The organism is Terriglobus tenax (assembly GCF_025685395.1).
GTDB classification, from domain to species: domain Bacteria; phylum Acidobacteriota; class Terriglobia; order Terriglobales; family Acidobacteriaceae; genus Terriglobus; species Terriglobus tenax.
Genome location: NZ_JAGSYA010000004.1, coordinates 1,607,660 through 1,833,508, shown reverse-complemented (window position 1 = coordinate 1,833,508; position 225,849 = coordinate 1,607,660). Strand labels below are relative to the sequence as shown.

207 protein-coding genes, 1 tRNA gene and 1 riboswitch (2 of these 209 only partly in view) are annotated in these 225,849 nt (G+C 59.8%); of the genes, 96 read left to right on the top strand and 112 right to left on the bottom strand.

Annotation, left to right across the window (positions count from 1 at the left end; all coding sequences use genetic code 11):
• The 4 genes from OHL13_RS13150 to bla all read left to right on the top strand — a co-directional run.
• Positions 1–113, top strand: partial view of a pyridoxal-phosphate-dependent aminotransferase family protein gene (locus tag OHL13_RS13150; protein WP_263410581.1) — the 3' portion only. The gene continues 1,066 nt to the left of window position 1, outside the view; only the last 113 of its 1,179 coding nucleotides appear in the window; its start codon lies off the left edge, out of view; it ends in the stop codon at positions 111–113.
• A 158-nt stretch (positions 114–271) separates the two neighbouring features.
• Positions 272–628 carry a hypothetical protein gene (locus tag OHL13_RS13145; RefSeq protein ID WP_263410580.1) on the top strand — a complete coding sequence of 119 codons (357 nt, stop codon included), beginning with the start codon at positions 272–274 and terminating at the stop codon, positions 626–628.
• A 5-nt stretch (positions 629–633) separates the two neighbouring features.
• Positions 634–1,776: a glutathionylspermidine synthase family protein gene (locus tag OHL13_RS13140; protein WP_263410579.1), complete on the top strand. Its 1,143-nt coding sequence runs from the start codon at positions 634–636 to the stop codon at positions 1,774–1,776.
• A 121-nt stretch (positions 1,777–1,897) separates the two neighbouring features.
• Complete coding sequence (gene bla, locus OHL13_RS13135; RefSeq protein ID WP_263410578.1) at positions 1,898–2,752, top strand: subclass B3 metallo-beta-lactamase; 855 nt, start codon at positions 1,898–1,900, stop codon at positions 2,750–2,752.
• 185 nt (positions 2,753–2,937) lie between these two features.
• On the opposite strand, the gene galU is transcribed toward bla, so the two are convergent.
• The 6 genes from galU to mfd all read right to left on the bottom strand — a co-directional run bounded on the left by galU (position 2,938) and on the right by mfd (position 11,504).
• The gene (gene galU, locus OHL13_RS13130; RefSeq protein WP_263410577.1) at positions 2,938–3,816 is read right to left on the bottom strand and encodes a UTP--glucose-1-phosphate uridylyltransferase GalU; all 879 of its coding nucleotides are present in this window, start codon (positions 3,814–3,816) and stop codon (positions 2,938–2,940) included.
• A gap of 104 nt (positions 3,817–3,920) precedes the next feature.
• A complete protein-coding gene (locus OHL13_RS13125; RefSeq protein ID WP_263410576.1) occupies positions 3,921–4,478 on the bottom strand; it encodes an AAA family ATPase in 558 nt (185 codons plus the stop codon).
• Positions 4,479–4,503: 25 nt separating this feature from the next.
• Complete coding sequence (locus OHL13_RS13120) at positions 4,504–6,258, bottom strand: DUF885 domain-containing protein (RefSeq protein ID WP_263410575.1); 1,755 nt, start codon at positions 6,256–6,258, stop codon at positions 4,504–4,506.
• A gap of 190 nt (positions 6,259–6,448) precedes the next feature.
• The gene (locus OHL13_RS13115) at positions 6,449–6,829 is read right to left on the bottom strand and encodes a DUF1634 domain-containing protein (RefSeq protein WP_263410574.1); all 381 of its coding nucleotides are present in this window, start codon (positions 6,827–6,829) and stop codon (positions 6,449–6,451) included.
• Positions 6,830–6,831: 2 nt separating this feature from the next.
• On the bottom strand, positions 6,832–7,731 hold the full coding sequence (locus OHL13_RS13110; RefSeq protein WP_263410573.1) for a sulfite exporter TauE/SafE family protein: 900 nt from the start codon (positions 7,729–7,731) through the stop codon (positions 6,832–6,834).
• A 131-nt stretch (positions 7,732–7,862) separates the two neighbouring features.
• Entirely contained in the window at positions 7,863–11,504 is a 3,642-nt protein-coding gene (mfd, locus tag OHL13_RS13105; RefSeq protein WP_263410572.1) for a transcription-repair coupling factor, read from the bottom strand.
• Positions 11,505–11,627: 123 nt separating this feature from the next.
• On the opposite strand from mfd, the gene OHL13_RS13100 reads away from it, so the two are divergent.
• The 6 genes from OHL13_RS13100 to OHL13_RS13075 all read left to right on the top strand — a co-directional run bounded on the left by OHL13_RS13100 (position 11,628) and on the right by OHL13_RS13075 (position 18,099).
• Positions 11,628–12,803 carry a PepSY-associated TM helix domain-containing protein gene (locus OHL13_RS13100; RefSeq protein WP_263410571.1) on the top strand — a complete coding sequence of 392 codons (1,176 nt, stop codon included), beginning with the start codon at positions 11,628–11,630 and terminating at the stop codon, positions 12,801–12,803.
• Positions 12,804–12,889: 86 nt separating this feature from the next.
• A complete protein-coding gene (locus OHL13_RS13095) occupies positions 12,890–14,161 on the top strand; it encodes a carbohydrate porin (protein WP_263410570.1) in 1,272 nt (423 codons plus the stop codon).
• Positions 14,162–14,174: 13 nt separating this feature from the next.
• Positions 14,175–14,750 carry a DMP19 family protein gene (locus OHL13_RS13090; RefSeq protein ID WP_263410569.1) on the top strand — a complete coding sequence of 192 codons (576 nt, stop codon included), beginning with the start codon at positions 14,175–14,177 and terminating at the stop codon, positions 14,748–14,750.
• Between the two features lie 20 nt (positions 14,751–14,770).
• Positions 14,771–16,249: an Asp-tRNA(Asn)/Glu-tRNA(Gln) amidotransferase subunit GatB gene (gatB, locus tag OHL13_RS13085; protein WP_263410568.1), complete on the top strand. Its 1,479-nt coding sequence runs from the start codon at positions 14,771–14,773 to the stop codon at positions 16,247–16,249.
• Between the two features lie 85 nt (positions 16,250–16,334).
• A complete protein-coding gene (locus OHL13_RS13080; RefSeq protein ID WP_263410567.1) occupies positions 16,335–17,807 on the top strand; it encodes a hypothetical protein in 1,473 nt (490 codons plus the stop codon).
• Between the two features lie 34 nt (positions 17,808–17,841).
• Positions 17,842–18,099: a DUF6496 domain-containing protein gene (locus OHL13_RS13075; RefSeq protein ID WP_263410566.1), complete on the top strand. Its 258-nt coding sequence runs from the start codon at positions 17,842–17,844 to the stop codon at positions 18,097–18,099.
• A gap of 51 nt (positions 18,100–18,150) precedes the next feature.
• Here the strand turns inward: OHL13_RS13075 and der are convergent, their stop codons facing one another.
• On the bottom strand, positions 18,151–19,929 hold the full coding sequence (gene der, locus OHL13_RS13070; RefSeq protein ID WP_263410565.1) for a ribosome biogenesis GTPase Der: 1,779 nt from the start codon (positions 19,927–19,929) through the stop codon (positions 18,151–18,153).
• 73 nt (positions 19,930–20,002) lie between these two features.
• Between der and OHL13_RS13065 the strand changes: the two genes are divergently transcribed.
• The 3 genes from OHL13_RS13065 (at position 20,003) to OHL13_RS13055 (ending at position 21,300) form a co-directional block, all read left to right on the top strand.
• Positions 20,003–20,398, top strand: coding sequence for a DoxX family protein (locus OHL13_RS13065; RefSeq protein ID WP_263410564.1), 396 nt, complete (start codon positions 20,003–20,005; stop codon positions 20,396–20,398).
• A 113-nt stretch (positions 20,399–20,511) separates the two neighbouring features.
• Entirely contained in the window at positions 20,512–20,709 is a 198-nt protein-coding gene (gene rpsU, locus OHL13_RS13060; RefSeq protein WP_147645753.1) for a 30S ribosomal protein S21, read from the top strand.
• A gap of 204 nt (positions 20,710–20,913) precedes the next feature.
• The gene (locus OHL13_RS13055; RefSeq protein WP_263410563.1) at positions 20,914–21,300 is read left to right on the top strand and encodes a zinc-ribbon domain containing protein; all 387 of its coding nucleotides are present in this window, start codon (positions 20,914–20,916) and stop codon (positions 21,298–21,300) included.
• A gap of 7 nt (positions 21,301–21,307) precedes the next feature.
• On the opposite strand, the gene OHL13_RS13050 is transcribed toward OHL13_RS13055, so the two are convergent.
• From OHL13_RS13050 to OHL13_RS13040, 3 genes are read right to left on the bottom strand one after another with little or no spacing between them, the layout of a single operon-like run.
• Positions 21,308–22,012 carry a LytR/AlgR family response regulator transcription factor gene (locus tag OHL13_RS13050; RefSeq protein ID WP_263410562.1) on the bottom strand — a complete coding sequence of 235 codons (705 nt, stop codon included), beginning with the start codon at positions 22,010–22,012 and terminating at the stop codon, positions 21,308–21,310.
• A 2-nt stretch (positions 22,013–22,014) separates the two neighbouring features.
• Positions 22,015–23,100, bottom strand: coding sequence for a sensor histidine kinase (locus OHL13_RS13045; protein ID WP_263410561.1), 1,086 nt, complete (start codon positions 23,098–23,100; stop codon positions 22,015–22,017).
• Entirely contained in the window at positions 23,087–23,326 is a 240-nt protein-coding gene (locus OHL13_RS13040) for a hypothetical protein (protein ID WP_263410560.1), read from the bottom strand. The genes OHL13_RS13045 and OHL13_RS13040 overlap by 14 nt, the downstream gene beginning before the upstream one ends.
• A gap of 292 nt (positions 23,327–23,618) precedes the next feature.
• Here OHL13_RS13040 and OHL13_RS13035 point away from each other — a divergent pair, with 292 nt between their 5' ends.
• On the top strand, positions 23,619–24,278 hold the full coding sequence (locus OHL13_RS13035; protein ID WP_263410559.1) for an OmpH family outer membrane protein: 660 nt from the start codon (positions 23,619–23,621) through the stop codon (positions 24,276–24,278).
• Between the two features lie 377 nt (positions 24,279–24,655).
• On the opposite strand, the gene lepA is transcribed toward OHL13_RS13035, so the two are convergent.
• A complete protein-coding gene (gene lepA / locus OHL13_RS13030) occupies positions 24,656–26,458 on the bottom strand; it encodes a translation elongation factor 4 (protein ID WP_263410558.1) in 1,803 nt (600 codons plus the stop codon).
• 101 nt (positions 26,459–26,559) lie between these two features.
• Here lepA and OHL13_RS13025 point away from each other — a divergent pair, with 101 nt between their 5' ends.
• Both OHL13_RS13025 and OHL13_RS13020 read left to right on the top strand, forming a co-directional pair.
• Positions 26,560–28,380, top strand: a complete 1,821-nt coding sequence (locus tag OHL13_RS13025; protein ID WP_263410557.1) for a lytic transglycosylase domain-containing protein — start codon at positions 26,560–26,562, stop codon at positions 28,378–28,380.
• Positions 28,381–28,502: 122 nt separating this feature from the next.
• Entirely contained in the window at positions 28,503–29,285 is a 783-nt protein-coding gene (locus tag OHL13_RS13020; protein WP_263410556.1) for a hypothetical protein, read from the top strand.
• Between the two features lie 133 nt (positions 29,286–29,418).
• On the opposite strand, the gene OHL13_RS13015 is transcribed toward OHL13_RS13020, so the two are convergent.
• The 7 genes from OHL13_RS13015 to OHL13_RS12985 form a co-directional block, all read right to left on the bottom strand.
• A complete protein-coding gene (locus tag OHL13_RS13015; protein ID WP_263410555.1) occupies positions 29,419–29,961 on the bottom strand; it encodes a peroxiredoxin in 543 nt (180 codons plus the stop codon).
• 49 nt (positions 29,962–30,010) lie between these two features.
• A complete protein-coding gene (locus tag OHL13_RS13010) occupies positions 30,011–30,868 on the bottom strand; it encodes an LpxI family protein (RefSeq protein WP_263410554.1) in 858 nt (285 codons plus the stop codon).
• Positions 30,865–31,650, bottom strand: coding sequence for an acyl-ACP--UDP-N-acetylglucosamine O-acyltransferase (gene lpxA, locus OHL13_RS13005; protein ID WP_263410553.1), 786 nt, complete (start codon positions 31,648–31,650; stop codon positions 30,865–30,867). The genes OHL13_RS13010 and lpxA overlap by 4 nt, the downstream gene beginning before the upstream one ends.
• Positions 31,647–32,159 (bottom strand): 3-hydroxyacyl-ACP dehydratase FabZ, encoded by a 513-nt coding sequence (gene fabZ, locus OHL13_RS13000; RefSeq protein WP_263410552.1) that lies wholly within the window; start codon positions 32,157–32,159, stop codon positions 31,647–31,649. The genes lpxA and fabZ overlap by 4 nt, the downstream gene beginning before the upstream one ends.
• A 46-nt stretch (positions 32,160–32,205) precedes the next feature.
• On the bottom strand, positions 32,206–33,036 hold the full coding sequence (locus tag OHL13_RS12995; RefSeq protein ID WP_263410551.1) for a hypothetical protein: 831 nt from the start codon (positions 33,034–33,036) through the stop codon (positions 32,206–32,208).
• Positions 33,037–33,055: 19 nt separating this feature from the next.
• Positions 33,056–33,838, bottom strand: coding sequence for an SDR family NAD(P)-dependent oxidoreductase (locus OHL13_RS12990; protein WP_263410550.1), 783 nt, complete (start codon positions 33,836–33,838; stop codon positions 33,056–33,058).
• 128 nt (positions 33,839–33,966) lie between these two features.
• Positions 33,967–36,525 (bottom strand): TonB-dependent receptor, encoded by a 2,559-nt coding sequence (locus OHL13_RS12985; protein ID WP_263410549.1) that lies wholly within the window; start codon positions 36,523–36,525, stop codon positions 33,967–33,969.
• A 123-nt stretch (positions 36,526–36,648) separates the two neighbouring features.
• Between OHL13_RS12985 and hisS the strand changes: the two genes are divergently transcribed.
• The 5 genes from hisS (at position 36,649) to rpmA (ending at position 44,118) form a co-directional block, all read left to right on the top strand.
• Entirely contained in the window at positions 36,649–37,956 is a 1,308-nt protein-coding gene (hisS, locus tag OHL13_RS12980; protein WP_263410548.1) for a histidine--tRNA ligase, read from the top strand.
• Between the two features lie 39 nt (positions 37,957–37,995).
• The gene (locus OHL13_RS12975; RefSeq protein WP_263410547.1) at positions 37,996–39,690 is read left to right on the top strand and encodes a M20/M25/M40 family metallo-hydrolase; all 1,695 of its coding nucleotides are present in this window, start codon (positions 37,996–37,998) and stop codon (positions 39,688–39,690) included.
• Between the two features lie 121 nt (positions 39,691–39,811).
• Entirely contained in the window at positions 39,812–43,195 is a 3,384-nt protein-coding gene (locus tag OHL13_RS12970) for an Ig-like domain repeat protein (protein WP_263410546.1), read from the top strand.
• 264 nt (positions 43,196–43,459) lie between these two features.
• On the top strand, positions 43,460–43,777 hold the full coding sequence (gene rplU / locus OHL13_RS12965; RefSeq protein ID WP_263410545.1) for a 50S ribosomal protein L21: 318 nt from the start codon (positions 43,460–43,462) through the stop codon (positions 43,775–43,777).
• Between the two features lie 80 nt (positions 43,778–43,857).
• Entirely contained in the window at positions 43,858–44,118 is a 261-nt protein-coding gene (gene rpmA, locus OHL13_RS12960; RefSeq protein WP_263410544.1) for a 50S ribosomal protein L27, read from the top strand.
• A 287-nt stretch (positions 44,119–44,405) separates the two neighbouring features.
• Here the strand turns inward: rpmA and OHL13_RS12955 are convergent, their stop codons facing one another.
• Together OHL13_RS12955 and OHL13_RS12950 are read right to left on the bottom strand one after the other, a co-directional pair.
• Entirely contained in the window at positions 44,406–44,720 is a 315-nt protein-coding gene (locus tag OHL13_RS12955; RefSeq protein WP_263410543.1) for a putative quinol monooxygenase, read from the bottom strand.
• Between the two features lie 65 nt (positions 44,721–44,785).
• Positions 44,786–45,874 (bottom strand): hypothetical protein, encoded by a 1,089-nt coding sequence (locus OHL13_RS12950; RefSeq protein ID WP_263410542.1) that lies wholly within the window; start codon positions 45,872–45,874, stop codon positions 44,786–44,788.
• Positions 45,875–46,021: 147 nt separating this feature from the next.
• Between OHL13_RS12950 and OHL13_RS12945 the strand changes: the two genes are divergently transcribed.
• Complete coding sequence (locus OHL13_RS12945) at positions 46,022–48,070, top strand: glutaminase family protein (protein WP_263410541.1); 2,049 nt, start codon at positions 46,022–46,024, stop codon at positions 48,068–48,070.
• 65 nt (positions 48,071–48,135) lie between these two features.
• On the opposite strand, the gene OHL13_RS12940 is transcribed toward OHL13_RS12945, so the two are convergent.
• Positions 48,136–48,561 (bottom strand): carboxypeptidase-like regulatory domain-containing protein, encoded by a 426-nt coding sequence (locus OHL13_RS12940; protein WP_263410540.1) that lies wholly within the window; start codon positions 48,559–48,561, stop codon positions 48,136–48,138.
• A complete protein-coding gene (locus OHL13_RS12935) occupies positions 48,551–48,877 on the bottom strand; it encodes a hypothetical protein (RefSeq protein WP_263410539.1) in 327 nt (108 codons plus the stop codon). Before OHL13_RS12935 ends, OHL13_RS12940 begins: the two co-directional genes overlap by 11 nt.
• Here OHL13_RS12935 and OHL13_RS12930 point away from each other — a divergent pair.
• From OHL13_RS12930 to rbsK, 7 genes are all read left to right on the top strand, one after another.
• Complete coding sequence (locus OHL13_RS12930; RefSeq protein WP_263410538.1) at positions 48,858–49,685, top strand: rhomboid family intramembrane serine protease; 828 nt, start codon at positions 48,858–48,860, stop codon at positions 49,683–49,685. The two genes, OHL13_RS12935 and OHL13_RS12930, sit on opposite strands and share 20 nt — an antisense overlap.
• A gap of 11 nt (positions 49,686–49,696) precedes the next feature.
• Positions 49,697–50,644 (top strand): aldo/keto reductase, encoded by a 948-nt coding sequence (locus OHL13_RS12925; protein ID WP_263410537.1) that lies wholly within the window; start codon positions 49,697–49,699, stop codon positions 50,642–50,644.
• A 203-nt stretch (positions 50,645–50,847) separates the two neighbouring features.
• The gene (locus tag OHL13_RS12920) at positions 50,848–52,035 is read left to right on the top strand and encodes a pyridoxal phosphate-dependent aminotransferase (protein WP_263410536.1); all 1,188 of its coding nucleotides are present in this window, start codon (positions 50,848–50,850) and stop codon (positions 52,033–52,035) included.
• Between the two features lie 469 nt (positions 52,036–52,504).
• Positions 52,505–53,869 (top strand): hypothetical protein, encoded by a 1,365-nt coding sequence (locus tag OHL13_RS12915; protein WP_263410535.1) that lies wholly within the window; start codon positions 52,505–52,507, stop codon positions 53,867–53,869.
• Positions 53,870–53,947: 78 nt separating this feature from the next.
• On the top strand, positions 53,948–55,276 hold the full coding sequence (locus OHL13_RS12910) for a peroxiredoxin family protein (RefSeq protein WP_263410534.1): 1,329 nt from the start codon (positions 53,948–53,950) through the stop codon (positions 55,274–55,276).
• A 197-nt stretch (positions 55,277–55,473) separates the two neighbouring features.
• Positions 55,474–56,685: a pyridoxal phosphate-dependent aminotransferase gene (locus tag OHL13_RS12905; RefSeq protein WP_263410533.1), complete on the top strand. Its 1,212-nt coding sequence runs from the start codon at positions 55,474–55,476 to the stop codon at positions 56,683–56,685.
• A gap of 71 nt (positions 56,686–56,756) precedes the next feature.
• The gene (rbsK, locus tag OHL13_RS12900) at positions 56,757–57,662 is read left to right on the top strand and encodes a ribokinase (RefSeq protein ID WP_263410532.1); all 906 of its coding nucleotides are present in this window, start codon (positions 56,757–56,759) and stop codon (positions 57,660–57,662) included.
• Positions 57,663–57,710: 48 nt separating this feature from the next.
• Here rbsK and aspS read toward each other — a convergent pair whose 3' ends face one another.
• The 4 genes from aspS to OHL13_RS12880 form a co-directional block, all read right to left on the bottom strand.
• Complete coding sequence (aspS, locus tag OHL13_RS12895) at positions 57,711–59,570, bottom strand: aspartate--tRNA ligase (protein WP_263410531.1); 1,860 nt, start codon at positions 59,568–59,570, stop codon at positions 57,711–57,713.
• Positions 59,571–59,653: 83 nt separating this feature from the next.
• Positions 59,654–60,088 (bottom strand): peptide-methionine (R)-S-oxide reductase MsrB, encoded by a 435-nt coding sequence (msrB, locus tag OHL13_RS12890; protein WP_263410530.1) that lies wholly within the window; start codon positions 60,086–60,088, stop codon positions 59,654–59,656.
• Positions 60,089–60,124: 36 nt separating this feature from the next.
• The gene (locus OHL13_RS12885) at positions 60,125–60,529 is read right to left on the bottom strand and encodes a RidA family protein (protein ID WP_263410529.1); all 405 of its coding nucleotides are present in this window, start codon (positions 60,527–60,529) and stop codon (positions 60,125–60,127) included.
• Between the two features lie 10 nt (positions 60,530–60,539).
• The gene (locus OHL13_RS12880) at positions 60,540–61,508 is read right to left on the bottom strand and encodes a vWA domain-containing protein (protein ID WP_263410528.1); all 969 of its coding nucleotides are present in this window, start codon (positions 61,506–61,508) and stop codon (positions 60,540–60,542) included.
• A gap of 69 nt (positions 61,509–61,577) precedes the next feature.
• On the opposite strand from OHL13_RS12880, the gene parS reads away from it, so the two are divergent.
• Both parS and OHL13_RS12870 read left to right on the top strand, forming a co-directional pair.
• On the top strand, positions 61,578–61,985 hold the full coding sequence (parS, locus tag OHL13_RS12875) for a type II RES/Xre toxin-antitoxin system antitoxin (RefSeq protein WP_263410527.1): 408 nt from the start codon (positions 61,578–61,580) through the stop codon (positions 61,983–61,985).
• The gene (locus tag OHL13_RS12870) at positions 61,985–62,425 is read left to right on the top strand and encodes an RES family NAD+ phosphorylase (RefSeq protein ID WP_263410526.1); all 441 of its coding nucleotides are present in this window, start codon (positions 61,985–61,987) and stop codon (positions 62,423–62,425) included. Before parS ends, OHL13_RS12870 begins: the two co-directional genes overlap by 1 nt.
• On the opposite strand, the gene OHL13_RS12865 is transcribed toward OHL13_RS12870, so the two are convergent.
• The 5 genes from OHL13_RS12865 to OHL13_RS12845 form a co-directional block, all read right to left on the bottom strand.
• Positions 62,422–64,860 (bottom strand): RelA/SpoT family protein, encoded by a 2,439-nt coding sequence (locus tag OHL13_RS12865; RefSeq protein WP_263410525.1) that lies wholly within the window; start codon positions 64,858–64,860, stop codon positions 62,422–62,424. The two genes, OHL13_RS12870 and OHL13_RS12865, sit on opposite strands and share 4 nt — an antisense overlap.
• 82 nt (positions 64,861–64,942) lie before the next feature.
• On the bottom strand, positions 64,943–67,510 hold the full coding sequence (locus OHL13_RS12860; RefSeq protein ID WP_263410524.1) for a TonB-dependent receptor: 2,568 nt from the start codon (positions 67,508–67,510) through the stop codon (positions 64,943–64,945).
• A gap of 66 nt (positions 67,511–67,576) precedes the next feature.
• The gene (locus tag OHL13_RS12855) at positions 67,577–68,266 is read right to left on the bottom strand and encodes a phosphatase PAP2 family protein (protein ID WP_263410523.1); all 690 of its coding nucleotides are present in this window, start codon (positions 68,264–68,266) and stop codon (positions 67,577–67,579) included.
• Between the two features lie 163 nt (positions 68,267–68,429).
• The gene (locus OHL13_RS12850) at positions 68,430–69,593 is read right to left on the bottom strand and encodes an alpha/beta hydrolase (RefSeq protein ID WP_263410522.1); all 1,164 of its coding nucleotides are present in this window, start codon (positions 69,591–69,593) and stop codon (positions 68,430–68,432) included.
• Positions 69,594–69,654: 61 nt separating this feature from the next.
• A complete protein-coding gene (locus OHL13_RS12845) occupies positions 69,655–71,286 on the bottom strand; it encodes a putative bifunctional diguanylate cyclase/phosphodiesterase (protein WP_263410521.1) in 1,632 nt (543 codons plus the stop codon).
• A 318-nt stretch (positions 71,287–71,604) separates the two neighbouring features.
• On the opposite strand from OHL13_RS12845, the gene OHL13_RS12840 reads away from it, so the two are divergent.
• Positions 71,605–72,789, top strand: coding sequence for a GGDEF domain-containing protein (locus tag OHL13_RS12840; protein ID WP_263410520.1), 1,185 nt, complete (start codon positions 71,605–71,607; stop codon positions 72,787–72,789).
• 204 nt (positions 72,790–72,993) lie between these two features.
• Here OHL13_RS12840 and OHL13_RS12835 read toward each other — a convergent pair whose 3' ends face one another.
• Entirely contained in the window at positions 72,994–73,443 is a 450-nt protein-coding gene (locus OHL13_RS12835) for a response regulator (protein ID WP_263410519.1), read from the bottom strand.
• Between the two features lie 603 nt (positions 73,444–74,046).
• Between OHL13_RS12835 and OHL13_RS12830 the strand changes: the two genes are divergently transcribed.
• Positions 74,047–74,700, top strand: coding sequence for a hypothetical protein (locus OHL13_RS12830; RefSeq protein WP_263410518.1), 654 nt, complete (start codon positions 74,047–74,049; stop codon positions 74,698–74,700).
• A 594-nt stretch (positions 74,701–75,294) separates the two neighbouring features.
• Positions 75,295–77,184, top strand: a complete 1,890-nt coding sequence (locus OHL13_RS18635) for a diguanylate cyclase (protein WP_317889927.1) — start codon at positions 75,295–75,297, stop codon at positions 77,182–77,184.
• Between the two features lie 155 nt (positions 77,185–77,339).
• On the opposite strand, the gene OHL13_RS12820 is transcribed toward OHL13_RS18635, so the two are convergent.
• From OHL13_RS12820 to OHL13_RS12810, 3 genes are all read right to left on the bottom strand, one after another.
• Positions 77,340–77,744 (bottom strand): hypothetical protein, encoded by a 405-nt coding sequence (locus tag OHL13_RS12820; protein ID WP_263410517.1) that lies wholly within the window; start codon positions 77,742–77,744, stop codon positions 77,340–77,342.
• A 353-nt stretch (positions 77,745–78,097) separates the two neighbouring features.
• Positions 78,098–78,433, bottom strand: coding sequence for a hypothetical protein (locus tag OHL13_RS12815; RefSeq protein ID WP_263410516.1), 336 nt, complete (start codon positions 78,431–78,433; stop codon positions 78,098–78,100).
• Between the two features lie 120 nt (positions 78,434–78,553).
• A complete protein-coding gene (locus OHL13_RS12810) occupies positions 78,554–79,309 on the bottom strand; it encodes an SDR family oxidoreductase (protein ID WP_263410515.1) in 756 nt (251 codons plus the stop codon).
• Between the two features lie 734 nt (positions 79,310–80,043).
• Between OHL13_RS12810 and OHL13_RS12805 the strand changes: the two genes are divergently transcribed.
• The 3 genes from OHL13_RS12805 to OHL13_RS12795 all read left to right on the top strand — a co-directional run bounded on the left by OHL13_RS12805 (position 80,044) and on the right by OHL13_RS12795 (position 84,386).
• Positions 80,044–83,127, top strand: coding sequence for an LssY C-terminal domain-containing protein (locus tag OHL13_RS12805; protein ID WP_263410514.1), 3,084 nt, complete (start codon positions 80,044–80,046; stop codon positions 83,125–83,127).
• 95 nt (positions 83,128–83,222) lie between these two features.
• On the top strand, positions 83,223–84,119 hold the full coding sequence (locus OHL13_RS12800; protein ID WP_263410513.1) for a helix-turn-helix domain-containing protein: 897 nt from the start codon (positions 83,223–83,225) through the stop codon (positions 84,117–84,119).
• Between the two features lie 45 nt (positions 84,120–84,164).
• On the top strand, positions 84,165–84,386 hold the full coding sequence (locus OHL13_RS12795) for a hypothetical protein (protein ID WP_263410512.1): 222 nt from the start codon (positions 84,165–84,167) through the stop codon (positions 84,384–84,386).
• A 105-nt stretch (positions 84,387–84,491) separates the two neighbouring features.
• Here the strand turns inward: OHL13_RS12795 and OHL13_RS12790 are convergent, their stop codons facing one another.
• The gene (locus OHL13_RS12790) at positions 84,492–84,719 is read right to left on the bottom strand and encodes a universal stress protein (RefSeq protein ID WP_263410511.1); all 228 of its coding nucleotides are present in this window, start codon (positions 84,717–84,719) and stop codon (positions 84,492–84,494) included.
• 68 nt (positions 84,720–84,787) lie between these two features.
• Between OHL13_RS12790 and OHL13_RS18730 the strand changes: the two genes are divergently transcribed.
• The 3 genes from OHL13_RS18730 (at position 84,788) to OHL13_RS12780 (ending at position 86,441) form a co-directional block, all read left to right on the top strand.
• Positions 84,788–84,934, top strand: coding sequence for an SDR family oxidoreductase (locus OHL13_RS18730; RefSeq protein ID WP_399255728.1), 147 nt, complete (start codon positions 84,788–84,790; stop codon positions 84,932–84,934).
• A 24-nt stretch (positions 84,935–84,958) separates the two neighbouring features.
• On the top strand, positions 84,959–85,252 hold the full coding sequence (locus OHL13_RS12785) for an alcohol dehydrogenase catalytic domain-containing protein (protein ID WP_263410510.1): 294 nt from the start codon (positions 84,959–84,961) through the stop codon (positions 85,250–85,252).
• A gap of 136 nt (positions 85,253–85,388) precedes the next feature.
• A complete protein-coding gene (locus OHL13_RS12780; RefSeq protein ID WP_317889926.1) occupies positions 85,389–86,441 on the top strand; it encodes a L,D-transpeptidase in 1,053 nt (350 codons plus the stop codon).
• Between the two features lie 24 nt (positions 86,442–86,465).
• Here OHL13_RS12780 and OHL13_RS12775 read toward each other — a convergent pair whose 3' ends face one another.
• Complete coding sequence (locus tag OHL13_RS12775) at positions 86,466–87,191, bottom strand: TetR/AcrR family transcriptional regulator (protein WP_263410509.1); 726 nt, start codon at positions 87,189–87,191, stop codon at positions 86,466–86,468.
• On the opposite strand from OHL13_RS12775, the gene OHL13_RS12770 reads away from it, so the two are divergent.
• From OHL13_RS12770 to OHL13_RS12760, 3 genes are all read left to right on the top strand, one after another.
• Positions 87,180–87,884, top strand: coding sequence for a VOC family protein (locus OHL13_RS12770; RefSeq protein WP_263410508.1), 705 nt, complete (start codon positions 87,180–87,182; stop codon positions 87,882–87,884). The genes OHL13_RS12775 and OHL13_RS12770 overlap by 12 nt on opposite strands.
• Before the next feature lie 106 nt (positions 87,885–87,990).
• Complete coding sequence (locus OHL13_RS12765) at positions 87,991–88,734, top strand: DUF3108 domain-containing protein (RefSeq protein WP_263410507.1); 744 nt, start codon at positions 87,991–87,993, stop codon at positions 88,732–88,734.
• Between the two features lie 30 nt (positions 88,735–88,764).
• On the top strand, positions 88,765–89,610 hold the full coding sequence (locus OHL13_RS12760) for a hypothetical protein (RefSeq protein ID WP_263410506.1): 846 nt from the start codon (positions 88,765–88,767) through the stop codon (positions 89,608–89,610).
• Between the two features lie 69 nt (positions 89,611–89,679).
• Here the strand turns inward: OHL13_RS12760 and OHL13_RS12755 are convergent, their stop codons facing one another.
• Positions 89,680–91,428, bottom strand: a complete 1,749-nt coding sequence (locus OHL13_RS12755; RefSeq protein ID WP_263410505.1) for an aspartyl protease family protein — start codon at positions 91,426–91,428, stop codon at positions 89,680–89,682.
• Positions 91,429–91,988: 560 nt separating this feature from the next.
• On the opposite strand from OHL13_RS12755, the gene OHL13_RS18725 reads away from it, so the two are divergent.
• Positions 91,989–92,705, top strand: a complete 717-nt coding sequence (locus OHL13_RS18725) for an ATPase, T2SS/T4P/T4SS family (protein ID WP_399256082.1) — start codon at positions 91,989–91,991, stop codon at positions 92,703–92,705.
• Here OHL13_RS18725 and OHL13_RS12750 read toward each other — a convergent pair.
• A tRNA-Val gene (locus OHL13_RS12750) sits at positions 92,656–92,732 on the bottom strand. The genes OHL13_RS18725 and OHL13_RS12750 overlap by 50 nt on opposite strands.
• 180 nt (positions 92,733–92,912) lie before the next feature.
• On the opposite strand from OHL13_RS12750, the gene OHL13_RS12745 reads away from it, so the two are divergent.
• On the top strand, positions 92,913–93,488 hold the full coding sequence (locus tag OHL13_RS12745; protein ID WP_263410504.1) for a CDP-alcohol phosphatidyltransferase family protein: 576 nt from the start codon (positions 92,913–92,915) through the stop codon (positions 93,486–93,488).
• Positions 93,489–93,562: 74 nt separating this feature from the next.
• Here OHL13_RS12745 and OHL13_RS12740 read toward each other — a convergent pair whose 3' ends face one another.
• The 6 genes from OHL13_RS12740 to hscA all read right to left on the bottom strand — a co-directional run bounded on the left by OHL13_RS12740 (position 93,563) and on the right by hscA (position 100,819).
• Positions 93,563–95,218, bottom strand: a complete 1,656-nt coding sequence (locus OHL13_RS12740; protein ID WP_263410503.1) for a hypothetical protein — start codon at positions 95,216–95,218, stop codon at positions 93,563–93,565.
• A gap of 203 nt (positions 95,219–95,421) precedes the next feature.
• Positions 95,422–96,861: a radical SAM protein gene (locus OHL13_RS12735; protein ID WP_263410502.1), complete on the bottom strand. Its 1,440-nt coding sequence runs from the start codon at positions 96,859–96,861 to the stop codon at positions 95,422–95,424.
• A gap of 6 nt (positions 96,862–96,867) precedes the next feature.
• Positions 96,868–97,125, bottom strand: a complete 258-nt coding sequence (locus OHL13_RS12730; RefSeq protein WP_263410501.1) for a hypothetical protein — start codon at positions 97,123–97,125, stop codon at positions 96,868–96,870.
• A 507-nt stretch (positions 97,126–97,632) separates the two neighbouring features.
• Positions 97,633–98,355 carry a prolipoprotein diacylglyceryl transferase gene (locus OHL13_RS12725; protein WP_263410500.1) on the bottom strand — a complete coding sequence of 241 codons (723 nt, stop codon included), beginning with the start codon at positions 98,353–98,355 and terminating at the stop codon, positions 97,633–97,635.
• A gap of 47 nt (positions 98,356–98,402) precedes the next feature.
• A complete protein-coding gene (locus OHL13_RS12720) occupies positions 98,403–98,840 on the bottom strand; it encodes a 2Fe-2S iron-sulfur cluster-binding protein (RefSeq protein WP_263410499.1) in 438 nt (145 codons plus the stop codon).
• A gap of 5 nt (positions 98,841–98,845) precedes the next feature.
• Positions 98,846–100,819, bottom strand: coding sequence for a Fe-S protein assembly chaperone HscA (gene hscA / locus OHL13_RS12715; protein ID WP_263410498.1), 1,974 nt, complete (start codon positions 100,817–100,819; stop codon positions 98,846–98,848).
• A gap of 110 nt (positions 100,820–100,929) precedes the next feature.
• On the opposite strand from hscA, the gene OHL13_RS12710 reads away from it, so the two are divergent.
• Positions 100,930–101,361, top strand: a complete 432-nt coding sequence (locus tag OHL13_RS12710) for a VOC family protein (protein ID WP_263410497.1) — start codon at positions 100,930–100,932, stop codon at positions 101,359–101,361.
• A gap of 67 nt (positions 101,362–101,428) precedes the next feature.
• Here the strand turns inward: OHL13_RS12710 and hscB are convergent, their stop codons facing one another.
• Positions 101,429–102,040, bottom strand: a complete 612-nt coding sequence (gene hscB, locus OHL13_RS12705; RefSeq protein ID WP_263410496.1) for a Fe-S protein assembly co-chaperone HscB — start codon at positions 102,038–102,040, stop codon at positions 101,429–101,431.
• A gap of 80 nt (positions 102,041–102,120) precedes the next feature.
• On the opposite strand from hscB, the gene OHL13_RS12700 reads away from it, so the two are divergent.
• A complete protein-coding gene (locus OHL13_RS12700) occupies positions 102,121–102,861 on the top strand; it encodes a 3-oxoacyl-ACP reductase family protein (protein ID WP_263410495.1) in 741 nt (246 codons plus the stop codon).
• 57 nt (positions 102,862–102,918) lie between these two features.
• Here the strand turns inward: OHL13_RS12700 and OHL13_RS12695 are convergent, their stop codons facing one another.
• From OHL13_RS12695 to OHL13_RS12675, 5 genes are all read right to left on the bottom strand, one after another.
• The gene (locus tag OHL13_RS12695; protein ID WP_263410494.1) at positions 102,919–103,149 is read right to left on the bottom strand and encodes a hypothetical protein; all 231 of its coding nucleotides are present in this window, start codon (positions 103,147–103,149) and stop codon (positions 102,919–102,921) included.
• Positions 103,150–103,153: 4 nt separating this feature from the next.
• Entirely contained in the window at positions 103,154–103,621 is a 468-nt protein-coding gene (locus tag OHL13_RS12690) for a HesB/IscA family protein (RefSeq protein ID WP_263410493.1), read from the bottom strand.
• 72 nt (positions 103,622–103,693) lie between these two features.
• A complete protein-coding gene (gene iscU, locus OHL13_RS12685; protein WP_263410492.1) occupies positions 103,694–104,113 on the bottom strand; it encodes a Fe-S cluster assembly scaffold IscU in 420 nt (139 codons plus the stop codon).
• Positions 104,114–104,203: 90 nt separating this feature from the next.
• Positions 104,204–105,457, bottom strand: coding sequence for an IscS subfamily cysteine desulfurase (locus tag OHL13_RS12680; RefSeq protein WP_317889925.1), 1,254 nt, complete (start codon positions 105,455–105,457; stop codon positions 104,204–104,206).
• Positions 105,458–105,514: 57 nt separating this feature from the next.
• On the bottom strand, positions 105,515–105,970 hold the full coding sequence (locus OHL13_RS12675) for an RrF2 family transcriptional regulator (RefSeq protein WP_263410491.1): 456 nt from the start codon (positions 105,968–105,970) through the stop codon (positions 105,515–105,517).
• Between the two features lie 194 nt (positions 105,971–106,164).
• Between OHL13_RS12675 and OHL13_RS12670 the strand changes: the two genes are divergently transcribed.
• The 5 genes from OHL13_RS12670 to OHL13_RS12650 all read left to right on the top strand — a co-directional run bounded on the left by OHL13_RS12670 (position 106,165) and on the right by OHL13_RS12650 (position 112,108).
• Complete coding sequence (locus tag OHL13_RS12670) at positions 106,165–106,326, top strand: hypothetical protein (RefSeq protein ID WP_263410490.1); 162 nt, start codon at positions 106,165–106,167, stop codon at positions 106,324–106,326.
• A gap of 42 nt (positions 106,327–106,368) precedes the next feature.
• Entirely contained in the window at positions 106,369–108,129 is a 1,761-nt protein-coding gene (locus tag OHL13_RS12665; RefSeq protein ID WP_263410489.1) for a DUF885 domain-containing protein, read from the top strand.
• Positions 108,130–108,291: 162 nt separating this feature from the next.
• The gene (locus tag OHL13_RS12660; RefSeq protein WP_263410488.1) at positions 108,292–110,949 is read left to right on the top strand and encodes a TonB-dependent receptor; all 2,658 of its coding nucleotides are present in this window, start codon (positions 108,292–108,294) and stop codon (positions 110,947–110,949) included.
• A gap of 156 nt (positions 110,950–111,105) precedes the next feature.
• Complete coding sequence (locus OHL13_RS12655) at positions 111,106–111,306, top strand: cold-shock protein (RefSeq protein ID WP_263410487.1); 201 nt, start codon at positions 111,106–111,108, stop codon at positions 111,304–111,306.
• Between the two features lie 310 nt (positions 111,307–111,616).
• Complete coding sequence (locus OHL13_RS12650; protein WP_263410486.1) at positions 111,617–112,108, top strand: hypothetical protein; 492 nt, start codon at positions 111,617–111,619, stop codon at positions 112,106–112,108.
• A gap of 7 nt (positions 112,109–112,115) precedes the next feature.
• Here OHL13_RS12650 and OHL13_RS12645 read toward each other — a convergent pair whose 3' ends face one another.
• From OHL13_RS12645 to OHL13_RS12630, 4 genes are all read right to left on the bottom strand, one after another.
• A complete protein-coding gene (locus tag OHL13_RS12645; protein WP_263410485.1) occupies positions 112,116–112,814 on the bottom strand; it encodes a DUF4118 domain-containing protein in 699 nt (232 codons plus the stop codon).
• Positions 112,815–112,816: 2 nt separating this feature from the next.
• Positions 112,817–114,022 carry a glycosyltransferase gene (locus tag OHL13_RS12640; RefSeq protein ID WP_263410484.1) on the bottom strand — a complete coding sequence of 402 codons (1,206 nt, stop codon included), beginning with the start codon at positions 114,020–114,022 and terminating at the stop codon, positions 112,817–112,819.
• Positions 114,023–114,177: 155 nt separating this feature from the next.
• The gene (gene dnaG, locus OHL13_RS12635; RefSeq protein ID WP_263410483.1) at positions 114,178–115,947 is read right to left on the bottom strand and encodes a DNA primase; all 1,770 of its coding nucleotides are present in this window, start codon (positions 115,945–115,947) and stop codon (positions 114,178–114,180) included.
• An 85-nt stretch (positions 115,948–116,032) separates the two neighbouring features.
• Complete coding sequence (locus OHL13_RS12630; protein WP_263410482.1) at positions 116,033–116,743, bottom strand: SIR2 family NAD-dependent protein deacylase; 711 nt, start codon at positions 116,741–116,743, stop codon at positions 116,033–116,035.
• Positions 116,744–116,762: 19 nt separating this feature from the next.
• Here OHL13_RS12630 and OHL13_RS12625 point away from each other — a divergent pair, with 19 nt between their 5' ends.
• Positions 116,763–117,494, top strand: a complete 732-nt coding sequence (locus tag OHL13_RS12625) for an RNA methyltransferase (RefSeq protein ID WP_263410481.1) — start codon at positions 116,763–116,765, stop codon at positions 117,492–117,494.
• Between the two features lie 72 nt (positions 117,495–117,566).
• Positions 117,567–119,867 carry a S9 family peptidase gene (locus tag OHL13_RS12620; RefSeq protein ID WP_263410480.1) on the top strand — a complete coding sequence of 767 codons (2,301 nt, stop codon included), beginning with the start codon at positions 117,567–117,569 and terminating at the stop codon, positions 119,865–119,867.
• A 67-nt stretch (positions 119,868–119,934) separates the two neighbouring features.
• Here OHL13_RS12620 and OHL13_RS12615 read toward each other — a convergent pair whose 3' ends face one another.
• On the bottom strand, positions 119,935–120,807 hold the full coding sequence (locus OHL13_RS12615) for a TlpA disulfide reductase family protein (RefSeq protein WP_263410479.1): 873 nt from the start codon (positions 120,805–120,807) through the stop codon (positions 119,935–119,937).
• A gap of 59 nt (positions 120,808–120,866) precedes the next feature.
• Positions 120,867–121,694 (bottom strand): tRNA glutamyl-Q(34) synthetase GluQRS, encoded by an 828-nt coding sequence (gene gluQRS, locus OHL13_RS12610; RefSeq protein ID WP_263410478.1) that lies wholly within the window; start codon positions 121,692–121,694, stop codon positions 120,867–120,869.
• Positions 121,695–121,821: 127 nt separating this feature from the next.
• Between gluQRS and OHL13_RS12605 the strand changes: the two genes are divergently transcribed.
• Positions 121,822–123,642 carry a M2 family metallopeptidase gene (locus OHL13_RS12605; RefSeq protein ID WP_263410477.1) on the top strand — a complete coding sequence of 607 codons (1,821 nt, stop codon included), beginning with the start codon at positions 121,822–121,824 and terminating at the stop codon, positions 123,640–123,642.
• A gap of 137 nt (positions 123,643–123,779) precedes the next feature.
• Here the strand turns inward: OHL13_RS12605 and OHL13_RS12600 are convergent, their stop codons facing one another.
• Together OHL13_RS12600 and OHL13_RS12595 are read right to left on the bottom strand one after the other, a co-directional pair.
• The gene (locus tag OHL13_RS12600; RefSeq protein ID WP_263410476.1) at positions 123,780–124,646 is read right to left on the bottom strand and encodes a M23 family metallopeptidase; all 867 of its coding nucleotides are present in this window, start codon (positions 124,644–124,646) and stop codon (positions 123,780–123,782) included.
• A 27-nt stretch (positions 124,647–124,673) separates the two neighbouring features.
• On the bottom strand, positions 124,674–126,014 hold the full coding sequence (locus OHL13_RS12595; RefSeq protein ID WP_263410475.1) for a DNA polymerase Y family protein: 1,341 nt from the start codon (positions 126,012–126,014) through the stop codon (positions 124,674–124,676).
• Between the two features lie 73 nt (positions 126,015–126,087).
• Between OHL13_RS12595 and OHL13_RS12590 the strand changes: the two genes are divergently transcribed.
• Entirely contained in the window at positions 126,088–126,456 is a 369-nt protein-coding gene (locus tag OHL13_RS12590; protein ID WP_263410474.1) for a cupin domain-containing protein, read from the top strand.
• Positions 126,457–126,519: 63 nt separating this feature from the next.
• Here OHL13_RS12590 and OHL13_RS12585 read toward each other — a convergent pair whose 3' ends face one another.
• The 7 genes from OHL13_RS12585 to OHL13_RS12555 form a co-directional block, all read right to left on the bottom strand.
• Entirely contained in the window at positions 126,520–127,071 is a 552-nt protein-coding gene (locus OHL13_RS12585) for a DUF6580 family putative transport protein (RefSeq protein ID WP_263410473.1), read from the bottom strand.
• Between the two features lie 101 nt (positions 127,072–127,172).
• Positions 127,173–128,045 carry a hypothetical protein gene (locus OHL13_RS12580; RefSeq protein ID WP_263410472.1) on the bottom strand — a complete coding sequence of 291 codons (873 nt, stop codon included), beginning with the start codon at positions 128,043–128,045 and terminating at the stop codon, positions 127,173–127,175.
• Between the two features lie 88 nt (positions 128,046–128,133).
• Positions 128,134–128,292, bottom strand: coding sequence for a hypothetical protein (locus OHL13_RS12575; RefSeq protein WP_263410471.1), 159 nt, complete (start codon positions 128,290–128,292; stop codon positions 128,134–128,136).
• A 65-nt stretch (positions 128,293–128,357) separates the two neighbouring features.
• Positions 128,358–128,516 carry a hypothetical protein gene (locus OHL13_RS12570; RefSeq protein ID WP_263410470.1) on the bottom strand — a complete coding sequence of 53 codons (159 nt, stop codon included), beginning with the start codon at positions 128,514–128,516 and terminating at the stop codon, positions 128,358–128,360.
• A gap of 47 nt (positions 128,517–128,563) precedes the next feature.
• Positions 128,564–128,737 carry a hypothetical protein gene (locus tag OHL13_RS12565; RefSeq protein ID WP_263410469.1) on the bottom strand — a complete coding sequence of 58 codons (174 nt, stop codon included), beginning with the start codon at positions 128,735–128,737 and terminating at the stop codon, positions 128,564–128,566.
• Positions 128,738–128,795: 58 nt separating this feature from the next.
• Entirely contained in the window at positions 128,796–128,954 is a 159-nt protein-coding gene (locus OHL13_RS12560; RefSeq protein ID WP_263410468.1) for a hypothetical protein, read from the bottom strand.
• Between the two features lie 265 nt (positions 128,955–129,219).
• Positions 129,220–129,753, bottom strand: coding sequence for a hypothetical protein (locus OHL13_RS12555; protein WP_263410467.1), 534 nt, complete (start codon positions 129,751–129,753; stop codon positions 129,220–129,222).
• 22 nt (positions 129,754–129,775) lie between these two features.
• Here OHL13_RS12555 and OHL13_RS12550 point away from each other — a divergent pair, with 22 nt between their 5' ends.
• Positions 129,776–130,624, top strand: a complete 849-nt coding sequence (locus OHL13_RS12550) for a class I SAM-dependent methyltransferase (RefSeq protein WP_263410466.1) — start codon at positions 129,776–129,778, stop codon at positions 130,622–130,624.
• A gap of 50 nt (positions 130,625–130,674) precedes the next feature.
• Here OHL13_RS12550 and OHL13_RS12545 read toward each other — a convergent pair whose 3' ends face one another.
• Entirely contained in the window at positions 130,675–131,382 is a 708-nt protein-coding gene (locus tag OHL13_RS12545; RefSeq protein ID WP_263410465.1) for a DNA alkylation repair protein, read from the bottom strand.
• 367 nt (positions 131,383–131,749) lie between these two features.
• Between OHL13_RS12545 and OHL13_RS12540 the strand changes: the two genes are divergently transcribed.
• The 3 genes from OHL13_RS12540 to OHL13_RS12530 are packed head-to-tail and all read left to right on the top strand — an operon-like array spanning position 131,750 to position 135,072.
• A complete protein-coding gene (locus OHL13_RS12540) occupies positions 131,750–133,111 on the top strand; it encodes a bifunctional folylpolyglutamate synthase/dihydrofolate synthase (RefSeq protein ID WP_263410464.1) in 1,362 nt (453 codons plus the stop codon).
• A gap of 2 nt (positions 133,112–133,113) precedes the next feature.
• On the top strand, positions 133,114–133,860 hold the full coding sequence (locus OHL13_RS12535; protein WP_263410463.1) for a lysophospholipid acyltransferase family protein: 747 nt from the start codon (positions 133,114–133,116) through the stop codon (positions 133,858–133,860).
• 45 nt (positions 133,861–133,905) lie between these two features.
• Complete coding sequence (locus OHL13_RS12530) at positions 133,906–135,072, top strand: DUF4062 domain-containing protein (RefSeq protein ID WP_263410462.1); 1,167 nt, start codon at positions 133,906–133,908, stop codon at positions 135,070–135,072.
• 55 nt (positions 135,073–135,127) lie between these two features.
• Here the strand turns inward: OHL13_RS12530 and alaC are convergent, their stop codons facing one another.
• Positions 135,128–136,318 (bottom strand): alanine transaminase, encoded by a 1,191-nt coding sequence (alaC, locus tag OHL13_RS12525; protein ID WP_263410461.1) that lies wholly within the window; start codon positions 136,316–136,318, stop codon positions 135,128–135,130.
• A gap of 86 nt (positions 136,319–136,404) precedes the next feature.
• On the opposite strand from alaC, the gene OHL13_RS12520 reads away from it, so the two are divergent.
• Positions 136,405–139,512 (top strand): hypothetical protein, encoded by a 3,108-nt coding sequence (locus tag OHL13_RS12520; protein ID WP_263410460.1) that lies wholly within the window; start codon positions 136,405–136,407, stop codon positions 139,510–139,512.
• 49 nt (positions 139,513–139,561) lie between these two features.
• Here OHL13_RS12520 and OHL13_RS12515 read toward each other — a convergent pair whose 3' ends face one another.
• Entirely contained in the window at positions 139,562–140,980 is a 1,419-nt protein-coding gene (locus OHL13_RS12515; RefSeq protein WP_263410459.1) for an arylsulfatase, read from the bottom strand.
• Positions 140,981–141,106: 126 nt separating this feature from the next.
• Here OHL13_RS12515 and OHL13_RS12510 point away from each other — a divergent pair, with 126 nt between their 5' ends.
• Positions 141,107–141,844, top strand: a complete 738-nt coding sequence (locus tag OHL13_RS12510; protein WP_263410458.1) for a TIGR03435 family protein — start codon at positions 141,107–141,109, stop codon at positions 141,842–141,844.
• Between the two features lie 9 nt (positions 141,845–141,853).
• Here OHL13_RS12510 and ychF read toward each other — a convergent pair whose 3' ends face one another.
• Complete coding sequence (gene ychF, locus OHL13_RS12505) at positions 141,854–142,951, bottom strand: redox-regulated ATPase YchF (protein ID WP_263410457.1); 1,098 nt, start codon at positions 142,949–142,951, stop codon at positions 141,854–141,856.
• 287 nt (positions 142,952–143,238) lie between these two features.
• On the opposite strand from ychF, the gene OHL13_RS12500 reads away from it, so the two are divergent.
• A complete protein-coding gene (locus OHL13_RS12500) occupies positions 143,239–143,568 on the top strand; it encodes a hypothetical protein (protein ID WP_263410456.1) in 330 nt (109 codons plus the stop codon).
• Between the two features lie 68 nt (positions 143,569–143,636).
• On the opposite strand, the gene OHL13_RS12495 is transcribed toward OHL13_RS12500, so the two are convergent.
• The 6 genes from OHL13_RS12495 to OHL13_RS12470 form a co-directional block, all read right to left on the bottom strand.
• On the bottom strand, positions 143,637–144,533 hold the full coding sequence (locus OHL13_RS12495; protein WP_263410455.1) for a hypothetical protein: 897 nt from the start codon (positions 144,531–144,533) through the stop codon (positions 143,637–143,639).
• Between the two features lie 173 nt (positions 144,534–144,706).
• Complete coding sequence (locus OHL13_RS12490) at positions 144,707–146,023, bottom strand: dihydroorotase (RefSeq protein ID WP_263410454.1); 1,317 nt, start codon at positions 146,021–146,023, stop codon at positions 144,707–144,709.
• The gene (locus tag OHL13_RS12485; protein WP_263410453.1) at positions 146,020–147,066 is read right to left on the bottom strand and encodes an aspartate carbamoyltransferase catalytic subunit; all 1,047 of its coding nucleotides are present in this window, start codon (positions 147,064–147,066) and stop codon (positions 146,020–146,022) included. Before OHL13_RS12485 ends, OHL13_RS12490 begins: the two co-directional genes overlap by 4 nt.
• A 25-nt stretch (positions 147,067–147,091) precedes the next feature.
• Positions 147,092–147,661, bottom strand: coding sequence for a bifunctional pyr operon transcriptional regulator/uracil phosphoribosyltransferase PyrR (gene pyrR / locus OHL13_RS12480; protein WP_263410452.1), 570 nt, complete (start codon positions 147,659–147,661; stop codon positions 147,092–147,094).
• Positions 147,662–147,733: 72 nt separating this feature from the next.
• A complete protein-coding gene (locus OHL13_RS12475) occupies positions 147,734–149,695 on the bottom strand; it encodes an amidohydrolase family protein (RefSeq protein WP_263410451.1) in 1,962 nt (653 codons plus the stop codon).
• 315 nt (positions 149,696–150,010) lie between these two features.
• Positions 150,011–150,658 carry a hypothetical protein gene (locus tag OHL13_RS12470; RefSeq protein WP_263410450.1) on the bottom strand — a complete coding sequence of 216 codons (648 nt, stop codon included), beginning with the start codon at positions 150,656–150,658 and terminating at the stop codon, positions 150,011–150,013.
• Between the two features lie 297 nt (positions 150,659–150,955).
• On the opposite strand from OHL13_RS12470, the gene OHL13_RS12465 reads away from it, so the two are divergent.
• The 3 genes from OHL13_RS12465 (at position 150,956) to OHL13_RS12455 (ending at position 153,602) form a co-directional block, all read left to right on the top strand.
• The gene (locus OHL13_RS12465) at positions 150,956–152,560 is read left to right on the top strand and encodes a S10 family peptidase (protein WP_263410449.1); all 1,605 of its coding nucleotides are present in this window, start codon (positions 150,956–150,958) and stop codon (positions 152,558–152,560) included.
• 185 nt (positions 152,561–152,745) lie between these two features.
• Positions 152,746–153,369: a 30S ribosomal protein S4 gene (rpsD, locus tag OHL13_RS12460; protein ID WP_263410448.1), complete on the top strand. Its 624-nt coding sequence runs from the start codon at positions 152,746–152,748 to the stop codon at positions 153,367–153,369.
• Between the two features lie 2 nt (positions 153,370–153,371).
• Entirely contained in the window at positions 153,372–153,602 is a 231-nt protein-coding gene (locus OHL13_RS12455; RefSeq protein WP_263410447.1) for a hypothetical protein, read from the top strand.
• Positions 153,603–153,717: 115 nt separating this feature from the next.
• On the opposite strand, the gene OHL13_RS12450 is transcribed toward OHL13_RS12455, so the two are convergent.
• A complete protein-coding gene (locus OHL13_RS12450; RefSeq protein ID WP_263410446.1) occupies positions 153,718–154,410 on the bottom strand; it encodes a CTP synthase C-terminal region-related (seleno)protein in 693 nt (230 codons plus the stop codon).
• Between the two features lie 226 nt (positions 154,411–154,636).
• On the opposite strand from OHL13_RS12450, the gene OHL13_RS12445 reads away from it, so the two are divergent.
• Positions 154,637–155,710 (top strand): hypothetical protein, encoded by a 1,074-nt coding sequence (locus OHL13_RS12445; protein ID WP_263410445.1) that lies wholly within the window; start codon positions 154,637–154,639, stop codon positions 155,708–155,710.
• Between the two features lie 160 nt (positions 155,711–155,870).
• Here OHL13_RS12445 and OHL13_RS12440 read toward each other — a convergent pair whose 3' ends face one another.
• Positions 155,871–156,398, bottom strand: coding sequence for a dihydrofolate reductase family protein (locus OHL13_RS12440; RefSeq protein ID WP_263410444.1), 528 nt, complete (start codon positions 156,396–156,398; stop codon positions 155,871–155,873).
• 211 nt (positions 156,399–156,609) lie between these two features.
• Between OHL13_RS12440 and arr the strand changes: the two genes are divergently transcribed.
• The 3 genes from arr (at position 156,610) to OHL13_RS12425 (ending at position 158,248) form a co-directional block, all read left to right on the top strand.
• Positions 156,610–157,026 carry an NAD(+)--rifampin ADP-ribosyltransferase gene (gene arr, locus OHL13_RS12435; RefSeq protein WP_399255709.1) on the top strand — a complete coding sequence of 139 codons (417 nt, stop codon included), beginning with the start codon at positions 156,610–156,612 and terminating at the stop codon, positions 157,024–157,026.
• Positions 157,027–157,194: 168 nt separating this feature from the next.
• Positions 157,195–157,443, top strand: a complete 249-nt coding sequence (locus OHL13_RS12430; RefSeq protein ID WP_263410442.1) for a hypothetical protein — start codon at positions 157,195–157,197, stop codon at positions 157,441–157,443.
• A 244-nt stretch (positions 157,444–157,687) separates the two neighbouring features.
• Complete coding sequence (locus OHL13_RS12425) at positions 157,688–158,248, top strand: hypothetical protein (RefSeq protein WP_263410441.1); 561 nt, start codon at positions 157,688–157,690, stop codon at positions 158,246–158,248.
• Positions 158,249–158,268: 20 nt separating this feature from the next.
• On the opposite strand, the gene OHL13_RS12420 is transcribed toward OHL13_RS12425, so the two are convergent.
• From OHL13_RS12420 to OHL13_RS12405, 4 genes are read right to left on the bottom strand one after another with little or no spacing between them, the layout of a single operon-like run.
• Positions 158,269–159,573 carry a nicotinate phosphoribosyltransferase gene (locus OHL13_RS12420; RefSeq protein WP_263410440.1) on the bottom strand — a complete coding sequence of 435 codons (1,305 nt, stop codon included), beginning with the start codon at positions 159,571–159,573 and terminating at the stop codon, positions 158,269–158,271.
• Positions 159,574–159,632: 59 nt separating this feature from the next.
• Positions 159,633–161,165 (bottom strand): hybrid sensor histidine kinase/response regulator, encoded by a 1,533-nt coding sequence (locus OHL13_RS12415; protein WP_263410439.1) that lies wholly within the window; start codon positions 161,163–161,165, stop codon positions 159,633–159,635.
• A 10-nt stretch (positions 161,166–161,175) separates the two neighbouring features.
• Positions 161,176–161,610: a response regulator gene (locus OHL13_RS12410; protein WP_263410438.1), complete on the bottom strand. Its 435-nt coding sequence runs from the start codon at positions 161,608–161,610 to the stop codon at positions 161,176–161,178.
• 25 nt (positions 161,611–161,635) lie between these two features.
• Positions 161,636–163,036 (bottom strand): sensor histidine kinase, encoded by a 1,401-nt coding sequence (locus OHL13_RS12405; RefSeq protein ID WP_263410437.1) that lies wholly within the window; start codon positions 163,034–163,036, stop codon positions 161,636–161,638.
• A gap of 95 nt (positions 163,037–163,131) precedes the next feature.
• On the opposite strand from OHL13_RS12405, the gene OHL13_RS12400 reads away from it, so the two are divergent.
• The 6 genes from OHL13_RS12400 to clpB all read left to right on the top strand — a co-directional run bounded on the left by OHL13_RS12400 (position 163,132) and on the right by clpB (position 169,261).
• A complete protein-coding gene (locus OHL13_RS12400; protein WP_263410436.1) occupies positions 163,132–163,506 on the top strand; it encodes a hypothetical protein in 375 nt (124 codons plus the stop codon).
• A 62-nt stretch (positions 163,507–163,568) separates the two neighbouring features.
• On the top strand, positions 163,569–163,946 hold the full coding sequence (locus OHL13_RS12395) for a GntR family transcriptional regulator (protein WP_263410435.1): 378 nt from the start codon (positions 163,569–163,571) through the stop codon (positions 163,944–163,946).
• Positions 163,943–164,803 (top strand): ABC transporter ATP-binding protein, encoded by an 861-nt coding sequence (locus OHL13_RS12390; protein WP_263410434.1) that lies wholly within the window; start codon positions 163,943–163,945, stop codon positions 164,801–164,803. The genes OHL13_RS12395 and OHL13_RS12390 overlap by 4 nt, the downstream gene beginning before the upstream one ends.
• On the top strand, positions 164,800–165,699 hold the full coding sequence (locus tag OHL13_RS12385) for an ABC transporter permease (protein ID WP_263410433.1): 900 nt from the start codon (positions 164,800–164,802) through the stop codon (positions 165,697–165,699). Before OHL13_RS12390 ends, OHL13_RS12385 begins: the two co-directional genes overlap by 4 nt.
• 192 nt (positions 165,700–165,891) lie before the next feature.
• Positions 165,892–166,377, top strand: coding sequence for an Hsp20/alpha crystallin family protein (locus OHL13_RS12380; RefSeq protein WP_263410432.1), 486 nt, complete (start codon positions 165,892–165,894; stop codon positions 166,375–166,377).
• A gap of 262 nt (positions 166,378–166,639) precedes the next feature.
• Positions 166,640–169,261, top strand: a complete 2,622-nt coding sequence (clpB, locus tag OHL13_RS12375; RefSeq protein ID WP_263410431.1) for an ATP-dependent chaperone ClpB — start codon at positions 166,640–166,642, stop codon at positions 169,259–169,261.
• A 60-nt stretch (positions 169,262–169,321) separates the two neighbouring features.
• Here clpB and OHL13_RS12370 read toward each other — a convergent pair whose 3' ends face one another.
• Positions 169,322–170,359 carry an NAD-dependent epimerase/dehydratase family protein gene (locus OHL13_RS12370; RefSeq protein ID WP_263410430.1) on the bottom strand — a complete coding sequence of 346 codons (1,038 nt, stop codon included), beginning with the start codon at positions 170,357–170,359 and terminating at the stop codon, positions 169,322–169,324.
• A 98-nt stretch (positions 170,360–170,457) separates the two neighbouring features.
• On the opposite strand from OHL13_RS12370, the gene OHL13_RS12365 reads away from it, so the two are divergent.
• Both OHL13_RS12365 and OHL13_RS12360 read left to right on the top strand, forming a co-directional pair.
• Positions 170,458–172,017, top strand: a complete 1,560-nt coding sequence (locus tag OHL13_RS12365; protein WP_263410429.1) for an NAD(P)/FAD-dependent oxidoreductase — start codon at positions 170,458–170,460, stop codon at positions 172,015–172,017.
• 23 nt (positions 172,018–172,040) lie between these two features.
• Entirely contained in the window at positions 172,041–173,219 is a 1,179-nt protein-coding gene (locus tag OHL13_RS12360; RefSeq protein WP_263410428.1) for a GGDEF domain-containing protein, read from the top strand.
• On the opposite strand, the gene prmC is transcribed toward OHL13_RS12360, so the two are convergent.
• Together prmC and prfA are read right to left on the bottom strand one after the other, a co-directional pair.
• Entirely contained in the window at positions 173,216–174,049 is an 834-nt protein-coding gene (gene prmC, locus OHL13_RS12355) for a peptide chain release factor N(5)-glutamine methyltransferase (RefSeq protein WP_263411657.1), read from the bottom strand. The two genes, OHL13_RS12360 and prmC, sit on opposite strands and share 4 nt — an antisense overlap.
• Before the next feature lie 55 nt (positions 174,050–174,104).
• Entirely contained in the window at positions 174,105–175,178 is a 1,074-nt protein-coding gene (gene prfA / locus OHL13_RS12350) for a peptide chain release factor 1 (protein WP_263410427.1), read from the bottom strand.
• 175 nt (positions 175,179–175,353) lie between these two features.
• Between prfA and OHL13_RS12345 the strand changes: the two genes are divergently transcribed.
• Positions 175,354–177,225 carry an ATP-dependent DNA ligase gene (locus OHL13_RS12345; RefSeq protein WP_263410426.1) on the top strand — a complete coding sequence of 624 codons (1,872 nt, stop codon included), beginning with the start codon at positions 175,354–175,356 and terminating at the stop codon, positions 177,223–177,225.
• Between the two features lie 25 nt (positions 177,226–177,250).
• Here OHL13_RS12345 and OHL13_RS12340 read toward each other — a convergent pair whose 3' ends face one another.
• Both OHL13_RS12340 and OHL13_RS12335 read right to left on the bottom strand, forming a co-directional pair.
• Positions 177,251–177,445 (bottom strand): YqaE/Pmp3 family membrane protein, encoded by a 195-nt coding sequence (locus OHL13_RS12340; protein WP_263410425.1) that lies wholly within the window; start codon positions 177,443–177,445, stop codon positions 177,251–177,253.
• Between the two features lie 102 nt (positions 177,446–177,547).
• Positions 177,548–177,799, bottom strand: coding sequence for a hypothetical protein (locus OHL13_RS12335; protein ID WP_263410424.1), 252 nt, complete (start codon positions 177,797–177,799; stop codon positions 177,548–177,550).
• Positions 177,800–177,879: 80 nt separating this feature from the next.
• On the opposite strand from OHL13_RS12335, the gene OHL13_RS12330 reads away from it, so the two are divergent.
• Complete coding sequence (locus tag OHL13_RS12330) at positions 177,880–178,914, top strand: aldo/keto reductase (protein ID WP_263410423.1); 1,035 nt, start codon at positions 177,880–177,882, stop codon at positions 178,912–178,914.
• Between the two features lie 105 nt (positions 178,915–179,019).
• Positions 179,020–180,444, top strand: a complete 1,425-nt coding sequence (locus OHL13_RS12325) for a porin (protein WP_263410422.1) — start codon at positions 179,020–179,022, stop codon at positions 180,442–180,444.
• Between the two features lie 109 nt (positions 180,445–180,553).
• On the opposite strand, the gene OHL13_RS12320 is transcribed toward OHL13_RS12325, so the two are convergent.
• A complete protein-coding gene (locus OHL13_RS12320; protein ID WP_263410421.1) occupies positions 180,554–182,194 on the bottom strand; it encodes a DHA2 family efflux MFS transporter permease subunit in 1,641 nt (546 codons plus the stop codon).
• 153 nt (positions 182,195–182,347) lie between these two features.
• Between OHL13_RS12320 and OHL13_RS12315 the strand changes: the two genes are divergently transcribed.
• Positions 182,348–182,920 carry a 5' nucleotidase, NT5C type gene (locus OHL13_RS12315; RefSeq protein WP_263410420.1) on the top strand — a complete coding sequence of 191 codons (573 nt, stop codon included), beginning with the start codon at positions 182,348–182,350 and terminating at the stop codon, positions 182,918–182,920.
• A 14-nt stretch (positions 182,921–182,934) separates the two neighbouring features.
• Here OHL13_RS12315 and OHL13_RS12310 read toward each other — a convergent pair whose 3' ends face one another.
• Positions 182,935–183,657: a helix-turn-helix domain-containing protein gene (locus OHL13_RS12310; protein ID WP_263410419.1), complete on the bottom strand. Its 723-nt coding sequence runs from the start codon at positions 183,655–183,657 to the stop codon at positions 182,935–182,937.
• 242 nt (positions 183,658–183,899) lie between these two features.
• Here OHL13_RS12310 and OHL13_RS12305 point away from each other — a divergent pair, with 242 nt between their 5' ends.
• Together OHL13_RS12305 and OHL13_RS12300 are read left to right on the top strand one after the other, a co-directional pair.
• Positions 183,900–184,814, top strand: a complete 915-nt coding sequence (locus tag OHL13_RS12305; protein WP_263410418.1) for a fibronectin type III domain-containing protein — start codon at positions 183,900–183,902, stop codon at positions 184,812–184,814.
• A complete protein-coding gene (locus tag OHL13_RS12300) occupies positions 184,811–185,572 on the top strand; it encodes a fumarylacetoacetate hydrolase family protein (protein WP_263410417.1) in 762 nt (253 codons plus the stop codon). Before OHL13_RS12305 ends, OHL13_RS12300 begins: the two co-directional genes overlap by 4 nt.
• 157 nt (positions 185,573–185,729) lie before the next feature.
• On the opposite strand, the gene OHL13_RS12295 is transcribed toward OHL13_RS12300, so the two are convergent.
• Positions 185,730–188,084 carry an Orn/Lys/Arg family decarboxylase gene (locus OHL13_RS12295; RefSeq protein WP_263410416.1) on the bottom strand — a complete coding sequence of 785 codons (2,355 nt, stop codon included), beginning with the start codon at positions 188,082–188,084 and terminating at the stop codon, positions 185,730–185,732.
• A gap of 162 nt (positions 188,085–188,246) precedes the next feature.
• Here OHL13_RS12295 and OHL13_RS12290 point away from each other — a divergent pair, with 162 nt between their 5' ends.
• Positions 188,247–190,193, top strand: coding sequence for an outer membrane protein assembly factor BamB family protein (locus OHL13_RS12290; RefSeq protein ID WP_263410415.1), 1,947 nt, complete (start codon positions 188,247–188,249; stop codon positions 190,191–190,193).
• Positions 190,194–190,268: 75 nt separating this feature from the next.
• On the opposite strand, the gene OHL13_RS12285 is transcribed toward OHL13_RS12290, so the two are convergent.
• The 10 genes from OHL13_RS12285 to OHL13_RS12240 all read right to left on the bottom strand — a co-directional run bounded on the left by OHL13_RS12285 (position 190,269) and on the right by OHL13_RS12240 (position 201,327).
• Positions 190,269–192,236: a PP2C family protein-serine/threonine phosphatase gene (locus OHL13_RS12285; protein WP_263410414.1), complete on the bottom strand. Its 1,968-nt coding sequence runs from the start codon at positions 192,234–192,236 to the stop codon at positions 190,269–190,271.
• A gap of 8 nt (positions 192,237–192,244) precedes the next feature.
• On the bottom strand, positions 192,245–192,598 hold the full coding sequence (locus OHL13_RS12280; RefSeq protein ID WP_263410413.1) for an STAS domain-containing protein: 354 nt from the start codon (positions 192,596–192,598) through the stop codon (positions 192,245–192,247).
• A gap of 3 nt (positions 192,599–192,601) precedes the next feature.
• Positions 192,602–193,039, bottom strand: coding sequence for an ATP-binding protein (locus tag OHL13_RS12275; protein ID WP_263410412.1), 438 nt, complete (start codon positions 193,037–193,039; stop codon positions 192,602–192,604).
• On the bottom strand, positions 193,036–194,187 hold the full coding sequence (locus OHL13_RS12270) for a PP2C family protein-serine/threonine phosphatase (RefSeq protein ID WP_263410411.1): 1,152 nt from the start codon (positions 194,185–194,187) through the stop codon (positions 193,036–193,038). Before OHL13_RS12270 ends, OHL13_RS12275 begins: the two co-directional genes overlap by 4 nt.
• Positions 194,188–194,243: 56 nt before the next feature.
• Complete coding sequence (locus tag OHL13_RS12265) at positions 194,244–194,912, bottom strand: PspA/IM30 family protein (protein WP_263410410.1); 669 nt, start codon at positions 194,910–194,912, stop codon at positions 194,244–194,246.
• A 64-nt stretch (positions 194,913–194,976) separates the two neighbouring features.
• Positions 194,977–196,395, bottom strand: a complete 1,419-nt coding sequence (locus tag OHL13_RS12260) for a flotillin family protein (RefSeq protein ID WP_263410409.1) — start codon at positions 196,393–196,395, stop codon at positions 194,977–194,979.
• 124 nt (positions 196,396–196,519) lie between these two features.
• Positions 196,520–197,086 carry an NfeD family protein gene (locus OHL13_RS12255; protein WP_263410408.1) on the bottom strand — a complete coding sequence of 189 codons (567 nt, stop codon included), beginning with the start codon at positions 197,084–197,086 and terminating at the stop codon, positions 196,520–196,522.
• Positions 197,083–197,616: a transcriptional regulator gene (locus tag OHL13_RS12250; protein ID WP_263410407.1), complete on the bottom strand. Its 534-nt coding sequence runs from the start codon at positions 197,614–197,616 to the stop codon at positions 197,083–197,085. Before OHL13_RS12250 ends, OHL13_RS12255 begins: the two co-directional genes overlap by 4 nt.
• Positions 197,617–197,721: 105 nt before the next feature.
• Complete coding sequence (locus tag OHL13_RS12245; protein ID WP_263410406.1) at positions 197,722–198,747, bottom strand: ribonucleotide-diphosphate reductase subunit beta; 1,026 nt, start codon at positions 198,745–198,747, stop codon at positions 197,722–197,724.
• A 138-nt stretch (positions 198,748–198,885) separates the two neighbouring features.
• Positions 198,886–201,327, bottom strand: a complete 2,442-nt coding sequence (locus OHL13_RS12240) for a ribonucleoside-diphosphate reductase subunit alpha (RefSeq protein WP_263410405.1) — start codon at positions 201,325–201,327, stop codon at positions 198,886–198,888.
• A 118-nt stretch (positions 201,328–201,445) separates the two neighbouring features.
• Positions 201,446–201,521, bottom strand: a riboswitch (adenosylcobalamin-variant (AdoCbl-variant) riboswitch).
• A 171-nt stretch (positions 201,522–201,692) separates the two neighbouring features.
• On the opposite strand from OHL13_RS12240, the gene OHL13_RS12235 reads away from it, so the two are divergent.
• Together OHL13_RS12235 and OHL13_RS12230 are read left to right on the top strand one after the other, a co-directional pair.
• A complete protein-coding gene (locus OHL13_RS12235) occupies positions 201,693–202,685 on the top strand; it encodes a transaldolase (RefSeq protein ID WP_263410404.1) in 993 nt (330 codons plus the stop codon).
• Positions 202,686–202,762: 77 nt separating this feature from the next.
• Complete coding sequence (locus tag OHL13_RS12230; protein ID WP_263410403.1) at positions 202,763–203,437, top strand: CPBP family glutamic-type intramembrane protease; 675 nt, start codon at positions 202,763–202,765, stop codon at positions 203,435–203,437.
• 55 nt (positions 203,438–203,492) lie between these two features.
• On the opposite strand, the gene OHL13_RS12225 is transcribed toward OHL13_RS12230, so the two are convergent.
• Positions 203,493–204,074 (bottom strand): TetR/AcrR family transcriptional regulator, encoded by a 582-nt coding sequence (locus OHL13_RS12225; protein WP_399255695.1) that lies wholly within the window; start codon positions 204,072–204,074, stop codon positions 203,493–203,495.
• Between the two features lie 113 nt (positions 204,075–204,187).
• Here OHL13_RS12225 and OHL13_RS12220 point away from each other — a divergent pair, with 113 nt between their 5' ends.
• From OHL13_RS12220 to shc, 4 genes are all read left to right on the top strand, one after another.
• Positions 204,188–205,162 carry an SDR family NAD(P)-dependent oxidoreductase gene (locus tag OHL13_RS12220; RefSeq protein WP_263410402.1) on the top strand — a complete coding sequence of 325 codons (975 nt, stop codon included), beginning with the start codon at positions 204,188–204,190 and terminating at the stop codon, positions 205,160–205,162.
• A gap of 121 nt (positions 205,163–205,283) precedes the next feature.
• Positions 205,284–206,234, top strand: coding sequence for an SAM-dependent methyltransferase (locus OHL13_RS12215; protein WP_263410401.1), 951 nt, complete (start codon positions 205,284–205,286; stop codon positions 206,232–206,234).
• A 57-nt stretch (positions 206,235–206,291) separates the two neighbouring features.
• Entirely contained in the window at positions 206,292–206,900 is a 609-nt protein-coding gene (locus tag OHL13_RS12210; RefSeq protein WP_263410400.1) for a TetR/AcrR family transcriptional regulator, read from the top strand.
• The gene (gene shc, locus OHL13_RS12205) at positions 206,901–208,895 is read left to right on the top strand and encodes a squalene--hopene cyclase (protein ID WP_263410399.1); all 1,995 of its coding nucleotides are present in this window, start codon (positions 206,901–206,903) and stop codon (positions 208,893–208,895) included.
• 2 nt (positions 208,896–208,897) lie between these two features.
• Here the strand turns inward: shc and OHL13_RS12200 are convergent, their stop codons facing one another.
• The 3 genes from OHL13_RS12200 to OHL13_RS12190 are packed head-to-tail and all read right to left on the bottom strand — an operon-like array spanning position 208,898 to position 210,795.
• A complete protein-coding gene (locus tag OHL13_RS12200) occupies positions 208,898–209,326 on the bottom strand; it encodes a GNAT family N-acetyltransferase (protein WP_263410398.1) in 429 nt (142 codons plus the stop codon).
• Positions 209,327–209,376: 50 nt separating this feature from the next.
• Entirely contained in the window at positions 209,377–209,955 is a 579-nt protein-coding gene (locus tag OHL13_RS12195) for a thioredoxin family protein (protein ID WP_263410397.1), read from the bottom strand.
• A gap of 9 nt (positions 209,956–209,964) precedes the next feature.
• Entirely contained in the window at positions 209,965–210,795 is an 831-nt protein-coding gene (locus OHL13_RS12190; protein WP_263410396.1) for a putative bifunctional diguanylate cyclase/phosphodiesterase, read from the bottom strand.
• A gap of 106 nt (positions 210,796–210,901) precedes the next feature.
• Between OHL13_RS12190 and OHL13_RS12185 the strand changes: the two genes are divergently transcribed.
• Complete coding sequence (locus tag OHL13_RS12185) at positions 210,902–211,876, top strand: small ribosomal subunit Rsm22 family protein (protein ID WP_263410395.1); 975 nt, start codon at positions 210,902–210,904, stop codon at positions 211,874–211,876.
• 408 nt (positions 211,877–212,284) lie between these two features.
• Here the strand turns inward: OHL13_RS12185 and OHL13_RS12180 are convergent, their stop codons facing one another.
• A complete protein-coding gene (locus OHL13_RS12180; RefSeq protein ID WP_263410394.1) occupies positions 212,285–213,931 on the bottom strand; it encodes an amidase in 1,647 nt (548 codons plus the stop codon).
• A gap of 184 nt (positions 213,932–214,115) precedes the next feature.
• Here OHL13_RS12180 and OHL13_RS12175 point away from each other — a divergent pair, with 184 nt between their 5' ends.
• Positions 214,116–214,703: a hypothetical protein gene (locus tag OHL13_RS12175; RefSeq protein ID WP_263410393.1), complete on the top strand. Its 588-nt coding sequence runs from the start codon at positions 214,116–214,118 to the stop codon at positions 214,701–214,703.
• Between the two features lie 15 nt (positions 214,704–214,718).
• Here OHL13_RS12175 and OHL13_RS12170 read toward each other — a convergent pair whose 3' ends face one another.
• The 5 genes from OHL13_RS12170 to OHL13_RS12150 all read right to left on the bottom strand — a co-directional run bounded on the left by OHL13_RS12170 (position 214,719) and on the right by OHL13_RS12150 (position 220,012).
• On the bottom strand, positions 214,719–215,699 hold the full coding sequence (locus tag OHL13_RS12170) for a transglutaminase family protein (RefSeq protein ID WP_263410392.1): 981 nt from the start codon (positions 215,697–215,699) through the stop codon (positions 214,719–214,721).
• 21 nt (positions 215,700–215,720) lie between these two features.
• On the bottom strand, positions 215,721–216,707 hold the full coding sequence (locus OHL13_RS12165) for an alpha-E domain-containing protein (protein WP_263410391.1): 987 nt from the start codon (positions 216,705–216,707) through the stop codon (positions 215,721–215,723).
• A 9-nt stretch (positions 216,708–216,716) separates the two neighbouring features.
• Positions 216,717–218,183 carry a circularly permuted type 2 ATP-grasp protein gene (locus OHL13_RS12160; protein WP_263410390.1) on the bottom strand — a complete coding sequence of 489 codons (1,467 nt, stop codon included), beginning with the start codon at positions 218,181–218,183 and terminating at the stop codon, positions 216,717–216,719.
• An 89-nt stretch (positions 218,184–218,272) separates the two neighbouring features.
• Positions 218,273–219,043 (bottom strand): hypothetical protein, encoded by a 771-nt coding sequence (locus tag OHL13_RS12155; protein ID WP_263410389.1) that lies wholly within the window; start codon positions 219,041–219,043, stop codon positions 218,273–218,275.
• A 114-nt stretch (positions 219,044–219,157) separates the two neighbouring features.
• On the bottom strand, positions 219,158–220,012 hold the full coding sequence (locus tag OHL13_RS12150; protein ID WP_263410388.1) for a hypothetical protein: 855 nt from the start codon (positions 220,010–220,012) through the stop codon (positions 219,158–219,160).
• A gap of 97 nt (positions 220,013–220,109) precedes the next feature.
• On the opposite strand from OHL13_RS12150, the gene OHL13_RS12145 reads away from it, so the two are divergent.
• Positions 220,110–221,420: a zinc dependent phospholipase C family protein gene (locus OHL13_RS12145; RefSeq protein WP_263410387.1), complete on the top strand. Its 1,311-nt coding sequence runs from the start codon at positions 220,110–220,112 to the stop codon at positions 221,418–221,420.
• A 59-nt stretch (positions 221,421–221,479) separates the two neighbouring features.
• Positions 221,480–223,246 (top strand): glycoside hydrolase family 13 protein, encoded by a 1,767-nt coding sequence (locus OHL13_RS12140; RefSeq protein ID WP_263410386.1) that lies wholly within the window; start codon positions 221,480–221,482, stop codon positions 223,244–223,246.
• Between the two features lie 64 nt (positions 223,247–223,310).
• On the opposite strand, the gene OHL13_RS12135 is transcribed toward OHL13_RS12140, so the two are convergent.
• On the bottom strand, positions 223,311–224,477 hold the full coding sequence (locus tag OHL13_RS12135; protein ID WP_263410385.1) for a glycosyltransferase: 1,167 nt from the start codon (positions 224,475–224,477) through the stop codon (positions 223,311–223,313).
• 27 nt (positions 224,478–224,504) lie between these two features.
• On the opposite strand from OHL13_RS12135, the gene OHL13_RS12130 reads away from it, so the two are divergent.
• Positions 224,505–225,080: a hypothetical protein gene (locus OHL13_RS12130; RefSeq protein WP_263410384.1), complete on the top strand. Its 576-nt coding sequence runs from the start codon at positions 224,505–224,507 to the stop codon at positions 225,078–225,080.
• 50 nt (positions 225,081–225,130) lie between these two features.
• Here the strand turns inward: OHL13_RS12130 and OHL13_RS12125 are convergent, their stop codons facing one another.
• On the bottom strand, positions 225,131–225,849 hold the 3' portion of the coding sequence (locus OHL13_RS12125; RefSeq protein WP_263410383.1) for an LOG family protein. The gene runs 226 nt beyond the window's last position; the window shows 719 of its 945 coding nt (coding positions 227–945); the start codon falls outside the window, past its right edge — the gene reads right to left on this strand; its stop codon occupies positions 225,131–225,133.

Sequence of the window (225,849 nt, the reverse complement as noted above, 5' to 3'; positions counted from 1 at the left end):
CCATCATCGGCGCCCTGGAGCAGGTGGCGATCGCCAACAACATCCTGCCGGGTCTGGAGTTCGGCAAGGGGTTGATTGCCGCGCAGAAGGTATTTGCCGAGCACGTGAAGTAGCAGCTTTTCGTCAGGGCACGGCTTCAGCCATGCTGCGAAAAGGCAGAAGAAAACAGGCTTTAGCCGCTGAGGCAGGAATGTTCATTCCTCAGCGGCTAAAGCCGTAGTAATTTGGAGCGAGGACGGCACGGCTGAAGCCGTGCCCTGACGAATACATCATGAAACGCTCTCTTCGCGTTACTGCTCCTCTTCTTGCCTCTACCGCCCTTGCCTTGCTGACCGCCTGCAAAGAAAAAGAGATGCAGCGCTGCGTCGATGAACATGACCAGGTGGTTGCTGACAACCTGTGCCAGGGCCAGCCGGTCACGCGCACGGAGCAGCGTCCGGATGGTCACGGTGGTTTTGTGCCATTCATCATTCCCATGTATCGCACCTACTACGGCGGCTATGGCAGCTACGATATCGGCTCGCGCGTGGGCGGCGGCGGATATGCTCCGCTCGCCGGACACAGCTATGGCACCAGTGTGAGCCGTGGTGGATTTGGGCGATCCTTTTCCTCGCACTTTGGGTCTTAGTTGATATGAAGCGTCAACGTCTGTATCCGCGCAGCAACTGGCAGCAGCTTGTCGAAGAGCAAGGCCTTACCTTTCACACGTTGGAGAACGGCCAGCCCTACTGGGATGAGTCGGTCTGCTATGAGTTCTCGTCGGCCGAGGTGGACATGCTGGAGTCCTCCGCCAACGAGATGCAGCAGATGTGCCTGGCCGCTGCGCAGCATGTCATCGACAACCGGCGCTACGACGAACTGGAGATTGATCCGGCGGCGGTGCCGATGATTGAGTGGGCCTGGGAGAACGAACCGCCTGCCGTGTATGGCCGCTTCGACTTCAGCTATGACGGCGTTACGCCTCCGAAGCTGCTGGAGTACAACGCGGACACGCCGACCTCGCTGCTGGAGGCCGCTGTGATCCAGTGGAACTGGATGGAGCAGGTGAAGCCCGGCACCGACCAGTTCAACTCGATCCATGACCGGCTGATCGCCAAGTGGAAGGATGTTGCGCCGTACCTGTCAAAGCCGGTGTACTTTTGCAGCGTAGACTCGCCGGAAGATCTGCTGACGGCCACCTACCTGCGCGATACGGCAGAGCAGGCGGGCATTCCCACGCAGCAGTTGCTGATGGAGGAGATTGGCTGGGACAACGATCGGCAGGCCTTTGTCGACCTGGAGAACCGCCGCATGGACTCCATTTTCAAGCTGTATCCATGGGAGACGATGGTGGAGGAGGAGTTCGGAGCCTCCGCGCTCGAGACCTACCGCGAGGTGAAGTGGATTGAGCCTATCTGGAAGATGCTGCTCTCGAACAAGGGCATCCTGCCTATCCTGTGGGAGCTTTATCCGGACCATCCGAATCTGTTGCCTGCGTACTTTGCTGACCTGAGCGTGCCGCCTGCGCCGGGAACGGTGCGCAAGCCCATGCACTCGCGCGAGGGCGCGAACATTACGATGGTGCGTGCGGACGGCTCTGTCTACGCGACCGAAGGGGATTACACGGATCGGTTGTGCGTGGACCAGGCGCTGGCTCCTCCGGCGGTGTTTGACGGGCAGTACCCGGTGCTGGGGTTGTGGATGATTGACCAGGAGTGCGGCGGCATGGGTATTCGCGAGTCTGCGGAGCCGGTGACGGGAAACCTTAGCCGTTTTGTGCCGCACTTCTTCCAGTAGGAAGATCTGGCCGGGGAATCCTCAGCTTCCACAGTTTTCCTCGAAATCCACAGGCGTTATCCACCGGGGCACCTTTGGGGTTAATGCTGATTCTGATTGCGGCGGGCGTAGGCTTGGAGCCATGATCCGTCGCTGCGCCCTGCTCGCGGTACTGTTTTCTGCCGCCTTTACAGCCCATGCCAAGGTGTACCCAAACTTCCCCCCGCACAAGGTTGCGGGGAACCTGTATTCCGTGGGCGACAGCTTCGAAGATGCCTACCTGGTGGTGACGCCGAAGGGCAATATCCTGATCAACGTCGGCGACTCGGACGAGATCAACATGGTTAAGCAGAACATCGCCGCACTTGGCTTTAAGTATGCGGACACGAAGATTCTGCTGAGCAGCCAGGCGCACTTTGACCACGTGGGCGCAGCCGAGCAGGTGCGCAAAGAGACGGGCGCGACGTTCGAAGTGATGGACGGAGATGTGGAGCTGGCTGAGTCCGGCGGCAAGATTGGCGTGGCTTACACGGAGCAGCAGTATTGGTTTCCGCCGGCGCACGTGGATAAAACGCTGCATGACGGCGATGTGGTGGAGCTGGGCGGCGTGAAGGTTGTAGCGCACAAGACTGCCGGACATACCAAGGGAACGACGACCTTCACCATGACGGTGACGGACGCGGGCAAGAGCTACCATGTGGTGATTGTCGGCGCGGGCGGCATTGGCTATGGCGATGCCGGGTATGAGCTGAAGGGGAACAAGAAGTATCCGCAGATTGTGGAAGACCAGCGCCATGCGTATGCGGTGCTGAAGTCGCTGCCGTGCGATATCTTCCTGGGCGCACATGGCAAGTACTACGGTCTGGAAGAGAAGTATCCGCGGATGAAGGTTGAGGGTGTGAAGGCCTGGGTCGATCCGGCTGGATACAAGAAATATGTGGCGGAGAAGAGCGCGGAGCTTGAAGCGGAAGTAAAGAAGGAACAGGCTGCGAAGTAGGGACGTCGAACCCACCCTGGCTTTGCGAGGGACACCCTGGTTGGGAGAACGGAACAGCAGATTCCTCTGCCGCGCTACGGAACGGCAATCAAGAAATGCGGTCGCGCTTAAGCGCGAAGCCCCACCCTTCGCTTCGCGAAGAATGGGGCAACGGGTTGTCTCAACGAGATTACGAGCCTGAAACCTTACAGCGGGAATTCCTTCAGCCAGGCGCGGAACTTGTCGCCGAGCTGTTCGTTCTTCAGGGCGAACTCAACGGTGGCCTTCAGGAAGCCGAGTTTGTCGCCGGCGTCGTGACGCTTGCCTTCGTAGGTAAAGCCGTAGACCTTCTCATACTGCATCAGAGCCTTGATGCCATCAGTCAGTTGCAGTTCGCCGCCGGCGCCGGGGGTGATGGTCTCCAGCATGTCGAAGATGCGCGGCGTAAGGATGTAGCGGCCGATGATGGCGTTCTGGCTGGGCTGCGTGCCCGGCTTCGGCTTCTCGACCATGTCGCTGACGGCCAGCAGCTTGGGGTTTTTGGGATCGGGAGTGCAGGCCAGGCAACCGTAGGCGGAGATGGCATCGCCTTCGACGATCTCCGAACCGAGGATGGAGGCCTGGGTCTCGTTGAAGGCTTCGACCATCTGCTTCATGCAGGGAACCTGGGCATCCACGATATCGTCCGGAAGGATGACGGCGAAGGGTTCATTGCCGACCAGCGACTTGGCCTGCAGCACGGCGTGGCCAAGGCCGAGAGCTTCCGCCTGGCGGGTGGAGTTGATCTTCGCAAGCTTTGAGACGGCGCGTGCAATCTCCAGGAGGGCGGTCTTGCCCTTGGCTTCCAGCGAGGCTTCCAACTCGGCGGACTTGTCAAAGTGATCTTCCATGATCGACTTACCGCGGCTGGTCACAAGGATGATCTCCTCGCATCCGGCGGCGACGGCTTCTTCCACGCCGTACTGGATCAGCGGCTTGTCGACCAGCGTCAGCATCTCCTTCGGAGTGACCTTGGTGGCGGGCAAAAAGCGAGTGCCCATACCGGCAGCGGGAAAAACAGCTTTGCGAACTTTCATGGTTGCCATGAGTGATTGTGTCCTTGGAAGTTACTTGAGTACCGTCATCGTACCAAAACTAATGGTGTGGGACGTTATAGCACTTCCGATGCAGAGGATGAGCATCCTGTTTGCTAGACAGAAGGTAGATTTTGCAATTGCGGCAGGCCGAGCGTGCTGAGAATAAGCTCTGCGCGCGCGGAAACGCTCGCCTGCGGCAGAACGATTCCCTCGTACCCCAGCGCTGGATATGTCTCCAGCAGGTGGTTGTATTCCACGACAGCTTCTTCGAAACCATGCTTTCGCTCGGAGTCGCTGACGTAGATCTCCGGCCACGGCGGTGTGAGGAAGACACGCCGATGGTAGCGGTGCTGTTCGGCGAGCAGCGCCGGTATCGGCTCACCGAGAATGCGTTGCCGGGCTGCGGCTGCGTCAATCCAGCCGCGGTCGAAGAAGATCCAGCCCGGGTGGTGCTGCATGGCCTGCCGGTCGGCGAGAGAAAGTTCCATGGCGCGGCGAAGAAAGGCCGTCATGTCCATCCAGGGCAGGGCAGAGCCATTGTGTTCCATCTCCTGTCGCACGATGCGGCGGCCGGGTTCCTCCACCACGGTGTAGCCGCGCCGCGCAAGCTCGGCCAGGACGGAGGACTTGCCTCCGCCCGAGCAGCCGGAAAGAACAACAAACTGGTTCATACGGGAGTGGAATTGCCGGTACTGGCTACAGTACCGGGGAGTTATCGTGCAGCATGTTCCTGCGGATGATCTTGATGGGCACAGGGCCCTGCCGCATCAGGTCGTCGTGGAATTTCTCCAGGCTGAACGTCGCTCCCTGCTTCTTCTTCACATCGTCGCGCAGCTTCAGAATCTCCAGCTTGCCCAGCGTGTAGTACATGTAGAGCGCGTCGGCGGTGCCGCGCTTGGTCTCAACCATTGCGGCGGAGCGGGACTGGTAGCCTTCCTTCACGAAGAAGTCGACGCCCTGGTCGAAGCTCATCTGGCCGGTGTGCATCCTGATGCCGACGATGAAGCGTGCATTGCGCAACAGAGCATCCTGCAGCTGGCCCAGGCGGATGAGCTTCGCTTCGCGTGCGTCTTTGGCCCCATAGCCGGGCTGGCCGTAGCCTTCGTCCAGCATCATCTGCTCGGTGTAGTGCGCCCAGCCTTCTACGTTGCTGGCGGACATGGTGAGCTTACGCACCTTGGAGGGGAACTGGTTCTGCCACAGGAACTGTACGTAGTGGCCGGGATAGGCCTCATGCACGGCGGTGGAGATGATGGTGCCCACGTTGAAGCTGGCCATGTGCTCGGCGACGTGTTCCGGTGTCCAGTCCTTCTCCGGCAGGGTGACGTTGAAGTACGCCTTAGTGGAGTTTTTCTCATAGGCGCCGGGTGAGTCCATGCTGGCCACGGTGGTGGCGCGCATGAAGGGCGGCGTCTCTTCGAGCGTTGGCTGTACATCGCTGGGAATAGTGATGATCTTCTTCGCGCGGATGAAGCTGACCAGTGAGTTGAAGGTGTCCTGGAAGGCGCTCAGCAGCTTGTCCGGAGCGGGGTGGATGGTGGCCAACTCGGCCAGCACCTGCTCGGGAGTTTTGGTGGGGTCAAGCTCCTTGGCGATGCGGGCGAACTCGGCCTGATTGGCGCGCAGGTTTGCCATGTCGATTTCGACGAGCTTGTCGAGCGGAAGGTCCACCATCTCATCCAGCGCAAGCTTCTTGCGGAAGGTAGTCTCGCCGAACTTGAAGTCGCCGCTGGAGCGCGGCAGGAGATCGGCTTTGAGCCACTCGCCATAGCTCTTCAGAGCGTCGATGACGGCCTTGTTGGACTTCGCGAACTCGGCTTTCGTTTCCGCGTTGGTGGCCTTGTCGAAGGCGAGCGGGACATCGTTCTCGAAGAAGCTGACCAGGCCGGGGATCTGCTCGATGGCGATCTCGGTGTAGATCTTCGGTGGGTTCTTCAGGTTCTTGCGGGCTTCCAGAAAGACCTGCGGCATCAGCTTCTCGCGCTCTACGGCGGCGCGCAGACGGGTGTCGACCGGGGCGAAGTCACGGCTCATCAGAACGAAGATGCTGCCGGTGATGCCGGAGGAGTAGTTGTCCGGGTTCTTCTCCCACATGCGGATGGTTTCAAGCGAGAGCAGGGTGGACTCGATGTTGTTCAGCAGCACCTGGCGGTCGTCGGCCACAGCGGCGTCCAGTCCATCGGCGGGGATGGCCTCAAACTTTTTCTGCCACTCGCGGAAGGTCTTGATCTGCGTCTGCACGCCGGCGGCGGAGTAGTCTTCCAGGCGCCCGTCGTACTGGTGGAAGCCGGCCTGGGTACCGTATGTCGGCGAGAAGTTGAAGACGTCGTCGAAGTACTGGTCGACGTAGAAGCGGAAGGTCTGCTGTGCTCCGTCGGCGGAGAGCTTCTGCGCGGGGGCGGTGGTGGTCATGGCGACTCCGAGGGCTAGCAAGGCGGCGAGTTTCTTCATGGGGAGTGTTCCTGCACAGCAGTGTACTGCTATAGCTATTTCTCAGGACAACAACCGAAGGCTGTCCTCTCGACCGAAGCGTGGCGGAGTAGAGAGACCTGCATCATGAGTGACTGAAAAAATGCAGGTTTCTCCGCTGCGCAGGAAGTAAAAGCTGTCCCGCTCCGGTCGAAATGACAAGCAAAGGCGACTAGTGGAGGATGCCCGTGCGCGCCAGGACGAAACTCAGCGAGATGATGGCCAGCACCAGCAGAGTCATCCCGGCCCAGATGCGTTCTCCGGTCTGGACAAAAGCGATGGTGGAGGCCACCACCCGGCCGATGGGTGTAAGGATCAGCAGCACGACGCCGATCATCATCCAGATATTTGGGTCGCCGTGCGCAAGGCCGTGGGTGACAACGCTCCAGTGGTAGTAGTCGGGCATCGCTTCCAGGCTTGAGGGAACACGGTCAGGATGCACGATGGCCAGAGCGACGCCGATGCTGAACAGCGCGGTGGAAACCCACATGCCGAAGGTGAGCACGTTGTGGACGGCGGTGTAGAGGCCTTTCTCTTCGTGGGTATCAATCATGGCTACGCTCCAAAGCTGGGAAGATGGATGCCCCAGTGCAGCTGGATCGCCTTGGCGATCATGGAATAACTCATGTAGAGCACTACAACGGTGAAGACCAGCTTCAGGTCGCGCGATCGAAGGCGGTTCATGATGGAGGTGCCGATGTTCGCGCCGAGCGTGGTGCCCAGGGCGACCGGGCCAACCAGCGAGAAATGCAGCGTTCCAGCAAGAAAGAAGACCAGCGACGAGACCGCCGCGGTAATGCCGATCATCAGCTTGCTGGTGCCGACTGAGACCTTCATCGGCACATTCATGTAGCGGTTCATGGCGGAGACCTTCAGGATGCCTCCGCCCACGCCCAGCAGGCCGGAGCACAGGCCCGCGAGCACGGAGATGATGCCGCCAAGGCCGAGCCCGGTGACGTGGTACGGCACCTCCTGCTTGAGAGACTGGTCATAGTACGCGCCGTGGATGTCGAGCTTCTTTGCCAGCGTCCCCGTGGGCGGCGTGTTGAAGGAGCCAGCGGCGATGCGCTGCTCATCCAGGTTGCGCGTGGTGAACGATCCGTAACCCATGTAGAGGGTCAGCAATGCGAAGACCAGAAGCATGAGCCACTCGGCCAGATGCAGGGCCAGAGCGGCTCCGGCGATGGCGCCGAAGGTGGTGAAGATCTCCAGGTACATGGCCAGCTTGATGTTGGCGATGCGCTTCTCCACGTACGAGGAGCCGCCTGCGTTGGAGGTGGCGATGACCGAGACGATGCTGGCGGCCACGGCGTACTTCATGGGCAGGTGAAAGCCAAGCACCATGATGGGAACAATGAACATGCCGCCGCCAATGCCCAGCAGCGCGCCAAAGATGCCGGCCACGGTCGCTCCGAAGAACAGCCAGCACAGAAATGGAATGGAGTAAGCGATCATCGCTGTTCCTCGCTCCTTCTGGAAATGCTTCGTATGGCCTTGATGAACGGCCTTGCATTCAGTTTCTGCCGGGAGCTTGCGGGTGATAACCCCCATTCAGGGGTGGCAGCGCAAGATAAGCCGAAAGATAACTACTGCGGCCGCAGTACGAGCTGTTCCAGCAGCGAACGCGTCTCCGCCAACACGTCTTCTGACTTTGCCGAAGTGAGCGGCCAGCGCAGAACGCCCTGCGGGGAGAACTGTGCTCCACGCTTAGCGTAACGGGCGACCAGCTTCATCAGCTCGCCGGGGTCGATCATGCTCTTCGGATCGAAGCGCACATGGAGCATCTCCACGTTTTCCTTCTTCTTCTGAATCTCGATCTGAGTGCGCTTGCGGTCGATCTGCGAGACGCAGAGGCGCTCGGCTGTGAGCCGCAGTTCGGCGGCAGAGAGCAGGTTCAGCACGGAGTCCGGCAGTGTGCCGTAGCGGTCAATCAGTTCGGCGCGAACGTCGGCCAGATCGGCGTCGGTAGTCGCTCCGGCAATGCGCTTGTACATGCGCAGGCGCTGGTTCTCTTCGCCAATGTAGTCGTTGTCGATGCGCAGGGAGATGCCCAGATTCAGTTGGACCGGCTGACGTTCCTGCCGCTCCTCGCCCTTCATCTTGGCGACTGCTTCTTCCAGAAGGGTGGTGTACATCTCAAAGCCGATGGCTTCAATATGGCCGCTCTGTTCGCCGCCCAGCATGTTGCCCGCGCCGCGCAGTTCCAGATCGAGCGCGGCGATTTTGAAGCCGGCGCCCAGGTCAGAGAATTCTTTCAGTGCGGCAAGTCGGCGGCGTGCGACTTCGGTCAGCTCCGTCTCCGGAGGGATCAGCAGATAGGCGTATGCGCGGCGATTGCTGCGGCCCACACGGCCGCGGAGCTGATAAAGCTCGCTCAGTCCGTGACGGTCCGCGCGGTTGATCAGGATGGTATTGGCCAACGGGATGTCGAGGCCGTTTTCGATGATGCTGGTGGCCACAAGGACGTCGTACTCGTGGTTCATGAAGGCGAGCATGACGCGTTCCAGCTCGCTCTCGCCCATCTGGCCGTGGCCCACTACAACGCGGGCCTGCGGCACCAGCTCGCGGATGCGGGCAGCGATGTCGTAGATGGTCTCCACGCGGTTGTGAACGAAGTAGGCCTGGCCGCCGCGCTCCAGCTCCATCTCAATGGCGGTGCGGACGATCTTGTCGTCGTACTTGGCCACGATGGTCTGGATGGCCATGCGGTCCTTGGGCGGTGTTTCAATCACGCTCATGTCGCGCAAGCCGACGAGCGACATGTGCAGCGTGCGCGGAATGGGCGTGGCGGACATGGCCAGTACGTCCAGGTGCGCGCGGAACTGCTTCATGCGTTCCTTGTGGCGCACTCCAAAGCGTTGTTCTTCGTCGACGATCAGCAGGCCGAGATCCTGGAACGAGAGGTCTTTTGAGAGCAGGCGGTGTGTGCCGATCAGGATGTCGACCTTGCCCGCGGCGGTGTCTTCGGCGATCTTCTTCTGCTCCTTGGCGGTACGGAAGCGGGAGATCATTTCGACGTTGACGGGAAACTTGGCGAAGCGCTTCTTGAAGCTCTCGTAGTGCTGGAAACTGAGCACGGTGGTGGGTGTCAGCACAGCGACCTGCTTGGAGTCCTGTACGGCCTTGAAGGCGGCGCGCATGGCCACCTCTGTCTTGCCGTAACCCACGTCGCCGCACAGCAGGCGATCCATGGGGCGCGTGTTCTCCATGTCGCCCTTGATGTCAGCAATGGCCGAGATCTGGTCGTCGGTCTCGTTGTAGTCGAAGGCGTCTTCGAACTCGCGCATCAGGTTGTTGTCCGGCGAGAAGGCATAACCCTGCGCTGCCTGGCGCTGCGCGTAGAGCTTCAGCAGCTCGTCGGTCATGTCCTGCATGGCCTTCTTCACGCGCGCCTTGGTTTTGGCCCACTGCTGGTTGCCCAGCTTATTCAGCTCCGGCGCGGGGCCGGTGTCGGTGGAGCGATACTTCTGGATCAGATCGAGCCGCGTGAGCGGGACGTAGAGCTTTGCGCCCTCAGCGAACTCCAGCGTCATGAGCTCCAATGGGAGCCCGTCCTGATCGATGGTGCGGAGGCCCTGGTACTGCGCGATGCCGTGCTCGACGTGGACGACGTAGTCGCCCATGGCCAGATCGCGGAAGTCAGAGACAAAGGCGGCGGTCTTGGACTTCTTGCCCGCGGTGCGGCGCGGAGCGATGTCGGCTTCATCTTGCAGGTCCTGCGCTCCGTAGACCACCATCTGACGGGCGGTGGCCTGATCCATGTCCAGCACATGCACGCCGTTCAGCAGAGCGGCGCGTACGATCATGGGGGCATTCGCGCTGCCAGAGTGATAGGTTGTCTCGTCGTACACGTTGGCCGATCCGCTGGCCGTCTGTGTGCGCGAGCCGATGCGGTAAGGGACCTTGTACTCCTGCAGCAGCCCGGCCAGGCGTTCCACCTCTCCCTGGTTGGGTGCGGTGAGCACAACGCGTGCCTCCTGGTTCATCAGCGAACGGAGCTGTTCCACCAGTGCGGGAATTGAGCCATGGAAGCGCGTTGTGGGCCGCGTGGGCATCTCGATGCCGCTCAGCGCGTCGACCTGCGAATCGAGTACGTCCACTGCGCCCAGCTGATCCAGCTCAATGCCCGGCATTCTGCGGATGCGATCTTCCAGGTCCCACGGCGAAAGGTAGATATCTTCGGCCCGGACCAGCGAGCCGATGCCGGCGCGGTCGTGTGCCTGCTCAATCTTGTTCCACCAGCGCTCGCCCTGGTTCTTCACCATGGCGGGTTCGTCCACGAAGACGCGTGTTGTTGCTCCCATCAGGTGCAGCAGGTCGCTGTTGGCCCCGGCGACGGGGGCGTAGAACTCCCATCCGGGGAAGACAGTGGCTTCGCCGTAGGTGGTGCGAATCTCACGGGGCTGGTCCTGCTGTTCAATCGCTTCGCCGCCTTGCAGCTCCGCGGCGGTCGCTCCAGAGCGTGTCAGGCGATTGTTGATGGCGGTCAACAGGGCTTCAGTAACGGGAGTCTCGGTCAGCGGCAGCAGCAGGGCTTCTTCAATGGGCGTGGAGCTGCGCTGCGTCTCCGGATCGAACTTGCGGATGGTCTCAATCTCGTCGCCGAAGAAGTCGATGCGGACGGGGCGGTCCTGTTCCGGAGAGTAGACGTCGATGATGCCGCCGCGGTGGGTCACCTGGCCGGGCATCTCCACGACATCGACGCGTGTGTATCCGACCGAGAGCAGGTGCTCGAGCAGCATCTCCGGGATGTGCTCTTCGCCCCGCTTCAGATGCAGGGCAAGGCCGGCATAGTGGTCGCGGGAAAACAGCCGCATACAGGCTGACTCCAGCGGAGCGATGACCAGCTTCGCCGTGCCGCTGGCAATCTTCCAAAGCGTGGCGGCGCGCTGCTCCTGGATTTCGGCGTGCGGGGACAGATTCTCAAACGGCAGTACGTCATGCGCGGGCAGGCGCAGAACCGTTTTCGGATCGAGCGCGCCGGTAAGATCGCAGGCTTCGGTAACCGCCTGGTGCAGGGCTTCAGCGGCCTTGTTGTCCGGCACGATGACCAGGCAGGGTGTGTGGCTGGCGCGCACCAGGAAGGGCATGTACAGCGCGCGGGCGGTGAAAGTAAGCCCGGAGACACGACGACGCCCCACACCGGCACTCAGGTGGCGGCGCACACGCTCATACGGGTCAGTATGCTCCAGCTCCGCAAACAGCTCGCGGACGAAAGGGAGAATCATCTGCTTTCAGTGTAATTAACGTGTGAGATTTCGTTAGGTGCTTGATAAATAAGCGAGTTGAGAGAAAGAGGCTGGATTGAGGACTAAATTTGTCGTAATTTAAGGAGAGGCTTCCATGGAGGGATGGAACCGCGAACGGTATCGACTGCGATGTTCCAGACCTTTCTCCATCATCCGCGGAAGTTGTGGCTGCGCCGTGCGCTCTTCCAGGTGCATCTTTGGGCAGGCATTCTGCTGTCGCTCTACATCGTGGTGATTGGCACCACGGGAGCCTTGCTTGTCTTTGAGGACGAGTTCTCGATCCTTGGCCAGCCCAGAGGAGCGTTTGCGAGCGAGCCGGCGCCGGTCTCCACGGTGATTCGCATGGCGGAGGCGAAGAAGCCCGGAGAGCACGTCACCTTTGTGACGATGCCCACTCCGGAGAAGCCTCATTACGAGGTTTACCTGCAGAACGCCGCCGGCAAATACACCGAGGTGGCGGCAGACATGGCCACCGGTGCGGTGAGGGAGACGGGCAGGAGCTGGATTGAATGGGTGCATGACCTGCACACCTCGCTCCTGATGGGCAATATTGGTGTGGGCGTCAACGCGGTTGCGGCGATGGTGCTGCTGCTGCTGGCCATCAGCGGTATCTTCCTGTGGTGGCCGGGCGTGAAGACATGGGTACGCGGCCTGCGCATCAACTTCCGCAGCGGATGGCGGCGCATCAACTTTGACGCGCACAACGCCATCGGCTTCTGGACCCTGGCGATTGTGAGCTGGTGGGCCATCAGCGGCATCTATTTTGGTTTTCCCCGGCAGGTTGCGGCGGTGGTTGGCGTGGTGTCTCCGCTGAAGAACATGAAGGAGCCGGAGCCGCTGAAGGAGGTGGCTGCCAGTGGGCAGGTCAGCCTGGAGTCCATTCTGGAGAAGGCGCATAATCACCTGCCCGCGGCGTTTTTGAGCGGCTTTGGCCTGACAGGGCAGCCCGGCGGCAATGTGACCGTCTACATGGACGTGGAGGAGCCGGGTGACTTCTCGCACCGTGACATTCTGACTTACAGCGGCGGTACTGGAAACCTGCTGGCCACCTGGCACTACGGACAGAACCAGACGCTGGGCGACTGGGTGATGTGGGCCATGTATCCGCTGCACTTTGGAACGCTGTGGGGCGTGGGGTGGAAGGTGGTGTGGTTCTGCCTGGGGCTTAGCCTGGCGGTGCTGAGTATTACCGGCCTGCTGATGTACTGGAACCGCTGGCTGCGGCACCGCTGGAAGACACTGCGCGGCGCGGCGTCTTCTGCACCCCTAGAAACTTAGCCGAATCGCATTTCCTGCCATAGCATCCATTTAACGAACCCCACAGGAAAGACCGGTTTCACGCACGTATGAGGGAACGAAGATGGATGCCGGCGTTGCTGGCGGTAACCCTTTGCGGCGCCTGCTTTGCGCAGGCCGCGCAGCAGGAGTCTGCCCCGGTGCAAAGCCAGCGGATGATGCCGGTACAGCAGACCCCGCCTCATGCGGCGTTTGTGCAGGAGATGGACTCCGACGCGCAGGCACAGAAAGATATTCCCGCTGACCCGCTGTTCCAGGCAGATCCTTTACAGCCGGTGCTTGGCCCGTTAAATGGCGGGTTGCACCAGTTGAGCGCGCGTTACCGCTTGACTGTGGGCGCGGCGTACACCCTTCTTTCGCAGTATTCCCATAACGTGGTGCCGGAGGCGCCGCGCCACCAGCAGTTCAGTGGCAGGCTGGACTTTAACGGAAGCTGGGTCTTTCACCAGAAGGGCGGCAATCGCGGATCGCTGAATTTCCTGGTACGGTCCGGCACGAACATCGGTACCAGCCAGCAATGGGACCTGAGCGACGCGGTGGGCGCGGCCAACTTCATCCAGTGCCTGCAGGCGACCGGCCCGCAGCGGCCTATAACGTTGAACCTGCTGTACTGGCGGCAGGACATGCTGAACGGCCGCCTGGCCCTCTACGTGGGCAAGATTCATCCCAACGACTTTATGGGGCTAAGCCCAGTCAACAACGACGAGACGCGGCAATTCCTGGCCGGCACCTACGACGGTAATTTCGCTAATCCGTACTCCGGCGCCTACAGCTCCGGCGGGGCACTGGCCTACCAGCTCAACCGCAAGTGGTACGCGCACCTGGTGACGGTAGACACGGAGGGCACGGCCTACACCGGGCCGCAGACCATTGCCCATGGGCACTTCTACGAAGGCCTTGAAGTCGGCTACAAGAACGGCGTGCTTGGCAAGGGCGACCAGATCTACCGCGTGGGCGTGTGGCGCGACGATACGAAGAATCGGGGTAGTGGATATGGCGTCTATGGCGAGGTGGACCACGAGTTTCGCGCATGGGTGGTCTTTGGACGCATGGGGGTGGCGCCGTCCCGAGGGACGACGGCCAAGCATACAGAGGGTCTGGGTTTTGCGCATATCCGGCCGTTCGGCAGGCGGGGCGACATGTTTGGCGCGGCGTTCTCGTCGGTAAGCCCGCAGGACACCAGCAAGCGTATGGAGCAGTTGTACGAGATGTTCTACCGCGCGCGCATCAACCGCAGTACGGAGTTTGGTCCCGACTTTCAGATTGTCATCGACCCGGCCAACGATCGACGGCTGGATGGGACGGTGGTGATGGGCTTCCGGCTGCGAGTTGTTCTGTAAGTGTTGACACAGCTTGTCCACCGGGCGTGAGATTGCGGCGCGGCTGCGCTACACTCTCGCCATGAAGCAGGCACTGCGAGAGGAAAAGTGGCCTATCCTGCGCAAGGATGACGATGCGCTGATGAAGACGCTGGAAGCTACGCTGACCAAGCGGGCCAAGGGCGATCCGTACGACAGCCGTGGGAGCTTTTCCGCCTGTATCGCCAAGCTGCCCGTAGGCCTGCGTGCCATGGCGGCGACGCACTGGCTCGACATCAGCCTAAGCATGGACAGCATGACCTGTCATTTTGGCAATTTCGGCGAACCGGGCCTGGTAGCCCAGACCGAAGAGGGATTGCTGGAGCTTGGCCTGCCGGAGATGGCGGAGTGCTTCCATGAAGCGGCTGAGTTCATGGTGCCCTTGTTAGCCCGGATGAATGAAGGCGAGGATCCCGCCGAGGGGCTGGAACGGCTTGGTCTGACAGAGCAAGCGGACCGGATTGACCGGCGTGGCATGGAACTGAAGGACTCCGCCGACGGCGGCTCTGTGATTTACGAGGCGTGGATTCCGTATGCACGGAAGCATCCGGAGCGGGTTTTCGGCTCCTGAATTGATAAAATTTACTTCTGATGCCCACAGCAAGCGCGCTTTCGCCCGAGGTTCTCGCCAAGTACCAGCCCGTCATCGGACTTGAGGTCCACGTTCAGCTCTTAACGAAGACCAAGGCCTTCTGCGGCTGCGTCAACCTGTATGGCGGCGAGCCGAATACGCACGTGTGCCCGGTATGCCTGGGCCTGCCCGGAGCCCTGCCCGTGCTGAACAAGCAGGCGGTGGAGTTTGCCGTTCTGACGGGAGCGGCGCTGAACTGCCGCATCAATCCGACCAGCATCTTCGCGCGTAAGAATTACTTCTACCCGGATTCACCTAAGGGCTATCAGATCTCGCAGTTCGACAAGCCTACCTGCGAGGGCGGATGGCTGGATATTCCGGACGGCAGTGGCGGACTGAAGCGCATCGGCATTACCCGCGCGCACATGGAAGAGGACGCTGGCAAGAGTATTCACGATGGCTTCCCGGACTCGGTTTCGAAGAGCTACATCGATCTGAACCGCTGTGGTACGCCGCTGATTGAGATTGTCAGCGAGCCCGACCTGCGCACGCCGCAGGAGGCCTTCGATTACCTGACCAAGCTGAAGGAGATCCTGCTCTACGCTGGTGTCAGCGACTGCAACATGGAAGAGGGCTCGCTGCGCTGCGACGCGAACATCTCCATCATGCCCAAGGGCGCGACGCAGTTCGGCACCAAGGCCGAGGTGAAGAATGTGAACTCGTTCCGCTTCATCCGTTCGGCGCTGGAGTATGAGATCGAGCGCCAGATTGAGATTGTGGAGAGCGGCGGCAAGGTGGTGCAGGAGTCGCGCCTGTATAACTCCGCCGAAGGCGTGACCCACTCCATGCGCTCGAAGGAGCAGGCGCACGACTACCGTTACTTCCCGGAGCCGGACCTTCCGCCGCTCTTGATCAGCGACGAGTGGAAGGCTGAGATTCTGAAGGGGCTTCCTGAGCTGCCGGAGGCCAAGCGCGCCCGCCTGATCGCGGAGTACGGCATCACGGAGAAGGATGCAGAGACGCTGACTGGTTCGGCTGCTTTTGCTGACCAGTTTGAAGCGGCTGCCAAGGCATCGAAGAGCCCCAAGCGCGTGGCCGCGCTGATTACCAGCGAGTTGACCGGACGCCTGAACGCTGCCGGTCTTGAGCTGGAGCAGTCGCCCGTCAGCATGAAAGGCCTGGCGATGGCCGCCGATCTGGCGGAGAGCGGAGAGCTTTCCAGCAAGATGCTGAAGCAGTTGCTGGATACCTGCTTTGAGAAGGGCGAGGACTTCCCGGCGGTCTACGAGCGCGAGAAGCCGCAGCAGATCAGCGACACCTCGGTGATCGAGAAGATGATCGACGAGGTGATCGCCGCCAATCCCAAGCAGGTGGAGCAGTTCAAGGGCGGCAAGACGACGGTTTCTGCCTTCTTCGTTGGCCAGGTTATGCGTCTGTCGAAGGGACAGGCCAACCCGGCGCTGCTGAATGAGCTGGTGGTGAAGAAGCTCTCGGAATAAGACAGGCTGAATGGAGTGGCAGACAGGCCGGGACGAAAGTTCCGGCCTATCTGTTTTCGGGCCGAGGAAATAGCATCGTAGGAACATGCGGCGAGTGTTGCGTACGGTGGCGATGATGAGTGTGAGCAGTGTGCTGATGATGGCGCAGCCGGCGAGCGCGCCGGTGTCGCCGAATACGGTTGCGCTCTCGCAGATGATGCGTGAGCTTTCTGCCCAGCCCGGCTTTACGGAGAAGCTGCTGTCGGTGATCAATGGCGGACAGAAGGCCGGGGCCATGCTTACCCCGAAGCTCTTTGACCTGCTGCGCACGCTGATTCTCGGCAAGGAGTGGCAGAAGCTTGACCGCTTTCCCGGCTGGACGATCGGCCGCGTGAACAGCACGGTGGATTTGGGCACGAAGGTCTTTGGCGAGAAGCTGAAGCCGGAGACACGGAGCCTTTCGCAGTGGGTGACGCTGGGGCCGTACACGCTGGAAAGCGCGCAGACGGAGGATCTCGACAAGCCTTCAGATCGCGGGGAGCTGAAGGCGGAGATCACCGACCTGGGTTCAGGCGTGGTGCGGGGGGATGAGGGCGATCCGGCACTGGCTCCGCTGCACGCTGAAAGCCAGCGGCTGGCTGAGGTGCTCAACCGGCTTTCGTTGAACACACTTGAGGGCGCGCAGAACTTTACGGCGAAGCTTGATGGCAGGGATGCGGCGACGCCGGAGACATTGATCGATGCGCTGGTAGCCAGTGGACATCGCGTGACGGTGGCGGACGCGCGCTACTTCGCCAACTTCGGGCACTTCCACTACAAGGGGCAGGATGTGAGGATGCCCTTCTACCTGGATTCGCAGATTCTCGTGCCCGCGGATCACTGGTGGCAGAGAAAGCATGCGCTGCTGGTGCCGGTGTCGCACGCCGAGTATGAGCTGATCGTCGACGGGCCGCGGATCCATGCGGATGTGACCTTCTACTTCGGTATCGACGGACGCGCGGAGTTCCGCACCAATGACCTGAAGAATCAGCCGTGGGTGATGGGGCGCCATGCCCATGAGTACACAGGAGCGCAGGCAAGGGAAGTCATGCGGTTGCTCGGCGGTTTTACCGTGGCCTATGCGCGGCTGCATCTTGCCAATCCGCAGCTGCCTTTTGGCGGTTATTACACGCTTGGTGTCTGCCAGGACGCAGTCTCGGCCATTGAACTGAAGATGACGGGAAAGACGACCCTGTTTCCCAACTCGGCCCAAATGGAGTTCTTCCGGGATCCGCAGGATTCGGAGGTGAACGCGTTGATGGCGGCCATTCCGAAAGATCGTGATGGAGTGATGCCTGCGCCGGAGCGCATCTTCGGCTCATTGCCCACAACGGACTTCCAGGCAATCACGGTGCCGGATCTGCGTGAGGATGTGCAGAAGAGCTATGCGGCGTATCAAAGCGGAGATCTGACGCGAGCTGCGGGAGTGTGGCAGCTTGTGCTGGAGGGGATTGCGTTTGTTGCAGCCATTGTTCTGTCGTGGTTTGGATGGCGGCACTTCAAGAGCTTGCAGCGTACCGAAGACAACGAATCGTCGTAAGCGGCCCTCTTATTGCTGCGGAGGATCGTTCCACATGGCAACCAAAAAGGCAGCGAAGAAGAGCGTCAAGAAGGCAGCGAAGAAGGTAGTTGCAAAGAAAGCAGCCAAAAAGTCCGCGCGCAAGTACTCGCCCTCGGCCGGCAAAAACGTGGAGCGCGAGATGCGCGCCATGAAGGAAGGCAAACTGAAAAGCGGCAGCGGGAGAAAGGTCACCGACCCGAAACAGGCCATCGCGATTGGTTTGAGCGAAGCGCGCAAAGCCGGTGCGAAGGTGCCGAAGAAGAAGGCTTAAGCAAAAAAGGCATGGCTGGTGCGCCATGCCCTTTTGCATTTGGAGAAGGGGTTACTCTTCTTCCTTCTTCTTGTTTCGTCCCTTGGTCTTGAACCAGATGGGTGTGCCGACGAAGCCGAAGCTTTCCCGGATCTGGTTTTCCAGGAAGCGTTCGAAGCTGAAGTGCAGCTTCACATCCTTGTCCGTGAATAGCACAAAGGTCGGCGGAGCCACCGCCGCCTGCGTCATGAAGTAGATCTTCACGCGCTTGGCCATGGGGACGCTGGCGCGCTGGAAGTCCACCCGCTTCAGGAAGCGGTTCATCTCGCCGGTGGTGACGCGCTTGCGGCGTTCCTTGGCGACACGAGCGACCTCGCGGAAGACCGACGGCACATTGACGCCCTTCTGCGCGGAGATGAAGAGCAGCGGAGCATAGTCCAGGTACTTCAGCGCATGGCGCACCTGCTCGGCATAGGCTTTCTGGTCGGCGGGGGGCTTGGTTTTGTCCTCGCGGTTCCCTGTCACCAGGTCCCACTTGTTGATGACGATGACCACGCTGCGTCCGCTTTCATGGGCGTAGCCGCCAATATGCGCGTCAGCGGCGGTTACACCTTCCACGGCATCAATCACCAGCAGGGAAACGTCGGCGGCTTCCAGGTGGCGGCGCGCCATGATGACGGAGAGCTTCTCGGCCATCTCATGCGTTTTGCCCTTGCGACGGATGCCGGCCGTATCGACAAAGCGGAAATCGTGCCCGCCCCGCGTGACCACTTCATCGACAGCGTCGCGCGTGGTGCCTGCAATCGGCGAGACGATGGCGCGCTTTGTGCCGGTCAGGGCGTTCAGCAGCGTGGATTTGCCCACGTTCGGACGGCCAATGATGGCCACCTTCGTCTCATGCAGGTCAAATTCGCCGTGCGTGCGGTGCAGTGCCGCGGCATCGCTCTCTTCGCTTACCTCGGCCAGGTCTTCGTTCGCGGCATCTTCCCCGGCCAGGGGGGCGGCAGCGGGAAGCACGTCCATCACCGCATCCAGCAGGTCGCCGACACCGGTGCCATGCTCGGCGGAGACCGGGTACAGGTTCTTGAAACCGAGCGTGCGGAAGTTCTCCGCACTGGTCGAGAGCGACTCGCCTTCCATCTTGTTGACGGCCAGAAAGAGCGGCTTGCCGCTGCGCAGCAGGATGCGCGACATCTCAACGTCCGGCGCCGTGATCTCACTGCGGCCGTCGACCACCATCACGATGGCGTCGGCCTCTTCGAGCGCCACCTGTGCCTGGCGGAAGATCTCGCTGGGGATCAGGGCTTCGTCGTCGGGAATGACGCCGCCGGTATCGACCAGGCGGACGTGGCGGCCCTGCCACTCGACTTCGCCGTAGATGCGGTCGCGTGTAATGCCAGGCTCGTCTCCCACAATGGAGCGGCGGCTGCGTGTCAGCCGGTTGAACAAGGTGGATTTGCCCACGTTGGGGCGGCCGCAGATAGCAATCAGCGGTTCGGAGGCAGGACGAACTGTCTCCTCAATCAGGTTGCCGCCAATTTCGACCTGAGAAGCCGGACGGTCGCCGACGCGAACCTTCTCATCCGGAGCGACGTAGCGTTCGCGGCGTGGCGGCGGAGGAGCATCGGGGACGATGGTCTCCTTGCGCTCAAAGTCCGGAGACTTGCGCGGTGTGCGTGCCTTGGCCTCGGCCTCGCGCTTTTTGTTGGAGATGGCTTTACGATTCTTCGGTGCAACATCGCCCGTACGGCCAGTGGCTTTCTTCGGAGCCTTTGGCCCCTTGCCCTGCTTGGGCCGCGTGGACGCCTGCCGGTGCTTCTTTCCTAATCTCTTCTGTATCTTCCCGGCCACTTTTGCCTGCTTTCTGTCACTTTTCATTATAGAAAGGCGTAGGCGGGTATTCCCGAAAGAAGAGGTTATCTCGATGAAACAGTTGGATCGTGCTCAGCCTGTCGGTACGCTCATTCTTCGCATTGCCCTTGCCCTGTCGATGACCGTGCATGGGTACCAGAAGGTCTTTCACGCGGGGGCTGTGCAGCATTTTGCTGCCTATGTCGCCACACTTGGTATTCCGGCCTGGCTTGGCTATGTCTCGGCGTGGACCGAGTTTCTGGGCGGCATCCTTATCCTGTTTGGCCTGCTGACGCGGGTGGCATCCGCCCTTGTTGCCATCAACATGCTGGTGGCGCTGCTGGCGGTCGGTATCCAGCAGGGATTCGGGATTTACAACTACATCTTTGCGTTGCTGGCGATTGCCGTTGCGCTGGTTTTTCAGGGGGCTGGACCGATTTCTGTCGACCGCCGGCTTGGAATTGGATAGCCGGCCTGGGTTGCACCAAGTGCAGTGCAATTCGGCAGGAAATCTGCCAAATCGTCCGAAAATCGGATATTCTTAGATGATCCCTAGCCGGGACGGGAGTGAGGTGTATCCCATTGGCAGAGGTTCGAGTACAAGAAGGCGAACCCCTTGAAAATGCACTGCGCCGCTTTAAGCGCAAGGTGCAGCAGGAAGACATTATCAAGGAAGTAAAGCGCCACTCCTTCTACCTGAAGCCGGGTGAGAAGAAGCGCGTCAAGGAAGCTCTCGCTCGCAAGCGCAACCGTAAGAAGTCGCGCAAGGAGCAGGACTAATCGCAGTACCGGCAGGGCCGCGGCAAACGCCGTAGTCCTGCCGTTTTACCTTGCAGTTCTCCGCCGGTGGCATTCCTCTTTTCGCCACGGCGCTCGGCACCTCCAGTGTGCCGTTCGCAGAGCCGGTTTCTTGGTTCTGTCCCGGGCCCCCAGCACTTACATCATCAGATCGATTGGCTTTTTGGGTGACATCGCCATGAAGGCGTGTCTCCGTCTTTTACGCACGTAACGAAAGAAGCCCCCATGGAGTTTGTGGACCGTATTCTGAAGTGCTCCGACTGTGGCAGTGAGTTCGTGTTCACTGCCGGGGAACAGGTGTTTTTCTTCGACAAGCAGTTTAAGAACGATCCCAAGCGCTGCAAGCCGTGCAAGGCGAGACGGGCAGCGCGGGGAACGGGGTCGGCTCCTTCTACCAGAACCGAGACGCGGACCGAGTGCAGCGAGTGCGGTGTGGAAACAACCGTGCCGTTCAAGCCGACGCAGGGCCGTCCGGTGCTGTGCCGCACGTGCTTCCAGCAGAAGAAGCCGATGGTTGTGCCCCAGATTGTTCCGGTGCCGGATCCTTCATCGACACCGCTGGCACAGGCCTGAGAGCGATCTAGAGTGCCATCCGCTCCTTCAGGGCCTGCGACTGCCTTCTCGAAAAGACAACCTCTGTTCCGTCCTTCAACACGGCGCGTACGGCGCCGTCGATCTCTAATTCCATTTTTGTGATCCATCGCAGGTTCACGATCTGGCTGCGGTTGGCGCGAAAGAAATGTTCATCGAGCCGTGCCTGCAAGGTGTGCAGGCTGCGCAGGATGAGCGGGCGGTTCTCGCCGAAGTGCAGGCGGGCATAGTTTCCCTCGGCCTCAATCAGCTTAATCTCGACGGAGCGCACCATCCAGGCGCGCTCGCCTTCGCGGATAAAGAACTGGTCCAGAGGCAGGCGCTGTGGCTCCGCGCGCTCGCTGGTACGGACGTTTTCCAGTGCCGACTTCAACCGTTCCGGCGTAACGGGCTTCAGCAGATAGTCAGCGGCGCGCACCTCAAAGGCACGCAGAGCGTAGCGGTCGAAGGCCGTGGTGAAGATGACGGCGGGCGTGAGTTCGCCACCTGCGATCTCGTCCAGCAGATCGAAGCCGGTAGCGCCGGGCATCTCCACATCAAGGAAGAGCAGGTCCGGCCGTTCGCTGGCGATCTTCTCCTTTGCTTCGGAGACATTGGCGGCCTCCCCGGCGATGGTGACCTCAGGATGGGCTTCAAGCAGGCGGCGCATCTCCGCGCGGGCACGGCGTTCATCGTCAATCAGCAGGGCGCGCATGGCTATATTTCCTGGATCTCCTGGGGGCTATGCGGCAGGCGCAGGGTGACGGTTGCCGTGGTCTGGTGGATGTGCAACTCCAGCGTGGCCAGTGTGCCATAAAGCAGTTGCAGCCGCTGGCGGGTGTTTTCAAGGCCGGTACCCGTGCTTTCCTGGGATGCCTGTGCGCTTCGTGCGACAGGATTGGTCACGCTGATCTCCAGTTCGGCGCCGATTACCTGGGCGGAGAGAACGATCTCTCCGCCGGCTTCGATCCGCTCAATGCCATGCTTGACGGCGTTCTCTACCAGGTGCTGCACGGTCATGGGAGGGACAAGCGCCCGCTCGGCGCCGGGTGCGATATGGGTGTGGACCCGCAGCCGCTGCTCGAAGCGCATCTGCTCCAGCTGCAGGTAGTCGGTGACGACTTCCAGTTCGTCCTTCAGGGGAATCTCGCGACGCTCTTCGCTGCGCAGACCGGCGCGCAGCAGGCCTGCAAGCCGCGTGAGAGCATGGTCGGCCTGGGCAGTGTCCTCGTACATCAGGGCACGGATGGTGTTGAGTGCGTTGAACAGGAAGTGCGGGTTTACGCGTGCGCTCAGGCTGCGATACTGTGCCTCCTGCGCGGCCAGTTCCATGGCCAGGCGGCGCGACTCTTCGCGGCGGCGTTCGCGGGCGGTGTAGATCAGCGCATAGATAATGATCCAACCCAGCAGCATGATGCCGTTGTTGAAGAAGAGGGAGAGACCGATGGCCTGGTCAATCTTCCCCATCGTCAGGTGCAGGGCGCGGTCGTTGATCAGGATGAGTGCGGCGGTCAGGAGAGAGGCTGTCAGCAGCAGGGACGGGACAATCCGCAGCAGCAGGGCGTTGAGCGGCAGTTTCATCCAGCGGCGCAGACCGAGGTGCAGCAGGTGTGAGAGCAGAAGCCCGTAGCTCATGTAGAGCCCGTAGGAGAGGAGCACTCTTCCAACGATGGCGCGCGTAATGGCGTGGTGGCTGTACTGCAGGTAGACCAGGGCGATGGAACAGAAGAGGACGCAGGTCAGTCCCCAGCCACCCAGTTGCAGCCACACATAGCGGCGGGAGAGGGTGCTACCTGCGGCCAAACATGGCCTCCAGCAGGCGCGTGGCGTGTGCCAGGGTGTTCAGAACGCGGAATTCGTGAGCACGGTCGGAGAGGACCATTTGGGCAATTGTTACGGCTGCGCGGTGTTCCACCCGCATGGTGGCGCGTGGGTTCTGTTGCGCCATCAGCAGGCAGCCGGCCAGAAAGAGAGCCAGCGCAATCAATAACATCACCAGACTCCCGGAGCGGATTCTGGAACGAATCATAGGACAAAGACCTCGGTGCAGTTTGAGAGTACGGCGGGCCGGGCCGGTTTTGGGGGAAAGATTGACGAGCGGTGAAATAGCTCCACCAGCGCGCCTGTTGCCTTGCACGGTGCTAACGGCAGCCCTATAATTTCGTCAGTTCCCTAAGAGCAGCGCCCTCTCGTCTCACCCCCGCGAAACAATCGGCTGAACGATAGAGAAGCGGCCAGTTATGCCGCACGGTCTGCCCGCAGGAAAACAGAGGTTTAGTGGTATCCGGTCACATCGACCATCAAGGAGTTTCACCATCCGCATGAATCGTAACGTTCTTCTCCTTTCCGCGATTGCCGCCGGCATTGCGGTTCCCGCTCTGGCACAGACCGCCGCTCCGCAGCCTGCTGCTCCTGCTGCCGCGCCGGCACAGGTGAAGCCCGAGGCCGTCCCTGCAAAGATCGCTCTGATCGCGTTCGAGCAGGTGGTCCTGGCCACTAACGAGGGCCAGCAGGCCGTCGCTACCGTCCAGAAGAAGTACGAGCCTGCCAAGGCCAAGATTGATGCGACCGCCAATGAGGTTGAGTCGCTGAAGAAGCAGCTGCAGAGCGGCACCAGCCTCTCCGACGAGGAGAAGGCCAGCCGCGCACGTACTATCGACACCAAGGAAAAGGCTCTGAACCGCGACGCCGAGGATGCCCAGCAGTCCTACAACCAGGACTTGCAGGAAGCCGTCAGCAAGATTGCCGGTAAGGTAAGCCAGGTCGCCCAGCAGTATGTTGCCAAGAACGGCTACACCCTGCTGCTCGACATCGGCAGCCAGCAGAGCAACGTGATGTGGGCGACTCCGAACACGGACGTCTCGCAGGCTGTTGTGGATGCCTACAACGCCAGCTCGGGCGTTGCTGCTCCGCCGCCGGCTGCACCGTCGGCCACCAAGCCGGCCACTCCGCGTCCGTCGACTGCTACCCCCAAGAAGTAACAACCGCTTTCCAGGACAAAAGGCCGGAGCATTTGCTCCGGCCTTTTCCTTTGCCCTGTGGAAAATTCTGTGGATTCATTTTGGGTATCGCTGGAAAAATCCGGTCTGATACGAATGAGTTGCACCGTTTATGGTTCGTAGGATTGATATAAGTCTTATATTTTCAATCACTTATAGCATTGATTTGACAGGCCACCCGTCCTGGTTTTGTGTGTCTGCCGTATGACGGCCACGAACGGGCTTTCCACAGTTCGCATTACGAGACTGTTAACGCATCTGATGCATCCAATGCTGTTTATCCGGAAATGGAACCTGGAAGCAGAACAAAGGGCCACCTTTTGAGTGGCCCTTGCAGTTTTTCAGATCGAGCGCCGGGGCTAGTCTTCGCCGACCTTGAGTACGGCGAGGAAGGCTTCCTGGGGGATGTCGACCTTGCCGATGCGCTTCATGCGCTTCTTGCCTTCTTTTTGCTTGTCGAGCAGCTTGCGCTTACGGCTGATGTCGCCGCCGTAGCACTTGGCGATAACGTTCTTCTTGATGGCGCCGACGGTTTCGCGGGCGACGATCTTGGACCCGATGGCGGCCTGGATGGCAACGTCGAACATCTGGCGCGGGATCAGTTCTTTCATCTTGTGGACGAGAGCTTTGCCGCGGTCGAAGGCGAAGTCGCGATGGACGATGATGGAGAGCGCGTCGACGGCTTCGCCGGAGACGAGGATGTCCATCTTGACCATGGGAGACTCCCACATGCCGGCAAGCGAGTAGTCGAGCGAGGCATAACCGCGCGAGACCGACTTGAGGCGGTCGTAGAAGTCGAGGACGATCTCGTTCAGCGGGAGTTCGTAGGTGAGCAGCACGCGGTTGGAGGTGGCGTACTCAAAATTCTTCTGCTGGCCGCGCTTGTCTTCGACGAGCTTGAGGATACCGCCCACATATTCTTCATTCGTGAGGATGCGGGCGGTGATGATGGGCTCTTCGATCTTGTCGATCGACGTGGGGTCGGGCCAGCGCGAGGGGTTTTCGACCTCGACGACCTTGCCGCCGGTGAGGGTGATGCGGTACTTCACGCCCGGGGCGGTGGTGATCAGGTCCAGGTTGAACTCGCGCTCCAGGCGCTCCTGGATGATCTCCATGTGCAGCAGGCCGAGGAAGCCGCAACGGAAGCCGAAGCCAAGGGCGACGGAGCTTTCGGGCTCGAAGGAGAACGACGCATCGTTCAGCTTCAGCTTCTCCAGCGCATCGCGCAGCAGCGAGTGCTCGTGCGATTCCACCGTGTACAGGCCGGCGAAGACCATGCTCTTGATGTCTTCAAAGCCGGGCAGCATCTCGCTTGCCGGGTTCGAAGCGTCAGTAATGGTGTCGCCCACCTTGGTGTCTGCGACGTTCTTGATGTTGCCGACGAAGAAGCCGACTTCGCCCGCGGAGAGCTCGCCAATCTCGACCGGCTTCGGCGTCATGACGCCCATGCTCTCCACGTCGAAGAGCTTGCCGTTCGACATCAGCTTGATCCGCTGCCCTTTGTACATCTTTCCGTGGATGATGCGGGCCAGTACGATGACGCCCTTGTAGGGGTCGAACCAGGAGTCGAAGATAAGCGCCTGCAGGGGTTTGGAGCTGTCGCCCTGCGGTGGCGGAAGACGCTCGACAACGGCTTCGAGGATGTCCTGCACGTTGAGGCCGGTCTTGGCGGAGACGGCGACGGCATCGTCGGCGGGCAGGCCGACGGTGGTCTCAATCATCTCCTTGGTGCGCGGAATGTCGGCGCTGGGCAGGTCGATCTTGTTGATGACCGGAATAATCTCAAGCCCGTTGTTGATGGCGAGATAAGCGTTGGCCAGCGTCTGGGCTTCCACGCCCTGCGAGGCGTCAACAACCAGAAGGGCGCCTTCGCAGGAAGCCAGCGAACGCGAGACTTCGTAGGAGAAGTCGACGTGGCCGGGCGTGTCGATCAGGTTGAGCTGATAGGTGTGGCCGTCCTTGGCCGTGTACATCATGCGCACGGAGTGAGCTTTGATGGTGATGCCGCGCTCGCGCTCCAGGTCCATGGCGTCGAGCACCTGGGCCTGCATTTCGCGGGCGGTGAGCGAGCCGGTCATCTCCAGCAGACGGTCGGAGAGCGTGGACTTGCCGTGGTCAATGTGCGCGATGATCGCGAAATTTCGGATGTACTTAGGATCCATCTCGGGTGGGAACTGCCTCACTCTCCATCTTAACATCCGCGCGGGGCCAGGGGACGACAACCATCGGCGCGGCGTGGCGTCATACAATGAGCAGGAACCGCGTGCGTCGATCCCTTTCCATGCCGACACGATTCGGCAAAATGCTTCTGGGCCTGGCCTGCACACCCGTTGTGTTTCTAACGGGCTGTCCTCAGCAGCCGGCAAAGGCGCCCGCACCGCCGGCGCCTCCCACCTCCACGGTGACTGCTGCGGTTCCCTCCGCCATTGCGCAAACGCCGGAATATGCCACACGCGCGCAGGCAGCACGCGCCCAGCAGCTGATCACGCAGGTGGAGCGCAGCTACAACTCCGGCCTGCAGAATTATCGTGGCGGAAGGCTGGATGCCGCGCGCATGGACTTTGATGCGGCCGTGGACATGATGCTGACCAGCGGCCTGGATATCAAGTCCATTCAGCCGCTGAATGACGAGTTTGAGCGCGTGGTGAGTGCGGTGAACGCGCTGGAACTGGATGCGCTGAAGCAGGGAACCGGCTTCTCTCCGAAGCTGGAGGCCGCGCCTCTGGATGCGGCCAACGAGGTCACCTTTGCACCTGACCCCGAACTGACAGCCCGTTTGAATGCCGAATTGAAGACCACGCAGTCGGATTTTCCGCTGGTGGTGAACGATTATGTTGCGGGCTTTATCAATTATTTTTCGAAGTCGCCCGGCGGACACGCGCACCTGTTGCGATCGCTGGAGCGCGCTGGGAAGTACAAGGACATGATCCAGAAGATTCTGCGCGAGGAAGGTGTTCCGCAGGATCTGATCTATCTGGCCGTGGCCGAGTCAGGTTTTCAGCCGCAGGCACTGAATGGCAAGAGCGGCGCGGGAGGCATGTGGCAGTTCATGCCCTTTGCCGGAGCGTATGGCCTGACGCGCAATGGGTGGGTGGATGAACGGTTTGACCCTGAGAAGAGTTCGCGTGCGTATGCGCGCTATATCAAGGAGCTCTACAACCAGTTTGGTGACTGGTACCTGGCGATGGCGGCGTACAACTGGGGCCCGGGCAATGTGCAGCGTGCCGTGATGCGTACCGGCTATGCCGACTTCTGGGAGCTGTACCGCCGTGGCAACCTGCCGGGCGAGACCAAGTCGTATGTGCCGGGTATGATCGCCGCGGTCATCATGGCGAAGAATCCGCAGCAGTACAACCTGGCGGATATCAATCCCGAGCCGCCCGCGGTGTATGACACGGTGACGGTGAACTCGCAGGTGGATCTTCGCCTGGTTGCGGATGTGACGAACTCGTCCGTCACAACGCTGGTGAGCCTGAACCCCAGCATGCTGCGGCTGGTCACGCCGCGCGACATGAGCTTTGATCTGCATATTCCAGCGGGTACGAAGGACCAGTTTCAGAAGCGCATCAGCGCGATTCCCGAGGACAAGCGTGTGAGCTGGCGCTTCCACGAGGTGCGCGGCGGCGAAAGTTTGAGCTCGATTGCGGAGAGCTTCCACGTGCATGCTTCAGAGATTGCCAGCGTGAACGACATTCCCGATGGCAGCGCCCTGGAGCTTGGCGATGCGCTGGTGATTCCGGTGCCGCTGGTCAGCAGCACCTCCTCCGGCGCGGTGCATGTGCAGCGCTACAGCATCCGCAAGGGCGATACGTTGATCACCGTTGCGGACCGCTTTGGTGTGTCGGTCGAGCAGTTGCGACGCTGGAATTCACTGCATTCCAACCAGGTGAGCGTTGGTAAATCGCTGGTTGTGAGCGAGCCTGTAAGGCTTGCTCCGCAGGGCCGCGGAGCGCGGAAGAAGTCCTCTCAGAGCGCAGCGGCAGGCTCTGCAAAGAGCAGTTCGAAGAGCACGGCGAAGCCGTTATCGAAGACCGCACCGGCTGCAAAGCCGAAGACAAGTGTGCCTGCAAAGAAACACCGGTAAGCAAAAAGAGTTCCTCCTTTGCAAGTTCTTCTTGCCAACGCTTCCTCATCGTTGCATTCTTTAGCTAGAATTCGTTCCGCCATAGTTGCTGCATCTAACAGCAATGCAGGTGGAGGAGACACATGGCTTACGACGACGAGATCATCAGACTTCATGCAGCCGCTGTAGAAGACAACTACGACGACGAGATCGATAGCGATATCGACGACGATCTTGACGATGAAGAAGAGGAGGTTGTCATGACCTCCGATGATGACGATGCGGATCACCTGTTGCATGAATCGCCGCACGCGGAGGAGGTTGTTCTCTCCACTTCGCTTGCCGATCCCGCCCATCCGTATGAGCCCGCCGAGACAGAAGCTGTGCTGCCGTTTGCGGCAGAAGCCCTGCCGGAGCCTGTTGCTCCTGTGAAGAAGGCTCCCGCGAAGAAGAAGGCCGTTACGAAGAAAGCTGTCAAGAAAGCCGTCGTAACGAAGGCTGCCGCCAAGAAGGTCGTGGCGAAGAAGGTTGCTGCCAAGAAGGCGGCTCCGAAGAAAGCAGCGAAAAAGGCTGTAGCGAAGAAGACCGCCAAGAAATCTGTGGCGAAGAAGGCCGTGAAGAAGACCGCGCCTAAAAAGGTTTCCACGAAATCTGCCGCGAAGAAGTCGAGTGCTCTACGCGGCGGAAAGGCGATCCCCAAAAAGGCCGCCGCAAAAAAGAGCACTCAAAAACCATCGAAGAGAGGTATTACCTTGGCAACGAAGAAAGCTGCAAAGAAGGCTGTAAAGAAGGCCGTAAAGAAGGCCGTTGTGAAGAAGGCCGTAGTCAAGAAGGTCGCGGCGAAGAAGGCTCCGGCGAAGAAGGCCGTAGCGAAGAAGGCCGTCAAGAAGGCTGTTAAGAAGGCCGCCAAGAAGGCCACCAAGTAACCAAGTAACCTAAGGCAAGCAAAAAAGCCCGGAACCTCGAAAGAGGCCCGGGCTTTTTTGCGTCTGCTCAACCGTTCGTTGCCAATGAAGAAGGCCCGCCGGAGCGGGCCTTCTTTTTCAGAAAGAGGAAGTTTTACTTGTGCGATGCGATTGTGGCCAGGATCTCGTCCGAGTGGTTGGGAATGTCCTTGACCTCCCAAACCTTGGCGACGTTGCCCTTGGGGTCGATCAGGTAGGTGGTGCGGGCGGCGAACTTCATTGTGCCGCGCTCGGCGATGGGCACGTTGTAGGCGTCGATGACCTTGTGCTCGGGGTCGGCCAGCAGTTTGAAGGAGAAGGTGTCCTTGCTGCACCAGGTCTTGTGGCTCTCGACGGTGTCCAGGCTCACGCCGAGTACGACAGCCTTGGCGGCCTCGTACTTCTTCATGTCGCGCTGGAAGTTGTGGGCTTCAAGGGTGCAGCCGGTGGTCTGGTCCTTGGGGTAGAAGTAGAGGACGACCCACTTGCCCTTGTAATCGCTCAGGTGGACGGCCTTATCTTCCTGCGAGATGGCTGAGAACTCTGGCGCCTTGGAACCGACGGGCAGGAAGCCCTCGGCGGCACGTGCCCGGATCGCCAGCGATCCGGTAGCAATAAGACCAGCGACAACGACTGCGGCAAACCAACCTTTACGCATGCTGCATTCTCCTTAAGTTTGAAGCGTCCTCAGTGTAAGCCTGAACCCATCAGGCGGGGGTCACCGCAATGGTGATGCCTGCGGCGTCGGCCGCTGCAACGATTGCGGCCTGGTCAAAAACCAGGGTGCGCCCGGCCTCGATGGAGAGACAGGTCGCTCCTGCCGCAATCATGGTCTGAAGGGTCTTCAGGCCGATAACGGGCACGTCGAAGCGCATGTCCTGCCGGGGCTTGGCTACCTTGATGACTGTTAGACGGCGGGCCAGCGTGGAAGACTCATCTTCGAGCGATTGAAAAATTTCGCCGGCGCGGGCAATGGTGGCGTCCGTGCCTTCCATGGCCTCGACGGCGACGCAGGCCTGCGCGGCGATGACGACGGTTTGGCCAAGGTCGAAGCCAGCAATACCGAGCGCGACCTTGCGGCCGTATTCGATGTCGGCGAGCTCCTGTTCGTCGGGCGCGCGTGCGGTCAGAACGCCGGACTTGGCGAGCAGCGGTTCGAGGTATTGCGTGGACGAGATGAGTTCGATGCCCTCGTCGCTCAGCACCTTGGCGACGGCGCCCAGTAGCATATCAGTATTGCGGGTGCGCAGGTTCAGCAGCAGCTTGGCCAGCCGCCAGTCCGGGCGGATGGAGGAAAAGATCTGCTTGTGCTTCACCTGGCCGGCCATCACAGCGCGGGAGACGCCTTCTTTGTGGAAGGTATCGATGAGCTTGGAGAGCTCTCCCAGTGAGAGCCAGTGCACGCGCACCTGGGGATCGCGAGCGGCGATGTCGTCGATCTCCGGCTCGGTTTCTTCCTTGATGGCGGCGACGACGACGGTAAGGCCATGCGCGCGGGCGGCTTCGAGCAAGAGAAAGGGGAACCTTCCGTTCCCCGCAATCAGGCCGAGTTTGCCTTCGCTCACTTGATGACTCCGCGTTTGCTCTGGGCGATAAAATCGGCCAGGTAGGCGACTTTTTCGCCGAACTCGCCAGCGGTTACTTTCTCCTGGATGGCGGCGAGGGCGTCGCTCATGTTCAGCTTCGATCCATTGATGAGGCGGTAGGCAGCGCGCAGCTGTTTGATCTCTTCTGGTGTAAAGCCGCGGCGTTCCAGGCCTACCTTGTTAATGGAGTAGGCGTGGTTCTCTCTCGTGGCGCTGGTCAGTGAGTAAGGCATCACATCCTGCGTGGCCATGGTGCCGCCGCCGATGTAGGCGTATTTCCCCACCGAGCAGAACTGATGCACCGCGCTGAAGGCGCCAACGACGGCGAAGTCTCCAACGACGACGTGGCCCGCAAGCGTAGCGTTGTTGGCGAAGATGCATTGATCGCCCACCAGGGAGTCATGCCCGATGTGCGTGAAGCACATCAGCAGGTTGCCGGAGCCGAGCTGCGTGAGCCCACCGCCGCCAACGGTGCCGCGCGAGATGTTCGCGCTTTCGCGGATGTCGTTGTTGTCTCCGATGACGACGCGGGTCGGCTCGCCCTTGTACTTCAGGTCCTGTGGAGGAATGCCGATGCAGGCGAAGGGAGAAATGCGGTTGCCGTTGCCAAGCGTGGTGTGGCCGTCCAGCACAACGTGCGAGACCAGGGTATTGTTCTCTCCCAGAACCACGTTCGGCCCGATGGTGCTGTAAGGGCCTACTGTGCAGCTTGCGGGGATAACCGCTCCTTCGGCAATGATCGCCGTGGGGTGAATGCTCACGCCGGTTCCTCTTGCTTCTTCTGCGGAGTGCGCGTCACCATCTGCGAGGTGATGGTGGCTTCGCAGACCAGCTTGCCGTCTACATGCACGGTGCCGGTCATTTTGACGGCTCGGCTGCGCAGCTGTAGCACGGTGGCCTCAATGCGGAGCTGGTCACCGGGGGTGACCGGGCGGCGGAACTTGGCGCCGTCGATGCCGGTGAAGACCATCAGCTTGTCGCTGCGGTCTTCGAACTCGCTCATCATCAGGATGCAGCCGGCCTGCGCCATGGCTTCCACCATCAGCACGCCGGGCATCATGGGCTGGCCGGGGAAGTGGCCATTGAAGAACTGCTCATTGATGGTGACGTTCTTCAGGCACACGATGCGCTTCTGCGGTTCCAGATCGAGCACGCGGTCGATCAGCAGAAAGGGATAGCGGTGCGGCAGGTAGGACATCACTTCGTTGATGTCCATGGTCCGCTTGGGCGCGGCGACAGCCGGCGTTTCCGGGGTAGCTACAGTCTCCATAACATCCCCGATTCTATCGAATTTCCTTTGCTGGCCGGGAAAACGGCTACTTCTTCTTGCCGACCTTCTGCCTGGCGGCGATGGTGGCCTGAATGTCGAACAGCTCCGGCGAAAGATTCTGGTTGTACTTCACGTCGGTGTAAAACTTCTGGCTCACCATATCGCCATTCTTGAAGCGGGTGATGGTGTAGGCGGTCTGGATGCCCTGCACCGGGTGGTAGCCGTCGTACTCCTCGCGGTCCACGTCAAAGTCCCTGTACTTCTCGTTGCGGTACTGGTAGGTGCGGGCCAGCGGCAGGTGGCTGTTGGCGTCCAGTTCGATGGTTACGGCGTCGTTGGTGGGAGAGATGACGGTGACCTTGTCCGCGACGCGGCGCTGTACCATCGTGGTGCCCTCAAAGACGACCATGGTGCCCTTCTGCGGCAGCCAGTCATGCAGTACGGTCTCAATGGTGTGTGTGCGGCGGCGGAAATAGTCCTGTGAAACGTCGTCCGGCAGGGGAACCTTGCCGCGGAAGGTGATCTCGTCGGCGGATTTGGCGGTGAACATCTGCACGATATCGCGCTTCTTGGTGTACTCGATGCGCTCCTCTTCGGTGTCAGGGCCGCCCAACTGGCGGTGGAAGTCCCAGAAGACGACGACTGAGCCGGTGGGCTGGCCGCGATAAAAGCTGCCGAACTGGCCTTCAAAGACCCAGTCGTGACGATTCAGCCAGCCGTCGCCGCCCATGGCGATGACCATCTGGCTCAGCAGGTCGCGGGCCTTCTGTTCGCCAGCGGCGTCAGTAGGGGCGGAGGTCTGGGAAACGGCCTGGGCCGGTGCAACAGCAGCACAGGCAGCGAGCAGAGCAGTAGCGAACAAGGTCTTCAGACGCATCAGAACTCCCGGAAACAGCTTAGCCGACCAGAACCGCGCCGCCGTTGACATTGAAGATCTCGCCGGAGATGAAGCCGGCCAGCGGTGTGCACAGAAACAGGATCGGACCGGCGATCTCCTGGGGGTAGGCAGCACGGCCCAGGGGAATGGTCGCCAGATACTTGGACGCCGATGGGCCATTGAGGGCTTCAGCGCTCATCTCGGTCTGCACCCAGCCGGGAGCGACGCAGTTGGCCAGGATGCCCTGCGGCGCAAGCTCGGTGGAGAGGCTCTTGGTGAGCGAGAGCAGGGCTCCCTTGCTGGCGGCGTAGTCGGCATGGAACGCCTCACCCCGCTGGGCGGCAGTGCTGGCTACCAGAACGATATGGCCGCGCGTGCCGTGAGCGTCCAGCGCCTGCTGCTGCATCTGCGCCGTAGAGGCGGAGACGAGACCGAAGACCGAGTCCAGGTTCACGCCGAGGGTGGTGCGCCATTGACTGTCTTCCATGCTGCCGATGGGCTGGTCCACAGGTGGCCAGATGCCGTGATTGGCGACCAGGATGTCGAGCCGGCCAAAGGCTTTGACGGCGGCTGCGACCAGTGCGCGGCCGTCCTCCACGGTGGAGAGGTCCTGCTGGACAGGGCAGGTCTCTTCCGGGCCGCACTCTTCGGTCAACTGCATGGCCTGCATTGCGGCGGAGCGGTAGTTGAACACTACCTGTGCACCGGCCTGGCGAAAGAGGCGGACGGTGGCCGCTCCAATACCGCGCGAGCCTCCGGTGATGAGGGCTACTTTGCCTTGAAGAGAGAGCGTGGGAAGCATCCCCTCAAGGGTACCTGTTTGGAGGACGAGGCGTCCTCAGCGGCTAAAGCTGCACGGATATGAAGGCTTTTCGGCACGGCTGAAGCCGTGTCCTGACGAAAAACATGCCTGATACATTGCCAGCCCTCCTAGAACTTCCACTCCAGGTTGAACTGCATCCGGCGCGGAGGCTGCGCTGCGACTGCCCTGCCGAAAAAGGGCGAGGTGATGACGCCGACGTAGGTTGTCGGGTTGGTGCGGTTCACCATGTTGAAGGAGTTCACGGAGACGGTCAGCGTCTGGCCGGACTTCTTCTCCTTTGTCAGACGGAAGTCGTGCGCCAGGTTGAAGTCCAGGCCCGCGTAGCCGGGGCCGTGCAGGGCATTGCGATGCACGCCGGCGGGGCGGTCGTTGGTGACGCCGTCTCCGTTGTTGTCGCTTCCGGTCAGAATGTTGACCGGAAGCCCGGAGTAAAGCGATAGCGCTGTGCCCAGGGTGAAGTAGTCCTTTGCGTGGAAGGTGCCCAGCAGGTCGAACTTGTGGCGGCGGTCATTGTCGGAGCGCGACCAGTCGTTGAGCGGAGAGTTGCTGCTGCCGGGGAAGTAGGTGATGCCCTGCGTGTTGTTGTAGCTCTTGCTCAGGATGTACTGCACCTGCCCGGAAAAGTAGCTGGTGGGGCGTCCGCGGAAGCTGATTTCGAGTGAGTTGCCCTTGGCGTAGCCCTCCGGCTGGATGAGGCGCACCTGGCCAAGAGACGGATTGGGCCGCACTGTAGTGCCGGGCAAAGGAGCGTTGGCATCGATAGAACGGAACAGGTTCATCCCGCGTGAGCCCAGGTAGGTAATGCTGAGCGTGCTGCTGTGGGTGACCTGCTCTTCCACACCGAGGCTGAACTGCAGCGTGGAAGGCATGCGTATGCGTGGATCAAGCTGCACCACGCTGGTGGGGAGCGCCGTGGTGCCATTTGAGGGGAAGGGATACGCAGGCTGAGAGATGATATACCTGCGCAGCGTGCTGCCGTCGAAGTGCTTCAGGTCCGAGATAGGCGCCGGGCCGGTGCGGTCATAGAAGAAGCCGGCTCCGCCGCGAATTACCGTGCGGCCTTTCGCGGAGGGCGCATAGGCAAAGCTCAGGCGTGGAGCAATGTTGAAGGGCACGTTGTGGAAGTAGTTCTGGAAGTAATAGCGGAAGCCGGCGGCGACGGAAAGGTTGGGGCGCAGGCGGATCGTATCTTCGAAGATGCCGCCAAAGATCGTCTCCCAGAAGGTAACCCTCGGCTGCCCGCGCTGCGTGACGTAAAGCGCAGGCGTTCCGGCGGTGTAGTTGGCAAGGCTGGAGAAGGTATAGGTGCCCAGCGCATTGGTTCTGTCAATGAAGGCACGGCGGCTGGTGTCAGGCATGTCGATGCCGAACTTGATCTCCTGCTTGCCGCGTGTGTAGGTCACGATATCCGCGCCGTCAGCGTGATTTTCTGTGCGCTTGAAATCGGCCTGCGCTCCGCCCCCGGTGAAGGCGCCGGAGACGATGATGCCCGGCTGTGGTGTAAGGCTGTCGATGCGGTTCTCATTCTTGCCGACCAGAAAGCGGAACTGGTTGATCAGGTGAGGAGAGAGGACACGTGTATAGCCGATGTTTACTTCATGCTCGGCCACGCGGGTGTTGGTGCCGGCCTCGGGCAGTACCGTGCCACCAATGCCGGCGTTCTGCACCACGCGCCGCTCGTAGGAGTAGCCGATCCAGAGCTGGTCGGCTTCGCGCAGGGTACGGAAGACGCGGGCGGAGTAGAAGTCGTGCGTGGTGGGGTTGGCGACGTTGCTCTGCACATCGCCCGACGGCGTTGCGGCCAGCACAATGGCCTGCTGCCGGTTGTTGTCATGGTTACCGGTGACCAGGAAGGTCGTCTTTTTGCCGATGGCGAGCGGGCCGGTCAGAGCGCCTTCAAGGTACAGGCGGCTCTCCGGCGGTTTGATGCGGGCAAAGGGATTGCGCGCATCGAAGATGGAGTTGCGTCCAAGCGCATTCACGGAGCCGTGGAACTGCGGTGTGCCGCCCTTGGTGGTGATCTCAATGCGGGCGCGGCCAGGCGAGGCATAGAGCGCGGTGTAAGGGTTCTGGTTGATCTTCACGCTGGCAACGCCGGAGGCGGAGACTCCGGGCCCGTTGGCCTCGGCTCCGTTGACCACCAGCGTGACGCCGGCGGTTCCGGTGGCATCACTGCTGAGAAAGCGTGAGAGCGTGGCGATGTAGTCGCCATCGAAGACCGGGAGACGGTCGAGCGCGTCGCGATCCACATCCGTGGCGCTCTGGTTGTTGCTGGTGTCGGTATTGACCTGCAATTGCTGCTCTTCCGCGCTCACGTTTACGTCGGACACATTGCCCATCACATTCAGCGTGATGTGCAGCGGAGCGCGTGCAGGTACGGTGATGGTTTTGTCGGCGGTGCGGAAGCCGTCCGCCGCGATGCTGAGGGTGTAGGTCCCCGGCTTCAGGTTCGAGAGGTGGAACTGGCCGGCGGCGTCGGAGCTGACCTCCACCGGTTTGCCGCTGCGTGCCTGCAGGGTGACATGAGCATTGGGAATCAGCGCCCCGGTGGTGTCCAGCACATCGCCATTTACGGACGACGGCGCCTGCGCCCACGCGCCTGCTGGAAGCAGAAACAGCGCGAGAAGAAACAGCGGAAGATTACGGGCGAGGGGGAGTAGAACCATGCTGCAGGCAGCTCCAGAAAGCACAGTGGTGCTGCAAATCACCCTAGAAAAGTGACCTTAACGCTTGCTGAAGCAGGTTTTGCCGGTGCAGGGAAGGAGGGCCTCCGGGATAAACTTAACCTGATGGCTACGCTTAAAGCTCCCCGCGGCACGCGCGACCTGCTGCCGCCCGATACCGCGCTCTGGAACCACATCGACACGGTTGCCCGTTCTGTCTTCGCTCGCTATGGCTTTGGTGAGATCCGCACGCCGGTGTTTGAGTCGACCGAGCTCTTCGCCCGCGGCGTGGGCGAGGAGACGGATATCGTCTCGAAGGAGATGTTTACGTGGGAGGATCGTGCTCGCGCTGCCAGCGAGAAGTCGCAGTCGCTGACGCTGCGTCCGGAAAACACCGCCGGCGTGGTCCGCGCGTACATCGAGCACAAGCTGGGTGAGACGGGGAACCTGCAGAAGCTCTATTACATTGGGCCGCAGTTCCGTCGCGAGCGTCCGCAGAAGGGGCGCTACCGTCAGTTCTTCCAGATCGGTGCGGAGGTCATCGGTCCTGCATCGTCAGGTTCAGAGTCGCCGCTGCGCGATGCCGAGATTTTGGAGATGCTGGCGACCTTCCTCGACGAGCTTGGTGTGAAGGACTGGAAGTTGAACATCAACTCGGTGGGCAGCTCGACCGATCGTCCGCGCTATCTGCAGGCGCTGCGTGAGGCGCTGGCTCCCATCAAGGACCAGATGAGCCCGGACAATCAGCGCCGCGCGGAGACCAATCCACTGCGCGTTCTGGATTCGAAGGACGAGGGCGATCAGGAGCTGATCAATGGTCTGCCCAAGATTGCCGACTACCTGGACGAGAGCTCGAAGTCACACTTTGCGCAGGTGCTGGCCGCGCTGGATGCGTGCGGTGTGCCGTACACGGTGAATCCGCGGCTGGTGCGCGGGCTGGATTACTACACCCGCACTACCTTCGAGTTTGTGACCGAGACCGGCCTGGGCACGCAGAACGCCTTGCTGGGCGGCGGACGTTACGACGGTCTGAGCGAGATCATCGGCGGGCCGAAGGCTCCGGGCATCGGCTTTGCCATCGGGCAGGACCGCCTGGTGCTGACGCTGCAGGCACAGCAGGAGGCTGAAGCTGCCGCGGGCAATGCTATTGCGGTGAAGAAGATGGATGCCTACATCGCTCCCATGGGCGAAGGACAGAACCCCGCTGCGCTGAAGCTGGCGCGCGATCTGCGCCGCGCCGGTCTGCAGGTTGAGGTAGGCGATGGCAGCTTTCGTCTGAAGAAGAGCTTTGAAGTTGCGGACCGCGTGGCGCGCAGGATTGTGATCCTGGGTGAGGACGAGGTTGCCAGCAGCACGGCGACGGTGAAGACCTTCGCAACGGGCGAGCAGGTGAAGGTGGCGTTCGCGGAGATTGCCGGCACATTGCGTTCGTAAAGACTTGGCCCCCCGGCTGAGGGCAGCTACGATAGCGGCATGAAGAGAGCCTTGCTTGCTGCGTCGTTGTTGCCCTCGCTCTGTTTTGCGCAGACCTCTGTTCCAGCGGGTGAACGCAAAGGATTCGATCGCATTGTGCAGGCCGACCTGCGGAAAGACCTTGCTTACATTGCAGGGGACTCGCTTGCCGGCCGCCTGAGCCTGCAGCCGGGTGATGACAAGGCCGCTGAGTGGGTAGCGCAGGAGTTTGCCCGCGCGGGTCTGAATCCGATTCGCCGCGAGTCCGGTATCCAGGGCTACTACCAGCCCTTCACTCTGGTGGAGTATCGCCCGGACCGGGCGGCCAGCACGGTGACGCTGACACGTGGCGGTAAGTCCACGGTCTTTCATGCGCCGGAGGCCACGGGCGTTTATAAGCACAGCATCGATATCACCGCGCCAGTGGTCTTTGCGGGCTTCGGCATTACCGCGCCGGAGCTTGGGTATGACGACTACAAGGGCATCGACGCGAAGGGGAAGATCGTCTTCGTCTTTGACCATGAGCCGCAGGAGGACAACGCCCACTCGGTCTTCAACGGCACCGGCAACACGCGCTATGCCACCACGCGCGTGAAGCTGCTGAACGCGCAGGTGCATGGCGCGCTGGCGGTGGTTGTAGTGGCAGAGCCCAACCGCAAACATCTGACGAACGCGGAGCGTGCCGCGCGCATTGGCGGCAGCGTGACACGGACGCAGCCTCTTCCATTGCAGGCGATTGAAGAGGACGAGGTGAAGATTCCCTCCTTGTTGGTGCAGGATGCCGTGGCGGCGCAGATTCTGGCCACTGCGGGAGCGACAGGCAAAGAACTTCAGGCAGGCATCGACGGTGACCTGAGGCCGCGGAGCCGCGTTCTGCCGGACACCTCGTTGACGATTCATCTGCGCAATGCCAGCGAACGCACCGGGACGACGCTGAACGTCGCGGGAGTGCTCGAGGGATCTGACCCGAAGCTGAAGGCGGAGACGGTCCTGATCACGGCGCACCATGACCACGATGGTTCCACTCCGTGCGCTGCTGGCAAGGGCGATGTGGATGAGCTGGGCAAGCCCGCACCAGCGGGCGAGGAATGCCGTCAGGTATGGCATGGCGCCGATGACAACGGATCAGGCACGGTGGGCGTGGTGGAGCTGGCACGAGCCTTTGCGGCCAACGGAACGCGGCCCAGGCGGTCGATCCTGTTCGCCGTCTTTGCGGCGGAGGAGCGTGGTCTGCTGGGCGCCTACTGGATGGCGGCGCACCCGGTCCGTCCACTGGCCACGACACGCGCACAGATCAACTTTGACATGATTGGCCGCGACGAGAAGCCCAGCCCGCAGACAGACGGGCTGATTGAGATTCCCGCCGACACCAGCAACCGGCTAAACCTGATCGGAGCTCCGTATTCACCCACCTACAACCGCGTGGTGGCGGAGGAGAACAAGCACGTGGGCCTGGAGCTGGACGACCGCTTTGACCGCGACGCCGTGCTGAATGTCTTCTTCCGTTCGGACCAGTTCCCGTTCGTACTGCACAACATTCCGGCCTTCTGGTGGTTCACGGGTTTCCATCCGGATTATCACCATACCTCGGACACGGTGGAGAAGATCGACTATCCGAAGATGGAGAAGATTCTGAAGCTGGCGTACCTGTCGGCGTGGCGCTTTGCCAGCGATGCGAAGACGCCGGTGTTTGTGGCTTCGCCGAAAGTGGAATAAGTAAAGAGGACGCGCGATAAAGCCGCCCCCCTTATTCTTTGCTGGTTGTCCTTGTTCATTCGTGGATATTCGCTGGGGTGGCTTTATAGTTAGGGACATCCCAGAATTCCACGGTTGAGCAATGAAATCTGTCCCCCTTCGTTTCTTTCGCGCCCTGTCGGCGTGCGTTCTTTTTCTGTCTTGTGTTGTGGTTTCGGCCCAGGTCCAGCCGAAACCGATCCCGAACCCAGACAGGGTTCGTTCCACAGAGGAGCTTCGGGCTCCGGTCCCGCTTCGCGGACACCGCGTCAGCTTCCAGCGGGCGGAGAACGACACGGGGCCCCTGGATGCCGGTACACCGTTGCATCTGACGATTACCCTGCGCCGCTCGGCGGAGATGCAGGCTGCATTCGATCAACTGACAGCCGATCAGCAGGACCCGGCCTCACCGCGCTTCCATCAATGGCTTACGCCGCAGCAGATTGGCGAGCAGTTTGGGACGACCCAGAATGATCTGAATGCGGTTGTCTCCTGGGCGTCGAAGGCAGGGCTGGTGGTTGACGATGTCTCGCCCAGCCGGATGTTCGTCCAAGTGTCCGCTTCGGCAGGCGTGGCCGCAAATGCCTTCCATGTGCAGTTGCATACCTTCCGGGTGATGACGGGGACGCAGGTGCGGTCGATGTATGCGCCCGTGGAGGATCCCCTGATTCCTGCCTCCCTGGAGCCGGTGGTCGCTTCGGTTTACGGGTTGAGCAGCCCACAGGAAATCCCAACCCAGCAGCCCATCACGAATGTGACGGTTCCGGATGCGACACAGCCGTTGCTGAATGCCAACAACGGGCTCCATGCCACGAGCCCGGGCGATTTTGCCATCATTTACAACCTCAACCCGCTTTATAACGCGGGGTATCGCGGAGCCGGGCAACGGATCGCCATTATTGGCTGGTCGCGCATCAGTGGGACCGATCTGTACAACTACGGGTCTCTTACAGGGCTCAGCCTGAGTTCCCCGAATGTGATCGTGCCGGCCGGGTCCGTTGATCCAGGCATCAGTTCGGATACGGGTTCTTATTTTGAGGCGACGCTGGATGTGCAGCGCGTCCTGGGAACGGCTCCTCAGGCGGCGGTCGACCTGGTGCTTAATTCCCGGAGTGAGGGGATTCTGCCGGCGATTCAATGGGCCATCAACCGCGTCAACGACCCGATTCTTTCCATCAGCTTTGGTGGTTGCGAGGTATCGGCAACGCAGGTAAACACCTATGGCGCACTGTTCCAGCAGGCTGCGTCACAAGGGATCTCGGTCTTTGTCTCGTCCGGAGACAGCGGTGTCGCCGGTTGTTCTGACCACACCAGGCCACCGACGGCGAGCCAGGGCGCGGGAATCAACGCTCTCTGCGCCAGCAGCTATGTCACGTGTGTCGGCGGAACACAGTTCTCGGATACGGCAAATCCTTCGGCGTACTGGGCATCCGGATCAGGCTTTGTGTCGGCGCTCGGCTATATTCCCGAGGGTGCGTGGAACGAGCCACTGAACTCCTCCACCGGAGCCACGCAGTTTGCCGCGACCGGAGGCGGTCCCAGCGCGTATGTTGCGAAGCCCTCGTACCAGGCGGGCCGGGGTGTGCCTGCGGACAACCAGAGAGATACGCCTGACATCAGCTTCCTTTCGTCCGCACATGATGGCTACTTCACCTGTTTTTCCAATTGTGTCCTCAGCAATGGCGGCTACTCGTTTTCCCTTGCCGCCGGGACCTCGGCTTCCGCACCGTCGGCAGCGGGTATTGCGGCGCTGCTCAATCAGGCCATCAAGAGTTCCCAGGGGAACCTGAACCCCACGCTCTATCGTCTTGCGACAACCACGCCGACTGTTTTTCACGACGCGACCGTCAGCTCAAGCGGAGTTTCGAACTGCTCCGTCTCCACCCCCAGCACCTGCAACAACTCCACCCCCGGCCCCGCGGGGCTTGCGGGTGGACAGCAGGGCTTCCTGCTGACGGATGGATACGATCTCGCGACCGGTCTGGGCTCTCTCAATGTCTCCGCGTTTCTGAATGCGATTACGGGGACCCGCCAGGCGACGACTACGGTTCTGAGCGGAACCAGTGGAACCGTGTACGGTTCTCAGGCGCTCATCTATACCGTGCAGGTCAGCGCTGCCAGCGGAACGCCGACAGGGACTGCGACGCTCCAGGTGGACGGCAGCGATGTGTCGCAGCCAGTAAGGCTTGATAGCAGTGCCAGTGCCACGGTCAGTACCCCGAACTCGGCTGCCACCGGAGCGCATCTTGTGACCGCGCGGTATTCCGGGGATGGTGATTATTCGGCCTCTACCTCGCAGGCGGTTTCCATTACGGTGGCGAATGCGGGAACAACCGTGGCTAAGCCCGTGCTGACGGTGACTCCGCTTCAGCCTGTTGCTGGCAATAGCGTCACGTTGTCTGTTGCCCTGCCGGGAAGCAGCGGCAAAACGCCTACCGGCACGGTGGCATTCCTGAGCAATTCGGCGGTGGTTGGCGTGGCAACGCTGACCAATGGCACCGCGCAATTGAATCTGGGAGTGCTTCCCCCTGGCTCCTATATGTTCAACGCGAACTATTCCGGCGATCAGACCTTTGCCAACGTATATTCAGATGCCGTCTACATCACCATTGCAAAGGCGGTCACGACGACTTCGCTGACCATGACCCCGACGTCGATTACGACGGCGGATAGCGGTGTGCTGCGGGGGACGGTCTTTGTGGCTGGACTTCCGCCAAGTGTGGCCGTCAGCGGGAACGTGGTTATCCAGGATGGCCGCTCCACCTTTACGACGCTGCCCATCAGCAAAGCGGCCGGGCCCTTGAGCGCGGCAGTCGGGTTTATCGTCACCAGTCCGCTCTCTGCCGGCACGCATAACTTCTCCGCTACCTATTCCGGGGAGACGAGTTCGGCCTCGTCCGTATCCACCGCGGTGCCGGTCACTGTGTCGGGTTTCAATGTATCTGCTTCGGTTTCTACGCTTGCGCTCTCTGCCGGTGCAATTTCCGGGAATACCTTCAACGTGGGAGTAACCTCGGGCGGAGGCTTCAGCGGAGCGGTGGCACTGTCCTGCACCGTGGCCTACACAGGCAGCGGAACGGCTTTCAATGCGCCAACCTGCAGTTTGAACAACCAGAGCCTGACCCTTTCCCCCTCAGTCACTACGGGGAACACTCTGATCACCGTGCAGACAACGGCGCCCAGGGCGGCTGCACTGAGCGTTCCGGTCGCTGCATCGGCAGGTATCTCTATTGCTGGCCTGTTGATGCTTGTTCTTCCCGGGACACGGAAGCATCGCATCCGCCTGCTGTGTTTTGCCGTTCTTGCGGCGGGCTTCAGCGGACTTGCCGGTTGCGGAGGCGGTGGGAGTACAAGCTCTCCGGGAGGCGGAAGCAACCCGAATGGAGGGACGACTGCCGGTTCGTACACCTTAACGGTGACCGCCACGGGCACAAGTGGTGCGACACAGCTCACTTCCACCTCTACGGTCGCCCTGACCATTCGGTAGAGGCGAACGACGCTCCAGAAGGGGTTGCACCATCTGCGGTGCAACCCTGTTTTATGCGGGATTGCTGTTTGCACCCGGCCCCGAACTGGGGTAAACTTATCAAGTTTGGCGATGCGGCCATTTGTCCTGGGGCCTGGGGTGGAAGATCACCCGGCGGAAGGATAGGCGGCGGCTTGGAAGCAGGCCTGTTTCGCCCCATGCAATACCAATGAAGATTTCCGGGCAGAGCGTCATTGGACGTGGCTGTCTGTGGAGGGTTTGACCATGTACGCAGTGATTCGCACCGGCGGTAAGCAGTACCGCGTTGCTCCCGGCGAGACCGTAAAGATCGAGAAGATTGCCACCGACGGAGCTGTTGAGTTCTCCGACGTACTCGCTGTCAGCCCGGAAGAGGGCAAGTTTGAGAAGCTGGAAGGCGCCAAGGTTCTTGCCGAGGTCGTGAGCGAAGGCCGCGGCGAGAAGATCCTGGTCTTCCACTACAAGCGCAAGAAGCAGTACAAGAAGCTGCAGGGCCACCGCCAGAGCTTCGTTGAGGTGAAGATCAACGAGATTCAGGTGAACGGCAAGAGCTTCAAGGCATAAGAAAGACCGCGATTTCGCGTTTTTCAGCAATTCCAGATTTTCCGCCGGGCAGATCCCGGTGATGAACGAGGTTCAAGGCAATGGCACATAAAAAAGGTGGCGGTAGTTCTTCTAACGGACGCGACTCGAACGCACAGCGTCTCGGCGTCAAGCGCTTTGGCGGCGAAATGGTAACCGGTGGCAGCATTCTGGTGCGCCAGCGCGGTACACCGCTGAAGGCCGGCCTGAACGTCGGCCGTGGCTCGGACGACACCCTGTTTGCCAAGATCGACGGCCGTGTGAAGTTCACCGACCGTGGCCGTCTGGGACGTTTCGTCTCCATCGAGGCTGTCTCGGCGTAAGTTCATTTCGATTCAAGCAAAGGCCCCGCCATTGGCGGGGCCTTTGCTGTTTGGGCGGGCGGGGTGGTTGTTGTGTCAGAGTGTGTGCTTCTGAGATGAGGTGTGGCAGTAACAGCAGATTCCTTCGCTGCGCTGCGGAAGGACAAAGCAAGAAAGGTAAAAGCAGGTCCTTCGCTTCTTTCAGGATGACACGCCGATGGGCCATGACCGGTCATCCCACCCATCCGCTGCGTGTATGGATGGGGCACCCGGAGGTCGTTTTGTGCGATGCCCACATACGCTTTGCCTTACTTCGGAAACTGGCGCGTGAAGAAGCGTACCTGTGTTGTGGTGACGCCATACTTCTCCAGACCTTCGGAGAACTTCTGGAAGTGGGGTGTGGTCAGGTGGTAGTCGAAGGCGGCGCGGTCGTCGTAGACCTCGTACAGGGTCACGACCTCGGGTGCGTCGTCTATGGTGACGACGTCGAACTGGTGGCAGCCCGGCTCGTCGGCGACGCTGCGTTCGCTGTCATAGCCACAGAGCGCGAGGAACTCCTCACGGGCGGCGGCGGGAACCTGGAACTCGGCGATGACGACGAACGTGGCGGTGCTTTGCGACATGCTTTCTTTTCTCCTGAAGCGGGTGAGGCGGGCGTTGTGCCTGCCGTCGTTCCGTTCACTTCATGCTATTTCATCGTGGCTTTCTCTTTGGCTTCCTGTACTTCCAGCGGAGGCGAGGTGGTGCGGTTGCGCAGCCAGTCCACGGTGACTCCTTTGGCGTTGCGCTTCTCCTGCGACAGGTTCTTCAGGTTGGGCATGTAGACCTCGATGCCTGCCTTCTCCGTGATGCGCGTGCTGCCGTAGACCAGCTGTGCCTGGTAGTTGGTCAGGTCGAGTTCGAACCAGGGGTCGTCGGTGGCGTCGATCATGGTCAGGTCGGCCTGGCGCATGGTCAGTTTGCCGAAGTCGATGGTGCCGCCCACCAGGCGCAGGAAGTTATGCCACTGCGCCAGCTTCTGCTCATCGGTCTCGGCGTCAGCCTTGCCGTAGACGACGATGAGCTCCTGCCCGGTGGCCGTGATGCTGGTGATCTGACCGTGGATATGAGGTGGGGGAAGGAAACGCTGCGTGTCCAGGTAGAGGTCGTTGCCGGCCACCTGGACGCCCGCGACACCGGCGCTGGGCACCAGGTCCTCCGCGTTGACATGGAAGACCTTCAGAAGCCCCTTCATGGGGACCTTCAGAACGCTGATCTTGTTCATGTGGAACTTCACGCGGCCATCGGACAGGGGAAAGGCATTGCCGGTGATCTCGACCGGCAGGGGCAGGAGCTTGTGCAGGGTGCCGTGGATGTCGAGCTGCCCGTCTTTATTCTCGATTTTGATGTTGGTGAGCGGGGCTTTGCCGGTCTCGCCGGAGTTCAGATAGTCGGCGATGTCCTCCAGTTTTACGTTGATGACACCTTTCTCGATCTCCAGAAGGAAGGACTCCGGCAGATCAAAAGAAGGGTTTTTGCCTTCGCGGGTAGACATCATCTCGCCGCGAATCCAGCGGACGTAAACGCGGAAATGCGGGCCTTTGCGCAGGATAAGGTTATGAGCGTACAGGCGCGTGGGTTCCTTGCCGTCGGTGGCGGGCATGGTGCCGGCACGGTGGTCAGTCACGGGCGGAGCGTTGTAGGAACGGCCAACACGGCCCAGCCAGAAGGCTGTGGCGCAGGCCAGAAGGGCGAGCAGGGCCCACGCGATCGAACGTGGGGGGACGCGCAGGGTCATGCTGGTGTAGATGCGAAAAATCGGGAAAGCAGCTATGAAGCGTCGGTTACAGGCAGGTTTGCGGAGAGGCGCAGGCGAGTCGTGTACGTACCCTTCTAAGCTTTTCGCCATAGTCAGCTATAGGAAGGCTGCTGTACCCTGCTGGGCATGGCTTTGAAGACCCTCGCGGCGGCGCTTGCCGCTTCCCTCGCCCTGACGCCTGCTATCTTTGCCCAGAACGAACGCAACCCGGCTACGCCGCTGATTGCCTTTGACCCGTACTTCAGTGTGTGGTCGATGGCGGATACGCTGACCGAGCAGAACACGAAACACTGGACCGGCACGGAGATGCCTATGCGCGGCTACCTGCGTGTGGACGGAGTCCCGTATCGCTGGATGGGCCGCAGCCCAGGCGCCGTGACGGCGGCGGACCAGACTGGCCTGCATGTCACTCCCTTGCAGACCGAGTACACCTTTGCGGCGGCGGGGGTACGTTTGCAGGCGGAGTTCCTGTCGCCCAGCATTCCTACGGACCTTGAGTTGATGGCGCGGCCGGTCACGTATCTGACATGGCATGTGGCTGCGACCGATGGAAAGCCGCATACGGTGGAGCTTTACCTTGGTGTGGATGCACGTATTGCGGTGGATACCGGCGACCAGCAGGTGGCCTGGAAGCGCAGCCGTGTGGGTGGCATGGAGGTGCTGAGCGTTGGCTCTACCGAGCAGCGTGCGCTGGCCAGGGCGGGCGATAATCTGCGCGCCGACTGGGGCTATTTCCACCTGATTGTGCCGCCGGAGCAGCAGGCTTCCACCTCGACCGGGGTTGACAGTGCGGCGGAGTTTCTGAAGAGCGGGAGCATTCCGCAGGACGATGACCTGGACCAGCCGCGCGCGGCCAATCGCGCACCGCAACTGGCGGTTGCCATGAAGCTGCAGGTGAACGGATCGACGCCGGTGGAGCGGCACGTGGGGCTGGCCTTTACGCAGCCGCTGGTGATCGAGTATCTGAACCGCAGCCTGAAGCCTTACTGGGCGCGCAATGGCAAAACGGTGCAGGTCATGCTGACCGAGTCAATGAAGGACTACGCCGCCGTGGTGTCGAAGTCAGATGCCTTCGACAAGCAGCTTGCGGCGAAGCTGGAGAAAGATGGAGGTCCGGTCTACGCGCGGCTGGCCACACTGGCCTTCCGGCAGGCGCTGGCAGCGAATGGGCTGGCGGCGGACCTGGATGGCGCGCCGTTGCAGTTTCCGAAGGAGAACTTCTCCAACGGCTGCATTGCCACGGTCGATGTGCTCTATCCGTCGTCGCCGTTCTTCCTTTACTTCAACCCTGCTTTGCTGGAGGCGCAGTTGAAGCCGGTGATGGAATACTCTGCTCTGCCGCGCTGGAAGTTTCCGTTCGCTCCGCACGACCTGGGGACCTATCCGCTGGCCAATGGGCAGGTGTATGGCGGCGGCGAGCAGACGGAAGAGAACCAGATGCCCGTAGAGGAGAGCGGCAACATGCTGTTGATGATTGCCGCCATGGGCCGCGCGCAAGGGGACTGGCACTTTGCCAAGCAGTACTGGCCGCTGCTGGTGAAGTGGGCGGCATATCTGAAGGACAAGGGGTTGGACCCGGAAAACCAGCTCTCGACCGACGATTTCGCCGGTCATCTGGCGCATAACGCGAACCTCTCCATCAAGGCGATTGATGCGCTGGGCGCCTTTGCCGAGATGGCGAAAGGCGTAGGCGACGAGAAGCTGGCGAAGGAGTACACGACAGCTTCGAAGGAGATGGCGAAGAAGTGGATCGACCTTGCCAAAGAAGGCGACCACTACAAGCTGGCCTTCGACGCCGCTAACACCTGGAGCCAGAAGTACAACCTGGTGTGGGACGATCTGCTGGATCTGAAGCTGTTTCCGGCATCGGTCAAGAACACCGAACTGGCGTACTACAAGACGAAGCTGAACCAGTACGGCCTGCCGCTGGATAGCCGGAAGGACTACACCAAACTGGACTGGGAGCTGTGGACGGCCACACTGGCCGACGATGAGGCGACCTTCCGCATGCTGGTCGACCCGCTGGGCAAGTGGCTGGATGAAACCCCGACGCGTGTTCCGCTGACGGACTGGTATGACACGAAGACCGGCAAGCAGGAGAGCTTCCAGGCGCGCTCCGTTGTGGGCGGGCTCTTCATCAAGTCACTGCGGCAGCAGGGGCTACGCCGGAAGTAATGCTTCCCGGGCAAGGAAAAAGCCCCGCCGGCAGCGGGGCTTTTTCCTTTGAAGCGAACAGAAACTTAGTCGTTGACCTTCAGGTTGATCTGGAAGGCGTTCTTGCTGTCGAAAGAGCTGACGGTCTTGGTGCCGCTCTTCTTGCCGTCATGGACGGCCCAGAGTTCGTAGTCGGTGTTTTGCGAGAGCTGACCGAAGCGGTAGGCTCCGTCCTCGCTGGTGATAAAGCTCTTCACCGACTGCGTGCGAGTGTCCTTCAGATAGACGACGGCTCCTTTGAGGGAAGCGTCCGAACCGTTGATGACCTTACCTTCGACCGTACGCTGCTTCTGCTGTGCTACGGCAGCCATCGGTGCGGTAACAGGAAGCGCCACTGCGGCGGTGAGGCCGACGGCAAATACAAGGCGAAGTAGACCAGTGCAACGCATAGTACTGAGTATAAACACGCCCGCTGGCCGAAAGATGCGGCTGGCGGCAATCTCAGCCTTCATCGTAGGAGGTCTCTTCCTCGTCGTAACCCTCTGATTTGATGGCTCGCAACTCTATAGGGTGAAGGGAAATCACCTCCAGTTCGGCGCCGCATTCGTCGCACTCCAGGGTTTCGCTTTCGGCAATTGCATCTTCTTCAAGGTCAAGGGGGTTATCGCACTCTGGACAGGTAGCCATACAAAAGATGTCCTTTTCTGGAACGGGCTTAGTCTCCCGCGCCACGCCGTGGGCGTCAAGACTCCTTTGGGTAACCCGGGCTTCAGACAGCGGCTGCTCCACTGTGTTGAAATGGAGGTGCATGCGCAGCACGAGCCCCATCACGCTGAACCTGCCCCATTTTTCCGGAGCAACCCGCAAGCTCATCCTCATCCACCTGGCAGCCTTCTTCGGCTTTGCCGTGTTGGGCTGGGCAGCGCCCTCGTTCTATGGACTGCTGGCCGGCTATACGGTGCTGGTGCCGCAGAGCGTCTTCCATGGCCTTGTCTGGAAGCTGGTGACCTTTGTTTTCTTCCCGGTCGGCTTCCTGAACATGGCGTTTGCCATGCTGTCGCTGTGGTTCCTGGGCGTGTGGATGGAAGGCACCTTTGGCAGCCGCCGTCTGGTGGAGCTTTATCTGTTTACGGCGGTGGGTGCTGGCCTGCTTGCTTCGGCAATTACGTACACCCACATCTTCGGACTTCGCCCCGACCTGGTGGCAGCCGGTCCGTGGGCTGCCTTGATGGGCCTGATGACGGCCTTCGCCTCCCTGATGGGCGACAGCGAGATGTACGTCTTCTTCGTCATCCGGATGAAGGCGAAGTATGCGGTTACGGTCTTCATCCTGCTGCAGGTGGCGATTGTGATCCAGGGTGGCGACCGGCTTGGCGCGCTGGCTGAGGTGTGCGGTGCGCTGTGCGGATGGCTCTACTTCAGGTTTTCGCCCACGCGAGGACTGGCCTACGGCGCAAGCGAACGTTATTTCGGCTTGCGAAATGGCTACTACCGCTGGAAGCGCCGCCGGGCCGCGCGCAAGTTCGAGGTCTATATGCGCAAACAGAACCGCGTTGTGAAGTTCGACGAAGAGGGCCGCTACATCGCTCCTGAGGACGAACGCCGCAACCCCAAAGACAAAAGCTGGATGAACTAAGGAGAGTCTGGATGGAGAAGAGGCAGCTTGGCCGCTCCGGTCTGATGGTTTCGCCCATTTGCCTGGGCGGCAATGTGTTTGGTTGGACCGCGGATGAAGCACGGTCTTTCGAGATTCTGGACGCCCTTGTAGAGCGCGGCTTCAACTTTGTGGATACGGCGGATGTGTATTCGCGCTGGGTGCCGGGCCACACGGGCGGTGAGAGCGAAACGATTATTGGCAACTGGTTTGCGCGAAGCGGAAAGCGCGACAAGGTGATTCTGGCCACCAAGGTCGGTATGGAAGTGGCCGAGGGCAAAGGGCTGAAGAAAGCGCGCATTCTGGAAGCGGTTGATAAATCGCTACGGCGCCTGCAGACGGACTATATCGACCTGTACCAGGCTCACACGGACGATGTGGATACTCCACTGGAAGAGACGCTGGGCGCGTTTGCATCGCTGGTGCAGGCGGGCAAGGTGCGTGCGATCGGTGCGTCCAACTACACCGGCAAGCGCCTTGCGGTTGCGCTCGATATCGCCAAGCAGAACGGCTTCCCGCGCTATGAATCCATCCAGCCGCACTACAACCTGGTGGTCCGCAAGGACTACGAAGAGGACATTGAGCCGGTTGTAGATAAGCACGAGATCGGCGTGATTCCTTACTTCTCTCTGGCTGCCGGATTTTTGACCGGGAAGTACAAGACGAAGGAAGATGCCGAAGGCATGGCGCGGTCCGGCTATGTGACCAAGTATTTTGACGAGCGCGGCGAGCGCATTCTGAAGGCCCTGGCTGAGGTGTCAGAAAGCACGGGAGCGAAGCAGGCGACGGTTGCGCTGGCATGGCTGCTGAGCCGCCGTACGGTGACCGCGCCGATTGTAAGCGCTACCAAACTGGATCAGTTGCGGGATGTGCTGGCAGCTGCTGAATTGAAGTTGCACCAGGATGACAAAGTGAAGCTCTGCAAGGCGAGCGCGCTCTAGTGATTTGGCCCGGCATCGGAATTCTCTGGTGCCGGGCTGGACACAGCGCCGGACGCGGCGCAGAATAAGCGCACGGGCCATCCGTCTGCCCGTGGGTTCCTGAAAAATCCAAGTTCTGTAGCACGGCTTTTGCAGTGAGGCGTTCATGCGCCGCTTTGCAGCGCATGCGCCTATCTCTCTCCATCCGAGAAGGAGTGTGCTGTATGTCCATGTCCGCGCTGTCCCGCCGCAGGTTTATCCAGTTGAGCGGTGCGCTTCCTGTAAGCGTCGCCCTTGCCCGTCCCGCTTTTGCCGCAGCGTCTGGAGCCGCGCTGCCGAACCCTGGCCTGATGGATGTTCCAGCAAACCTCGTACTGATCAACGGCAACGAGTATCCGAGCGGTCCTACGCCCGCTGCGCTGAAAGCCCTGAACGCTGTGGCTGCCAACGGCAATCGTTACTACATGGCAGAGACAACGAAGTTCACCGGCGAGCTTGCGGCGTATCACGGCCTGAAGCCGGGCTATGCCACTATCTACGCGGGCTCCAGTGAGCCGCTGCGCTTTACCACCATGGCCTTTACCGGACCGGCTAAGAGCCTGGTGACCGCGGATCCCACCTTTGAATCTGCCTGGCGTGCCGCCGATGCCATGGGTGCGAAGGTCCACAAGGTTCCGTTGAAGGCCGATTTCAGCTATGACGTGAAGGCGATGGTTGCGGCAGACCCGAACGCGGGTCTGATCTACATCTGTAATCCGAACAACCCGACAGGCGCCATTGTGAAGCGCAGTGACATTGAGTGGGTACTGGAGAACAAGCCCAAGGGAGCGGTGGTTCTGGTGGATGAAGCGTACATCCACTTCAGTGATGCGGAGAGCGTGATTGACCTGGTGGCGAAGGACAAGGATCTTGTTGTCATCCGCACCTTCTCAAAGATTTACTCCATGGGCGGGCTGCGCTTTGGTTATGCGCTGGCGCGGCCTGACCTGATGGAGAAGCTGCTGCACTACGGCGTGAACTCCATGGCGACGACGGCGATTCAGTGCGCGAAGACGATGCTCTTCGACAAGGACCTTGTGCTGCTGCGCAAGAAAGCTAACGCCGATGCGCGCGACATGACGTTCGAGTTTCTCTCCAAGCAGGGCTATGCGTTTTCGCCATCCCAGGCGAATCATTTCCTCGTGGACATGAAACGCGATGGCAGGCTGGCCGCTGCCTCTTTCGCAAACAAGAGCGTGATCATTGGCCGTAGCTGGGCCAGCATGCCGACATGGTCCCGTGTCTCCGTTGGAAGCATGAAAGAAATGGAGAGCTTTCAGACGGCGTTTGTCGATGTGATGAAAGACCCAGCGGGAAAAGTGAATGCGATGGCGCATCCGTACCCGCATCTGGAAGATGCCTTCCGTTGTTAAGTCCCGTTATTTCAGCCAAAAGCGGACATTTGTTTGTCATGCGGAGTGGAGAAACCGGTATTCAGTTTGTATGCGGATTTCTCCACTTCGCATGGTTGCGGTCCGAGAAGGCAAAGGTCCGGAAGCAGCAAAACACTTGCACGATTTTTTCAGTCGTGCATAATAGACAACACAGCCGTATGAAGAACGATTTTCTCAGCAACGTGATGCACGCAGGCCGGAACGCACAGTTCTACGCCGCTGCACGTGTGTTGCCCACGGCTGCCAAGCTCCGTGGTTGTTGCTGCCCTCGATAGCTTTTCCCGGGTCAACGGGGCATGTGGGTGCTGTATGACTCTTCGCCGCTGTTGACCATCCTCTGACAACCTAAAGCGCTTTGTGCTGGAACCGTTGTGTTCCGCCGTATTGCGTTCTCTTCCGGTGCCTTGTTGCGCATGTTTGCGCGCATGGCCCAGGAAAGGTCATTGGTATGGCCCGTCTGCGTCGGCCTTTTGCCGTGTTGTTTACGATTGCTTTGTTTGCTGCCGGTGTGCACGGCCAGATCGCCGTGAAGCGCCAGGGATACATCCCGTACAGCGAAGCACCGATCCGCTATCTGCAGGATGAACTGCATGATCCCGTGGCCGAGCTCGAGAAGCAGCTTGAAGACGGCACGGTGAAGTTCTCCTATGACGAGCGTCTCGGCTATCTTCCCGCTGTTCTGAAAGCGCTGCATATCTCGCAGGATTCGCAGACGCTTGTCTTCTCGAAGACCAGCTTCCAGTACAAGAAGATCTCGCCGGAGCATCCGCGAGCGCTGTACTTCAATGACGATGTCTATGTTGGTTTTGTGCATGAAGGCAAGGCGCTGGAGATCATCTCGTTTGACCCGAACCAGGGTGCGGCGTTTTATCTGCTGGATGCGAACAAGTCCGAACACCCCAAGTTTGAGCGGGCTGAGCTTGACTGCACGCAGTGCCACATCGCTCCTGGTACGCGCAATGTGCCCGGTGTGCTGGTGCGGTCCATCTACCCTTCACCGACGGGCACGCTGGCGAACTCGACTGACTCCTCCGTAACCGGGCAGGAGACGCCGATCAGCAAGCGCTGGGGCGGATGGTATGTGACCGGTGCGGCCGGCAAAGAACACACCATGGGCAATGCGGTCATGCCAGCGGGTTATGGAAGCGCGAACGGGCCGCATGGCGATCCTGACCAGAGCCTGCAACCGATAGAGCAGCGCTTTGTAAAAGCCGAGTATCTGAACCCGGATAGCGACATCGTCGCGCACCTGGTGCTGGCGCACCAGACGCAGGCACACAACCTGATTACGCTGACGAATTACAAGACGCGCATCGCGCTCTTCGACCATGCAAAAAGCGGCGATGCCAACACGCCGCTGACGCCGGAAGAACGCGCGAAATTTGAAAAGCCCGCGGAAGAGCTGGTGAAGTATCTGCTCTTTGCCAATGAGGCTCCACTGCCGGCAGCGGTGAGCGGAAACAACAGCTATGCGCGCAGCTTTGCAGCAACCGGCCTGCGCGATCGCAAAGGACGCTCCCTGCGGGAGTTCGACCTGAAGACACGCCTCTTCCGCTATCCGGTCAGCTACCTCATCTACTCTGACCAGTTTGACCAGTTGCCTGCGGAGGCGAAGAGCTATGTCTATCACCGCCTATACCAGGTGTTGAGCGGCGAAGATCAGTCGCCCGCATTCGAAAAGCTTTCCGCGGCAGACCGCACCGCCGCGTACCAGATTCTGCTCGCGACCAAGCCACATCTACCAGAAGAGTGGCGACAGTCGGCTGCTGCAGCGGCACGGGCAGAACGGCTATCCCGTCGTAAGGCGGGATAGCCAACCCATCACTCCATGCCCGTATTTCTGCAGTCTTCAACCGACAACGCAACAGAACATTCTTAGGAGATTTTTGCCATGACATCTCGCAACCGGACCACCGCTCTTGCCGCCGTTCTGCTTAGCGCGACCGCGGCCTTTGCCCAGGGCGCTGCACCGTCTTCACCGCTTGCAGGCCGCTGGGATGCAGCCTTCACGCTCAATGGGACCGATATTCCTTTCCGTCTCGACATTTCGCAGGATGGCCAGCAGGTGAAAGGAACGCTCTTCAACGGCGACAAGGAGACGGAAACAACGACCAGCGCAAAGCTGAACAAGGGCGAAGTAGTGCTGGACTTTGAGCACTACCTCACCACCATCTCCGCCAACGTAAACGGCGATGCATTGACGGGTAAGCTGCGCGGCCGCTTTGAGCGCGAGAAGTACATCGCCGATTACCCGTTCCACGCGAGCCGTCACAAGGACGGCGCTGTTCAGGCCGCCGCAAACGTGCCAAACATTGCAGGCAACTGGGAGATTCCGCACGAGACTGCCAAGGGGGAGAAGTCGTGGCGCTTTATCGTGAAGCAGAACGGAGCGGAGGCACAGGCCTCTATCCTGCGCGTGGATGGCGACACCGGATCGCTGACCGGAACCTACAACAACGGCAGCTGGCTGCTAAGCCACTTTGACGGAGCGCGTCCGCTGCTGGTGCGCGTGACACCGAAGCAGGATGGCACGCTGGAGGTGAAGACCGAAGGCGCGTATACGCCCGCTGAGCCGCTGCAGGCGTATCGCGAAGAAGTGGCGCGAGCGAAGGGGCTGCCGCTGCCAGAGGACTACGGTACGCACACCACGGTGCGCGATGCGAGCGAGCGCTTCGCCTTCAAGTTCCCGGACGTGAATGGCAAGCTGGTGTCGAGCGAAGATACTCGCTTCAAGAACAAGGTCGTGCTCGCCATTGTGACCGGTACCTGGTGCCCGAATTGCCACGATGAGGCGCGCTACCTGGTGGAGCTCGACAAGAAGTATCGCGATAAGGGACTTGAGATTATTGCGCTGGACTTCGAAGAGCCCGAACAGCAGGACTCTCTCTCGCGAGAGAAAGCCTTCATTGACCACTACGGTGTGAAGTACACCTACCTGCTCGCGGGCGCTCCGGCTGAGATGTGGGAGAAGGTGCCGCAGGCCGTGAACCTGAACACCTGGCCGGCCACGCTGTTTGTCGGTAAGGACGGCCGGGTCCGCAAGATCCACTCGGGCTTTGCCTCGCCATCCAGCGGCGCGTTCAATGAGCAGCTCAAAAAGGAATTCACTGCGGAGATTGAAGCGCTCCTGGCAGAGAAGGACACCCAGAAGCTTGCGGACAACGGAACAGCTCCGCTTGCCGCGCATGCTCCTGCGTCCATACATAACGCTTCGTACTAGCCCCTCACACACGGCGGCGGGGGCAGCGACACCCCTGCCGCCGCCTTTTTCCCTGCATCTGGACATCGCAGCGCAGACCGGGCAGAATAACCACACGCGCACTTTGCGCGTTCCGCAACAATTTGTAACGGCCTGTTCTGAGCAGTGAAGGCGCAGTTCAGCCTGCGTCTATCTCCCCGTCGAAGGAGTCGTCTGCAATGTCCCTGTCCCGCCGTAAGTTTATCCAGCTCTCAGGTGCTGCCCCGGTCGGCGCCGCGCTTGCGAAGCATGCCTTTGCCGCGCCCATGGCAGCAGGCGCCCGTGGTGGCGCCGGAGCGTTGAACGATCCCGGCCTGGTCGATGCGCCCAGCGATCTGGTCATCCTGAATATCAATGAGTTTCCGGCGGGACCTACGCCCGCGGCCGTCGAGATGATGAAGCGCGTTGTGACCAACGGCAACCGCTACTATCTGACGGAAACGCGCAAGACGACGGAGGCCATTGCCTCGTCCGTCGGCGTAAAGCCGCAGTATGTGACCATGTATGCGGGATCGAGCGAGCCGCTGACCTTCTCCGCGCTGGCGTTCACGTCGCCGGAAAGAAGCCTGGTGCTGGCTGACCCTACGTATGAGCAGGCCATCGGCGTGGCCGAGAAGGTGACGCGCGCCAAGGTGCATCGCGTGCCGCTGAAGGCCGACTACAGCTACGACATCAAGGCGATGGTGGAGGCAGACCCGAACGCCGGGCTGATCTACATCTGTAATCCGAATAATCCGACTGGCACGGTGGTGAAGCGCAGCGACATCGAGTGGGTGCTGGCGAACAAGCCGAAGGGAAGCGTCCTGCTGGTGGATGAAGCGTACACGCACTTCTCGACGAACACCGAGAGCGTGATTGATCTTGTCGCCGCGGACAAGGAGATCATGGTGCTGCGCACCTTCTCGAAGATCTATGCCATGGGCGGCATCCGCGCCGGATACATTGTTGCGCGGCCGGACATGATGGAGAAAATCCATGCGTACGGTGTGAACATGATGCCTACCGCTGCCGTGCAGTGCGCGCGTATCCAACTGCAGGACAAGGATGTAATTCCGCTGCGCCGGCAGATGATTGCCGATGCACGCAACGACACCTTCGCCTTCCTCGGCAAGCATGGCTACACGTTTACTCCTTCTGAGAGCAATCACTTCATGGTGAAGGTGGGCCGTCCTGGCGGCGATGTCCACAATGCGCTGGCGCAGAAGAACATCATCATCGGCCGCACATGGAAGGTATGGCCGGAGTGGGTGCGTGTCTCGGTGGGCAGCGTGCAGGATATGAAGAGCTTCCAGACGGCGTTCGTGGATGTGATGCAGCAGCCGCCATCTGCGCATGTGGGGCTGGTCCATCCGTATCCGGAGTACGCGCGCATGGCCGAACAAATGTGCTAACTGCAGTTGTGAGGTGTGAGGAAAGACAAAGGCCCCGCTGATTGCGGGGCTTTTGCCTTAGGATGGGTTTCGTGCAGAAATCTGTTCTTGTGATCGGCAGCCTGAACCTTGACCTTGTTATCCATGCAGAGCGTATTCCTTTGCCGGGCGAGACGGTGCGTGGTCTTGGGTATGAAGAGTTGCTTGGCGGTAAGGGTGCGAATCAGGCTGTGGCTGCCGCACGACTTGGAGCCAGCGTGCGCATGGGTGGCCGTGTTGGCAGCGATGCCTATGGGCATTCGCTGCTGGATGGACTGACTGCTGCGGGTGTGAATGCTGCCGGCGTGCAGGTGAGTGAAGGTCCTTCCGGGCTTGCGGTCATTACCCATGCTGCGAGTGGGCAGAACAGCATCGTGGTGCAGCCCGGGGCCAATGGTGCTGTGACTGCTGCAGACATTGTGGAGATGGAATTTTCGGGAGTGGGTCTCGTGCTCCTGCAACTGGAGATTCCCATGGAAGCGGTGTGTGCCGCCGCTAAAACTGCGCGACAGGCAGGCGTGCCGGTGATGCTTGATCCTGCTCCTGTGCAGGCATTTTCGAACGACCTGTTGCAGGCCGTTACCTGGCTTACGCCGAATGAAACCGAAGCCGCCGCATTGACCGGCGGTGTGTTTCCTCCGCAGGAGACGGCGGAGAAGCTGCTCGCCATGGGCTGCCGCAACGTTGTGCTGAAGCTGGGCGAGTGCGGAGCGTTTCTGATGGGCTCCGATTGTGAACCGGTGCTGGTGCCATCGTTTGCGGTGAAGGCTGTCGATACGACCGCAGCAGGGGATTGCTTCAACGGAGCATTTGCCGCACGCCTGCTTGCGGGAGATGCGCCCGCTGAAGCCGCGCGGTATGCCAATGGGGCTGCGGCGATCTCTGTCACACGCATGGGAGCACAGGCATCGATGCCGTCGCAGGATGAGGTTGCGGAGTTACTCGAGAATCACCGTTAAAAACGAAACCCACCCATGCAAAGCATGGGTGGGATATTGCCTGTTCAGCTAGCTGCGAACCGTCGTCTTCAGATGAAGTTCCTTCATCTGCATCTCGGTCGGTGCGCTGGGCGCGTCGACCATCAGGTCGATGGCCTTGGCGGTCTTCGGGAAGGCGATGACTTCGCGCAGGCTCTGCGCACCGGCCAGCAGCATCACGATACGGTCGATGCCCAGGGCGATGCCGCCGTGCGGGGGCGTGCCATACTCCAGAGCGTCGAGGAAGAAGCCGAAGCGCTCCTTGGCCTCTTCGTCCGTCATACCCAACGAACGGAAGATTTCCGCCTGCACGTCCTTGCGGTGGATACGGATCGAGCCGGAGCCAAGCTCCAGGCCGTTCAGCACCACGTCATAGGCTGAGGCGCGGACCGCGCCCTTGTCGTTGAACAGGGCGCCGCTCTTGATGTCTTCTTCGTGCGGCGAGGTGAACGGGTGGTGGGCAGCATCCCATACCTTCTTCTCCTCGTTCCACTCGTACATCGGGAAGTCGGTCACCCAGAGGAATTTGTAGTCTTCCGGGACGCCCTTCTTTTCAAAGAGGCCGTGCTTGTCGGCGTACTTCTTCGCCAGTTCCAGGCGCAGAGCGCCAACGCGCTTCCAGATCCAGAGGCGGTCGTAGTTCCACATCTCCGGTGTCTCAAGCTTTGGCGTGACGACTACGGCCAGATCGTTCGCGGTCAGCGACGATCCGTTGAAGGCTGCCAGCTCGATGTTCAGCTTGGCGGAGATGGCGTCGGCCAGCGGAACAAACTGCTCGGCTGTACGCAAGCGGACCAGGTCCAGCAGGTCAAGACCGCTGTCGCCGAAGCTGGCGCGAACCTCGCTGAGCAGCGACTTGCGGGCGGTGCTCGAAAGCTCGCCCACGCCCGGAATCACGAAGCCAAGTACAGGACGGTTCTGCTCAATCTTCAGGGTGGTGCGCAGCTCGGGCGTCAGGACGTCGGTCAGGTCAGCCATTGCGGGCAGACGCATGTCCGGCTTGTCGATGCCGTACTTGCGGATCGCCTCGTCGTAGGTCATCCGCAGGAAGGGCGCATTGATCTTTTCTCCTGTTGCAGCAGAGAATGCAGCCGTCAGGAAGCGCTCCACCACGGCGAAGACCTGGTCCTGCGTGGGGAAGGTCATCTCCAGGTCGATCTGCGTGAACTCCGGCTGGCGGTCGGCGCGCAGGTCCTCGTCACGGAAGCAGCGGGCGACCTGAAAGTAGCGGTCGAAGCCGGAGATCATGAGGATCTGCTTGAAGATCTGCGGCGACTGCGGCAGAGCGTAGAAGGTGCCGGGGTGCACCCGCGAGGGCACCAGGTAGTCGCGCGCGCCCTCGGGGGTGCTGCGCGTCATGAACGGCGTTTCAATCTCGAGGAAGCCCTCGTCGGAGAGCGTCTGGCGGATGGCCTGGTTGACCTTATGACGCACCAGGAAGTTATGCTGCATCTCGCTGCGGCGCAGGTCGATGTAGCGGTACTTCAGGCGCATCTCTTCGTTCTGAATGGCGTCGTCGGCGGGCGAGAAGGGCGGCGTCTTGGCGTCGTTGAGCAGAAGCAGCTCGGTGGCCAGCACTTCAATTTCGCCGGTAGGCATCTTCGGGTTGATCAGGTCAGCGTCGCGCAGTCGGACCTTGCCGATGGCTGCGATGACAAACTCGGGGCGGGCGGCTTCGGCTTTCGCCAATGCGTCCGCGCCGGAGAGCGACTTGTCGAGCACCACCTGGGTGATGCCGGTGCGGTCACGCAGATCGAGGAAGATCAGATCGCCGTGATCGCGGCGGCGGTTGATCCAGCCCATCAGGACTACGGGTTTGCCGGCGTCAGCGGCGCGAAGCTCTCCGCAACGGTGGGTGCGGGTAGTGGAACCTAAGAAATCCAGTGTCACGATAGTGTCTATTGTACGAATTTGGGAGCCTTAAATCGAAATGACCCGCCGTAGCGGGCCATTTCTTCGTTCAAGGGCGGGATTTACTTCGGTTCCTTGTCAAACTCCAGCGAGGCGGAGTTAATGCAGTAGCGCAGGCCGGTGGGGCGTGGGCCGTCCGGAAAGACGTGGCCCAGGTGGCCGCCGCATTTGGCGCAGGTCACCTCAATCCGGCGCATGCCGTAACTGGAATCCTCATGCGCCACAATAGCGTCCGCCGAGACCGGATTCCAGAAGCTGGGCCAGCCGGACCCGGAGTCGAACTTCTTGTCGGAGGTAAACAGTTCGGCCCCGCAGGCGGCGCAGCGGTAAATGCCGTCCTCGTGGTTGTGGTACAGGGCGCCGGTAAACGCCGGTTCCGTACCCTTCTGACGAAGGATATGGAACTGCTCCGGGGTCAGAAGCTGGCGCCACTCCTCTTCGGTTTTCTGGATCTTGCCGCCGGTCGTTTGCAGATCGGGCACAGGGGTGTCAGCCATCGGAAGTCTCCTCTGAGCATTAGACGCCGGAGGCGCTTATGCGGATTCCTTGGCGATAACCTCGATCTCGACCAGTGCGTCCTTGGGCAGGGCCGCCACCTGGATGGTGGAGCGGGCCGGTGCGATCACGCCCTCGGGCGCCAGGTAGGTGGCGTAGATGGCGTTCATGGCTGCGAAGTCCTTCATATCCTTCAGGAAAACGGTGGTCTTCAGCACATTGGCGAAGTTCAGCCCCGCTGCGGCCAGAACGGCCTTCAGGTTTTCCAGAACGCGGACGGTCTGCGCCTCAATGCCGCCCTCGATCAGGTTGCCGGTGGCGGGGTCCAGGGCTACCTGGCCGGAGGTGTACAGAGTGTCGCCCACACGAATGGCCTGCGAGTAGGGGCCGATAGCGGCCGGGGCGTCCGAGGTGGAGACGGCGGTCTTCTTGGTTTCGCTCATGAAGTCGAGTTTACTGTGTGGCCGCAGGTCCGGCCCAGTAACTTTGCCGTGCGCGCAGTTTTGCGCCGGGGTATTCAGGCACGGTAATCGAGATGCTGTGCAGTCCCGGTTCCACGTTCATGGGCGGCTGGAAGCTGAGCAGGTAGTAATCGTGGATGTGGTTGGACAGCTTCAACATGCCGTTGTCGAAGCCCTTCTGGCCGCTGAAATTGATGTACTCGCCGCCGGAGAGTTCAGACAGTGTTTTCGGCACATTCTTCTTCAACGCGTTGACGGCCATCACCAGCAGGCCCAGCGGGCCGGATCCCATCTGGCCGTGGAACAGGCTGTTGATGATCTCTGTCTTGCCGGGGTTGAAGCTGACCGAGTCGACGACAACATTTGACCGGCCAAGCTCTTCCACGACGGCTTCCGGCTTGATCTTGCTGCCGTGGTCGCGGGTTTCGCCGATCAGCAGGATGGCGCGGCGGTACTTGCTGGGCCGCTTCGACAACGCTTCGGCGGCGTACTTCACCGCGTCCAGCGTGTTGGCGTTGCCGTCTTCGCAGGGCTTGATGCCGTTCAGCGTCATGTTGGTCTTTTCCATGTTGCCGGTAAAGTCCTGCAACAGCTCCGGGCCGGAGGCATAGCGGGCTACGGCAATCAGCTTTGGGGCTCCGCCAACGATGCTCTCGACCATGGTGGGAAGGCCACTGATGTTGCCGAACTGCATGACCGCCTCGCGTCCGCACTGGACCAGGACAAACAGCGCAACGCCCTGCAGGTCGGCGTCTTCATCCAGCCGGATCTTCTGCACAATGCCGTTGTCCTTGACCTCAAACTGCTCTGCCTTCAGGCCATAGAGCCGCTCGCCCTTGTAGTCCACTGAGACGGGCACCTGCACCAGGTTGGTGTTCACGCGAATGGTCGGTGTGGGGTCGTCCTGGGCGAAGACGGCGGGAGAGAGCAGCAGAAGCGCGGCGAGGAAGCTCTTCTTCATGAAGTTCAGCATATAACGTTACGCATTTTGCCATAGAAATAGTGGCATAATGTTGTTATGAATGCGGCGATGGTCCAGATCGGAGACTGGCTGGGGCTGGATGCTCCGGCGACTGAGGCCGGCGTGCTGAAGATCGTCGAGGCGCGCCTGTCGCCCACGGTCATTGCCCGTCTCTCGGAGCTCGGCCTGGAACGCGCGGAGATTGACGAGGTAGTGATTCCCTCGCGTACATTGCAGCACCGCAAGGCAAAGCGCGAGAAGCTGACGGTCGAGGAGTCCGACCGCGTGCTGCGGGTCATTCGCGTGCTCTCGGCAGCCGAGGCGACCTATGGCTCGCGTGAGCGGGCGCTGGCGTGGCTGCGCCGTCCGCAAACGCGGCTGGATAGCCGCTCACCGCTCTCCCTGCTGAAGACGGATACCGGCAGCCGCATTGTGGAAGAGCTACTCGTGCAGATTGACGAAGGTTACTTCGTTTAGTGATTTTCTGGCGCATCAGCCGCTTCCAGGACCTTCGCGGCGCGGGGGGATTGAAGGCTCCGGGTCGCTGGCACTTTGCCGGGCAGCCGGTGGTCTATCTGGCGGAGCATCCCGCCGCTGCGCTGCTTGAGGTCTGCGCGCACACCGCCGCCAACGACGTTCCCCCGGAGTTCACATTGCTGCGGGTAGTCGGCCCAACCATCAAGGTGGACGAGATCAAGCTCTCGCAGCTGCCGCATGCATGGCAGCAGAGCCCGGAGTTGACGCAGAAGCTTGGAACGGAGTGGCTGCGAAAGGGAGAGGCGGTGCTGTTGCGTGTGCCGAGCGCGATTGTGCCGGAGACGTCGAACTATCTTTTCAACCCTGCGCACCGCAGTGCAAAACGGTTTCGCATCACGGCAACGTATGCCTACCCGTTTGATGTGCGCCTGAAGCGTTAGATCTTGTTGATGCGCTGGACGTCGCGGACTCCGCTGACGCGGCGCAGATCGTTCACCAGTTTGTTCAGGTGCTTCAGGTCGACGGTTTCGACCACGAACTCGACCGTGGCTGTGCCGTCGTCATTTGACCGTGATTCGACGCTGCGGATATTCGTGTCGTCATCGGAGATGATGGCGGTGAACTCCTTCAGCATGCCCGAGCGATCGTCACAGGTCAGAATCAGCTTCACCGGATAGGTGGTCTGGCGGGCGTTGACGGAAGGTGCAGCCGACCACTCCACGTTGATGCGGCGGTCGCTCTCATACAGCAGGTTCTGCACATTCGGACAGCTTCGCGCGTGGACGGCCACACCCTTGCCGCGTGTGACGTAGCCGATGATCTCTTCTCCGCGGATCGGATTACAACATCGTGCGCGATAGACCAGCAGGTCATCCTGCCCTTCCACCTGCAGCGAGTCCGAACCGCGGCCGAAGTAGACGCGCTTGACCGTCTCGGACATCTGCCCGATGCTGCCCGTAGCCGCTTCCGGCCCCGCGGTTTCGGGTGGCATGGTGCTGCCTGGTTCAAGCTTGTTCAGCACCTGGCGGGCAGAGAGTTTGCCAAAGCCCAGTCCGGCGAACAGGTCCGCTCCGCCGCCCAGGCCATACTCGTTGGCCACGCGGGTGAAGTCAGCATCGGTCAGCTTGGTAATGGCGACCTTGAACTTGCGGCCTTCGCGGTCCAGCAGTTTTTTGCCGATTTCGATGGCGCGCTCGCGCTGGTGTTCGTTGATCCAGTGCTTGATCTTGTTGCGTGCGCGGGAGCTTTTGACAAAGCTCAGCCAGTCGCGGCTGGGGGTGTGCCCGGCCTGCGTGGTGATTTCGACGATGTCGCCGTTGTGCAGCTTGGTGCGGAGTGGAACAATGCGGCCGTTCACCTTGGCCGCGGTGGTGGTGTGGCCAACATCGGTATGGATGCTGTAGGCGAAGTCGACCGGCGTCGCGTCCTTTGGCAGAACGACCACCTTGCCCTTGGGGGTGAAGGCGTAGACCTCTTCCGGGTACAAGTCGATCTTGAGCGTCGACATGAACTCGTTGGGGTCGGTCATCTCGCGCTGCCATTCCATGATCTGGCGAACCCAGGCGAGCCGCTGCTCGTCCTTGTCGGTCACGCTTTCATTGGCCTTGTACTTCCAGTGCGCGGCAATGCCTTCCTCGGCAATGCGGTGCATGTCCTCGGTGCGGATCTGCACTTCGAACTGGTGGCCGCCCTCGGCGATCAGCGTGGTGTGCAGCGACTGGTACATGTTGGGCCGCGGCATCGCGATAAAGTCCTTGATGCGGCCCGGCACCGGGCGCCAGGTGGAGTGCAGCAGGCCCAGCATGGCGTAGCACTCGCCCACCGTGTGTGTGATGACGCGCACGGCCAGCAGGTCATAGACCTGGTTCAGAGGCAGGTTTCCGTCCTGTAGTTTCTGCTGGATGGAGTAAAGGCGCTTGATCCGGAACTCGACGCGTCCCTGAATGTGATGCGAGACCATCTTCTCTTCCAGCGTGGCGACGATGGTCTTCAGGAAGGTCTCGCCGGCGTCGCGCACCTGGTCGACTTCCTTTTCCACCTGCTGATAGGCAACGGGGTCAACGTAGCGGAAGGCCAGGTCTTCCAGTTCACCGCGCAGCTTACCCATGCCCAGCCGGTGCGCCAGCGGAGCGTAGACGTCCAGCGTCTCGCGGGCGATTTTCTGCTGCTTTTCGGGCTTCAGATGCTCCAGCGTGCGCATGTTGTGCAGCCGGTCGGCCAGCTTGATCAGAACCACGCGCACATCCGTGACCATGGCCAGCAGCATCTTGCGGATATTCTCCGCCTGGTGGTCTTCGCGATTGGCGAACTTGATCTTGTCCAGCTTGGTGACGCCTTCGACAATGTGCGCCACCTGGTCGCTGAAGCGGGTGGCAATCTCTTCCGTCGTGACGTTGGTGTCTTCCACGGCATCATGCAGCAGGCCGGCGGCAATGGCGGTGGAGTCCAGTTTCATCTCGGCCAGAAGCTGGGCTACTTCCAGTGGATGGATGACGTAGGGCTCGCCGGAGGCGCGCTTCTGGTCCGCGTGGTTCTCCAGGCAGAAGATCCATGCCTTGCGGATGACATCCAGGTCGTCGCCGGGGCGGAAGGTACGGACGGTCTCGAGCAGGTGCGCGAAGTGGGCGTCAATCTCTTTGGCCTGGGCGGCATCCAGCCAGGTCAGATAGGGCGTGACCGAGGTGGTTTCAAGGGGGGCGGGTGGCTTCTCGCCCAGGATGCCGCTGGGAGCGGCCAGCGAATCGTTCGCTGTCACAGACGCAGCAACGACCGGCTCCAGATCAACGCCCTTTGCGGCGGAGATGCTGCTGGAGTTGGTGCGGGAGGGCGTCGTTTCGGATCCAGCCTGCTTCGAGGCTGGCCGCGCGGTAGCCATACCTGATTCTAACGCGCCTTAAAAGAAAAGGGCGGAGGAGCTGCTTCCGGCTCCTCCGCCAAGTGTGCTTCTCGTACTTCGGTTACTGTCGCGGGGACAGGCCGATGGTGAAGGAGACCATGAAGCTGCGCCCTGGCAGCAGGCCCAGGGTGTCTCCGGAGGCCGGCGTGAAGCTGTAGTTGGCGCGATTCAGGGGGACCGATCCTGCCGGGTTCACGCTGGTGATGTTGTGCTGGTTCAGCAGGTTGTTCACGCTGAAGCGGATCTTTGTCTGGTCGAAGATCGATCCGCGGCGAACCGTGAAGTTGACGTACATGTTGGTGACGTTGAACGGATCAATCGGCACCGCCTGGTTGGCGTTGGTTCCCAGAATCGGGTTGGCGGACGAGGCATACTTGCCGTCGTTCCACATGGGCCCGATGCGCTTGTTGAACATGCCCAGGTTCAGGTACTTGTCCTGGTAGGTCAGGCCAAGGCTCTCGGTGTTGGCGGGCGTGCTGGCTACCCAGAGGTTGTAGTTCAGGTTAGGCGAGCCGCCGACCAGTTGGCTGACGTACTTGGCGGTACCGGCCGTTCCATTGGCAAACAGGCTGAGACCCTTGCCCAGGTAGACATTGGTTTCGCCTTCAAAGCCTTTAGTTACCGAGTCGCCCTGCGAGGTGTAGTTCACCGCGTTAGGATCGCTGGGTGCGGAGTAGGCGTTGCCAAAGCGCACGTAGTACACGTCCGCGCTGGTGGTCAGGCGGCGCAGCTTCAGCACCGTGCCGGTCTGGTAGCTCTTGGCGTAGCTGGGCTTGGGAAGCGTGCTGAGCACAGCCGCGCCGGTGCTCTGGTTGATGTCAAAGACGCTGCTGGGCGGAATCACGCTGCCGGTCGCAAACTGCCCATAGACTGACCAGTTCGGACGGATGCGGTAGTTGGCGTCAACCGACGGCAGCACCGAGTTGTAGCTGGCGTAGTTGCGCACATAGGCCGCACCGTTCAGGTTGCCAACGGTGGAGCCGTTGTCGGCATACTGCTTCAGATCCATGGTGTAGTGCGCGAACTTCAGGCCGCCGGTCAGTGTCAGCTTGTTGGTCGCGTGATACTCATACTCGGCATAGGGCTGATAGGTGTTGGTCCAGAACTTCTCGTGGAAGTTGGGCAGCGCGCTGTCGATCTGGGTGATGGGGTCCTGTGGAATCTGGTAGCGATCGGTCGCCGCCCACTCGTACCACATGCCCACGCGGAAGATGCCGAAGCGGGAGACCTGGCTCAGGCTGGTGATCTCGCCATACTTGCGATAGCTGTTCAGCTTGTCGGTACCGCAGGGCAGGGCGTTGCTGACCGGGGTGGCGCAGTTCGGCTCACTGACAGTGCCCTTCTTCGGGGTAGCCGCGTAGTTCTGCTTGTTGTTGTAGCTGTAGGTATAGGGCTTGGTGTCCAGCGACCAGCCGTGTCCCAGCTGCTGCTTGTAGCCGACGTACTCGAAGTCCGTAGGTACATGGTAGAAGTTGTACTTATAGTAGTTGGCCTGCGTCGGGTCAGTGTTCTGCAGCAGGTAGTTATCGCCGAACTGCGCCACCTGGGCACGGGTCGGCCCCTTGATGTTCGGCGTGTTGGAGTCGAGCCAAAGCACGCTGGCAAAGCCGGTCAGCACCTTGTTCTCACTGAACTTGAATTGGTACTTCAGGGCGCCTGCGTTACGGGTCTGGTAGTTGAAGGTCTGGTAACCGTCGGAGTCCATGTGGTGCACATCCACGAAAAGGTTGTTGTGCTTGGACGCTCCGCCGAAGTTTCCGGTGTCGTAGTTCACATCGATCAGCTTGGTGTTGAACGAACCGTAGCTGATGCCGCCGCGCAGGTTCCGTACGTCCGGCATCTCTTTCGAGAGCAGGTTGATCGATCCGCCGAAGGGCGTGGGGCCGACCGTGGAAGCCGAGCCGGGCGAACGATCAAAGTCCACGCCGCCCAGGAACTGCGACGGGAAGAAGGCCCATGAGTGGTGCGAGGGCGAGTTGGTGTCGTTCCACGGAATACCGTCGAAGGTGATGTCGTAGTTTCCGTCGGAGAAGCCGCGGAAGAACATCTTCGCGTCACCCAGGCCAACGCCGTTGGCGTTCAGGCTGTAGGTTCCGGGAGCGTTCTGCAGAACTTCGGTGTAGTCGGCCGTGGGAGAAACATAGTTCTGGATGTAGGTGGAGTTGATCTCGGTGCGTGCACTGCGGGCATCCAGCACGCCGTCCATTACGGCATAGGACGCGGCGATGGAGTTGGCCATGGAAGCGTCGACCGTCACCTGCTCATTGGCGCCGCCAACCTTCAGCGTCAGTGCGACGTCCTGGGTGCCGCTGCCGTTGAGTACAACACCCTGCCGCGTGGTGAGCGCGAAGCCAGGAGCTGAGGCCTCCACGGTATAGGTTCCGGCGGGAATGCCGCTGACGCTGAAGTGTCCGACAGAGTCGCCATGCAGGTTGCGGACAAACTTCGTGGCGTCGTTGCGCAGAACGATGGTGGCGTTTGGAATGGAAGCGCCGATAGCGTCCTTCAGGCTTCCGGAGAGGGTTGCCGTGTCCTGCGCCCGGGTAGGCGAGGGGACGGTAAGTGTGCATGCGATGAGCGCGGTCGCAAAGAAGCCGCGCGTCCTGTGTGCCAGAAAGTGTCGAGACACTGGTATCTCCTAGAGGTGAGGTTTTCTACCTTGGGGCCGGGGATGGTGCAGCGTTGTGGTGTGTCTTTAGTGCTGTGCGCCCAAGTGGGCACGCAGTTCCTCGCGCGCTGCTGCAAGGTCGTTCTGGAATTTCGAATGGGTCAGCATGTTGCCGAAGGCGGCATACGCGACACGGCGACTTGCCTCAGTGTCGGCGCGATAGTGAACACCGCAGACCAGCCGGTTGTGGGCGTAGTCCTCGGCGCGCGCCAGAATGGCATCCCGCTTCTCCGGGACCAGGTCGGCAAGCGTCAGCGCCAGCAGATAGCCGGTGAGAGAGTGTCCGCTGGGATACGAGTTATGCGCCTCGGTCAGCTTGCAGACCGGATGCAACGTCTTGTCGGCCTGGTAGGGACGAGGGCGTTGAAACAGCGTTTTCAGCTCTCCGCTCAGTACGGATTCATCGTTATGCACGTGTTCTGAGAGAGCGGCGGTTTTGGGAAGCTGCTCCGCGGTGAAGTGTGGTCCCATCACGTCGCGGAAGATGAAGATGTCTTCTTCTTCGTCATCCGCTTTCGCCGCGGCAATCTGAGCTGCGGTGCGCGATGTTTCCAACCGGTGGACTTCGGCAAGGTCGGCGACAGCTTGCGGATCGGCAGGCGCAGGAGGAGCCGGGATCAGATGCCTGATGGGGAGTGTTTGCGGATCAACGTAGTAGGCTGTGTGTTTCGAGGGGGCGGCGGATTGCGCCGCTCCTCCCAGATCCAGACACAGCAATATCGCCAGAGAAGAGACAACTATTCTGTTGTTCACAATGGCCAGAAAGTAGACCAGAAATGTGAACAGTCAGTGTGCGGTCGATGAACGCCAGGTTGATCGACGTTCGAACACGCGGATTTCTGTGGAACTTAAGGCTGGCTTAAGCTTCACGGTCCGGTCGCTAACGCAGCAGCCCTGCCTGCGGTGCTTTCTTCTGGTGGACCCATACCAGCAGCTCATCAAAAGCGCGGCCGACTTCGTCGGCGCTCATGGTGCAGTGTCCTTCCCGGTGGACGTACTTCTGCACGTAGTTGCTGCCGAAGCCCGCTTCCTCCACCATGCGCCCATACAGGGTCATGGCGTTGGCGGGAATCAGGGGATCGAAGACAGTGTGCAGCGCCAGCATGGGCTTGGTCAGTTTGCCGGTAGGTGTGTACCAGGTCACCACCCACTTGCGTGCCTTGTCGTCGGCCGCATAACGGCGCACACCGTCGTTCAGGGCGTAGTCGGTGTGGGAGTCATCGCTGGAGCGTGTGTAGATGTAGTTCCGGTTGTCGAATGGATTTCCACCCGCCTTCTTCTGGAAGTCCGCCATCTGCCAGGTGATGTAGGTCACCATATTGGCCACCTGAATGTCGGTGTGCTCAAACATCATTTCGCGCAGGGCGGCGGCGGCGGCGGGCTTGGAGCGCAGTGCGGCCAGCACTTTCTGCTTGAGAGCGTCGGTCTCCTGGAAGTCCGGAGGCGTGGGGACAAGCGGAGGGAAGATTCCGGGGAAGTAGTAGTCGAAGGCGGCGCGCCAGGCAAAGCGGCGCTGGGCGAACTCGTACGTCGGCTCCACGGCGCCACACAGGTCCAGGGCGGCGGTGTAGGGCTTTGGATTCAGCTCCATGGTCATCATGGTGAGGGCTCCGCCCATGGAACCGCCCGCGACGAAGGTCTCCTTCGGCTGCCCGTATTTCTTACTGAAATACTTCCGCAGCCGCTCGGTTTCCGGGTAGCCGGCCTGCAGTGCCCAGCCAATCTGCGAGTAGCCGCTCTGGACGATGGCGAATCCGCGCTGGAACATGGGCCGTGCCTGGTCATGCAACTGCGACTCGGCGCGGTAATGGAAAGGCTTTTCGCTGTAACCGTGGTAGAAGACCACCAGCGAATGGTTCCAGTTCGTTGGCACATCAATGCGATAGTCGGCATCCTTCATGGAGCCGGTCTCGACTGTTCCCGACGCCGTTTTCAAAATCCTGGGAGGCGTGCTGGGGCTATCTTCCGTTTCGGGGTTGCGCTGGGCGTATCCGGCGTTAGCCAGCCAGAGGCCGGAGAGAAGGAGCAAAACAACAGGTCGCATGGGTGAAGCCATTGTAAGGCGAAGATACGCCCACTGGTCTACCCAGGTTTTGCTTACACGGTTACAGCGGCTTGCTTCCGCGGTGTTCCAGCAGGAAATTTTTCAGGTCTGGCAGGAACATTGGGCGGGCCAGCAAAAAACCCTGGGCAGCGTCGCACTTCAGGCTGCGGAGCAGATCCAGTTGTTCCGGCAGTTCCACTCCCTCGGCCACCACGGTCAAGCCAAGCTGGTGGGCCATGCGCAGAATCGATTCGGCCAGTGCCGCGCTGTCCTTGTCCACCTGGATATCCGTGACAAAGGCGCGGTCCATCTTCAGCTTGTCGATCGGGAATCGCCGCAGGTAGCTGAGCGAGGAGTAGCCGGTGCCGAAGTCGTCGATGGCAGTGGAGATGCCCTGCTCGCGCAGCATACGCAGACTCATGGCGGCCTTGTCCGGGTCATCCATCAGCGAGCTTTCCGTGATCTCCAGCTCCAGGCTCTCCGGTGCAACGCCAAACTTGCTGAGCGTGGCGATAATCATCTCCACCAGGTTGTCCTGCTGGAACTGGCGTGGCGAAAGGTTGACGGCGAAGCGCGGGCTGAAGCCGATGCTCTGGTCCAGCTCCTTCAACTCGCGACAGGCTGTCTCCAGTACCCACTGGCTCAGCGGCACAATCACGCCGGTCTCTTCCGCAACGGGAATGAACTTGGCCGGCGAGATAAATTCGCCGGTAGCCTTGCGCCAGCGCAGAAGGGCTTCCATGCTGACCACCTGGCCGGTCTTCAGGTCGAACTCCGGCTGGTAGGCCAGGGTGAACTCGTTGCGTCCCAGGGCATGCCGCAGGTCATTCTCCAGCGAAAGACGCTCCAGCAATGCCTTATCGACCTCCGGGTTGAAGATGCGGAAGTCGCCGCGGCCTGCTGCCTTGGCACGGTCCAGCGCTGTGTCCACCTTGCGCAGCAGGGTCGATACATCCGTTCCATCGTCCGGATACATGGCGACGCCGATGCTGGAGGTGACGTGGATTTTATGGCTGCCGACGATCAGCGGCTCTGAGACGGCATGAAGAATTCTGCGGCAGATACTCTGCAGGTCGCCTCTGTGTTCGATCCGCGGCAGCACCGCCAGGAACTCATCGCTGCTGACGCGGGCAAGGACCTCGTTGGAGCCGATCGATGCCTGCAAACGCCCTGCTGTCTGCTGCAGGATCAGGTCGCCTACCTCGTGCCCCAGGGTGTCATTGACGCCTTTGAAACGGTCAAGGTCCACGAGTGCCAGGGCAAAGCGGTCATCCGGTCCGCTGTTATGGATGATGCGCCGGATATTTGTCTCAAGCTGAGAGCGTGTCTGCAGCCCAGTCAGGGCGTCAATGCCGTTCGAAGACTTGCTGCCGGCACGATCCATGATGGCCGATAGATTCCCGATTGCGATACCGCACCCAACCATGGCTACCAGAAGGGAAGCGAGCGGCATCAGGGCCGGGTGCCGCACTGTAAAGCTATCTGAAGGCGCAAGGGCTGTAAGGTGATACAGCGACCAGATTGCGCAGGCCAGGCCAGCACCTCCCGCGGTCGCGGCAAATCGCCTCTGCCGTGGTGCAAACCGGCTGCGCAACATACTCAGGCGCAGCAGCCAGCACGCCGTGAGCAGCGCCCCAAGGACGAGCATGGCCCAGAGCATTAAAGTTGTCGTCGTCGATGGGCTTTCAGCCATTCGGGTTCATCCCGGTCTTGGTCTCCACATCGGACTGCATTGAGTTAAATGGCTGCACCTTGAGGAAATCTCTGCAGGACGTCTTAAAGTCGTGCTCACGAGGATATAGCAAGGAATACGGACGAGCAGGGCCAGCGGTTTTCATCATAATGCTATTCCCGATACGGGACCCGCTGTTCCTTCGAAAAGGCGGGCTTCGGCGTGATTACCAAACAGGTACTAGAGAGTTACCCCGTGTCATTGCTACAATCTCGCTGTCCCCGGGATGAATGATTCCTTCTATTTTGGCCAGTTCTGCTGATACTGGCTCTCTCTGCCATGAATACGCACAACCTGCTGCTGATCAATACGCTGACAATGCTGGTTTATGCTGCGGGGCTGTGCGCTCTTCACTTTAGCTATCGTCGCGCCCGTGGCATCTGGTGGTTCATGGTGGCGTTTGTTGCGTCAGGCGCTTCCAGTGCGCTGATCGCCGGCCACAGTCTTTTTTCCCGGAACGTCCATCTTGCCGGTGGCATGTTGCTGCTGACCATCAGCCTATGGCTGCGCCACACTGGCTTTGCGGAGTATCTGCATGTGCGCAGCCGCCATCTGTGGGCGCAGGCGGCCCTGGTCGGCGGCTATGCGGCATTCCTGGTCTGGTCTACAGTATTGCAGGGCAACCCTGCCATCGGGTTGCAGGCTCTTGCGTTTGTGCTTGCAGCGCAAACCCTGCTGAGCGTGGAGGTACTGCTGCGCTTTGGCGTGGACGAAAACCGGCTGCTCCGGATCGTCACCAGTGCCGTCATCCTGTTGGTTGCCGCTTTTCGAATCGTCATGTCGATGATGGACTCGAGGAAGGAAGCCTTCGGCGGAGGCAACGAGTCGCTTGCCCATGCCCAGTGGCCGCTGAACACGCTGTTCAGTGCGGCTACGGTCTTCTGTTTTGTCAGTATTTTTGTCAGCCAGATGGGGCTGGATCTGCGCGAAATCGCCAGTACCGATGCGTTGACCGGAGCCTTGAACCGTCGCGCTCTCGAGGCGCAGGCCGCCCGCGAGATGGCCCGCTGCCGCCGCTATGGATTTCCACTCTCCGTCATCGTCATGGACCTGGATCACTTCAAGTCTCTGAACGATACGCATGGCCACAATGCTGGGGACGCCGCACTCTGCATGGTGGTGCGCGATCTGCAGGCAACTCTGCGGGGCACAGATCTGCTGTGCCGTTCCGGTGGAGAAGAGTTCCTGATTCTTCTGCCGCACACCGATCACGCTACGGCTCTGCATCTTGCGGAGCGCCTGCGCAAGCGCGTCGCACAGGTCGCTGTTCCGGTGGACAACAAGAAAATTGGCATTACGGCCAGCCTGGGTGTTGCCAGCTGGAGCGGGGCAGGCGAAAGCTGGACCACGATCGTCAAGCGGGCCGACTCCGCCCTGTACCTGGCCAAGAACTCCGGGCGCAATCGTGTTGTCACGGGGGAAGAGCCGCACACTTCTCCGGAAGCCAGCGCCCAGCCGGCATAACACTCCGACCGCTTACTTCCACTTCATGACGTCAACCGGCTGTGGCTTCCCTGTCCGGGGACGCGTTTTCTTCCGGCGTGTAAGCCAACACCCCGGTATAAAAGCCCGCTCAGGCACACGTCTGCCCCGATGGGGAGGACGATGATCCTTCGCGGACCATCCATGAATGGGTTCTTTTGCGTTGGTCTATCAACAACCGTGCACTTAGCCCATTTCCTTGAGAGTTTTTTTCAAGTCATCGACAGTGAACGGTTTTGCAAGGAAGAAGGAATCGGAGATGCGTTGTGGATGCCTTTCCCATTCATCGGTGCTGATACCGCCCGATATATACAAAACACGAATCTGCTCCTGAGTGGAAGCAATCTTAGTTGCGAGAGTCCAACCGTCCATTTCGGGCATTTGGATGTCCACCATCAATACGTCGATGCTGTCATGGTGCTGCGAAAACAGTGCGATCGCTTCTATGGGAGCGGTGGCCTCCAGAACCGTAATTCCCAGGGTACGTAGCACCTCCGCGAGTACCTGACGCACGTCTATCACATCATCGACTAGCAGCACTCTGCGAGGCAGTTGCGATACTCCGCGCGCGACTTCGATAAGTTCAGAATTACGTCTGGAGATATGTTCGGAGAATTCAATTATTTTTTCTGTCATTATTCTGGCCATTCGAGTCCATTAGCTCGCGTCGCTGTAAGCGTAGGGCACTATTTTTGCAGGTCCTGATTTGGCGTTTCCCCTTGAAAACAACCTAGAAGATGAAGCTGCTGGAGGGAGTTGAGGATGCACTGGATAAAGCAGTCTATGTATTTCGACCTGCTCCTTCAGATAGCTCCCGAGAAGCAGGGAATCCATGCGCGCCTTGGATACACCGATTTACCCTTCGAAGTCCAAAGTCGGTTAATTCGTAATCGTGTTGAATACATAGATGTTAGTTGCTATTGGAACCAGCGTCTTGGATAAAAGAGGGGTGAATGGAATAAAACGATCAACATAAATTGTTCACAATCCAAATTTGACTGCAACGAATTAAAACTCACGCTGCTTACACATTGACTGCGGTACGATCGACCATATCAACGAGAGAAATTTGTGATGCTTGATTCGATCTAATCGCAATTTATTCGGCGATTGCATTCACGATCGAACTCCACGCGGCATGACCTTAGCTGCCACACGAAGAAAGATGTTCGTGCATTCATAGCGAGGATTTGGAGAGGAGCCATTAATTTCGTAACCCCAATATCTGAAGGAGAGAACATGCAACACCTTTTCCAAAAGCTGCGCTGCCTGACAGTCATCATTATCGGCCTTATGGTCAGCAACGTTCCCTTGACAAGTGAAGCCCAGGTACGTCTGAATGATAAGGATGTCGAGCGCCTCATGGTTAACCTGCACGATGATGTCAAATCATTTCGCGGCCCCTTCGAATCTGCGCTCAAGAAGAGCTCCATTCGCAAGACAAGCCAGGAGAGGGATGCGAAAGAGCTTGCTAAGCGCCTAGAGACACAAACTGAAAACATGCTCCATTCCTTTAAGGACCACAAGAAAGCGGACGAAAGCTTCCATTCTGTGAGCAGTACCGCTCAGCAGATCGACAACATTGTTCAGCAGCTAGGGCCGCAATCCATCGCGACCTCATCGTGGGAACGTGTCCAAGGCGATTTGAAGGCGCTAAATGCTGCCTTTGGTGTGTCGACCAATGCTTCCCAGCCGAGTACGGAGGTTTCCTGTACCCAAGCAGTAGGCGAGCAGCGTGCAACTCGATTGGCTGAGGAATGTCAGGTCGTCTCGACCGCCACGAGTGGTCCATGTAATGCACGAAACTCCTGCAAGGTCGTTATCGATGAGATTCGCCGCGGGTGCTCTCTCATTGGGACAGGAGCTCCAGCCTTCTGCTCTGAATATCGATGATTGAGTTCCATCGATAGGCAATGGCATCAGGGATAAACGGTGGTGTGCCAATCGTGGTGTTGGCATGAGCTCCCTCGTCAGCCCATCTCGGGCCACACCAGAGTCTTGCCTTGATCCCTGGTGTGGTCCGAGGTTACTTTCTGGGGCGCACTCCAGCAATCGGGCACGGGGCTTCTGATCCGCCATCAGGCTGACGAATAATTGGTTCCGCGTGTTAGCCATGCTCAGCGCTTGGATTTGCTTTGCACTAGCCGTGGAGCTCCGGCACATACGCAGACCGCATGCCTGCTGGAGAGCCCACAATCATCCGTTGGAAGAGATGCCAGTTGTTCTCCGCAGGATGATTCACTGCTCAGCTCACCTTGGCAGCGACAGATCGACCTTCCGCCATTCCTGGAATATCGGAACGAAGCAATCCATATTGGAATGAAACAATCGCAATCTACCCAAAAGTTGCGTAGCTACATGAATATCTTCTCTTATGGGTATATCGGTTTGTTGAGACTCTAGCAGAGAATCGACTTATTGGCGGCAAGCCCTCGTCTGGAAATGGCACCTACAAAGCTTTGCTTTTCTGCCCGGAGTTATCTACCAATGAACAAATTAAGCTTCTTGTCTGCACTTGCAACGATGGCACTGTCCGCTCTAGCTTCTGGACAGGATCAGGAGAGCAAGAAGGAAGCCCTTTCACCTGCGTCCCCGATTGGGCATTGCCTCTCAATATCGATGTCCTCCCCATTGAAAGGGATATCGCTAGCACAAGCCGTTTTGAGTAGCAGGGACTCTCCGCTAGAGACACAAATCCGCGCATTCGATTGCATGGCTCATGCTGAGGTCATTCTAGGTAAATCGGATGCGGCGCGCGAAGATGAGGGACGCGCACTTCATCTCTTGAATTCATCCCATCTTTCGGAACCGTTTCGAGCCAACATTCTGTCAAACGCAGGAGGCGTATTTACAGCGTTAGGTGATTCCTCTCGTGCAATAGAATTGTTCGAGGCGGCCAGCACTCTAGCCAAGCAGCAGAATCTTCCAATGATTCAAGTGGCAGTGCTGATGAATCTGGCATCGCTCTATAGCGAGACTCTCGATGAGCCGGCCACAGCAGATAGGTACTTTAGCCAGGCAATTCAGCTGGCCAAGCCGTTACATCGTGATGACGTCTATATGTATTTCAACTACGGATTCAATCTTGCCCAGTTGAAGAAATATGCCGAAGCTGATTCCATTTTCATGCAGGTCATAGATCTCTCACAGGGTAATCCAAACCTGGAGGGAGTGCGATATAGAGCAAAATCGCAACAGGCTATTATTCTCCTTGCCGAAGGGCGCGTAACGCAGGCGCTGGCACTCTTACATGATGCGATTCCAGAGCTAAGACGATTATCCGATATTGAAGGCGAAGCAAGAGCCCTTCTTTCGCTTGCGGACATTCAGTCATCAAGAGGATATAAGCGAGAAGCATTGCGATCTGCGCAGCGAGCGTTGAGACTGAGTGAGCAAAGCAAATTCACGAGGGGACGCATCGAAGCGATGCACCTTCTAGTTCGAATATATCTGGCGATGAATTTGCCGCGAAAAGCGCTGGGATTCTCCGAAAGGCTGCACGCGCTGGAAATTGCAGACCTCAAACAACATAACTACCGTGGCATTGTTAGTTTAGAGGCTGAACTGCACAATCAAGCCAGTGAATATGAAAACAAACAGCTACAGGCACAACTCGAGATCCGTACGCTTGAAATCAAACGAGGCAATCTTATACGGAATGGTCTGATTGGTGCTCTCTCGGCAACTCTCGCCTTAGGATGCGCATTTTATTTCTATCATCGCCATATCCGTCGCACACTACAGGCTCTAAGCACTACCGATTCATTGACAGGACTGCTCAACCGTCGCGGGATCAAGAGACACCTTGCCGAATATCAGGATGGAGATGCGCCGCAAACTGACAAGCAGATGGCACTTCTCCTAATCGACACAGATGATTTCAAGAGAATCAATGACAAATATAGACACTCGGCTGGAGATCTGGTCTTATCGCAACTCGCGAAACTCCTACAGGATGCTTGCCGTGCAGAGGATCTTCTAGCGCGATGGGGAGGTGAAGAATTTCTTATCCGTACCTGGCCCACCGACGTCCAGGATGCGACCGCAATGGTTGAGAGGCTTCGGTCTCTTGTAGAGAAGCGGGCTTTCACGATTTCAGATGGTGTTGAGCTCTCGGTCACAATTTCAATTGGGTTTGTGCTGTATCCTCTTTTTCCTGGAGGAGCAGATCGAGGATGGCGCGATGCACTGCATCTGGCCGATCTTGCCCTGTATGCTGCCAAGGATGCGGGCCGGAATGCGTGGGTAGGGATATGGGGCGTCACTCTTGATTCGGAAATAACGGCCAAGGCTATCGCCTCCAATATCAGGAAAGCGGAAGAGGCTGGCCAAATCAAAATTACAAGCAGTAGACCGCTCGTATGGGAGGATCCATAATCTTTTTGGCGGATCAACTTGACAACGTCAAAACAGTCTTGGTGGATCAATTTGCTTTGCCGCTCCCCGATCTGTGCCATGGTGCAAGGTCGCAAGATAGGAGTTTACTGTCAACAGCTTCTATGTAGAAGCGTGATTTCAGCAAGTGACCGGCTCTAGGGTTTAGTAGAAACAGTCTCGGCCAAGCAGTTGGCAAAATCATCCGGAACGGTAGGAGAGAGTTTCTTTACCCATTGCACGATGCTCGTCTTGTCAAAGGCTGCTGTGTGATCCTTCCATACATCATGGAACACTAGTCCGCTTTTCTCCTGCGAGTAGACGAACACGCTCTGATTTGTATTTGATGGCATAGCCCATACGGCCGTCCAGTTTGCAATCGTCAGTTTCCTGTCTATCTTGATTTGGGCTGGCGGCTGCCATTGCGAAAGATTGCTGGAAATGGAGCGCACGTACATCTTCCGCTCCGCCTGACCCAAGTTCGTGGAAGCCTTAGCACATGAATCTGCGGCGATCGCAGACAGGGAACAGGCCAGTAATGCCATAACTACAATGCTCTTCATGTCCACTCCTTTGAGTTGAATCGCGATTACGGAACAGATCTGACTTGCTCGTAGGGGCTTCGGATACCCTCGATATCGCCTTCGAAAGACTCTCGTCTTCGATGCTCAATAGAATACGCGAGCAGTCAAATATGCAACACCAGCCGGAACAGCGAAGAGGAGAAGGTGGATCATGATCTCCTCCGCGATCGAGTAGCCAGCCCGCACGCCTTTGGCGGTATCGACGACACACGGGACTAACCAAACTGAAAGGAAGGCGATAATACCGGCGAGGGTGCTTCGTCCAAGAGCCTTCGCAACGTATACAAACCCAGCTGCGAGAAGTGAGCCAAAGATAAGGGATATGATCGTCCTCATGTGGCGCTGCCCTGTTCTGCCTGACCGATATCGAGCCGAACGATTTTGCCGTCCGGCGAAAGGTAGAAGTTGAAATAGACTCGGAAGTCTCCCCATAGGTCGGAGTGGAATCTGCCGACGACGTTCAATCCACTATTATTGAGCGATTCAATACGCGTAAAACGCTCATGACCGATAACTTCGTTCGCGAACGTGGCCAAGTCCCTCGGCTTACCATCGTCAAAGAGCTTCGCATCCGGAGCAAAGAGGATTTGCCATGCAGTTCTATCGCCAGTTTGCAAAGCGTTGATTGCTGCTTCGACCACGGGATGCATTGCGTTACCAGTTGCCATTAGCGTGTTCTCTTCGGCGGGGAGTCCCTTTGGGAGAGAACTTGCCTGATACAGGGATCATTCTCATTATGAGACAGAAGCGGCGGCCATTCGGAGTCCGCCGCCTGGCCGCCGCCATCTTTAGCGTGTTGTGTATCCACCATTGGCAAATATGGTTTGTCCGGTGATCCACCAGCCGTCTGTCACGAGAAATTCGACAATTGGAGCAATGTCCTTGATCTCTGTGAGCTTGCCATTCATGGAAGCGGATTTATGGTAAGCGATCGAATCCGGCGTCTCCGCTGGATAGAAGAACGGAGTATCCATAGGGCCGGGGCCTACGTTATTCACGGATATGCCGCGGGCACCGAACTCCTTTGCTGCGGCGCGAGTAAAGTGCTCGACTGGCGCCTTACCTCCAGCATAGGTTGAGTACAACCCGGTGAATGCAGCCAATAACGAGGTCACGATCGTCACGATCTTGCCGCCATCGTTGAGTTGCTTGCCGGCTTCACGCATAAACAGATAGGCGGTCTTGGAGTTAATCGCCATCATCTCGTCGAACTCTGCTTCCGTTGTCTCGACGATCGGCTTCTTTAGTACCTTTCCGATCGTATTCACAGCGATATCAATACCGCCAAACTGCTTCTTTGCTTCGGCGAATACAGCCTCAACATTGGCAAGCTTCGTAAAATCACCCGGGATGGCAAATGCATCCGATCCAAGGTTCTTGATAGCCGCTACGGTCTCGTCTGCTGCGCCTTTTGTAGCAGCACTGTTGTAGTGGACAATAACCTTCGCGCCCTGTGCAGCAAGTGAGCGACTGATGAGTCCTCCAAGATTCTTGGCGCCTCCTGCAACAATAGCGACCTTTCCATCGAGCTTCTTCTCGGCCATGCTTGTTCCTCCGAATCTAAGCATGACGAAGCAATGATCGTGATGTCTTGGATGAAACGATCTCATTTGGAAAGAAACGATCACAAGCGCGGATTGTTTCTCGCTTTTATTCCTGTGTTCCTAGAAGGAACGAGGATCTACCGTTATCTTAACGATGACCCCTGGAACAGAAAGCCACCTAGGAATGCTTGCATTGTTTAGATTTGCCAGCTGGAGTGTTTGCGCATTGGTTCTCTCTGGAGCTTTGCCGGCTGTTTCCGCATCGACGCCCAATGGCCGCTATGCTTTCTCGTTCAGATCTCGCTTTCGACCAAGGCAAAGGCAAGACTGCCACAACCGCCTGAAGGCATCGTGATATCGGCAAGGTATTACGGAGACTCTTTGCCGAGCAGGGAAAATATGCGGATGAGGTCGGGCAAATTCCACTTGGGGCCGAACAGGTTCAGATGCCGGGGAAAGACGGCTCTGTCGTGATTCGTGGAGTCAACATGATTGAGACGCGTCTGCCTTGGCTGCAGGGCCCTATCTCCGTCAACGTAAATGTGTTCTCAGCGCGACGCAGCGGTCCGAACAATATCCTGGCATGCGCCTTTTTCGATGGGAACCTATTGGATGCGCGAAGGCATCCGATAGCAATTCATTGTTCCTGGATCGAAGCGTATGCACGAACTTCGCAAAAGTTTTAGCTGACATATCTGTAGTAGAAATCTGCCGTAAAAGGGGAACATTTGATCTTGAGAAGAATTGCGGCCCGGCTTTGGAATCATCGGCGGATTGAGGGAGTATCGTATCGTGTATCGCTGATTGCCTTTATGTTCACTGCGGCAGGGCATGTCAACGCTCAGGAACCACGCATTACGAGATTGATCGTGGAGAAAAAGGCTGGGCAGGTCGATGGCAAGGCCATGGCCACGGTGCTGGGGCCAGCCGGAAAAAAGGGAGAGATAACACCGCAGGAGAGGACTGGGAGCATTGCGAGCCATGTCGTGCAAGCGTGGCCCATCATGAGCGGACACGGGGCGCTATTGTTGCTCTCTCCGGTAAAGCAAGGGCAACCATATCGACTTCGCTACTACCAGTTGGATGAAGGTAAGGGGCGCTTGCTCGGTTTGATTCCGTTTTCTAATGCCGTGATGGTTGAATCCCTCGATACACGGGCTTGGGCTTTTGCCATCAGCGGGACAGATCCCTCGACGAATCGGCCGATAACTTTTGCTGGAGACATCAATGCCATTCATGCGCGACTGGAAAATACTTCCGATCCGCATTTCTCAGGCGAGTCCGTCTCGTTTCGAGTGGCTAATGAGACCAGGACTCTGCCGACAGAGAAGCTCTTAGGCTGGCGGGCTGTAAAAAATATCTATTCGTTGCCAGCAGGGTCTTCGCAAGCGATGTACCTGCAGATTTTTCCGAATGGCACTTCCGCCACCGCGGGCGAGAACTCCGTAGAGCATGGCCGATGGATGAGCGATGGCGTGATGGTTCATATCGCTTCTCCGGCTGGAAAGGAAGCCGTATGGCAACTCGACAAGCTTCAAACAGTCACAGGCATGCAAGCCGAGAGCAGATTAACAGTACGCCTGCTCGAGCCACTCTCGTCGCGGACCTCCAGAAAAGGAACTCCGGTAAAAGCAGTCTTGCTCTCACCCGGCATCTACCAAAACAGGATTCTGATTCCACAGGGCAGCGAGTTTGATGGAAGCGTGGTTGAAGTACATGGCGTCGGATGGGGAATCAAACACGAATCGGCTGCCCTCACGGTTCATTTTGACTCCATCCGGTTCGCTGACGGGCGAACATTAGCGGTTGACGCACGCGTCCTAAAGGTGGAGAACTCGCGCGAGGAGGTCACAACAGCTGGAAAAATCCAGGGCATCCGCTCCACGGGTACCTTGGGACATACGGCTGAGAATCAGATCAACTCCCTCGCACAGATCGATCCCATCGCCTATATCTTCACGAGCGCCTCGGGGCCTGCGGTGCTCGGCTTCGCCGAACCAGAGATCCTCTACGGTGCCGGCACTGAACTCGATATTGCGTTCAACAAACCACTCATCACCGACAAGGCATACGATCCGCGGGTTCCATCTATGAAGCTTCCAGAGGAGCGCGCAAACGAATTAGGCGGGGTTGTTCAGAATCTTCCATTTCGCACGGAAACAGAGAGTAGCCATATACCATCCGACATCACAAATCTCATCTTTGTCGGCACCCCGGATGCACTGCGCCGCTCTTTTGAGGCCGCTGGATGGACTTCTGCCGATTCACTCACAGCGGCCGCGACGTTCCAAACGGTAAAGACGCTTGCTGGAAATCAGACCTATACCCAGGCACCCATGTCGGTTCTAACTCTGGATGGCAAAAAACCACTGTTCACGCTGCAGAAGACGACGAACACATTTTCATCGCGACACCATCTTCGCGTATTCCCAACCGGGCAGACCTTCGATGGCCAACCCGTCCTGACCGCATCTTCAACCCAGGACATCGGTATTGCGTTTTCTTATAGGCAGAAGACATTTATTCACGTCATCGATCAGTACCTCGATAACGAGCGATCCAAGGTGATCAACGATCTTGAGTTCACTGGATGTGTCGCAGGCGTCAGGATGCTTCCTCGCCCATGGGTACCGCAAGATGCCTACAACTCAACCGGCGACCGCTTACGGACGGATGGGAATGTGGCCGTGCTGCACATGGATGATTGCGTCACGCCATATAGAACCCCGACAACACCGGCTACGCGAGCATCCCTCTTTGAGCGCAGCGAACGCAACACCATGCTCACGATTAAAGACACCCTTTATCGCGGAAATCTGATCTATACGGGAATCTCCGGTGGCATAAAAATTCACCACTACCTGTCGACACAAGGAGAGCTCGGCGAAGATGTTGGCAACTGGCGGAAGAGCGACGCATCTGGAACTGAGTATCGGATGACCGGCACCGCGGGGCTGCAATCTTCCGACAGACTATCCCTGAATGGAAGATTGTCGCCGGAGAGTCAGCGGGAGTTGGATGCTGCCGCTCAGGCCTTGATAACGGCCCATAAGTGGGACCCACCTCACTATGAAATCGCCCTCAATCTCGGATACTCCAGCTACAGAAACAATACCCTGGAAAGCACGGCTCTCATCCTTCAGTCGAGTGATTCCGCAAAGCCTCTTTATGGCCTTGGGCTCGCTGATGGAGTCTTTGACGGATGGGCAGCGGGCGTATCGTTGACGATCAACAGTTGGAACTGGATATCGAACGAATTCTCGTACATGCGGCAACAGACCAAGTTTGACCTTGTTGGCGTTACAGTTTCCTCCGATCCTTCGCAGGAAGCTCCGATCGATGCACAAACCGTCGGCCTGGTGACACGACGATTTGCCTACAATACGATCTTCAACCTCCGCCCCAGAACCTCGCGGTGGCGTCCCTACATCTCTGCTGGCCCAGCATTTCAACTCCTTGCTCTCTCCGATGCTCCACTGAAGAAGCCTGCTGGGGTCTTCAAGCTTGGCTTGGCTAACATCGGGCTACTGAAAGCTGCCTTCGATTTCGGAAACACTCCTCCGCTGGACGGCGGGGGCGTCTTCCAGTTCGGCCTTCAATATGGTGGGGGGATCAAGTATCGGGTCACGCCGCGATTCATGGTCCGAGGTGACTATGGTGAAACCTGGAGCCCCAACCCCAAGATCATACGCGACAGCTATCTCGGCTATATTCCGGATGGAGTGGACGATACGTACACAATGAGCGTCACCAACGTCCATCCGCCAGGAAGATTCATCCAGCAGAGAGCAACTGTAGGATTCGCATTTACGTTCTAGCAGTGGGCGAGCATCTTCGTTTTCACTTTTCAAGACCATCTGTTCCTGTGAAACTGGATATGTCTTGTGAGATTGCGTTCGCGCGAAGGTGTGCTATGACGAAAAAACAGCATCTTGATCGAGAGAGCGTTCAGCGCTCATGGGTTAAGCCTCACTTTCACAATCTCAACAGCAGTGGGGAAGTGCTGGATTGCCTTATCGCGGAAACGAACCTGGAAGACGCGTACGTCGAGATGGCCAAGCCATATCCTGCGCTGGTTGAGCGCCACATTCTTCTCGTTCGCGATGATGCGGTTTGCGCGAAACTTGACTGGACAATCAACGGTCGGAGAAAGACAGATGCTTATGTCAGTGGCGATCTCATCCTGAATCCTGCAGGGCTAACCACCTTTCCCCGATGGGACAAGAGAGTGAAGCTCCATCTGCTGGCCATCCGTCCGGAATCTCTTAAGCGCGCAGCAGAGCAGATGGATATGACGTCGAAGGTAGAGCTTATACCGCACTATGGCTTTCGCGATCGCTTGTTGGCTCAACTTATACAAACGGTTGTCAGCGAGTTCTCCCAGCCATACCCAGACCTCCTGTACGCCGAGACAATGGCCCATGCAACAATGGCACATCTGTTGAAGACATCAGCAAACAATGTGAAGCCAACGAAGGATTTGAAGGGCAAGCTTTCGGCCCGAACCCTGCAATCCGTGGCCGAATATATGCAAGCCAATCTTAGCCGTCGCGTCTCGTTGGAAGAACTCGCAGCCATCGCACAACTAAGTACAGTTCACTTTGCACGCCTGTTCAGGCAGACCACTGGGCGACCTCCCCATCAATGGCTTCTCGAACAACGGCTTCGACAAGCCGAGAAATTATTGATCGCAAAAACTCTGACCATCTCTGAGATAGCCACGCAAACGGGTTTCTCCGATCAGAGTCACCTCACACGCGCCTTCCGGAGATCGCGTGGAATGACCCCCTCTCACTTCCGCTCTCATTGAACTCTCCTAAGCCCAGATCGGCCCCTCTATTTAAGAGGCGCTTTCGTGGTCTCTTTTGCACTGTCCATTACTCCCAAAAAGGGCGAAGCTGGTTGGGCCGAAAGCAGTCAGTTCGCATTTCACTCGAAGAGGGACTTCGGGAAGCACGCTTATAAGATGCTGCGCAACGATGTCAGTGCGATCGATGCCGAGGGGAAAATGATCGGCATTATTTTCGAGACGGCGAGACATGGCGCGGGTCGTTCGACCTGGTACGGACTGCCGTAAGAACGGAGACGCATGGCATTCACGATTCCCGAGAAGCCCGCTGTATGCCCGGATGATCCCAAATCCTTGTTCAGGGACCTACGCAAGAAAACCGTGCCTGGCCTTTTATCCTTCTTCAGCATTTCGCCCTTCCCTACTTGGCACGTGATTCAGAACTTCTACGGTCTTTCCATGAGGCCCGAATTCAAACGCATGCAACACCACAAGTTCCCTCTGGAAATGGTGAGCAAGGATGGCCGCGTAACCGAGCGCCAAACGGGAATTTTGATGGAAGTCCGTCGCCAATAATATTGTCCCGATGCGCTCTTTCAGCCATCCTTCGCGGTATTTCATATTCGTCTCCAATCGAACAATTGCTCAGTTGAGTACGATTTACTAAAACGTTGGAAGATGCGAATTCTATGGGGGCTCCTACGAAATACAAACTGTTTTGTCACCCATCGGGGGTGGTCTTAGTGACCAATCTTGTGCTATTTCTCGCGTCGGACGAATCTTCGTTCATCACGGGAACGGAACATATCATCGACGGCGGCATGACGGCCCAATAACTGATAACCAAAAGGAGGATGCGCATGCGGGCGGTCCAACTCAAACGTGTCGGTGAGCTCGTTCAGGCCGAGGTGCCAAAGCCAAATATCGCTGCGGGGCAGGCCCTGCTCCGCGTGACCGCGGCAGGCATCTGCCAGACCGATGTCCACATTCGTCGCTCGACCAAGCAGATGATTCCGGATGGAACGGTGCTTGGCCACGAGATCGCTGGCGAGATCATCGATATAGCCAACGATGTACAGGGGGTTTCGTCTGCGATCACGTCGTGGTTTATCCGGTCTGGTCCTGCGGAGTCTGTCGTATGTGTATTGGGGTAGGGACACGCCTCATGCGCTGCTTTGACCGCTTCTTCTGCAGTCGCCTGAAGGCCTGTAATCGTCACATCGAGCGCGACGGAAAGGCGAAAGGATTTCGTGCGAAACGAGTTGAACGGTAGGTCGACAGAAGTGCCGGATGTATGGATCTCGGATAGAATTTTCGCTAACTAGCTCACGCGAATCGGCAATGGAGACAATGGGATTTCGGCAAACACGACGTGAGGTCCTGCTTGGAGGCGCGAAGTGCGCCCTGCTTTTCTGGAGTTACCCTCGCAATTTGCGGGCTCAGGCAACCGTGCAGGGTATCGATCGCTTCTCCGACGCGGTGCAAAGCCTGAAGCCGGGAGAGTTCCTTTGGGCGCCATCCATCGCCCCCTCCGGACCGGTTTTGGCCATAGTCAGCCTGCCGTCGCAACGGTGTTATGTCTATAGGAATGGCGTGCTCATCGGGATTTCCACTGTATCTACTGGCAAGGTGGGCCATGAAACTCCTACAGGTGTCTTCACCGTTCTCCAGAAGCAGGTCCATCACAAATCCAACCTCTACGACTCGGCGCCTATGCCCTACATGCAGCGGCTCACCTGGTCGGGCGTGGCAATGCACGCAGGCAATCTTCCCGGTTTTCCCGCTTCCCATGGATGCGTCCGGATGCCCATGGCTTTTGCAAAGCTGCTGTATGCCACGACAGCGCTAGGAATGACGGTCGTGATTACGAAACTGGACGAAGTTCCGAGAATCGCGCCCACGCCGGACCTGCTTCAGAGTGAAGCTTCTACGGCAAAGGCGGAGGATGGTGCTTGGATCTGGCTGCCGGAGAAGTCGACGAGTGGTCCAGTCTCGCTCATTCTCAGTGGCGACGATCGCAGATTGATCGTTCTTCGCAATGGGATACTGATTGGATCTTCTCCTGTAACGATTGCCGGAGAGATCACAGAGACCGCAGCGTATAGCTTGACACAGGTCGATGCCAAAGGATTTCACTGGATGCAGCTGCCCCTGCCTGGAGAGAACTGGGTTGGGAGCAAAGAACTGAGCGACTCCGAACGTCGTCGCGTTCGCATCCCAGATGCGTTTCGCGCGCTGCTGGACGGTGAACTCACCCCAGGGGTGACGCTGGTAGTGACGACGGACTCCCTTCGAGCCGGTGCTACCGGCCGCAGCCTGACGGTGTTGGAGGCGCAACCCTGACGTTGACGAGTGCCTCTGCTTCCCCTACTTCGTCGTAAGCAGTCGATCGAAGATGGAACAGATCAGCTTGCGGGTCCCCTTGACGGAGATCTCCGATCCAAGCAGGCGTTGGCTGACGGCCAGGCCATGGGCAAAGCTAAGCATCGCCATCAGGAACTCGTTCGGAGGCAGGGTGAATTGGATGCCAGGTTGTTGAGCCAGTTTCTTGAGGATCCGCCGCCCATCCTTCAGCATGGCGCGGTACAGCTCGATGTAGGTCTGGCGCATCTTCTCGCTGCGTAACGCGCCAGCCTCAAATTCCGCTTCCAGGATGATCCATTCCGGGTCTGTGACCCGATCCGCCAGCGCTTCGCGAAGACGCTTCAAGAGGCTCTCCACGGGTTCATCGCTTTCAAGGATCGTTCGGAACACGCTGAACCGCTTTTCCTGATCGTCCCGCACGATGGTGAGAAAGAGATCCTCTTTGTCGGTGAAGTTGCCGTAGAATGCACCCCGGGAAAATCCTGCTTCTTCAGCGATACGCTCCGCAGCAGCATCTCCGAGTCCCTCGCGCAGAATGTGGCGCCGCCCCGTCTCGATGAGGCTGGCGCGCGTCTGTGTCTTGCGCTCCTGACGGGAGCGCCTTCTCCGGGGCGGTTCGCAGGCAAACTTAACGGCACCCTGGATGCGGTTACCACTACGGTGAACAACGCAAACGATCTCGTGGTTGGGATCAAAGAAGGCAAAGGCGTCGCCGGCGTGTTCCTGCACGACCCGGAGACGGCGACCAACGTCCGACAGGCAGTTACCAATGTCAGGGACGCGTCCTCCGGGTTAAACCATGCAGCAGGGCAGGCCGACCTGCTCGTCTCCGATCTTCAGTCGAGACAGCTTGGCGTAAAGGTCGATCAGACCATGGCAACCGTTCAGAATGCTGCCACCAATCTGGATATGACATCACAGCAGGTTCGGCAAACCGTATCCGGGCCATCGAGAGCTACAAGAACGAAAACGTTCGCGTGGTCGCCTACCTGTCCGCCAGGGTCGTTTATCTATCCGCCACCATATGGCTGGCTGTCAATGAAGGGTGATACCACTCCTCGCAAGTTGAACGGTATTCTGCCTCACCGCAAGGCGGTGCACCAGGCTATTTGGGCGGCTGTAGGTAAGAGCGGGCATCCTTGCGCCGTTTCCATTGGGCACGGAGCAATGGATTCCAGAAACAATCTTTCTGGCAGTAAGCATAAGCCCACTCATAATGCTGTTGCGAGCGGCGCACAGACCCGCAGTGTGAGCCTGATCGTGAAGAACGCGGATGACGTTTATGTGCGAGCCAAGAGCGCCGGAGCCGAGGTGGTGGAGCCTATTGAGGACAAGCCATTCGGTGGCCGCGGCTTCGCTTGCCTCGATCTGGAAGGCCATATCTGGCACGTACTGACATACGATCCGTGGGCGCCGCAGTAAGGAGGTCCTGACCGATAACCGACAGGTCCTTATCGGGTTGGATCGGGTGTATGGTCGGCAATTGGGAAATAATGAATAATTCACTGGACTTCTTAAGGAGCTTGCGATGAATCTTTCTGCTCATTTTGCCGCTGTATTTCTCGCGCTGTGCCTGCCGTGCTGCTGTTCGGGGCAGGATGCGGTTGCCGCGTCCAGTGCAGCGGTCGTTCCGGATGGTTCAGTGTTGGCGCTGGGCGATTCGTGTTACACGATTACCTCAAAGCAGGATGGGGCAGAGCGGTCAGTTGGCGCGGTGTTCCAGCGCATTCAACGCCAAGACATGAACGGTGTCGATGTATTAGCCGTCATCGTGCATCAGCATCTTTCCAGCGGCAAGTTCGACATGCGTGACAGCTTTCTTCTGCGCAGAAAAGACCTTCGTCCAATTCGCCTGGATACGGAGCGCAATGGAGCGCCACATGTTCATCTGGATTATGCTGCGCATCGCATCTCGGGATGGAAGATGGTGAATGGAGTCAAAGAACCTATCGACCTTGCATTGGATGGCCCTGTATGGGATGGGAATCTCTGGGGTGTCACCTTTGCGGCACTGCCGCTGAAGGCAGGTGGTGACTATCGGATTCCGACTTACCAATATGACAGTGGGAAGGGTACGTTTCTTGTCACTGTGAAGGAAACAAGAAAGATCGAGATCCCCACGGGTGTTGCGGATGCCTGGGTGCTCGAAGCTGGTTTGAAGGCCGACGAGCGTGTTGAGTATCTGGTCGGCAAGAACCCGCCTAGAGATCTTGGATATCTGGCCGGACCTATGTCGCAGCATATAGGTGGAGACTGTAGCGGCATTCACTAGACGTTTTTCTATCTGCGGAGGATACAACAAATGACAGTTGCCAGGCATTGCGCGAAATTGATGGCGCTACTTCTTCTATCGGCTGGATCTGCTATCGCAGCATCTTCAAAAGCTTTCAAAGCTGACAATGCGAGCGTTCTTGTTCCACACGTGCAGCAGGGACAAACACTCAGCGACATCACCTATCGCGTGATTGCATTACATGGGGCAGGATTTGATGACCGTGTGGTGCAGATGCCAGCTACAGGGACATTCACGTTTCAGCCAAACAACGATCCGTCCACAATCAAGTGGACGTTTTCAGTACGAATGGATGGAAAGACAGTCATTGAGAATGTGCCAGGTGAGTACCGCGAGGATGGCCGTGTCCAATGCGTTAATGGCCAGTGCAATGAGATGACCGATGCGAGCTCTCCCTTCTACAACCCCACATTTTGGGGTAAACCAGTTGGTCCGCTAGCTCCGGGAAAGACCTGGAACGTCGAGCTAAAACAACCCTGGGAATTGGGGCCAGCGGGGATGCAAACGATCACCGTCCTTTCGGTTGATCATGCAAGCGGAATTGTTGTCCTCAAGCGAGAAGGCGAGGGAGTGGGCCCTTATGAGGGAAAACATGACTCAACTACGGTGAAGAAGGACGGTAAGGTAATCCGGGTTGATACCAAATATGGCAAGGCGCATTGGGTGGGGCAGGCAGTTTTTCAGCATGGCATTACGGTCAGCGACGAGTTGTTGACCATTACACCGGTCGAGGTGTCATCTCCCGAAATTGGAACTGTTCACGGAGAAGAACGCCAATATATGTCTCTGCTTCAGCATCCAAATCCTATACCTGTCTCTATGACTGTAGATTCCTCTGTGGATGTCCTTCGATAGTAGATATTCAAGGCGACCGTATCAGCTCGGTGATACGGTCGCCTTGAATGCCGGTCTAACGGCTTGACATCATTGCCGTATCAAGTCCGTCGGCACCTGCAAGTCCCCACTGGTTGGCAAGAGTTCTCTCAGTGTGACCAAAAAGTGCCTTCGCTCACCGTTACGCAAAACATCGAGGTTCAGCCGTGTTCCTGCGGGTTGTGACAGCAGCTCTTGAATCTCGGAGAATGGCTGTCCACTGACCGGTCGATTGTTAATCGCGATGACCTGATCGTGGTCCTGAACGCCTGCCGATGCCCCCGGTGAGAACTCGTTTACTGACGTAACGGAGATGTCTCCCTTCTCGGTCATGTCGAGGTGAATTCCTGAGCGGTTGTATGGCATGGAATAACCAAAATCCGGAGATCGTTTGAGATAAAGAGAACGATGCTCGTAGTCGAAGGTCATGATGAAGTTACGGAAAATCTGAGAACCGAGATTCCCTGCGACTCGTGTCGAAGCAAATGCCCCGCCGGTAGCGGAATGCAGTTCGGTCAATGGGCGCTGCACCGTAAAGGGTCCGATTGAGAACGAGTTCACACGTGTCAACAGCGTGGATGCGCTGCCTCCGACGCCTCCCTGAAAACCCTCGATGCCTGGAGTTTGGATTGGTAAAGGATGGGCAGAAAGGAAAGATCCAAAGAGTGTCAGCGCGCCATCGTCGCCGGTGTCGATTCCAAAGTATCCAGGCACACTGTCCACCGATGCTGTGACGAAGCAATTCCGACCGTTGAAAAGTAGCTGTACCCTAGTGCCACGGTCGGCTTCTCCTGTCTTTCCAGGCAACGCAATCGTTAGCTCTCGACGGTGATAGTCGATCTGTACGAGGAAGCGGCGCAATAGCTCATAACCGATCAATCCGGCAACGGGTGCTTGTTTGCCGTTGTCGATGAACGTGCGAGGCAGCGGAAGGATAATAAAACGCTGATCGGCGAGTTCGGCAGAACCGACCCGGTACGTTCTAATGTGGGCCAGATGCGCGCTGACCTGGCTATTGCCAACGCCATTTGCAGATAGATCACCCTCCGTGGCTACCTGAAGACTTTTAGCGGCTTCAGGCGTGAGCACATTCAGTGCGCCCGAATCGAGGACAAAAGGAAGCGGTGGCTTTCCGTTGATCGACACGTTCACGACAATCATCCCGCCTTTCAGGAGGAACGGGATCGTCGTTGATTCTCCTGCCAGAAGCTGCGCATCATGCACCGTCGAGATGGGCGGTGCAAAATCCTCTTTTGTGAGTCCTGTGCGCACACGGAACTTGGTGATCGTCATTGTAACGTCGCTGCTTGGATCTCCTGTGGAACTACGCTGGACAAAGGGATACCAGATGCCGTTTACCTGGCGGTAATCAGAGAAATAGGTTGTGTTCTCTCGCTGGTGGCCATCGAGCCAAACCACTCTGGCCAAGCGGTGCGTGTCAAAATCTATCCACAACGTCAAGGCGTGCCCAGCAGGTGGTTGGACCTTGACCAAATGAAAGGACCTGTCACCCACCTGTCGAGAATCGAGGTACACCGGAGGAACACTGGAATCAAGCTGAAACCAGCCATTGCGATCTTCGTACGATTGGGTAGCGGTGTCAGCAAGTGCTTCGGGGGCTTCTTGAACTGAGACTAAGCCTTTTTCGTCTGCCCACCAACTTGTGGCCTCTTCTGTTCCTTGCTGACCGCGCGTCGTTCCTGCGTCATACGTCAACACATCACGGCCGTTTTGGAGATCGATGATCTGATGGAACGTGCCTTTAAGACCACCCATGTCATAGCTGCCAGAAACTTCCATGCCTGGCACTCCGTTCCACCCCTCACCACCGGTGGCAACATACATCTGCCGCAAGAGAGAAGATGCGTTAGGTGTAGTCCTGGTTTGAGCGGATGAGCTTATACAAAGAACGAGCGCGGCAGCAGTTAGCGCCCATAATCCAGATCGCGAGGCAGGCTCCAGAAACATGCCCCATCATGCCGTATTATCTTGAATCTGATCAATCTGAATGCTCGACAATGTCAGAGGCAAGCAGGGGAAAGCATCCCTCACGCTCACGGCCAACGTGGAAGGTGAAGCAAGGCTCTGATGAGCGCTTTTCTTGCTCACTACCCTCAGCTTCCTGCTTGACGCACTAGAGGGTCGCAAGCGCGTCCAGCGTCGAGCGATCTCCTTTCTGCTTCTTGATGCAGACCGTTCCAGGTCGTGACGCCAATCCTGGTATCGGTTTGGAGAAGAATTGTAACCCGAGCTTCTATGCTGATGCCGCTTCGAATAAGGCGAGGCTGTGGCAGCCCATCGTCGTTTTGACGAAGGCGGTCTTCGTGGTCGCATTATCCTCGATTTCACGGGGCTGAACACTGCTTGAATCGCTGGTCCTCGGGGTAGGATGCCGGATTCCGAGAGCTCTTGTCGCACGTCTGGCTGCCACCATTCCGCCAATCGTGAACCCTGCTCCACTTATGACGATACGAAGGTACGCCTCGCGCAACTTTTCGATGGACGACCTGATCGCGCGCGGGATGCTGCCCCGCGGCCAGGCCGCCGATTTGGCCGGGCCGTGGAACGGGGAAAGAATGTCCTCATCTCCGGGGGGAACGTCGACCGGCAAGATAACCCTGCTCAATATGCTTGCAGACGCTATCCCCGCGCAGGAACGCATTTTGATCATCGAGGACGCGGCAGAGTTACATATACATACCAGGAACTACCGTAATCGACTTCTGAACCCTCTTGCCAAATGGCTGGGATTGCCAAGACTAAACTTCCAGATCCTGCGTCGGACCATGGCAACACAAGCGCAGAGAATGGGGTCAGTGAAGGACATCCAGGCGCACCTCAGGCATGCAAAGGCAGATACCACGGCCAATGAGTACATGCAGGAGTTACCGGAGAGCGTAAAGAAGATGGTCGGCGGGGTTTATACCATGCTTAAGAAAGGAGGAGATTCGGAAATAAATTTGAAGCATTTGCCGCAAAACGCCACAAACTTTTTCTGGAGAGCAAGCTGTAAGTGCTTGAAAGGAATGGTAGGCACGAGCGGATTCGAACCGCTGACCTCTACCGTGTCAAGGTAGCGCTCTAACCAACTGAGCTACGCGCCTGCGAGGTCGTTGAACACATTACTGCGTCCACTCGACAATTGTACCAAAGAAAGCGGGGGCTTCCCTCTGCGATCCGGATTGTTCTACCTCCGGAAGCGTTTTCCTGTCGTCTGCCGCAACACTTTGATTCAGAAAGAGAAAGGCTTTTGCCGCGCGTTCCTTTAAGATGCATCTATCGCTGTGAACATTTTTGCTCAGTTTCGTACGGCCCCGAACCTTCTTACCCTTCTGCGTCTCTTCCTGGTGCCCTTCCTGGTCATCCAGATCTTTGACGGCAACTGGTCGCTCGCCCTTGTTCTGTTCGCCGCGGCCGGACTCTCAGACGGTCTGGATGGTCTGCTGGCGCGCAAGCTGAAGCAGCGCACCACGCTGGGAGAGTACCTTGACCCCATTGCCGACAAGTTGCTGCTCTCCACGCTCTTCCTGGTGGTGACGCACGAGGGGCTGGTGCCGCGCTACGTTACGGTGCTGGTCTTCAGCCGAGATCTCGGCATCCTGCTGGTCTGCACGCTGCTGTACGTAACCAACACACTGCGCGATTTCCCTCCCAGCCTGCTGGGAAAGGTCAACACCGGCGTTCAGATTCTTACCGTCATCCTGATTCTTGTGCACCAGGTGTGGTTATGGCTGCCGTTCCAGATGCCGATTAGCATGCTGCTGCGGGCGATCTCGATCATTGCGCCCATGTCGGCCGTGCAGTATGCGTGGGCTGTCGCGCGTCGCGTGCAGGAGAAGTCAGCCGCCAGCGTCGCCTGAAAGGTTCATGATTAAACAACTAGAGGTGCGGGGCAATCATCTGCTCCCGCACCTCTGGCTATTTATAAGAAGCGCTACTTTCTGCGGCGGCGCTTCCGGGTTGGAGTGGCTGTCCGCTTGCGGCCGTAGGCTTCTCCGTGCGAACGGATGGTCGCGGGATCGAAGCTCCTGGAGCCGACAGCGGGGTTGGTTGCGCCCGGAGGCAGCAGGATGGAATCAACGCCCCTGCCCATCTGCGAACCGATCCGCGTTTCAATGCGGGATGGGTCAATGCCCTTGTCCTGCTTGAGATAGAGGCTCACATTCAGGCTGCGCTCCGCACCGGTCTCTGCTGATTCGCCGGTATCGTAGTTGCCCAGCAGCACCAGCTTGGCATCGCCTTCGCGGGCCATGACCAGAGCAATCTCATCCAGGCAGGCCTTGGCCTCGTTGTCCACGCGCACAGGCCGTCTGCGGTCGCGAGCGAAGGAGACACTGCACAGGTTGCGTGAGGACGGCAGTGGTGGCGGCGGAGGAGCCGTCACACTTACGGTCGTGGTGGCTGAGGCGGTCTTGCCCTGGTCATCCACAACCGTGCAGTTCACCGTGATGGTGGCGGGTGTGCCGCCTGCCTGCAGGGTGCGTGTGCTGCCTTGGCCCGTAAGCTGACCGCTGGTTGAGGTGAAAGTGTAGCTGAGCGGACGGTTCTGCGGGCTGCGTCCTGAGGCGCTAACCGTTACAGACTCACCGATCTTGACGCTGCCGGGGCTGGCCGAGCAGGACACTGTGGGGGGATCATACGGACGCACCGTGAAGTCGCGGGAGCAGTCAGCCTGCTGATAGCTCTTGCCACCTTGTGTCAGATGACCCTTGACGGTATAGGTGCCTGGCGCCAGGTTAGCGGTATCCAGGTTTGCACCATCGCCGGCAACTGTCAGCTGTCCACCGGTCGTGGTCCAGGTATAGGTCGTCTTCTTCTTCGGGTTCAGGTTGACCGTCGCCGGTTCAATCCGGATTGGATCGCCGGGGTAGACCTGGCTGGGCTCCACCTCGCACGCCTCGGAGACGGCCAAGGGTGTCTCAACATTGCCCAGGCGCATGACCAGGCCGCCGGAAAGCTTGATGGCCGGCATGTTCAGGATGCCGGTATAGTTGGCCGCGGCAGGTGTAGGCGTAGCGCCATAGTTGACGTGGGAATACTGGAAGTCCGCCTGGATGGGACGCAGAGCGAAGGTCTCATTCCAGAACCGGAAGATGTAGTCCACACCGCCGCCTGCGGTTACGCCATAGCCCCAGGTAAGCGGCTGCAGAAATGGTCCACGGGTGCGGGAGCCGCCGCCGAGTACATGCGCGAAGGGTGAAAGGTGGCCAAGCCGCACGCGGTATACCGGACCGCCCTGCAGCGTGTAATTGGACTGGTCACGTGAGGAGCACGCGCCACCGATGCACTGACCAAAGGCTCCACGCGGGCTATCGGCGGAAAAGTAACCAACTTCGCCCTGGATACCCCAGTGCTGCGTCAGGTACCCCGTCACGCTTATGGTCATGTTCTTGTTGTAGATGGAGTTGAAGGTCTGTCCGTTGATGGAAGTATTGATCGGTTTCAGATAGCCATAACCGGCATAGATGTCGATGCGGGAAAACTTCTGTTCCGAGAGTCCGGATTTGGTAGCCTGTGCCAGAGCTAGGGGGGAGCAAAGCAATAACGCGGCAGACGCCAACGTGCAAAGGAAACCGCGAAAAACGTTCATGGATTTACCGTCCTGTTGGGTAAAAGGCAAAAAAATCTGCAGTAGCCGTAAAGCAGTTATGTCGCAGGTGGACACACGAATGCGCATCCACGCGACGGGGTGAACCTCACAGGGGAATGAGGGAAGCCTAGCACGTTTGAATGAACGTTTGCTTCTTTTCGTCTTATCAAAAAAGGACAGGAACCAAACGCGACAAGCCTGTCTTACTGGCTGGACGAAAATACCGAGGTCAGCGCGCTCTGCTGCAGTGCCCGCAACGGAGCCAGCCGTGACTGCTCCAGCCCATCGCGGTAGAACATGTTGTAGGTATCAAAAGGGATCAGCCGTTTGGCGTCCGGATGCGCGATATGGATGCAGGTCTTGCGGATGGACCGCAGGTCGAAGCTTTGCGCATCGATAAACTGCACAATCAGAATGCGAAACAGGTTGTCATACCCCAGGCTCGGAGCGGCAATCTGCGGCAGGCAGCACAGCAGCTCCCGCAGGGTGCTGGCCTGTGCCATGGGGGACAGGTTGGTGGCAAACAGCTTGAACAGGTGGTCGCGCACGCCCTTCTCGTTCTCGTAGATGATGGTGTTCCGCGCGCCCTCAATCAGCACCTCCGGCGGCACCATGTGGGTCAGCGGAGTCACCTTGCCGCCCATCTTCAGTGCATAGCCCATGGCCAGTGAGTCCGGATGGCAGGGGACCGGGATAATGTCCTCAGCGGCGAAAGTCTTCGTCTGTTCCAGAATGCGGCGGCGTACTTCCGTGAGTGTGAGCCGGTTGGCGCCGGAGTCGAAGTTGGTGAGGCGGCCTGCCTGCTGCACCGGCTGGAAGGTTACGCCACGGACGCAGGGTTGCTGCAGCGCGAACTCTACGATGTCGCCAAGCTCGCTGTCGTTGATGCCACGAGCCACCGTCACCACCAGCGTGGTGGAGATGTTGAACTCATTCAGGTGCTCCAGGGCCTTCTGCCGGATAGAGCGCAGATCGGCCCCGCGCAGCTGCATCAGCGGATCGCGCCTCATCGAATCGAACTGCAGATACAGCTCGAAGCCCGGCATATACCCGGCCAGGCGCTTCACAAACTCCGGCTCCTGGGCAATGCGAATGCCGTTGGTGTTCACCATCAGGTGCTTGATGGGCCTGCGCTTGGCCGCGTCCAGGATGGCGAAGAACTCGGGATGAATCGTGGGCTCGCCGCCGGAGATCTGCACAATGTCCGGCTGGCCCTCATTCGCGACGACCATGTCCATCATGCGCTCAATCTGTTCCAGCGGCCGGAAGCTGGTGCGGTGCGGTCCGCTCTCGGCATAGCAGATGGGGCAGGTCAGGTTGCAGGAGTCGGTGACCTCAATCAGTGACAGGCAGGAATGCTGCTCGTGGTCCGGGCATAGGCCGCAGTCATACGGACATCCATACTTCACCGGGGTGTTGTAGTGCAGCGGCATCTCCGGCGGCTTCAGAAAGATCTCGCGGCAGCGACGGTAATAGTCCACATCATCGGCCATCAGCACACGCTCAAACCCATGCTGCGGACAGCGCTTCAGCATGTAGACCTTGTCGTCCTCAAAGACAATCTTCGCGTCCACCCGGCGAAAGCAGGTGGTGCAGATGGAAGTGGCGGTGTCATAGAAGAGGTAGGGGCGTGTCTGTGCCATGGGGTGCTATGAAAACCATTTTCTTAGAAGGTTGACGAGGGCTGCGAAGAGAGTTCCAAGTAGTCCCAGGACACAGCAAAGTCCGAGGATGAAAGAGAAAAGACCAAGCGCACTGACATAGTCGTTGGGATAAAGTTTTGCGCTGATGCCACATAGCCCAAACGAAATGAGCAGGCCAGCGCCGAAGAGTGCGAAGTAGAAGCCCAAGCCGCGTGTCTTCTCAGGTTCGGGTATTTCGCCGGAGGGAGTGGGGACGATGGACATCGCTCTTAGCTCAATTCTTGGAGAAAATCCCATGGACAGCCCAAACGATAAGGCAAAGGACAAAGCAAATCAACGAGCCTGCCATGCCCACGAGTGAGAATACGGCTAGGCCGCCTTCATCGTTTGTCTTCAGGCTGATGCCGCAAAGTCCCAGCGAAACAAGGAAGCTCACGCTGAAGAGCAACAGCCAGAAGCTGAGTCGGCGGGTTTTGGGTGGATGCGCTGTATCACGATCAGACATATCGGAACCGTGCGGTCAGCATACTTGGTCAACCTCGGAAGCTTGAAGCAAATTCACGCACAAGCCAGATGAGGCCGACGAGGATCAAGCCAGCAAGGCCGATTATTATGCCCGCCAGTTCAAGGTATGCGGTGAGGATAAAGAAAGATCCGATAGTGGGCCGATTACGAGAGCGTTGGCACCGCATAATCCAAGCGAAATGCTAAACAGACACCCAAAGATAGTAGCTGCTTTCGCTAGTCCCGTCTGATCTTTCCACGGCATCTTCATATTCTTCTCCTCGCAAAGAAAAGCGCGTCGAGCAGACAAAAGCACAGCCCACCCACGCACGCCCACTGAATCGCATTCAATCCATGCAACAACGGCTGCGGCTTGATGAAGTCTATGGCGAATCGCCACGTAAGATATCCCGCAAGAAAAATACGAAACAGCACACCCTGCGCATGTGGCTTTCGTGAGACCCGCACGATCACCGCAGCCAGCACCAGCAGAAATACAATCTCGTAAAGCTGCGTTGGATGACGCCGTACGCCATCTCCAAAGTCCACACCCCATGGCAGGGAAGTAGCTTTGCCATAGGTGTCATCCGCGAGCCCGGCCAGAAAGCAACCGATTCGGCCAATCGCGATACCAAGACATAGCGGCAGCGCAAACAGGTCGCCCGTGCGCTGGCGAATGCCGCTGAGCCACTTCACCAACTCCACCGCAAGCCATCCGCCCAGCAGGCCGCCGACAATCGTCTTGCCGCCGCTGCCGAAGAGCATCTGCTTCCAGCTCATCGCCGCCAGCAGTGGCCACTGCTCCAGCAGGCCAAGCACACGGCTGCCTACCACCGCGCCTACGATGGCTGCGGCAATCACGTTCCAGCGTTGTGTCTCCTGCAGAAAGTCGCCCTGGCGGCGCTTGGCATAGCGATAGGCTTGGAATCCGCCGGCATAGGCCAGCGTCTCGAAGACCGGATGCAGCGCAGGATGGAAAAGGCCGGGCACTTATCGCTGAGTGTACCCGGCCTTTCTGCTGCAGTCTCTAGTTGGATTTACTTCTTGTCGTTGGCGAGAGCTAGCGGCTTGCCTTCGCTCACGTAGTTCCGGTTCCAGCTCGGAATCTCCACGGTGTAGGTGCCGGGCTTCTCAATCACGGCCTGGCAGCCAAGGCGTGAGTTCAACTGCGGTCCGGCGGCCTGGTCAATGCGGTCCAGCTCATCGTCCTCGGGCTCGGAGAGACCGGCTTCGCCTTCCTTGATGTAGACATGGCATGTCGTGCATGCGCACGATCCGCCGCAGGCGTGGTCCAGGAAGATGTGATAGTTCTCGGCTACGTCCAGGAAGCTCATCGGCTTGCCGTGATGGTCGTAGGGCAGCGTGCCGAACTTGAACTCGACGGTCTTGTTCTCCGGCAGGAAGGTGACGCGCACCATGTCGGCGGCGGGCGGCTTGCTCAGGTCAACTTCAGGAAGCGTTGTGTTCTCTGACATATCTCTTAATCCTTTTTCTCTTCTGGCTTCTGGGTTTCGCTGATGTGGGCCGGAGCGAACGGATGCGGCGCCGTAGGGCCCTCTCCCATTTTCTCACCGGCGGCCTGCATCGTCTGCCCGGTCAGTGCACCGGCTACGGCGGAGTCCATCATCAGCTCGGCAAAGCGGCGGGTGGCCTTGTCCAGGCCGTCAATCGCCGTGCGAATCGTCTTGTAGTCCGCACCCACAATCGCGGCATTCAGTGTCTCTTCCGCGGCAGAGATTGCCGCCAGCTCCTCGGCCGTCAGTTGCTGCCACGCGGCGTGATTCTTGCCTTTGGCCACGGCGTCCTGAATCACGGAAGCCTCATTCTTCGCCTCAATCAACTGGCGCTCGGCCAGGTCGGTTTCGGCATTGTCGAAGCTGGCGAGGATCATCTCTTCCACCTGCTCGTCCGTAAGGCCGTAGGTGGGTTTGACCTCGATCTCCTGCTCTTTGCCGCTGCGCTGTTCGCGAGCGCTGACGTGCAGAATGCCGTTGGCATCGATCAGGAACTTCACCTCGATGCGCGGCATACCGGCGGTCATGGGAGGGATGCCCTTCAGGTCAAAGCGTGCCAGTGAACGGCAATCCTTCGCCAGTTCGCGCTCGCCCTGCACCACGTGAATGGCGACGTTGGTCTGTCCATCGACGCCGGTGGTGAAGTGTTCGGTCGCGGAAGCGGGAATGGTGGAGTTGCGTTGAATGATCTTCGCAACCACTCCGCCGAGAGCTTCGATGCCCAGCGAAAGCGGAGTTACGTCCAGCAGCAGCAGGTCTTCGGTCGCGGCCGAGCCGCCGGCAAGAATGTCCGCCTGCACCGCCGCGCCCAGGGCAACGACTTCGTCAGGGTTCAGCTCAGTGTGCGCCTTCTTGCCACGCGGGCTCAGGTTGAACAGGGTATCCACCAGCGCACGGACGGCGGGAATGCGTGTCGATCCGCCCACCAGCACGACCTCATCAACCTGCTCCGGCGTGAGGTTCGCATCTTTCAGAGCTTGTTTTACAGGACCAGCGGTGCGGGCGATGACGTCGGTGATCAGACCTTCGAACTGTGCGCGGCTGATGGTGCGCTGATACTTCGCCCCGCCGGGCAGTGTGGCGTCGATGCGCGTCTCCTCCTCAGAGGAGAGAGCGATCTTTGCATCGATTACAGCCTTGCGCACCGCCTGTACCGTCTGCGGATCAGCGGCGAGCGCGGGATCGATCTCGTTGGCAATCTCATCCAGCGCAATGGCCATCAGCAGGTTGTCGATATCGTCGCCGCCCAGGTGCGTATCCCCATTAGTGGAGATCACCTCGAAGATGCCATCCTGCAGCTTCAGGATGGAGACGTCGAAGGTACCGCCGCCCAGGTCATACACCGCGACAAGACCTTCCTTGGCGCGGTCCAGGCCATAGGCCAGCGCGGCAGCAGTCGGTTCATTCACCAGGCGAAGCACTTCAAGGCCCGCAATACGTCCAGCATCTTTCGTCGCCTGGCGCTGCGCATCGTTGAAGTACGCGGGCACGGTGATCACGGCCTTGGTCACCGGCTGCTGGAAGAACCGCTCTGCGTTGCGCTTCAACTGACCCAGCACCAGCGCGGAGATCTCCGGTGCGGTCATTTCGCGCGGGCCCACCTTCAGACGCAGCATCTCGCCCGCCTGGGACGCAATCTGGAACGGGAAGAGCTTCAGTTCGTCCTGCACATCCTCCAGGCCACGGCCCATCAGGCGCTTGGCGGAGTAGACTGCCGATCCCGGGTCGCTCAGCAGAGTGCTGTGTGCGGCGTTTCCAATCAGTGCTGTGCCATTGGCAAAGGCCACAACGGAAGGAACAATCGGAGAGCCGTCCTCGCCGGGAATCACCACCGGCTGCTCGCCCTGCATAAACGCGACCAGCGAATTGGTCGTTCCCAGGTCGATGCCCACGACGCGGCCCGCGGGCTGAATGCTTTCAATTTGCAAAAGGTCTGCCATAAATTTGGTTGTGGCCAAATGGCCTAACACTCTATTGTCGCATCTGTACGCGTAGATTCGATGATTCCGGCGGCTCTGCCGCTGCACTTCCGCGAAAGGATTTCCTCGAAATGTCCAGCCCCGCAGCGAAGGTCCCCTCCACCGTCATTCCCGGCATGCGCTATCGCGACTGCCTCGCCGCCATCGAATGGCTCTGCACCACCCTCGGCTTTGAGAAACAGGCCGTTTACATGAGTGCGGACGGCATCCGCGTCGACCATGCGCAACTTACCTTCGGCAACGGCATGATCATGCTGGGTTCGGAGGGAAAAGAAGGCGAATATGCGAAGTACGCCGCCATGCCGGATGAGTTGGGAGGGCGCGAAGTTCGCAGCGTCTCACTGATCGTGACTGACTGCGTACCGGTGTATGAGCAGGCGAAGTCGATAGGCGCGCAGATCGTTTTTGATCTGGAGGAGAAGCCTTACGGCGGCAAAGCCTTCACGTGCCGCGATCCCGAGGGCTATCTATGGCACGTGGGAGAGTACAACCCTTGGGCTTAGCAATTGGTCTGTCATCTCTCCACTTCGCGCTATGCGCTTCGGTCGAGATGACAAAGTTGAGAGGAGTTTATTCCAACGCCGCGTTGACATCCCTCACCAGGTTCCGGGCATAGCTCCTGCGGTTCAGCAGGGCTACCATGGCATCGCGAGCCTTGGTCTTCGCGGCCTCGTCGTTCGCGTCGACGGCGGCATCCCAGACAGACCATAATGATTCCAACTCACTCTGCGCGCTGGCCAGCATGCCTTCAAAGTTCGTCTTCGCGGTCTCAAGGTCCTTGCGCAGTTGCGGGTCGTCGTCGCCCATCTGCTTGTTCATCTTCATCTCTTCCAGCTGCATGTTCAGCTCGAAGGCCTCTTCCAGTAGCTCCGGTGGGGCCACCTGCTTCTTCGCCGTGCCCGCAGCCTTGGCCGCATCGGTCGCCGCGCGCGACTGTTCCTCAAGCTGCACACCTTCCAGCGCCAGCAGGTACTCCGTGCGTGCGATGGATTCTTTCAGCGTGCGGTAGGCATCGTTCAGCAGGGAAGACTGGCGCAGAGCCTCTTCCTGCTCCGCCGCGGGCTTCGATGCAAAGCGGTCCGGATGCAGCTTACGGCTCAACGTGTAGAACTGCTTCTCCAGCGCAGCCGTGTCTACGTGCAGATGGCGGGGAAGCGAGAAGAATTCAAAGTAATCGCTCATCGCTTTTCAGTGTAGCGGTTTATGCTTAGCCAACGCTGTTTCGAGTCTTTCCCTCATCCCACAATTTCAGGAACAAATCCATGTCAGATCTCAGCGGAAAGTCTGCCTTTGTCACCGGTGGTTCGCGCGGCATTGGAGCCGCCATCGTCAAGCGCCTGGCCTCCGATGGCGCAGCCGTCGCCTTCACCTACAGCAGCGCCGTCGCACCCGCCGAGGCACTTGTCGCAGAGATCGAGAGTGCAGGCGGAAAGGCCATCGCCATCAAGGCCGACTCCGCCGACCAGGACGCCGTGCGCTCCGCTGTGCAGCAGGCAGCAACGGAATTCGGCAAGATCGACATCCTGGTCAACAACTCCGGCATCATCGTGCTCGGGCCCATCACCGAGATCAAGCCGGAAGACTTCGAGCGCATCCTCGCGGTCAACGTGCACAGCGTCTTCACGGCAACGCAGGAAGCAGCGCGCCACATGCCGGACGGCGGCCGCATCATCCACATCGGCTCGGTAAACAGTGATCGCATGCCCTTTGTCGGCGGCTCGGTCTACGCGCTTACCAAGGGAGCTATCTACAGCTTCACCAAAGGCCTGGCGCGCGATCTTGGGCCACGCAACATCACGGTGAATAACATCCAGCCAGGTCCCGTAGATACGGATGCGAATCCCGCGAGTGGTCCGTTTGCCGAGGTGATGCTCGGCCTGATGGCGCTGAAGCGCTATGGCAAAGCGGAAGAGATTGCAGGCATGGTCAGCTATCTCGCGGGGGCGGAGGCGGGATACATCACCGGAGCGAATCTGCTGATCGACGGCGGCTTCGCGGCGTAATCAAGACAGAAGGGCTGACCATGCGGCCAGCCCTTCTGTCTTGGTCTTTCGCTGGGATCACCGATAAGGGCACGGCGTATTTAGCTGCACAATCAGAATGACTGCGAAACAAACCGCTGCCAGTGCTGACGAGATATACCAGCGGCTCAGGCGAACCGCAGCAAACACTGTCGCCGGAACCGAGATAGCGGCAATGGCAAGCAACGCCGGTGTGGAGAGATAGCCATACCGCGCCATGTCCAGCGTCAGCGCAAGCAGGATCATCGCAATGGCAATCGGAAGGCGCATCGGTTTATGCCGTAAAGCTTGATCCGCAGCCGCAGCTCTTCTGCGAGTTCGGATTGATGAAGTTGAAGCCCTGGCGCATCAGCGTCTCTTCAAAGTCCAGGATCATACCCGTCAGGTAGATGAAGCTCTTCGGATCGACGAAGACGCGCACGCGCTCCGTCTCATGCTCGAACTCCCACACACGATCGCGCTCGCGGGGTTTCGAATCAAAGCGAATGGAGTAGCTCAGCCCCGAGCAGCCGCCGCCGGTAATGCCCAGTCGCAGGCCGGCCTCAGTGCCGTTGATGCCTTCCTTGCGCATCGCCAGTGCGATCTTCTTCAATGCCTTCTCCGTCACAGAGATACCAGCGGCCTTTGCATTAGCCTCTGGAGCGAGGACGGGGGTAGCGATCGCAGACGACAAAACACCGGGTTCAGGCGCTGGAGCGCTCATCGCGTTACTGGTCACCGGGTTGATGGAAACAGTCGACATAAAACAATCCTTCATCTGCGCGAAAGCCCCACGCCTCGGTCAAGGCATGGGGCCGCGCAATCTTGAAACCAATTAGTGAGCGGCAACAGCGACCGAAGCCGTCTCTTCCACGCCCTTCTTCTTCTTCCAGTCGCCGATGGCGGCGCGGATGGCGTCCTCAGCCAGCACCGAGCAGTGGATCTTCACCGGGGGAAGCGCAAGCTCCTTCACGATGTCGGTGTTGCTGATGGCCAGGGCCTCATCGATGGTCTTGCCCTTCACCCACTCGGTGGCGAGCGAGCTGGAAGCAATGGCCGAACCGCAGCCGAAGGTCTTGAACTTTGCGTCCTCGATCACCTGCGTCTCGGGATTGACCTTGATCTGCAGGCGCATCACGTCGCCGCACTCGGGTGCGCCAACCAGACCAGTGCCTACATCTTCGGATGCCTTGTCCAGGGTGCCAACGTTGCGGGGGTTGCTGTAGTGGTCTACGACCTTATCGCTGTATGCCATTTGAATTCCTCCCTCACGGGTTCCTTGAGTCTTTAGATTATCCAACCGGAGTGAAAGGTTCGCTCCGTAAATGTTTGTCTTGCACCGTTCTTAGTGCGCGGCCCACTCGATCTTGCTCAGGTCGATACCTTCCTTCACCATCTCGTACAGCGGCGAAAGCTCACGCAGCTTCTGCACCACGTCGATCAGCTTGTCGGCGACGTAGTCGACCTCTTCCATCGTGTTGAAACGGCCCAGGCCGAAGCGGATGGAGCTGTGTGCCACATCGTCGCCAAGTCCCAGAGCCTTCAGTACATAGCTGGGCTCCAGCGTGGCCGAAGTGCAGGCCGAACCGGACGAGACGGCAATGTCATTGATGCCCATCAGCAGGCTCTCGCCCTCCACGTAGACAAAGCTCATGTTCAGGTTGCCGGGCAGGTGGTGATCCATGTTGCCGTTGACGTGAACGTAGTCCAGAACCGACTCGAAGCGCTGCTTCAGGTGATCGCGCATGGCGATCAGGCGGGCGGTCTCTTCTACCATCTCCTCGCGGGCGATCTCGCAGGCCTTGCCCAGGCCGACAATGCCGGGAACATTCAGCGTGCCCGAACGCATGCCGCGCTCGTGGCCTCCGCCGTTGATCTGCTCAGCAATCTGTACGCGCGGATTACGGCGGCGAACATACAGAGCACCTACACCCTTGGGTCCATAGATCTTGTGGCCCGAGAGCGAGAGCACGTCAATGTTGTCCTTGATCACATCCACCGGAATCTTGCCGACAGCCTGTACGCCGTCGGTGTGGAACAGGACACCCTTCTCCTTGCACAGCTTGCCAATCTCGGCGACCGGCTGGATGACGCCGATCTCGTTGTTGGCGTACATGATGCTGACCAGGATGGTCTCCGGTGTGAAGGCAGCCTTCAGGTCTTCCAGGTCCACCAGACCATCTGCCTTTACCGGCAGGTAGGTGACCTTGTAGCCCTGCTTTTCCAGCTTCTTACAGGTGTCCAGCGTGGCCTTGTGCTCGGTCACCTGGGTAATGATGTGATTTCCGCGCTCGCGGTACATCTCGGCGATGCCCTTGATGGCCAGGTTGTTGGACTCGGTCGCGCCGGAGGTGAAGATGATCTCCTTGGCGGTAGCGCCAATCAGCTTGGCTACCTGCTCGCGGGCGTTCTCGACAGCCTGTTCCGCTTCCCAGCCAAAGCTGTGGTTGCGGCTGGCGGCATTGCCGAAGATGGTGGTGAAGTAAGGCATCATCGCCTCCAGCACGCGCGGATCCAGCGGCGTGGTGGCGTGGTTGTCCATGTAAATGGGCAGCTTCACACCCTTCGGAACTTCAACGGTAGCGGCAACAGTGCTCATAACTCTTGGTGTTCTCCTTACAATCTTTTACTGTCCGTAAATCCAAAACTTGTTCGCTTACAGCGCAATGGAGACCAGGCCGCCGCCCAGGGTCGATCCTGCGGATTCCAGCGGCTCAATCAGGTCGGCGATGGTGATGGCGCTCAGCAGGTCCTTGATGCTGTCATTGACCTTGCGCAATGGTTCTTTGATGGTGCAATGGCCCGCCAGGTCGCAGGCGCCGTGGATGGTGATGCAACTGGTAATGAACAGCGGACCATCAATGGTGCGGATGACTTCAAACGCGCTGATCTCGTTTGCAGGCCTTGCCAGCGCATAGCCGCCGCGGGTGCCTGCGGTAGAAACCAGAAGGCCGCCCTTGGCCAGCGTCTGCAGAATCTTCGCCAGCAGCTGCGCCGGGATATGGTAAGCCTCGGCAATATCCTTGGCGCTCTGCGCGCCGTCGTCTACGTGCTCAGCTAAATACTTCAGGGCCATCAGCCCGTAGTCCGCTTTTTTGGTCAGTCTGAGCATGCTTGATCTCTAGGGTCGACCGCGCCCGCAAGGGTGGCCGATATAGGACAAGTCTAGTCGAGGATGAGGGAGAAAGCAACACCTATCAAATAATAATAATTATCAAACTTGGCGGTTCACGTTGACAACCCGCCCATCGCGGGGCAAAATCCGAGTCATCCAGCCTGCTGTAGGCGCGCTGGACTGAATACACCATGACCCTCGACTGCAAGCACCCTCAGGTCCGTGTCGTCTCCAGAGATGAAGACGCCGAATTCGTCGAATGCCTCCAGTGTGGAGAAGTTTTCGACTCCGAAGAATTCCACGATATGCAGATTGAAGACGAGGTCCTGGCCAAAGAAGACGAAGACCTCTAAACAAGGCCTTGCGTTCGCGCCGGGCTTTGCTATCGTCTTGCCATGCGTACCCTTCCTGCCCTCCTGCTCACCGGCACGCTTGTGACCGCAACGCTGTCGCCTGCGGTTTTCGCCCAGACCTCTGTGGCGGACCGTATCGCCCAACAGAACAAACTGTTTGAAGACCAGTTCCAGGACGGGTTGCGCCGGTCTCCCCAGCGTGCCACGGCCTACGGTGACTACCGCTATAACGACAAGCTGGACGATGACTCCCTGGCGGCGATCGCGGACGCGCATCAGAACCAGCTCAAATATCTCGCCGCGCTCGACGCGATTTCGACCGCCGGGTTTCCCGAGCAGGACAAGCTGTCGCACGACCTGATGGTGCGCAGCCTGAAGACCGCGCTGGCCAACTATGACCTGAAGAATTACGAGATGCCGGTTGACCAGATGGGCGGCCCGCATTCGGATCTGGCAGACCTGCCCAACGCAGTTCCGCTGGACTCGGTCAAGCATTACGAGGACTACATCGCGCGGCTCCACCAGATTCCGCGGGTTTTCGAACAAAATATCGAGATCATGAAGGCCGGCGAACGCGACCACCTGATGCCGGTGAAATTTCTGCTGGAAAAGGTTCCCGCCCAGTGCGATGGGGTTATTGCCGCGAATCCTTTCCTTAACCCCATAAAGAAATTTCCGGCCAGTTTCTCGGAAGAGGACAAGAAGCGCCTGACGGCCCAGATTACCGATACGGTCAACCAAGAGGTCTTCCCGGCCTACCGCAGCTTTGCCGCATTCGTGAAGAACGAGTACGCTCCGCATGGACGCACCACGCTGGCCATCACCTCGTTGTCTGAGGGGAAGAAGCGCTACCAGGCGGCTATTTATAGCCGTACTACCACCAACCTGCCTCCAGCGCAGATTCACCAGATCGGTCTGGACGAGATTAAGCGGATTGAGGCGGAGATGACGCAGGTAGCGAAGCGCGCCGGTTTCAGTGATCTCGCCAGCTTCCGGGCCTCACTCAAGGACAACCCGAAGTACATTCCCAAGTCCGAAGAAGAGATTCTCGACAACTTTCGCCGGGCCATTGCGCAGATGGAGCCCAAGCTGCCGCAGCTCTTCGGCCTTCTGCCCAAGTCGCCGGTCACGGTGGAGGCCATTCCTCCCTACCAGGCGGCGATGGCGACCCACTACCAGACCGGAACGCCGGATGGAAAGCGCCCGGGCCGTGTCTCGGTCGCTGTTTCGGACTTTCAGCACCGCGACACCATCAAGGACGAGGCCGTGGCTTACCACGAGGGCATTCCCGGTCACCACATGCAGCTCTCCATTCAGCAGCAGCTTACGGGGTTGCCCAAGTTCCGCATGCGCGGCGGCAACTCGGCGTATGTCGAAGGATGGGCGCTTTATGCGGAGGAACTCGGCAAAGAGGTTGGCTTCTACCAGGATCCTGTCTCTGACTATGGCCGTCTCAGCTCGGAGCTCTTCCGCGCTGTACGTTTGGTGGTAGATACCGGCATCCACGACCTTGGCTGGTCGCGCGAACAGGTGGTTGAGTTTATGCGTAACTCGCATGCTGTCGATGAGCCTACGATTCAGTCTGAGACTGACCGCTACATCGCATGGCCGGCGCAGGCTCTCAGCTACAAGCTTGGCCAGCTGAAGATCGTCGAGCTTCGCGCCCGCGCCCAGAAGGAGCTGGGGCCGAAGTTCGACATCCGCACCTTCCATGACGAAATCCTGAGTGGCGGCGCCCTGCCGCTTGATGTTCTGGATGCTCGTGTCACCGGCTGGATCGCGGAGCAGAAAGCCGCAAAGTAGTTGCGACTCCCGGCTGTTCTGCGGTTGCAGAATGGCCGGGAACCTTTTCCGTTAAGGCACCCCGGAACATTCCTCAGTCACATCGCGTATACGCTCCACAAGGGGCCTGCATTCTCTTCTCGCAAGTCAGGCCTTCTGCACTTCAAACCTTGGGAATTCTGTATGACGCGACACCTCGCTGTGCCATTGCTCACTCTTGCGCTCGCTCCACTTTCTTCGTTGGCGCAGGCGGCGCCATGCACCAATCTGACCGGTGTCGTAGCTGATGCGACGGCGGCGGTGATTCCCGGTGCAGCCATTACGCTGGACGGTTCCGTGACCCGCACCAGTGGGCAGGATGGCCGGTTCGTGCTGCCCTGCGTGGCGCGCGGAAGCCATCAGCTCGCCATCTCCTACAGCGGATTTGCGACAGTCACCGTGCAGGTAACGGCACCGCATGCGGGCGACCTGAGCGTACGTCTTGTTGCCGCCGACCAGACCACCGTGACCGTGAATGCCGATGACAATGAAATGCAGGTCCAGTCTCCGGGCGGAGCCAACGGTCTGACGATCGCCGGGAATCAGTTGCAGGCGCTTGCGGACGATCCGGATGACCTGTTGCGCCAGCTTCAGCAGATGGCTGCCGCCGCGGGCGGAAGTCCGTCCCGCACGACGATCTCGGTCGATGGCTTCCAGGACGACGCCAAGCTGCCGCCGAAAAGCTCGATTGCGTTCATCAATGTCAGCCCCGATCTCTTCTCCGCCGAGTACCGCGAGCCTCCATTCGGTGGTGGCCGCGTAGAGGTCTACACCAAGCCCGGCGCCAAGAACTTCCACGGAGCGCTTTACACCACCAACTCCAGTTCCTGGATGAATGCCCGTAATCCGTTCACCGTGACCAGCGGAACCACCGGCAAGCAGCGGTATGGCTTTGACCTTTCGGGCCCGGTCCGCAAGCAGGGCTCCAATTTCTCTCTCTCGCTGGAGCATCGCAACATTGACGAGATTGCGGTCGTGAACGCCGTAACACTCTCCTCGACCGGAGACGCGGTCCCGACGCGTTACAGCGTTCCGCGGCCTCAGGCGCTGTGGAACAGCAACGCCCGCGTGGATTGGCAGATGGGTCCGAAGAACATTGCGTTCATCACCTACGCCGCCAATGCGAACAACACGGAGAACGCGGGTGTTGGTGGCTCCAGCCTGCTGGAGGCCGGATATGGTGACCGCTTTCTGGACCAGTACCTTCGCTTCAGCAACGTCACCACCATCAATTCGCGGCTAATGCATGAGGCCCGGGTGGGCTGGGAGCACTTTGACGAGACCTTTACGGCCAACAGCATAGCGCCCTCCATCCAGGTTTCCGGTTACTTTACCGGCGGCGGGGCCAGTACGGGCAATACCATCAATCACCGCAACCGCATTGAGTATGGGGATGACATCATCGCCACGCTGAAGCGCCACACCATCAAGACGGGCTTCCATCTTTTCTACATCTGGCGGAACAGCAACATCTACAACGGCTTCAACGGCAGCTACACCTTCACTAGTGCGCAGAGCTATCTTGCGGGCAACGCTTCGCTGTACAGCAACGTAAGCGGCAACCCCAATGTCCGCGTCGGCCAGGTGCGTTTCGATGCCTTCTACCAGGATGATATGAAGCTGCGCGACAACCTGACCGTCTCCTTTGGCCTGCGCTACTTTATGGAGTCCGACCCGGCCACGTACCGTAACTTCGCTCCGCGTGCGGGGCTCAGCTGGTCGCCAGACAAGAAGAAGACCTGGCAGATCAAGACGCATGCCGGTGTCTTCAACGGCCAGTACAGCGCCGATGAGTTGCAGGAGCTGTACCGGCAGGACGGCACCAACCGCGTCACCAGCCTGATCTATAACCCGGTCTACGGATCGCCCTTCAACGGCACAACGCCCATTCACTCCAAGCGCACGCTGGCTCCGAACCTGACTCCCGGCACCTACCTGATGGGCGACTTCTCCGTTTCGAAGGACCTGCCCGGCGGTTTCAATATCAATGCGGACCTGATCTTTGCGCGTTTTATGACCTATGCCCGCACGGTCAACATCAACCAGCCGCTCGATAACAACCCGTACGGTGTGCGTCCCATTACTCCTAACCTGAACATTCTGCAGGTGCAATACGATGGCACCGGACGCGGTCACGGCGAGTTCTTTGGTCTGAGCAACTTCAAGAGCAAGCGTGGCGGCTTCTTTCTGGGCGCTCTGCACCTGAACCTGCGCGACGACACCAACGACGGTACCTTCTTCCAGCCGCAGAGTGCCTACACCGATGCCGGGGAGCAGGTGCGGCGCGACAACCAGGGCCTCTGGCAGGTCTTCGGCAACACCAGCTTCAATCTGCCGGGCAAGTTCACCCTCTCCGGGAATATTTATGGCCAGGGCGGCCAGCCTTTCAATGTAACCACCGGCAGTGACAACAACGGCGACGGCAACTTCAATGACCGTCCGCAGTATGCCGCGCCAGGCGCGGTCGCCAACGGCACCACAGTCTTCCAGACGCCCTTCGGCCTGCTGACCAATGCCGGGTCGATCGTGAACGGTATTCCTCTGCGTCCTATCCGCCGCAATATTGCAGATCTGCCCTGGAACATCCACCTGGACGCCAATCTGCAGCGCACCATCAAGCTGACCCACAACCAGAAAGCCGATCACCCTCAAACACTTACGGTCAACCTGAGATCGGCCAACTTCATCAACCATACCAACGTCACCGGGGAGGGCAGTGTCCTGGGGTCGCCGCAGTTCCTGGTTCCCAATGCGGCTGATACAGCCCGCCGCATTGAATTTGGTCTTCGGTACAACTTTTAGCCGATTAGCGCCCGGAGCCGCCCAAAAGGTGGTACCATTCAATCAATCGTAGAATCCGATCTTGTAATCCCTGCTAGTTCCACCGCTGTATGTGACTCGCAGAATTCCAAACATCAGAATTCAGCGGTACATCTTGCAGTAAAAGGAACAAACACAATGGAACAGGGAACAGTTAAGTGGTTCAACGACGCTAAGGGTTTTGGATTTCTGAGCCGCGACAACGGTGAGGACGTATTCGTCCACCACACCGCGATCCAGGCCAACGGCTTCCGCTCGCTCGCCGAGGGTCAGCGCGTTCAGTTCAACGTGGTCAAGGGACCGAAGGGCTTCCAGGCCGAGAACGTCCAGGCCATCTAAGTTCACTCACGGATAGAGTGCCGAGGGGGGCAGCGCTAAGCGCTGTCCCCTTCGTGTTTCTGCGGGTAAATTGCCGCGTTCCTGCCCCTCTCTGCTCTCTGCGCCCCCAAGATGAACCTGGGCGGCTGACAACTCATCGGCTGGATGTCACATCTATCTAGATACCCGGTTCAAGGGCGCTTGAGAGCCGATGGCCCCTTCCCCGGAAGGGAGTATTCCTTCCACCAAGCCATCCGCGCTCAGCACGTCTTCGCCCCCAACCAAAGCACGACGACATCTGTAGCCATATCGGCTTTGGAGAGATACATCCATGCGTCATGTCGTTCATGACAAGTACTTTTTGAAGGACCTGCTCCGCGAGATTGACCTGTATGACCGCAAGCTGGAGCACCTTCGTCACCATGCCCCGTTTGATTCCGAACCAGAGCGTGATCGCGCTGTCCGCAGTGCCACAACCCGCCGCGACAACCTGACGATCACGGCCCGTAAGCTGATGGCCGAGGGGATCGCCTACGATCCTGAGGTTCTGCCCGTCTCCATGATGACGCCGCAGCAGATGGCCGAGCGCCAGGAGCGTTCCCACCAGGCAGCCGATCGGGTGACCCAGAATGCGTCGGAGATTCATGTTGTGCCGGCGCCGCCGTCAGAACCCCCTGCGAGGGAAGAATCCCATGAGCAGTCTTCGTTTGGCGCGGCCATTGAGCGGCTGCAGGAGCAAGCAAAGACTGCCGGTATGCCACAGGTGAGCTGGAAAGAAGAGCTTCTGGACTACAAGCGGAAACGCAACAAGATTCCGGCCTGAGCTCGCACTATCGCAGGAAGGCCTGGGGATCGGGAGTGGACGCTCCCATCTCCAGGCAGACCGCCATCAGACCCTGTTCCCCGCCCTCCGGACGCACTCCGCGCATTTCCACCAGCCGGATGTCGCCCTGCGGCAGCACCACGTGGAACTGTACATCCAGGTGACCGGTCGTCACCGCCGCACGCACCGCATCCTCCACCCGTTCGCGATCATTGCGGGCGACCTGGCGCAGCCAGTCAGGAAAGGTGCGCGTCACGGTGATATGCGGAAACTCCGGGGAGCTGAGCTCCACGCTCTCGCCGCTCGTGTCATACCTCCACCAGTAGCCGCCTGTAATCGCCACCGGAGAGACCCTGCGCCAGGCGCGGTAGCGGTAATACGTGCGGAAGAGCAGCGAGATCAGCAAAGCGTTGGTCAGGAAGGCTGCCAGGCCGTTCCATTCGGACACGCCGGCAACCCGCATTGATCCCACCGGATAGCGAAGAAAAATTTGTGCCAGCAGACACAGCAGCGTTGCAAGCAGGCCGCACCCCATGCCGCCAAACCAGGCGGAGACGGTGACGGCGGACAGCATCCATGCCGACTCCATGCGAATTCCGTGGCGGACCAGAAGAGCGTTCAACCCGATCGACACCATTGCCGCGGCCAGAGCAAGGCCGTAGCGAAAGGGAAGAGGATAAGGGTTGGGAAGCCGGAGCTTATGCATGTTTACGTTCCGCTTTGTCGAACAGCATTTGAAGGGCCAATGGGAGTGATCTCGGTAGCCTGCCGTTGTTGTCTGCGCAGAACGGCCGCCATCTGCTGCATCAGGTGTGCGGTCGCGGAGTCCACCGTGTACAGAGCCGTATAAGCTTTGCGAGCGGACAGCCGCATTGCGGTACGGTCCTGGTCCGATAACATCCGCCAGCGATTCAGCAGCCTTGTAGTGCCTTCCAGCGTATCGGGCTCGGCGAAACCAGCGCCTTCGCGCACAACGTCCCGCTGAATTTGCACCTGCTCACTCAGCAGCACGGGTGTGCCGCAGCACATGGCTTCTACGGCTGCCATGGCAAAATTTTCCTGGTGCGACGGAAGAATGAAGGCGTCTGCCTGTTGCAGCATGGCCCACTTCTGTTCTCCCTGCACCATGCCCGCCCACACCACGCGTTTGCTTATGCCGAGACTGGTTGCAAGCTTTTGCAACTCCTGTTCATACGACAGTTCGCCTGGGCCAGCCATCACCAGTATCCGGCCCGTATGTGCTTCAGAGCGCGCAAAGGCCTTCAGCAATAGGTCGCATCCCTTTTTGACATGCAGTCTGCCGAAAAACAAAAGGTACTCGCGATCTCTAAGTTGAGGCCATTTCGCATACATCTCCGTTGCATCCACCGAGCTTTGAGGTCCTTCCACGCCCAATGGGGAGACGATCGCCTGCCAGTGATACGGAAAGAAAGACCGCGACGACCGAAGAAGCTCTTCGTCGGTGGTGAACAACACCGCTGCGGCTGCATCCAATGCGCGGCGGCCAATGCAGTGCCAGTAGATCAGCTTCTTCATATGCTTCATGCGGAAGCTCTGGTTGAACCAGGGATCCAGCATGCCGTGGGTATACACGAAGTACGGCACATGGCCACGCAGCAGTGTGTACGCTGCCTGTTGTGGATACTGCCAAAGCCCATGCACCAGCACTACGTCAAAGCGGGAACGGTTCTGCTTCAGCCACTTTGCCAGGCGGCGTGAATACGCATATCCATTACCTGGTCCCAACCGGTGAACCGGGAACGAGAAGGAAGAGACATCCACCGCTTCGCCGTCTGCGCTTGCTGCCTCAACGCAATGCCCCATCGCAGCCTGCGCCTTTCCCTGCAGACGTACCACTTCGGCGGGGCCACCGCCATGTAAATCGAGCGAGGCAATCAGATGAAGAATGCGCACAGCAAAGTCCTTGGGAAAGCAAAATGACGTGAGATAGGTTGACCACGTCCAAAAAGAGAAAACATCTATTCCTGGAATCTGTTGATACCAGATTGCACTAAGCCGGCACATCAGCGACAGAAAAATTACAGCGCAGGGATAAAGTAACTGCGGACTTATAACTCTCGTAACTGGCGGGTGATAGCCATTAGTTCTTCTGTCAGCCTGGTGACCATCGCCGTATCCCCACGGCGGTCCGCTTCGGCCACCATCAGGCGCAGTTCGCGCTGGCGCTTTTCCAGGCCGCGCCGCTGAAGGGTGTGCAGTGCTCCCTGGATCTGCGTGGCCAGGTGATCCTCTTCGGTGTGTGTCTCGGCCAGCACCGTGGCCAGTATGGCCGCCTGCTGCGGGTCTGGCGCGGCCTCCAGAGGGTTTTCCGGCACGGGCGCATTGGCCAGCTGCTCCATCAACCCGGCGGTGGAGAGACCGTCATACCACTCAGGGTGGACGGCAAGGGCTTCGCTTACCACGCGGCGAGCGTCAGAGCCCTCAGGCTGCACGAGTGCGCGTAGCACCAGGCGTTCGGTCTCAGAGACCAGCGGCGTGCTCTGCCGCACCGAGCCAAGGCGGTTTGCGGCGGCCTGCTTCATCTCCTGCCGCAGAATGCCGGAGTCGATGCCAAGCTTCTGTGCGGCGTCCGTGATGAAGGCATCGCGCTGAATCGCCGAAGGGACACGGCGGATATGCGGTAGAAGGAAGTTCACCGCCTTCACCTTGGCCTCCGGCGTACGTGGCGGGAAGAGCGTGCGTGCGCGATCAATCAGGTAGTCCGAGTGCCGCCGTGCTCCGCGCAGTGCCGCGCCGTAGGCCTGGATGCCTTGTTCGCGTACAAAGCGGTCGGGGTCCATGCCGCCTTCCAGTGTGACGACCTTCACTTCGAAGTCTTCTTCGGTCAGCAGGGCAATGGATTTCTCCGCGGCCGTAGCGCCTGCGGTATCAGGGTCAAAGTTAACCACCACACGCTTGGTGAAGCGTGAGAGCAGCCGCACCTGCGCCTCAGTAAACGCGGTTCCACTGGTGGCCAGCACTGGCGGGATGCCGGCCATGAAGACGGAGATGCAATCCATCTGGCCTTCCACCAGCAGGGCGTAATCCTGCGCGCGGATCGCGGCCTTGGCCTTGTCCAGGTTGAACAGCACCTGGCCCTTGGTATAGAGCGGCGTCTCCGGCGAGTTCAGATACTTCGGCGTCTTTTCATCGGTCTGCAGGGCCCGTGCCGTAAAGGCGATGACCTTGCCCTGCTCATTGCAGATGGGGAAGGTGATGCGGTTGCGGAAGCGTGCATACAGGTTGCCGCTGGGCTGCCCCTGCTCGTTCTGCTCCTTGCTGGTGAACAGGCCGCTGGTGCGCAGTACCTCGTCGCTGAAGTGCTTCTTCAGCTCATCGCGCATGTGGTTGAAGTCGTCCGGCGCAAAGCCGATGCGGAACTTCTGCACTGTCTCCGGAGTAATGCCGCGGCCGCTCATATACTCGCGCGCGCGCGCCGCCATGGGCGAGTTCAGCGCGGCCTGGAAATACTGTGTCGCGGCTTCGTGGATATCAATCAACTGCCGCCGCAGCCCGGCCTCGCGCGCCTCTTCCGGAGAGTTGAAGTCACGCTTCGGAAGCGGTACACCGCTCTTCTGCGCGACGATGCGCAGCGCCTCCGGAAAGCTGACATTCTCCAGCTTCATGACGAAGGTAAAGACATCGCCCTTTTCATGGCAGCCAAAGCAGTAGAAATAGCCATGCACGGAGTTCACGCTGAACGAGGGCGACTTCTCCTTGTGAAACGGGCACAGTCCGGAGTAGTTCTGCGCTCCGGATTTACGCAGGCGCACATACTCCTCGACGATCTTGACGATGTCTGCCTGCTGCTTGACGAGTTGTGCGAAGTCGTCGGCCACCTGTCTCTAGTGTAGATGGCTGGTTGGCTGGATGACTGAATGGCTAGTTCTTCTGAGAAAGTGGTTGTAACCAGCCATCCGGCAACTAGCCATCCAGACAACCAGAAAGGATCTCCGTCGCCGTCCCTAGCCGGATATCGTCAAATGCTCCGGCGTTCAGCGGCTCTTCCGGCCCCACGTAGATCGTCTTCAACCCGCGCTGGTTGGCAATCTGCACAAACCCTGCCGCCGGATACACCGAACCCGAGGTCCCCACCACCAGCACGTGCGTGGACGCGGCCAGCTTTGCGTAAATTTCTTCCATCGCCAACGGAATTTCGCCGAACCACACAATGTGCGGACGCACGGCAGCGCCGCAGTCCTTGCAGGTGGGCAAGGTATTGCCGTCTTCGTAAAAACCCCTGTCGGCAAAAGGTACCTCGCACCGCTCACACCGCGACTCAAACAACGAACCATGCATGTGGTGGACACGCAGCGATCCGCCGCGTTCGTGCAGGTCATCCACATTCTGCGTACACAGGTAGAAGCGGTCTCCCATTTGCTTTTCCATCGTGGCGAGAGCGCGGTGCGCCGCATTCGGCTCGGAGGCCAGGGCATCGCGACGTCGCATGGAGTAAAAGTTCCATACCAGTGCGGGATCAGCCTGCCATGCCTCGGGCGTCGCGACCTGCTCCACGCGATAGCCATTCCACAGTCCTCCGCTGCCGCGAAAGGTGGCCAACCCGCTCTCGGCGGAGATACCCGCGCCGGTCAGTACAAACAGGCGATCCGTCGGCAATAACCCAAGTCCGCTCATGCTGCCTAGAATAGTCTTTGTGCTTACACCGGAACAAAAGGCCAATCTCGTCGTCGTTCTGGCCGGCGCGCGCAATCCGCTGAACATCGGCGCAGCGGCGCGCGCCATGTCGAACTTCGGCTTCCGCACGCTGCGCATCGTCACTGAATTTCCCCTGCCGGTCACCGAGGCTAAAAGCGCGGTGGACGCAGCCGAGGTCATGCAGCAGGCCACCGTCCACACCAGCTTTGCCGAGGCCGTCGCCGACTGCAGCGTGATCTACGGCACCACGGCCGTCGGAGATCGCCGGCTTGAGCATTCCGTGGAGCCGTTGCCGCAGGCCGGGCAAGCGATTCATGCCTCGCTGAGCAGCGGCAACCGCGCCGCCATCGTCTTCGGCAGCGAGAAGACCGGCATGACTAACGAGCAGATCAGCTTCTGCAGCGGCCTGCTCACCATTCCGATGGAGGTACACGGCACCTCCATGAACCTGGGACAGTCTGTGGCCGTATGTCTGTGGGAGCTGGTGAGAGAACAGGCTCAGGGGAAGCCGTTGCAGGAAGAGGACGCGCTTGCCGACAGCGGAAGCGTCGATCGCTTTGAAGCGACCCTGCGCGAGGGCCTGACGGCCACCGGCTACGAGGCGAAGTTTCCCGCCAACTGCAACCCGGAGATGACCCGTCGCCTGGTCCGCCGCTTGCGTCTTACGAAAAAGGACGCGGAGATATGGACCGGCATCTGGCGGCAGGTGCTTTGGAAGCTACGCCAGTAATGCGCGGATGTATCCTCAAAAACATCCACGTGGAGGCAGGTTTCCTTGATGAGATTTCGTGTGCAATCTGGCATGTTGTTGTGCATCTTAAGCGCTGTTGCAGTGGCCCAGCAGGGCCGCGTCTATACCGACGCTGATTACGCCGCCGCCGAGCAGCGGCTCAGCTACAACGTCAATCCGCTGGTCTATCACCAGGTCAACCGCGTCACCTGGATGAAAGACGGTCGCTTCTGGTATCGCGATGTCGGTCCCGATGGCGCGCAGTTCTTCCTCGTCGACGCAAAGGGTACGAAGTCTCCCGCGTTCGATGCGATGAAGGTTGCAGCCTCCATCAGCGCGTTGCTCAAGCGCCCTGTAGATGCAGCACGACTGCAGATCGGTTCGTTCGAATTGACCGACGATGGAAAGTCCGCGGAGATCGGCGCCTATGGTGGGAAGTTTCTTTGCCAGAAGAGCGACTGGAGCTGCACCACGCTTTCTGCCCCCGTAGCCGGAACTGCCACTGCGCGCCGCCCTCCGGAAGCCCTGAGCCCCGATGGATCGCATGCTGCCTTCATCCGGGACTGGAACCTGTGGGTGCGCGATGTAAAGTCTGGCGGCGAGACCCAACTCACCACCGACGGCGTGAAGGACTACGGCTACGCCACAGACAACGCTGGATGGACGCACTCGGACAGCCCCATCCTCGTCTGGTCGCCCGATGGCAAAAAGATCGCCACCTTCCAGCAGGACCAGCGCAAAACCGGTGACATGTACCTGGTCACCACGCAGATGGGACACCCGAAGCTGGAGCAGTGGAAGTATCCGCTGCCGGGCGATAAGGATGTCACGATGATCGAACGCGTCATCATCGACGTACCTTCAGCCAAGGTCACGCGTCTGAAGATGGAGCCTGACCAGCATCGCAGCACCAACTGCGACGATGTCAGTTGCCGCGGCGGTTCTGGCTGGGACGATGTGCAATGGGCGGGGGATGGCAAGACACTCGGTTTTGTCTCGACCTCGCGCGATCACAAGTCCGCTACCTTCCGCATTGCAGACGCGGAAACCGGCGATGTCCGCACCGTGATGAATGAGACGGTGAAGACTTACTTTGAAAGCGGACATGCAGAAGTCGACTGGCGCTACCTGCCGAAGTCGAATGAGCTGCTCTGGTTCTCGCAGCGTAGTGACTGGGGCCATCTGTATCTTTACGACCTGAAGACCGGTGCGCTGAAGAGCCAGGTCACCAGCGGCGAGTGGAATGTCTACACGCTGGCGAAGGTGGATGAAGCCAAGCGCGAGATCTACTTCACCGGCATGGGCCGCGAGAAGGGCGACCCGTACTTCCACTATCTCTACAAGATTGGCTTCGAGGGCAAGGGGCTGAAGCTGCTGACACCGGAGGCGGCGGACCACACCATCTCACTGTCGAAGGATGGAAAGCTCTTTGTTGATGCCTACTCCTCGGCCACCGCGCCCACCCTCACCGTGCTGCGCGATGACGATGGCAAGCAGATCGCGGAGATCGCAAAGGCCGATGTCTCCAGGATTTCGAACTGGATCGCTCCTGAGCCAATCATCGTGAAGGCGCGCGATGGCAAGACGGATCTTTACGGCTACTTCTACAAGCCCGCAAATCTGGACGCCTCGAAGAAGTACCCGATTATTGACTACATCTATCCCGGCCCCCAGACGGGTTCCTGCGGAAGCCGTGGCTTTGCCGCGGCGCGTGGCGATAACCAGGCGCTGGCGCAGCTTGGGTTTGCGGTGGTCTGCATTGACGGCATGGGAACGCCGTGGCGCTCCAAGAGCTTCCAGGATTTCTGGTACGCGCAGATGGGTGACAACACGCTGCCTGACCAGGTAGCGGGCATCAAAGAGCTGGCCGCGAAGTATCCATGGATCGATCTTGACCGCGTCGGCATCTGGGGCCACTCCGGTGGAGGCAATGCCACGGCGGATGCGCTGTTTGCTTACCCTGATTTCTTCAAGGTAGGCATTGCAGAAAGCGGCAATCACGACAATCGCCTGTACGAAGATGACTGGGGTGAGCGCTACCAGGGACTGCTGGAAACCAGCGCCGACGGCAAGACGACGAACTACGACAACCAGTCCAACACCACCCTTGCAAAGAACCTGAAAGGCAAGTTGCTGCTGGCACACGGAACGATGGATGACAATGTTCCGCCATACGCAACATTGATAGTGGTTGATGCGCTGATCAAGGCCAACAAGGACTTTGACCTGTTGCTCATCCCCAATGCGCATCACGGTTATGCCGAGAACACGCGCTATATGATGCGCCGCCGTTGGGACTACTTCCTGAGCAACCTGATGGGGGCTACATCGCCGAAGGAGTACAAGATGAGTTCGAAGCCGGACGTCTTCTAACGAGAAAGCAGCCCAATAAGAAGAGGCATGGCGCAGGCCATGCCTCTTCTGGTTTCTCACCTGCAATTCATTGTGGCTTCAGGCCGGCAGCAGCAAGCATGGTCAGAAACTGCCGCTGCGTTCGCATATCCGTAGCGCGCGCTACCAGCTTGCCTTCACGGTTGAAGACGAAGGTCTGCGGAATTCCATTGACGGAATACTGCGTGGCAACCTTATGCCCGGGGTCCAGCAGAATGGGGTAGCTGAATCCTGCTCCGCCGATATACTGCGCTACCTTCATGCTGTCTTCATCGCTGACCGAAAGAATGACAAGACCCTGCGATTTGAAGTGGTCATAAATGGCCTGCAGGTCGGGCATCTCCTTGCGGCAGGGCGGGCACCACGTCGCCCAGAAGTTCAGCAGAATAATCTTGCCGCGAAGCTGCGACAGCGTGACCTTCTTGCCACCCAGATCTTTCAGGTTGAAGCCGCCAAGGGTGAAATCAATCTTCTCCGCTTCGGCATCGTTGTCTTTCATGGTCTGCAGTGCGGTGGCAAACTGCGGGTCGCTGACCTCGGCCGTTGTGCCTTCATAGCGCACCAGGCGGGCTACATCGAAGTAGGGGTTTGCAGGCTTACCGTCTTTCGCGGGCAGGGGATTTTCGTTGAGCGCTTCGGCAAGCGTGGTAGTAACAGCCTGCAACGCTTCCTTGCCGGGATCTCCTTCCGTCACCAGGTGAGAAAGTGTATCGGCAAGCTTCAGCTTCTCCAGGCCGGCAGGCAACGTGCGAACCTGCAGCGCAAGATCGCGCGTCACGGCGCCACGTTTGTCATCCGGCTGCTGACGCAGCGTGCTGATGGCTTTCTGGATAGCTTTTGGGTCGGCCTGTTGTGCGGTGGCAGTAAGGGCGAGGCATTGCAGTACAGCAAGAACGGTGATGCGAGACAAGGTCTTTGTCATTCTGCGTCCCTTTGGGTTTTGATGTGGAAACATTCTAGCCGTAGCAATCTGCTGAGGTGTTATTGCTGAAATCCTGTAAGGATTTCAGCCGGCGTAATTCCACCTGCGCGCAACATGCGCAACGACAAGGCATCATGCCGCTTTGCTAAACGCTGACCGTCCTCATCCAGCATCAGTTCCGTATGAAAGTATGCCGGCGTGGGATAACCCAATGCGTTTTGCAACAGCATCTGCCGTGCCGTGGACTTCAGCAGATCGCGGCCGCGTACAACTTCTGTAATCTGCATCGCGGCATCATCCACCGTGCAGGCGAGTTGATAGCTCGGCAATCCGTCCTTACGCCAGACGAGGAAGTCGCCAAAGTCCTGTCCGGCGGTAAAGAGTTGTTCGCCGAGATTGCCATCGGCAAAGCGGATTACCTCGCCATCGGGCACACGGAAGCGGTAGTTCACGTTCTCCGCAAATTCAGTCACTGCACCCGGAGCAGGGCGGCAGTGGTTGTCATACACCGGTTCATCGTCATCCTCGGCGTGTGGTGCGGCAATCCGCATCAGGTCTTTGCGGCTGCAGGTGCACGCGTATGCAAGCCCCATGGATAACAACCTGCGCAGCGCTGTTTCGTACAGCGGCAGGCGTTCGCTCTGCGTGTACGGTGCAAATGGGCCACCGACGTCGGGCCCCTCCTGCCAAGCGAGGCCAATCCATCGCAGGTCTTCCAGCATCGCCTGCGTAAACTCCGGCTTGCAGCGATGCCGGTCCAGGTCTTCGTTGCGCAGCACCAGCACGCCATCTTGTGCTCTCTTCTGCGCCACCCGGAAAGTGCGCGCATGTCCCAGGTGCATGTAGCCCGTGGGGGTTGGAGCGATGCGGCCGCGGTAGATGGACATACATTGATCTTAGCGGGGAGTGATCTTGCAGACACGCAACGCACACCACGCAACTAAAAACTGCTCTATACTTCAGCGCATGCGGAAACTCCTCCTCAGCTCTCTTTTTGTACTTGGCTGTGCTCCGATGTGGGCGCAGAAAGCGCCGACGGCTGCTGATGCCAAAGCCTTTCTGGACAAGGCGAATGCCGAACTGCTCAAGCTCGGAGTCGATGGCGCGCACGCCGAATGGCTGGCCGAAACGTATATCAACGAAGACAGCGAAGCCGTGACCGCGTTGCAGAACGAGCGAACCAACACGCGCACGCTGGAGCTGGTTGCCGAGAGCCACAAATTCGACAAGGTGAAGCTGCCGGCAGACCTGCGCCGCCAGATGATGCTGTTGCAGATCAACGCCCCGGCTGCTCCCAAGGATCCGAAGCTTCTGGCGGAACAGGCGCAGCTCGCTGCGCAGTTGACCGGAATGTATGGCAAGGGAAAGTTCTGCATGGAACCGCAGAAGTGCCTTGGCATCGATCCGCTGTCAGAGATCATGTCCAAGTCGCATGATCCCGAAGAGTTGAAGAAGGTGTGGGTGGGCTGGCACTCGGTCGGTGCGCCCATGCGGCAGAAGTACACGCGCCTGATCGAGCTGCAGAACATCGGCGCAAAGGACCTCGGCTACAAGGACACCGGGGAGTTGTGGCGTGCAGGCTATGACATGACGCCGGCCGAGTTCTCCGCCGAGCTGGACCGCGCATGGATACAGCTGCAGCCGCTCTACGATGAGCTGTTCAAGTATGTCCGTACGCGTCTGATTGCAAAATACGGCAAGGCCGCCGAGCGCGCCGACGGCAGAATTCCCGCGCACCTGCTGGGTAATATGTGGGCACAGGAATGGGGCAATATCTATGACCTCGTCGCACCCACTGATCCGAAGCTCTCGCAGTTCAAACCCGTCAACCTGGAAGAGGCGTTGAAGAAGCAGATCGCGGCAAAAGACCCAGCTGCGGCACTTGCCTTCGGCTATGGCGACCTGACGAACGATGCAGGCCAGGCGGCGAAGCTGGCCGCGGGCAAGGACATGGTGAAGTATGGCGAGAGCTTCTTCACCTCGCTCGGCTTCGCTCCTTTGCCTGCAACCTTCTGGGATCGCTCGCAGTTTGCCCACCCGCGCGACCGCGATGTGGTCTGCCACGCCTCCGCGTGGGACCTTGATTCGGTTGACGATCTTCGCGTGAAGATGTGCATTGAAGTGAATGACGATTACTTCACCACGGTGCACCACGAGCTCGGCCACAACTTCTACCAGCGCGCCTATAACAAGCAGCCCTATCTCTTCCGCAACGGAGCGAACGATGGCTTCCATGAGGCGATCGGCGACTCCATCGCGCTTTCCATCACGCCTGCCTATCTGAAGCAGCTTGGTCTTACCGAAAGTGAGCCGCCCGCTGAAGCCGACATCCCGTTGCAGCTTCGCACGGCGCTCGACAAGATCGCCTTCCTGCCCTTTGCTCTCGCGCTCGACAAGTGGCGCTGGGGCGTCTTCTCCGGAGAGATCAAGCCCGCCGATTACAACAAGGCCTGGTGGGAGCTGCGCGGGAAGTACCAGAAGCTTGCTCCACCGGTTGACCGCACCGAGGCCGACTTCGACGCCGGTGCGAAGATGCACGTTCCCGCCAACGTGCCATACGCACGCTACTATCTGGCGCGTATCTACCAGTTCCAGTTCTACAAGGCGATGTGCGATGCTTCGGGTTACAAGGGCCCGCTGAACCGCTGCAGTTTCTACGGATCAAAGGAAGCAGGAGCAAAGCTGGCCAGGATGCTCGAAGCCGGACAATCGCAACCCTGGCAGCAGACGCTGAAAGAGATGACCGGCAGCGATCACCTGGATGCGCAGGCCATGGCCGATTACTTCGCTCCTCTGTATACCTGGCTGAAGCAACAGAACGCCGCAACAAGGTAGAAAAGAAGTTTGCCCCTTCGACCGGAGCAGGACGGCGTTGGCCGTCCTGCGAAGTGGAGAACCGTGCATCTTCGATCGATGAGAATGCGAATGCGGTTCTCTTCACTTCGCTTCGGTCGAGAGAACAGGAAATAAAGTTACCGCGTAGTTTCCGGAAGCTTCATCGCCAGCAACGCCGCGGGGTTCAGGCTCTCGCCTTCCCACTTCACTGAGAGATGCAGATGCGGCCCGGTCACACGGCCGGTGGCTCCGGAGAGCCCAAGCACCTGTCCCTTCTTTACCCTGTCGCCGGCCTTCACGCGAAATGCAGAGAAGTGCATATAGATCGTGAAGAGCTGGTTGCCGTGATCGACAATCACGCAGTTACCCTCGAGAAACAGCTTCTGCGCCAGCAGCACGCGGCCGGAGTTCACGGAGCGCACCGGCGTGCCCATATGCGCCCGAAAGTCCGTGCCCCGATGAATGCTGACCTTCTTCCCATTGAAAATGCGGTTGTCGCCGTAGTTCGAAAACATCTCTGTCTCGACCGGAAGAATGAAATCGCCCGACCAGAGCGGCTGCGTGGCGGAGCTTGCCCAGGCGCGTTGCTTGGCCTTGGTGTCCAGCTCAATCTGTCGCTGCTGCGCCGCGCTGGGAGCGATGAACTTGCCCGCCACTTTCAGCGTGCTGGAGTGGAAGTTGCCCTCCGTCACCTGCACGTTCTGCGAAGCGTGCAGCGGCGCTCCGCCCGCGTACGTGCCATCCAGCGTGATCGTGTACTCACCGGGCTGTTGTTCCACATCCGGTCCCGCAAGGGCGTACCAGGTGCGTCTGTCCTCCGATGAAAAGAAGGCAACACTCTTGTCCAGCCACGTGGCGTTGATGCGCGTTGCAGGCTTATCCAGCGTGAGCGTGAACAGTATGGGCGAGGCCTGCTGCACCTGCCGCGGCTGCCAGGTGATGGTCTGCGCGCCAAGCGCCGTGGTCACAACGAGGAGAAGAGCAAGCAGGCGAAGCCGGAACATGCTTCTACCTTGGCACGAATAGGCCTCTCACATCCACTCGCTGCCATACTGCACCGGAATCTGCGTAAACGCGATGCGTGTCGGAGCCGATTCTTTGGCGGACATCATGCCGGCCAGATGCACCGTCGTATGCCCATGCTTCAGGTTCAGTTGGTCAATGGCAGAGGAGAGTTGCGAGCGCCGGTCCTGCGCGGCAAAAAGCCCCGGGTTATAACTGGCCTCCTGCAGCAGGCGGCCCAGCGTCACGCCCACAAAGAATGGCTTCTCGAAGTCCGGCCCTTGTGGCCGTTTCTGCCATAGCTTCTGCAGAACCTCCAGCAGCGTCAGCGTGTCCTGCGCTTCAGGAAAGCGCGCTTCCATACCCCAGCCCGTATGCTTCAGGCCAGAGAAGTGCTGCTTGGCCCGCATACGGTCCGCCTGCTCGCGGTTGAGCGCATAGCGGATATGCAGCGTCATCGACCCCGCGTAAAACTTCTCCATGCGCAACCGCATGGCGGCCTTGTGCAGCAGCTTGTGCGCCACTGCCCACGATCCCTCCAACGTGCGATGCTCCGGCGCCAGCACATGCGAGTGGCCCAGCGACTTCTGCATCTCCTGGGGAATGGGAGCGCCGTCGTCGCCGGTAATATGTCCGTGCAGCCAGTGGTAGATGCGGTCGCCCCATACCGAGTCCCACAGCCGGTGCATGCCATGGCGATCCAGAGCCAGCAACTGCGGCATGGTGTGGATACCCTGTGCGTTCAGCCGTGCCTCCGTACGTGCACCCACGCCGGGTAGGTCGCGCAGCGCAAGATGCGCAATGGCCCGCGGCAACTGCGACGGCAGCAGCCCGATCAGCCCGTCGGGCTTCTGCATATCGCTGGCAATCTTCGCCAGGTAACGGTTCGGCGCCATGCCAATGGAGCAGCGCAGCGCCTCGCCCACATGCGTGTAGATGGACTGCTTCACGTCATAGGCAATGCGGCGCGCGTTCTCCGGCTGCTGCTCGCGGCCCATCAACTGGCACACCATCTCGTCGATAGACGGCGTATGCGCCACGGGGCACACCAGTTCCACCGCATCCGCAATCGCGTGCGAGTACTTCGCATACTCGGCGTGGTTGCCGTGAATCAGGATGATCTCCGGGCAGACTCTCTTGGCCTCGCCCACCAGTGTTCCGGTCTTGATGCCCAGGGCCTTGGCCTCATAACTGGCGGCAATGCAGGCGGTCGTGTCGGATTTCGTGGGGACCACGGCAAGTGGCCGGTTGCGATACTCCGGGTGAAGCTGCTGTTCCACGGATGCGAAGAAAGAGTTCAGGTCGATGTGCAGGAAGACAAACTTGTCCTGCGGCATCTGAAACTCTCCGGCTTGTGGCACTTCAGCCATACGCAGAATCTGATTATATTTCTCCTTTTCTTCGCTTGCGTGTGGATCGCGCGCAAGGCACACTCAACACTCTATGAATGATTTCGGAACCGACCCGGCAAAGGTCATCAGTCGCCAGAACGCTGAGCACTACGTATGGGGCAAGGAATGCGACGGGTGGTATCTCGTCCAGCAGGAAGGCCTGAACATTATTGAAGAGCGCATGCCGCCCGGCACCAGCGAGGTGCGCCACCATCACAACCGCGCGCGCCAGTTCGCCTATGTGCTGGAGGGAGAACTGACCATGGAGGTGGAGCATCACGACTTCACCCTCCGCGCCGGCGAGGGGATTGAGATCCACCCCGGGCAGAACCACCAGGCCATCAATCGCAGCGGCAAGGATGTACGCTTCCTGATGACCAGCCAGCCGCCAAGCCATGGCGACCGCGTGGATGTAGCGTAGCCGTTTGCAGACGTGAAAAAGCCTCGCCACGGCGAGGCTTTTTCTACAGCATTGCGCAAGAAACTAATGAGCCATGCGGCTGTCGTTGGCGGCTTCGTGCGCGGCGGTCATCTGGCGGACCAGCACGGGCAAACCGAACAGGACGCCGGCAATCATGCCCGTGGCGATCAGGTCATTGCGATAAAAGGGGATTCCCGCCACATAGCAGGCCATCAGACCGCCAACCGTCTTGGCATACAGGTGCGACCACGCCCATACGAAGAAGTTCGAGATCACAAAGAAGCTGGTGGCCGAGGCCAGTACAGCTCCGGTCACGCGCAGGAAGCTCTGCTTCTTCGCAAGCGTGGCATTGGCCATCAGGCAGACACCCGCATACCAGGCCCAGGTCGGCAGGTAGTGGGTCGCGTGGAACGGGTAGCCGTAGGCGTACACCGTCAGGTAGTAGTCGGTCGCCATCAGGGCCAGAGCGGCGACTACGGCATGCCAGCGGCTGCGCCTGGCACCAAAGTAAAGCAGACCACCACCCACGGCGGTAAAGCCGATGCCGGACGAATGTGTAAGGTGCGGCAGCAGGCGGCTGAACACTGCGGCGAAAAGTACCAGATAGGCGGTCATGATGAGGGGTTCCTTAATGCTTAATTCTGGGGCTATTGCAGTGTGTGGTCAAGCAAAAGGGCCGCTGAACGCGGCCCTTTCGACCAATCTGCAGAAAAGGGTTAGTTGGCGATGGCCAGTGGAGCCGACTTTTCGGCCGAGCGGCGGATGATCTCCAATTCGGCCGGAGCAAACAGGTCGGGCGAATTGCTGCCCACCACAACGAAGCCAGGATCATGGCCAAGAGCCAGCGATACCTGGTTCCACTTCAGGAACGGAGAGGTGGTTGGCAGTACGATCATGCGGCGCTGCGGCTCGGGAATGAAGAAATAAGCAGCCCACGTCGCGAATGCCAGGCTGATTGCAACCCCGCGGATCACGCTGAAGGCTGAAAACATGTTGGTGGTGTTGGTCAGCCACGCAGCGTTAACCAGTTCCACCGTAGAGAGCATGCCCAAGCCAAGGCTCACACCGAAGATGCGGCTGCGATGAGAAAGTCCCATCGGCCGGATGGCAAAGCAGACAAACAAAAGCAGGCACAGGGTCAGAATGCTCTGGGTGCGCTGCAGATGATTGGTGGCGCTGATGATGAAGGTCGTGCTGCTCATGTTCGGGCCAAAGGCCATGCCCACAGCCACCGCGACCGAAATGGCAGCAGCCCAGCGGAAGACCAGCAGGCCCAGGGACTGCAGACCCTTCAACGGTTCCATCGCAAGCTTGAAGATCGAATAGATCACCAGGATGGACAGAATCGCTTCAAGTGCGTACGCCGTCCAGTAGGTATAGAAGTAGATGCGATAGATGACATGCTTGTCGACGCCATGCAGGTTCAGAAGAACCAGAGCGATGCCGTCTGCAAGCACCTTGGTGCTGAGCAGGAGCAACAGGTTGAAGTAGGCACGAACCTGCTTGGCTCGGATCAGGGCCAGGATGGTGACCAGGCAAAGAATCGGATCAACGTATTCCAGCAGCTCAATTACCGATTTTGCACTCATGAGAAAGGGCTCCTGCAGCTTTCGGGAACTTAACTGTATCCCAGCTACAAGAGCCTGTTCAATGAGATTTCCTGCAACTTCTTGTGTACTACAGGCCGCAGGCGTTTGGTGCGTTCGGCGGGCAGGAAGGAATCGGCACAATGCTGGTCGTGCGGGCGGGCTTCACGTCTTCAGTTCTGGTGTGGGCGGAAGCAACAGCTCCGGTCAGGGCAAGAGCAATGGCAAATGTGCGGATAGCGGTCTTCATCGATGTGTACTCTCTTTCAGGAAATCTCTAAGTCCTTTGCTTTGAACAAAAATGGGTCAGGTGGTCTAAAGGCCGCAAGCGTTCGGTGCGTTGGGAGGGCAGGAAGGAATCGGTATGATGCTGGTCGTGCGGGCGGGCTTCAGGTCTTCGGTTCTGGTGTGGGCGGAAGCAACAGCTCCGGTCAGGACAAGGGCTACAGCGAAGGTGCGAATGGCGGTCTTCATGGTTCTATTTCTCCTGGAAGCAAATGGAAATGCTTGAAAATAAATGACTAGATGACGGACGTATCGAGGCCGCAGGCATTAGGGTCGTTCGGCGGGCAGGAGGGAATCGGCACAATGCTGGTCGAACGTGCGGGCTTCAGGTCTTCGGTCCTGGTGTGGGCGGAAGCAACAGCTCCGGTCAGAACAAGGGCAACGGCAAAGGTGCGGATGGCGGTCTTCATGGATAGCTCCTTCGAAAAATGAAAGTTATTGAATCAAAAATGGTTTGCGCGATTTTTTTTACAGTCCGCAGGCGTTCGGTGCGTTCGGCGGGCAGGAGGGAATCGGCACAATGCTGGTCGAACGTGCGGGCTTCAGGTCTTCGGTCCTGGTGTGGGCGGAAGCAACAGCTCCGGTCAGAACAAGGGCAATGGCAAAGGTGCGGATCGCGAGTTTCATGGGTAGAAAGCCTCAATTGGTGCGGAAATTTTTCACTGGACTCACCAGATGAAGAGAGCGTATCGTGAGATCATCCCTAAGTCCAATGTAATCAATAACATATACAAGTATTAAAGGAATCATGTTACTGAGGTAACATCTGCTTGTCTGGCAAATGTCACCCCAATTGCACCCCCATTTGTGCAATTCGCCGACTTTGGCGCCTTAAACGCAAAACGCCGGCACGAGGCCGGCGTTTCCAGATGGAAGAAGTGGTCTTTATTAGCTACTCAGGAACCTGCCACCCAACATTGGTTTGAGCCAGGGGCGTCGTGTCGGTCGCCTGGCCGCTCAGATCCTTGGCCAGTTGGGGGAAGGCTGTCTTCAGATCTTCGGACTTTGCCCAGGTAGGCACATCTTTCATCTCATAGCGATAGTTGACCGTGGTCTGCCGGAAGCCATCTTTCACGGCCAGCGGTGTATTGCTCAGGATTTCGGTCGCCTCGCGGTAGCCATAGCAGTAGCGGGGAGCGCCGGATTTTCCATAGTCCGTGGGCTCGTAATAGGCCAGCTTCTGTTCCTTGGTGCGCTTCAGCAGCAGGACCTTCACCATGGCATCGAGCTTTGCCTGTTCTGCCGGATCGCTGGTGGTGTAAGGAAAGCGCCAGCCGGCGGGGAACAGGCAGTCGCGGCGGTGCTCCGGCCAGTATTTATTCAAACCGGCCTGGAAATTCTCCGGCTTGGCCGAGGACGGGCTATTGCACCCGGCTGCGGCCATGGCCACACCGAGCAGGAGTGCGATTCGTGCGTGCGCGTTCATTCTTTGTAGGATGCAGATTGGCATGCTTGAGGGAACTCCATCACGAACTGCTCTGCGGGTGGCGATGCGCCGCGCCGCCCACCAGGTCTTCGACCGTCCTTTGGTGCTGGACGATCCCATCGCTCAGCGCATCCTTCCGGCGGAGCAGCGCGAAGAGGTCAAGCGCACCCCGGACAGCCTGCGGAAGCCCTTTTCGGCGGCCATCCGGGCTTTCATGGTCGTCCGAAGTCGCTATGCGGAAGATCTTCTGGCTTCCGCCGTCACCCGCGGACTTGCGCAGTACGTCCTTCTGGGTGCCGGGCTGGATACCTTCGCCTATCGGAATCCTTTCCCGGGACTTCAGGTCTTTGAGGTGGATTTTCCCGCGACGCAGCTCTGGAAGCACAGTCTGCTGGCCGAAGCGGGCATCGATATTCCGGCGAACACCCATTACGCTCCGGTCGACTTCGAAGAGCACTCTCTGGCCGACGGACTCGCCGAGGCAGGCTTCGATTTCCACCGTCCTGCGTTCTTCGCCTGGCTGGGGGTGGTTCCATACCTTACGGATGCGGCCTTTCGCCAGACGCTGCGCTTCATCGTGGAGCGGCCTGCCGGTTCCGGTGTGGTTTTTGATTACTCCCAGCCGCGTGAGGTGCTGCCCTTCGTGGAGCAGATGATGCTGGACTCCATGTCGGCCCGCGTCGCCCAGGCCGGCGAACCCTTCCAACTCTTCTTCCGCAAGGAAGACCTCGCGCAGCGTCTTGCAGAGACAGGATTTTCGACCATGGAAGATCTGGGAGGCCCTGACCTGACCGAACGCTACCTCGCGGGCCGGACCGACGGTCTGCAACTGCGCGGCAAAGGCGGCCGCATCGTCTCCGCCTGGAAGTAGTTCCCTGTCCACGGTGCGTTGCCGGTCCGGAGGGCAATTATAGATGTGCCTTACCGGAACTCTCCGCGGAGCAACTGTTTTCTCCGCGCCTCCGGAAAATGTTCGATGGCGTAGCGTAAAGCTGTCCGCGGCATCTTTGCGTAGTTTGCTTTCAGGAACTCCAGCAGCTCAGCCGGAGACTGCTTGCCCGCCTCGCGCAGCATCCAGCCCACCGCCTTATGGATCAGGTCATGCCGGTCGCCCAGCAGTTTGCGTGCAATGCGGAAGGTCGGCGCCAGTTCACCTTTGCGGATATAGGCAAGGGTCGCAATCATGGCGATGCGCCGTTCCCATAACAGGTCAGACGCGGCAAGGCGATCCAGCAGGCGGCAGTTTTCCGAAGGAAGATGCTCCCCCACCAAGATGCGGGCCGAGGTATCCACCAGGTCCCAGTTGTTCACATAGGCCGTGTGCTCTCTATACAGGCGGTGCAGTGCCTCTCGCTTCTCGGCATCTCCGCGCTCATACTGTGCGCACAGGATCAACAGGGCAATCAGACGGTGTTCATGGAACTTCGACCGTAGCAGCTTCTTTGTTTCCGCCAGGGGAAGTGCTGCAAAGCGCTTGGCAAGAACGCGCTGTTGCGGAACCCTCAGACCCAGCAGGAGGTCGCCTTCCGCATACTCGCCTTTTCCAGTACGGAAGAAGCGTTGCAGAAACTCTGCCCGCGCTGGATCTGCCAGGGTGGCCACATCGGCCTTCACGTGAGCGGCGGTCATCTTCATCGAGATGGACCCGATTAAACACCAAAGACCGCTTCCAGGTTCGGAGAGCGGTCTTATCAGCCGATGCGTTATGCGTCAGTGAAAAACTTAGGCGTTGTCTTCAGCCTTTGCGGCGCCGGAACGGGCAGCGGTGATGCAGGGTGCGAGAACCATGGCAACAAAAATGGCAGCAATAACGATATCGTGCATAGGAGTGTGACCTCTTTTCTGCGGAGCGGCTTTACCGCTCCTGGCAACGTCAGAATCTCGCGCTTTGCAACTTCAGAACATTCCACTTCAGCATGTTGCCGCCGAACGGTTGTGTGATCCCCATTCCACCTTTGTGCTATCCGTACGCTCTAAAATAGAGGGCGGAATCGATATGTCTTATCAGCTAGCCGTCGAACAGCTTTACGCACGGGGTCATGAGCTTGCCCCCCCGCAGCCAGGCGCGCCGCGCCGCAAGTTTGATCTTGCCTACATGCGCACGCTGATGAAGGATCTTGGCGATCCGCAAACCACCTTTCCCGCGGTGCTGATTGCAGGCACCAACGGCAAGGGCTCCACTGCCTCCACGCTGGCCAGTGTGCTGGGCGTCTCCGGCTATCGCGCGGGGCTCTACACCTCGCCGCACCTGGAGCGCATCAACGAACGCGTCCGCATTGGCAGCCAGCTCATCAGCGACGACGACTTCGCACGTCTCTATTTCCAGGTGGACGACGCCGCAAACCGCCTGGTCGCCAGCGGAGACCTGCCGCACACCCCCAGCTTCTTTGAGGTGATGACCGCCATCGCCTTTCTCTCCTTCGCCGAGCAGAAGGTCGATATCGCCGTGCTCGAAGTCGGCCTCGGAGGTCGCCTGGACGCCACCAATATCGTGGAGCCCATCGTCTCCGTCATCACCGACCTCGGTCTGGACCACATGGACTATCTCGGCCCCACGCTGACGCACATTGCCAAGGAGAAGGCAGGCATCCTGCGTAAGAACGGCGTGATGGTCACGCTGCCACAGCACCCTGAGGCGAACTATGCTCTCGGAGAGGTCGCCGTGCCGCTGGAAGTGCGCGGAGTCAACGCTGCGGCTTATATTCCTGATCGCGGACTGGCTCAGGTCAGCCCTTTCCGCAATGTGTACCCCGCGCGAATTCTGGGGCAGGATGTGACCATCGACTCGCCCCTCGGCGGATCGCACCAGCAGCGCAACCTCGCGCTGGCCATCGCCACGGCGGTGGAACTGAACCAGCACCACGGCTTTGCGAAAATCACCGCCGCCACCATCGCCGAAGGCATCCGCTCCACCGCATGGCCGGGCCGGCTGGAACTGCTGACCAGCAACGGAGTCGATTTCCTTCTGGACGTCGCGCATAATCCTGACGGCGCATGGACGTTGCGCTCAGCCATTGGCCAGTTGCCGGATGAGCGGCCACGCACACTCGTCTTCTCGTGTTTGAAAGACAAAGCCGTCGAAGGCATCGCGCAGACGCTCTTCCCGCTCTTTGACTCCAGTGCCGACCGCGTGCACGACCACATCGTGCTTGCTCCCATGAACAACCCGCGCGCCGCATCGCTCAGCGATCTGGAACAGGCCGCCGCGCACATGGAGATCCCCGTAGAGACCGCCTCCAGCGTGGCCCAGGCCATCGACAAAGCGCGCCGGGTGACGCCTCCCTCGGGGCTGGTTATCATCACCGGGTCGGTCTATCTGATCGGCGAAGCTCGCAGGATTCTGAAAAGAGACGACTGACGATGGCGCAACGGACCACCGCACAGAAGCTACTCACCTACGCTCTGCTCGCCCCGCTCATCGTGGCGTCCACGGCTTTCTTCGGCATCATCTCGCTCATCACCTCGCTGTGGGACAAGAGCGGCCGCCAGCAACACGCCATTGCGCAGGTGTGGGCCAAAAGCCTGCTGATGATTTCGTTCTCGCCCATGCAGGTCATCGGGAAAGAGAAGCTGGGCCGCGTCGCCGTCTATGCCAGCAACCACATCAGCTACATGGACACGCCGGCGCTCTTCGGCAACCTGCCCTTCCAGTTCCGTATCCTGGCCAACCACTACCTCTTTAAGATTCCGTTCATCGGCTGGCACTTGAAGCGCAGCGGACAGGTGCCGATTGACCAGTCAAACCTGCGCTCGCAGATTGCGGGCCTGAACAAAGGCATCGCCACGCTGAAGAGCGGCATGCCCATCCTGCTGTTCCCGGAGGCGGGCCGCAGCCAGGACGGCCACATCAAGTCCATGCTTTCCGGCGCGGCGTTCATGGCCATCAAGGCCCAGGTTCCTATCATGCCGCTGGCTCTGGTGGGCACGCATGAACTGATGCCGATGCACGAGTACTCACTCGCCCCGCGACCGCTGAAGCTGGTGGTGGGCGACCCGATTGATACTACGGGCCTGACGACGAAGGATGCCGAAGTGGTGACGAAGAAGCTGGCGGATGCGATTACGGAGATGTATTACGCGCATAGCGAGTTAAAAGTGCTGGCCTAATTCCCTAAAGTGAAGCAAGATTGCGGTGAAGTATTGGTAGAGAGAATGGGACAGACTAGAATTTTCATAAGCTCCACTTGCTATGATCTGACACACATCAGACAGGCGCTTCACTCTCATATCTCTGAGCTTGGGCATATCCCAATCATGAGTGAATTCTCGGCGTTCAGTGTAGATCCACGATTGAGCAATTTAGAAAATTGCAAGAAGAACGTTAGAGACAACGCTGACCTGTTCATATTGATCGTCGGCATGAAAAAGGGATCGGTTGATTCAGCGAGTGGCAAGTCTATTGTGAATCTCGAGTATGAAGCCGCAGTTCAAGAAGGTTTAGATATCTTCACTTTTGTTGATCAAAGGTTGATTGATTTGCTTCCAATATGGAAATCAAATCCTTCTAATGACCTATCCGCAGTGATTGATTCCCCGGATATCTTGAAGTTTGTAGATTCTGTTCGTCGCTCACAAAGATGGACATTCCCGTTCAGGTCTGAAGATGACATTATTTCGACAATTCGCCTCCAAGTGTCATCTCAATTGAGAGAGTTGCTATCGAAGCGTCGAGAAGGTCATCTCAGACATCTAGGTGTATTTCAGAGAGAGAGTGAGCGGGCCAAGTACTTTGTGGAAAACAGGCCTGAGTATTGGGAGCACCTCCTCACGGCGGAGCTATTAGAATCTCGGCTAAGTCGGACAAGAAGACAGCTCGATGATGTCATTGCCGGGCGTGTGCTCGGGCCTCACACACATGTTAATGGGAAAAAATTTAACGAATATGTGCAGAGTAAACTTTCAGAACTAATTTCAACAATGGAAAAGCTCGTGTATGTGATCACAAAGCGCATTCCTGAGTCTTGGGGCCCATCAGGAATTGCCGGTGATCCAATGCAGATATACGAGGCGGTCTCGGAAGTCGACGATATTTTAGCCGCTTTGGTTTCGGCAGAGTCGGAAACCTTTCGTATCCATCCTCCGGAATCAATGCTGCAAGTTAAAACAGCCTTGCTGGGGGTTACTGATACTTTTACAGACACCCTATATAAGGCTCCGAGCGAAATTAGAAGCACCATCGAGCAGGCTATCAACTATGACAAGTCGCAACCGCCAACGGTCTTGTCAATTAATTTCAAGTTCGATTTTAAACACACGGAAAATTTTACTCGCGCTTATGATGCAGCTATCGCTTCCATGAGGCCAGAGGATTGGGATTAGATGTAGTTTCATCGATGTTGAGTGAGAGATGTTCAAGCGTAACTAGCACCCTTTCTCAATCCCCAATCGGCTTTGAGAACATATGCTTAATCCCCCGCAGCGCCTGCCGGGTTCTTTCTTCGTTCTCGATCAATGAGAACCGCACGTAGTCGTCGCCGTACTCTCCGAAGCCGATACCGGGGCTTACCGCTACCTTGGCTTGTTCGAGCATGAGTTTGCTGAACTCCAGTGACTTCAGGTGGCGGTACTGTTCGGGAATTTTGGCCCAGGCGAACATGGTCGCTTTGGGCATCTCCACCGGCCAGCCGAGTTTGTTCAGGCCGTTCACCAGGACATCGCGGCGGCTGCGGTAGGTCTCGCAGATCTGGTGGACGCATTCCTGCGGCCCCTCAAGCGCAAGGATGCTGGCCACCTGGATGGGTGTGAAGGTGCCGTAGTCGAAGTAGCTCTTGATGCGGGCCAGTGCGGCCACCAGCGTGGGGTTACCCACCATGAAGCCGACGCGCCAGCCGGGCATGTTGTAGCTCTTGGACAGGGTGAAGAACTCGACGGCGATGTCCTTTGCGCCCGGCACCTGCATCACGCTGGGCGGGGTGTAGCCGTCAAAGGCGATGTCGGCATAGGCCAGGTCGTGGACCAGCCAGACGCCGTACTCCTTACAGATGGCCACCAGCTTCTCAAAGAACGGCAGCTCGACGCACTGTGCCGTGGGATTGGCCGGGAAGTTGACGATCAGCACCTTGGGCCGCGGCGTCATGCGGGGGATGACGTCCTGAATGCGGGCCAGAAATTCGTCGGTGGAGTCGGTGATCGGCACGCTCAGCACGTCAGCCCCGGCGATCACCGGGCCGTAGATGTGGATGGGATAGCTGGGGTTGGGCACCAACACGGTGTCGCCCTTGTCCAGCACGGCCAGGCACAGGTGGGCGATGCCCTCCTTGGAGCCGATGGTCATGATCGATTCGGTCGCAGGGTCCAGCGTGACGTTGTAGCGGCGCTGGTACCAGTCGCAGATGGCCTTGCGCAGACGCGGAATGCCCTTGGAAAGCGAGTACCGGTGCGTGCGCGTCTTCTGCACGGCCTCAATCATCTTGTCGACGATATGCTGCGGCGTCGCGCCGTCAGGGTTTCCCATGCCAAAGTCGATGATGTCTTCGCCGCGCTTGCGCGCCGCCGCCTTCAACTCGCCGGTTATGTTGAAGACATAGGGCGGAAGGCGTTTGATGCGTGAAAATTCGTCGCTCACAATGCATTAATCATCGCACGGCAGGCGATGACTGCTATGATCGGTTCCCCCGCCAAAATTGATGAGCAGCAAGAAAGGTATCTCCTGTGGATATTCCTGTCGGACCCGGCACCCTTACGCTCGATGACCATATTTCCGCAACAATTCTCGGTATTTTTACTGCCAACGGCTTCTTCCCGGACACGGACATCGACCTGGACCTGATCAAAGGGTCATTTCCAGCCGTCAACCTTCCGGTCGCCGCTACCGCCAACATCACATTGAATGCCAGCTTCGGCGGCGGTGTTGGTACGGGGATGGGAGTTTTCAAAGATCCCCAGACTGCCTTGGGAAAGCTTGGGCTTGACCCGGCGCCCTCCGTCACCTTTCCAGACTCCGGCCCGAACGATCGCTACCTGCTTATCTCCTTTAATGCCAATGCCACTGGCAGCGTGAACGGCACCATTCCCTTTGGTGTAGCGGGTTCGGCCACCTTTGGTGTTACGGGAGCGGGCGGCACCACGCTTGCGGTGCTGCATCGCTTCGATCACACAACCGTAACGGCTCTGCACGCAATCGCAGCGGCGGGAAGCAACATCAAGGTCGCGCGTGCCATTGGCCGGGCGGAAGATCTTGCTCCTTTCACGTGGATCATTGGCGAGATTGACGGCTCGCTGGCCATGACGCTCGGCGCCAAGCTCGGCTACGACTTCGCCTACAAGAAAGACATTCCAGCCACTCTGCAGCAGCTCGGCCTGCAACAGGACCTGAGCCTGAAGATCGATTCGGCGCTGTCCGTCCAGCTTGGATACAACATCAGCGGGCGTTACCTGGCGATTGTGGGCCGACCCGCCGATGACCAGAATCTGACCCTGCAACTGCACAAGCAGAACTCGTATGGCTACAACTTCGGCCTGGACCTCTCCGTTGGCGTGCAGGCTGACCCGCTGCTGCCGGAAAACCTGGGCGATCTTGTCTCGGGAGCTTTCGGCCTGTTGCCCCAGCAGGTAGCCAACGATCTGAAGAAGTCCATCCCGATCCTGGAACAGTGGACGACGGGCGACCTGGGCGCGAACCTTGCCGCTCTCACCACGGATACGGCAAAGAACCTGCTGCATGCCGTTACCGGGCTGAACATCGATACCGAACTCAGCCAGGCCGTGGGAGCAGTAAAGGATGCGCTCGCGCAGTGGGACGCGCTGGCCACACAGGGCTCGTCCACAGTAAAGACCCTGGTTTGGAATCTTCTCGGTTCGCCCGATGCTGCAACACAGGCGCTGGTCACCACGCTGCTGACCGATCTGCGGGACAACCCTGATTTCAACAAGGCTCTATCGGACGGCCTGCAGGCTGTGGGAACACGCAACTGGCTTCTGGGGATCGCGGAGGCGGTGGGGTCCAATTCCTCGCTTTCCCTCGGTGCCTACCAGGATCAGGTAAAGAAGTACGCCGCCGACATCCTGAGCGTGCTGAGTGGAAGTGTGATCACCAGCCTGAAGAAAGAGATCGATACTGCCTTCAGGCTGAGTACGATCACCTCCGCGGCCAATACCACGGCCATCAATCAATGGGTGCAGGCCCGCCTGGCGGCCTTCTTCAATAAGTCCACGTTTGTGACGGCTGATCTGAAATCGGTTCAGGCAGCGATTGCCGCGCTGGGCAAAAATCTGTCAGGAGCTTATGACAAGCTGGTTGCCGCGCTGACGAACAAGTACAACTTCGACTTTGCCTACAACTATCAGAAGACGACATCCAACGCGGTCATGGTCGATCTGGTCTTCGATATGAATCAGGCGGCATCGCAGTTTACCGCCATTGTGCAGAAGGGACAGCTCGATGTCCTGTTTGCAGGCAATGGACCGATCCCGGGCATCACCATTCAGGATGCTGTGATGACCCACGAGATTCACAGCAAGGCAACCACTCACATCCAGATCCCCAACTTTGTCAGTGACAGTGCGGTCACGCAGGACACGGTGGCCAAGCTGCAGATCCAGCGGAATGGCGCCAGCCTTATCGCTTTCGTTGATTCGAAGGTGAACGCCAACGGCACACTCTATGCCGGCCTGGTGGATCTTGCGTTCCAGGCAGATCTGAGCGGCAAGGTCCTGACCGACCCCACGCTGGCTCTGGCATACGAGATGCGGTTTATAAAGCCTGCCTGCACACAGACGTATCTTGCTGGTGGCATACAGGACTTTACGACCCAGTATCTTGCCGACAAGCTGCCGGCAGGAAGTTTCGTGCGCTTTCTCTCAGATTTTGATGCGGCTGTGATTCAGGCAAGCAGGCAGGCCACGCCAACCGGCGGCTCGGCCACGGCTCACTTTGACAATCTGGGAGACATGGCGGTTTCGATGCAGGTAGCGGTAAGCGGTGAACTTGCGGACGCATGGTTCGTGAAGCGCGGCAGGGACGAGGTAGCCGCAGCACAGCTGATGGCGTCGCGTTTCATTCAGCAGTACCTGCGCCGCTATGTCTACCAGTGGTTCATGGAGGACTCATCGCATGCCACAGACACGGAGGCCGCGCATATCTATGCGTATGCCGCGTTACCTATCTGCACCAATAACGATTGGGACGGCACGAGCGCCAATCTTGATTCGGGCAAGTCTCCAACATGGAACCCCGGCCCGCTGCCGGCGATGAAAGATATGTTGAAGAGCATGATTGAGGTGTCGGTTGCGACAGGCAGTCTGCGGGCACTCGCCGATAAGGCTCGTGTGTTGGGCCTGGTAGGCGGCATGTTCAACAACAATCCGGCGATCACCACGAACCAACTGCGATCCACAGGGGAACAGGATAACCAGCTTGCTTCGCTGGCCTGGATTGCGTATGCCGAAAACAAAATCATCGGCAATGCCGCAAAGGCTATCCAGACTGCCTCCGACGCCGCCAACCAGGCTTCGCTCGACCGGCAAATGCTCTTGAAGACTTTGGCCGACTTTGCGCAGTCGCTGACGAAGGCGATCGCAGGCACATCGCTGGCCAACTATCTGGGGCAGAAGTTGGATGTGATTGGCCCGCTGTTGCTGGCCGAGTTGACGCGCACCCTGTCCACCGATGGCCAGGCAAAGATCACCACGAACGCCATGCTGCAATTGATCTCGCTCAAGGCGGGCCACACCTTCGGCCTGTCCGATTACCTGGCGGGGGACAAGACACCCGCGGACGACCAGGTGGCCGTCTCGCAGTCGCTCGTTAGTGTCCACTAGTCCGATTGCGGGTTAGGGTGCTGCACGTCCTCGGCGCTCTAACCCGTTGTTATTCGGGTGGCTTGGTTGAGCCTGCCGGCGGATTATCCGGATACTCCGGTGATTCGCGGTGGGCCTTCTTCAGCTCGGCTTCCATGCGTGCAATCACATCCGGATGCTGGCCGGCGATGTCCTTGCTCTCCCACGGGTCAACGCTCAGGTCATAGAGCTCCAGCTTCGCACCCTTCTTCAGGCGTACGACCTTCCACTTGCCAAGTCGTCCGGCCTGGCGATACACCGGCTCATAGAACTCCCAGTAGAGGAAGCGGTCTTCTCCTGTGCGCGAACTCAGCAGGTAGGGTTTGATGCTGATGCCGTCCGTCGGCTCGGCAGGCGCGCCCGCAAGGTCCAGGGCCGTTGGTAGAAAATCCGGGAAGTAGACCGGCATCTGGCTCACCGAACCGGCCTTGATCTGCGTGCTCCAGCGTACGATCAGCGGATCGCGGATGCCGCCCTCGTACATATCGCGCTTGTACCCGGTCAGGTTGCCGTTCGAGTCGAAGAAGTCGATCACCCGCGTCTGCGCGGCTGTCGGCTCGCTGCGCGGTCCGTTGTCGCTGGCGAAGAAGACAATGGTGTCGTTATCGAGCTTCAGCTTCTTCAGCGTATCCAGAATCTGCCCAATGCCTTTGTCCATCCACCAGATCATTGAAGCGTAGGTCTTCTCGTCGTCGCTCCAGCCTTTTTCATTCGCATAGGGACCGAAGTCAGGTGCAGTGTACGGGCTGTGCGGGCTGTCGTAGGCGGTGTACAGGAAGAACGGCTCGTCCTTGTGCCGCGTGATGTAGTCGACAGAGTCCTCTGTGATCATCGCCGTGTCGTAGCGGCCCTGCTTGCCGCCGGCGTTTTCGGGGATGTCGATCTCCTGCTCGCCGTTCATGCGCTTTTCGGGCCAGTAACCCTGCGTCTCTTCGCGCGCGGTCAGCCAGCCCTTGAACTCCTCAAAGCCATGCCTGGTCGGCGTGGCCTCGGCATCGTAGCCGTCGAGATGCCACTTGCCCATCAGCCCGGTGCGGTAGCCCGCCTTGCGCAGATAGTCGGCGACGGTGCGGTCTTCCGGCAGCAGGCTGGCGCGGCGAATCTGCTCTTTCTTCTTGTAGCCCACCTTGCCAGCGGCCAGCGCGAAGTTATCGCGAATGCGCGCATGGCCTCCATGTAGCCCGGTCATCAGCGTGCAGCGCGATGGGCCGCAGACCGGAGCCCCCGCATAGCCCTGCGTGAAGCGCATACCTTCTGCGGCCAGCCGGTCGATGTTTGGTGTCTTGATCTTGGTCGAGCCATAGCTCGAGGGATCGCCCCATCCCATGTCGTCGGCCAGGATAAAGACGATGTTCGGCTTGCGCTTGCCAGGGGCTGCCATCGCAGGAGCGGCGGCAACAGCGGCGGCTCCCATGGCAGTGGCCAGAAGGGTACGGCGGGACAGGGGCATCGTAGAAAGTCCTCTCCGCGTTGTGCGGATAGAAACTATTTTTGCATTGAACCTCGAGTCGCGGCCAATCCACAAAGCCTTTGGAACATCCTTCCGGCAACGCGCGTATTGGTCTGCATGATGCGAATGTTGCTGCCGCTCCTCCTTCTCTCCACGTTGTCTGCTCATGCGCAGGAAGGCTTTGACGCCGCCAGCATTCATCTGACGAATGACCACGTCCCCTTCGAACGCGATGGGATGACACAGGTCGCGCATGGAACGCTTCGCATGCATGATGTCACCGTCAGCACCTGCATCCACTACGCGTACGGTGTCGCCACGGCGCAGATCATCGGCCCACCGGAACTGACCTCGGAGCACTACGACATCCTTGCCGCCGCCGGGCACGATGCCACCGACGCCGAGATGCGCAGCATGATGCAGAAGCTGCTGGCAGAGCGTTTTCACCTCGTCCTGCATCCGGACAAGCGCGAGAGCAAGGGCTACCTGCTGACGCTTGCTCCCGGCGGACTGAAAAACTCCGCTGCTATTCATGCGTCTGAGGGAGAAGGAGAAGCCACGCATCAAAACTCCGATATCGGCTTTACCGCGAAGCACTTCACCATGAAGGACCTCGCAAACTATCTCGCCAGCCCGCTACAGGGCCCTGTTGCGGACCAGACAGGCCTTCCCGGCACATACGATATCTCCGTCGATTTTCGCGACTATGTCGATACCGGGTCGACCCTGCGCGAGGAGCGGCCAAGCGCCCTGGCTGTGCTCAACTTCGCGTTGAAAGGCCAGTTGGGTCTGCAGCTCACAGCAAAAAAAGCGGTCTACGACGTGCTTGTCGTAGACCGCCTTGAAGCTGTCAGCGCGAACTAGTGGCCGCGTTTAAACATTGAACTTGAAGAAGAGGATATCGCCGTCCTTGACGACATACTCCTTGCCTTCCGAACGGTAGAGCCCCTTTTCCTTCACCGCCGCCTCGCTCCCCAGGGCGAACAGGTCGTCGCAGTGGTAAGCCTCGGCGCGGATGAAGCCCTTCTCGAAGTCCGAGTGGATGACACCTGCCGCTCCAGGCCCCTTGGTTCCGCGCTTGATCGTCCATGCACGCACTTCGGTTACGCCCGCGGTGAAGTAGGTGATCAGGTCCAGCAGCTTATAGGCCGCGCGGATCAGGCGGTTCAGACCCGGTTCCTCAAGACCCATCGCCTCCAGAAACTCCTTGCGCTCGGCCGGCTCCAGCAGGGAGATCTCGCTCTCCATAGCACCGCAGATGCGGACCACTTCGCTGCCGTCTTCCTTGGCACGCTGCTCCACCTGCGCGGTCCACTCGTTGCCTTCGGTCAACCCGGCTTCGTCCACGTTGGCCACGTACAGCATCGGCTTCTGGGTGATCAGAAAGAGTTCGCGGCTGGCAATCAGCTCATCTTCACTCAGCTCAGCCACGCGCGCGGGCTTGCCCTCGCCCAGCACCTGCTGCAGAATCTTCAGCGCTGAAAGCTCGGCCTTCACCTTGGGGTCCTGCGACTGCTTCGCGACCTTCTCGGTCTTCACCAGGCGCTTTTCGACCGACTCCAGGTCGGCCAGCAGAAGCTCGGTATTGATGACGTCGATGTCGCTCAGCGGATTGACGCCGCCGGCCACGTGCACCACGTTCTCATCCGCAAAGCAGCGGACAACGTGGCAGATCGCATCGGTGGAGCGGATGTGCCCGAGGAACTGGTTACCCAGGCCTTCGCCCTTGCTCGCGCCCGCTACCAGGCCGGCAATGTCGACAAACTCCATCGTCGTCGGCACGGTCTTGTGCGGCTTCACGAATTCGGTGATCTTATCCAGCCGCGGATCGGGAACGACGACCACACCCACGTTGGGCTCAATGGTGCAGAAAGGATAGTTGGCGGCCATCGCCTTGGCCGAGGTCAGCGCGTTGAAGATCGTGCTCTTGCCAACGTTGGGCAGGCCGACGATTCCACAGTTCAAAGCCATTGCTTGGGTGAATCCTCTACTCTCTATCGAAAAAGCTGTCTCTTTGATTGTAGAGTGCGAAGGCCAAAACGGGCCTGCAAGGCGCGGCTTCGCTCCGGTTTGCCTCAGCCTCCTGGAGCGTGCAGCGTATAGTTAAAAGCAGGGCATCCGTTCCGCTCTCTTCCTCGCCCGCAGCCCACCTTCGCTCGCGACGAGCCACGTTCAGGCAAGCAACCGATCCCGTCCGCAGATTCCGTATCTTCCGACGCCCCTGTTTTCTCGAATACACATCACACTGGAGAGTCCCGATGATCGCTGCCACGCCTGAGCGCTATCAACTGAAGTCCCTGCACGAAGATATTTCTCTGATGGACCGGAAGCTGGCGCATCTGCAGAATTTTGAGGTCTTTGCGACCAATGACCTGCGCGATGCGGCCCTCCGCAAGATGCACACCCGCCGCGAAACCCTGGTGAAGAAGGCCCGCGTGCTGCGCGACGAGGGAATCGAATTCCTGCCCTCTGAGATTCCGCTGTCGCTTCGCACGGAGACAGAGATTGTGGCTCGTCAGAATGCAGAAGAGCAGCCCGTACCGCCTTCCGCCGCGATTCCCATCGACCAGCACCGCCGCTCCGCATAGCCGGTTTTCAGGCAGGAAAATGGCGGACACCCCTGGGCATCCGCCATTTTTGCTGAACTAAGGTGAAGCTACTGCAATGAAGCAGAGGTCCTGGTTCCGTTTGCCGCCGGGGGAACCACCGACAGGTCATCGGACAGCTTGAAGTGCACCAGCGACTCGGCCGGCAGGTCAATGTCGCCATTGCCCGTCAGGCCCGCGACCGCGGTACCCGCGCCTGCGCCCGCCAGGCCGCCAATCAGCAGGCCGGTTCCGCCGGTGGCCAGGCCGCCAATCAGCATGCCCGCACCGGTCGTGCCGCCAATCCAGCCAGCGCTGCGCTTGCCCTTACCCTTCTTCGTGCGTGTAAAGGTGCCGGTCTCCAGCGGATATTCCGTACCGTTCAGCGTCATGCCCGTCAGGCGAAGCTGCAGGATAGACGAACCCTTGAAGTGGCCGCGCTTCTTGCTGGCTTCCACCACGCCGCTGACCGGTGTACCTCGCGGAACAATCACGCGATCATTCACGCTGATTGGCTCGGCAATCTCGCCAGAAAAGCGCGATCCCGCAGGCGTCGTCTTCACGCTGATGTGCTGATTGATGCGGATGGCCACGGCCGTTCCAGCGGGAATCTGTACATCGGCAGGCTTGATGATGGGTTTTGCAGGATCGGGGACAGCGCTTCCCGGGCCGGCCTGCTCGGTGCCCGGAGCTGCGGCCGTGGTGGAAGTTCCGGCGGTCGCGGGATTGCTCACCGTCGTCTTCGTGATGGTCGGCTTGTGGGTCGTTGGATCAGGCGGGGTGACGGTGGTTGTGGTGACGTTGCCCTTGCCGTCATTGGTTACAACCTGCTGGGCCTGGCCTGTTGCCGCGGCCTGTTGAGTTGCCTGATCAATCGCTTTTTCTTCAGCAGACTTGCAGCCTGCCAAAGCTCCGCACAGCAGCAGAGCTGCCGCAGTGGATGCAATGGATTTGCGGGGGAGAAACATGGGTCTTACCTCGATCAAAATCGCGCAAGGGGAGAAGTGCGCGGAATGGGTTACGAGAAGTACGATGCCAGGAAAGACGCCTGCAGTTGCGCGCGACGCCGCTTGTTAAAAGCCAAGGGCCGAAGCAACCATTTGCCCCAGCCCATGCTTTACTCACAACTCTTAACTCACAACTAGCTTTTGTACACCACGCGGCCTTCTGAAATCGTCATCTTCACCACACCCGGCAGCGTCTGCCCATCGAACGGCGTGTTGCGAGACTTCGACGGAGACTTGCGCGCGTCGAAGGTCCACGTCGACTTCGGATCGAAGAGCACCACGTCGGCAAAAGCCTCCGGCGCCAGTGTTCCGCGTCCTCGCAGACCCATAATGTGCGCCGGAGCGGTGCTCATCAGGTGCATCAGGCGCAGCAGCGGCATGCGGTGCTGGTGGTGCAGCATTTTGATCGACAGCGAGAGCGACGTCTCAATGCCGGTAATGCCATTGGGAGCTTTCTCGAACTCCTGCTCCTTCTCATGCACGGCATGCGGAGCGTGGTCGGTCGCAATGCAGTCGGCCGTGCCATCCAGCAGGGCAGTGACCATGGCGGCCCGGTCTTCCTCGCTGCGCAGCGGCGGATTCATCTTTGCGTGCGTGTTGTAGCCTTCCACCGCTTCATCCGTCAGCATGAAGTGGTGCGGAGCCACCTCGCAGGTCACATGCAGACCGGCGCGCTTGGCCTGGCGAATCGCCTCCATCGCCTTCGCGGTGGAAACATGCTGCACGTGCAGGTGCGGACGCGGTCCCTTGCCGCCGGTGGTCAGCTCACGGACCAGGCGGATGTCGCGTTCGACGATGCCGGACTCGGCCTCAATCGACATACCGCGCAGTCCCAGCCGGAAGGCGCGAGCGCCCGCGTTCATGCTGGCGCCCACGGTGATCTTCGTGTTCTCGGCGTGCTGAATCATGGGCACACCCGCGCGGGCGGCGGCAATCAGCGCCTGGTGCATCACGGCATCCTGCAGCACCGGCTTGCCATCGTCGCTAAAGCCAACAGCACCCGCGGCCTTCAGCGAGCCGTACTCGGTAATGGTATCGCCCATGCTGCCGCGCGTTGCGGCGGCAACCGGGAACACACGGATGTGGGCTTTGCGTTCCGGTGACAGCATCCAGCGTGTCACCTCGGGTGAATCGTTCACCGGCGAGGTGTTCGGCATGCAGCACAGCGCGGTAAAGCCGCCCATGGCTGCGGCCTTGGTGCCGCTCTCAATCGTTTCCTTATGGCCCTGTCCCGGCTCGCGCAGGTGAACGTGGATGTCCACAAGTCCCGGCGCAACAATCAGACCGGAGGCGTCAATCACCTCCGCCCCTTCCTTCTTGGCCGCGGCGCTCAACTTGCCAGGATCACCCAGCTCCACAATGCGGTTATCGCGAATCAGCAGGTCGCGCGGGCGGTCCGTGCGCGAGGGCGGATCAATCAGGTGGCCGCCTTTGATCAGAATTGTCTTCATGCGGCACCTCCGGTCAGCGCGCGGGCAAGCAAGGCCATGCGAATGGCAAGACCGTTGCTCACCTGCTCCTCAATGGCGGACTGTGGGCCGTCGGCAATGTCGGCGGTAATTTCAAGGCCGCGAATCATCGGCCCCGGATGCATCACCAACGCATTCGGAGCGTAGGCGGCATAGCGTTCGTCATTCAGCTGGAACTGCCGTTGATAGTCGGCCAGGTCAATCTGCAGGCCGGCCAGGCGCTCCTTCTGAATACGCAGCATCATCACCACCTGCGACTGCTTCAGGGCCGCATCGAAATCGCGCTCCAGCGTAATTCCCGTGGAGAGCTGCACAGCCTCCGGCGGCAGCAGTTGCGATGGCCCGCACAGAATCACCTTTGCGCCCAGGCGCGGCAGCAGCAGGGCATTCGACCGAGCCACGCGCGAGTGCAGAATGTCGCCGGTAATGCAGATGGTTACGCCATCCAGCGTCTTCTCGTCCACCGCCTGCTTCTTGCCCAGCCGCGACAGAATCGTGCGCAGATCCAGCAGCGCCTGCGACGGATGCTCATGCATTCCATCGCCAGCATTCAGTACCGGAAGGCCGGTCTGCTGCGCCAGCAGGTACGGCGAGCCCGAGGCATTGTGCCGCAGGATGATGCACTCCGCGCCCAGGGCGCGCAGCGTCAGCCCGGTATCCTTCAGACTCTCGCCCTTTTCAATCGAGGAGGACTTGTCGCTGACCAGTGTCGTCATAGCGCCCAGCGACTTGGCCGCCAGCTCAAAGCTGGTGCGGGTGCGGGTGCTGCTCTCGTAGAACAGCAGGGCGATCTTGCGGTTGTCCAGGAGTTCAGCGTGCTTGCTCAACGGCTCATTTGCCAGCTTGTCGGCCAGCGCAAGTATGCTGCTGACCTCATCCAGAGAGAGCTGTGTGATCGAAAGCAGGCTGCCCGGATGGATCCCGTTGGCGGCCGCTGTGGGCTTGGGTGCAGGCGCAGGAGTTGCTGTCTTCTTCGACGCAGACTTCGGCGCAGGTTTCGGGGCGGACTTCGTAGCAGCTGACATCAGAAAGTGTGACCGGGGTAGCGGGTTAGTCGACTCGCTCTACGAGCAATACCTGCTCCTGCTGATCGACTTCGTTAAACTTCACTTCAATAATTTCGCGGTCGGTCGTTTGGACCTTACGGCCAATGAACTGCGCTTCAATGGGCAGTTCGCGCCAGCCGCGATCAATCAGGACGAGCAGTTGTACCGAACGCGGGCGTCCATGGTCAAATAGCGCGTCCAGGGCCGCGCGGATGGTGCGGCCCGTATACAGAACATCGTCCATCAGGATGATGTCGCGGTCGTTGATATCAAAGCCGATCGCTCCCGGCGTCACGGTCGGTCGATGGCCCGCCGTCGACAGGTCGTCGCGGTAGAAGCTGATGTCCAGCACGCCCGTCTCGACGGGGGTCTTTTCAATGACGCCGATCAGCTTGCCAATACGCTCGGCCAGCGGCACACCACGGCGCTTGATGCCAACCAGCCCCAGGTTCGAGGAACCATTGTTCTTCTCGACAACCTCGTGGGCCAGGCGGACAAGGGTGCGCTCAATCTCGGAAGCAGACATCAGTCTGCCCTTTTCGCGGAGGGTTGGTTTTGGCTTCGACTCGCTCATTCTGCCCTCGAATGATACGTGGCCCCAAAGCCGCAGGCAACCGCGCGTGTGTGAATCCCGTGCGATGAGCGGCTACGGCTCAAAATCCACCGCCTGCCACAACGGTGCGGGATCGTACACCGCACCTCCACGGATGGTTTTCGCAATCTTCCGGGTGTTATGGATATCGTCCAGTGGGTTCGCCTCCAGCAGCACCATATCCGCCTGCTTGCCCACCTCAACCGTGCCTAGCGTCTTCTCCAGCCCCATCACCCGAGCTGGAACAATGGTGGCCGCCTGCAGAGCCTCCATCGGTGTAAAGCCTGCCTGCTCCACGTAAATCTCCAGCTCCCGGTGCAGGGAGTAGCCGGGAATCGCCTGGTCGGTTCCGGCCACGATCGTCAGACCGTCTTTGTGGAGCTCGCGCAGCGTCGCCACCATGGCGTCGTACAGCTTCAACCCCGGCGCACCCGCCGGCTGTCCCGGAGCATCCAGCGCCTCACGCAGTTGTGGTGCCACCCTGGCCGACCCCGGCTCAAGCTGTACGTAGGGCGTCGCAGCGGAGTGATAGATCTCCTCATACAGAGCAATCGTGTCGTCAAACACGGTGTTGTGCTGCCGGTACAGCGCAATCTGCCGCCTGGCGTCTTGTGTCGAGAAATCGAAACTCGACGGCAGGTCTTTCGATGACTTGAAATGCAACAGGTCACGCACCGGGTACTGGATGTGGTTGACCTGGTCGAACCCCGCCTCCAACGCCTGCTCGGTCGTCATGCCGTTCGGGATATGGCCCGTCACCGTCATGCCCAGCCGGTGCGCTTCCTTCGCGATGACGGGAACCAGCTCCGGCTTCAAAGACGAGTAAATCTTGATCTGCAGCGCTCCGGCGCGCTTGTAGCGGTCCACGACGGCAATCGCCTCCTCCGCCGTGGAGGCGGTGACCGCGCCGACCGTCATCTTGCCGGGGGAGTCCACAATGCCCGCAATCAGCACACGCGGGCCAATGCCTTTGCCCGCGGCGATGGTGTCGCTCACCGTGGTGATGTAGTCGAACTCATTGCCGCAGTCGCGGACGGTGGTGACCCCGGCCGCCAGGTAAATCGGCCCCCACTCCACCTGCTCATAGTGCGCATGCATGTCCCACAGGCCTGGGATCAGGTACTTGCCGGTGCCGTCAAGAACGGTCGCCCCCACCGGAATCAGGGGCTTCGCGGCGCTTGAGATGCCAGCGATCTTCCCCTCGCGTACATAGACCGTTGCGTCCCGCACCGCCGGCTTGCCTGTGCCGTCAATCAGCGTGACGTGGTTCACCACCAGGTCTTTCGGCGCTGCCTGCTTTGCCTTTGCCGTCAGCGCGGCCAGCGCCTCCAGCGAGTTCTTCGCCGCCTGCCGGATGAACACATCCACCTGTGGGGCGAAGCGCGCGCGCACCGCCTCAAAGTGGTCAAACTCGGCATCGGTGGAGACCAGGGCCACAAGCTGCTGCGACGGGTCCATCCACAACGTCTCCACACCCCAGATCAGCCCGCTCAGCACATAGCCGTGCAGCACCGTCCCCTGAACCGTCAGCTCGCCCGCCGGCTCCACATGCACCGTTCCGCTGGGCGTAGGAATCTTTGCCGGCTTTCCGTGCGACAGCCAGTAGCGCATCAGCATCTGCTGCATGGCGACGGGCGAGTAGCCGTCAATCAGGAAGGTTCCCTCCGGCGCGGGCATCGCCTTGCCGTCGCGCGTCAGCGTGCCGTTACGGAGCGAGAACTCACCCTTCAGCGGACTCAGCCGCGACGACTGGCCATCCAGCGACAGCGTCAGTGGTTCCAGCGTGGGCGTCGCGGTAAAGACAGCCTTCAGCGGCACCGGTGTCCCTCGGTCCGTGAACAGGAAATCGGAGGTCAGCGTCAGTTTGCCGCCCGCGGAGGCAAGGGAGTACGTCTCCTTGCCGATCGGCGCAGCGAACTTGTAGAGCGTGAACTCGCCCTGTTCCGCGGGAGCCTGGGCATGGATGCGGCAGGAGAAAGAGGCAGCGGCCAGCAGCAGAAGGAGAAGTCGGCGCATGGCCGCACTCTACACGCTCCCATCGCCTGCGGGAAGAATTCACTGCGCCGTCGCGAGTCGTATTCTCCCAAAGCTCGGTAAGAGGAAGTACGCCATTTTTCAGAAACGGACGGAGATGTACCGCCCCTGTTGCTTGCCGGGCATGACCAGGAGCTGAGCCCCACGAAAATGTCCCGGACTGGAAAAGGGCTTTAGCCCCGGGCCGTTTCGAGGAAGCCCGGGGCTAAAGCCCTTCGATCCAGCGCTAGCTTTCGGTGGCTTGAAGGCTATTGCTTAATCCGCGTGCAAACGAAAGGTCGCACGCAATAGAAACGCCTAGTTCGCCTCGCGTTCCTTCTTCCCCTTGTCGTCGTCATCGCTGTCAAAGCTGAGCTTTCCCGGCAGGTCCAGAGCCACCAGGCCAAAGCGCGTCACGCCGTCCTTCTTCTCTATGCCCACAATGTGCTGGTGCTGCTTCGATCCGGCGCGCAGGTTCAGGTCGCCTTTCACGGTGTCCGTCCCCTTGCCGTTCACATTCACATGGCCATCCTTCTCATCGCAGGTCAGGCCCTGGCCGGTGCGGGTCGGTGTTCCAACAGGTTTGTCGTCCTTGCAGGCGATCACGTCGCCGTACTCCGCCAGCGCCTTGCGGTAGTAGGCCTCCACCTTATCGGCGGAATCCGGGGTGGTGTAGGTCACGGCCTTGATGTGGATGCGGAAGTCGCCAAACCCCATGTTCAGGTCAGCGGCGTCAGGCTCGTCCTTGCCGTCCTTGTGTTTCTGGTCCAGGATGGCTCCGGGATAAACCGGCAGGCCAAGCCCGCTGACCACCTTCTCAGGATCGGTCTTTACCTGCATGCCGCCAAAGGGAGTCGCCACACGCACATCCTTGTTGCCGGACTCGCCCGTGGAAGAGACACGGCAGCCGGAGAGCAGCAGAGCGGAGACGGGCAGCAGGATGGCGAAGCGGAGCGAGGTCTTCATAGTGATGGAAGGATACGGTTCGCGCCGCGAATTCGTTCCAAGATTAATGAGATTTCTCTTGACTTGCCCGCATCGGCAACACAATATGTTGTACGGTTCCGTTGTTCGGGGCAATTAGGCTGGCTGACGATGCAGATTCCGGTCCTTTAGGGAGAGCCGGCGGAGGCAGGTCTGGTCGGCAAGCCTAAGCGCCAGCGAACAAGTCAGGCGCCACCAAATCCTTGAGCGAAGGCCCTGCGCAAGTAGGGCCTCTTTTTTCAGGTTGCGAAGCCCAGCAGACCGTGCGGTAGTTAAGGGATGAAGAATACTCTGGCACCGGTCGCCATGCTCGCGGCCCTGGCACTCCCTCTCTTCGCGCAGAAACAGGACGAATCCCCTAAAGTCCCCGCACCCGCACCCGCCGCGGCCATGCCCGCAATTCCCAAGCCCGACTCGGAGACCGAAGGCACCGTGAACGGCATTGCGTACAAGGCGGTTGCCGGAACCCTGACCGTCGCTTCGGATGACGCTCACGATGCGCAGATCTCGCTCGATGGCAGCTGGCTGCCGGAGGCGCATATCAGCCTCGATAAGCCGGAAGAAGCCCCGGCGACGGCGCGCATTTTCTACACGGCCTACTTCAAGAAGGGCGCCAAAGCAGAAGACCGCCCCGTCACCTTCCTCTACAACGGCGGCCCGGGCAGTTCCACCATGTGGCTGCACATGGGGTCGTTCGGGCCGAAGCGCGTCATCACCACCGACACGAAGCACGACCCCGCCGCGCCGTACAAAATTGCGGACAACGCCTACTCTCTCCTGGATGTCTCCGATGTCGTTTTCATTGATATGCCGGGCGCCGGCTTCAGCCGCATCTTCGGCAAGGACAAGGAGAAGGCCTTCTGGGGCATCGACCAGGATGCGCACGCCTTTGATCGCTTCATCCGCCGCTTCCTGACCAAGTATTCCCGCTGGAACTCGCCCAAGTACCTGTTCGGTGAGAGCTACGGCACCACCCGCTCTGCCGCTCTGGCGAGCATGCTGCAGAACGACGGCGTCGACCTGAACGGTGTCATCCTTCTGAGCCAGATCCTGAACTTCTCTGACTCCGCCGATGGCTCGCGCTCCTCTCCCGGCGGCGACATGGCCTACGTGCTTTCGCTGCCCAGCATGGCCGCAACGGCGTATTACCACCACAAGCTGCCCACCCAGCCCGCAGCGCTCGAACCCTTCCTCCGCGAAGTGGAGCACTTCGCCGCCAATGATTATCTTCTGGCGCTGGCCAGGGGGGCAGACCTCACTGACGCCGACAGAAAAGCCATCGCCGAGAAGCTGCACGGCTACACCGGGCTGACGGTCGAATACCTTCTGCGCGCCGATCTCCGCGTCAACGGCGGCGGCTTCTCCAAGCAGTTGCAGCTCACCGACGGGCTGACCACCGGCCGCCTGGACTCGCGCTACGCTGCTCCGGACATGGACCCGCTTTCCTCGGAAGCGGACTACGACCCGCAGGGGCAGGCCGTCACCTCCGCCTACACCACGGCCATCAACAGCTACACCCGCGAGACGTTGAAGTATGGTGACCAGCAGACCTACAAGCCTGGCGTGTATGGCGACCCTGGCTTTGACTGGGATTTCCGCAAGACCTATGGCCGGCCAGCGAATGTGATGACCGACCTGGCCAGCTGCATGAAGGGCAACCCGAAGATGAAGGTGATGCTGTTGGGCGGCTATTTTGACCTGGGAACGCTTTATTTTGGAGCGACTTACGAGATGAAGCACCTGCAGATTCCCGCCGCTCTCCAGAAGAACATCAGCTACCACTTCTACGAGTCCGGCCACATGGTCTACCTGAACGAATCGGTGATGAAGAGCTTCCACGACGACACGGCCGCCTTCATCAGGGCTAGTCAAAGCGGCAAATAAGCGCATTCCGGTGCACGAAAAGCCCCCTTCAAGGGGGCTTTTTCGCGTTTCGAAGACGCATTTTGTGCGTTCGCTGCATGGGGGTCGCCAGCGATATAGGACTTTATTAGTCTGAGTTTGCCGAAGGGTGAGGGCCCGGAAGCAATTCAGCGATTGATTCGCAAGCCAGGAGGGTCCTCAAGGACATGAGCCATCGGACAAAGTGGAAGATGCAGCGGGCATTAGGACTGGAGCTGCCTGGGCTGGGCAAGCCCGGAGCCCTGGAGAAGCGGAACTATCCGCCCGGACAGCACGGGCGCGACCGCAAACACAAGATCTCAGAGTTTGGAGCGCAACTGCGGGAGAAGCAGAAGCTGATCTTCCATTACGGCCTGCGCGAGGAACAGCTTCGCCGCTTTGTGCGCGTGGCCAAGCGCGTGCAGCAGGGCGGCAACTGGGCTGAGGCGCTGGTGGGCCTTCTGGAGCGCCGGCTGGACAACGTGGTCTTCCGTCTCGGCTTTGCGCGGTCCATCGCGCAGGCCCGGCAACTGGTAAGCCACGGGCATGTGCTGGTGAACGGCAAGCGCGTCACCATTGGCAGCTATGTGCTGCGCGTGGGCGACTTCATCCGGCTGACGGAGAAGGCTGGCGGCGAGATGACCGAGGATGCACGCACCAGCCCGCGCCTGAACCTGCCCAGCTATCTGCAGTTCGCCGCCGAAGGGACCAACACGCACGGGACGGTCCTGTCGATTCCCGGCAACGAACATATTCCGTTTGAGTTCAACCTTCGCCAGGTGGCGGAGTACTACGCCAAGCGAGGAGTGTAGCCATGGCCTGTTCCGCGAGTGAAGAGCGCCTGATGCTGGCCGAGCTCGAGGGCCTGGGCGGAGTGAGCCTGTGCGGCTGTGGCACCGTGCATCTGTCCGTCGGTTCGGTTACGGTGCGCCTTGCGCCGGAGGCCTTTCTACAGGCCGTCAAGATGTGCCAGCAGGCGGCACAGCAGTTGACGGTTGAAACCATGATGCGCACGATGGGCGTTTCGTCCAGCGTGATGCACTAAGCTGCCGGTTGCTGGCGGCCGAGGGCGCGCAGAGATGCCGCGCAAAATCGGCACCCCACCATGCTGCTAGCCAATGGCCTCGGAAACCATGGCTGCCAGCGACCGGCAATCCCTCCTAGATCACCCGCTGTGCGGCGGCCTGCAGATAGGCCACCAGCAGCGGGTGTGCGTTTTGCGGCGTGGAACGCGCCTGCGGCACAAAGAGGGTGCCCACGTAGAACGGGTGCGTGGGCAGTTCGACGACACGGGCTTCGTTGAGCTGGTCGCGGCCGGAAATACGCAGGCCGGCGGCTTCGAGCTGTGGCTCGTACTCCGGGTTCAGGCCGAAGTTGCAGTAGAAGTTCTCTTCGGCTGCGCCGGCGCCGTAAGCGGCCGCGGCCAGTGTGCCGGGCTGGAAGCTGACCTCCATGGTTTTGCCGGCCAGCGAGCAGGAGAGCGGAGTAATGACAAGCCGCGAGGCATACGGATCGCTCTCCGCGTGGGCGGCGTCTTCAACGTGCAGGATATTGCGTGCGTATTCCAGAAGTATGTGCTGAAAGCCGCCGCAGGTGCCGATCATAGGAACGTTGTGTTCGCGTGCATAGCGGACCCCGTTGAGCGCGCCCTGCAGGCTGCGGTACGGACTTCCGGGCGAGCAGAACAGTGCGTCATACGCCGCGAGATCGTGCGACTGATCGGTCGCAAGCCACACAGGCTCCACAATGCAGCCGAGATGGGACGCGGCATGCTGCAGTCCATAGTTGGTGGCCAGATGGGTTGGGTTCGCTTCACTGAAGTCGCCGAGAATGCCGATGCGCAGGTGCTTCATACGAAGAGGCTGCCGCTGTCCATGCAGTGTGTCCAACGGATTGTTTGGATGGCAGATATCGGCTGGGGCGATAAGTCGACTAAGAGCCATAGCGGGCTTGGCATGTGGATGGTGGGTTAGGTGCGATAAGCCGACATATCGTTACTAATCCGGCCTGTCTCAGGCCAAAGCCTTCATCTAATCGGCAATCAGGATCAAAAACCCGCTTCATGGTGTCTAAGCCCACATGCGCAAGCTCGTCGGCTGGATGGTATCGGTATCCGTGCTCTCAATATCTATTGGGTGTTCACGTAGCAAGCCGAATCAGGTACCACTGGTGCTTGCCAGTACCCCCGAGCTGTACTTCTATACGAATCCTGCGAAACAGCTCTTCTGGGTGGGCGAACCCGTTGTCATCGGGCTTGAGCTTTACAGCCGATTTGAACAACCACTGCTGGTGGCCCCCTTGCAAAACAATGAGTTTGTCCGATTCAAATTAGCAGGACCTGACGGCAATGAAGTGCCGTGGCAGACCAAAGCATCAGATCGCGCCAGATCCTATTCATCCTCTGACTTCAAGGTGCTCGAACAGTACAACGGGGTCAAGGCAGAGAGAGTAATTTCGCTGAAAGATGGGACAGGGTTTGCATTCAGCCAACCTGGCCAGTACACGCTCACTGCCGTGTTCTCTATGGGGCAGCCGGAGCAATTCACTCCGTTCGTGGGTCACGCAAAGCCTGTAGTTGGCTCCGTTCGATCTTCGAAGTTGGCATTTTGCATCGAAGCATGCGTTCTCAAACCGGTCCCGGTCAGCAATAATGCTGCGCCATCGGCACTTGAAGCTGTTCGTATGTTCTACGCCGACATCATCAAATACCACAGCGCGGGCATTCCGTCCGGTCGGGTGAAAAAAGCACTTATGCCGCTCATGAGTAAGAGGCTTGCTCATGAGATCGATAGCCTGAGTGCGTGTGAGAAGGATTATTTCGGACGCTATGGAGAGATTCTTCGCGCCGGCACGATCAAGGCTGCAATACCGTGGGGAGAGGCAGGACTTTTCACCGGCCCAAATGACGCATCAACTCCGGCGTCGTTTCGTATTCTCGGCAGCAGAGCTATTGGGGAGAACCGCGTTGACGTTCTACTTGCGTTCAAAGAGGACTGGGGAGAATCACAGGGTGACGCAACGGTCGTGCTCGAGAACAATCGCTGGGTTATCGACGATTACGTAGCAATGTACGAGAATGATGCACTGGAGCATTTGTCTGCTGGATATTCGGTGTGCAAAGACGGCAGATGGGTGGGCGAACCGGTCTACTAAAACGTTACGGGTGTGCGCCTCGTTCCTCGTCAGTTCTCATAAACGCCGCTCTCTTCTAAGACAAACAGTGAGTTGGCTGCGTGCGATATAGGGAACCCGGCTAACGCCAAAGGTGCGGGGCGCATGACCACCACTTTGGGGACATGCTATCTCTCCCTACTCAAGAAAAGACATATCGCATGTAGACGCACCCTTTATCCAGGGGCTTTGCCTCCGCCAGTTTTGGTGAGAGACATAGGCCTGTCGATGGAAAGAGGGGCGTTCCTCCGCCGATAATTTCAGGCATGACATAGATTTCAATGTCATCGAGTGCGCCTCTCTGCAGGAAGGCCGATTGAAGCCTGCCACCACCAAGCATCCAGACGTCGCCGTCGTTGAGTGCTCTCAACTCGTCGATCAGGGCTTCCACGTTGTCTCTGGTCTCCAGTTCGCCGGCCGGAGAGGAGATTGGACGGGAGGTTACGACGATGACCCGCTTCCCCTCATAGGCCCAGGGGGCGGGCTGGGCGGCAATGAAATCGTACGTATCGCGACCCATGACTACGGTACGAATCGATTCGGCAAATAAGCGATAGTCATGCTCGCCCAGATCCATACCGTCATACTTGAAGAGCCAGTCGAGACTTCCGTCTTGATCTGCGATGTAGTCGTCCAGGCTTGAGGCAATGTAGCCTCGAATTCGGGCCATCTGTATCTCCATCTCCGCAAAGAATGTTGTGAGGACCGGGTGCTTTATACCTGGCGGTTGTATCGCAGCCGGAGAGCGGGGAAAGGCCTTCCCGAACTGCCCTCCCATCTTAAAACTATCAGGCGGACGGGGGCTTGCCGCAAGCCCCGGGTTTTGCTTCATGCTGTGCGAGGTCGTATCGCTACTTCCTCAAAAGGGGCACAGCAAACCTATGTCAGAAACCGGAAGCATGTTTCGTCAGCAGTTCTTCCACGGAACCCGTGCCGATCTGGCGCACGGCGATCTGATTGTCACAGGCTACCGATGCAACTTTGGAGACGGCACTCCCTTATCGTGGGTGTACTGCTCGGCCACTCTGGATGCCGCGATCTGGGGCGCTGAGCTTGCCGTGGGAGACGGGCGCGAAAGGATCTACCTGGTGGAGCCGACAGGACCGATTGTCGATGACCCGAACCTGACGGACAAGAAGTTTCCCGGTAATCCAACGCTTTCCTACCGCACGCGCGATCCGCTGCGCGTTGTCGGCGAGGTAACGAAGTGGCAGGGGCATTCGCCTGAGCAGCTGCAACAGATGAGAACGGGGCTTGAACGCCTGAAACGCCAGGGAGGCGCCAGGATTATCGACTAAGTGCTTTGAGAGCAAAGCGCAAAAGATAGCTATCTGGCGGACGAAAGACTGCCGCTACCTATCTTCCTTCCTCTGGCCACAACAAGCCCTCCTGAAGCGAGTCCAACACGCAATGCACGGCCTGTTACGAAGCCAGGCGTGCAGGAGCAATTCAAGGGGGAACGAACAATGTCCTGTTCTGAATATGACTTCCTGGAACGTGCGTTTGGTAAGGCGGTGGAAGAAGTGGACCGGCTCCGTCTGTTGGCCATGTCGTCCGGCAGCGCGAGCGCGATGGATGCGTTGGTGGGTGCGGAGCTCACCAAAACGATCATCGGATCGGCCCGGTCGCGGCACCTTCGTGATTGTGCCGCGTGTGTTGGGGCAACGTGGCATCCCCAGGTGCAGGTGGAGAGCAATGGGCGCGCCCGCTTCTAACGGCATCTCCCACGCCGGTCATTCCAGGCCGGCGTGGGGAGGCGTGAGATTGTGATTGGCACGCTCCCCGCTGCATGGCATCCTTCCTGTGTCCTTCGACGGTCCCCCGAGGTGAACGCCTTTGATCCGCAAAACGTATCTGTCTGCCCTGGTTGTCAGGGCTTCGATTTGTCTGTCGTTTTTTAGCGGAGCTCTCAGCATTGCAGGAGCGCAACAGCCACGCGACCTGGTGAGTTGTAAGCCGATGAGCCAGAAGACGGGCGAGACCGGCTGCTGGATTCTTGCGAGCCAGCCTCTTGGTGTTCCCGATGGCTCCGTTTACTGGACGATCGATGTCTTCCCAACGAAGGAACTCGCCGAGCAGGCGAAAGGTCCGCATGGAACTGTCGTTGAATCGCTGGGCAAGGTCTGGCTGCTCTCGATCGGTGATAAGCCAATGCTGGCATCCCAGGGCACGCGCGTGACGCAGATTGGTCCTCTCAACGTGGAGAAGGGACGAAGCTACACCGCGCAATACATGGAGGCGGTTCTGCAGCTGGGGATGGTGAGCAAGACGCATCTTCATTCCGGCATTGAGGCTTTTTATACCGAGAGCGGCGAAACCTGCCTGGAGACACCGGACGGCAGACAGATAGGAAAGAACGGAAGCGATATTGTCGTTCCCGAGGGCGTGCCCATGGAACTGACGGCTGTCGGAACAGAGGCACGTCGCGGCCTGATCCTTATTCTTCACGATGCATCGAAGCCGCCGACTACGCTGGTGGATAGCTGGAAATCCAGGCACCTTTGCGAGTCCGCGAAGTAAGGTGCCTGCGATACGGCTCGCTACACAATGACCGGTACGTTGGCGACGCCTTCCACTCCGAAGACTTTGCGATAGCGTGCGACCTCTTCGGCCTGTCCGGTAGCCTTCTGGTAGTTGTCGCTCAGCTTCACGGCGGGCCGTCCGTTCGCGGTTTGCAGCTTGCAGATCAGGCCCAGCGGCTCCAGTTCCTGCTCGCCGCGCGGATGGCAGTCGCGGAAGTCGTTGGTCAGCAGAGTGCCCCAGCCTGCGCTGAAGCGGATTCGGCCATGGAAGCGCTGGTGCAGCGCGAGAATCTCCTCCACGTCGAGTCCGTCGCTGGCGATCAGGCGCTTGCGGCCAACCTCCTGCCCGCGTTGCCGCAGCCAGGTGATGTACTCTTCGCCAGCGGCAAAAGGATCTTTGCTGTCGATGCGCAGGCCGGTCCATGCGGCCACCCAGTCCGGAGCGTTGCGAAAGAACTGCGTGCTGCCGTAGGTATCGGGCAGCAGCACCAGCAGGGCTCCGCCGTAGGTCTGCTGCCACAGCTCCAGCACCTTGTACTGCGACTGCAACAGCTCTTCGTCATTGTTTGCCATTGCGGCCAGCGCCATGGGCAGCTCGTGCGCGTTGGTGCCGATGGCCTCCATGTCGTGCTTGTAGGCAAGGTAGGTGTTGGATGTGCCGGTAAAGCACGGGCCCAGCGTGGAGTGCATCGCGTTGACCACATACTCATGCCACAGGAAACTGTGACGACGGCGCGTGCCGAAGTCTGCGATGCGCAGGCCATCGACGCCACGCATGCGCTCAATCTTCTCCCACAGCCGCGTCTTGGCGCGGGCATACAGAATGTCGAGCTCCAGTTCATTCAGACCGCGCAGGCCGTAGCGGGTCTTCATTTCGCTGAGGATGGAGAGCGCGTAGATCTCCCACAGCGTGACCTGGGCCCACTCGCCGGAGAATTCAAGCTTCACCTGGCCGTCGACGACATCGAGCACAAAGTCGGGCAGTTGGAACTCGTTCTCGAGCCAGTCCAGGAAAGCGGGCTCGAAGATGCCGCGTACGCCGTAGAAGGTATTGCCGGCCAGCCATACGAGTTCGCTCTTCTTCAAGCGAAGCCCGCGGACATGTTCCAGTTGCGCGCGCAGCTCATCAATGTCGATCTGTTCGGCCAGACGTACCGCGGGCTGACGATTCATCACCGAGAAGGTGACCTGGACACCACGAAAGTGCTTCCAGATGTACTGCAGCATCAGCAGCTTGTAGAAGTCAGTGTCCAGCAGCGAGCGGACGATCGGGTCCAGAGCCCAGTTGTGGTTATGCGCCCGCCGCGCAAGGTTCAGAATCATGTTGTCAATTAGACAACAATGCGGGGCGTTAGAGGAGGAGGGGTTGCACCTATCAACTTTTAGCTCTTCAGAGGCAAGGCAATCCGCATCGTTGTTCCACGATGCTTCGCATCCGTGCTGGTGCGCAGGGAAAGCGTTCCGCCAGACTCTTCCACGATGCCACGCGTGACCCACAGGCCCAGGCCGGTGCCGCGTTCGCCCTTGGTGGTGAAGAAGGGCTCGAAGATCTGCGAGATATGCGCCTGAGCGATGCCTGGGCCGGTGTCAGCGATGGTGACAATTGCGCAGGTACGGGTCTCGCGCGAGCGGATGGTGAGCGTCCCGCCGGTGCCGGACATCGCTTCAATCGCATTGCCGATCAGGTTGGCGAAGACCTGCCGCAGCGACAGGGCAAAGGTTGCGCCAGAGGTGGAAGGGTGCAGATCGGTGATGATCTGTACCTGCGAACCTTCAGCGCGCGAGGCGAAGATCTGCAGCACCTCGCCGATCAGCTTGTTGAGCGCATGGCCCGCGCTGGTGTTGCCGCGGTAGAAGCTGAGCGTGGTGCGTGTGATGTGACCCACACGGTCCAGTTCGCGGGCACCCATGCTGACAAGATCGCGAAGGTCTTCCGGGAGATCCTGGTGGGTCTGCAGCAGGTACAGCACGTTGGTCAGCGCTTCCAGCGGATTATTGATCTCATGCGCCAGGGTGTTGGCCATGCGTCCGGCGGAGGCAAGCCGTTCCGAGTTGATCAGCCGTTTGACCAGGTCGGCGCGCTCGCGGGCATCGGCCTTGCGGGCGGAGATATCTTCAATCACCAGCGACAGCGACTCGGTCTCGCTGGGGTCCGGCTGCAGTACCGAGATGGTAAGTTGCACATCGACGGCGTGGCCGTCCCGGTGGCGTAACCGCTTCTCCACCCGCAGACTGGGAACCTTGCGCGACAGCAGATCTTCGAGCACGATCTCGCGGTCTTCGTCGCGTTCGGCGGCGGGCAGCAGCAGGTCATAAAAACCGGTGGCTTCCAGCCCTTCCGCTGTTTGTCCAACCATGTCGCGGAGGCGCTGGTTGGCCAGGATCCATCGGCCATCCAGCGAGATATGAGCCATGCCCACGGCCGCCTGGTTGAAGGTGGCGGAGAAGCGTGATTCCAGCGCCTTGAGTTCGGCGGACGTGCGAAGCTTTTCGCGGCGGGCGTCGGCATCGGCCAGTTCGCGTTCAATGGCGGGCAGCAGGCGTTCCAGGTTGCCCTTCAGGACATAGTCGTGCGCTCCGGCGCGCATGGCGCTGACGGCGGACTCTTCACTGATGGTGCCGGAGACGATGATGAACGGCAGGTCCATTCCGCTGGCCTGCAGCATGGCCAAGGCATCGCGCGCGCCAAAGCTCGGCAGGGTGTAGTCGGCAATCACCAGGTCCCATGCGCCGTCATGCAGGGCCTCTCGCATCTGCTCGCGCGTCTCAATGCGGCGCATCTCCAGGTCATAGCCGGCGCGGTTCAGGTGGCGGCGCAGCAACAGGGCGTCAGGCTCGTAGTCTTCGACTACGAGGACACGGAGCCGCCTGCGGGCTTCGACAGGCGGCGTGATGTTGGTCTGCGGTGAGTTCACGCTGTCTTCTTTATGCGACTGGAGGTACCTGGTTCAGCAGCAGCCAATACATGCCAAGCTGCTTGGTAGCCTCGGCAAAGTCGGTGAAATTGACCGGCTTACGAATGTAGCTGTTGACGCCCAGGCGGTAGGAGCTGACGATGTCGCGCTCTTCATCCGAAGAGGTGAGGACGACGACGGGCAGCAGAGCTGCCTTTTCCGTGGCGCGGATGGCCTTCAGGACATCCAGGCCCTGCACCTTGGGCAGCTTCAGGTCCAGCAGGATCAGTTGCGGCATGGGCAGTTCGCCGGACTCAAACTTGCCAATCAGGTCAATCGCCTCCGCACCGTCGCGTGCAACGTTGATCTGGTTGGCCACATTGGCCTTGCGCAGAGCGCGGATTGCGAGCGCTTCGTGGTCCGGATCATCCTCGACCAGAAGGATCGAGTTAGTGGTGTTCGTCATAAATAAAACCTGTCCTCACTGAAGATTATGAGCCAAGGGTGAAATAGAAGGTAGCGCCTTCATTCTCCTTGCCCTCGGCCCAGATGCGGCCCTTGTGGCGGCGGATAATGCGGAGCGTAGTGGCCAGGCCTATGCCGGAGCCCTTGAAGTCGCGGTCGCCGTGCAGTCGCTGGAAGGCGGTAAACAGCCGGTCGACATAGTACATATCGAAACCCGCACCGTTGTCGCGGATGAAATAGACGGCCTGTCCATCCTTCAACAGGCTGCCGAACTCGATGACTGCGCCGGGAGTTTTGGAGGTGAACTTGAAGGCATTGCCCAGAAGGTTCTCAAAAGCCACCCGCAGCAGCCGAGGATCCGCCTGCGCCAGCACCGGTGTGGAGGGGATCTCGAAACGGACGTCCCGCTCGGGATCTGACGCGCGGACATCGCCCACCACGGAGCGCACCAGTTCGGCCAGGTCCGTGGTCTCCAGCACCAGATCAGAGCGGGTCACACGCGAGAGCTGCAGAAGGGCGTCAATCAGTTGCCCCATGCGCTGCACGCCGTTGCGGACGCGGTTGATATAGTCGCGGCCTTCGTCGTCCAGCTTGTCGGCAAAGTCTTCGTACAGCGCCAGCGAGAAGCCGTCAATGGTGCGCAGCGGGGCGCGCAGATCATGCGAGACGGAATAGGAAAAGGCCTCAAGCTCCTGGTTGGAGGCCTCAAGCTCCTGCGTACGTTCCTGTACGCGCTGCTCCAGGTCGGCGTTCAGGCTGCGGATCTCGTCGCTCTGGGTCGCGATCTGCTGGCGGGCCGTCGCTTCCTTGCCCAGCAGATAAAAGGCGAGCAGAAGGAACAGCAGGTCCAGCAGGGTAGCGACACCAAAGGTGGTGTAAGCGCTGCGGCGGGCCAGGGTGACCTGCGCCGAACGCATATCCAGCAGTCGACGCTCTTCGCCCTCAACCTGGCTGATGGCGTAGGCAACGGTAAAGCCACCATATTTGTACTGGTCGGCCATCATGAGGCCAAGCTGCGAGGGAGGGAGAGCGGCATCCGGCTGTGCTTTGCGGAGCTGGACACCCACTTCAATGGCTGTCAGCCGGGCCTGGATGCGTTCGCGCACCAGGGGAAGGCGCTGCTGCTGGCTGGGATTGTCCTGGGTCTGCGTGCGAAGCTCATCATAGCTCTTCCAGATGGAGGAGACGGCGTCGCTATACTGCTTCTCCAGAATAGGGTCGGCCTGCAACACGTAACCGCGGGCAGCACTTTCCGCCGTGCGGATTTCGGCCAGCAACTGTTCGCATGCAGTCAGGGTTTGAAGGGTATGGGTCTGCCAGCTCTGACTGCCGGAGAACACGCCAAGAGAGCGGTAGGCAAGCCAGGAGTTGAGCAACACAATCAGAATGGCGCCGATGTAGGCGAGCCGGTAACCAAGGGGACGCATCGAAAAAGTCAGGATAACTTGCATACGATGCGCGCCAGCTTGGCCGGAGTTGCTTAGTCTGTGTTGTAGAAGAAGAAAAAGAACGGAGAAAGTTCATGATCCGGATCCTTGTTGGTGCTGTCCTTGGCTATTTGATATCTCTGGCAACCTCTCTGGTGTGGTTCCTCAAAACCCACCATGACCCTACGCAGCGTGTCTCGACGCGGTACCTGATGGCCAGCATTGTGGTGGGCTTCTTTTGCTCCATCGCTTCGGGTTTTCTGGCGGCTGTCATCGGAGGCTCGCGCCGGTCGGCCTGGGGAGCGGCCATTATCCTGTTCGCCACCGGCGGCTTTGGGGTGGCGGAGTCGCTGCTGGTCAGCCGTTCCGGATCGCTGGAGCTGACCTGGGTGTCGATCGTTGTGATGGTTCCGGCCACGGTTTTTGGGGGAGAGCTGGCGGAGCGGCGGTTGGCGCACGTCAAGAAATAATCTGCATTCAGGGAACCTTGTAGTGGTGTAGTACGTAACCAATACACCATGAGGGTTTTCTGATGCCGCCTGATCTGTATTTGCAAGAGTGGGAGAGCCAGCAGCCGATCTACCGGCAGCTGCGGGACCGTGTTGCCGCGCTTCTGCTGGAGGGCGGCATGGCGGTGGATGAGGCGCTGCCTTCCGTACGGGCGCTGGCGCTGGAGTACCGCATCAATCCGTTGACAGTACAGCGCGCCTACCAGGAACTGGTGGACGAGGGGCTGGTGGAGAGCCGGCGCGGCCTGGGGATGTTTTTGCGGCCCGGCGCCCGTGAGCAGCTTCTGGAGCTGGAGCGGAGCCGTTTTCTGGAACAGGAGTGGCCACGAGTGGTGGCCAGGATGGAACGGCTGGGTCTGCGCCCGGCTGACTTACTGCGCACAAAGGAGGATGTCCGATGAACGTAATTGAGGCACATGGGCTGAGGAAGAGATACGGGCAGATGCCGGCGGTGGATGGCATTGAGCTGGAGGTGCCTGAGGGACGCATTGTCGGTCTGATTGGCCCGAACGGCGCGGGCAAGAGCACGACGCTGGATGCCATTCTGGGGATGACTCAGGTGGAAGGCAACCTGAAGGTGCTGGGGCTGGACCCGTGGACCAGTCGCGATGCGCTGATGGAGCAGGTGGCGTTTATTGCGGATGTGGCAGTGCTTCCGCGCTGGCTGCGGGTGGACCAGGCGCTGGAGTTTATGGCAGGGGTGCATCCGCGGTTTGACCGGGCAAAGGCCCAGGCTTCTCTGGCGAAGACAAATATACCGGCCAGGGCGCGGGTGAAATCGCTGTCCAAGGGTATGACGGCGCAGCTTCATCTGGCTCTGGTGATGGCCATTGACGCGAAGCTGCTGGTGTTGGACGAGCCGACGCTGGGGCTGGACATTCTGTATCGCAAGCAGTTCTATGACACGCTGCTGAACGATTACTTCGACCACAAGCGCACCATTCTGGTGACGACGCACCAGGTGGAAGAGGTGCAGCACATCCTGACCGATGTCCTGTTCCTGCAGCGCGGACGAATCGTCTTCCAATCGTCGATGGAGGCTTTTGACAGCCGGTATGTCGAGGTGATGGTAGCCCCGGAGAAGCTGGCCGAGGCGCGGAAGTTTACATCGGTGGCCGAGCGGACGGTCTTTGGCCGGACGGTGCTGTTGCTGGAGGGAGTCGACCGGGAGACGGCGGCTGGTTTGGGTGAGCTGCGGACGCCAGGGCTTGCGGATGTGTTTGTGGCAGTGATGACGGCTGGTGGAGGTGTGCAATGACGAGTGCGGAGACGATGACAATGCCCCAGGTGGAGACGGAGAAGAGTGTGGCTGCTTCGCGGCCGTTCTACTGGTCGCTGCGGCGGGAGTTCTGGGAGCACCGGTCGCTGGTGCTGGCCCCGTTGGTGGTGGCTGCAGCGATTGTTTTCTTTGCGGTGGTGAGGCTGAAGTTCTTCGCCATGGTGCTTGCTCAGGCTTCCGACCAGGGACAGCCGGGAGGCGCGGCGGTGTTTCTGCTGGCCGGTGTGATTGTTGGAGTCACCAGCGTGTTGACGGGGATCTTCTACGCGCTGGATGCGTTGTATGGCGAGCGGCGGGACCGCAGCATCCTGTTCTGGAAGTCGCTGCCGGTCTCGGATCGTACCGTGGTTCTGGCCAAGGCGGCTGTGCCCCTGCTGGCGCTGCCGGCCATCACCTTTGCGTTGATCGCGGTGACCCATCTTCTACTGGCGGTGATTGCGACCGTGGGGCTGGCCGTCTTCCATGTTCCCGTGGGCGTTTTCTGGAGGGACCTGCCGTTCTTCCAGATGGAGTTGATGGTGCTCTATGGGCTGGCCGCGATGACCCTGTGGTATGCCCCGGTGTATGGATGGCTGCTGCTGATGTCCGCCGTAGCCAAAAAGATGCCGCTTGCGTGGGCAGTGGTTCCGATTGTGGGTGCGATCGGGATAGAAAAGTTCGCCTTCCGGACGGACTATGTCTCGGAGATGGTGCAGCAACGGCTGGGTGGGGCGATTTCCGCGGCATTTGCGCTGGGCCAGGGCCCCGTGATCGGGCTGAAGGATGCGACGCCGGGGATGTTTCTGGCGAACCCGCATCTATGGACGGGGCTGGCAGGGCTGGCGGTGATGCTGGTGCTGACGGTCCGTCTGCGGCGGTTGCAGGGGCCGATTTAGGCTGAGGAAAGTAGTGTGCGAAAGCCCCGGCGATGGCCGGGGCTTTCGTTTTGCCTTTATTGTCAATGGCTTATGCCGCCTGCTTTATATGAGTGTGTTCGTATCACATTTTATGCATCCATTCTGCTATGGTATGCGTCAGATGAAGTGAAGGCCGGAGCGCCCGGCCAACATCTCAGGAGGAAACTCATCATGACGATCACACGTTGGACCCCGTTCTCGGATATGGCTGTTTTGCAGAACCGCTTGAACTCGATCTTCCAGGACTTCCATGCTCCCGAAGGGCGTACGGAGTCGCTGGCGCAGGGAAGCTTTATCCCGGCGGTGGACGTTTATGACGACGCGCAGAAGATTGTGTTGAAGCTCGACGTTCCCGGCATCAAGCAGGAAGACCTGGACATCCGCCTGGAAAACCAGACCCTGACGGTGAAGGGCGAGCGCAAGTTCGAGAAGGAAGAAAAGGAAGAGAACTTCCACCGCATTGAGCGCCGTTACGGCAGCTTTGTGCGCAGCTTTACCCTGCCGCAGACTGCGGATGCTGAAAAAGTAAGCGCCGACTATAAGGATGGTGTGCTTCTGATTCAGATTGCCAAGAAATCGGAAGCGCAGCCGAAGCAGATCAAGGTCGGCATTGGAAATGCGGCTCCGAAGCAGGTGGAAGCGAAGACGGCGGCTTAAGAATGCTTCGAGGAGAGGCGCTCTTTGTAGGAAGAGCCAGCGGGAGGCTTTAGCTGTTGAGGGGACCTGCGGGTTTACCCTCAAGGGCTAAAGCCCTTCTGTTAGCGGGGGAGCTTACGGCACGGCTGAAGCTGTGCCTTTAACATGGCCTGACGCTTGATGCGCGGGTTCCTTTAGAAGGCCTCGCGATGGTTTGTGATGGAGAACACTTCCTCCCAGGACGGGGAAGGCGTATCTAAAAGGAAGAGTGGCGAGGTAGAGTATGGCGATTCGTTGGGACAAATTTACGGTGAAGTCGCAGGAGGCGGTGCAGGCCGCCGTGGGGCATGCGACGGACAATGGCAACCCCGAAGTGTTGCCGGTCCACCTGGCGGCGGCGCTGCTGGAGGACAAGGAAGGCATCGTCATCCCGGTGCTGGAAAAGATTGGTGTGCCGGTGCAGCAGCTTCTGGCCAATGTGAATGCCGCCATTGCCAAGTTGCCCAAGGTGCAGGGGCAGAGCCAGCAGCCGGGCGTGAGCGCGTCCTTGCAGAAGGTGCTGGATGGGGCGTTCAAGGAAGCCGGAAACTTCAAGGACGAGTATGTTTCGACCGAGCACCTGTTGCTTGGCCTGACCGATGAGAAGAATGGCACGGTGCAGACGGCGCTGGCCAGCTTTGGCGCGACGCATGACGCCATTCTGAAGGCGCTGACCGCTGTTCGCGGAACGCAGCGAGTGACCGACCAGAACCCCGAGGGCAAGTTCCAGGCGCTGGAGAAATATGCCAAGGACCTGACGGAGCAGGCCCGCAAAGGCAAGCTGGATCCGGTGATTGGCCGCGACGAGGAGATCCGCCGCGTGATCCAGGTCCTGTCACGCAGGTCGAAGAACAACCCGGTGCTGATTGGTGAGCCGGGTGTGGGTAAGACGGCCATCGTGGAAGGTCTTGCGCGCCGCATCGTGTCCGGTGACGTTCCTGAAATTCTGAAGGACAAGAAGGTGATCTCGCTCGACCTGGGGTCGATGCTGGCCGGAGCGAAGTTCCGCGGTGAGTTTGAAGACCGCCTGAAGGCTGTACTGAAAGAGATCGAGGAGTCGAACGGGCAGATCATCCTGTTCATCGACGAGCTGCATACGCTGGTGGGCGCTGGCGCTGCCGAAGGCGCGATTGACGCGAGCAACATGTTGAAGCCTGCGCTGGCTCGCGGCGAACTGCGTGCCGTGGGCGCCACTACGCTGAACGAGTACCGCAAGTACATCGAGAAGGATGCAGCGCTGGAGCGGCGCTTCCAGATCGTCTACGTGGGTGAGCCGAATGTGGAGGACACAGTTGCGATTCTGCGCGGCTTGAAGGAGCGGTACGAGTCGCACCACAAGGTCCGCATCAAGGACTCGGCGATTGTGGCGGCTGCGACGCTCTCGCACCGTTATATCTCGGACCGCTTCCTGCCGGACAAGGCTATCGACCTGGTGGACGAGGCCGCGGCTTCGCTGGCCATCCAGATCGGCAGTGTGCCGGTGGAGATTGACGCGCTGGAGCGCCGGGCTACGTCGCTCGAGATCGAGCGCGAGGCGCTGAAGCGCGAGAAGGATGCGAACTCCGTGGAACGCCGCGAAGAGGTGGAGCGCGAGCTGGCCGGCATCAAGGAAGAAGCCAGCGGATTGCGTGCGCGGTGGCAGAAGGAGAAGGATGCCATTGGCCGCATCTCGCAGTTGAAGGACCAGATCGAGGCGCTGCGCTTCCAGATGGAAGACCAGACGCGTAAAGGAAATCTCGAACGCGCGGCCGCGATTCAATATGGCGAGCTGCCCAAGGCCGAGGCCGAGCTGAAGCAGCTTGAGAAGCTGCAGGACGGCAGCGACACGGCGCAGCGCATGCTGAAAGAAGAGGTCGACGAAGAGGACATCGCGAAGATCGTCAGCAAGTGGACCGGCATTCCGGTGAGCAAGATGCTGGAAGGCGAAGTGCAGAAGCTGGTCACCATGGAGAAGCGTCTGCGCGAGCGTGTCATCGGCCAGGACGAGGCACTGACGGTGGTGGCGAATGCCATTCGCCGTTCGCGTGCGGGCTTATCTGATCCGAAGCGGCCGATTGGTTCGTTCATCTTCCTGGGCCCGACGGGTGTGGGTAAGACGGAGACGGCGCGCGCGCTTGCTGAATTTCTTTTCGATGACGAGCAGGCGATGGTGCGCATCGACATGAGCGAGTACATGGAGAAGCACGCTGTCGCTCGATTGATTGGCGCGCCTCCGGGATACGTGGGCTTCGATGAGGGCGGTCAGTTGACCGAGGCAGTCCGCCGCCGTCCGTATGCAGTGGTGCTCTTCGACGAGATCGAGAAGGCGCATCCGGATGTCTTCAACGTTCTACTGCAGGTGCTGGATGATGGCCGTCTGACCGACAGCAAAGGCCGTACTGTGGACTTCAAAAACACGGTGCTGATCATGACGTCGAACATCGGCGCCAGCGCGCTGACGACCGCGTGGGCGGATGGCGAAGAGGGTTTTGCGGATGCGAAGAGCCGTGTGATGGACTCGCTGAAGCAGCACTTCCGCCCGGAGTTCCTGAACCGCGTGGACGATATCGTGGTCTTCCATCCGCTGGGCGAAGAGCAGTTGACGCACATCGTCGATCTGCGGCTTGCCGATCTGCAGAAGCTGCTGGCGGATCGCAAGATCAAGCTGGAGCTGACCGAGGCGGCGCAGAAGAAGCTGTTCGCCGCGGGCTACGACCGAGCGTATGGAGCGCGTCCGCTGAAGCGCGCCATCCAACGCCTGGTGCAGGACCCGCTGGCCATCAAGATTCTGGATGGCGAGGTGCGGCACGGTGACACGGTCCGCGCGGATGCGGGCAAGGACGGCCTCAGCTTTGAGGTAGTGGAGTCCGAAGCGGTTCCAGTGTAAGGAAAGCAGGCAGCAAAAGGCCGGGCAGAGATGCCCGGCCTTTTTGTTTGCGTAAGTCGTCTAACTCAACCACTTCAACAACCGGATAACCCCCATGCTCGCCGGCTTGCGGTGGGCGGAGACATCCGTGCGGGATGCGATCTCTTTGCGGTTCTGCGCGTAGTAGCTGTAGGCGCGCAGCAGCATCTCTTCGTTGGTGAGCGTGGGCTGCCAGTTCAACTCGCGCTTGATGCGGGTGGTGTCGAAGAGGAAGCTCTCGGCGATCATCTTGTAGTGGTACGGGCCGAGCGGCGAGATCTTCAGCTTGTGCGCGGCGATCATGGCGGCGATGGTTGGCCCCTCGGGCAGGGAGCGCACTTTGCTGCGGGAGTTGGCCGCGGCGATCACTGCCTCGTACACCGCGCGCATCGACTTCACGTTGTCTGAACCGATATTGAAGACGTTGCTGCCTTTGTAGCCGACAGCCTGGATGCAGGCGGTCGCCAGGTCATCGGCGTAGATGAACTGGTACTGGTTGGTACCGGGGCCCACGACCCAGACCGTCTTGTGGTCGTCAATGAACTCGTACAGGATGGCCAGCAGGCCAAGCCGGCCGGAGTCCATGATGGTGGGGCAGCGGATGGCGACGACGTCGAGCTTGCCGGTGTACTCGGCCAGGATCTTTTCGGCCTCCCACTTGGAGCGGCCGTAGATCTCGACCGGCGCCGGGGTGTCCTCTTCCAGGATGGGGCGGCCCATGTTGGCGGCCCACAGGCAGTTGGTGGAGGTGAAGACGAAGGGCTTTACACCATGTTCTACGGCCAGGTCGGCCAGCAGCCGGGTGGCGTCGACGTTGGAGGTCCACAGCAGTTTTTCGTCGATCCGTGCGCCGTGTGCAAGCTGGGCGGCGATGTGGAAGATGGCGTCGAATTTGTGTTCAGTGAAGACGCGGCGCATCAGCGCCTCATCGCGCAGGTCGCCCTGGATGGAGGTAAGGCCTGGGAGGCTGTCCTCGTCGTGCTCCAGGTCAATGTTGACGACGGTGTGGCCTTCACGGAGGAGTCTGCGCTTAAGAACGCCGCCGAAGAAGCCGGAGGCGCCGGTGACAAGGGTATGCATGGCGGCTAATCCGATTCTAGACGGTCTTTGCGGGCGGTGCGTGTACACGGCCGGCCCCGGTATTTTTGGCGAAATCCTCCATTAGGATAGAGAGTGGAATGTCGAAACGAGCCGTGATCCTGGGCGCAGGCCCTGCTGGTCTGACTGCCGCCCTGGAACTGGTGCGACGGTCAGGCATTCAACCGATTGTCCTGGAGGCCGGGGACTGCGTCGGCGGCATTTCGCGCACGGTGCGTTACAACGGCAACCGCATGGACATTGGCGGTCACCGCTTCTTTTCAAAAAGCGACCAGGTCATGCGCTGGTGGCTGGAACTGATGCCGGTCGAGCACGCGGACGAAGCCGAAGCCGCCATCAGCTACCAGAACAAGACGCGCCATCTTCCGGTTCACGAGCGCCGCGCGGACGAGGACAAGGACCTGGTTATGCTGGTCCGCCCACGCAAGAGCGAAATCTACTTCATGCGGCAATTCTTCGACTATCCGCTGAGCCTGAGCGGTCCCACGCTGAAGAAGCTTGGTCCGGCGCGGCTGGTGCGTATTGGTTTCAGCTATCTTTCGGCACGGCTGTTTCCCATCCACAAAGAGAAGAGCCTTCGCGACTTCCTGGTGAACCGCTTTGGCAATGAGCTGTACCTGACCTTCTTCAAAAGCTATACAGAGAAGGTGTGGGGCGTGCCTTGTGAAGAGATCAGTGCGGAGTGGGGAGCGCAGCGCATCAAGGGGCTGAGCCTGACGGCCGCAGTCAAGCACTTCTTCAAGAAGGCTTTCGGTCGGACCGAAATCGATATTGAACAGAAGCAGACGGAGACCTCGCTGATTGAGCAGTTCCTCTATCCCAAGTTCGGCCCCGGTCAGCTCTGGGAGCATGTCGCGGACCTTGTTCAACAGGGGGGTGGAGAACTGCACATGGGCTGGCGCGCGGTGAAGGTGAACACCGATGGCGACCGCGTTGTGAGCGTGGAAGCCGTGAACCGCGCGGGTGAGCGCCAGACGTTTGAGGGGGATTACTTCTTCTCCACCGTGCCGGTGCGTGAACTGGTGCACTCGTTTGATGTGGAGCCGCCGGCCAACGTGGTGCAGGTTGCCGATGGGTTGCAGTATCGCGACTTCATCACCATTGGCCTGCTGGTCGACAAGCTGGAACAGACAGAACCCGATGGCAGCCTGTTGAAAGACACCTGGATCTATATCCAGGAGCCGGATGTGCAGATTGGCCGTCTGCAGATCTTCAACAACTGGAGCCCTTACCTGGTTGCCGATCCCACGAAGGTCTGGCTGGGGCTGGAGTATTTCTGCTACGACACCGATCCGTTGTGGAAGATGCCGGATGAGGAACTGAAGGCGTTCGGCGCCATGGAGCTTGAGAAGATCGGCATGATCCGCCGCGAGCATGTACGGGATGGACACGTGGTGCGTGTGCCCAAAACCTACCCCGCATACTTCGGAAGTTATGATCGCTTCGAAGAGATCCGCAAGTACGTTGACCGGTATGAAAATCTGTTCCTTGTAGGCCGCAATGGCATGCACAAGTACAACAACCAGGACCACTCCATGCTGACGGCGATGGCGGCCGTGGATGCCATTCTTGCAGGCAATACCAGCAAAGATGGCCTTTGGGATGTGAATACTGAGCAGGAATATCACGAAGAAAAATAGCGGTACGAAGGTATGCTGTCGATATGAATTTTGCAGCGAGCCTTCGCTGGATGATTGAGTCGTACGTCCTGATTCTGGCCATGCTGATGCTTGGCCTGTGTCTTGCTGCCATATCCATGCCACGGTTGAAAGGCGTTCTGCGCCTAAGCGCCAGCATGATGTTCCTTTCCGTCGCCATGACGGTGCAGATTTATAGCTCGGTCAATCCCAGTGTCGCCTTTGTCATCAGTGAGGTGCTGCTGCTGATCGGCTTTGCTCTGCTGGACGACACCATGACGCGTTTCCTGGAGCTGCCGGTGGCGGAGCGCTGGGTCGACGCGCTGCTGTTCTTCGCCTGCCTTAGTTACACGGGCTATTCCATGTGGATCGGTCTGAATCAGCGGAGCCGTCTTGGCGTGCTGATTCTTGCGCTGTGTATTCAGTCTGTCCGCAGCGGCGTCAAGCTGCTGATGCGTGCTCCGGTCTTCCTGCGCATGCCCGCCCGCTTCCTTGCGGGATGTTTCTTCTTATTTGCGTCGTTCAGTGTGTTCCGTCTGATCGTGCCGGTGCTGCAGGGAACATTCCCTGCGCCTGCCTTGCAGGGTGGCCAGTTGACGATCGATGCGGCGGCACGGCTCTCCAAGGTTGTGTTGCTATGCGCCAGTGTTGCCTTTGGCTATCTGTGGATGGCGGCTCTGCAACTGAGCAGGGAACTGGATGCGCTATCGCTGACCGATCCTTTGACCTCCACCATGAACCGCCGTGGCCTGGAAATGCGCCTGACACGCGAATTGAAGCGGGCCAGACTGAATGAGACGCGCATCTCCCTGATTGCCCTGGATGTGGACCACTTCAAGACAATCAATGACCGTTACGGGCATCACGCCGGGGATGTGGCTCTGGTTGCCTTCTCGAACGCCATGATGGAGATGCTGCGGCCGGCAGACTCGCTGGGACGTTTTGGCGGAGAAGAGTTTGTGGCCATTCTGCCCGGTACGAACGAGGATGGCGCCAGGCTGGTGGCGCAACGGCTGCGTGAGCGGCTGCGAACGCTGCAGTTTGAATTTGATCTCAGTATGCATCTGACCGCCAGCTTCGGCGTGGCGCAATGCGATCTTGACGACACCGAGATCACAGCATTGCGACGTTGTGACAAAGCTTTGTACGCCGCCAAGCAGGCAGGCCGCAACTGTGTTGTGGCCTACAGTCAGACAACGACTTAAATTCGCGTTGCCAGCACGGTGCGCGCTATGCCCTGCAGATCATGGAGAACGGTCACGTCCTGCCATGCCCCCAGCAGCCCGCGCAGGGCGGACTCCTGCCCATAGCCGATCTCAAGCGCCAGCAGACCTCCGGGCTTCAGGTGGGCATGGGCCTGCGGAATCAGGCGGCGGTAGATCTCCAGGCCATCCTCTCCCGCGAACAGGGCACTGGACGGCTCATACTCGCGCACTTGCGGCGAAAGAGTAGGGCGGTCCGTCTCCGGAATGTACGGCGGGTTGGAGACGATCACGTCGAAGCTCTGACCGGCCACCGCGCTCAACAGGTCAGAGTGCAGCAGCAACATGCGCTTCTTCACCTTGTTGGTCGCGGCGTTTTGCTGCGCGATGGCAAGAGCCTCGGTTGAAAGATCGAGTGCCGTGAGCTGTGCCTTGGGCAGATGCACGGCCAGCGCGATGGCAATGCAGCCGGTGCCGGTGCCGACATCCGCAATGTGAACTGCGCGATCATGGGGCAGGCGCGCCAGTACGGCCTCCACCAGTAGCTCCGTTTCAGGACGGGGAATCAGCGTGGCCGGTGTGACGCGGAAGGGCAGGCCGTAAAACTCCTGCATGCCGGTAATGTGTTGCAGCGGTTCGTGCGCGGCACGGCGGGCCAGCAGGGCCCGGTAAGCGTTCAGCTCCGCGGGCAGCAGCTCGCGCGTTGCATGGATCATGAGTTGCGCCTTGGTGATGCCCAGGGTGTAGAGCAACAACAGCTCTGCGTCGCGCACAGGGTTCTCCGTGTGCGCAAGCTGGATGCGGGCTTCTAGTTGTGCCTGGCGAAGAGTCATCAAGGGAGGGAAGGAAGGGCCCACACCCGGAAGGGGTTCCGGATGTGGGGATGCATCAGGCAGCGGTAGCTTCGGCCTTCAGGCGTTCAGCCGTGTCGTGCGCGATGAGTGCGTCGACCGCGGGCTGCAGCTTGCCTTCCATTACCAGGTCAAGCTGGTGCAGCGTCAGGCCGATACGGTGATCCGTGAAGCGGTTCTGCGGGAAGTTGTAGGTACGGATCTTCTCGCTGCGATCGCCTGAACCCACCTGCTGCTTACGCGCGCTGGCCTGGGCCTGGTGCTGTTTCTCCATCTCCACTTCGTAGAGACGCGAGCGCAGAACACGCATGGCCTTTTCACGGTTCTTGATCTGCGACTTCTCGTCCTGGCAGCTTACAACCGTGTTGGTCGGGATATGCGTAATGCGGATCGCAGAGTAGGTCGTGTTCACGGACTGTCCGCCGGGGCCGGAGGAGCAGAAGGTATCGATGCGCAGGTCTTTCTGCTCAATCTTGATGTCGACCTCTTCGGCTTCCGGCAGAACGGCGACCGTGACGGCCGAGGTATGCACGCGGCCCTGGGTCTCGGTTGCGGGAACGCGCTGCACGCGGTGTACGCCGGACTCGTACTTCAACTGCGAGTAGACGCGGTCGCCTTCGATCAGAGCGGTGACTTCCTTCAGACCGCCGACCGAGGACTCGGTCTCAGACATGATTTCGACCTTCCAGCGATGCACTTCGGCGAAGCGCAGGTACATGCGGAAGAGCTCCGCCGCGAAGAGCGAAGCTTCGTCGCCGCCGGTGGCCGCGCGAATTTCCAGGACGATGTTCTTGTCGTCGTTCGGGTCCTTGGGCAGCAGCATCACCTTCAGGGCGTCTTCCACGGCAGGCAGGCGCTCCTGCAGGGTTGCGAGCTCTTCCTGGGCCATGGCCTTGATGTCGGGGTCGGTCTCTGCCAGCATCGTCTTCGCGTCGGAGATGCCAAGCTGGATCTGCTTGTACTCACGGAACTTTTCGACTGTCGGTTCCATGTCGCGGTGCTGCTTGGCGGTCTTCTGGTAGCGCTGCTGGTCGGTGACGATAGCCGGGTCGGCAAGCTCGCGCGAGAGCTCGTCGTAGCGGTCTTCGAGTTGTTGCAGGCGGTCAAACATAGGTATGCCCTTTTGAGAGTGCTGAAAATTAGATGAGGAGGCGCAATAAAACGGCGCAGCAGCGGCGCGAACTTGGCGCAGCTAGGCGAAGTCGTGGCGGGCCGGATTGGAACGGTGGCTGCGCATGTGCCTGCTTCTAGGATACTCCGGTTTGTTTCTGCATCCTAGTCTTTGAATGGCCCAGTTTTCCCAACTTGCAACCCTGGCGGAGGAACTGGCGGGTACCGCCAGCCGCCTGAAAAAGCGGGCGGCAATCTCCGCCGCACTTGCGCAGGTGCAGCAGCAGGGCACAGGCGAGGCCGGCCTGTTTGCCCAGTACCTGGCCGGGCTGCCCTTTGCCGAGGCCGACAGCCGCAAGCTGAACGCCGGCGGAGCCATGCTCAGCGGCCTTGTGAAGGAGGTGTCCGGTGCGACAGACGCGGAGCTTTCGGCGGCCTATCGCAGGCATGGCGACCTGGGGGCTGCCGCAGCGGAGCTGCTCCAGGGAACAGGCAACAACAGGGCACAGGGATCGGCCGGCATTGGTTTGCGGGAGGTGGAGGAGGCGTTTGCTGCTTCGGCCACCGCGAAGTCGACGGCTGCTCGCAGGCAGGTGCTTAGGGATCTGTTGCGGAAGGCCGCTCCGCTGGAGGCGAAGTACCTGCTGAAGCTGATGCTTGGCGATATGCGCATCGGTGTCAAGCAGGCGCTGGTGGAAGAGGCCATCGCTGAAGCGGCGGGGGCAGCAGTGCCTGCCGTACGCAATGCCGTCATGCTGGAGGCTGACCTGGCCGGAGCGGTCGCTCGGGCCTTCGCCGGAACGCTGCACGAGGCGAGAATGCGGCTCTTTCATCCGCTGGGCTTCATGCTGGCCTCGCCGGTGGAGTCGCCGGAAGAAGCGGTGGAACGGTTTGCCTCGACGAAGGAAGCGGCCGAGGCGGCGGATGTGGCTCTTGAAGAGAAAGAACCAAAGCGGGAAGCAGATCCCTCCGCCGCTCTGCGGGATGACAACCAGAAAGACGAAAGCGTGCCGCCCGAATTGCTCCACATTGAAGCTCTGGTCGAAGACAAGTACGACGGCATGCGAGCGCAGGTGCACTGTGGTGTGGAGGGCCGCGTCGCCATCTACTCTCGCAACCGCGAGGAGATTACGGAGAGCTATCCCGAGCTGGTGGAGGCTTTTGACAATGTTCCCGAGCCCCTGATTCTTGACGGCGAGATTCTTGGCTGGGATCTTGCCGCGCAACGCGCTCTGCCTTTCGCCGTGCTGGGGACGCGCATCGGCCGCAAGAAGGTGACCGATGTGATGCGGGCACAGGTGCCGGTGGTCTTCATGGCCTTTGACCTGATGTTCGCCGCGGGAGAGCTGAAGCTGGACCTGCCGCTGCGATCGCGGCGCAACCAGTTGGAAGCCGTGGCGGAGCGTATCTCCGGCATAACGCGTTCGCCGATTGAGAAAAGCGCGGGCAGCCTTTTTGCAGGGGAAGACCCGCCGGTGGAGCGGCTGATTCTTTCTCCATCGTTTGTGGTGGAGAGTGCCGATGATATCGACCGCGTCTATCGCGAAGCGCGCGAGCGCGGCAATGAAGGTGTGATGCTGAAGGCGATGGACTCGACATACCAGCCCGGTCGCCGAGGCCTGCTGTGGATGAAGCTGAAGCGCGAACTGGCGACACTGGATGTGGTCGTCACCGGCTGCGAGTTCGGCCACGGCAAACGCGCCGGCCTGTTGAGCGATTACACCTTCGCCGTGCGCGGACCGGGCGGGGAGTTGTTGAACGTAGGCAAGGCCTACTCCGGCCTGACGGATGTTGAGATTGGGGAACTAACGCAGTGGATGAAGGACCACACGCTCGAAGACTTCGGTCACTTCCGCACGGTGGAGCCGCTGACGGTCTTCGAGGTCGCCTTCAATAACATCATGCGCTCGGAGCGCCACGCCAGCGGCTTCGCTCTGCGCTTTCCGCGCATCGTGAGGATCAGGACGGACAAGCCAGTGGAGGAGATTGATACGCTGGAGCGCGTGGAAGCGATCTACCAGTCACAACCCGATAAAGCTGGCGCATAGCGCGCAGCCCGACAGAGCCGAAGCTTTAATACCGATGCGCCATGGCGCGGGCAATTTTGCGGTCTGTCTTGTATTGCGAAAGCGCATAGACGGCCCAGATGGTCGCCGGAATCCAGCCCAGCAGCGTGCACTGCAGCAGCAGGCACAGCAGGCCGGTGAACGGCCGTCCGATCAGGAAGAACGTGAGCCACGGAAACAGGAAGGCGATCAGTAGTCTCATGCAAGCAAGATACGCTTGTGCGTGGCCGCCGGTTCCGTGGGTAAGGAAAAGGCGAGAAACAGATCCCTCGCTCCGCTCAGGATGGCAAACAAGGAAAGGCCGTCAGAAGAGCGTCGGCAGCATCTCCGGCGCCGGCTGGCCGGGTTTGCCGTCCTGGCACCGTGGGCATTTGCGTTTGTGGATATCGATGCCGTCGGTGCCGTACTCAAAGCCGCAGCCGTAGCGTTCGCAGCGCATCTTGTAGGTGTTCTGGTTGGGCTGGCTGGAGTCGACCCAGGCCGCTTTACCAATCACCTTCTGCTTGTTGCTGTTCACAAACCCGGGGCGCGTCGTTGGAGCTTCACTGCGTGACATAACGAATTCGAGAATAACGGATGCAAGGCGCGTCCGATGTGGAAGCTGACGCATCCCATCTCTATAAGGAGCCAATCGGAATGGAATACAGACTGCTGGGAAATTCCGGCCTGCGCGTCTCGGAGCTTTGCTTCGGGGCAGGAACCTTCGGGCGCAACAATGAATTCTTCAATGCATGGGGCCTGGTGGAAGGTGCGGAAGCCAAGCGCATTGTGGATCTCTGTGTCGACGCTGGCATTAACTTCTTCGATACCGCCGATGTTTATTCCAACGGCGAGAGCGAAAAGGTCCTGGGTGAGTCGATTGCCCACCTGGACCGCTCGCAGCTTGTGATCGGCAGCAAGGCGACCTTTCGCCTGGGAGAGGGCATCAACGATGTGGGCCAGTCGCGCCACCATCTCATCCGTTCGATTGAAGGCAGCCTGAAGCGCCTGAACACGGACTACATCGACATCTTTTACATGCACGAGGTCGACGCCCTGACGCCGATCGAAGAGACGCTGCATACGCTGAATCGCGCGGTAGAAGACGGCAAGATCCGTTACATCGGCTGCTCGAACTTCTCCGGCTGGCAGCTCATGAAGTCGCTCTCCATCAGCGAGCGTTACGGCTGGTCGAAGTACGTGGTGCAGCAGAGCTTCTACTCGCTGCTGGGCCGCGATTTCGAATGGGAGCTGATGCCGCTGGGCCAGAGCGAGAAGGTAGGCACCGTGGTGTGGTCGCCCCTCGGATGGGGACGCCTGACCGGCAAGCTGGGCCGCAACAAACCGAAGCCGGAGACCAGCCGCCTGAACGATCCAAAGAACGTCGCCGCAGGCCCGCAGATCGCCGACGAGCACCTGTACACCGTCACCGATGCGCTGGAAGAGATCTCGAAGGATACGGGCAGGTCTATCCCGGAGATTTCACTCAACTGGCTGCTGCAGCGGCCCACGGTTTCCTCGCTCATCATCGGTGCTCGCGACGAAAAGCAGCTCAAGCAGAACCTGGAAGCGGTGGGCTGGAAGCTGACCGCGGAGCAGATGAAGAAGCTGGACGATGCCAGCAAGGTGAGCCCGGCATATCCGTACTGGCACCAGCACCAGTTTCCGGAGCGTAACCCGGACCTGTTGTAACTGCTTACGATCTTTTAGCGCTTTCTCTACGTCTTTTTTACGGAGCGCAGACGTAGCCTCATACCTGTTGCCTTTGCTGTCCCCTGCAAAGGCAACAGGAGTGATATGAGCTACACGAATTTTGGTACCGGTTTTGCCCGCGTGATCTGCGCGGGCTTTGTTTTGCTTGCAGCCATTGGCACCCAGGCGCAGGCACAGGATGCTCCGCAACAGAATGATCTGAAGGGCAACTTCCTCCAGAGGCTTGGCGGCTATTACAAGGCCGACTGGACAGGCAAGCTGCCGGGTGGTCCGGCACCCGAACGCCGTGCGCTGGATGCACCGCTGAACTCGCCTCCCTTTCCCGGCTCCGACTGGGGCTATGGCGGTTCGTCGCTGCTGGGCGTGCCGGACGGCAACGTGTATCCGCTGATGACCGCGTTGAAGAAGCAGAGAGCGCGCACGAAGATCTATGGCTGGATCGCGCCCAGCGTGAATGCCAGTACTTCCTCGGGAAATAACTTCCCCGTGTCGTATGACATCTTCCCGAATCGCATTGAGTTGAACCAGGCGGTGGTGTACGTGGAGCGCCTGCCGGATACCGTGCAGAAAAAGCACTTCGACTATGGCTACCACTTCACGGCCTTCTATGGCATTGACTACCGTTTCACTACGGCGAAGGACTACCTGAGCCAGCAGCTTCTGCAGAAGAACAAGAAGTACGGCTTTGACCCGGTGCTGGAGTATGCCGATCTTTACTTCCCCGTGAAGGAAGGCCTCAACATCCGCATCGGCCGCTTCCTGTCGGTGCCGGGCATTGAGGCACAGCTTGCGCCCAACAACTACAACATGACGCACTCACTGCTATACACGATTGATCCGTTTACAGACACGGGTATCCTGGCATCGCTGAAGCTGAACAAACAGTGGATGGTGCAGCTTGGTGTGTCGGCGAGCCACGACGTGGCTCCGTGGTCGGACGATCGCAAGCCCTCGGCGATTGCGTGCCTCAACTACTCGACGAAGAGCAATCACGATAACTTTTATGCCTGTGCCAACGGCATCAACGATGGCAAGTATGCGTACAACAACCTGCAGCATTACGATGCCACCTGGTACCACCGCTTCAACGCAAAGTGGCACATGGCGACCGAGGCCTGGTACATGTACGAGCGCGAGGTGCCGAACGTCGCCGGCAATGTGACCAACCCTGTCCCGACGGAGACTGGAGCCAATGGCGCCTACTGTGCTGCTGGTCAGCGCACCTGTACCGCGCCAGAGTATGCCTTCGTCAACTACGTCAACCGGCAGATCAATCCGAAGCTCTTCGTCGGCTTCCGGTCTGACCTGCTGAATGACAAGAAGGGACAGCGCACCGGTATCGCCACAAAGTACACGGAGAACACTTTGTATGCGACGCAGTACATCGGCAGCACGATCCTGCTGCGGCCGGAGGTGCGCTTTGATCACTCCTGGGACAAGCGTGGTTATGACAACGGCACGGCACGGAACCAGTTCTTCTTCGGCATGGACCTGATCTACAAGTTCTAGCCGTTGCCATCTCTCCACTGCGCTTCGCTCCGGTCGAGATGACAGGATTATCCTGCAAATAACAAAGGCAGCCTTATGGGCTGCCTTTGTTATTTGCTTCTAAGAATGCTTAGTGTCCCGCAGATGCGCTTGCGCCCTTCGGGGGCTTGGGCAGCAGGAACAGCAGTGGCAGCATGCAGGCGCAGAACACCGTCAGGTAGCGGATGATGTCGATGTATGCCAGCGACTGCGCCTGTCGATGCATCATGTTGTAGATGTACGCCTGTGCCGTATGCAGGGCGCCCTGCGAGCTGGAGCCTCCATTGCCGCCGGCAAACGTGCTTGCAAACGAATGCACGCGATCCATGAAGGTTAGGTCGCCCGGCGTCAGGTTGCGGATCATCGAGTTTTCATGCGCCGCGGTTCGTCGTGTCAGCATGGTGGCCATGAACGCGGTTCCGCATGAACCGCCCACGTTACGCGCCAGGTTGGTCAAACCGGAGACGTCGTTGTTCTCGTTCTGCTTCACCCCGATGTACGCAATCGTATTGATCGGAATGAACAGGAAGGCGAGCCCCGATGCCTGGAATATACGCATGACGACCAGCGTTCCGTAACTTGCATCCAGGTTGATGTTCGCCATGTAGACCAGCGATATGGTCAACATACTGAAGCCGAAGGCAATCAGTTTTCGCGGGTCCACCTTACTCGACAGGAAGCCCACCACGGGCATCATGGCCATCATCATGAACCCGGCCGGTGACAGCACTTTACCCGCCAGCTCCGCTGTGTATCCTAGCAAGGTCTGTACGTACTGCGGAATCAGGATGGTGGTGCCGTATAGAGAAAAGCCCAGGACGAACATCAGGATGAAGCTGATGGCGAAGTTACGCCGCTTGAACAGCGTCAGGTTCACGATCGGCCGGTGGCCCTCGCGAAGCTGTTTGATCTCCCACCAGATCATGCTGAAGAAGGCGACGACCATGGCGACGGTGAAGAAGGTGATGGCCCTCGACGAGAACCAGTCATCTTCCTGTCCCTTGTCGAGCACGAACTCCAGCGAGCCGAAGGTCAGGCCCAGCAGGGCGAAGCCGAGGAAGTCCAGGCGGATGCCGCCCTTCTGTGCTTCTTTCACCTGCTTCTCCACATACGGTGGATCTTCAACGATGCGGCTGGTCAGGAAAAGCGAGAGCAGGCAGATGGGCACATTCAGGAAGAAGATCCATCGCCAGTCGTAGTTGTCCGTAATCCATCCGCCCAGCGTGGGGCCAATGGCCGGGGCTACAACGACGGCGAGGCCGTACATGGCGAAGGCCTGCCCTCGTTTTTCGGGGGGGAAGGTGTCGGCCAGGATGGCCTGTTCTGACGGAGCCAGGCCGCCGCCGCCAACGCCCTGCAGAATGCGGAAGAAGACCAGCAGCGGCAGCGACGGCGCAAGGCCGCACAGGGCGGAGGAGATGCCGAACAGCGCCACGCAGATCATGTAGAACTTCTTGCGCCCGATGAAGGTGGTCATGTAGGCGCCGGCCGGCAGAATGATAGCGTTGGCCACCAGGTAGGCGGTCAGCACCCAGGTCGCTTCATCCTGGCTGGCTCCCAGGCCGCCGGCAATATGCGGCAGGGCAACGTTCGCAATGGAGGTGTCCAGCACCTCCATGAACGTGGCCAGGGTCACCGTCATGGCAACGATCCATGGGTTGATCTTTGGCCGCCAGGGCTGGGCCGCGGCATTGGGCGCAGTGTTTGTATCCAGGGTCGCGGTAGCGCTCATTCGTGTCCGATGCTTAAAGGGTCGTGATGCTTATGGGTTTGGATTGTGCGGCCTGTCCGTCAGATGCAGTTTATTCGCATCGTGTCCAGCCCAGAAAGGGCAGCGGGATGCAGCCTCGCCGCCGGAAGGGGTAGGATCAGACAGGGAATCTCTATGTCACTGAAACGAATCTGCATCGATATGGACGAGGTGATGGCCGACACCCTCGGTGAGCACCTTGCGCGCTACAACCGCGACCACGGTGAGCAGATTTCGAAGGAAGACCTGACCGGCAAATGGATCTGGGACGTGGTTTCCATTGACCGTCACCACATGCTGCACAGCTACCTGTTCAGTGAGGATTTTTTCGCCGACCTGCCCATTATGGACGATGCGCCGCGCGTGATTCAGGCGCTGCAAAGCCGGTATGAGGTCTTTATCGCTTCCGCCGCCATGGAGGTTCCGACCTCCTTCGCCGCCAAATTCCGCTGGCTGGAACGCCATTTCCCGTTCCTGCCGCCGTCGCACATCGTTTTCTGCGGCGACAAGGGGATTCTGGAGGCGGATTACCTAATCGACGACAACCCCCGCCAGTTCCGGCGCTTCAAGGGAGAAGGCATCCTGTTCACCTCGCCGCACAACAAGCTCATCAAGGGCTACCGGCGGGTGGATAACTGGCTGGACGTGGAACGGCTCTTCCTGGGTACAGGCACCGAAGCCGGCACCCAGGAAAAGCTTATTCCCTGATCAATTCTGACAACTCAGGCACTTTGCGGGCGGTTGACTACAGCCAGCCGGCGCCCCCCGGAGGGACCGCTCACCGAGGGACGGGGTGAGATCTCCGCCTGGTTGGCTGCCTGCATGCTGATGATCAACGCGCGCGCCGGTTTGTCGCCTACGCACTGATAGTTGTGGATGGTGTTGGAGTCGAAGTACACGGCATCGTTGGCGGTTAGCACATGCACCTGTCCGCCATGGGTAACCTGCAGTTGGCCATCCAGCAGGTACAGGAACTCGTGCCCCGGGTGCTGGTGGGCGCGGGTCTCGCGGCCCGGCTGCGGTGGCAAAAATTCGGCCAGGTAAGGATCGAGCTGACGATCCGGCACCAGGTAACCCAGGTTCTCAAAATAGTAGGCCGGGTTTTCCGCGCCGGACTGTGGCATCTTCACGCGCTCCGTGGCGCGGTGAACGCGGAACAGGGGACGTGGCTCGGGCTCGAAAAAGTACGACAGGTCCTTGGAGAAGACCAGGGCAATGCGCGCCAGGTTTCGCAGCGTGGGAACAACACGGCCTGTCTCAATCTGCGAAAGAAAGCTGGCGGAAAGCCCGGTATGGCGGCCAAGTTCAACCAGCCCCATGGATTTTTTCAGGCGCAGGGCCTTAACGCGCTCTCCAAGGCGCTTTTCCTGGATCGTGGATTCGGCAGCTTCGGCAACGGGATCGGGAGAAACGGGAGCTTCTGGAAGTGCGGCTACGGTAGACATACTTTTCGTCTCCTGAACAAAGAACGCTGCTCATGTAAAAACGGATTTTGACCGCACGAACTTTTTTTGTGGGCGGTAGGGCTCTAGTAGCGATGCTAGTCTCTAAAGGCATGCGCCTCTGGGAAAAAAGCGCTTCCTTATCTTTATTTTGCGCACTCCTGGCGGTGGCTGGATGCGCGAACCCCGGCCCTCCAAAACCACCTTCCCTGCACCTTGCGCGGATTCCGTCGGATTTTTCGGCGATGCGGCAGGGCGGCAGGACGCTCTTTCATCTGACGCTGCCCAAAGCCACCACGGACGGTGAGCCGCTGGATCGCGACTCCCACGTGGAGATCTGCCGGGCGGAAGGAACAGAGGAGTGCCGTCCGGTAATCCGTATTCCCGCCAGCCAAATCAATGACTTGCAGGATACTTTGCCGCAGGGCCTGGCGACGGGCTCCTTGGTGGACCTCCATTACCGGGTGCGGATTACCAACGCGCAGGGACGCGCCGCTGGCTGGTCAAACCCTGTGACGGTTGCGGGCGGCAACGCTCCGGAGCCGCCGCAGAACCTGAAGGCGGAACTCGGAGGCGAGGGGCTGGTGCTGCGCTGGACGCCGTCGGCGGCATCGTTTGACCAGGTCCGCATCGTGCGGACCGAGCCGGACAAGCCAAAGCAGAAAAAAAGCCCCATGGACCGCCAGGACTCGCCCGCGGAGACCGTGCTTGCCGTCTCCGCGACGCAGGGAGACCCCGGCGGTGCCGTCGATCCCACGGCGCAGGCCGGGCAGCGTTACCTGTACCGTGTGGAGCGCCGCCGCAACGTCAAGCTGGCAGGCGTCGATACCGTGCTGGGCAGCCAGATGACGGAGCTGGATACCGGGGTGCTGCGTGACACGATCCCGCCGGCGGTACCGCAGTCTCTGGAGGCGCTGGCCTCGGAGACCGGCATCTCACTCTCCTGGCAGCCGGGAACAGAACCGGACATTGCCGGATACGTGGTCTACCGCGCCGACGACAACAGCGAGGTCCGCCTGAATCCTGTCCCGGTAGCCTCGCCGCAGTTTGCCGACACTACCGCCGTGAAGGGCAGGCGCTACCGCTATCGCATTACCGCCGTGGATCGCATGGGCAACGAAAGCGGTAAGAGCGAGCCTGTCACCGAGGAGATGCGATGAAGTACTGCCGTTTTCTGGCCGATGGCCAGCCGTTGTATGGCCGCGTGGAAGCCGGCCGCATCGTCGCACAGGCGGTGAGCTTCGAAGCTCTCTCCTTCGGATCTGCCGTCGACCTGCTTCTTGAAGAAGCCGAGCTGCTGCCGCCCGTCGAGCCGTCGAAGATCGTCTGCGTGGGACGCAACTACCGCGACCACGCCACGGAGCTGGGGAACGATATTCCCAGCGAGCCGCTGCTCTTCCTCAAGCCGCCATCGGCTCTGCTGGCGCCGGGCGGAAGCATCTGGAAGCCAGCCATCACTCAGCGGCTGGACTTTGAAGGCGAGCTGGGCATTGTCATTGGCAAACGGGCCAGCCGTATTGGGCCGGACGAGGACGTCAGCAGCTACATCCGCGGCTACACCATCGTGAATGACGTCACCATGCGCGACATTCAGAAGTCCGACGGCCAGTGGACGCGCGGCAAGGGCTTTGACACCTCCTGCCCGGTGGGGCCCGTCGTCACCGCGGAGATTGACCCGATCCTCGGTTCGCTGACCGTGGAGACGCACCTGAACGGCGAACTGCGCCAGCACGGCGAGACACGCGACTTTATCTTCCCCATCCCGGAGCTGCTGCGCTACATCACTGCTGTCATCACGCTGGAACCGGGCGACCTGATTCCGACCGGAACGCCTGCGGGCGTCGGCCCCATGCAGAGCGGCGATGTGGTGGAGGTGAAGATTCAGGGGATTGGCGTGCTTAGGAACGTGGTGGCTTAGCGTTCCTCCTCCTGCAAAGTCCTGTCATCCCGACCGGAGCGAAGCGCAGTGGAGGGATCTGCATTCAGGGGAAGAGAACAGCCACATGCAGGTTTCTCCGCTCCGCAGGATGGAATTGCCGTCCTGCGGAGCGGAGAAATGACAGAGAGGGAACGGGTTACGCCTTTGAAGCCGTCCGCGGCTTCTTCTTCTTGACGCGGCGTTTCTTCTCAATCACGGCGCGCATCCAGTAGTTGCCTTCGCTGTCGACCTCAATGCCGTGGACCTCGCGCTCAAAGCCGGGGAAGCGCTTGCCGAACTTCTCCATGGCCAGGATCAGCTTGATGACCGGACTGTTGGGGCCGCCCAGGCGCTCGCCCGGCATCGACATCGGGATACCCGGAGGATACGGCACCAGCATTACGGCGGCGATACGGCCGGCCATCTTGGCAAAGGGCACGCGCTCGGTCTCGTTGCGCACCAGCTTCTGGTAGGTCTGCGCCGGGGTCAGAACGGGGTCAAAGTCCTCGTCGCAGGCGGCGTTGACCAGACCCGCGAGGTTCAGCTCAATCATCGCCTCGTGCATCTCGTCGGAGAGTTCCTTCAGCGTCTGGTGACGATAGCGGTGCGGGAACTTCTGCACCAGCTCCGGGAGGGCTTCTTCCAGGGACGCTTCAGAATCGAACAGCCGCTTGAACTCAAACAGGTTCTCCAGCAGCGATCCCCACTTGCCCTTCGAGGTTCCCACCGAGAACAGCACCAGCACTGTGTAATCGCCGGTGCGGGCAATTTCCACACGGCGGGAGTCAAGGAACTCAGTCAGGATGGCGCCCGGGATACCCCAGTCGGCCACCGTGCCCTGCGCGTCCACACCGGGGGTCAGGATGGTCACCTTCGTCGGGTCCAGCATGCAGTACTCGTCCGCGATGTCGGCATCCTGGTAGCCGTGCCAGTCGTGGCCGGGCTTCAGTGTCCAGCAGGAGGGGTTCGTGGCCAGCAGCTCGTCCGGTGCTTCCTCAAACAGGTGTGTCTCGCCGGTGTGCGGATCGGTGACGGACTCCGGCTGGAAAAGGCGGAAGAACCATCCATCGCCATTGTCTTCGGTTGCGCGCAGACGGTGAGCAACGGAAGACATGGCCTTGCGGAAGCTGATGGCGTCCTGAATGGTGTCTTCCATCAGCGTGGGGCCGGCAGGCTCATCCATCATGGCCGCGGCCACGTCCAGCGAGGCGATCAGCGGATAGAACGGCGAGGTGGTGCCGTGCATCATGAAGGATTCGTTGAACTGGTCAAAGTCCATCGGAGCGCGCTCCGACAGTGTGACGTGGATCATCGATCCCATGGAAAAGGCCGGCAGCATCTTGTGGGTGGACTGTACGGCGAAGATTGCCGGACGGTTCGGCATGTCCTCCGGAACGCCCATGGCGTAGCGGCCCTTGTAGATGGGGTGGAACTTGGCGTAGGCGTACCATGCCTCGTCAAAATGAACGCGCGGAACAGAGGCAGCCAGCTCCTTCACCACGCGATTCACGTCGTAGCAAAGGCCGTCGTAGGTGGAGTTGGTCACCACCGCGTAGGTGGCCTCCTGCGAGGTAGCACCCTTGCAGAACGGGCTCTTCGCGATCAGGTCGCGGACGTTCTTCGGGCTGAAGCGCTTCAGCGGCACCAGGCCGATCATGCCGTAGCCGTTGCGCGTCGGCTTGAAGTACACGGGCCGCGCTCCGGTGACGGTAAGCGAGTGGCAGATGGACTTGTGGCAGTTGGCGTCGGCAAGAACGATATCGTCCTGCGCGATGACGCCGTGACCGACGATCTGGTTGGAGGTGGACGATCCGCCAAGGACGAAGAAGGTCCAGTCCGCGCCGAAGATGCGGGCGGCGTTGCGCTCGGCGTCTCCAGGAGGTCCGATGTGGTCCAGCCAGCTGCCCAGAGGAGCCGTCGAGATGCCGAGGTCGGAGCGCATCAGGTTCTCACCGAAGAAGCGGTGGAACTCCTGGCCGATGGGGTGCTTCAGAAAGGCGACGCCCCCCATGTGGCCGGGCGCGTCCCAGCTATAGGCGCCCTGGTCGGTGTACTTCTTCAGTTCGCGGAAGTAAGGCGGCAGCAGGGTCTCGTGGTAACGCTCCACGGCGAAGTCGACGCGGTTGGCGATAAAGGCCGGGGTGTCGCCGAAGAGGTGAATGTACTCATGCACCTGCTTGACCACTTCGATCGGCAGTTCGCTGACCAGGGTACGGTCGGCGATCAGGAAGATCGGGATCTTCTTGTTGTGGCGGCGGACAGCGCGCAGAATCTGCAGCGCCTCGCGCTCTTCAAACTGGTTGTCGCCCTCAAGGTCCCAGTCCAGCAGAACAGCCGAATAGGAGGGGTCGGAGATGACCAGCGACAGGCCGTCCTCCGGCGTCGTCGTACGGACGACGTCGTAACCCTCTTCCGAGATGGCATCGACCAGCCGCTCCATCGCACGGTCAGAAACAGATTCCGTGCCACCGACCTCGGAGGCAATCAAAAGGACCCAGCGCTTTTCACTCATACCAGCTATGTATGCTATCGCGATTGCGTGGTTTGTGCGTGATCAGGCGGCATCGGTTCCGTAACCGTAACAAGGTCGTGCCGCGCACCAGAGGAGATTTATCCTAAGCCGCTCCTCGAGAAAGACATCCGGGTCCCCCTCGTCCGGTTTGGAAAGAGAGACATGGCAAAGAGATTTTTCCTCGGCATGGCGGTTGCGGCAACGCTCAGCAGCCTTCCCAGCGCATGGGCGCAGGCCAACTGGGCCTCCTACGGACAGGACCAGGCGGGTAGCCGCTACTCCAAACTCACGCAGATCAACACAGCGAATGTCACCAAGCTGGAGCGTGCCTGGACCTTTCATACCGGCGGCCAGGTGCAGAACGAGGCAACGCCGATCATTGTGGATTCAGTGGTCTACATGGCTTCGCCCAACGGCTACTTTGCCATTGACGGCATTACCGGCGAGCAGATCTGGAAGTTTGCGGCACAGGACACCACGCTGCGCGGTGTTGCCTACTGGCCAGGCGATAAGACCTCGCCGGCGCGCATTATCGGCTCGGTGGACAAGGGCCGCATCGTCGCCCTGGACGCAAAGACCGGAAAGCCTGTGCCGGAGTTTGGCGAGAACGGCTACGTGGACATCAAGACCAAGATGACCTCGCCACCGGCTATCTATAAAAACATGTTGATTCTGCCCACCATGGACACGCACGTTCGCGCCTGGGACGCGAAGACCGGCAAGATGGTGTGGAACTTCAACCTGGTGCCGCAGCCCGGCGAGCCCGGCCATGAGACCTGGGAGAGCGATGCCTGGAAGACCACCGGAGGCGTGAACGTCTGGGGACACATCACCATTGACGAGAAGCTGGGCATCGCGTTTATCCCCACCGCTCCGCCGTCTCCGGATTACGTGGGCATCAGCCGCCCTGGCGACACGCTGTACGGAACTTCGCTGGTGGCGCTGGATGCCAATACCGGCAAGCTGAAGTGGTATCACCAGCTGGTGCATCACGACCTGTGGGACTTCGACTCCTCGGCGGCGCCGGCCCTGGTGGAGATCAGGCAGAAGGGCAAGACAATTCCAGCAGTGGTGCACATGGGCAAAACCGGCCTGATGTACATCTACGACCGCCGCGACGGGAAACCGGTCTTCGGTGAGGAAGAACGCCCCGTGCCGGTGAGCACGGTGCCCGGCGAGAAGTCCGCGCCGACGCAGCCGTTCCCTCTGAAGCCAGAGCCGATCGCCCGCATCGCCATGAAGCACGAGGAGCTGCCGAAGAACATTACCGACAGCCTGACCAGCTACTGTGAGGGCCTGTGGCAGAAGTACAAGCTGGAGGACGCCGTGCCCTTCAACGCATGGAAGCTGAACCAGGACGTGGTGGAGTTTCCCGGCGCGGTGGGTGGCGGCAACTGGAACGGTGTGAGCTACAACCCGGCGCTGGGGCTGGTCTACACCAACGTGATGAACGCCGGCCAGTGGGGCCACATCGGCACTGGCGGCCCCCGCTTTGGCGGACCGCGTCCCGGAGGAGCAGGTGGACCGGGCGGCGGTCAGCGTCCGGCAGGTGCTCCCCCGGCTGGCGGACCTCCTCCATCCGGAGCTCCGGACCAGGAGTTTGCGGATCGTCCCGCGGCTGCGCCCACTGCAGGCCCGCGCTACAGCAAGATCACGCCCGAGGGGGGACGCTTCTGGCAGGCCGATACTCGCTACTCCTGCGCTCCTCCGCCGTGGGGAGAGCTGGTGGCCGTCAACGTCAACACCGGAGACATCGCCTGGCGTTCCACGCTTGGCGGTTTTGAGGAGCTGGAGGCCAAGGGGTTGAAGACCGGAGCGCCGAACCTGGGCGGCGGCATTACCACCGCCGGCGGGCTGATCTTCATCGGCGCCACGGTCGACTCCAAGTTCCGCGCCTTCGATGCGAAGACAGGGAAGGAGTTGTGGTCGGCAAAGGTGGATGCTCCGGCTCACTCGCACCCGGCAACCTATCTGGGCAAGGATGGCCGGCAGTATGTCGTGGTTTCGGCTGCGGGCGGCGGCTTCCTGCGCGATCCGGTAGCGGATGTCGTGGTGGCTTTCGCTCTGCCGAAAAGCGCGGGGAGAGCTCCGGTGAAGGCAAAGAAATAAGACTCCGGAAGAGTCCGGGTGCCCCACGTCCCGATTCTGGGACGTGGGTTTATTTTTGCCGGTTGATGCGAGGCTTTACGCCAGCGCCAGGGTCAGCACGGTGATGTCGTCCGTCTGCCCGAACAGGTGGGCGGTCTCGGCAATGTCCTCGGCGGGCAGGCGGGTCAGCGTCACCAGCTTGTCGAAGCCATACAGTTCGCCACCGGTTGAGCGTGCTTCCGGCACGCCGTCGCTCAGTAGCACCAGCCGTTGCCGGGCGGCAAGGTGACCGTGCATGGTTTCAAACTCCACCATCGGGCTGATGCCGAGCGGCAATGCTCCGGGGCTGGCCAGCTCCTCGCCATCGAGATAGGGGTTCAGGTGGCCGGCGTTGGCATAGCGGAAGCGGCCATCCTTTTCCACCAGCAGGGCGCAGGCGGTGGTGAAGCCGATCTCTCCCTGGCTCAGCAATGCGGTGTTCAGGTTGGCCAGCGCGCGTGCCGGTTCGCGCGAGCTCTCGCGGTGCAGCACGCCCAGGATCAGCGAGACGCGCATGGCTGCCTGCATCCCCTTACCGGAGACATCCCCGACGATGGCGAACAGCGAGCCATCGTCACCTGGCGAGATAAGGAAGAAGTCGCCGCCGACCTCGGATGCGGGACGGTAGGCTGTCTCCACCGTGAAGCCCGGCGTAGCCTGCGTCGCACGCGCCAGCAGCAATGTCTGCACGTTGTGCGCCGCGGCGATCTCGGCGGAGAGCTCGGCCTTCTCCCGCGCAATGCGGATGGTACGCAGCACCATGAACAGCAGCAGAACAATGCTGGTGAAGAAGTTCATCACCTCAGACCAGGCGATGTTGAAGGCAATGCCTGGAACACGCTGGAAGGGGTCGTCGCCGTTGGGAATGGCATGCGACAGGATCAGCGCCGCGCGCACCAGCTGGGCGAAAAACATCAGTGATGTGGGCAGCGCCGCGACCAGCAGCAGCCCGGCATCATGGTTGCCCCGTCTCCAGGAGCGGAACAGAACAACCGCAACCACGATATCGAGCAGGACATAGGTCACCACGCTCAGCACCAACGGCACAGCTCCCTGCACAAGGAAGGAGAGCCGCGCCGGGTTCAGCATGAACAGGTTCTGCAGGCCGATGTTATTGGCGATCAGCAGAATTCCAGTCATGGCAAACAGCTTCCAGCGTGGCCTGCCCAGAATGCGGCGGGTGAACTCCAGGTTGAAGAGCAGCGGCAGCGTGCTGAGCGTGCTGAAGACAAGCAGGTGCAGGCCCTGCTTCGGAATGGGGTTCCGGAACTGCCACATCTCCAGCAGGTTGTAGGCGGCAAAGGAGGCGTAGCTCAGCGTCAGGTCCAGATACTCGCGCCCGCGGGAGGAGAGATACAGTCCAAAGGCGACGATGCCCGCGATAAACGCAATGACCAGGTTGGTGTAGTTGCTGCTCAGGCTTTCAAAGGTTGTCAGGGCGCGGTCGTCCGCCATGTGCGCCGCGGAGCCGAGCAGAAGGTACGAGTCTCCGCTGATGCCGCCCTCCTGAAACGAGGGCGTATACAGGATGCCCGCGCGCAGGGCCACGACCAGGTGGCCATCGGGAGCAATGTCTTCCGGCAGCCGGTAGATCGTCGGAATCATATCGCCGAAGACGCCGGGGCCCTTGATATCTCCCGCGCCCCCGATGCGGCGGCCGTTGGCGTATAGCTCGTACGGCCCGTGCACGAAGTTGATGCTGACGGCCAGATCTTTCATGCCGGCCGGTACTTCCACATGTGCGCGGTACCAGACCACCCGCGAAGGCCGCTTCCAGTACGCGGCAAGTGATTCGCCACGCTTGTGTGCATGCCAGTGCGAGTCATCGTAACCGGGCTGTGCAAACTCCGGCCTGTCTTCTTCGCCGTTGGTCATCCAGAACGAGGTGATGTTCAGCGGCCGGTCCATGCCGGTCCAGGTCAGGTGCAGCGGGTCGGCCGTCGGCGGCGCAGGAATGCGCGTCTGCGCATGCAGAGCGGTAAAGCTCAGCAGCAGGGCAAGCGCAAGGACAAGGCGGCGCGGCATTCGTTCTCCTAGAGCGCGGCCAGCGCCGTGGCTTCATCCGGCGACAGCGTGGCGTACTTGCCGATGCCCACCATGGTGAAGACCTTCTGAAAATGCGGCGTCAGGCCGAAGATGCCGACGGTGCGGTCGCCCGTCCTGGCGGCATCCAGCAGTACCTGGATGATGATGGCGATGCCGGAAGAGTTCACATACTCGGTGCCGGTAAAGTCCAGCAGCAGTTTCTTCGCATCGGTCGCGTTGTAGGCATCAAGAATCGCGTCCTTCGAGGTAGAAGCGATGTCGCCCGCGAAGGCGAGGATGGTGACCGTGGTGCCGGAGGCAGCCGTGGCTGTCCGCGTCGCAACTTTGGTGGGGGCCTGCATTGCTTAATTCTTCTCCTTGTCGAGCCGGATGACCAGCCGCACAAAGCTCTTGCCCGGCGGTCCCTGGTGCCACTCGGCCTCGTCGACCAGCGACTGGATGAGGAAGATGCCCATGCCGCGAGGGTCTTCCTCGCCGAGCATCTTCTTGTCGATATCGGGTGTGGCCGGCTGCTGCAACATGCCCGCGCCGTCGTCCATGACCTTGATCTCCAGCTGGTCATCACTGGACGAGAGAATCACGCCGACCGACAGTGTGTCGTCCAGCCGGTTGCCATGTTCAATCGCGTTGATGCAGGCCTCGGCTACGGCGGTCTTCAGGTCTTCGATGCGGTCCGGGCTGAAGCCCATCAACTGGGCCATGCTGGCGGCAGTGCTCATGGCCACCTTCTCAAAGCCTAGCTCCGAGGGCAGCGTTACTTCGACGGCGCTTCCGTTCTTCATGCGGTTGCAGCCTCAAGATGGCAGAGGGCCAGGCCGGTCATGTCATCGGTTGGTGGAGCGTTGTTGGAGAAGGCGGCAAGCGTCGCCCAGATGGAATCGAGGATGACCACGGGATCGCGTGTCTCCAGCTCTTTGAAGGTTTCGGCCAGGCGGCCCTCGCCGAACTCTTCATCGTCTTCACGAAAGACCTCGGTCAGGCCATCGGTGTAAAGCAGCACGCGCGCGCCTGCGGGCACGTGGATCGGTTCCGCCATGTAGCGCATGCCCGGCAGCATGCCCAGCGGAGGCCCCGAGGCCTGGATCATGCGAATGGAGCCGTCCGCGCCCACCAGGACACCAGGGTTGTGGCCGCAGTTGACGATTTCGCCCTCGCCGGTCTCCGGATCAAGCTTCAGAAGGATGGCCGTCACATACCGGCGGCGGGCTTCATCGCCTTCGTCATAATGCTGCTGGCCCACCTGCGCCGCCATCTCTTCCAGGGAGACGGCGCGGCTGGCCAGCGAGCGGAAGGCGGCACGGAAGATGGTCGCCACAATGGCGGAAGCCAGTCCCTTGCCGGCAACATCGGCCACCACCATCAGGTGGCTGCCGTCGGGCAGCTCCATCGTGTCCAGGTAGTCGCCGCCCACCTCGTAGCAGGCGGTGGAACGTGCGGCAATCGCGAAGCCGGGAATCTGCGGCATGGTTTTAGGCAGCAGGGAACGTTGAATCTGCCGCGCCGCGTCCAGGTCCTGCTGCACACGCGCCCACTGCAGGTTGCGTTCATGAAAGGTCGCGTTTTCCAGGGCAACGGCGGTCTGCAGCACAAGACCTTCCAGAAAGTCCTGCTCGTAGATGGAAAGCTCAGTGCCCAGCGGAGTGGCGACGATGAGCGTGGCCAGCGTTGCGCCCTCTTTTGCGAGCAGAGCAAAGCGCGGGCAGTTGTTATACGGAGCGGATGGAGCATCGCCGTAACCAACCAGGACTGCGCCATCGGGAGCAAGAAAGACCGCTCCCTCCATCTCCAGCTCGCGGACAACAATGCGCGCCGTCTGCCGCAGAACGTCACCTGCCTGCGTGGTGGAGTGCACCTGGCGCGACGCCTCCAGCAGCGCCTGCAGGCGGGCAATCTGCTGTTCGAGGAAGTGGGTGTCCTGAATGCTCGACATAGCGGGGATGCGGGAAGTTTACATGAGAGGCCATGTCCTCTTGGGAGGAAAAGACATTACCCCGGTAGCCGCTGCTGTTGTTTCAGCTCCAGCAGCAGGTCGTCGATGCGGCTCTCACGCTCCAGCTTGTGGAAGCGGTCTTCTACGGTGTTCAGCCCAAGCACCGCCTGCGCGCCGGAGTTCTCCGCCTCCTGTCCCAGGATCTTCGTCTTCATCCTGTCCAGCGAACGAAGAGCAGCGCCGTCGGCGATCTTTGTCTGTGCCGCCGTGGCTTTCCCTGCGGCCTTCGCGCGGCGATTGCGGGTTATCAGCAGTTCGCACTGAGCCTCGGTCTCCTTCAGGCGTGTCTGCAGTTGCAGGTAAGCATTGCGCATGGTTTCGACCTCCATCTGCTGGTCGTCCATCTGCTGAGCAAAGCTGCCGGCCATTTGTTGTGCGCTCAGACTGCGGTCCAGCGCCATGCGGGCAAGCGCTTCGTCGTTACGCGCTATGGCCAGCTCGGCTTTTCTGTGCCACCCCGTGGCGGACTCCTCATGCTCGCGCTTGCGGTTTTCCAGCAGGTGCAGGTCGGCCACGGCGATCGCGACCTGCGTCTTCACCTGCAGAAGCTGGTTCTCCATATCCAGCAGAAGCTGCTTCATCATCTTCTCGGGATCTTCGGCCTTGTCGATCAGGTCGTTCAGGTTAGCCCGCAGCAGCGTTGTGACGCGTTCGAGTAGTGGCATGATGTTTCTCCTTCTGCACAACAGGCTTGCGGAGCCGCATGGTGCGGCTCCGCAAGATTACAACTTACGCATGGGTGCCCTGCGAATCATCGCGAGGCTTCATCTGCTTCACGTTGCTCATCAGGTCGGTTAAACTCATACCGCTCAGAGCTTCAAACAACGCAGGTACCTGGCTGGCGATCTTGGTCATTTCGCCGGTCAGCTTGTTGGCGCCTACATTGCTGCCGTCGCCGGTGGAGACGATGGTGATCTTGTCCACCTTGGAGAGCGGCTCGCTCATGGCGCGCACCACCTCCGCCATGTTGGTGATCAGGCGGTCAACCACGGCGGCCTGTGTCCACTCCTGGTAGGCTTCGGCCTTCACATTCATGGCCTTGGCCTCCGCCTCGCCTTTCTGGAAGATGATGGCGGCCTCCGCCTCACCCTGTGCGCGGATAGCGGATGCGCGGCCTTCAGCCTCCACGGTCAGGCGGGCGCGTTCCGCAGCGGCAAGGTTTTCAATGCGCTGACGCTCGATCTCAGACTGCTTGAGCACGGTCGCAATCAGCTCCTTCTCGTGACGCAGAATCTCGGCTTCCTGCACCTTCACCTGCTGCTCCTTCTCAATCTGCAGCACCTTCACCTGCTCCGCAACCACCTGCTGCTGCATCACGTTGGTCTGCAGCTCATAGGCCTTGTCGGCCTGCGCTTCCTGGCGGCGGCTCTGCTCAGTAAACTGCGCCTTCTGGATGTCGAGGTCGCGCTGCGCTTCAGCCTGCTTGGCCAGCGATGCTGTCTCAGCGATCACGCGTTCCTGGTCGGCTGCTGCCTTGGCTATGGCGGACTGGCGCAGGGCCTCGGCACGCTTGATGGCAGTGTCGCGCTCAGCTTCAGCGGCGGCAATCTCCGCGTCGCGGCGGATGCGGGCTACGTCCGGGCGACCCATGTTCGTGATGTATTCGTTCTTGTCACGCACCTCCTTGATGGTGAATGAGACGACTTCCAGACCCATCTTGCTCATGTCCTCGGCGCAGGTGGAGCGCATGCGTTCGGCAACCATCTCCGGCTCCTTCACAATCTGCTCCACGGTCAACTGACCGATGATGCCGCGCAGATGACCCTCCATCACCAGGCGGATCAGGCCTTCACGCTGTTGCGGCGTTTTGGTCAGGAACTGCTCCGCAGCGGTCAGGATCGACTCCTGGTCGCTGCGCACCTTGATCTGCGCGACGGCTTCCACGGTCACGGCAACGCCCTGCTTGGTGTACATGTCCTGTTGCGGAGCGACGTCAAACGACATCAGCTCCAGCGAGAGTTCCTTGCAGCTCTCCACCAGCGGAAAGATGACCGAGCCGTGGCCCTTGATAATGCGCGGACCGCGGAAGCCATAGACGATCAGGGCTTCGTTAGGGCCTGCCTTGCGAAACATCTTCGCCAGCAGGACCAGAAGAACCAGAGTAGCGACGGCAATGAGTCCAACAATGATGAATACCGATTGCGGCATAGTTTTCCTTTTTGGGTTGTAGCCAGTCGTAAGGCACAGGTCTGCCGTGCATCCGGTCGCTGGCTGCGGCCGGACGGGCATTGAGCTTTCTCCTACAGCTCAGGCGAGAGAACTTATTGGTGTGCTAATCCGTGCGGTCAAGCTGCAGATCGTGCCACGGCTTTACGTAGGCCACGCCGTGCTCGTACCGCAGCACAATCACCTCGGTGCCACGTTCCAGCGGCAGGCCGTCCACGCTGCGGGCAATGGCCGAGCGCCGCACTCCGTTCTGCGTGTACAGCAGTTCGCCGGTACCGCTCGGCAGGATTCCGGCGCTCAGCTTGCCGGTCACACCGCGAGCATCCGTGTCGGCGGCAGTCAACTCGCGCTCACGCGGCAACAGCACCTTCGCGAAGAACCAGAACAGAATGGTGGCTCCAACGCATCCGCTTCCCGCGGAGAGCAGCAGCACCACGGGCGCAACAAAGGCGCTGTAATGATGCAGCAGGTAACCGGTGCCGCCAAACCAGCACAGAAATGCAAGCACGCTGAAGGCATTGAAGCGCGAAACACCATGGCCGTGATGCAGATTCGCAGAGTGACCCAGGTGCAGGTGGCCCAGATGGAGATGCCCAAACCCAGCCACCGCAGACAGCACACTCAGCACAAAGCCGGTACCAAAGCAGACCAGATAAATGACATCCCAGTTCATCGGGGTTCCTTTCGCCCACGCGCCGTCTTCTTTGCGACGGCTTTTTTGGCGGGCTTCTCAACCTTGTCCGGCCGCAGGATCTCTGTCAGCCGCTCGACCAGGTGGGGCGTGTCGAGCATGGATGCAAGCAACAGCAGGCATTGGCGGGAACGGTCATGCTGAGCCAGTTTCAGCAGTGCGGCACGTAGCTCCGGATCGCGCCGGAAGCGCTCCGCTCCGCTGACCAGCCACAGGTCAACCTTGTCCTCCAGCACGCGGGCGTCCGAAAGCAGGTCGGCGTGGTAGCCCTCTGGGTCATCCACCAGGTAGCCGGGGTGCACCCTGAAGAACTTCGCCAGCACCTGGCGTGTTGTGTTGGTCAGGTGAGGGCGTGCGCCGCTCTCAATCTGCGAGAGATAGCTTTGGCTCAGCGAGCTCCCTGTCTCCGCCTCAATGGCGCGCATCAGTTCCTGCTGCGTCATTGACCGGTTCATGCCGCGAAGTGAGCCCTCCACTTCGCGCAGGTATCGGATTTTGTCGGCCAGTTTCATGGCTATTGCAATCCGCAATATTTATATCGCAATTTGCAATATATTGCAACCAAGATCAAAGCCCGGCATCGCTGCCGGGCTTCAAGGTTTGGAAACGCGATTGGTTTAGAAGTCTTCGTGCGAGAAGTCCACCTCGCCCGCGACGGCCACCTGGTAGGCGGAGACGCGGCGTTCGAAGAAGTTGGTCAGTTCCTGCACGTCCTGCAGCTCCATGAAGCCGAATGGGTTCTTGCTTCCGAAGATTGGGGGCATGCCCAGGCGCTGCACGCGCGAGTCGGCAACGTATTCCAGGTACTGCCGCATGTCGCGGACGGAGAGGCCGGCAACGCCGCCCGACAGCAGGTCTTCGCTGAACTGCAGCTCGGCCTCGACCGCGCCCTTCAGCATCTCCACAATGTCCTGCTCCAGCTTGGCGTCCCACAGGTCGGGTTCCTGCGAGCGAACGACGTTGACCACCTCGAAGGCAAACTCCAGGTGCGCGCTCTCATCGCGGAAGACCCAGTTGGTGCCGGAAGCCAGCCCATGCAGCAGGCCCTTCGAACGCAGGAAGTACACGTAGGCAAACGCCGCGAAGAAGAACAGGCCCTCAATGCAGGCGGCAAAGCAGATCAGGTTCAGAAGGAACTGGCGGCGGTGGTCCTGCGTGGCCAGGTGGTCCAGCTCCTGGATGGAGTCCATCCACTTCATGCAGAAGTCGGCCTTCTTGCTGATCGAAGGAATGTTCTCGACGGCCGCAAAGGCAGCAGCGCGCTCGTCCGGGTCGGGGACGTAGTTGTCCAGCAGCGTCAGGTAGAACTGCACATGCACAGCCTCTTCAAACAACTGGCGCGAGAGGTACAGCCGCGCCTCCGGCGAGTTGATGTGCTTGTACAGGTTCAGCACCAGGTTGTTCGACACGATGGAGTCGCCCGTTGCGAAGAAGGCCACCAGGCGTTGGATCAGGTGGATCTCCGCCGGGGACAGCTTGCTGCGCAGGTCCACCAGGTCGGTAGAGAAGTCGACCTCTTCCACCGTCCACGTGTTCTTAATGCCATCGCGGAACATGTCGTAGAAGACCGGATAACGCATGGGGCGCAGGGTCAGGCAAAGGCCTGGGTCAAGAATGTGCTCGGGGGCTTCAATGGCGGACATGGGTGGCTCCTGTTCGATGCGGTAAAGGGCTTTTTCTGTTGTCATCCCGCAACGAAGTGGAGGGATCTGCTTCCTGCATCTAGAAAAGCAGATCCCTTCGTTTCGCTACGGAATGACAAACCAAAAGTACGAATGCGTTTACTGGCAGGCCTCGCAGCTCTCGGGGTTCTCAAGCGAGCATGCGATGGCTTCCGTCGGGGTGTACGCCTTGGCGGCAGGCGCCGTCTCTGTCTGCCGTGCAGACGAGCCCTGGACGGTGGTCTTGGCAATGCGTGTCGCCGGGCGCGAGCGCAGGTAGTAGGTGGTCTTGATGCCATTCTTCCATGCGTACATGTACATGGAGCTCAGCTTGCCGATGTTCGGGCTCTCGGCAAACAGGTTCAGGCTCTGCGACTGGTCAATGTACGCTCCGCGCTCCTTGGCCATGTCGATCAGGCTGCGCATCGGTACCTCCCACACGGTGCGGTAAACCTGCTTCAGGTCTTCCGGCAGCTCGGCCAGGTTCTGTACGGAGCCTTCGCTCATCTTCAGGCGCTGACGCATCTCCTCGGTCCACAGGCCGCGTTCCTTCAGCTCGTTCACCAGATAGCGGTTCACCTGCAGAAACTCGCCGGACAGCGTCTCGCGCTTGAACAGATTCGATACCTGCGGCTCAATGCACTCGTAGCAGCCAACAATGGAGGCGATGGTCGCCGTCGGTGCAATGGCAATCATCAGCGAGTTGCGCACGCCGTACTGCTTGATGCGCTCGCGCAGAGCATCCCAGCGAGCGGTGTCTGTCGGCGTTACACCCCACAGATCAAACTGTAATTTTCCTTGTGCCAGGCGCGTCTGCGCAAAGGTCTCGTGCGCTCCGTCACGCTCGGCAATCTGCGTGCTGGCCAGCAGGGCGTAGTAGTAGATCTCTTCCTGGATGCGCTGCGACAGCTCGCGCGCCCTGGGCGAGTCGAAGGGAATGCGCATCTGGAAGAAGACATCCTGTAGACCCATTACACCCAGACCCACCGGACGCCACTTCGAGTTCGAAACCTGCGCGCCCGGAATGGGGTAGAAGTTGATGTCGATCACGCGGTCCAGCATCGGCACGGCGATACGCACCGTCTCGGCCAGCTTGGCGAAGTCGAACTCGCCATCCGCTCCAACGTGACGAGCCAGGTTGATGGAGCCCAGGTTGCACACGGCTGTTTCGTCCTTGGACGAAACCTCGGTGATCTCCGTGCACAGGTTTGACAGGTGAACCGTGTTGCCGGGCTCCAGCGTCTGGTTGCACTTCAGGTTGCAGGCATCCTTGAAGGTCATCCATCCGTTGCCGGTCTCGGCCAGCGTGCGCATCATGCGTGCGTACAGGTCGCGGGCTTTCACCTGGCGCTTGTATAGCTTCTCCGCTTCGGCCTTCTCATAGGCCACCTTGAACGCGTCGCCGAACAGGTCCGGCAGCTCCGCCACATCCTTCGGGTCAAAGAGCGACCAGGTGCCGTCGGCATCCACGCGCTCCATGAACAGGTCAGGAATCCAGTTGGCCGTGTTCAGGTTATAAGTGCGGCGGGCATGGTCGCCGGTGTTGTCGCGCAGCTCCAGGAACTGCTCCACGTCTGCGTGCCACGGCTCCAGGTAGACGCAGCAGGCGCCCTTGCGCTTGCCGCCCTGGTTGACGGCCGCCACCGAGGAGTCCAGTGTACGCAGCCAGGGGATAATGCCGTTCGACAGGCCATTGGTGGCGCGGATCAGCGATCCTTCGCTGCGTACGCGGTGAAAGGCCAGGCCAATACCGCCCGAGAACTTCGACAGCAGGGCCACGTTCTTGTAGGTGTCGTAGATCGAGTCCAGCGAGTCCGACGGAGAGTCGTGCAGGTAGCAGCTCGACATCTGCGCATGCTTGGTACCGGAGTTGAACAGCGTCGGGGACGACGGCATGTACTCATGAGCCGCAATCAAACGGTAGAACTCAATCGCCTCCGCGGGCGAGCCGGCAAGGCCGCACGCCACGCGCAGGAAGAAGTACTGCGGCGTCTCAATCACCTTGCGCGAGATAGGGTCGCGCAGCAGGTAACGGTCGTACACCGTGCGCAGGCCAAAGTACTCAAAGCGGTCGCTCAGGCCGTCGTCGACGGCATGGTTCAGCTTGCGCATGTGCGTCTTCACAAACTCGGCGACGGCCTTGTTCACGACGCCTTCCTGGAAGCCGTACTGGATGGACTGCGAGAAGGAGTGCAGGTCCTGCCCGGAGACCTCCTTGTGCAGGGTGGCCAGCAGCAGGCGTGCCGCCAGGCGGCTGTACTGCGGCTCCTCGGCGATCAGCGCCGCGGCCGTGTCAATGGAGATCTTGTCCAGCTCCTGCGTCGTGGCGCCGTCATACAGGCCGCCGATGGTCTTGGACGCAACGCGGATGGCGTCTACCGCGTTCAAGCCCTGGGCGCAGCGCTGCACGGCGCGGACAATCTTGTTCACATCCACCGGCTCAAGGCTGCCGTTACGCTTGCGGACATGCATCACCGGGGTCTCGCTTGCGGGCGGGGGAAAACCGGGGTTCAGATCGTGCAGGCTGGTCTGGGTGCCAGGTTGGGGGAGGGTAGTTGCCATCGCTCGGTAGCTCCTTGTCACCGGCCTGGCAGACGTATGGCGGGCAAGAAGCAGGCACCCAAAGGGCACAAAGCGACCTGTCACGCCATCCCTCCGCGGGGACGATGCATGCGTATTCCTCAGGGCAGGTAGTCGGACTGTAACCGTTGCGGGACAGTGCCGGATTTACACCGGCTTCCCCTGCACATCGTGAGGTTTCTCTACAGTAGCTTGCGATCTTTCCAGAAGCAACACAAGATGTAGCGGTCGGTGTGGAAATGTCGGGGTGCGATGAAAATTCACCGCGTGGTACTGGTCCTACCACGCATCCCGCCCTGTGGAAGGTGTAGTCTTAAGGGGAGCGATATTCGAGCGAGGAGACTCCCATGGCCACCCTTTTGGAGCAGCTGAAGCAGTTCACGACCGTCGTAGCCGACACCGGCGATATGCAGTCGATGGAGAAGTTTAAGCCGACGGACGCGACCACCAACCCGTCCCTGATCACCGCTGCGGCCGGCATGCCTGCCTACAGCCACATCGTCGATGACGTGCTGAAGAACGCCAAGGCCAAGGCTGGCGCCAGCGCGGACGACAAGACCATTGCCGCCGAGGCCTTCAAGACCCTGGCTGTCGCCTTCGGTCGCAAGATCCTGGAGATTGTTCCGGGCCGCGTTTCGACCGAGGTCGACGCCCGCCTCTCCTACGACAGCGAGAAGACCATCGCCGAGGCACACTCGATCATCAAGCAGTACGAAGAAGCCGGCATCGGCAAGGAGCGCATCCTGATCAAGATCGCCTCCACCTGGGAAGGCATCAAGGCGGCAGAGGTTCTGGAGAAGGAAGGCATCCACTGCAACCTGACCCTGCTGTTCGGCATGCACCAGGCCGTTGCCTGCGCCGAGGCCAAGGTCACCCTGATCTCGCCGTTCGTCGGCCGCATCCTGGACTGGTATAAGAAGGACACCGGCAAGGACTACACCGGCGCGGAAGACCCCGGCGTTATCTCCGTCACCAAGATCTACAACTACTACAAGAAGTTCGGCTACAAGACCCAGGTGATGGGCGCCAGCTTCCGCAACATCGGCGAGATTATTGAGCTGGCTGGTTCCGACCTGCTGACCATCGCTCCCAAGCTGCTGGCTGAGCTGGACGAGAAGGAAGGCACCCTCGAGAAGAAGCTGGATGCGGCCAAGTCTGCTTCCATGGAGATCGAGAAGATCCCGATGGACAAGGCCACCTTCGAGAAGCTGCACGCCGAGGACCGCATGGCCCACGACAAACTGAAGGAAGGCATCGAAGGCTTCTCCAAGGCCCTGGAAGAGCTGGAAGCCCTGCTCGAAAAGCGTCTGAAGGAAATCGCCGAGCCGGTCACCGCCTAAGCACCACCGTGAAAGCACATCAGAAAGGCCGTCCGTAATGGGCGGCCTTTTTGTGTCTGTACCTTTTCCGACTGCATATGACCCACTGGTTTTTATTGCTTGAGTTCGTGGTGCTGTTTGTCGCGTTGCCGGTTGCCTACCGGTACTCACCCTGGCGTATCTCGCCCTTGCCTATCCTGTGGCTAGCCGCGGCTTACTGCTGGTGGACTCTGGGGAGGGCTCACCTGCCTGTACCGGTCTTCGGTGCAGCCGCTGTTCCTGCCACGCTGCCCTCGGCTGCGGTCATCTTCCTCATCATTGCGTCCATCATCGTGTACTGCATCTGGCGCTTCATTCCGGACGCCCTCTTCGATATGCCCCGCCAGCGGCCTGCCCTGTGGATGCTGGTGATGGTGCTTTATCCAGTGTTCTCGGTCTACCCGCAGGGCATCGTCTACCGCGTCTTCCTGATGGAACGCTATGCGGTGCTGTTTCCTCATCCTCTGCTGCTTGTCGTTGTCAGCGCCTTCTCGTTCGGCTTCATGCATCTGGTCTTCCGCAACTGGGTCGCGGTGGGGCTTACGGCCTTTGGCGGCCTGCTCTTCGCCTGGAGATTCCAGCACACAGGCTCCATGGCGGCTTCTTCCTATGAGCACGCGCTTTACGGATGTCTGCTGTTCACCGCGGGGCTTGGACGCTATATCTACCACGGCACAGTGGCATTGGCCGAAGCCGTGGAAGAGGTGGTGGAAGAGGTTTCGACGGCAGACTAGGACGCGAGGCGCTCTCAAAGGCAACCGCAATCGCATTTCTATCCCAGAGTGACGATTACGGCCGTGACCCAGAGATCAGCACATCCACAAACCGTCGCGCCTTCACCGGCCAGTCATCCCCTGCGGCTGCGGTAGAAACTCCATAGATGGCCCGCAGCATATCCATCGGATCAACGTCTTTGCTCAGGTCGCCGCTGGCAATCGCATTTGCGGCCAATGTGGTTGTGGTCTCGGTCAGCACATTGGAGCTGTGCTCGTAGACCTGCGATGGTCCGCCCACCATGGCATTCAGGGCCGGGCCTACCAGCTTCTTGGTCTGCAGGTAGTCGATGAAGACCAGCAGCCACTGTCGTAACGCTTCGGCTGGCGGCAGCTCGGCAGAGAACTTTCGTTGTACCTCGCCCAGCCGCTCCACCTCGCTGCGGTAGACAGCCACCAACAGGTCGTCGCGGGTGGGGAAGTGGCGGTACAGCGTACCAGGACCCACCTCGGCCAGCTTCGCGATCTCGTCCAGGCTGGCTTCGGCTCCCCGGCGGGTGAAGACCGCTTTGGCGACTTCCAGAATGCGCTGGCGGTTCCGCTGCGCGTCGGCGCGGGGTTTGCGAGGTGCGGGCGTGGCTGTGAATTTTTTCATCATCAGAAAATGAAACCGGAGATAGTCTCCGGTAATCCTATGGATACGAACGGAGAGACTCTCCGTTTTGATGATAGCCGAAGCCCGTATGGTGCTCCGGCAGGAGGATTTCTGAAATGGCATTTGGTGCAACGTCGACAACGGATGAGGTTCTGGCGGGCGTAGATCTAAAGGGAAAGCGGATCCTGGTGACGGGCGTCTCCGCCGGCCTGGGCGTTGAGACCGCCCGGTCTCTTGTGGAGCACGGAGCCGAGGTCGTTGGCGCGGCGCGCGATCTGGAGAAGGCACAGCGCGCTACCGCCGAGGTGAGCAGGACAGCCGAGGCGAACGGCGGCAGCTTCAGCCTGATCGAACTGGACCTGGCCGACCTGGCCAGCGTTCGTGCCGCGGCCGACAAACTCAACGCCGAGGGCAAGCTCTTCGACGTGGTGATCGCCAACGCCGGTGTGATGGCAACGCCCTTCGGGAAGACAAAGGACGGCTTTGAGACGCAGTTTGGGACCAACCACCTGGGCCACTTTGTCTTTGTGAACCGCATTGCAAAGCTCATCAAGGATGGCGGACGCCTGGTCAACCTGTCGTCGGCTGGACACCGCTACTCCGATGTGAACCTCGATGACCCGAACTTCGAGACCACAGAGTATGACCCGATCGTGGCCTATGGACGCTCGAAGACGGCGAACATCCTGTTCTCGGTCGAGTTTGACCGTCGCCACCGTGGCCGTGGTGTTCGCGCGACGGCGGTGCACCCGGGCGGCATCCAGACCGAGCTTAGCCGTCATATCGGCGACGATGTTCTGATGCAGTGGCTGGAGCGGATTCAGCAGCAGCGCAAGGAAGCCGGCGTGCCGCCGTTTGAGTTCAAGACGATTCCGCAGGGTTCCGCGACTTCCGTCTGGGCTGCGGTAGTGGCTCCGGCGGAAGAGGTCGGTGGCAAGTATTGCGAGGATTGCCACGTGTCCGAAATCGTCGCGGTCGATGCCGAGGGCGGCGTGATGAGCGGCGGTGTCTTTGCCTATGCGCTGGATGCAGCCAATGCAGCCGCACTGTGGAAGAAGAGCGAAGAGCTGGTGGGCGAGACCTTCGCATAAGAAAGAAGCAAACACATCCGCCAGGGTCTTCGCATCATGCGGGGCCCCTGGCGTTTTTCTTCCCGGCAAAGGCATCGCTCTCTCGTTTACGATTCGTGGCATGGTGAGCAACAAGGGAGCATTGGCTGAGGTCCTCCAGATCATCCTTCACAAGCCGGAGTCCTATGGCGAGATCCGCGAGGGCGTGCATCGGTGGCACGCGATTTATCAGGAACTGACCGGAATTTCGGGCTTCGACCTGAACCGTTTTCAGGACAGTCTGCTTCCTTCGGGGAAGGCCATCAGCGCTGCTTCGGCTGCGGCGTGTCTGATGGATTTCCAGCGGACAGCGGTCTTTCTGCGTGGCATTGTGAAAGCCGTCCGCCATTTACAGCAAAGATTTCCCGGGGAACGGATTCGTATTCTTTATGCGGGCACAGGTCCCTATGCAACGCTGCTGACACCGCTGACGGTGCTCTTTCGCGAGGACGAAGTCGTCTTCGACATGCTGGACATTCACCAGGAATCGATCGACGCAATCCAGGCTTTGTACGCTGGGCTGGGGATCACCGGGTACCTGGGGGAGATGCATACCGGCGACGCGACCCGGCACCATGTCCATCCGGAGACGCACGCCATTTTGTCGGAGACGATGCTGCGCGCCCTGAAGAACGAAACACAGGTCCCCATCATGCTGCATCTGCTGCCGCAGTTGCGCGAAGGCGGCCTCTTTCTCCCGGAAGAGATCCGCGTCACTGCGGAGATGCTCAGCCAGAGGGCGGAGAACCAGGCGCTGGAAGGCAAGAGCTCCGAATTGCCGGGGAGAATCTTTGTCGGCGAGCTCTATCGCATCGGGCAGCGGCAACGCGTTGCTCCGGCTGCGGTGGAGATGGTGATTCCGCAGGCGGAGGAGCACTGGCGGTTGCACCTGATGACGGAGATTGACGTCTTTGGCGGCGAGTCGCTGCGGGCGTATCAGAGCAGCCTGACGCTTCCGGAGAAGGTGAAAGAACCGCTGACACCCGGAACCACGGCACGGTTTGCGTACCGCATGACCGGGACGCCGGGATTCTTTCCCGCGGTATCGGTGTAACTGCTTCTGGGTGCCTGCTGCACCGTTGTACCGTCTGGACGGTATACTGGGCAGGACATGAGCAAGCGTGACTCGATTCTGAAGAGCGCCGAAACGTTGATCCGCAACGAGGGTTCGCAGCAGCTGACCCTCGACCGCGTCGCCGAAAAGGCAAAGGTCAGCAAAGGCGGTCTGCTCTACCATTTCCCCTCAAAAGAAGAACTGGTGGCCGGCCTTGTGGCCCGCACCATTGAATACTTTGACCGCGATGTGGACGCGGCGAAGGCCACTCTGCCGGAAGGTCCGGGGCGCAACACCCAGGCCTTTCTGCTGGCCTCGCTTGAGGGCCGCTGGGCTGCGGACGCGGGGCTTTCCCCGGACCGTCTGGATATCTTCGCTTCAGCCCTTGCGGCAGCCTCGACCGACATGAAGCTGATGGAGCCCATGCGGCAGGCCTATGCCCGTTGGCAGGCTGTGCTGGACAACGACGGTCTTGATCCCATCACTGCTACTATCGTGCGCCTGGCGGTGGACGGCCTCTGGTATACCGAGCTGTTTCGCCTGGATGACAACGTCTGTACCGGCGAGCGCCGCGAACAAATTATGGAACGCCTGAAGCGCATGTGCGTACCTGAAGACAGTACCCCTGCAGCGAAGCGCGGCAAGCAAGCGAGAAAGAAGCGATAGATGAGAGAGCAGTTCGGCAGCTCCATCCCTGCACTGATACGTCCCGGCAGTCTTGAGCTGGAACGCGAGACCGCGGAGATCGACCAGCAGTCGATGGCGAGGCTGGAGCAGACGCTCTTCCGCGCCACGGATGCGCTGCTCCACAAACAGCAGGAGGACGGCTACTGGTGCGGCGACCTGACCGCGGACTCCACACTGGCTTCCGACTACGTACTGCTGCAGTTGTGGCTGCATCCTCCGCAGCAGGGCCAGGGTTGGACGCCGCCGGAACCGGAGCGCATGGCGAAGCTGGTGCGCTATCTGAAAGACTCCCAGCTTGCCGATGGCGGCTGGAACATGTTCCTGCAGGGCAACGCCAATGTGAATGCCACAGTGAAGGCGTACACGGCGTTGAAGATACTCGGGGAAGAGGTTGACTCCTCCCGCATGCGCGCAGCCCGCGAGCGCATCCACGAGCTGGGCGGTCTGCAGGCCTGCAACAGCTATACAAAGATCAACCTGAGTCTCTTCGGACTGTTTCCGCGCGAGTTTGTACCGACGGTACCGGCGGAGATACTGATCGTGCCGGGCAGCTTTCTGTATGAGATGTCTTCGTGGACGCGCACCATCATCGTGCCGCTCTCCATCATCCAGGGTCTTGGGGCGTCCCGTCCGGCTCCCGAAGGTATGACGCTCAACGAACTGGTCTATCCCGGCACGCCGATCACCATGCCGCGCAAAGACATCACCTCTGAGCTCTTCCTGCGCGCCGACAAGCTTTTGAAGCACTGGGAGCGCAGAGGCATTCAGAAGATCCGTGGCCGCGCCATTGCCGCCGCCGAGCGTTGGATGCTGGAGCACCTGCAGCACTCCGACGGCCTGGGAGCGATCTATCCCGCCATGATGTATGCGGTGATGGCGATGGATGCTCTTGGCTACGAGCGCGATCAGCCGGACATGAAAGAGGCCATGCGTCACTTTGAGGAGCTGCTGCTGGAGCATGAGGACTCCATCGAGTTTCAGCCCTGCAAGTCGCCCGTGTGGGATACGGCCATCGCTGCCTTTGCCCTGGGCCAGGTAGGCGAGATGGACCAGGCCGCGATGACGCGCGCCGCTGACTGGCTGCTGGCCAAAGAGGTACGCCGCAAAGGAGACTGGTCCGCAAAGCGGCCGAACCTGCGCCCAAGCGGATGGGCCTTTGAGTTCGCCAACGATTTCTATCCGGACATCGACGACACCGCGATGGTGCTGCTTGCCCTGCAGCACGCGAAGGCCAGTGATGCCGCCAAACAGCAGCGCGCGGAACAGCGCGCCATCGACTGGCTGCTGGGCATGCAGTCGGCAGACGGTGGATGGGCGGCCTTTGATGTGGACAATGACTGGCAGCTTTTGAACAAGGTGCCGTTCGCGGACCACAACGCGATGCTTGACCCCACCTGCGCCGACATTACCGGTCGCGTGCTGGAGGCACTAAGCCGGCGCGGGCTCAGCTATAAACACCCCGCCATTGCGCGTGGCATCCAGTATCTGCTCACAACGCAGGAGCAGAACGGAAGCTGGTACGGCCGCTGGGGTGTGAACTACGTCTACGGCAGCTTCCTTGCCATTCGCGGTCTGGTTGCCACCGGCGATGCGCGCGCCCACAGCGCCGTGCAGCGCGCCGCCAACTGGCTTGCGAGTGTGCAGAACGAAGATGGCGGATGGGGCGAGAGCTGCACTGGCTACGAAGTGGATCGCTTCATCGCAGCCGAAAGCACACCCACGCAGACCGCATGGGCGCTGCTGGGACTGATGGCTGCAGGTAAGACCCACAGCCCGCAGGTGCAACGGGGCATCGCATGGCTGCAGGCCGGCCAGCGCGCGGATGGCAACTGGGACGAAGCTCTCACAACCGGAACGGGATTCCCCAATGTCTTCTACCTGAGCTATCACCTGTACCGGATGTACTTTCCTGCGCTGGCGCTGGCGAGCTATCGCAATGAGATGAGCCGTGTGGTTCCGGAAGTCCGCTTCTGAGGTTAGAGGGTCTTCTCGAAGACCAGCGAAGTCTTCACGCGCTGGTAGCCGTCGCGCTCATAGAAAGCGTGGGCACGTTCGCGGGTCGCACGGCTGGTGAGCATGATCTTTGCCAGGCCCAGCTCGCGGCCCCAGTCTTCGGCGCGGCGGCACAGCATGGCACCGATGCCTTGACCGCGCGCAGCTTCACTCACCACCAGGCCGCCGATGCGGGCGCGGGGTTCGGATTGCAGATGTTGTTCGACCGAGAGGTCAATCCATCCAAGTACGATGCCGTTCTCTTCGGCGACGAAGACGGCGTGGCCCGCCGAGGCGGTCAGGCGGCGGATGCGGGCTTCCATGATGGCCTCGGTGGAAGGATATCCAAGCTCTTCCGCCAGTGACGCGGCGATGGCCGCGTCGTGAAGTTCAATGGGGCGAATTGTGATCATGGCACCTCAACCCCATTCTTCTCTGTGGGAAGAATGGGGCAACGGACTGTCTAGCCAACCATTTTCCACTTGATATTGCAGCCGATGGAGAACTTCTGTTCCGGGCTGGGTGTTTTGCCTTCGAGCACCAGGTCCATGGCCCCACGCAGGTCTTTGCCGGTGACAGGAAGGTCATTGCCAAAGTCCTTGCGGCGGGGACGGCTGTCGTCCAACTGGCCGCGATAGACCAGCTTCATCTCTGCGTCGAACAGGAAGAAGTCGGGAGTGCAGGCAGCGTCGTAGCTGCGGGCTACCTCCTGCGACTCGTCGTACAGGTAAGGGAAGTTCCAGCCATGGAGCTTTGCCTGCTGCTGCATGTGCTCGGGGCCATCTTCGGCATACTGGCTTACGTCGTTGGAGTTGATGGCGACGATGCCGATCAGGCCCTCGTAATCCCGGCCAATCAGGCCAAGTTCGGCTTCCACATGTTTCACGTAGGGGCAGTGGGGGCAGACAAACATCACCAGCAGACCCTTGACGCCGGCGGCGACATCGTCACGGCCAACAGCCTTGCCGGTGACCACGTTGGTTAGCTCAAACGGCGGGGCAACGGTGCCCAGCGCCACCATGGTGGAAGGAGTTCGGGACATGGGGCGATTTTACGCCGTCTGCTGTGCAGGCTCAGCCAGCAGCCAGCGCTCAATGGCGACTGCGGGCATGGGACGGGCAAAGTAGAAGCCCTGGCCCAGGTTGCAGCCCATCTCCAGCAGCATGCTTACGTGCTCGGCGGTCTCCACGCCTTCGGCAATCACTTCCAGCTTCAGCTTGTGTCCCAGGGCGACGACTGTTTTGGTCAGCGACAGGCTCTGCGATTCCCGGTCCATGTCTGCGACCACTGTGCGGTCAATCTTGACGCAGTCGAAGGGGAAGCGGTGCAGGTAGCTCAGCGAGCTGTAGCCCGCGCCAAAGTCGTCCAGGTGAATGCGGAAGCTCGCTTCCTTCAGGAGGCGCAGAGCGTCCAGACCGGCGGTCTCTTCATCCAGCGTGGCTTCGGTGACCTCAAGCTCCAGGTCGTCAGGCTTCAGCCCGTAGCGCTCCACTGCGGCAAGGAGTTCATCCAGCAGCAGAGGATCGTTCAACTGGCGGCCCAGCAGGTTGATGGACATGCGTGTGTACGGCGTGGCCAGTCCGCTGGTGCGCCATGCGGCAAGCTGCTTCAGCGACTGATCGGCCACCCAGTAGCCCACGGTGCGAACTTCATTGCTGCGCTCAGCCCAGGAGAGGAAGTCGCCAGGAGAAATGGAGCCCACAATCGGGCTCTGCCATCGCAACAGTGCTTCATAACCAACCACCAGCCCAGCGGAGCCGTCCGCGGGTTTCATATCAATCTTCGGCTGAAAGTGGATCGCCAGCTCGCCGCGTTCAAGCGCCCGGGCAAGCCCACCTTTCATCGGGATATGCTCATTGGTGGAGGAAATTTCGCGGCTCATATACGTCCTTCATCGTAGGTGGGTGCAGGGGCGGCAGCAATGCAACTTTCCGGCTATTACCTGGTCCGACCAGGGGAAAACTGCCGAGCCCCCATTTTTCAACAAGATGCAGCTATCTGCCAAGATCCGTGAAGCGGTGGAAAACCGCCTGCAGGGGGTGCCGCTGAAGCAGTTGCAGCAGGCAGCCGAGTCGCTTTCCACTCGCTACCGAGCCGAAACAGCCACCAAAAGCGCCCATTTAAGCAACGATTTGACCGCTTCCGCGTACCTTGCCGTGCGTTTTCCAGCGACCTTTGCGGCGGTTCGCATGGCTATGGATGAGGTCGCCGAACTTCTGCCAGGCTTTGCTCCGGTTACGCAACTGGACGCCGGCAGCGGCCCCGGAACGGCCGTCCTGGCCGCTGGAGAGCTATGGCCGTCGCTTGTAAAAGCCCTCCTTCTGGAAGGCAGCGGGCCTATCCGCCAGGCAGGCGAGCCGCTGGTGGACGCCTCCGGCATTGCTGCCGAATGGCGCGCCGCTGACCTGGCCACCACGGCCATGGAAGGCAGCTTTGACCTGGTTACCTGCGCCTACGTTTTGTCAGAGCTTGCGCCGGAGACTCGGCGAACTCTTGTCGCAAAGCTGTGGGCTGCTACCGGTGGAGTTCTTCTGCTGGTGGAACCGGGAACACCAGCGGGCTGGCAGCGGATTCTGGAGGCGCGTTCCGCGCTGCTGGCCGCTGGAGCGCATGTACTGGCTCCTTGTCCGCACGCCGCGCCGTGTCCCCTGGCCTCTCCCGACTGGTGCCACTTTGCAGCGCGCGTGGAGCGTAGCCGCATGCACCGGCTGGTCAAGCAAGGCGATGTGCCGTGGGAGGACGAGAAGTTCCTTTACCTGGCAATGAGCCGCACGCCGCGTACGGAACCGGTAAGCGCGAGGGTACTGACGAGGCCGGAGATGAGCCATGGCCTGATCGAACTGAAGTTGTGCAGGGCGGACGGAAGCATGGTTCACGAATCTGTCCGAAAGCGGAACGCGCTCTACAAAGAGGCGCGGAGAACAGGCTGGGGAAGTTACTTGCGAACACAGGAAAATTCCTGAAGTGCATTTTGTTTACACGAAAGTAAGCAACCAATCGCGCCGATTTCTTTTCTAAAAGTCAAAGAAGCGCAATTCCCTGATATCTATAAGAGATGGCTTTTGAGGAGTCGGATATCGTACTTCGATCCCATCAAAGCTGTGTTTCCCCTTTGCAGGATTTTGCTTGTTTTCTGTCTCGGTTGAATAGGAGACTTCCCCCTTGGAGTGTGTACGCGAACGTTATGAGCAGTATGGAATGTACGAACTGCCCGGGGGTCGCGCTGGAGCGCCGTCCGCCGAGCGGGTTATTTGAGATCATCGCCTCATTTGTGGGGCTCAAACCGTGGAGATGTCGCCGTTGCGGCCGTGTCCACATGCGGTTTCAATCGAAATAATCCTTACCCCAGGAAATTCGATTTCAAACCAGTGTTACTCCTTCCTAAGAAGAACAGGGGAATGGCGGTGATGCGTAGCCTGCTCATACGCGTACGCGTAGCCGAGTAGCTCACCATCCCGCCATGCCTTGCCGCTGATCTCCAGGCCGAAAGGCAGCCCGTTCTCGTAGAAGCCCCCCGGGACTACGACAGCGGGAACCCCGATACGATTCACCCAGCCTGTATTGCTATGTGGCCCGATCGATGGACCACCTCCGGGCTGAGGGCCAAGCTCATCGTTTGGCGGCATCTGCAGGGCCGGATATACCATGCCATCCAGATGGAGACGTTCCAGGTCAGCGTTATAAGCGGCCAGGGCCTTTGCCTGCGGTTCCCAGAATGTCTCCTTTGCTTTCGGATCGTCTTCCAGGCGGCGCTGCGGTGTTGCCGGAGCGTTGCCGCGGCCTTGTCCCAGAAGGAAACCCGGAAGCTTCTGCCCGGTGGCCTTTTCAAACTCCGCGGGTGTCTTGTAGGTGGCGGGTCCAAAGTCCCGCAGAAAATCTTCAAACCCTTCGGCGCGATAGGGCGCGGTGCTGATGGCGCGCACCAGCGTCTCAAAGCCGGTGGGCAAAATGCTGTCATCTTCAACGATGGTGGCACCGGCTGCGCGCAGGCCTTCGATGGCCTTGCGGAAGGCCGCCAGCGTCTCTGGCCGCAGGGTGAGCGATCGCGTCGCTCCGGTTGCGCTGAGGGTTGCACCCTGCGCGTTGACGATGAAGCCGGGAACGCCGAAACGCTTGCCCTTCAGAGCGCCGGGCTTCAGATACTGGGTGAAGTGGGGTGGCTCCTTGGCCGCGGAGCCGGCGGTTCGGCCGTCCAGCGTGTCCTCACCGGCCATCACCTCCAGCGCAAGGGCTGCATCCGTGACATTGCGGGCGAGCGGGCCGGTATCGTCCAGCAGCCAGTCAAAGGGAGCAATGCCGGCGATGCTGACAAGACCGCGCGTTGGGAGAAAGCCGACCAGCGAATCAGTGGAAGCAGGATTACGGATCGAGTTCGAGGTATCGGTTCCCTGGCCCAGCACGGCAAAGTTTGCGGCGACGGCGGTCGCAGTACCGCCGGAAGATCCTCCCGGGGAGTAGCGCACGTTGTAGGCGTTGCCCGTTCGACCGCCCGCGCTGCTGTTGTTGGTGTCACTGGCGGCGAAGTCGGGCATGTTGGTGTGACCCAGGATTACGGCACCGGCAGCCTTGAAGTGCGCGATGATCTGCGCATCGCGGGGCGCGATCAGTTCCTGACCGGGCTGCAGGAAGCCGGTCCAACCGTCACTGGTGATCAGGCCCGCAATGCTGGTGTTGGCCTTGATGACGATGGGGACACCCCACAGCGGCTCCGACTTCAGCTTTGCGGCCAGGGCTGCTGGCGTCTTCGCTGCGGTATCTTCCGCATCGGCGCGTTTGAGCGCTCCGGCACGATCCAACTCAAGAATGGGCTTGTAGGTGGGGTTGTACGTGTCGATGCGCGCGAGATACCACTCCGTGACCTGTCGCACGGTGTAGATGCGCGCACGATAAAGCTGGTGCAGCTTTGTGACGGAGACCTCGGACAGATCGCGGTCCATCTTCGCCGCGTTCGGCGTGGCGCACAGGGCGGAGGTGGAGAGAAAGAGAGTAATGAGAAAGCGGCGCATGAGTTTAGCCATCAACGCTCCGTTGCTTGTTATCAATGCAAAGATAAGACTGAAAACCAACGGGAGAATTAAAATTCTCGCTTGGCTACGGATGATGAATAAAAGTCGGGTTCCATCGATTTCTCTGCCTACAGAGAGGAGTAGCTATCCAAGAAAAATCGGCCGCATCGGTATTTCTCGATGTTAGGCTTTCCGCATGTTGAGAAAATTTGCCCTTGGCCTTTGTCTCATTCTGATTGCTGCCTGCAACAGCCTCTCCCAGTCGGCACCTAACAAAATTAGCTTTCCAGAGACTGGTGCTGTGTTTCTTGTCTCGTCCGTGGGGAACGACCAGGTCACGACCGTGCTGCATGCGTCAGAGCCTGGTTATAACTCTCAGGCTGGCGGAAACTTTGCGCGCGCCATGGTCTATGCGAACCAGAAGCGCTCTTACCTTCTCGAAGGGCCAACGGCTGCGACGAAACTTACGGGCAAGCTCGAAGCGATTTATGTTCGCCTGGGGAATGATGATCCCGAAACTGTCAAAAATCGCGTTAGCCTCCTGTCTCTTGAACCGACTAAAGATGCTCGAATTGCCGTTCGCTTCTCAAATAATGTCTTCGGTGGTTCGTTGAAGCGGCAGGTGAATGAGGTTGCGATCACCAAGGTCGAGGTAGAGAACGGTCATTGGCTGAAGGTCACACCGAACGCTGCGCTCAAGCCCGGAGAATACGGCATTGTCTTTTTGCCCAAAACAGTCACGACCTTTGCCGACGTGGTCTACGACTTCTCGGTTTCCCAATAGGGCAAACCAGCCACCTTACTGCTGCTGCTGCGCCTGCTGAATCTGTATGGTGTTGAGCGGCGGTGGCGGCTCCTGTGCTTTTTCCACCAGAATGGACCAGTCTTCCGGCACCGGCAGTTCCTGGTCCAGCGATGGCGTGCCCTCGCTTTGCGTCACGCGCACGGCGACGGTGAGGTCAGAGTTGGCCAGGCCGCGGAAGATGCCGTGGGTCGGAGGAACGTCGGAGTAGTCGCGACCGATGGCGGTGCGGATATGGCGGTCACCGGCGATCAGCCAGTTGGTGGGGTCAAAGCCCACCCAGCCAAGCTGCGGCACCAGCGCCTCAATCCATGCGTGCGTGGCGCTTGAGACCGAACGGTCGCGGTCATCGTTGCCGTGATACAGGTAGCCGGAGACATAGCGACAGGGAATGCCCAGTTTGCTGCGCACCAGCGTGATCATGATGTGCGCGAAGTCCTGGCAGACGCCCATGCGGCTGTTCAGAGCGACGTCAATCGGCGAGTCCACCTTGGTGGACTTCGGCTTGTAGTCAAAGTACTTGTAGAGCCGTTCGTTCAACTCATGCAGCACCTGCAGCGGATCGTCGCGGCGGGTGACTTCCAGGTTCTCGGCCAGGTCATCCAGGGCCTTGGAGGGAGCTGCAAACTCGCTGGGGAAGAGCATCTCCCAGTAGTCGCCCTGCTCGATCATGAAGTCCAGCTCTTTCCATGCATCGGGCGCCAAGAAGGCGGGAATCATGGGTGTTGGCGCCACCTCTACCAGCGACTCTGCGACGATGACCAGTTGTTTGTGCTGCCCCGGAATATCGAAGTGATGGACGTGGTTCGCCAGATGGTCGCGATAGCTGAAGACACGGCAGCGCGGCGTGACCGAGAGCTGAAAGTTCAGGCAACGCTGGTTAGAGTCAGAGCGCGGGTGCATGCGCGTTTCCATGATGGACTCGCTGACCGGGTCGCTGTAGAGAAACTTCGTAAGGTGTCGGACGGAATAGTACATCGCGGTTCCTTCTTCGGCGCCTTATCCGGCGAGTGCTGTTTGGATGGAGTAGTCGACGTACAGTTCGTAGATGGCGCAATGAATGTCATTGCACTGGCTCAGGATTTCGCGCAGGTAGCTGACGACGTCCAGCCGCAGAATCTCTTCCACGCCGGAGTAATGCAGGCTTGCCTGCAGGCGGCCTGCAATGCGCATCAGCTTTTCCGCGCGCGATTTGCCGCTGACCTGCTGGATGGCGTCCAGAGCGGTGACCAGGCTGTCGATGGAAAACCGCAGCGAGTGCGGAAAATCTTCATCCAGCAGAAGGAATTCGAGAATGCGTTCGGGCGTGAGGTCGGCGGTGTAGACCTTGCAATAGGCCTCAAATGCCGTGGCGCTGCGCAGCAGTCCCATGTATTCCAGGTACTCATGCCCCTCGGGAATGCGCTCCGGGTGCCTCCACAGATCCTGATGATACGCCTCCAGCAGGATGGCCGTGGCCGAGGCACGTTCAATGTAGCGGCCCACCTGGATGAAGTGCCAGCCCTCTCCGTGGCTCATGGTGGAGTCGGTAACGCCCTGGAACTGGTGAACAGCCTCCATGACGGACTGCAGGAATTCGCCTGGCTCCTGGTTGCCGTTGATCAGGGCTTCGGCATGCATATCGTTATGCATTTCAGGCCGTGTGACGGCGAGGTACAGCGAGTTGAGACGGTGCCACATCTCGGTAGAGATCTGCTCACGCACATGGCGCGAGTTCTCGCGCGCGGCGATGATGCAGGAGAGGATCGAGGTACGATTCGCGGTCTCGAAGGTCAGCGCGTGCGAGAGCTTGTAGGGGTCGCCTTCCCACACCGCATTCTCAGGGCTTCCCAGGGCCGTCAGCATACGCTGCCAGCGGCGGTCGGCTCCGTTGGAGGACTCGTCGAGCATCAGGTTCAGATTCACATCGAGCAGGCGAGTGGTGTGCTCGGCGCGCTCAAGGTAGCGGCTCATCCAGTAGAGGCTGTCTGCGACGCGGGATAGCATACTGTCTCCTTAGCTCAGTACCCAGGTATCTTTGCTGCCGCCGCCCTGCGACGAGTTCACGACGAGCGAGCCTTTGCGCAGTGCAACACGGGTCAGGCCGCCGGGCACGATGCTGACCTTGTCGCCATAAAGAACATACGGGCGCAGGTCGACGTGGCGCGGCTCCAACTGGTCGTCAAACATGCAGGGCGCGCGGGAGAAGCTGATGGTCGGCTGGCCGATGTAATTGCGCGGGTCGGCTTCGATGCGGCGGGCAAACTCTTCGCGCTGCGCCGCGGTGGACTGCGGGCCGACCAGCATGCCATAGCCGCCGCTCTCGCCCACGGCCTTCACCACGAACTTATCCAGGTTCGCCAGCACATGCTTGCGGTCCTTCTCGCGGGCGCAGAGGAAGGTCTCCACGTTCTTCAACACGGGTTCTTCGCTCAGGTAGTACTTGATGATGTCCGGTACGTAGGCATACAGCGCCTTGTCATCGGCGACGCCGGTGCCAAAGGCATTGGCCAGCGTCACGTTGCCGGCACGGTAGGCATTGAAGAGCCCGGCGACGCCGAGGATCGAGTCTCCACGGAAGGCCAGCGGATCGATGAAGTCGTCATCCACGCGGCGGTAGATCACGTCGACGCGGCGCAGGCCGTTGGTTGTCCGCATATAGACGACGTTGTCATGCGTGACCAGGTCACGGCCTTCCACCAGCTCAATGCCCATCTGGCGGGCAAGGTACGCATGCTCGTAATAAGCGGAGTTGAAGACACCGGGAGTGAGCAGAACGATGTTCGGCTCTTCGGACCGGCCCTCCGGTGCAAGCGAACGCAGTGTGCTGAGCAGAAGCTGCGTGTACTGCTCAATGGGGCGTACGTTGTAGCTGCGGAAAAGCTGCGGAAAGATGCGCTTCATCACGCGCCGGTTGGTGAGCATGTAGCTCACGCCGCTGGGCACACGCAGGTTGTCTTCCAGAACGACGAACTCGCCGTTCTCCAGGCGGATCAGGTCTGTCCCTGTCACGGCGATGTAGACGTTGCGCGGCACCTGCAGGCCCACCATCTGGCGGCGGAACTGCTTGCAGCTATAGACCACCTCGCGCGGAACGATGCCGTCGGCCAGGATGCGGCCCTCGTTGTAGATGTCTTTCAGAAACAGGTTCAGCGCGGTGATGCGCTGCGTCAGGCCGCGTTCCACGGTCTCCCACTCCTGCGCCGTGATAATGCGCGGCAGCATGTCGTAGGGGAAGATACGCTCGGTGCCTTCCTCGCGGCCATACACCGTGAAGGTGATGCCCTGGTTCAGGAAGGAGAGATCGGCTGCCTGCTTCCTGCGCTGGAGTTCCGCGGGAGGCAGCGAGGTGAAGTGGTTCAGCAGCAACTGATAATGGGGATGCAGCGCCTCAGCGGAAGCGAACATCTCGTCGTAGGCGTGATCCAGAAGGTAATTCTGGAGCGCCGGCATCTTGAACTGGCTGGTCTGAAGTATACCCATCTGGAAACGTGACTTGAGTATAGAGGCCACGGCACAGCCGTCAAACTATGAAATGCCGTGGCCCCAGGGCCGTATCTGTCACGTGAGGGTTATTGCGCGGGCTGCTGCGGGCGAACGGCGACGGCCAGCATCAACTGGGAACCGCCATCGACGTGAACATTTTTCCCGTTGGACGCGATCGTTCCGGAGGCGGAAGCATTTGCCGGCGGAGCCAGAACAACATCGGGAATTGCAGTCTGCACTGCGCCCGCCGGAGCTTCGGCGGCTTCCTTCTTCGCTACGTCAGAGGATGAAGCCGCTGCAGAGGGCATGCTGGCCGCAGGCATATTCGCAGCCGGGGCCGCACCAGCAGAGCTGCCCGCACCGCTGGATCCGGCACCGGAAGGCGCGGACGATGAGGAGGGAGCCATGGCCGAAGGATCAGCCGGAGTGCCGCCACCCTGGCTGGCCATGTACTGCGCCATCGGCGACGGCTTCAGCTCGCGCACCATGGAGACGATGGGAGTTACGGTGCCGTCCTTCGTTTTGGCTTCATCAAACACCACCGTCACGGAGCCGACGGCGCTGCCCGCTTTCTTATCATAGGCGGCGACTTCGGTGACGCAGCCATTCAGAGTGGTCCCTTTCGGCAGCCTGGTGCCATCCGGCAGGCTGGCATCGGCGTTTACAACGGCGGTCACCGGGTCGCCCTGCTTCGCCTTCTTGGAGTCCAGGCTGGACTTCAGGTCAGCGGTCACTGGACCAGCCTGCAATGTCCTGGGAGCGGTGGCTTGTGGGGAAGGGGCGTTCGCGGGGGCTGGTGTCTGCGCTATGGCCGCGGCGGACGCAATCAGAACAACGGGGAGAAATTTCCAACGCATAGTGCACCTCCAGCCGTACTGAGATCAAGATTCCCAGAGGTGTGTTGCCTGCCGCGGCGACAGACTTCGCCCGGAATTTGCCGCGGCAGACCGATGCAGAACAAAGCAAACGGATTAGCGCGACATCACGCCAACCGTCATCTGGGTTCCGCTCTCCACGCGAACATTGCTGCCCTTGGTGGAGACGGTTCCCGAGGCGCTGGTGCCGGTTGCTCCGGAAAGCATCACGCCCGGAACAGCCGTCATTACAGAGCCATCGACGCCTGCCGTCCCGGCGGCAGAAACATTGCCGGCAGCGCTGCCCACGCCGCCAACCGTGTCATTGGCAAGCCGCCCGGTGCGGCCCACCATCGATCCGGCGGAGTCCACCGCTCCATTGGTGACTCCTCCGACGGCACGTCCCGCACCGCCCACCACGCCTCCGGCGGCGGGGCTGGCGCCAGCTCCGGCGTTCAGGGCCGGGTTAGGGGTAGGGGCCATGGCGTCCATGTCGGTGGATGAGTCCATATGCGAGGCCGCCATGGCGGATGGCTTCAGACTGCGCACCATCGCGTGAATCGGCACAATGTTGCCGTCTTTCATCCGGGCCTGATCGAACAGAAAGCTTACTGAGCCCTGTCCGGTGGCCTTTGAGTAGGCGGAGGCATCTGTGACATGGCCCAGCAGCGTGGTGCCTTTGGGCAGTGTGGCGCCGTTGTTCAGCACTGCCTGCGACCGTGTAACCGCGATGACCTGGTCGCCGGTTTTGGCTTTCTTTGAGTCGATGGCGGACTTCAGTTCGGCGTCGACCTGGGTGGCGGTCGCGGCCTGAGCCGGGGCACGTTCGCCCTGCATCTGCGCCTGCGTGTTCTGCTGCACCTGGGTGGATGTGGACTGCGTCGCCATGCCATTGGACGAGCGGCCCTGCGCCAGCCCTATGGTCGATATCGCGAGGACAGAAGCAAACGAAAGCAGTTTATGAGGGGACATACGGACACCTCCGTTCTGGTTGGAATATCCGTGGCAGGATTTTGTTGTCCATCTGGCCGCACTTTTGTTTTTCCGCATCTGAAAGAGAGGGAAACTCATGACGCTGCTGACCTCACTTCAGCGGATGGCACTCGTCGTCTGCCTGCTGTTGCTTGCGCCGTTGCGCGCTCACGCCTACTCCGTGCTGTCGCACGAGGAGGTGGTGGACATGGCATGGACACCCTACCTTGTTCCGCTGTTGCAGGCGCGCTATCCGGGGCTGACGGCGGACCAGTTGCGTGAGGCCCATTCTTACGCCTACGGCGGTTGCCTGATCCAGGACCTTGGCTATTATCCCTTCGGCAACAAGTTTTACTCGGACCTGCTGCACTATGTGCGGACCGGCGCATTTGTGCAGGCGCTGGTGAATGACGCGTCCAACGCCGACGAGATGGCGTTTGCCCTGGGCGCTCTGGCGCACTACACGGCAGACTCCGTGGGGCATCCGTACGTGAACCGCCTGACGGCGGACGAAAACCCGAAGCTGAAGCAGAAGTACGGCAACGTGGTGACCTACGAGCAGGCGAAGGTCGAGCATATCCGCACAGAGTTTGGCTTTGATGTGGTGGAGGTGGCGCACGGCCGCTACTCGCAGGAGAACTACCGCGACTTCATCGGTTTCCGTGTCTCAAAAGCCCTTTTGGACCGCGCCTTTGAAGAGACCTATGGCATGAAGCTGGCCAACCTGCTGCATGATGAAGACCACGCGATCAACACCTATCGCGGCGCGGTCTCGCAGTTGATCCCGAAGATGACGAGGGTCGCCGCCACGGCCTACGCCAAGGACATCGAGAAAGAGAACCCCGGTTTCAGCAAGCGGAAGTACATCTACCGGCTGCGCCGCACGGAGTTTGAAAAGGACTGGGGGCACGATTATTCCAAGCCCGGCTTCGGCACGCGCTTTCTCGCATTCCTGGTGCAGATCCTGCCGAAGATCGGGCCTCTGAAAATTCTGAAGCCTACCATCCCCAACGCCGCGCAGCAGGATGGCTACGTGAAGAGCGTCAACCAGACGGTGGACCGCTACACGGTCTATCTGAAGCGGCTTGGCGCGGGAACACAGCCGCACATCGTCACCATCTCCGCGCAGACGCTGCAGTTGGACGGCATGAACCTGGATACCGGCGAGCCCATCCACTTCGGGCAGTACAAACTGTCGGACGAGACGCATGAACGTCTGCTGGGCGAGTATCTGAAAGCCGATGCCGAGCCTGTACCGGCTCCGGTTCTGCAGCACCTGGTCAGCTTCTATGCGCAGCCGCCGACGGGCGATGATCCCGTGCCGCAGCGCGAGGTCGAGCGCATCCATACACGGCTTGCCACGCTGCAGCAGCGGTCTGCTGCCCAGCCGCTCAGGGTATCGAATTGATTTCCTTTGGCTACGCCCGGCGTGCAACCTGCGTCCAACAAAAGTAAGGTTGCTAAAGTATGGTCTTTTTTCGCCGCTTGATGGCAGTTGCCGCGCTGGCGTGTTCGGTGAGCGCGGGTGCACAGATGTTGTCCCGTCCGGGATGGGCGGGCTCGGGCATGTCCTCCGATCCATGGTGGCAGCACGCCGTCATCTACGAGATTTATCCGCGCAGCTTCCAGGACTCGAACGGCGACGGCATCGGCGATCTGAAGGGCATTACCCAGCGGCTGGACTACCTGCAGTCGCTCGGCGTGGACGCCATCTGGCTGTCGCCCATCTATCCTTCGCCGCAGGTCGACTTCGGTTACGACATCAGCGACTACACCGCGATTGATCCGCAGTACGGCACCATAGAAGACTTCGACAACCTGGTGCAGGAGGCCAGCCGCCGCAACATCCGTGTGCTGATGGACCTGGTGCTGAACCATACCTCGGACAAGCACGCATGGTTCACCGAGTCCGCTTCCAGCAAGAGCAACGCCAAGCGCGACTGGTACATCTGGCGCGACGGTAAAGGCACGGGCGCCGACGGCAAGCCCGCACCGCCGAACAACTGGCAGAGCCTCTTTGGCCACTCGGCGTGGCAGTATGATGCGAAGTCCGGGCAGTTTTACTACCACTACTTCTATCCGCAGCAGCCGGACCTGAACTGGCGCAATCCGCAGGTAAAACAGGCCATGTTTGATGTGGCACGCTTCTGGCTGAACCGCGGCGTTGCCGGCTTCCGCCTGGATGCGATCGACACGTTGTTTGAGGATCAGTCGCTGGCCGATGCGAAGGTGCTGGACGGGACCAATGAGTTCGGCGATCCGAACACCGACAAATCCCTGCAGACGCGCCTGCCGGAGATTCATGGCGTGCTGCACGACCTGCGCTCGGTCATCAACGCCGCTCCGGGGCAGCGTCTCCTGGTCGGTGAGGTCTATACGAAGGACGCTGCTGATCTTGCCCAGTGGTACGGGCTGCACAACGACGAGCTGCAACTTCCCATGGATACCGGCGTCGGCTTTACCAACAAGCTGGACGCCGCCGCCTTCCGCCAGAAGCTGGAAGCCGCGCAGACGCAGTTACATGGCAACACGCCCCTGCTGGTCTTCGATAACCATGACAACCCGCGCAGTTGGGACCGCTACGGCGACGGCAAGCACAACAAGGAGATTGCGCGTGTGCTGGCCACCATCCTGCTGGCCTCGCGCTCGTCGTCGCTGATGTATTACGGCCAGGAACTGGGCATGTCCACCAGCACGCCGGAGCGTAAGGAAGATGTGAAGGACCCCATTGGTGTGCTGGGCTGGCCGAAGGAAAAAGGCCGCGACGGCGAACGCACCCCCATGCAGTGGGATGGCGGCGCGCAGTCTGGTTTTACCAGGGCAGCAAAGCCGTGGCTGCCCATCCCCATGTCGTCCATGACGGTGAACGTCGAGGCTGAGCAGAAGGACAACCAGTCCCTGTGGAAGTGGTACCAGGACCTGATCGCCCTGCGCCGCAGCCGCCGCGCCATGCGGGAGGGCCAGCAGATCCTGCTGAATCACGATGCGGACAACGCGCTGGTATGGGTGCGAAAGCACCAGGGCGTTACCGCGACCTCACCCGCCGTGGTGGTGGCCTGCAACCTGAGCGACAAGCCGGTCGTGCTGCATCTGCGGGACGAGATCAAGAAACTGGGCCTGCGCGGCCAGTTCCTCCGCAGCCTGATGCGCAGCGACTACGGCATGGGACCGATGAACCTGGACGAGGTAAAGCTGGAGCCGTTCGGGGTGTATGTGGGGGAGATCCACTACTAGTTGTGAGTTAAGAGTTGTAAGTAAAAGCTGACATTGGCAATGCCTAACACGCACCTCGCAACTCTTAACGTGTAAGGACGCCGTTGTACGCTGAGTAGACTCTTTCAAACACCGCATCCCAACTGCACTGCAGGGCGTACTCGCGCGCGGAGGTCTGCATGCGGGCCATGGTCTCCGGCTCGCGCAGCAGGCGTTCAATCGCGGCAGGGAAGCCGTCGTCTGTAGCGATGAAGCCGGTCTGGTTGTCGCGCACAATGTACTTCGGTCCGCCGTCAGGCGTCACGATGGCTGGTACGCCGCTGGCCAGCGCCTCCAGCACCACGTTGCCGAAGGTGTCCGTGTGCGAGGGGAAGACGAAGAGATCCATATTCGCGTAAGCCTCAGACAGCGCCGCGCCCTTCAGCACGCCGGGAAACTCCGCGCGCGGCAGCAGGGCCTTGAGAGCGGGCTCTTCCGCTCCGTGACCGATGACCAGAAAGCGGAAGTTGGTGATGCCGCGCTGTTCCAGGGCCTTTTGAATCACGGGCAGAAGGGCGACGTTCTTCTCCACGCTCAACCGGCCGACGAAGCCAAGGACAAACTCCTTGTCCTCGCGCGAACGCGTGCGATGCGCCGGAGAGAAGGTCTCCGTCTCCACTCCACGCTGCATCAGGTGGCAGGGCTTGCCGGTGGCGGTGGCCAGCAGGTCGCACAGCTCGTCATTGGGCGCGAAGAGCACCTTGGCCAGCCGGTAGAAGCGCGCGGTGGCGTTCAGCGTGGCGTCCTGCACGGTCTGTTCGGTGGCCTGCTTTGCGCGCGGCGAGAAGAAGCGCGTTAGCCACTCGGCGCGGCGGGCGGCGTACTCATGCACGTTGGTGTGCCAGCTTGCCGCCAGAGGAATGCCCATGCGCCACGCGAAGATGGCGCCAAGGATGCCCTGCTCGCTGGGCCCAGTAATGTGGATAATGTCGGGCTTGAACTCTTGCAGGCGCAGACGCACCATCTTCAGGTGGCGTAGAAACAGCGTGTCAAAGGCCAGGTCGCGTTCCATGGGAACAGAGGCGAAGCTGCGCTTCAGCTCCAGCGTTTCCACACTGCCGTTCTTTTCGTAGGCGGGAATGCGTGAGCCGGCCCGCACGCAGAGAAAGGGAAGCTGGTGCCGGGTGGCGAAGGCCTGGAAGTTGCGGCTGGTGTGGGCGACGCCGTTAACCTCGTGAAACGAATCGGGGAAATAGGCGACGCGCGGCCTCATGCAAGCTAGCGTAACAGTGCAGCGTCTATGCTGTGTACGGGTATGACCACGGATACGGAACTTTCCACGCTCCCTTCCACCACGCTTGCCGGCGCAATTGTGGATATCGCCCGCAATCCGGGCCAACATCTGCTGCGCGAGTGGAACTGGAAGGCGGCCCTGTTCAGCGCCGCTCTGCGCGCACCCATCTTCTTCATCTCAGACCATCACGCCGACGCGGAACACGCCGGGTTTGCCATGCTGACCGAAGCTGCTTTTGCGGCAGGGCTGGGCGGATTTCTCGGCTCCATCATCCAGCGCCTGCGCGACGCCCGGCCCCGCTGGGCGACGGCGCTGGTGATGCTGGTTCTTATCCCCGCAGGCCTGATCGCGGTGCAGTACGTGGTGCATACGTGGGTATCACCGCAGAAGATTCGTGGGAGTTTGATCGCAAGCTTTCTGTTGGCGGCACTGTCGACCGGCTTCAACTGGTTCGCCATGGAGCAGGGAGCGATCCTGACCGACGGCCAGGCCGACTCGCTGGGCCACGACCTGCAGCACATCCCGCTGATTATTTACCGGTTTTTGATGGCCGGGCCGAGGGCGTTGAGAAAGCTGTTGTGAGTTGTGAGTTATGCAGGGTCCACTCCCATCTCAGAACACGCAACTCACCACTAGCCTCGGGTACTGGCGATATCCGGGCCCATCAGGTCTTCCACCGTGGGTGCGACGGCGGGTTCCTTCGGCTGCAGGTGGTTCTTTGTCAGGCCCTCGGTCAGAATCTGGAAGGCCTCTTCCGGTGTGTCGGCGAACTGGAACAGGTCGCGGTCTTTGACGGCGATTGCGCCCTTGTCCACCAGCGTGTCCAGGTTGATGACCTGCGACCAGTAGTCGCGGCCATAGATGACCACCGTGATCTGTTTGGCCAGCTTGTGGGTCTGCGCCAGGGTCAGCACCTCGAACATCTCGTCCAGCGTGCCAAAGCCGCCCGGGAAGACCACCAGCGCCTTGGCCAGATACGCAAACCAGAACTTGCGCATGAAGAAGTAGTGGAACTGGAAGTTCAGCTCAGGCGTGATGTAGGGGTTCGGCATCTGCTCAAAGGGCAGAACGATATTCAGACCAATGGTTTTTGCCCCGGCCTCGTAGGCTCCGCGGTTGGCGGCTTCCATAATGCCGGGGCCACCGCCGGAGGTGATGACAAAGCGGCTGCGCCGTCCTGGCAGCTTCATGGCCCAAGTGGAGATCATGTGCGCCAGCTTGCGCGCATCCTCATAGTAGCGGGCCATCTCAATGGCCGCGTCGGCGCGGCTCTGCTTCAGGTCGCTGTGGGTCTTATCCCCACTGCGCGCGGGTTGTTCCTCTTCCGGGGCCAGTTGGGTGGATCCGGTGT

What these genes read in the sequence shown, in the direction of transcription:
- OHL13_RS13145 (WP_263410580.1), top strand. Translation starts at nt 272, where the DNA reads ATGAAACGCTCTCTTCGCGTTACTGCTCCTCTTCTTGCCTCTACCGCC.
- OHL13_RS13140 (WP_263410579.1), top strand. Translation starts at nt 634, where the DNA reads ATGAAGCGTCAACGTCTGTATCCGCGCAGCAACTGGCAGCAGCTTGTC.
- bla (WP_263410578.1), top strand. Translation starts at nt 1,898, where the DNA reads ATGATCCGTCGCTGCGCCCTGCTCGCGGTACTGTTTTCTGCCGCCTTT.
- galU (WP_263410577.1), bottom strand. Translation starts at nt 3,816, where the DNA reads ATGGCAACCATGAAAGTTCGCAAAGCTGTTTTTCCCGCTGCCGGTATG.
- OHL13_RS13125 (WP_263410576.1), bottom strand. Translation starts at nt 4,478, where the DNA reads ATGAACCAGTTTGTTGTTCTTTCCGGCTGCTCGGGCGGAGGCAAGTCC.
- OHL13_RS13120 (WP_263410575.1), bottom strand. Translation starts at nt 6,258, where the DNA reads ATGAAGAAACTCGCCGCCTTGCTAGCCCTCGGAGTCGCCATGACCACC.
- OHL13_RS13115 (WP_263410574.1), bottom strand. Translation starts at nt 6,829, where the DNA reads ATGATTGATACCCACGAAGAGAAAGGCCTCTACACCGCCGTCCACAAC.
- OHL13_RS13110 (WP_263410573.1), bottom strand. Translation starts at nt 7,731, where the DNA reads ATGATCGCTTACTCCATTCCATTTCTGTGCTGGCTGTTCTTCGGAGCG.
- mfd (WP_263410572.1), bottom strand. Translation starts at nt 11,504, where the DNA reads ATGATTCTCCCTTTCGTCCGCGAGCTGTTTGCGGAGCTGGAGCATACT.
- OHL13_RS13100 (WP_263410571.1), top strand. Translation starts at nt 11,628, where the DNA reads ATGGAACCGCGAACGGTATCGACTGCGATGTTCCAGACCTTTCTCCAT.
- OHL13_RS13095 (WP_263410570.1), top strand. Translation starts at nt 12,890, where the DNA reads ATGCCGGCGTTGCTGGCGGTAACCCTTTGCGGCGCCTGCTTTGCGCAG.
- gatB (WP_263410568.1), top strand. Translation starts at nt 14,771, where the DNA reads ATGCCCACAGCAAGCGCGCTTTCGCCCGAGGTTCTCGCCAAGTACCAG.
- OHL13_RS13080 (WP_263410567.1), top strand. Translation starts at nt 16,335, where the DNA reads ATGCGGCGAGTGTTGCGTACGGTGGCGATGATGAGTGTGAGCAGTGTG.
- OHL13_RS13075 (WP_263410566.1), top strand. Translation starts at nt 17,842, where the DNA reads ATGGCAACCAAAAAGGCAGCGAAGAAGAGCGTCAAGAAGGCAGCGAAG.
- OHL13_RS13065 (WP_263410564.1), top strand. Translation starts at nt 20,003, where the DNA reads ATGAAACAGTTGGATCGTGCTCAGCCTGTCGGTACGCTCATTCTTCGC.
- OHL13_RS13050 (WP_263410562.1), bottom strand. Translation starts at nt 22,012, where the DNA reads ATGCGCGCCCTGCTGATTGACGATGAACGCCGTGCCCGCGCGGAGATG.
- OHL13_RS13040 (WP_263410560.1), bottom strand. Translation starts at nt 23,326, where the DNA reads ATGATTCGTTCCAGAATCCGCTCCGGGAGTCTGGTGATGTTATTGATT.
- OHL13_RS13035 (WP_263410559.1), top strand. Translation starts at nt 23,619, where the DNA reads ATGAATCGTAACGTTCTTCTCCTTTCCGCGATTGCCGCCGGCATTGCG.
- lepA (WP_263410558.1), bottom strand. Translation starts at nt 26,458, where the DNA reads ATGGATCCTAAGTACATCCGAAATTTCGCGATCATCGCGCACATTGAC.
- OHL13_RS13020 (WP_263410556.1), top strand. Translation starts at nt 28,503, where the DNA reads ATGGCTTACGACGACGAGATCATCAGACTTCATGCAGCCGCTGTAGAA.
- OHL13_RS13015 (WP_263410555.1), bottom strand. Translation starts at nt 29,961, where the DNA reads ATGCGTAAAGGTTGGTTTGCCGCAGTCGTTGTCGCTGGTCTTATTGCT.
- fabZ (WP_263410552.1), bottom strand. Translation starts at nt 32,159, where the DNA reads ATGGAGACTGTAGCTACCCCGGAAACGCCGGCTGTCGCCGCGCCCAAG.
- OHL13_RS12995 (WP_263410551.1), bottom strand. Translation starts at nt 33,036, where the DNA reads ATGCGTCTGAAGACCTTGTTCGCTACTGCTCTGCTCGCTGCCTGTGCT.
- OHL13_RS12990 (WP_263410550.1), bottom strand. Translation starts at nt 33,838, where the DNA reads ATGCTTCCCACGCTCTCTCTTCAAGGCAAAGTAGCCCTCATCACCGGA.
- OHL13_RS12985 (WP_263410549.1), bottom strand. Translation starts at nt 36,525, where the DNA reads ATGGTTCTACTCCCCCTCGCCCGTAATCTTCCGCTGTTTCTTCTCGCG.
- hisS (WP_263410548.1), top strand. Translation starts at nt 36,649, where the DNA reads ATGGCTACGCTTAAAGCTCCCCGCGGCACGCGCGACCTGCTGCCGCCC.
- OHL13_RS12975 (WP_263410547.1), top strand. Translation starts at nt 37,996, where the DNA reads ATGAAGAGAGCCTTGCTTGCTGCGTCGTTGTTGCCCTCGCTCTGTTTT.
- OHL13_RS12970 (WP_263410546.1), top strand. Translation starts at nt 39,812, where the DNA reads ATGAAATCTGTCCCCCTTCGTTTCTTTCGCGCCCTGTCGGCGTGCGTT.
- rplU (WP_263410545.1), top strand. Translation starts at nt 43,460, where the DNA reads ATGTACGCAGTGATTCGCACCGGCGGTAAGCAGTACCGCGTTGCTCCC.
- rpmA (WP_263410544.1), top strand. Translation starts at nt 43,858, where the DNA reads ATGGCACATAAAAAAGGTGGCGGTAGTTCTTCTAACGGACGCGACTCG.
- OHL13_RS12955 (WP_263410543.1), bottom strand. Translation starts at nt 44,720, where the DNA reads ATGTCGCAAAGCACCGCCACGTTCGTCGTCATCGCCGAGTTCCAGGTT.
- OHL13_RS12950 (WP_263410542.1), bottom strand. Translation starts at nt 45,874, where the DNA reads ATGACCCTGCGCGTCCCCCCACGTTCGATCGCGTGGGCCCTGCTCGCC.
- OHL13_RS12945 (WP_263410541.1), top strand. Translation starts at nt 46,022, where the DNA reads ATGGCTTTGAAGACCCTCGCGGCGGCGCTTGCCGCTTCCCTCGCCCTG.
- OHL13_RS12940 (WP_263410540.1), bottom strand. Translation starts at nt 48,561, where the DNA reads ATGAAGGCTGAGATTGCCGCCAGCCGCATCTTTCGGCCAGCGGGCGTG.
- OHL13_RS12930 (WP_263410538.1), top strand. Translation starts at nt 48,858, where the DNA reads ATGCGCAGCACGAGCCCCATCACGCTGAACCTGCCCCATTTTTCCGGA.
- OHL13_RS12935 (WP_263410539.1), bottom strand. Translation starts at nt 48,877, where the DNA reads ATGGGGCTCGTGCTGCGCATGCACCTCCATTTCAACACAGTGGAGCAG.
- OHL13_RS12925 (WP_263410537.1), top strand. Translation starts at nt 49,697, where the DNA reads ATGGAGAAGAGGCAGCTTGGCCGCTCCGGTCTGATGGTTTCGCCCATT.
- OHL13_RS12920 (WP_263410536.1), top strand. Translation starts at nt 50,848, where the DNA reads ATGTCCATGTCCGCGCTGTCCCGCCGCAGGTTTATCCAGTTGAGCGGT.
- OHL13_RS12915 (WP_263410535.1), top strand. Translation starts at nt 52,505, where the DNA reads ATGGCCCGTCTGCGTCGGCCTTTTGCCGTGTTGTTTACGATTGCTTTG.
- OHL13_RS12910 (WP_263410534.1), top strand. Translation starts at nt 53,948, where the DNA reads ATGACATCTCGCAACCGGACCACCGCTCTTGCCGCCGTTCTGCTTAGC.
- OHL13_RS12905 (WP_263410533.1), top strand. Translation starts at nt 55,474, where the DNA reads ATGTCCCTGTCCCGCCGTAAGTTTATCCAGCTCTCAGGTGCTGCCCCG.
- msrB (WP_263410530.1), bottom strand. Translation starts at nt 60,088, where the DNA reads ATGGCTGACACCCCTGTGCCCGATCTGCAAACGACCGGCGGCAAGATC.
- OHL13_RS12885 (WP_263410529.1), bottom strand. Translation starts at nt 60,529, where the DNA reads ATGAGCGAAACCAAGAAGACCGCCGTCTCCACCTCGGACGCCCCGGCC.
- OHL13_RS12880 (WP_263410528.1), bottom strand. Translation starts at nt 61,508, where the DNA reads ATGAAGAAGAGCTTCCTCGCCGCGCTTCTGCTGCTCTCTCCCGCCGTC.
- parS (WP_263410527.1), top strand. Translation starts at nt 61,578, where the DNA reads ATGGTCCAGATCGGAGACTGGCTGGGGCTGGATGCTCCGGCGACTGAG.
- OHL13_RS12865 (WP_263410525.1), bottom strand. Translation starts at nt 64,860, where the DNA reads ATGGCTACCGCGCGGCCAGCCTCGAAGCAGGCTGGATCCGAAACGACG.
- OHL13_RS12850 (WP_263410522.1), bottom strand. Translation starts at nt 69,593, where the DNA reads ATGCGACCTGTTGTTTTGCTCCTTCTCTCCGGCCTCTGGCTGGCTAAC.
- OHL13_RS12845 (WP_263410521.1), bottom strand. Translation starts at nt 71,286, where the DNA reads ATGGCTGAAAGCCCATCGACGACGACAACTTTAATGCTCTGGGCCATG.
- OHL13_RS12840 (WP_263410520.1), top strand. Translation starts at nt 71,605, where the DNA reads ATGAATACGCACAACCTGCTGCTGATCAATACGCTGACAATGCTGGTT.
- OHL13_RS12835 (WP_263410519.1), bottom strand. Translation starts at nt 73,443, where the DNA reads ATGACAGAAAAAATAATTGAATTCTCCGAACATATCTCCAGACGTAAT.
- OHL13_RS12830 (WP_263410518.1), top strand. Translation starts at nt 74,047, where the DNA reads ATGCAACACCTTTTCCAAAAGCTGCGCTGCCTGACAGTCATCATTATC.
- OHL13_RS18635 (WP_317889927.1), top strand. Translation starts at nt 75,295, where the DNA reads ATGAACAAATTAAGCTTCTTGTCTGCACTTGCAACGATGGCACTGTCC.
- OHL13_RS12820 (WP_263410517.1), bottom strand. Translation starts at nt 77,744, where the DNA reads ATGAAGAGCATTGTAGTTATGGCATTACTGGCCTGTTCCCTGTCTGCG.
- OHL13_RS12815 (WP_263410516.1), bottom strand. Translation starts at nt 78,433, where the DNA reads ATGGCAACTGGTAACGCAATGCATCCCGTGGTCGAAGCAGCAATCAAC.
- OHL13_RS12810 (WP_263410515.1), bottom strand. Translation starts at nt 79,309, where the DNA reads ATGGCCGAGAAGAAGCTCGATGGAAAGGTCGCTATTGTTGCAGGAGGC.
- OHL13_RS12800 (WP_263410513.1), top strand. Translation starts at nt 83,223, where the DNA reads ATGACGAAAAAACAGCATCTTGATCGAGAGAGCGTTCAGCGCTCATGG.
- OHL13_RS12790 (WP_263410511.1), bottom strand. Translation starts at nt 84,719, where the DNA reads ATGAAATACCGCGAAGGATGGCTGAAAGAGCGCATCGGGACAATATTA.
- OHL13_RS18730 (WP_399255728.1), top strand. Translation starts at nt 84,788, where the DNA reads ATGGGGGCTCCTACGAAATACAAACTGTTTTGTCACCCATCGGGGGTG.
- OHL13_RS12785 (WP_263410510.1), top strand. Translation starts at nt 84,959, where the DNA reads ATGCGGGCGGTCCAACTCAAACGTGTCGGTGAGCTCGTTCAGGCCGAG.
- OHL13_RS12780 (WP_317889926.1), top strand. Translation starts at nt 85,389, where the DNA reads ATGTATGGATCTCGGATAGAATTTTCGCTAACTAGCTCACGCGAATCG.
- OHL13_RS12765 (WP_263410507.1), top strand. Translation starts at nt 87,991, where the DNA reads ATGAATCTTTCTGCTCATTTTGCCGCTGTATTTCTCGCGCTGTGCCTG.
- OHL13_RS12760 (WP_263410506.1), top strand. Translation starts at nt 88,765, where the DNA reads ATGACAGTTGCCAGGCATTGCGCGAAATTGATGGCGCTACTTCTTCTA.
- OHL13_RS12755 (WP_263410505.1), bottom strand. Translation starts at nt 91,428, where the DNA reads ATGGAAGTTTCTGGCAGCTATGACATGGGTGGTCTTAAAGGCACGTTC.
- OHL13_RS12740 (WP_263410503.1), bottom strand. Translation starts at nt 95,218, where the DNA reads ATGAACGTTTTTCGCGGTTTCCTTTGCACGTTGGCGTCTGCCGCGTTA.
- OHL13_RS12735 (WP_263410502.1), bottom strand. Translation starts at nt 96,861, where the DNA reads ATGGCACAGACACGCCCCTACCTCTTCTATGACACCGCCACTTCCATC.
- OHL13_RS12730 (WP_263410501.1), bottom strand. Translation starts at nt 97,125, where the DNA reads ATGTCCATCGTCCCCACTCCCTCCGGCGAAATACCCGAACCTGAGAAG.
- OHL13_RS12720 (WP_263410499.1), bottom strand. Translation starts at nt 98,840, where the DNA reads ATGTCAGAGAACACAACGCTTCCTGAAGTTGACCTGAGCAAGCCGCCC.
- hscA (WP_263410498.1), bottom strand. Translation starts at nt 100,819, where the DNA reads ATGGCAGACCTTTTGCAAATTGAAAGCATTCAGCCCGCGGGCCGCGTC.
- OHL13_RS12710 (WP_263410497.1), top strand. Translation starts at nt 100,930, where the DNA reads ATGTCCAGCCCCGCAGCGAAGGTCCCCTCCACCGTCATTCCCGGCATG.
- hscB (WP_263410496.1), bottom strand. Translation starts at nt 102,040, where the DNA reads ATGAGCGATTACTTTGAATTCTTCTCGCTTCCCCGCCATCTGCACGTA.
- OHL13_RS12700 (WP_263410495.1), top strand. Translation starts at nt 102,121, where the DNA reads ATGTCAGATCTCAGCGGAAAGTCTGCCTTTGTCACCGGTGGTTCGCGC.
- OHL13_RS12695 (WP_263410494.1), bottom strand. Translation starts at nt 103,149, where the DNA reads ATGCGCCTTCCGATTGCCATTGCGATGATCCTGCTTGCGCTGACGCTG.
- OHL13_RS12690 (WP_263410493.1), bottom strand. Translation starts at nt 103,621, where the DNA reads ATGTCGACTGTTTCCATCAACCCGGTGACCAGTAACGCGATGAGCGCT.
- iscU (WP_263410492.1), bottom strand. Translation starts at nt 104,113, where the DNA reads ATGGCATACAGCGATAAGGTCGTAGACCACTACAGCAACCCCCGCAAC.
- OHL13_RS12680 (WP_317889925.1), bottom strand. Translation starts at nt 105,457, where the DNA reads ATGAGCACTGTTGCCGCTACCGTTGAAGTTCCGAAGGGTGTGAAGCTG.
- OHL13_RS12675 (WP_263410491.1), bottom strand. Translation starts at nt 105,970, where the DNA reads ATGCTCAGACTGACCAAAAAAGCGGACTACGGGCTGATGGCCCTGAAG.
- OHL13_RS12670 (WP_263410490.1), top strand. Translation starts at nt 106,165, where the DNA reads ATGACCCTCGACTGCAAGCACCCTCAGGTCCGTGTCGTCTCCAGAGAT.
- OHL13_RS12665 (WP_263410489.1), top strand. Translation starts at nt 106,369, where the DNA reads ATGCGTACCCTTCCTGCCCTCCTGCTCACCGGCACGCTTGTGACCGCA.
- OHL13_RS12660 (WP_263410488.1), top strand. Translation starts at nt 108,292, where the DNA reads ATGACGCGACACCTCGCTGTGCCATTGCTCACTCTTGCGCTCGCTCCA.
- OHL13_RS12655 (WP_263410487.1), top strand. Translation starts at nt 111,106, where the DNA reads ATGGAACAGGGAACAGTTAAGTGGTTCAACGACGCTAAGGGTTTTGGA.
- OHL13_RS12650 (WP_263410486.1), top strand. Translation starts at nt 111,617, where the DNA reads ATGCGTCATGTCGTTCATGACAAGTACTTTTTGAAGGACCTGCTCCGC.
- OHL13_RS12645 (WP_263410485.1), bottom strand. Translation starts at nt 112,814, where the DNA reads ATGCATAAGCTCCGGCTTCCCAACCCTTATCCTCTTCCCTTTCGCTAC.
- OHL13_RS12630 (WP_263410482.1), bottom strand. Translation starts at nt 116,743, where the DNA reads ATGAGCGGACTTGGGTTATTGCCGACGGATCGCCTGTTTGTACTGACC.
- OHL13_RS12620 (WP_263410480.1), top strand. Translation starts at nt 117,567, where the DNA reads ATGTTGTTGTGCATCTTAAGCGCTGTTGCAGTGGCCCAGCAGGGCCGC.
- OHL13_RS12615 (WP_263410479.1), bottom strand. Translation starts at nt 120,807, where the DNA reads ATGACAAAGACCTTGTCTCGCATCACCGTTCTTGCTGTACTGCAATGC.
- gluQRS (WP_263410478.1), bottom strand. Translation starts at nt 121,694, where the DNA reads ATGTCCATCTACCGCGGCCGCATCGCTCCAACCCCCACGGGCTACATG.
- OHL13_RS12605 (WP_263410477.1), top strand. Translation starts at nt 121,822, where the DNA reads ATGTGGGCGCAGAAAGCGCCGACGGCTGCTGATGCCAAAGCCTTTCTG.
- OHL13_RS12600 (WP_263410476.1), bottom strand. Translation starts at nt 124,646, where the DNA reads ATGTTCCGGCTTCGCCTGCTTGCTCTTCTCCTCGTTGTGACCACGGCG.
- OHL13_RS12595 (WP_263410475.1), bottom strand. Translation starts at nt 126,014, where the DNA reads ATGGCTGAAGTGCCACAAGCCGGAGAGTTTCAGATGCCGCAGGACAAG.
- OHL13_RS12590 (WP_263410474.1), top strand. Translation starts at nt 126,088, where the DNA reads ATGAATGATTTCGGAACCGACCCGGCAAAGGTCATCAGTCGCCAGAAC.
- OHL13_RS12585 (WP_263410473.1), bottom strand. Translation starts at nt 127,071, where the DNA reads ATGACCGCCTATCTGGTACTTTTCGCCGCAGTGTTCAGCCGCCTGCTG.
- OHL13_RS12580 (WP_263410472.1), bottom strand. Translation starts at nt 128,045, where the DNA reads ATGAGTGCAAAATCGGTAATTGAGCTGCTGGAATACGTTGATCCGATT.
- OHL13_RS12575 (WP_263410471.1), bottom strand. Translation starts at nt 128,292, where the DNA reads ATGAAGACCGCTATCCGCACATTTGCCATTGCTCTTGCCCTGACCGGA.
- OHL13_RS12570 (WP_263410470.1), bottom strand. Translation starts at nt 128,516, where the DNA reads ATGAAGACCGCCATTCGCACCTTCGCTGTAGCCCTTGTCCTGACCGGA.
- OHL13_RS12565 (WP_263410469.1), bottom strand. Translation starts at nt 128,737, where the DNA reads ATGAAGACCGCCATCCGCACCTTTGCCGTTGCCCTTGTTCTGACCGGA.
- OHL13_RS12560 (WP_263410468.1), bottom strand. Translation starts at nt 128,954, where the DNA reads ATGAAACTCGCGATCCGCACCTTTGCCATTGCCCTTGTTCTGACCGGA.
- OHL13_RS12555 (WP_263410467.1), bottom strand. Translation starts at nt 129,753, where the DNA reads ATGAACGCGCACGCACGAATCGCACTCCTGCTCGGTGTGGCCATGGCC.
- OHL13_RS12550 (WP_263410466.1), top strand. Translation starts at nt 129,776, where the DNA reads ATGCTTGAGGGAACTCCATCACGAACTGCTCTGCGGGTGGCGATGCGC.
- OHL13_RS12545 (WP_263410465.1), bottom strand. Translation starts at nt 131,382, where the DNA reads ATGACCGCCGCTCACGTGAAGGCCGATGTGGCCACCCTGGCAGATCCA.
- OHL13_RS12540 (WP_263410464.1), top strand. Translation starts at nt 131,750, where the DNA reads ATGTCTTATCAGCTAGCCGTCGAACAGCTTTACGCACGGGGTCATGAG.
- OHL13_RS12535 (WP_263410463.1), top strand. Translation starts at nt 133,114, where the DNA reads ATGGCGCAACGGACCACCGCACAGAAGCTACTCACCTACGCTCTGCTC.
- OHL13_RS12530 (WP_263410462.1), top strand. Translation starts at nt 133,906, where the DNA reads ATGGGACAGACTAGAATTTTCATAAGCTCCACTTGCTATGATCTGACA.
- OHL13_RS12515 (WP_263410459.1), bottom strand. Translation starts at nt 140,980, where the DNA reads ATGCCCCTGTCCCGCCGTACCCTTCTGGCCACTGCCATGGGAGCCGCC.
- OHL13_RS12510 (WP_263410458.1), top strand. Translation starts at nt 141,107, where the DNA reads ATGTTGCTGCCGCTCCTCCTTCTCTCCACGTTGTCTGCTCATGCGCAG.
- ychF (WP_263410457.1), bottom strand. Translation starts at nt 142,951, where the DNA reads ATGGCTTTGAACTGTGGAATCGTCGGCCTGCCCAACGTTGGCAAGAGC.
- OHL13_RS12500 (WP_263410456.1), top strand. Translation starts at nt 143,239, where the DNA reads ATGATCGCTGCCACGCCTGAGCGCTATCAACTGAAGTCCCTGCACGAA.
- OHL13_RS12495 (WP_263410455.1), bottom strand. Translation starts at nt 144,533, where the DNA reads ATGTTTCTCCCCCGCAAATCCATTGCATCCACTGCGGCAGCTCTGCTG.
- OHL13_RS12490 (WP_263410454.1), bottom strand. Translation starts at nt 146,023, where the DNA reads ATGAAGACAATTCTGATCAAAGGCGGCCACCTGATTGATCCGCCCTCG.
- OHL13_RS12485 (WP_263410453.1), bottom strand. Translation starts at nt 147,066, where the DNA reads ATGTCAGCTGCTACGAAGTCCGCCCCGAAACCTGCGCCGAAGTCTGCG.
- pyrR (WP_263410452.1), bottom strand. Translation starts at nt 147,661, where the DNA reads ATGAGCGAGTCGAAGCCAAAACCAACCCTCCGCGAAAAGGGCAGACTG.
- OHL13_RS12475 (WP_263410451.1), bottom strand. Translation starts at nt 149,695, where the DNA reads ATGCGCCGACTTCTCCTTCTGCTGCTGGCCGCTGCCTCTTTCTCCTGC.
- OHL13_RS12470 (WP_263410450.1), bottom strand. Translation starts at nt 150,658, where the DNA reads ATGAAGACCTCGCTCCGCTTCGCCATCCTGCTGCCCGTCTCCGCTCTG.
- OHL13_RS12465 (WP_263410449.1), top strand. Translation starts at nt 150,956, where the DNA reads ATGAAGAATACTCTGGCACCGGTCGCCATGCTCGCGGCCCTGGCACTC.
- rpsD (WP_263410448.1), top strand. Translation starts at nt 152,746, where the DNA reads ATGAGCCATCGGACAAAGTGGAAGATGCAGCGGGCATTAGGACTGGAG.
- OHL13_RS12455 (WP_263410447.1), top strand. Translation starts at nt 153,372, where the DNA reads ATGGCCTGTTCCGCGAGTGAAGAGCGCCTGATGCTGGCCGAGCTCGAG.
- OHL13_RS12450 (WP_263410446.1), bottom strand. Translation starts at nt 154,410, where the DNA reads ATGAAGCACCTGCGCATCGGCATTCTCGGCGACTTCAGTGAAGCGAAC.
- OHL13_RS12445 (WP_263410445.1), top strand. Translation starts at nt 154,637, where the DNA reads ATGCGCAAGCTCGTCGGCTGGATGGTATCGGTATCCGTGCTCTCAATA.
- OHL13_RS12440 (WP_263410444.1), bottom strand. Translation starts at nt 156,398, where the DNA reads ATGGCCCGAATTCGAGGCTACATTGCCTCAAGCCTGGACGACTACATC.
- arr (WP_399255709.1), top strand. Translation starts at nt 156,610, where the DNA reads ATGTCAGAAACCGGAAGCATGTTTCGTCAGCAGTTCTTCCACGGAACC.
- OHL13_RS12430 (WP_263410442.1), top strand. Translation starts at nt 157,195, where the DNA reads ATGTCCTGTTCTGAATATGACTTCCTGGAACGTGCGTTTGGTAAGGCG.
- OHL13_RS12425 (WP_263410441.1), top strand. Translation starts at nt 157,688, where the DNA reads ATGAGCCAGAAGACGGGCGAGACCGGCTGCTGGATTCTTGCGAGCCAG.
- OHL13_RS12420 (WP_263410440.1), bottom strand. Translation starts at nt 159,573, where the DNA reads ATGATTCTGAACCTTGCGCGGCGGGCGCATAACCACAACTGGGCTCTG.
- OHL13_RS12410 (WP_263410438.1), bottom strand. Translation starts at nt 161,610, where the DNA reads ATGACGAACACCACTAACTCGATCCTTCTGGTCGAGGATGATCCGGAC.
- OHL13_RS12405 (WP_263410437.1), bottom strand. Translation starts at nt 163,036, where the DNA reads ATGCGTCCCCTTGGTTACCGGCTCGCCTACATCGGCGCCATTCTGATT.
- OHL13_RS12400 (WP_263410436.1), top strand. Translation starts at nt 163,132, where the DNA reads ATGATCCGGATCCTTGTTGGTGCTGTCCTTGGCTATTTGATATCTCTG.
- OHL13_RS12395 (WP_263410435.1), top strand. Translation starts at nt 163,569, where the DNA reads ATGCCGCCTGATCTGTATTTGCAAGAGTGGGAGAGCCAGCAGCCGATC.
- OHL13_RS12390 (WP_263410434.1), top strand. Translation starts at nt 163,943, where the DNA reads ATGAACGTAATTGAGGCACATGGGCTGAGGAAGAGATACGGGCAGATG.
- OHL13_RS12385 (WP_263410433.1), top strand. Translation starts at nt 164,800, where the DNA reads ATGACGAGTGCGGAGACGATGACAATGCCCCAGGTGGAGACGGAGAAG.
- OHL13_RS12380 (WP_263410432.1), top strand. Translation starts at nt 165,892, where the DNA reads ATGACGATCACACGTTGGACCCCGTTCTCGGATATGGCTGTTTTGCAG.
- clpB (WP_263410431.1), top strand. Translation starts at nt 166,640, where the DNA reads ATGGCGATTCGTTGGGACAAATTTACGGTGAAGTCGCAGGAGGCGGTG.
- OHL13_RS12370 (WP_263410430.1), bottom strand. Translation starts at nt 170,359, where the DNA reads ATGCATACCCTTGTCACCGGCGCCTCCGGCTTCTTCGGCGGCGTTCTT.
- OHL13_RS12365 (WP_263410429.1), top strand. Translation starts at nt 170,458, where the DNA reads ATGTCGAAACGAGCCGTGATCCTGGGCGCAGGCCCTGCTGGTCTGACT.
- OHL13_RS12360 (WP_263410428.1), top strand. Translation starts at nt 172,041, where the DNA reads ATGAATTTTGCAGCGAGCCTTCGCTGGATGATTGAGTCGTACGTCCTG.
- prmC (WP_263411657.1), bottom strand. Translation starts at nt 174,049, where the DNA reads ATGACTCTTCGCCAGGCACAACTAGAAGCCCGCATCCAGCTTGCGCAC.
- prfA (WP_263410427.1), bottom strand. Translation starts at nt 175,178, where the DNA reads ATGTTTGACCGCCTGCAACAACTCGAAGACCGCTACGACGAGCTCTCG.
- OHL13_RS12345 (WP_263410426.1), top strand. Translation starts at nt 175,354, where the DNA reads ATGGCCCAGTTTTCCCAACTTGCAACCCTGGCGGAGGAACTGGCGGGT.
- OHL13_RS12340 (WP_263410425.1), bottom strand. Translation starts at nt 177,445, where the DNA reads ATGAGACTACTGATCGCCTTCCTGTTTCCGTGGCTCACGTTCTTCCTG.
- OHL13_RS12335 (WP_263410424.1), bottom strand. Translation starts at nt 177,799, where the DNA reads ATGTCACGCAGTGAAGCTCCAACGACGCGCCCCGGGTTTGTGAACAGC.
- OHL13_RS12330 (WP_263410423.1), top strand. Translation starts at nt 177,880, where the DNA reads ATGGAATACAGACTGCTGGGAAATTCCGGCCTGCGCGTCTCGGAGCTT.
- OHL13_RS12325 (WP_263410422.1), top strand. Translation starts at nt 179,020, where the DNA reads ATGAGCTACACGAATTTTGGTACCGGTTTTGCCCGCGTGATCTGCGCG.
- OHL13_RS12320 (WP_263410421.1), bottom strand. Translation starts at nt 182,194, where the DNA reads ATGAGCGCTACCGCGACCCTGGATACAAACACTGCGCCCAATGCCGCG.
- OHL13_RS12315 (WP_263410420.1), top strand. Translation starts at nt 182,348, where the DNA reads ATGTCACTGAAACGAATCTGCATCGATATGGACGAGGTGATGGCCGAC.
- OHL13_RS12310 (WP_263410419.1), bottom strand. Translation starts at nt 183,657, where the DNA reads ATGTCTACCGTAGCCGCACTTCCAGAAGCTCCCGTTTCTCCCGATCCC.
- OHL13_RS12305 (WP_263410418.1), top strand. Translation starts at nt 183,900, where the DNA reads ATGCGGCAGGGCGGCAGGACGCTCTTTCATCTGACGCTGCCCAAAGCC.
- OHL13_RS12300 (WP_263410417.1), top strand. Translation starts at nt 184,811, where the DNA reads ATGAAGTACTGCCGTTTTCTGGCCGATGGCCAGCCGTTGTATGGCCGC.
- OHL13_RS12295 (WP_263410416.1), bottom strand. Translation starts at nt 188,084, where the DNA reads ATGAGTGAAAAGCGCTGGGTCCTTTTGATTGCCTCCGAGGTCGGTGGC.
- OHL13_RS12290 (WP_263410415.1), top strand. Translation starts at nt 188,247, where the DNA reads ATGGCAAAGAGATTTTTCCTCGGCATGGCGGTTGCGGCAACGCTCAGC.
- OHL13_RS12285 (WP_263410414.1), bottom strand. Translation starts at nt 192,236, where the DNA reads ATGCCGCGCCGCCTTGTCCTTGCGCTTGCCCTGCTGCTGAGCTTTACC.
- OHL13_RS12280 (WP_263410413.1), bottom strand. Translation starts at nt 192,598, where the DNA reads ATGCAGGCCCCCACCAAAGTTGCGACGCGGACAGCCACGGCTGCCTCC.
- OHL13_RS12275 (WP_263410412.1), bottom strand. Translation starts at nt 193,039, where the DNA reads ATGAAGAACGGAAGCGCCGTCGAAGTAACGCTGCCCTCGGAGCTAGGC.
- OHL13_RS12270 (WP_263410411.1), bottom strand. Translation starts at nt 194,187, where the DNA reads ATGTCGAGCATTCAGGACACCCACTTCCTCGAACAGCAGATTGCCCGC.
- OHL13_RS12265 (WP_263410410.1), bottom strand. Translation starts at nt 194,912, where the DNA reads ATGCCACTACTCGAACGCGTCACAACGCTGCTGCGGGCTAACCTGAAC.
- OHL13_RS12260 (WP_263410409.1), bottom strand. Translation starts at nt 196,395, where the DNA reads ATGCCGCAATCGGTATTCATCATTGTTGGACTCATTGCCGTCGCTACT.
- OHL13_RS12255 (WP_263410408.1), bottom strand. Translation starts at nt 197,086, where the DNA reads ATGAACTGGGATGTCATTTATCTGGTCTGCTTTGGTACCGGCTTTGTG.
- OHL13_RS12250 (WP_263410407.1), bottom strand. Translation starts at nt 197,616, where the DNA reads ATGAAACTGGCCGACAAAATCCGATACCTGCGCGAAGTGGAGGGCTCA.
- OHL13_RS12245 (WP_263410406.1), bottom strand. Translation starts at nt 198,747, where the DNA reads ATGTCCGCCATTGAAGCCCCCGAGCACATTCTTGACCCAGGCCTTTGC.
- OHL13_RS12240 (WP_263410405.1), bottom strand. Translation starts at nt 201,327, where the DNA reads ATGGCAACTACCCTCCCCCAACCTGGCACCCAGACCAGCCTGCACGAT.
- OHL13_RS12235 (WP_263410404.1), top strand. Translation starts at nt 201,693, where the DNA reads ATGGCCACCCTTTTGGAGCAGCTGAAGCAGTTCACGACCGTCGTAGCC.
- OHL13_RS12230 (WP_263410403.1), top strand. Translation starts at nt 202,763, where the DNA reads ATGACCCACTGGTTTTTATTGCTTGAGTTCGTGGTGCTGTTTGTCGCG.
- OHL13_RS12225 (WP_399255695.1), bottom strand. Translation starts at nt 204,074, where the DNA reads ATGATGAAAAAATTCACAGCCACGCCCGCACCTCGCAAACCCCGCGCC.
- OHL13_RS12220 (WP_263410402.1), top strand. Translation starts at nt 204,188, where the DNA reads ATGGCATTTGGTGCAACGTCGACAACGGATGAGGTTCTGGCGGGCGTA.
- OHL13_RS12210 (WP_263410400.1), top strand. Translation starts at nt 206,292, where the DNA reads ATGAGCAAGCGTGACTCGATTCTGAAGAGCGCCGAAACGTTGATCCGC.
- shc (WP_263410399.1), top strand. Translation starts at nt 206,901, where the DNA reads ATGAGAGAGCAGTTCGGCAGCTCCATCCCTGCACTGATACGTCCCGGC.
- OHL13_RS12200 (WP_263410398.1), bottom strand. Translation starts at nt 209,326, where the DNA reads ATGATCACAATTCGCCCCATTGAACTTCACGACGCGGCCATCGCCGCG.
- OHL13_RS12195 (WP_263410397.1), bottom strand. Translation starts at nt 209,955, where the DNA reads ATGTCCCGAACTCCTTCCACCATGGTGGCGCTGGGCACCGTTGCCCCG.
- OHL13_RS12190 (WP_263410396.1), bottom strand. Translation starts at nt 210,795, where the DNA reads ATGAGCCGCGAAATTTCCTCCACCAATGAGCATATCCCGATGAAAGGT.
- OHL13_RS12185 (WP_263410395.1), top strand. Translation starts at nt 210,902, where the DNA reads ATGCAGCTATCTGCCAAGATCCGTGAAGCGGTGGAAAACCGCCTGCAG.
- OHL13_RS12180 (WP_263410394.1), bottom strand. Translation starts at nt 213,931, where the DNA reads ATGGCTAAACTCATGCGCCGCTTTCTCATTACTCTCTTTCTCTCCACC.
- OHL13_RS12175 (WP_263410393.1), top strand. Translation starts at nt 214,116, where the DNA reads ATGTTGAGAAAATTTGCCCTTGGCCTTTGTCTCATTCTGATTGCTGCC.
- OHL13_RS12170 (WP_263410392.1), bottom strand. Translation starts at nt 215,699, where the DNA reads ATGTACTATTCCGTCCGACACCTTACGAAGTTTCTCTACAGCGACCCG.
- OHL13_RS12165 (WP_263410391.1), bottom strand. Translation starts at nt 216,707, where the DNA reads ATGCTATCCCGCGTCGCAGACAGCCTCTACTGGATGAGCCGCTACCTT.
- OHL13_RS12160 (WP_263410390.1), bottom strand. Translation starts at nt 218,183, where the DNA reads ATGGGTATACTTCAGACCAGCCAGTTCAAGATGCCGGCGCTCCAGAAT.
- OHL13_RS12155 (WP_263410389.1), bottom strand. Translation starts at nt 219,043, where the DNA reads ATGCGTTGGAAATTTCTCCCCGTTGTTCTGATTGCGTCCGCCGCGGCC.
- OHL13_RS12150 (WP_263410388.1), bottom strand. Translation starts at nt 220,012, where the DNA reads ATGTCCCCTCATAAACTGCTTTCGTTTGCTTCTGTCCTCGCGATATCG.
- OHL13_RS12145 (WP_263410387.1), top strand. Translation starts at nt 220,110, where the DNA reads ATGACGCTGCTGACCTCACTTCAGCGGATGGCACTCGTCGTCTGCCTG.
- OHL13_RS12140 (WP_263410386.1), top strand. Translation starts at nt 221,480, where the DNA reads ATGGTCTTTTTTCGCCGCTTGATGGCAGTTGCCGCGCTGGCGTGTTCG.
- OHL13_RS12135 (WP_263410385.1), bottom strand. Translation starts at nt 224,477, where the DNA reads ATGAGGCCGCGCGTCGCCTATTTCCCCGATTCGTTTCACGAGGTTAAC.
- OHL13_RS12130 (WP_263410384.1), top strand. Translation starts at nt 224,505, where the DNA reads ATGCTGTGTACGGGTATGACCACGGATACGGAACTTTCCACGCTCCCT.